203 protein-coding genes and 1 riboswitch (1 of these 204 running past the window's edge) are annotated in these 229,919 nt (G+C 66.0%); of the genes, 72 read left to right on the top strand and 131 right to left on the bottom strand.

Annotation, left to right across the window (positions count from 1 at the left end):
• Nucleotides 1-2,593 carry the 3' portion of a contractile injection system tape measure protein gene (locus ACM9HJ_RS01015; RefSeq protein ID WP_416569805.1) on the top strand. 302 nt of this gene lie to the left of the window's left edge, so only the last 2,593 of its 2,895 coding nucleotides appear in the window; the start codon falls outside the window, past its left edge; the stop codon is at nt 2,591-2,593.
• Here ACM9HJ_RS01015 and ACM9HJ_RS01010 read toward each other — a convergent pair whose 3' ends face one another.
• From ACM9HJ_RS01010 to ACM9HJ_RS00975, 8 genes are all read right to left on the bottom strand, one after another.
• Complete coding sequence (locus ACM9HJ_RS01010; RefSeq protein ID WP_416569804.1) at nt 2,594-4,405, bottom strand: DUF4157 domain-containing protein; 1,812 nt, start codon at nt 4,403-4,405, stop codon at nt 2,594-2,596.
• A 69-nt stretch (nt 4,406-4,474) separates the two neighbouring features.
• The gene (locus ACM9HJ_RS01005) at nt 4,475-5,836 is read right to left on the bottom strand and encodes an ATP-binding protein (protein ID WP_416569803.1); all 1,362 of its coding nucleotides are present in this window, start codon (nt 5,834-5,836) and stop codon (nt 4,475-4,477) included.
• A gap of 89 nt (nt 5,837-5,925) precedes the next feature.
• Nucleotides 5,926-7,182, bottom strand: a complete 1,257-nt coding sequence (locus ACM9HJ_RS01000; RefSeq protein WP_416569802.1) for an MFS transporter — start codon at nt 7,180-7,182, stop codon at nt 5,926-5,928.
• 168 nt (nt 7,183-7,350) lie between these two features.
• Nucleotides 7,351-8,676 (bottom strand): Rieske 2Fe-2S domain-containing protein, encoded by a 1,326-nt coding sequence (locus tag ACM9HJ_RS00995; protein ID WP_416569801.1) that lies wholly within the window; start codon nt 8,674-8,676, stop codon nt 7,351-7,353.
• A 92-nt stretch (nt 8,677-8,768) separates the two neighbouring features.
• The gene (locus tag ACM9HJ_RS00990) at nt 8,769-10,388 is read right to left on the bottom strand and encodes a GMC family oxidoreductase (protein WP_416569800.1); all 1,620 of its coding nucleotides are present in this window, start codon (nt 10,386-10,388) and stop codon (nt 8,769-8,771) included.
• Between the two features lie 4 nt (nt 10,389-10,392).
• Nucleotides 10,393-11,463, bottom strand: coding sequence for a Rieske 2Fe-2S domain-containing protein (locus ACM9HJ_RS00985; RefSeq protein ID WP_416569799.1), 1,071 nt, complete (start codon nt 11,461-11,463; stop codon nt 10,393-10,395).
• An 8-nt stretch (nt 11,464-11,471) separates the two neighbouring features.
• Nucleotides 11,472-12,950 (bottom strand): aldehyde dehydrogenase family protein, encoded by a 1,479-nt coding sequence (locus ACM9HJ_RS00980; protein ID WP_416569798.1) that lies wholly within the window; start codon nt 12,948-12,950, stop codon nt 11,472-11,474.
• Between the two features lie 54 nt (nt 12,951-13,004).
• On the bottom strand, nt 13,005-15,197 hold the full coding sequence (locus tag ACM9HJ_RS00975) for a TonB-dependent receptor (protein ID WP_416569797.1): 2,193 nt from the start codon (nt 15,195-15,197) through the stop codon (nt 13,005-13,007).
• A 393-nt stretch (nt 15,198-15,590) separates the two neighbouring features.
• Here ACM9HJ_RS00975 and ACM9HJ_RS00970 point away from each other — a divergent pair, with 393 nt between their 5' ends.
• Nucleotides 15,591-16,424: an IclR family transcriptional regulator gene (locus tag ACM9HJ_RS00970; protein WP_416569796.1), complete on the top strand. Its 834-nt coding sequence runs from the start codon at nt 15,591-15,593 to the stop codon at nt 16,422-16,424.
• 235 nt (nt 16,425-16,659) lie between these two features.
• Here the strand turns inward: ACM9HJ_RS00970 and ACM9HJ_RS00965 are convergent, their stop codons facing one another.
• Genes ACM9HJ_RS00965 through ACM9HJ_RS00955 form a run of 3 tightly spaced genes read right to left on the bottom strand, consistent with a single transcriptional unit; the run spans nt 16,660 to nt 20,872 of the window.
• Nucleotides 16,660-17,490: an enoyl-CoA hydratase/isomerase family protein gene (locus ACM9HJ_RS00965; protein WP_416569795.1), complete on the bottom strand. Its 831-nt coding sequence runs from the start codon at nt 17,488-17,490 to the stop codon at nt 16,660-16,662.
• A 29-nt stretch (nt 17,491-17,519) separates the two neighbouring features.
• Nucleotides 17,520-18,662 (bottom strand): acyl-CoA dehydrogenase family protein, encoded by a 1,143-nt coding sequence (locus ACM9HJ_RS00960; RefSeq protein WP_416569794.1) that lies wholly within the window; start codon nt 18,660-18,662, stop codon nt 17,520-17,522.
• Nucleotides 18,663-18,691: 29 nt separating this feature from the next.
• A complete protein-coding gene (locus ACM9HJ_RS00955) occupies nt 18,692-20,872 on the bottom strand; it encodes a CoA transferase (protein WP_416569793.1) in 2,181 nt (726 codons plus the stop codon).
• A 539-nt stretch (nt 20,873-21,411) separates the two neighbouring features.
• Here ACM9HJ_RS00955 and ACM9HJ_RS00950 point away from each other — a divergent pair.
• The 17 genes from ACM9HJ_RS00950 to ACM9HJ_RS00870 are packed head-to-tail and all read left to right on the top strand — an operon-like array spanning nt 21,412 to nt 38,245.
• Nucleotides 21,412-22,197, top strand: a complete 786-nt coding sequence (locus ACM9HJ_RS00950) for an SDR family NAD(P)-dependent oxidoreductase (protein ID WP_416569792.1) — start codon at nt 21,412-21,414, stop codon at nt 22,195-22,197.
• Between the two features lie 14 nt (nt 22,198-22,211).
• On the top strand, nt 22,212-24,341 hold the full coding sequence (locus ACM9HJ_RS00945; RefSeq protein WP_416569791.1) for an acetate--CoA ligase family protein: 2,130 nt from the start codon (nt 22,212-22,214) through the stop codon (nt 24,339-24,341).
• Nucleotides 24,338-25,114: a citryl-CoA lyase gene (locus ACM9HJ_RS00940; protein WP_416569790.1), complete on the top strand. Its 777-nt coding sequence runs from the start codon at nt 24,338-24,340 to the stop codon at nt 25,112-25,114. Before ACM9HJ_RS00945 ends, ACM9HJ_RS00940 begins: the two co-directional genes overlap by 4 nt.
• A gap of 34 nt (nt 25,115-25,148) precedes the next feature.
• Entirely contained in the window at nt 25,149-26,492 is a 1,344-nt protein-coding gene (locus ACM9HJ_RS00935) for a Rieske 2Fe-2S domain-containing protein (RefSeq protein WP_416569789.1), read from the top strand.
• A complete protein-coding gene (locus ACM9HJ_RS00930; protein WP_416569788.1) occupies nt 26,489-27,655 on the top strand; it encodes a Gfo/Idh/MocA family oxidoreductase in 1,167 nt (388 codons plus the stop codon). Before ACM9HJ_RS00935 ends, ACM9HJ_RS00930 begins: the two co-directional genes overlap by 4 nt.
• On the top strand, nt 27,652-28,614 hold the full coding sequence (locus ACM9HJ_RS00925; RefSeq protein ID WP_416569787.1) for a PDR/VanB family oxidoreductase: 963 nt from the start codon (nt 27,652-27,654) through the stop codon (nt 28,612-28,614). Before ACM9HJ_RS00930 ends, ACM9HJ_RS00925 begins: the two co-directional genes overlap by 4 nt.
• A 14-nt stretch (nt 28,615-28,628) precedes the next feature.
• Complete coding sequence (locus ACM9HJ_RS00920; RefSeq protein WP_416569786.1) at nt 28,629-29,654, top strand: hypothetical protein; 1,026 nt, start codon at nt 28,629-28,631, stop codon at nt 29,652-29,654.
• Between the two features lie 2 nt (nt 29,655-29,656).
• On the top strand, nt 29,657-30,736 hold the full coding sequence (locus ACM9HJ_RS00915; RefSeq protein ID WP_416569785.1) for an amidohydrolase family protein: 1,080 nt from the start codon (nt 29,657-29,659) through the stop codon (nt 30,734-30,736).
• Nucleotides 30,737-30,739: 3 nt separating this feature from the next.
• Nucleotides 30,740-31,372: an RraA family protein gene (locus ACM9HJ_RS00910; RefSeq protein WP_416569784.1), complete on the top strand. Its 633-nt coding sequence runs from the start codon at nt 30,740-30,742 to the stop codon at nt 31,370-31,372.
• Nucleotides 31,360-31,770 carry a RidA family protein gene (locus tag ACM9HJ_RS00905; RefSeq protein WP_416569783.1) on the top strand — a complete coding sequence of 137 codons (411 nt, stop codon included), beginning with the start codon at nt 31,360-31,362 and terminating at the stop codon, nt 31,768-31,770. Before ACM9HJ_RS00910 ends, ACM9HJ_RS00905 begins: the two co-directional genes overlap by 13 nt.
• On the top strand, nt 31,763-32,443 hold the full coding sequence (locus tag ACM9HJ_RS00900; RefSeq protein WP_416569782.1) for an RraA family protein: 681 nt from the start codon (nt 31,763-31,765) through the stop codon (nt 32,441-32,443). Before ACM9HJ_RS00905 ends, ACM9HJ_RS00900 begins: the two co-directional genes overlap by 8 nt.
• A complete protein-coding gene (locus tag ACM9HJ_RS00895; RefSeq protein ID WP_416569781.1) occupies nt 32,424-33,074 on the top strand; it encodes an RraA family protein in 651 nt (216 codons plus the stop codon). The genes ACM9HJ_RS00900 and ACM9HJ_RS00895 overlap by 20 nt, the downstream gene beginning before the upstream one ends.
• The gene (locus ACM9HJ_RS00890; protein ID WP_416569780.1) at nt 33,074-33,757 is read left to right on the top strand and encodes an isochorismatase family protein; all 684 of its coding nucleotides are present in this window, start codon (nt 33,074-33,076) and stop codon (nt 33,755-33,757) included. Before ACM9HJ_RS00895 ends, ACM9HJ_RS00890 begins: the two co-directional genes overlap by 1 nt.
• Nucleotides 33,754-35,139 carry an MFS transporter gene (locus ACM9HJ_RS00885; RefSeq protein WP_416569779.1) on the top strand — a complete coding sequence of 462 codons (1,386 nt, stop codon included), beginning with the start codon at nt 33,754-33,756 and terminating at the stop codon, nt 35,137-35,139. The genes ACM9HJ_RS00890 and ACM9HJ_RS00885 overlap by 4 nt, the downstream gene beginning before the upstream one ends.
• 30 nt (nt 35,140-35,169) lie before the next feature.
• Nucleotides 35,170-35,991, top strand: a complete 822-nt coding sequence (locus ACM9HJ_RS00880; protein WP_416569778.1) for an SDR family NAD(P)-dependent oxidoreductase — start codon at nt 35,170-35,172, stop codon at nt 35,989-35,991.
• A 1-nt stretch (nt 35,992) separates the two neighbouring features.
• The gene (locus ACM9HJ_RS00875; RefSeq protein WP_416569777.1) at nt 35,993-36,781 is read left to right on the top strand and encodes an SDR family NAD(P)-dependent oxidoreductase; all 789 of its coding nucleotides are present in this window, start codon (nt 35,993-35,995) and stop codon (nt 36,779-36,781) included.
• Between the two features lie 3 nt (nt 36,782-36,784).
• Nucleotides 36,785-38,245 carry an MmgE/PrpD family protein gene (locus ACM9HJ_RS00870; protein WP_416569776.1) on the top strand — a complete coding sequence of 487 codons (1,461 nt, stop codon included), beginning with the start codon at nt 36,785-36,787 and terminating at the stop codon, nt 38,243-38,245.
• On the opposite strand, the gene ACM9HJ_RS00865 is transcribed toward ACM9HJ_RS00870, so the two are convergent.
• On the bottom strand, nt 38,223-39,521 hold the full coding sequence (locus tag ACM9HJ_RS00865; RefSeq protein ID WP_416569775.1) for a spinster family MFS transporter: 1,299 nt from the start codon (nt 39,519-39,521) through the stop codon (nt 38,223-38,225). The genes ACM9HJ_RS00870 and ACM9HJ_RS00865 overlap by 23 nt on opposite strands.
• Nucleotides 39,522-39,649: 128 nt before the next feature.
• Nucleotides 39,650-40,684 (bottom strand): zinc-dependent alcohol dehydrogenase, encoded by a 1,035-nt coding sequence (locus tag ACM9HJ_RS00860; protein ID WP_416569774.1) that lies wholly within the window; start codon nt 40,682-40,684, stop codon nt 39,650-39,652.
• 199 nt (nt 40,685-40,883) lie between these two features.
• Here ACM9HJ_RS00860 and ACM9HJ_RS00855 point away from each other — a divergent pair, with 199 nt between their 5' ends.
• The 3 genes from ACM9HJ_RS00855 (at nt 40,884) to ACM9HJ_RS00845 (ending at nt 42,958) form a co-directional block, all read left to right on the top strand.
• Nucleotides 40,884-41,234, top strand: a complete 351-nt coding sequence (locus tag ACM9HJ_RS00855; RefSeq protein ID WP_416569773.1) for a VOC family protein — start codon at nt 40,884-40,886, stop codon at nt 41,232-41,234.
• A 90-nt stretch (nt 41,235-41,324) separates the two neighbouring features.
• On the top strand, nt 41,325-42,140 hold the full coding sequence (locus tag ACM9HJ_RS00850) for an IclR family transcriptional regulator (protein ID WP_416569772.1): 816 nt from the start codon (nt 41,325-41,327) through the stop codon (nt 42,138-42,140).
• Nucleotides 42,140-42,958 carry an IclR family transcriptional regulator gene (locus ACM9HJ_RS00845; protein ID WP_416569771.1) on the top strand — a complete coding sequence of 273 codons (819 nt, stop codon included), beginning with the start codon at nt 42,140-42,142 and terminating at the stop codon, nt 42,956-42,958. The genes ACM9HJ_RS00850 and ACM9HJ_RS00845 overlap by 1 nt, the downstream gene beginning before the upstream one ends.
• Nucleotides 42,959-43,069: 111 nt before the next feature.
• On the opposite strand, the gene ACM9HJ_RS00840 is transcribed toward ACM9HJ_RS00845, so the two are convergent.
• Nucleotides 43,070-43,993 (bottom strand): phytanoyl-CoA dioxygenase family protein, encoded by a 924-nt coding sequence (locus ACM9HJ_RS00840; protein ID WP_416569770.1) that lies wholly within the window; start codon nt 43,991-43,993, stop codon nt 43,070-43,072.
• A gap of 130 nt (nt 43,994-44,123) precedes the next feature.
• Here ACM9HJ_RS00840 and ACM9HJ_RS00835 point away from each other — a divergent pair, with 130 nt between their 5' ends.
• From ACM9HJ_RS00835 to ACM9HJ_RS00825, 3 genes are all read left to right on the top strand, one after another.
• Nucleotides 44,124-45,026, top strand: a complete 903-nt coding sequence (locus ACM9HJ_RS00835; RefSeq protein ID WP_416569769.1) for a LysR substrate-binding domain-containing protein — start codon at nt 44,124-44,126, stop codon at nt 45,024-45,026.
• Between the two features lie 238 nt (nt 45,027-45,264).
• Nucleotides 45,265-45,834: an NADPH-dependent FMN reductase gene (locus ACM9HJ_RS00830; RefSeq protein ID WP_416569768.1), complete on the top strand. Its 570-nt coding sequence runs from the start codon at nt 45,265-45,267 to the stop codon at nt 45,832-45,834.
• Between the two features lies 1 nt (nt 45,835).
• Complete coding sequence (locus ACM9HJ_RS00825; RefSeq protein ID WP_416569767.1) at nt 45,836-47,197, top strand: MFS transporter; 1,362 nt, start codon at nt 45,836-45,838, stop codon at nt 47,195-47,197.
• On the opposite strand, the gene ACM9HJ_RS00820 is transcribed toward ACM9HJ_RS00825, so the two are convergent.
• On the bottom strand, nt 47,098-48,123 hold the full coding sequence (locus ACM9HJ_RS00820) for a LysR substrate-binding domain-containing protein (RefSeq protein WP_416569766.1): 1,026 nt from the start codon (nt 48,121-48,123) through the stop codon (nt 47,098-47,100). The genes ACM9HJ_RS00825 and ACM9HJ_RS00820 overlap by 100 nt on opposite strands.
• Nucleotides 48,124-48,343: 220 nt before the next feature.
• On the opposite strand from ACM9HJ_RS00820, the gene ACM9HJ_RS00815 reads away from it, so the two are divergent.
• From ACM9HJ_RS00815 to ACM9HJ_RS00790, 6 genes are all read left to right on the top strand, one after another.
• A complete protein-coding gene (locus ACM9HJ_RS00815; protein WP_416569765.1) occupies nt 48,344-49,162 on the top strand; it encodes an FAS1-like dehydratase domain-containing protein in 819 nt (272 codons plus the stop codon).
• The gene (locus ACM9HJ_RS00810) at nt 49,159-49,974 is read left to right on the top strand and encodes an HpcH/HpaI aldolase/citrate lyase family protein (RefSeq protein ID WP_416569764.1); all 816 of its coding nucleotides are present in this window, start codon (nt 49,159-49,161) and stop codon (nt 49,972-49,974) included. Before ACM9HJ_RS00815 ends, ACM9HJ_RS00810 begins: the two co-directional genes overlap by 4 nt.
• Nucleotides 49,975-49,985: 11 nt before the next feature.
• Entirely contained in the window at nt 49,986-51,194 is a 1,209-nt protein-coding gene (locus ACM9HJ_RS00805; protein WP_416569763.1) for an acetyl-CoA C-acetyltransferase, read from the top strand.
• A 116-nt stretch (nt 51,195-51,310) separates the two neighbouring features.
• Nucleotides 51,311-52,006 (top strand): 3,4-dihydroxy-2-butanone-4-phosphate synthase, encoded by a 696-nt coding sequence (ribB, locus tag ACM9HJ_RS00800; RefSeq protein ID WP_416569762.1) that lies wholly within the window; start codon nt 51,311-51,313, stop codon nt 52,004-52,006.
• A 125-nt stretch (nt 52,007-52,131) separates the two neighbouring features.
• A complete protein-coding gene (locus ACM9HJ_RS00795; RefSeq protein ID WP_416569761.1) occupies nt 52,132-52,932 on the top strand; it encodes an alpha/beta fold hydrolase in 801 nt (266 codons plus the stop codon).
• Nucleotides 52,933-53,193: 261 nt separating this feature from the next.
• Nucleotides 53,194-54,369, top strand: coding sequence for an LLM class flavin-dependent oxidoreductase (locus tag ACM9HJ_RS00790; RefSeq protein ID WP_416569760.1), 1,176 nt, complete (start codon nt 53,194-53,196; stop codon nt 54,367-54,369).
• Nucleotides 54,370-54,449: 80 nt separating this feature from the next.
• Here ACM9HJ_RS00790 and ACM9HJ_RS00785 read toward each other — a convergent pair whose 3' ends face one another.
• From ACM9HJ_RS00785 to ACM9HJ_RS00775, 3 genes are all read right to left on the bottom strand, one after another.
• On the bottom strand, nt 54,450-54,917 hold the full coding sequence (locus ACM9HJ_RS00785; protein WP_416569759.1) for a hypothetical protein: 468 nt from the start codon (nt 54,915-54,917) through the stop codon (nt 54,450-54,452).
• Between the two features lie 29 nt (nt 54,918-54,946).
• Nucleotides 54,947-56,059: a hypothetical protein gene (locus ACM9HJ_RS00780; RefSeq protein WP_416569758.1), complete on the bottom strand. Its 1,113-nt coding sequence runs from the start codon at nt 56,057-56,059 to the stop codon at nt 54,947-54,949.
• Between the two features lie 88 nt (nt 56,060-56,147).
• On the bottom strand, nt 56,148-56,930 hold the full coding sequence (locus ACM9HJ_RS00775) for a DUF4198 domain-containing protein (RefSeq protein WP_416569757.1): 783 nt from the start codon (nt 56,928-56,930) through the stop codon (nt 56,148-56,150).
• A 332-nt stretch (nt 56,931-57,262) separates the two neighbouring features.
• Between ACM9HJ_RS00775 and ACM9HJ_RS00770 the strand changes: the two genes are divergently transcribed.
• Nucleotides 57,263-57,559, top strand: coding sequence for a type II toxin-antitoxin system RelE/ParE family toxin (locus tag ACM9HJ_RS00770; RefSeq protein WP_416569756.1), 297 nt, complete (start codon nt 57,263-57,265; stop codon nt 57,557-57,559).
• A 6-nt stretch (nt 57,560-57,565) separates the two neighbouring features.
• Here the strand turns inward: ACM9HJ_RS00770 and ACM9HJ_RS00765 are convergent, their stop codons facing one another.
• From ACM9HJ_RS00765 to ACM9HJ_RS00600, 34 genes are all read right to left on the bottom strand, one after another.
• On the bottom strand, nt 57,566-59,014 hold the full coding sequence (locus tag ACM9HJ_RS00765) for a sulfite reductase subunit alpha (RefSeq protein ID WP_416569755.1): 1,449 nt from the start codon (nt 59,012-59,014) through the stop codon (nt 57,566-57,568).
• Nucleotides 59,014-60,048 carry an FAD:protein FMN transferase gene (locus ACM9HJ_RS00760; RefSeq protein WP_416569754.1) on the bottom strand — a complete coding sequence of 345 codons (1,035 nt, stop codon included), beginning with the start codon at nt 60,046-60,048 and terminating at the stop codon, nt 59,014-59,016. The genes ACM9HJ_RS00765 and ACM9HJ_RS00760 overlap by 1 nt, the downstream gene beginning before the upstream one ends.
• Before the next feature lie 47 nt (nt 60,049-60,095).
• On the bottom strand, nt 60,096-60,911 hold the full coding sequence (locus ACM9HJ_RS00755) for a DUF4198 domain-containing protein (RefSeq protein ID WP_416569753.1): 816 nt from the start codon (nt 60,909-60,911) through the stop codon (nt 60,096-60,098).
• A gap of 133 nt (nt 60,912-61,044) precedes the next feature.
• A complete protein-coding gene (locus tag ACM9HJ_RS00750; RefSeq protein WP_416569752.1) occupies nt 61,045-61,554 on the bottom strand; it encodes a DUF2271 domain-containing protein in 510 nt (169 codons plus the stop codon).
• A 20-nt stretch (nt 61,555-61,574) separates the two neighbouring features.
• On the bottom strand, nt 61,575-62,189 hold the full coding sequence (locus ACM9HJ_RS00745) for a PepSY-associated TM helix domain-containing protein (RefSeq protein ID WP_416569751.1): 615 nt from the start codon (nt 62,187-62,189) through the stop codon (nt 61,575-61,577).
• Nucleotides 62,190-62,428: 239 nt separating this feature from the next.
• The gene (locus ACM9HJ_RS00740; protein ID WP_416569750.1) at nt 62,429-62,863 is read right to left on the bottom strand and encodes a hypothetical protein; all 435 of its coding nucleotides are present in this window, start codon (nt 62,861-62,863) and stop codon (nt 62,429-62,431) included.
• 142 nt (nt 62,864-63,005) lie between these two features.
• Entirely contained in the window at nt 63,006-65,360 is a 2,355-nt protein-coding gene (locus ACM9HJ_RS00735) for a hypothetical protein (RefSeq protein ID WP_416569749.1), read from the bottom strand.
• Entirely contained in the window at nt 65,360-66,208 is an 849-nt protein-coding gene (locus tag ACM9HJ_RS00730) for a hypothetical protein (protein WP_416569748.1), read from the bottom strand. Before ACM9HJ_RS00730 ends, ACM9HJ_RS00735 begins: the two co-directional genes overlap by 1 nt.
• A complete protein-coding gene (locus ACM9HJ_RS00725) occupies nt 66,205-67,701 on the bottom strand; it encodes a hypothetical protein (protein ID WP_416569747.1) in 1,497 nt (498 codons plus the stop codon). The genes ACM9HJ_RS00730 and ACM9HJ_RS00725 overlap by 4 nt, the downstream gene beginning before the upstream one ends.
• Nucleotides 67,698-73,808 (bottom strand): phage tail length tape measure family protein, encoded by a 6,111-nt coding sequence (locus ACM9HJ_RS00720; protein ID WP_416569746.1) that lies wholly within the window; start codon nt 73,806-73,808, stop codon nt 67,698-67,700. The genes ACM9HJ_RS00725 and ACM9HJ_RS00720 overlap by 4 nt, the downstream gene beginning before the upstream one ends.
• The gene (locus tag ACM9HJ_RS00715) at nt 73,805-74,074 is read right to left on the bottom strand and encodes a DUF1799 domain-containing protein (RefSeq protein WP_416569745.1); all 270 of its coding nucleotides are present in this window, start codon (nt 74,072-74,074) and stop codon (nt 73,805-73,807) included. The genes ACM9HJ_RS00720 and ACM9HJ_RS00715 overlap by 4 nt, the downstream gene beginning before the upstream one ends.
• A 71-nt stretch (nt 74,075-74,145) precedes the next feature.
• On the bottom strand, nt 74,146-74,529 hold the full coding sequence (locus ACM9HJ_RS00710; protein WP_416569744.1) for a phage tail assembly chaperone: 384 nt from the start codon (nt 74,527-74,529) through the stop codon (nt 74,146-74,148).
• Between the two features lie 31 nt (nt 74,530-74,560).
• Nucleotides 74,561-75,496, bottom strand: a complete 936-nt coding sequence (locus ACM9HJ_RS00705; protein ID WP_416569743.1) for a phage tail tube protein — start codon at nt 75,494-75,496, stop codon at nt 74,561-74,563.
• A 6-nt stretch (nt 75,497-75,502) separates the two neighbouring features.
• Entirely contained in the window at nt 75,503-75,772 is a 270-nt protein-coding gene (locus tag ACM9HJ_RS00700) for a hypothetical protein (protein ID WP_416569742.1), read from the bottom strand.
• A gap of 1 nt (nt 75,773) precedes the next feature.
• Nucleotides 75,774-76,193: a hypothetical protein gene (locus tag ACM9HJ_RS00695; protein WP_416569741.1), complete on the bottom strand. Its 420-nt coding sequence runs from the start codon at nt 76,191-76,193 to the stop codon at nt 75,774-75,776.
• Nucleotides 76,183-76,407 carry a hypothetical protein gene (locus ACM9HJ_RS00690; RefSeq protein WP_416569740.1) on the bottom strand — a complete coding sequence of 75 codons (225 nt, stop codon included), beginning with the start codon at nt 76,405-76,407 and terminating at the stop codon, nt 76,183-76,185. The genes ACM9HJ_RS00695 and ACM9HJ_RS00690 overlap by 11 nt, the downstream gene beginning before the upstream one ends.
• Nucleotides 76,404-77,054 carry a phage virion morphogenesis protein gene (locus ACM9HJ_RS00685; protein ID WP_416569739.1) on the bottom strand — a complete coding sequence of 217 codons (651 nt, stop codon included), beginning with the start codon at nt 77,052-77,054 and terminating at the stop codon, nt 76,404-76,406. Before ACM9HJ_RS00685 ends, ACM9HJ_RS00690 begins: the two co-directional genes overlap by 4 nt.
• On the bottom strand, nt 77,051-77,485 hold the full coding sequence (locus tag ACM9HJ_RS00680; RefSeq protein WP_416569738.1) for a gp436 family protein: 435 nt from the start codon (nt 77,483-77,485) through the stop codon (nt 77,051-77,053). The genes ACM9HJ_RS00685 and ACM9HJ_RS00680 overlap by 4 nt, the downstream gene beginning before the upstream one ends.
• A 2-nt stretch (nt 77,486-77,487) precedes the next feature.
• Nucleotides 77,488-77,991: a hypothetical protein gene (locus ACM9HJ_RS00675; protein ID WP_416569737.1), complete on the bottom strand. Its 504-nt coding sequence runs from the start codon at nt 77,989-77,991 to the stop codon at nt 77,488-77,490.
• Nucleotides 77,991-78,947, bottom strand: coding sequence for a phage capsid protein (locus ACM9HJ_RS00670; protein WP_416569736.1), 957 nt, complete (start codon nt 78,945-78,947; stop codon nt 77,991-77,993). The genes ACM9HJ_RS00675 and ACM9HJ_RS00670 overlap by 1 nt, the downstream gene beginning before the upstream one ends.
• Nucleotides 78,948-78,979: 32 nt before the next feature.
• Entirely contained in the window at nt 78,980-79,375 is a 396-nt protein-coding gene (locus ACM9HJ_RS00665) for a DUF2190 domain-containing protein (RefSeq protein ID WP_416569735.1), read from the bottom strand.
• On the bottom strand, nt 79,372-80,421 hold the full coding sequence (locus ACM9HJ_RS00660) for a hypothetical protein (RefSeq protein ID WP_416569734.1): 1,050 nt from the start codon (nt 80,419-80,421) through the stop codon (nt 79,372-79,374). The genes ACM9HJ_RS00665 and ACM9HJ_RS00660 overlap by 4 nt, the downstream gene beginning before the upstream one ends.
• A 291-nt stretch (nt 80,422-80,712) precedes the next feature.
• Complete coding sequence (locus ACM9HJ_RS00655) at nt 80,713-81,972, bottom strand: PBECR2 nuclease fold domain-containing protein (protein ID WP_416569733.1); 1,260 nt, start codon at nt 81,970-81,972, stop codon at nt 80,713-80,715.
• Nucleotides 81,959-83,419, bottom strand: a complete 1,461-nt coding sequence (locus ACM9HJ_RS00650) for a DUF935 domain-containing protein (RefSeq protein WP_416569732.1) — start codon at nt 83,417-83,419, stop codon at nt 81,959-81,961. Before ACM9HJ_RS00650 ends, ACM9HJ_RS00655 begins: the two co-directional genes overlap by 14 nt.
• A gap of 132 nt (nt 83,420-83,551) precedes the next feature.
• Entirely contained in the window at nt 83,552-85,357 is a 1,806-nt protein-coding gene (gene terL / locus ACM9HJ_RS00645) for a phage terminase large subunit (RefSeq protein WP_416569731.1), read from the bottom strand.
• On the bottom strand, nt 85,354-85,857 hold the full coding sequence (locus ACM9HJ_RS00640; RefSeq protein WP_416569730.1) for a DUF1804 family protein: 504 nt from the start codon (nt 85,855-85,857) through the stop codon (nt 85,354-85,356). The genes terL and ACM9HJ_RS00640 overlap by 4 nt, the downstream gene beginning before the upstream one ends.
• Nucleotides 85,858-85,859: 2 nt before the next feature.
• Nucleotides 85,860-86,225 (bottom strand): hypothetical protein, encoded by a 366-nt coding sequence (locus ACM9HJ_RS00635; RefSeq protein WP_416569729.1) that lies wholly within the window; start codon nt 86,223-86,225, stop codon nt 85,860-85,862.
• The gene (locus ACM9HJ_RS00630) at nt 86,225-86,632 is read right to left on the bottom strand and encodes a hypothetical protein (RefSeq protein WP_416569728.1); all 408 of its coding nucleotides are present in this window, start codon (nt 86,630-86,632) and stop codon (nt 86,225-86,227) included. The genes ACM9HJ_RS00635 and ACM9HJ_RS00630 overlap by 1 nt, the downstream gene beginning before the upstream one ends.
• Nucleotides 86,629-86,841, bottom strand: coding sequence for a TraR/DksA C4-type zinc finger protein (locus ACM9HJ_RS00625; RefSeq protein ID WP_416569727.1), 213 nt, complete (start codon nt 86,839-86,841; stop codon nt 86,629-86,631). Before ACM9HJ_RS00625 ends, ACM9HJ_RS00630 begins: the two co-directional genes overlap by 4 nt.
• The gene (locus tag ACM9HJ_RS00620) at nt 86,831-87,406 is read right to left on the bottom strand and encodes a hypothetical protein (RefSeq protein WP_416569726.1); all 576 of its coding nucleotides are present in this window, start codon (nt 87,404-87,406) and stop codon (nt 86,831-86,833) included. The genes ACM9HJ_RS00625 and ACM9HJ_RS00620 overlap by 11 nt, the downstream gene beginning before the upstream one ends.
• 1 nt (nt 87,407) lies before the next feature.
• Nucleotides 87,408-87,914: a hypothetical protein gene (locus ACM9HJ_RS00615; protein ID WP_416569725.1), complete on the bottom strand. Its 507-nt coding sequence runs from the start codon at nt 87,912-87,914 to the stop codon at nt 87,408-87,410.
• A gap of 87 nt (nt 87,915-88,001) precedes the next feature.
• Nucleotides 88,002-88,433, bottom strand: coding sequence for a hypothetical protein (locus ACM9HJ_RS00610; RefSeq protein ID WP_416569724.1), 432 nt, complete (start codon nt 88,431-88,433; stop codon nt 88,002-88,004).
• Nucleotides 88,426-88,737, bottom strand: a complete 312-nt coding sequence (locus tag ACM9HJ_RS00605; protein ID WP_416569723.1) for a hypothetical protein — start codon at nt 88,735-88,737, stop codon at nt 88,426-88,428. Before ACM9HJ_RS00605 ends, ACM9HJ_RS00610 begins: the two co-directional genes overlap by 8 nt.
• Entirely contained in the window at nt 88,734-89,198 is a 465-nt protein-coding gene (locus tag ACM9HJ_RS00600; RefSeq protein ID WP_416569722.1) for a regulatory protein GemA, read from the bottom strand. The genes ACM9HJ_RS00605 and ACM9HJ_RS00600 overlap by 4 nt, the downstream gene beginning before the upstream one ends.
• 542 nt (nt 89,199-89,740) lie before the next feature.
• Between ACM9HJ_RS00600 and ACM9HJ_RS00595 the strand changes: the two genes are divergently transcribed.
• Complete coding sequence (locus ACM9HJ_RS00595) at nt 89,741-90,361, top strand: hypothetical protein (RefSeq protein WP_416569721.1); 621 nt, start codon at nt 89,741-89,743, stop codon at nt 90,359-90,361.
• Between the two features lie 2 nt (nt 90,362-90,363).
• Here ACM9HJ_RS00595 and ACM9HJ_RS00590 read toward each other — a convergent pair whose 3' ends face one another.
• The 16 genes from ACM9HJ_RS00590 to ACM9HJ_RS00515 form a co-directional block, all read right to left on the bottom strand.
• Entirely contained in the window at nt 90,364-90,645 is a 282-nt protein-coding gene (locus ACM9HJ_RS00590) for a hypothetical protein (protein ID WP_416569720.1), read from the bottom strand.
• A 3-nt stretch (nt 90,646-90,648) separates the two neighbouring features.
• A complete protein-coding gene (locus tag ACM9HJ_RS00585) occupies nt 90,649-91,371 on the bottom strand; it encodes a DUF2786 domain-containing protein (RefSeq protein ID WP_416569719.1) in 723 nt (240 codons plus the stop codon).
• 2 nt (nt 91,372-91,373) lie between these two features.
• The gene (locus ACM9HJ_RS00580) at nt 91,374-92,306 is read right to left on the bottom strand and encodes a DUF5131 family protein (protein WP_416569718.1); all 933 of its coding nucleotides are present in this window, start codon (nt 92,304-92,306) and stop codon (nt 91,374-91,376) included.
• A gap of 2 nt (nt 92,307-92,308) precedes the next feature.
• Nucleotides 92,309-93,151, bottom strand: a complete 843-nt coding sequence (locus ACM9HJ_RS00575; RefSeq protein ID WP_416569717.1) for a DUF6551 family protein — start codon at nt 93,149-93,151, stop codon at nt 92,309-92,311.
• Nucleotides 93,145-93,441: a hypothetical protein gene (locus tag ACM9HJ_RS00570; RefSeq protein WP_416569716.1), complete on the bottom strand. Its 297-nt coding sequence runs from the start codon at nt 93,439-93,441 to the stop codon at nt 93,145-93,147. The genes ACM9HJ_RS00575 and ACM9HJ_RS00570 overlap by 7 nt, the downstream gene beginning before the upstream one ends.
• 1 nt (nt 93,442) lies before the next feature.
• Nucleotides 93,443-93,793 carry a hypothetical protein gene (locus tag ACM9HJ_RS00565; RefSeq protein WP_416569715.1) on the bottom strand — a complete coding sequence of 117 codons (351 nt, stop codon included), beginning with the start codon at nt 93,791-93,793 and terminating at the stop codon, nt 93,443-93,445.
• Complete coding sequence (locus ACM9HJ_RS00560) at nt 93,780-94,058, bottom strand: acyl carrier protein (protein WP_416569714.1); 279 nt, start codon at nt 94,056-94,058, stop codon at nt 93,780-93,782. Before ACM9HJ_RS00560 ends, ACM9HJ_RS00565 begins: the two co-directional genes overlap by 14 nt.
• Nucleotides 94,045-94,476 carry a helix-turn-helix domain-containing protein gene (locus ACM9HJ_RS00555; protein WP_416569713.1) on the bottom strand — a complete coding sequence of 144 codons (432 nt, stop codon included), beginning with the start codon at nt 94,474-94,476 and terminating at the stop codon, nt 94,045-94,047. Before ACM9HJ_RS00555 ends, ACM9HJ_RS00560 begins: the two co-directional genes overlap by 14 nt.
• A 15-nt stretch (nt 94,477-94,491) precedes the next feature.
• Nucleotides 94,492-95,361 carry a DUF3164 family protein gene (locus ACM9HJ_RS00550; RefSeq protein WP_416569712.1) on the bottom strand — a complete coding sequence of 290 codons (870 nt, stop codon included), beginning with the start codon at nt 95,359-95,361 and terminating at the stop codon, nt 94,492-94,494.
• A 105-nt stretch (nt 95,362-95,466) separates the two neighbouring features.
• Nucleotides 95,467-95,703, bottom strand: coding sequence for a hypothetical protein (locus ACM9HJ_RS00545; protein ID WP_416569711.1), 237 nt, complete (start codon nt 95,701-95,703; stop codon nt 95,467-95,469).
• Entirely contained in the window at nt 95,700-96,029 is a 330-nt protein-coding gene (locus ACM9HJ_RS00540) for a hypothetical protein (protein WP_416569710.1), read from the bottom strand. Before ACM9HJ_RS00540 ends, ACM9HJ_RS00545 begins: the two co-directional genes overlap by 4 nt.
• Entirely contained in the window at nt 96,019-96,564 is a 546-nt protein-coding gene (locus ACM9HJ_RS00535; protein WP_416569709.1) for a hypothetical protein, read from the bottom strand. The genes ACM9HJ_RS00540 and ACM9HJ_RS00535 overlap by 11 nt, the downstream gene beginning before the upstream one ends.
• Complete coding sequence (locus tag ACM9HJ_RS00530) at nt 96,564-97,295, bottom strand: AAA family ATPase (RefSeq protein WP_416569708.1); 732 nt, start codon at nt 97,293-97,295, stop codon at nt 96,564-96,566. The genes ACM9HJ_RS00535 and ACM9HJ_RS00530 overlap by 1 nt, the downstream gene beginning before the upstream one ends.
• A gap of 24 nt (nt 97,296-97,319) precedes the next feature.
• Nucleotides 97,320-99,554 carry a Mu transposase C-terminal domain-containing protein gene (locus tag ACM9HJ_RS00525; RefSeq protein ID WP_416569707.1) on the bottom strand — a complete coding sequence of 745 codons (2,235 nt, stop codon included), beginning with the start codon at nt 99,552-99,554 and terminating at the stop codon, nt 97,320-97,322.
• The gene (locus ACM9HJ_RS00520; protein ID WP_416569706.1) at nt 99,551-100,030 is read right to left on the bottom strand and encodes a hypothetical protein; all 480 of its coding nucleotides are present in this window, start codon (nt 100,028-100,030) and stop codon (nt 99,551-99,553) included. The genes ACM9HJ_RS00525 and ACM9HJ_RS00520 overlap by 4 nt, the downstream gene beginning before the upstream one ends.
• Nucleotides 100,031-100,032: 2 nt before the next feature.
• Nucleotides 100,033-100,365, bottom strand: a complete 333-nt coding sequence (locus ACM9HJ_RS00515) for a helix-turn-helix domain-containing protein (protein ID WP_416569705.1) — start codon at nt 100,363-100,365, stop codon at nt 100,033-100,035.
• Between the two features lie 219 nt (nt 100,366-100,584).
• Between ACM9HJ_RS00515 and ACM9HJ_RS00510 the strand changes: the two genes are divergently transcribed.
• Complete coding sequence (locus ACM9HJ_RS00510) at nt 100,585-101,172, top strand: helix-turn-helix domain-containing protein (protein WP_416569704.1); 588 nt, start codon at nt 100,585-100,587, stop codon at nt 101,170-101,172.
• Between the two features lie 928 nt (nt 101,173-102,100).
• On the opposite strand, the gene ACM9HJ_RS00505 is transcribed toward ACM9HJ_RS00510, so the two are convergent.
• From ACM9HJ_RS00505 to ACM9HJ_RS00490, 4 genes are all read right to left on the bottom strand, one after another.
• Nucleotides 102,101-102,418 carry a helix-turn-helix domain-containing protein gene (locus tag ACM9HJ_RS00505; RefSeq protein ID WP_416569703.1) on the bottom strand — a complete coding sequence of 106 codons (318 nt, stop codon included), beginning with the start codon at nt 102,416-102,418 and terminating at the stop codon, nt 102,101-102,103.
• Between the two features lie 2 nt (nt 102,419-102,420).
• Complete coding sequence (locus ACM9HJ_RS00500) at nt 102,421-102,798, bottom strand: type II toxin-antitoxin system RelE/ParE family toxin (RefSeq protein ID WP_416569702.1); 378 nt, start codon at nt 102,796-102,798, stop codon at nt 102,421-102,423.
• A 70-nt stretch (nt 102,799-102,868) separates the two neighbouring features.
• The gene (locus ACM9HJ_RS00495) at nt 102,869-104,020 is read right to left on the bottom strand and encodes a M20 family metallopeptidase (RefSeq protein ID WP_416569701.1); all 1,152 of its coding nucleotides are present in this window, start codon (nt 104,018-104,020) and stop codon (nt 102,869-102,871) included.
• Between the two features lie 200 nt (nt 104,021-104,220).
• Entirely contained in the window at nt 104,221-105,483 is a 1,263-nt protein-coding gene (locus ACM9HJ_RS00490) for a Zn-dependent hydrolase (protein WP_416569700.1), read from the bottom strand.
• Nucleotides 105,484-105,632: 149 nt separating this feature from the next.
• Between ACM9HJ_RS00490 and xdhA the strand changes: the two genes are divergently transcribed.
• The 5 genes from xdhA to ACM9HJ_RS00465 all read left to right on the top strand — a co-directional run bounded on the left by xdhA (nt 105,633) and on the right by ACM9HJ_RS00465 (nt 112,576).
• A complete protein-coding gene (xdhA, locus tag ACM9HJ_RS00485) occupies nt 105,633-107,114 on the top strand; it encodes a xanthine dehydrogenase small subunit (protein WP_416569699.1) in 1,482 nt (493 codons plus the stop codon).
• Nucleotides 107,111-109,438 carry a xanthine dehydrogenase molybdopterin binding subunit gene (xdhB, locus tag ACM9HJ_RS00480; RefSeq protein WP_416569698.1) on the top strand — a complete coding sequence of 776 codons (2,328 nt, stop codon included), beginning with the start codon at nt 107,111-107,113 and terminating at the stop codon, nt 109,436-109,438. The genes xdhA and xdhB overlap by 4 nt, the downstream gene beginning before the upstream one ends.
• Nucleotides 109,435-110,265 (top strand): xanthine dehydrogenase accessory protein XdhC, encoded by an 831-nt coding sequence (xdhC, locus tag ACM9HJ_RS00475; RefSeq protein WP_416569697.1) that lies wholly within the window; start codon nt 109,435-109,437, stop codon nt 110,263-110,265. The genes xdhB and xdhC overlap by 4 nt, the downstream gene beginning before the upstream one ends.
• 194 nt (nt 110,266-110,459) lie before the next feature.
• Entirely contained in the window at nt 110,460-110,846 is a 387-nt protein-coding gene (locus ACM9HJ_RS00470) for a hypothetical protein (protein ID WP_416569696.1), read from the top strand.
• Nucleotides 110,847-111,010: 164 nt separating this feature from the next.
• Entirely contained in the window at nt 111,011-112,576 is a 1,566-nt protein-coding gene (locus ACM9HJ_RS00465) for an alpha-N-arabinofuranosidase (RefSeq protein WP_416569695.1), read from the top strand.
• Between the two features lie 193 nt (nt 112,577-112,769).
• Here ACM9HJ_RS00465 and araD1 read toward each other — a convergent pair whose 3' ends face one another.
• Complete coding sequence (gene araD1, locus ACM9HJ_RS00460) at nt 112,770-113,765, bottom strand: AraD1 family protein (RefSeq protein WP_416569694.1); 996 nt, start codon at nt 113,763-113,765, stop codon at nt 112,770-112,772.
• Nucleotides 113,766-113,953: 188 nt separating this feature from the next.
• Here araD1 and ytfQ point away from each other — a divergent pair, with 188 nt between their 5' ends.
• The 5 genes from ytfQ to ACM9HJ_RS00435 are packed head-to-tail and all read left to right on the top strand — an operon-like array spanning nt 113,954 to nt 119,167.
• Nucleotides 113,954-114,952: a galactofuranose ABC transporter, galactofuranose-binding protein YtfQ gene (gene ytfQ, locus ACM9HJ_RS00455; RefSeq protein WP_416569693.1), complete on the top strand. Its 999-nt coding sequence runs from the start codon at nt 113,954-113,956 to the stop codon at nt 114,950-114,952.
• Nucleotides 114,952-116,481 (top strand): sugar ABC transporter ATP-binding protein, encoded by a 1,530-nt coding sequence (locus tag ACM9HJ_RS00450; protein WP_416569692.1) that lies wholly within the window; start codon nt 114,952-114,954, stop codon nt 116,479-116,481. Before ytfQ ends, ACM9HJ_RS00450 begins: the two co-directional genes overlap by 1 nt.
• The gene (locus tag ACM9HJ_RS00445) at nt 116,478-117,485 is read left to right on the top strand and encodes an ABC transporter permease (RefSeq protein WP_416569691.1); all 1,008 of its coding nucleotides are present in this window, start codon (nt 116,478-116,480) and stop codon (nt 117,483-117,485) included. The genes ACM9HJ_RS00450 and ACM9HJ_RS00445 overlap by 4 nt, the downstream gene beginning before the upstream one ends.
• Nucleotides 117,482-118,456, top strand: coding sequence for a galactofuranose ABC transporter, permease protein YjfF (gene yjfF, locus ACM9HJ_RS00440; protein WP_416569690.1), 975 nt, complete (start codon nt 117,482-117,484; stop codon nt 118,454-118,456). The genes ACM9HJ_RS00445 and yjfF overlap by 4 nt, the downstream gene beginning before the upstream one ends.
• Before the next feature lie 3 nt (nt 118,457-118,459).
• On the top strand, nt 118,460-119,167 hold the full coding sequence (locus ACM9HJ_RS00435) for a FadR/GntR family transcriptional regulator (protein WP_416569689.1): 708 nt from the start codon (nt 118,460-118,462) through the stop codon (nt 119,165-119,167).
• Nucleotides 119,168-119,260: 93 nt separating this feature from the next.
• On the opposite strand, the gene ACM9HJ_RS00430 is transcribed toward ACM9HJ_RS00435, so the two are convergent.
• Nucleotides 119,261-120,187, bottom strand: coding sequence for a Gfo/Idh/MocA family protein (locus tag ACM9HJ_RS00430; protein ID WP_416569688.1), 927 nt, complete (start codon nt 120,185-120,187; stop codon nt 119,261-119,263).
• 145 nt (nt 120,188-120,332) lie between these two features.
• Here ACM9HJ_RS00430 and ACM9HJ_RS00425 point away from each other — a divergent pair, with 145 nt between their 5' ends.
• Nucleotides 120,333-121,418, top strand: coding sequence for an aldose epimerase family protein (locus tag ACM9HJ_RS00425; RefSeq protein ID WP_416569687.1), 1,086 nt, complete (start codon nt 120,333-120,335; stop codon nt 121,416-121,418).
• On the opposite strand, the gene ACM9HJ_RS00420 is transcribed toward ACM9HJ_RS00425, so the two are convergent.
• Together ACM9HJ_RS00420 and ACM9HJ_RS00415 are read right to left on the bottom strand one after the other, a co-directional pair.
• Entirely contained in the window at nt 121,419-122,213 is a 795-nt protein-coding gene (locus tag ACM9HJ_RS00420) for a 2-keto-4-pentenoate hydratase (protein ID WP_416569686.1), read from the bottom strand.
• Between the two features lie 119 nt (nt 122,214-122,332).
• Nucleotides 122,333-123,436 carry a LacI family DNA-binding transcriptional regulator gene (locus ACM9HJ_RS00415; protein WP_416569685.1) on the bottom strand — a complete coding sequence of 368 codons (1,104 nt, stop codon included), beginning with the start codon at nt 123,434-123,436 and terminating at the stop codon, nt 122,333-122,335.
• A 248-nt stretch (nt 123,437-123,684) separates the two neighbouring features.
• On the opposite strand from ACM9HJ_RS00415, the gene ACM9HJ_RS00410 reads away from it, so the two are divergent.
• On the top strand, nt 123,685-125,052 hold the full coding sequence (locus ACM9HJ_RS00410; RefSeq protein WP_416569684.1) for a pectate lyase family protein: 1,368 nt from the start codon (nt 123,685-123,687) through the stop codon (nt 125,050-125,052).
• 70 nt (nt 125,053-125,122) lie between these two features.
• Here the strand turns inward: ACM9HJ_RS00410 and ACM9HJ_RS00405 are convergent, their stop codons facing one another.
• From ACM9HJ_RS00405 to ACM9HJ_RS00395, 3 genes are all read right to left on the bottom strand, one after another.
• Nucleotides 125,123-125,650, bottom strand: a complete 528-nt coding sequence (locus ACM9HJ_RS00405; RefSeq protein ID WP_416569683.1) for a PepSY domain-containing protein — start codon at nt 125,648-125,650, stop codon at nt 125,123-125,125.
• Nucleotides 125,651-125,746: 96 nt separating this feature from the next.
• A complete protein-coding gene (eda, locus tag ACM9HJ_RS00400) occupies nt 125,747-126,376 on the bottom strand; it encodes a bifunctional 4-hydroxy-2-oxoglutarate aldolase/2-dehydro-3-deoxy-phosphogluconate aldolase (RefSeq protein ID WP_416570532.1) in 630 nt (209 codons plus the stop codon).
• 201 nt (nt 126,377-126,577) lie between these two features.
• Nucleotides 126,578-129,469 carry a TonB-dependent receptor gene (locus ACM9HJ_RS00395; RefSeq protein WP_416569682.1) on the bottom strand — a complete coding sequence of 964 codons (2,892 nt, stop codon included), beginning with the start codon at nt 129,467-129,469 and terminating at the stop codon, nt 126,578-126,580.
• Nucleotides 129,470-129,730: 261 nt separating this feature from the next.
• On the opposite strand from ACM9HJ_RS00395, the gene ACM9HJ_RS00390 reads away from it, so the two are divergent.
• Entirely contained in the window at nt 129,731-130,750 is a 1,020-nt protein-coding gene (locus tag ACM9HJ_RS00390) for a PfkB family carbohydrate kinase (protein WP_416569681.1), read from the top strand.
• A gap of 426 nt (nt 130,751-131,176) precedes the next feature.
• Nucleotides 131,177-132,190: an agmatine deiminase family protein gene (locus ACM9HJ_RS00385; protein ID WP_416569680.1), complete on the top strand. Its 1,014-nt coding sequence runs from the start codon at nt 131,177-131,179 to the stop codon at nt 132,188-132,190.
• A gap of 275 nt (nt 132,191-132,465) precedes the next feature.
• Here ACM9HJ_RS00385 and ACM9HJ_RS00380 read toward each other — a convergent pair whose 3' ends face one another.
• The 3 genes from ACM9HJ_RS00380 to ACM9HJ_RS00370 are packed head-to-tail and all read right to left on the bottom strand — an operon-like array spanning nt 132,466 to nt 135,386.
• Nucleotides 132,466-133,341: a carbohydrate ABC transporter permease gene (locus tag ACM9HJ_RS00380; RefSeq protein ID WP_416569679.1), complete on the bottom strand. Its 876-nt coding sequence runs from the start codon at nt 133,339-133,341 to the stop codon at nt 132,466-132,468.
• On the bottom strand, nt 133,338-134,231 hold the full coding sequence (locus ACM9HJ_RS00375) for a carbohydrate ABC transporter permease (RefSeq protein ID WP_416569678.1): 894 nt from the start codon (nt 134,229-134,231) through the stop codon (nt 133,338-133,340). Before ACM9HJ_RS00375 ends, ACM9HJ_RS00380 begins: the two co-directional genes overlap by 4 nt.
• Nucleotides 134,232-134,243: 12 nt before the next feature.
• Nucleotides 134,244-135,386, bottom strand: a complete 1,143-nt coding sequence (locus tag ACM9HJ_RS00370; protein WP_416569677.1) for an ABC transporter ATP-binding protein — start codon at nt 135,384-135,386, stop codon at nt 134,244-134,246.
• Between the two features lie 153 nt (nt 135,387-135,539).
• Between ACM9HJ_RS00370 and ACM9HJ_RS00365 the strand changes: the two genes are divergently transcribed.
• Together ACM9HJ_RS00365 and ACM9HJ_RS00360 are read left to right on the top strand one after the other, a co-directional pair.
• Nucleotides 135,540-137,072 (top strand): UxaA family hydrolase, encoded by a 1,533-nt coding sequence (locus ACM9HJ_RS00365; protein WP_416569676.1) that lies wholly within the window; start codon nt 135,540-135,542, stop codon nt 137,070-137,072.
• Nucleotides 137,072-138,523, top strand: coding sequence for a mannitol dehydrogenase family protein (locus ACM9HJ_RS00360; RefSeq protein WP_416569675.1), 1,452 nt, complete (start codon nt 137,072-137,074; stop codon nt 138,521-138,523). Before ACM9HJ_RS00365 ends, ACM9HJ_RS00360 begins: the two co-directional genes overlap by 1 nt.
• Before the next feature lie 83 nt (nt 138,524-138,606).
• Here ACM9HJ_RS00360 and dksA read toward each other — a convergent pair whose 3' ends face one another.
• Nucleotides 138,607-139,035: an RNA polymerase-binding protein DksA gene (gene dksA, locus ACM9HJ_RS00355; protein WP_416569674.1), complete on the bottom strand. Its 429-nt coding sequence runs from the start codon at nt 139,033-139,035 to the stop codon at nt 138,607-138,609.
• Between the two features lie 173 nt (nt 139,036-139,208).
• A complete protein-coding gene (locus ACM9HJ_RS00350) occupies nt 139,209-139,628 on the bottom strand; it encodes a flagellar assembly protein FliX (RefSeq protein WP_416569673.1) in 420 nt (139 codons plus the stop codon).
• 282 nt (nt 139,629-139,910) lie between these two features.
• Between ACM9HJ_RS00350 and ACM9HJ_RS00345 the strand changes: the two genes are divergently transcribed.
• From ACM9HJ_RS00345 to ACM9HJ_RS00320, 6 genes are all read left to right on the top strand, one after another.
• Nucleotides 139,911-141,068 carry a flagellar basal body P-ring protein FlgI gene (locus tag ACM9HJ_RS00345; protein ID WP_416569672.1) on the top strand — a complete coding sequence of 386 codons (1,158 nt, stop codon included), beginning with the start codon at nt 139,911-139,913 and terminating at the stop codon, nt 141,066-141,068.
• On the top strand, nt 141,068-141,424 hold the full coding sequence (locus ACM9HJ_RS00340; RefSeq protein WP_416569671.1) for a rod-binding protein: 357 nt from the start codon (nt 141,068-141,070) through the stop codon (nt 141,422-141,424). The genes ACM9HJ_RS00345 and ACM9HJ_RS00340 overlap by 1 nt, the downstream gene beginning before the upstream one ends.
• Complete coding sequence (locus tag ACM9HJ_RS00335) at nt 141,421-141,864, top strand: hypothetical protein (RefSeq protein WP_416569670.1); 444 nt, start codon at nt 141,421-141,423, stop codon at nt 141,862-141,864. Before ACM9HJ_RS00340 ends, ACM9HJ_RS00335 begins: the two co-directional genes overlap by 4 nt.
• A gap of 229 nt (nt 141,865-142,093) precedes the next feature.
• Nucleotides 142,094-144,508: a flagellar hook-length control protein FliK gene (locus tag ACM9HJ_RS00330; RefSeq protein WP_416569669.1), complete on the top strand. Its 2,415-nt coding sequence runs from the start codon at nt 142,094-142,096 to the stop codon at nt 144,506-144,508.
• Between the two features lie 30 nt (nt 144,509-144,538).
• Nucleotides 144,539-145,207, top strand: coding sequence for a flagellar hook assembly protein FlgD (locus ACM9HJ_RS00325; RefSeq protein ID WP_416569668.1), 669 nt, complete (start codon nt 144,539-144,541; stop codon nt 145,205-145,207).
• A gap of 112 nt (nt 145,208-145,319) precedes the next feature.
• Nucleotides 145,320-145,634 carry a DUF1153 domain-containing protein gene (locus ACM9HJ_RS00320; protein ID WP_416569667.1) on the top strand — a complete coding sequence of 105 codons (315 nt, stop codon included), beginning with the start codon at nt 145,320-145,322 and terminating at the stop codon, nt 145,632-145,634.
• Nucleotides 145,635-145,742: 108 nt separating this feature from the next.
• Here the strand turns inward: ACM9HJ_RS00320 and ACM9HJ_RS00315 are convergent, their stop codons facing one another.
• The 8 genes from ACM9HJ_RS00315 to cueR all read right to left on the bottom strand — a co-directional run bounded on the left by ACM9HJ_RS00315 (nt 145,743) and on the right by cueR (nt 154,247).
• The gene (locus tag ACM9HJ_RS00315) at nt 145,743-146,948 is read right to left on the bottom strand and encodes a hypothetical protein (RefSeq protein WP_416569666.1); all 1,206 of its coding nucleotides are present in this window, start codon (nt 146,946-146,948) and stop codon (nt 145,743-145,745) included.
• 204 nt (nt 146,949-147,152) lie between these two features.
• A complete protein-coding gene (gene der, locus ACM9HJ_RS00310) occupies nt 147,153-148,574 on the bottom strand; it encodes a ribosome biogenesis GTPase Der (RefSeq protein ID WP_416569665.1) in 1,422 nt (473 codons plus the stop codon).
• A gap of 13 nt (nt 148,575-148,587) precedes the next feature.
• Entirely contained in the window at nt 148,588-149,979 is a 1,392-nt protein-coding gene (locus tag ACM9HJ_RS00305) for a PQQ-binding-like beta-propeller repeat protein (RefSeq protein WP_416569664.1), read from the bottom strand.
• A gap of 19 nt (nt 149,980-149,998) precedes the next feature.
• Nucleotides 149,999-150,664, bottom strand: a complete 666-nt coding sequence (locus ACM9HJ_RS00300) for a tetratricopeptide repeat protein (protein ID WP_416569663.1) — start codon at nt 150,662-150,664, stop codon at nt 149,999-150,001.
• A 338-nt stretch (nt 150,665-151,002) separates the two neighbouring features.
• The gene (locus tag ACM9HJ_RS00295; RefSeq protein ID WP_416569662.1) at nt 151,003-151,677 is read right to left on the bottom strand and encodes a LuxR C-terminal-related transcriptional regulator; all 675 of its coding nucleotides are present in this window, start codon (nt 151,675-151,677) and stop codon (nt 151,003-151,005) included.
• A 583-nt stretch (nt 151,678-152,260) separates the two neighbouring features.
• Nucleotides 152,261-152,962, bottom strand: a complete 702-nt coding sequence (locus ACM9HJ_RS00290) for a LuxR C-terminal-related transcriptional regulator (RefSeq protein ID WP_416569661.1) — start codon at nt 152,960-152,962, stop codon at nt 152,261-152,263.
• 250 nt (nt 152,963-153,212) lie between these two features.
• Nucleotides 153,213-153,662: a hypothetical protein gene (locus tag ACM9HJ_RS00285; protein ID WP_416569660.1), complete on the bottom strand. Its 450-nt coding sequence runs from the start codon at nt 153,660-153,662 to the stop codon at nt 153,213-153,215.
• A gap of 198 nt (nt 153,663-153,860) precedes the next feature.
• Nucleotides 153,861-154,247, bottom strand: a complete 387-nt coding sequence (cueR, locus tag ACM9HJ_RS00280) for a Cu(I)-responsive transcriptional regulator (RefSeq protein WP_416569659.1) — start codon at nt 154,245-154,247, stop codon at nt 153,861-153,863.
• 290 nt (nt 154,248-154,537) lie between these two features.
• Here cueR and ACM9HJ_RS00275 point away from each other — a divergent pair, with 290 nt between their 5' ends.
• Both ACM9HJ_RS00275 and ACM9HJ_RS00270 read left to right on the top strand, forming a co-directional pair.
• On the top strand, nt 154,538-156,904 hold the full coding sequence (locus tag ACM9HJ_RS00275; RefSeq protein ID WP_416569658.1) for a Tex family protein: 2,367 nt from the start codon (nt 154,538-154,540) through the stop codon (nt 156,902-156,904).
• Between the two features lie 122 nt (nt 156,905-157,026).
• Nucleotides 157,027-157,365 (top strand): hypothetical protein, encoded by a 339-nt coding sequence (locus ACM9HJ_RS00270; RefSeq protein WP_416569657.1) that lies wholly within the window; start codon nt 157,027-157,029, stop codon nt 157,363-157,365.
• A 51-nt stretch (nt 157,366-157,416) separates the two neighbouring features.
• Here ACM9HJ_RS00270 and ACM9HJ_RS00265 read toward each other — a convergent pair whose 3' ends face one another.
• Genes ACM9HJ_RS00265 through rhmD form a run of 3 tightly spaced genes read right to left on the bottom strand, consistent with a single transcriptional unit; the run spans nt 157,417 to nt 160,247 of the window.
• Complete coding sequence (locus ACM9HJ_RS00265; protein WP_416569656.1) at nt 157,417-158,166, bottom strand: SDR family NAD(P)-dependent oxidoreductase; 750 nt, start codon at nt 158,164-158,166, stop codon at nt 157,417-157,419.
• Complete coding sequence (locus ACM9HJ_RS00260) at nt 158,163-159,026, bottom strand: fumarylacetoacetate hydrolase family protein (protein ID WP_416569655.1); 864 nt, start codon at nt 159,024-159,026, stop codon at nt 158,163-158,165. Before ACM9HJ_RS00260 ends, ACM9HJ_RS00265 begins: the two co-directional genes overlap by 4 nt.
• 33 nt (nt 159,027-159,059) lie before the next feature.
• Nucleotides 159,060-160,247: an L-rhamnonate dehydratase gene (rhmD, locus tag ACM9HJ_RS00255; protein ID WP_416569654.1), complete on the bottom strand. Its 1,188-nt coding sequence runs from the start codon at nt 160,245-160,247 to the stop codon at nt 159,060-159,062.
• Nucleotides 160,248-160,443: 196 nt separating this feature from the next.
• Between rhmD and ACM9HJ_RS00250 the strand changes: the two genes are divergently transcribed.
• Complete coding sequence (locus ACM9HJ_RS00250; protein WP_416569653.1) at nt 160,444-161,208, top strand: SDR family NAD(P)-dependent oxidoreductase; 765 nt, start codon at nt 160,444-160,446, stop codon at nt 161,206-161,208.
• Between the two features lie 205 nt (nt 161,209-161,413).
• Here the strand turns inward: ACM9HJ_RS00250 and ACM9HJ_RS00245 are convergent, their stop codons facing one another.
• The 12 genes from ACM9HJ_RS00245 to rhaM form a co-directional block, all read right to left on the bottom strand.
• A complete protein-coding gene (locus ACM9HJ_RS00245) occupies nt 161,414-162,208 on the bottom strand; it encodes an IclR family transcriptional regulator (protein ID WP_416569652.1) in 795 nt (264 codons plus the stop codon).
• A gap of 285 nt (nt 162,209-162,493) precedes the next feature.
• Complete coding sequence (locus ACM9HJ_RS00240; protein WP_416569651.1) at nt 162,494-163,792, bottom strand: oligogalacturonate lyase family protein; 1,299 nt, start codon at nt 163,790-163,792, stop codon at nt 162,494-162,496.
• On the bottom strand, nt 163,789-165,294 hold the full coding sequence (locus ACM9HJ_RS00235; protein ID WP_416569650.1) for a glycoside hydrolase family 28 protein: 1,506 nt from the start codon (nt 165,292-165,294) through the stop codon (nt 163,789-163,791). Before ACM9HJ_RS00235 ends, ACM9HJ_RS00240 begins: the two co-directional genes overlap by 4 nt.
• A complete protein-coding gene (locus ACM9HJ_RS00230) occupies nt 165,291-166,280 on the bottom strand; it encodes a hypothetical protein (RefSeq protein WP_416569649.1) in 990 nt (329 codons plus the stop codon). Before ACM9HJ_RS00230 ends, ACM9HJ_RS00235 begins: the two co-directional genes overlap by 4 nt.
• Nucleotides 166,267-167,226 (bottom strand): alpha/beta hydrolase, encoded by a 960-nt coding sequence (locus ACM9HJ_RS00225; RefSeq protein WP_416569648.1) that lies wholly within the window; start codon nt 167,224-167,226, stop codon nt 166,267-166,269. The genes ACM9HJ_RS00230 and ACM9HJ_RS00225 overlap by 14 nt, the downstream gene beginning before the upstream one ends.
• Nucleotides 167,227-167,343: 117 nt before the next feature.
• Nucleotides 167,344-168,594 (bottom strand): rhamnogalacturonan acetylesterase, encoded by a 1,251-nt coding sequence (locus ACM9HJ_RS00220; RefSeq protein WP_416569647.1) that lies wholly within the window; start codon nt 168,592-168,594, stop codon nt 167,344-167,346.
• Nucleotides 168,591-169,814, bottom strand: a complete 1,224-nt coding sequence (locus tag ACM9HJ_RS00215; RefSeq protein WP_416569646.1) for a glycosyl hydrolase 53 family protein — start codon at nt 169,812-169,814, stop codon at nt 168,591-168,593. The genes ACM9HJ_RS00220 and ACM9HJ_RS00215 overlap by 4 nt, the downstream gene beginning before the upstream one ends.
• Nucleotides 169,811-170,719, bottom strand: a complete 909-nt coding sequence (locus ACM9HJ_RS00210) for an amidohydrolase family protein (protein WP_416569645.1) — start codon at nt 170,717-170,719, stop codon at nt 169,811-169,813. Before ACM9HJ_RS00210 ends, ACM9HJ_RS00215 begins: the two co-directional genes overlap by 4 nt.
• A gap of 124 nt (nt 170,720-170,843) precedes the next feature.
• Nucleotides 170,844-172,319, bottom strand: coding sequence for an MFS transporter (locus ACM9HJ_RS00205; RefSeq protein ID WP_416569644.1), 1,476 nt, complete (start codon nt 172,317-172,319; stop codon nt 170,844-170,846).
• A 72-nt stretch (nt 172,320-172,391) separates the two neighbouring features.
• Nucleotides 172,392-173,498 carry a glycoside hydrolase family 88/105 protein gene (locus ACM9HJ_RS00200; protein ID WP_416569643.1) on the bottom strand — a complete coding sequence of 369 codons (1,107 nt, stop codon included), beginning with the start codon at nt 173,496-173,498 and terminating at the stop codon, nt 172,392-172,394.
• Nucleotides 173,499-173,555: 57 nt separating this feature from the next.
• Entirely contained in the window at nt 173,556-177,383 is a 3,828-nt protein-coding gene (locus tag ACM9HJ_RS00195) for a beta-galactosidase (protein ID WP_416569642.1), read from the bottom strand.
• 17 nt (nt 177,384-177,400) lie between these two features.
• Nucleotides 177,401-177,715 carry an L-rhamnose mutarotase gene (rhaM, locus tag ACM9HJ_RS00190; protein WP_416569641.1) on the bottom strand — a complete coding sequence of 105 codons (315 nt, stop codon included), beginning with the start codon at nt 177,713-177,715 and terminating at the stop codon, nt 177,401-177,403.
• Nucleotides 177,716-178,434: 719 nt separating this feature from the next.
• Here rhaM and ACM9HJ_RS00185 point away from each other — a divergent pair.
• Complete coding sequence (locus ACM9HJ_RS00185; RefSeq protein WP_416569640.1) at nt 178,435-181,380, top strand: TonB-dependent receptor; 2,946 nt, start codon at nt 178,435-178,437, stop codon at nt 181,378-181,380.
• A gap of 54 nt (nt 181,381-181,434) precedes the next feature.
• Here ACM9HJ_RS00185 and ACM9HJ_RS00180 read toward each other — a convergent pair whose 3' ends face one another.
• From ACM9HJ_RS00180 to ACM9HJ_RS00170, 3 genes are all read right to left on the bottom strand, one after another.
• Nucleotides 181,435-182,130, bottom strand: a complete 696-nt coding sequence (locus ACM9HJ_RS00180) for an RES family NAD+ phosphorylase (protein WP_416569639.1) — start codon at nt 182,128-182,130, stop codon at nt 181,435-181,437.
• The gene (locus ACM9HJ_RS00175) at nt 182,127-182,516 is read right to left on the bottom strand and encodes an MbcA/ParS/Xre antitoxin family protein (protein ID WP_416569638.1); all 390 of its coding nucleotides are present in this window, start codon (nt 182,514-182,516) and stop codon (nt 182,127-182,129) included. Before ACM9HJ_RS00175 ends, ACM9HJ_RS00180 begins: the two co-directional genes overlap by 4 nt.
• 63 nt (nt 182,517-182,579) lie before the next feature.
• Nucleotides 182,580-184,478: a rhamnogalacturonan lyase gene (locus ACM9HJ_RS00170; RefSeq protein WP_416569637.1), complete on the bottom strand. Its 1,899-nt coding sequence runs from the start codon at nt 184,476-184,478 to the stop codon at nt 182,580-182,582.
• A 222-nt stretch (nt 184,479-184,700) separates the two neighbouring features.
• On the opposite strand from ACM9HJ_RS00170, the gene ACM9HJ_RS00165 reads away from it, so the two are divergent.
• Nucleotides 184,701-187,388 carry a hypothetical protein gene (locus ACM9HJ_RS00165; RefSeq protein ID WP_416569636.1) on the top strand — a complete coding sequence of 896 codons (2,688 nt, stop codon included), beginning with the start codon at nt 184,701-184,703 and terminating at the stop codon, nt 187,386-187,388.
• A 40-nt stretch (nt 187,389-187,428) separates the two neighbouring features.
• Here the strand turns inward: ACM9HJ_RS00165 and ACM9HJ_RS00160 are convergent, their stop codons facing one another.
• Entirely contained in the window at nt 187,429-188,022 is a 594-nt protein-coding gene (locus ACM9HJ_RS00160) for a DUF1579 domain-containing protein (protein WP_416569635.1), read from the bottom strand.
• 158 nt (nt 188,023-188,180) lie between these two features.
• On the opposite strand from ACM9HJ_RS00160, the gene ACM9HJ_RS00155 reads away from it, so the two are divergent.
• The 5 genes from ACM9HJ_RS00155 to ACM9HJ_RS00135 all read left to right on the top strand — a co-directional run bounded on the left by ACM9HJ_RS00155 (nt 188,181) and on the right by ACM9HJ_RS00135 (nt 192,453).
• Nucleotides 188,181-188,810 carry a flavin reductase family protein gene (locus ACM9HJ_RS00155; RefSeq protein WP_416569634.1) on the top strand — a complete coding sequence of 210 codons (630 nt, stop codon included), beginning with the start codon at nt 188,181-188,183 and terminating at the stop codon, nt 188,808-188,810.
• A gap of 483 nt (nt 188,811-189,293) precedes the next feature.
• Nucleotides 189,294-189,710, top strand: a complete 417-nt coding sequence (locus ACM9HJ_RS00150) for a response regulator (RefSeq protein WP_416569633.1) — start codon at nt 189,294-189,296, stop codon at nt 189,708-189,710.
• A gap of 30 nt (nt 189,711-189,740) precedes the next feature.
• The gene (locus tag ACM9HJ_RS00145; RefSeq protein ID WP_416569632.1) at nt 189,741-190,505 is read left to right on the top strand and encodes a substrate-binding periplasmic protein; all 765 of its coding nucleotides are present in this window, start codon (nt 189,741-189,743) and stop codon (nt 190,503-190,505) included.
• Nucleotides 190,502-191,170 (top strand): GGDEF domain-containing protein, encoded by a 669-nt coding sequence (locus ACM9HJ_RS00140; RefSeq protein ID WP_416569631.1) that lies wholly within the window; start codon nt 190,502-190,504, stop codon nt 191,168-191,170. Before ACM9HJ_RS00145 ends, ACM9HJ_RS00140 begins: the two co-directional genes overlap by 4 nt.
• Before the next feature lie 89 nt (nt 191,171-191,259).
• Nucleotides 191,260-192,453, top strand: coding sequence for a class I SAM-dependent methyltransferase (locus ACM9HJ_RS00135; RefSeq protein WP_416569630.1), 1,194 nt, complete (start codon nt 191,260-191,262; stop codon nt 192,451-192,453).
• A gap of 149 nt (nt 192,454-192,602) precedes the next feature.
• Here ACM9HJ_RS00135 and ACM9HJ_RS00130 read toward each other — a convergent pair whose 3' ends face one another.
• The 4 genes from ACM9HJ_RS00130 to ACM9HJ_RS00115 all read right to left on the bottom strand — a co-directional run bounded on the left by ACM9HJ_RS00130 (nt 192,603) and on the right by ACM9HJ_RS00115 (nt 201,131).
• Complete coding sequence (locus tag ACM9HJ_RS00130) at nt 192,603-194,726, bottom strand: sodium-translocating pyrophosphatase (protein ID WP_416569629.1); 2,124 nt, start codon at nt 194,724-194,726, stop codon at nt 192,603-192,605.
• A 379-nt stretch (nt 194,727-195,105) separates the two neighbouring features.
• Nucleotides 195,106-195,573 (bottom strand): hypothetical protein, encoded by a 468-nt coding sequence (locus tag ACM9HJ_RS00125; protein ID WP_416569628.1) that lies wholly within the window; start codon nt 195,571-195,573, stop codon nt 195,106-195,108.
• Between the two features lie 258 nt (nt 195,574-195,831).
• Nucleotides 195,832-197,646, bottom strand: coding sequence for an IlvD/Edd family dehydratase (locus tag ACM9HJ_RS00120; protein WP_416569627.1), 1,815 nt, complete (start codon nt 197,644-197,646; stop codon nt 195,832-195,834).
• Between the two features lie 287 nt (nt 197,647-197,933).
• On the bottom strand, nt 197,934-201,131 hold the full coding sequence (locus ACM9HJ_RS00115) for a two-component regulator propeller domain-containing protein (RefSeq protein WP_416569626.1): 3,198 nt from the start codon (nt 201,129-201,131) through the stop codon (nt 197,934-197,936).
• Between the two features lie 98 nt (nt 201,132-201,229).
• Here ACM9HJ_RS00115 and ACM9HJ_RS00110 point away from each other — a divergent pair, with 98 nt between their 5' ends.
• Nucleotides 201,230-202,087 (top strand): metallophosphoesterase family protein, encoded by an 858-nt coding sequence (locus ACM9HJ_RS00110; RefSeq protein ID WP_416569625.1) that lies wholly within the window; start codon nt 201,230-201,232, stop codon nt 202,085-202,087.
• Between the two features lies 1 nt (nt 202,088).
• On the opposite strand, the gene ACM9HJ_RS00105 is transcribed toward ACM9HJ_RS00110, so the two are convergent.
• Nucleotides 202,089-205,022: a calcium-binding protein gene (locus ACM9HJ_RS00105; protein WP_416569624.1), complete on the bottom strand. Its 2,934-nt coding sequence runs from the start codon at nt 205,020-205,022 to the stop codon at nt 202,089-202,091.
• 257 nt (nt 205,023-205,279) lie between these two features.
• On the opposite strand from ACM9HJ_RS00105, the gene ACM9HJ_RS00100 reads away from it, so the two are divergent.
• Together ACM9HJ_RS00100 and ACM9HJ_RS00095 are read left to right on the top strand one after the other, a co-directional pair.
• Nucleotides 205,280-206,746 (top strand): hypothetical protein, encoded by a 1,467-nt coding sequence (locus ACM9HJ_RS00100; RefSeq protein ID WP_416569623.1) that lies wholly within the window; start codon nt 205,280-205,282, stop codon nt 206,744-206,746.
• A gap of 10 nt (nt 206,747-206,756) precedes the next feature.
• Nucleotides 206,757-206,966, top strand: a complete 210-nt coding sequence (locus ACM9HJ_RS00095) for an LPXTG cell wall anchor domain-containing protein (RefSeq protein WP_416569622.1) — start codon at nt 206,757-206,759, stop codon at nt 206,964-206,966.
• 49 nt (nt 206,967-207,015) lie between these two features.
• Here the strand turns inward: ACM9HJ_RS00095 and ACM9HJ_RS00090 are convergent, their stop codons facing one another.
• The 4 genes from ACM9HJ_RS00090 to cobD all read right to left on the bottom strand — a co-directional run bounded on the left by ACM9HJ_RS00090 (nt 207,016) and on the right by cobD (nt 212,495).
• Entirely contained in the window at nt 207,016-208,392 is a 1,377-nt protein-coding gene (locus tag ACM9HJ_RS00090) for an L-serine ammonia-lyase (protein WP_416569621.1), read from the bottom strand.
• 166 nt (nt 208,393-208,558) lie between these two features.
• On the bottom strand, nt 208,559-209,764 hold the full coding sequence (locus ACM9HJ_RS00085) for a GDSL-type esterase/lipase family protein (RefSeq protein ID WP_416569620.1): 1,206 nt from the start codon (nt 209,762-209,764) through the stop codon (nt 208,559-208,561).
• 330 nt (nt 209,765-210,094) lie between these two features.
• Nucleotides 210,095-211,285, bottom strand: a complete 1,191-nt coding sequence (locus ACM9HJ_RS00080) for an aspartyl/asparaginyl beta-hydroxylase domain-containing protein (RefSeq protein WP_416569619.1) — start codon at nt 211,283-211,285, stop codon at nt 210,095-210,097.
• Between the two features lie 202 nt (nt 211,286-211,487).
• On the bottom strand, nt 211,488-212,495 hold the full coding sequence (gene cobD, locus ACM9HJ_RS00075) for a threonine-phosphate decarboxylase CobD (RefSeq protein WP_416569618.1): 1,008 nt from the start codon (nt 212,493-212,495) through the stop codon (nt 211,488-211,490).
• A gap of 19 nt (nt 212,496-212,514) precedes the next feature.
• On the opposite strand from cobD, the gene cbiB reads away from it, so the two are divergent.
• Nucleotides 212,515-213,456 carry an adenosylcobinamide-phosphate synthase CbiB gene (gene cbiB, locus ACM9HJ_RS00070; RefSeq protein WP_416569617.1) on the top strand — a complete coding sequence of 314 codons (942 nt, stop codon included), beginning with the start codon at nt 212,515-212,517 and terminating at the stop codon, nt 213,454-213,456.
• Nucleotides 213,457-213,623: 167 nt separating this feature from the next.
• Here the strand turns inward: cbiB and ACM9HJ_RS00065 are convergent, their stop codons facing one another.
• The 10 genes from ACM9HJ_RS00065 to ACM9HJ_RS00020 form a co-directional block, all read right to left on the bottom strand.
• Nucleotides 213,624-215,087 carry a cobyric acid synthase gene (locus ACM9HJ_RS00065; RefSeq protein ID WP_416569616.1) on the bottom strand — a complete coding sequence of 488 codons (1,464 nt, stop codon included), beginning with the start codon at nt 215,085-215,087 and terminating at the stop codon, nt 213,624-213,626.
• Entirely contained in the window at nt 215,087-215,704 is a 618-nt protein-coding gene (gene cobO, locus ACM9HJ_RS00060; RefSeq protein WP_416569615.1) for a cob(I)yrinic acid a,c-diamide adenosyltransferase, read from the bottom strand. Before cobO ends, ACM9HJ_RS00065 begins: the two co-directional genes overlap by 1 nt.
• Nucleotides 215,705-215,714: 10 nt before the next feature.
• Nucleotides 215,715-216,227: a bifunctional adenosylcobinamide kinase/adenosylcobinamide-phosphate guanylyltransferase gene (gene cobU / locus ACM9HJ_RS00055; RefSeq protein WP_416569614.1), complete on the bottom strand. Its 513-nt coding sequence runs from the start codon at nt 216,225-216,227 to the stop codon at nt 215,715-215,717.
• Nucleotides 216,224-217,015 (bottom strand): ABC transporter ATP-binding protein, encoded by a 792-nt coding sequence (locus tag ACM9HJ_RS00050; RefSeq protein ID WP_416569613.1) that lies wholly within the window; start codon nt 217,013-217,015, stop codon nt 216,224-216,226. Before ACM9HJ_RS00050 ends, cobU begins: the two co-directional genes overlap by 4 nt.
• Nucleotides 217,012-218,034 carry a FecCD family ABC transporter permease gene (locus tag ACM9HJ_RS00045; protein WP_416569612.1) on the bottom strand — a complete coding sequence of 341 codons (1,023 nt, stop codon included), beginning with the start codon at nt 218,032-218,034 and terminating at the stop codon, nt 217,012-217,014. Before ACM9HJ_RS00045 ends, ACM9HJ_RS00050 begins: the two co-directional genes overlap by 4 nt.
• A gap of 187 nt (nt 218,035-218,221) precedes the next feature.
• Nucleotides 218,222-219,049, bottom strand: coding sequence for an ABC transporter substrate-binding protein (locus ACM9HJ_RS00040; RefSeq protein WP_416569611.1), 828 nt, complete (start codon nt 219,047-219,049; stop codon nt 218,222-218,224).
• Nucleotides 219,049-220,899 (bottom strand): TonB-dependent receptor plug domain-containing protein, encoded by a 1,851-nt coding sequence (locus tag ACM9HJ_RS00035; protein WP_416569610.1) that lies wholly within the window; start codon nt 220,897-220,899, stop codon nt 219,049-219,051. The genes ACM9HJ_RS00040 and ACM9HJ_RS00035 overlap by 1 nt, the downstream gene beginning before the upstream one ends.
• 226 nt (nt 220,900-221,125) lie before the next feature.
• Nucleotides 221,126-221,310, bottom strand: a riboswitch (cobalamin riboswitch).
• Nucleotides 221,311-221,517: 207 nt separating this feature from the next.
• Nucleotides 221,518-223,038: an FAD-binding oxidoreductase gene (locus ACM9HJ_RS00030; protein WP_416569609.1), complete on the bottom strand. Its 1,521-nt coding sequence runs from the start codon at nt 223,036-223,038 to the stop codon at nt 221,518-221,520.
• A 120-nt stretch (nt 223,039-223,158) separates the two neighbouring features.
• A complete protein-coding gene (locus ACM9HJ_RS00025; protein ID WP_416569608.1) occupies nt 223,159-224,478 on the bottom strand; it encodes a sigma-54-dependent transcriptional regulator in 1,320 nt (439 codons plus the stop codon).
• 2 nt (nt 224,479-224,480) lie between these two features.
• Nucleotides 224,481-226,247: a sensor histidine kinase gene (locus ACM9HJ_RS00020; RefSeq protein WP_416569607.1), complete on the bottom strand. Its 1,767-nt coding sequence runs from the start codon at nt 226,245-226,247 to the stop codon at nt 224,481-224,483.
• A 197-nt stretch (nt 226,248-226,444) separates the two neighbouring features.
• Between ACM9HJ_RS00020 and ACM9HJ_RS00015 the strand changes: the two genes are divergently transcribed.
• Nucleotides 226,445-227,215 (top strand): hypothetical protein, encoded by a 771-nt coding sequence (locus ACM9HJ_RS00015; RefSeq protein ID WP_416569606.1) that lies wholly within the window; start codon nt 226,445-226,447, stop codon nt 227,213-227,215.
• A 52-nt stretch (nt 227,216-227,267) separates the two neighbouring features.
• Here ACM9HJ_RS00015 and ACM9HJ_RS00010 read toward each other — a convergent pair whose 3' ends face one another.
• Nucleotides 227,268-228,611, bottom strand: coding sequence for a dicarboxylate/amino acid:cation symporter (locus ACM9HJ_RS00010; protein WP_416569605.1), 1,344 nt, complete (start codon nt 228,609-228,611; stop codon nt 227,268-227,270).
• A 430-nt stretch (nt 228,612-229,041) separates the two neighbouring features.
• On the opposite strand from ACM9HJ_RS00010, the gene ACM9HJ_RS00005 reads away from it, so the two are divergent.
• The coding region (locus tag ACM9HJ_RS00005; protein WP_416569604.1) for a pentapeptide repeat-containing protein at nt 229,042-229,919 on the top strand (878 nt) is incomplete at its 3' end.

Below are 229,919 nucleotides of genomic sequence, written 5' to 3'. Positions count from 1 at the left end.
CCGCCGCCTGTCCCCCCAGGAGGCCCTTCTGGAACAGCTGGATCGATGGCTGGTGACGGGGATGCTGCCGTTGGGCGGGCCGCAGGACCGGCCGCCGCCAGCGCTTTTCGCCGCGCTCGCCGACACGGCGCCGCGGGCCGTCGTCGCCCTGCTCCTGCGGCGCGGCCGCCAACCCCGCGTGCTGGAACGGCTGGTGCTGCAGCTCGGGATCGCGGGCCTGGGCCGCGTCCTGGCCCTGCTGGCGCCCGGCGACGCGGCCATCATCAGGGCCTGGCTGCTCGACCTGGTCCTGCTCCACCGGGAGGAACCGCTCCTGTCCAGGCCGGAACAGGCGGTGGAGCGGCTGCTCTGGCTGCTGACCCTGGAATATCTGGTCGAGGAGGCGGGGTCCCAGTTCAACCGCCGCAGCTATCTGCGCAGCCTGCTGTCGCGTTTCGCCGAGGCCGAGCATCTGGATTATGGTGCATTGCTGCTGCTGCTGGGCCGGGCCGTCACCCGGCTGGCGCGGCAACGCCCCCTCGGCTCCTCCCTGCCGGCCGTGCTGCGCGACCTGCTGGGAGAGGAGGCGGGACCGGACGTCGCCGGGCTGGTCGGCGCCGACGGGCTGCCGCCCCTGCCGCCCGGACCGACGGCGGAGGAGACGGTGCTGCCCCTGCTGCTGCGGCGCGCGGCGCGCGATCCGGCGTTGCTGGCGCAATTCACCGCGCGCCTTCCCGCCGACCGTTTCAGCCGGCTGCTGCACCGGCTGGAACCCGCGCATGCCGGGCCCATCCTGACCTTCCTGGGCGACCTCGCGCACATCCAGCGTGAAGAGGCGGTGCTGGACATGTCGGAGGAAGGCTTTGTGCGGCTGTTGCGGCTGCTGACCCTGGCGGATCTGGCCCGCGACCATGGCTCCCGTTTCAACCGCCGCAGTTTCGTGCGCCGGCTGCTGCGGGGCCTTGCCGACAGCGAGAAGTTGGATTGGCGATTGCTGCTGGACCTGCTGCGCCGGGCCGTCGCCCGCATGGCCGGCCGCGGCGCACTGCCCCCCGCCCTGCCCGGCCTGATCGGCGAACTGCTGGCCGGAGAGGCCCCGGAAACCGCGCCGGCATCCGACGATGGACCGGGGACGGAGAAGGTCGGGCAGGCGGCCGAACCGCCGGCCGAGGCGCTCTGGCGCGACCTGCACCGCGCCGGCCGCCAGCGGACGCACCTTGCCGCCCTGGTCCATCGGCTGACCAGGACCGACTTCGCCTTCCTGGTGCGCCGGCTGGAACCGGAGGGGGGAGAAAGGGTGGTCGGCTATGTCGAGGCGCTGACCGGCCTGCAGGAGCGGGAGACACCACTTCCCCTGCCGGCGGACCGTTTCGGCCGTCTGGCGCGGACGCTGACTCTGGCCCATCTGTTGCGCGATCCCGGCGGCCATTTCAACCGCCGCAGCTGGCTGCGCACCCTGCTGGAGGGCCTGGCCGAGAGCGAGGGCGTGGAATACCGCACCGTGCTGCTGGCCCTCGCGGCGGCCGTGACCCGGACGGGCCGGCAACCCTTCCAGGCGGATACGCTGCCCGGCCTGATCGTGGAACTGGCGGCGGAGCAGGGACCGCCGCCGTCACCACCCGGCCGCGCCGTGGCCCCCGGCGGGGCGGGAACCGATGAGCGCGAGGGGGAACCATCGGGCACCGGGCGGTTCCGCCGGCTGGACGGAATACCGGCTTCCCGCTGGCAGGCGCAGCTGAACCGGCTGGCCGCACCCCTGGCGACCGATCTGGCCCTGCTGGTGGACCTGCTGACCCGGGCGCTGCCGGCGGTGGGGACGGCAGCGGGCGCATTCGCAGCGGGGCGGCTGCGGGCCGGGCTTCTGGACTGGCTTGCCCGCACGCCCCCGGCCGGCCGGCATCTGCGTGGTGCCGCGGCCTGGCTGCTGACCGCGCTGCCGGGTCTTCCCCCTGCGGCCGTGCCCGCCCTGCTGGCCCAGGCCCGTCATCTTGCCGCGGCGGCGGGCATTCCCGCCCTGGCCGCCGCCCTGCCCCCCGCATCCCCGCCCCGGCCCGCCCGCAATCCCCGCCGGACCCTGCCGGCCGCAGCGGAGCAAGATGTGCAAAGCCTGATCGTGGAGAATGCCGGCCTCGTGCTGGCCGGTCCCTTCCTGCCCATGCTGTTCGAACGGGCACAGGTGCTGGCGCCGCCCGCCGACGGCAAGCCGCGGCAGCTGCATCAAGACCATGTCTCGCGCGCCGTGCACCTGCTGCAATATCTGGTGGACGCCCGCTGGGACCGGCCGGAACCCGCCCTGGTGCTGAACAAGCTGCTCTGCGGCCTGCATCCGGCCGACCCGGTGGCCGCGGCGGTGAGCCCCGATCCGGCAGACATCGTGCTGGGTGAAGGGTTGTTGTCCGCCATGCTGGCGCAATGGACCATCCTGCAGGGCAGCGACATCGCCGCCCTGCGCGAGACGTTCCTGCAACGGCCCGGCAAGCTTGAATGGCGGCCGGAGGGCGTGGTGCTGACGGTGCAGCGCAAGACGCTGGACGTCCTGGTGGACCGCATCCCCTGGGGCTTCTCCATCCTCTACCACCCCTGGATGAAGGAACCCGTGCATGTGCGCTGGTGATCAGCTCGGCGGAACGAAATGGCCCCGGTCACCTAGAAAGAACATCGCCATGTAGATCATCCGGCCGCCGGAGCCATAATCCTGCTCTCCGTCCGGCTGGGACAGGTCCGCGTGATTGAAGAAAACGACATGCAATGTCACGGGGATTTCGAGACGTGTGTTCAGGTTGTCGATGAAGGCCTGGAGGTCGGTTACATCGATCCAGTCATTATAGGTCACGCCCGTGGCTTCCGCCGCCAGCCTCTGGTCTTCTTGCGAGATTCCCCATCGGGTGAGGCTGTCCCAGAAGCACTCGCCCCCATCGCTGATTCCACGCGTGTTCGGCCTGTAGGTCCTGCCATCGACCGTGACCGCATCCCCCGCCTCGACATCCCCCATACCCAGGCTGGCGGATACTTCTTTCTGCTCCGGTTTGCTTTCAAACTTCCGTTTCTTGCCGAACACCTCCGGCACGTCGAGATCGCTGCCAATATCGACAGACGGAGCGTGCGTGATCTTCGGCGGCACAACTTTCATGTAGCGGTCCAACAGCATTCGTGTATTCACAAATACCCCGAATCCTGGATCTTTCTTAAATGTATTTGGAGTTTTTGAATCGAAACTTTCTCTCAAAGGGACATCTGCCCTTTCTCCTTTACCATTCAAAGACCTGTTTGATGGATCTGTGTTCTTTGCGCCAAAAGCTGAAAATGGGTGCATCTCCATTAAACGCATCGTAAGCTCGAAATCTTCCCTGTTTCTCGATATGACATTTCCCTCTATTATATTATTTAATCTTCTATAGAGTATGTCATAATCTGTTTGAGCGCGCAGGACACGCCTGTTGTCCGCGTGCTCCTGTGGCTTCTTACTATCACCGCCGTAGCGTTCATACAGTGGATTGATTTGTTCCTGCGTTGGGATTTGCTCATCCCGCAATGCCCTCAAGGCATCTTGATCGAAACCCGGTGCCTGGAATGCATTGTTGACCCTGTTCGCCACGCCGGCGTGTGAAAAACTGTGGGGACCCTGCTTTGCATCTGAAATGATGTTTTCTGACTTCGACTTGTGGTGCCTATACGTAAATCCTGTCGGATATCTTCTATCGTGTGCGGGCTCTCTTATTGCTACCCGCAATTCATCATCACGCGCCTGGGCTTCCGCTTCAGTGGGAAACTCTTCCTTCTCAGGATCAAGCGTCGAGTAATATTCGATCCGGACTCCGCCACCGATCAAAGGCAACACACGCGACAGGACCACGCGCTGGACGATGCCCGCCGCGGCCGGATGTGCTATCGCCTGCACCACGCTTCCCGCAGCCGGTACCCGCAGGGCGGCGGCCCCCATTCTGTCCGCCTCATGCTCCAGGGCCGGGTCGTCATTGACCGGGGTGCCGCTTTTCATCTGTGTCGTGGCCCGCACACGGCCCTGCTTCTGCTGGACAACATGCCAGGCCTCGTGCGGCAAGTGCTGTTCCTGGCCCGGCGCCAGATGGATATCGGTCCCGCGGGCGAACGCATGGGCCTGGAGTTGCGCCGGCTCCGGTGAATTGCGGTGCACACGCACATCGTCCATCGCCAGGCCCGACAGGCTTTCGATCCCGGTCTTCAATGCCGGGGGAAGCCCCATGGCACCGGCGCCCCGCCGCTGCGCCACCGCCCCGTTCAGCCGTCCCTTCACCGCCTGCAACACTTCCTGCCGCTCACCGCGTTGCAGGTCGCGGGCCATCTGCGCCACGGGCGCGGCCGCCGGCCGGGTGGCGCCCTGCTGGTGGTCGCCACCCGCCGCCTGGGTCGGGGAAGCCGCCTGCCGCGCCTGCGTGAAATCGCTCATGCCATCCACCCTTAAGGATTGCATGCAGCATACAGCCAACTCGTGCATGTGTTGATGGTTTTTTCGCTTCTACGACAGGAAGCGGCCTTCCTTCTGCATCTCCTCCCGGATCCCCTGTGCAAGGTCGGCCGCCTGGATAACCGGCAGCGCACGGTCCAGGGCCGTCAGGCAGGCATGGCGAAGAATATTGGCGATCGCCCCGCCCGTCAGGTCGTGGCGGGCCGCAAGCCGCGCGAAATCGACATCGTCCGCCAGTCCCACCGCACCCGTGCGGAAGGTTTCCCGCCACAGGCGCAACCGGGCATCGGCGTCGGGCATGGGGAAATGCACCACCGACTGGAAGCGGCGGGAGAATGCCTCGTCCATGTGCGCCCGGTTGTTGGTGGCCAGGATGGTCAAACCGGGAAAATCCTCCAGCCGTTGCAGCAGGTAGGAGATTTGCTGGTTCGCCGACCGGTCATTGGCGGACTGGCTTTCCGTGCGCTTGCCGAACAGGGCTTCCGCCTCGTCGAAGAACAATATCCAGTCCCGGTGCTGGGCCTGATCGAACAAGGCGGCCAGGTTCTTCTCCGTCTCGCCGACCCATTTGGACACCACCCGCGACAAATCCACCCGATAGACGGGCAGGTCGTGGGCCTTGCCCAGCAGGCAGGCGGTCAGCGTCTTGCCGGTGCCGGGCGGTCCATGGAACAGGCAGCGGTATCCCGGCTTCAACCGGCGGGACAGGTCCGGATCCCGCATCAGCGTTCCCGCATGGCGGATCCAGGCGCGGACGGTTTCCACCTGCCGCCGCGTGCGATCGTCCAGCACCAGATCCTCCCAGCCCAGCGGGGTGGTGATCCGGGTGGCGGGGAAGCCCGGGCCCGCCGCCGGCTCCGCCTCGTTCCCGCCCAGCAGCCGTTCCTGCCAGGCGATCCCCGGCCGCAGGATCGCGGCCAGCGGCGGCTCCAGCGCCTCCCGCCGATCCAGGTCGATGAGCCCGTCCGCGACCAGACGGCCGTCGGCGGTGAACAGCCGCTGGTGGCGCAGGCGCGCATCCAGGTCGTGCCCGGCCAGCAGATAAAGGGCCGTTTGCGCGGTGGGCAGGAAGCCGGCATGCACCTGCCCGCTCAAACCGCCGAATTCGCTGAAAGGTCGTCCCGTCGCCTCGTTGCGGAGCAGGAAAGGGTCCAGTTGCTCAGGCGCCAGATAGGGTGCCAGCGCCAGGATCAGCACCAGCCGTTCCGCCGCATCCAGCCGCAGGCGGCGCAGCAGGGCCGCATAGGAACCGCCCCCGTCCAGGATGGAGGGCGGCACCGGGAAGCCATCCACCCTGTCCGGATTGAGCCGGAACATGATCACCGCGTCCAGCCATTGCATTTCCCTGGCGAGCAGGCCCGCCCCGGTCGCGTCATTCCCGTCATCACGCAGCATCTGATCGACACGCCCCATCCGGCCGGCACCGGAATGGATTCATACGGGATTCCGGGCTTTCTTGTACATACCGTCACCGGCGCCGGGCAGCGTCCATCCCGCAATGATCAGGACATGAAGTTCTTCGGATACCGGCCGATGCTGCCGAACAGGATGGACGCGGTCAGGCACAGCACGCCCGTGGCGACCAGGCTGTAGCCGTAATTGTGAAAACTATCATAGAGAAAGCCGGTCAGCAGCGGCCCGCTGGCGCTCCCCAGCGCCATGAAGCCGAACAGCCAGCCGAAGATCTCAGAGTAGGATTTCATGCCGAAATACCGGCTGGCGAGGTATCCCAGCACATCGGCCTCCGCCCCCGTGGCGATGCCGAAGCACAAAGCCAGGATCGGCGTGACCGGCAGGCCAAAGAAATAGAACAGCACCAGGCCGCATACCGGCAGCAGGAACAGCGACATGGCCACGAACGGCGCATGGAAGCTGTCCAGCAGGGCACCGGTGATGAAACGTCCGGCCAGCACGCCGCCGCCGACCAGGGCGAAGGCATAGGCCGCATCCTCCTTGCTCGCCCCCATGTCGGTCAGCAAGGGCATCAGGTGCAGATGCACGCCGACCAAAGCCATGCCGACGCAGAAGATGCCGATCGCCATGCTCCAGAACGCGCGGGTGCGCAGGGCGTCGCCGGCCTTCATGCCCTCCAGGCTTTTGCGCTCCGCCTGCGGGCGCGGCCGTTCGCGCACCACGAACAGCATCAGCGGCAGCGCCACCAGGGCCGTGGCCGCCAGGGCGAGATACCCCGCCCGCCAGCCATGTTCCTCCACGAATTGCGGCAGGATCAGCGGCTGAATGGCCGAGGCCAAGGCCGTGCCCGACATGGTGATGGCCAGGGCCAGGCCGCGCCCTTTCTGGAACCAGGTGTTCACCGCCCGCGAATAGGCGATGTAGCTGGTGCCCGCCCCCAGCAGGCCCAGGGCCAGATAGCCGATATAGAGCACCCAGACCGGCCCCTGCACCTGGGTCAGGCCGACGAAGATCGACGCCAGCATGATGACGGAGATCGGCCCCACCTTGCGCACGCCGTACCGGTCGTAGAACCGGCCCATCCACGGTCCCGCCAGGAACAGGCCCAGGGTGAAGAAGCTGCCGGCGATGGCCACCTGGCTGCGCCCCCAGCCGAATTCGGCTTCCAGGAAGCGCATCATGACGGCCAGGGAATTGATGGCGGTCAGCACGCCCACACCGGCCCCGATGACGCCGGCCAGCAGCACCAGCCAGCCCTGCCTGAACTCCGCCAGGATTTCCTGCATGCGACCGGGACCTTCCGCGCCCGCCTGCTCATCCCGCCGGTCATCGATGGCGCTCGTCATCCCGTGATCCTCCTGCTGCCACTTTTTGTTTGCGACCCGCTGGAGCAGGTCACGTTCCTTCGTTGTTTTCACCTCCCGCCTCTTCCGTAAAAGAGCAGGCTTCCGTCCACCGGACGGAAGCCCTTAGTCGGGAGTACCCCAGGCGGGGTTTCGAGCCTAAGGCGGGGGTTAACCTGCTGCCTCCAGCAAACCATCATCCTTCTCTTCCTCGAACAGGCTGGCCCAGGGACGGTTCGTCACCTCGCCGGCGATGGCGCGGGGGCGATGGCGGGGCTTCAGGCCCACCGGCTCCCCGCCATCGCGCACCCGCAGGGCGTTTTCCACCAGCAGGCGGCGATAGCGGGCCACCGCCAGATCGGCCTGGACCAGATGTTCGCGGTGCCGGGCGGCGGCAGGCGGCATGGAGGCGGATACGATGAAATCCTCCGGGATGAAGCGGTAAAGCCCCGTGAAGCTCTCCCCCGACCGCATCGCGTCGCGGCGCTGGCGCCAGCCATTGCGGCGGTTGGGGCGGTCGGGCAGATCATGGGTGGCGCGGCTCAGGCCCCAATAATCCATGGCCTCGTCATCCACCCCGTAATAGGTGCGCAGTTCCTGCAGCGCCTGGCCCACGCCGATGGCCCGCGTCGGGTCCCACCAGATCATGAAGAAATGCGTGCGTTCATTATCCACCGGGCAGGCGAACAGCAGGATATTGTCAGGCGGGGAGAAGACATAGGCCGGGAAGGCGAAGGCGGAGATGCGCGCCATGGCCCGCTGTTCTCCCTTGTCATCCACCAGATCCCGGATGGCGGCATAGCGCAGGCCGTAATCGGTATCCTGCACCTCCAGCCTGGGCGCCCGGTCCTCGGTGATCTGCGCCCCGAAGGAGGAACGGGTATGGCCGCCCAGCACGGGTGCCGGCCCCTCCCCCTTGCGCACCGCCTTGATGGCGTCGGAATGCAGCACCCCGGTATGGGAACTGTCCAGGACACCCTCCAGCAGGCGGGTATAATTGGCTGAACAGACGACGATCTCCACGAAGCTGTTCTCCGGCGGGACGTCGAACAGGCCCAGGTCGGGCATGGGCGGCTGCTGGTCCTTGGGGCCCAGATAGGCCCAGGCGATGCCGCCCTTTTCCACCACCGGATATGCCGGCTGCTTGATGCGGGCCTGCACCTTTTCTTCCCGGACATTGGGCATGTCGATGACGGACCCGTCCACGGCGAATTTCCAGCCGTGATAGATGCAGGTGACCCCGCCTCCCTCCACCCGCCCCAGGCACAGCGAGGCGCCGCGGTGGCAGCAATGTTCGTCCAGCAGGCCCAGCCTGCCCTCATTGTCGCGGAAGGCGACGAAATCCTTGCCCAGCAGGGTGACCCGCATCGGGTCGCTATCCGGCTCGGGCAGATCGCGCGACAGGAAGGCCGGCAGCCAGTACCGGCGCATCATGTCATGCATGGGGGAACCGGGCCGAACATCCGTCAGGACGGCGTTGAAGTCCTCACCAGCCATGAGTACGCTCCTTCATCTTCAATGTTCGCCGCCTGAATGATTGCCGAAATTCCGCGTATTGTCACGGCATACCGGAATATCAGCCCGAAAGATCAGGCGGCATCCGTGTGGTACTGTTCCCCGAAGCGGATCAGGTCGGCGGCTTTCTCGCCGATCATGATGGCGGGGACATTGGTATTGCCGCCCACGATGGTCGGCATGATGGCGGCATCGGCCACGCGCAGCCGTTCCACCCCGCGCACGCGCAGGGCCGGATCAACGACCGCCCCCGCATCCGTGCCCATGCGGCAGGTGCCTACTGGATGGTGCGCGGTGGCACAGGTGGCGCGCAGTGCCGCCTCCAGTTCCGCATCGGACGCGGTATCCGCCCCCGGCGACAGTTCCTTCAGCAGGATTTCCGCCAGCGGCGTCTGGGCATAGATGGCCCTTGTCTGGCGGATGCCGGCGATCATCCGACGGATGTCGGCGGCCTGCGTCATCAGGTTCAGCTGGATGCGCGGTGCCGCCAGCGGCTCGGAAGACCGCAATTCGACCATGCCCCGGCTGTCCTGATAGAGACCAATCACCCCCACGCTCAACCCGTGCGGCGGCTTGGTGCGTGACCAGGGTGTCCAGATCCCCGATCCCATGGCCAGCGTCGGCAGGCCCAGCTGGATATCCGGCCGGTCCAGCCCCCTTTCCGTCTTCAGATAGATATTGCCGGCGCAGGCATTGGTGGCGAACGGGCCGTCGCCGGCCAATGCCCAGCGCAGGACGGAAACCAGGGCCCGGTCCAGCCGCAGCTGGTCGCGGAAGGTGCCGCCGCTGGCCGCGAACTGCATGTAGAACATGGGATGTTCGACCAGATTGCGCCCCACCTCCGGCGCGTCATGGATGGTCTTCACGCCGGCCGCCGCCAGCGACCGCGCCGGCCCCACGCCCGACAGCATCAGCATCTGGGCCGAACCATAGGTACCGCCGGACAGGATCACCTCCCCCGTCGCCGCCACCTTCTCCCGCTGACCATCCTTGATGAATTCCACGCCGGTGGCCCGGCCCCGCTCAATGACCACACGGGCCAGATGGGCACCGGTCAGCAGGGTCAGGTTGGGCCGCGACAGCACGGGCGCCAGATAGGCCGAACCGGTATTGGCCCGCCGCCCCCGTGCCACCGTCAGTTCGATGGGCGTGAACCCTTCCACCGGGTCGCTATGGTAATCGTCGCTGCCGGGATATCCCGCCGCCTGCGTGGCCCGGCGGAACCGGTCCATCATCAGCGCCGCCTCCTTCGGGCGGCTGACGCCCAGCGGCCCGCCGGTGCCGTGAAACGCCCCTTCTCCCGCCCAGCTATCCTCCAGCCGGCGGAAATAGGGCAGGACGTCGCGATAGGACCAGCCGCGATTGCCCAGTGCGGCCCAGTCGTCATAGTCGGTGGGGTGGCCGCGCGCATACATCATGCCGTTGATCTGCGAACAGCCACCCACGGTCTTGCCACGCAGCAGCGCCAGCTGGCGGCCGTTCAAACCGGGCTCCGGCTCGCTCTTGAAGCCCCAGTCCAGGTCGGCGCGCTGCATGGTCTGCTTGATGGCGGCCGGCATGTCGCGCATCCAGCCGCGCGGCCGATGCCCCGCCTCCAGCAGCAGAACGCGGGCCGCCGGGTCCTGCGACAGCCGCGCCGCCAGGGCGCAGCCGGCCGACCCGGCCCCGACAACGATGTAATCATAGCCCTGCATGATGTCAGCCGTGACCGGCGGCAACATCCGCCTCGAACAGGCGGCCCAGGACGCGGCGGACATTGATCTGGCCGGCATCGGACCGGATATCGACGAAGATGTCCGGATCTTCCTGCATGCGCCTGGCCTGCGCCTCGATGATGACCTTGTCCTCCAGCACGGTGAAGTCCGCACCGGCCACCATCTTCTCCGCCAGCGCCTCGTTCCCCAGGCCGAAATTCCAGGCGACGGAGAAATGATAGCGCGACCGTCCCTCATCCACCGGGGTGATGGCGTGGAAGGTCATGAACTGCACGCCCTCGCGCTTACCCTCCAAGGCACCGGTGCCGGCCTTCTGCCCGCCCGACCAGATCCAGATACGGCTGGGGTCGAAATAGATGTCCTGCCAGCGGTCGATCAGACCGTCATGACCCAGCGCGTTGACATATTGCGGCGGGGCCGGGCAATTGGCGATCTCGCGGGACACGATCACCGCATGCGTATCGTCGCCGCCGACACTGGTGCGGGCATCGGAATGCAGATTCTCGCTGCCGCCCACCATCTTGTGGACATAGCCGACATGGGTCAGGTCCATCAGATTGTCCAGCAGCAGCAGGTAATTGGCCGCGAAATCATAGGTCCGCGTGCGGTAGTTCCATTTGTCGCTGCTATGGAACTCGTAAGAAGGCGCCTTGGCCGGATCGGCCAGGGCGGGATCGCCCATCCAGATCCAGATCAGCGCGTCGCGTTCCACCACCGGATAGGATTTGACCCGTGCGGTGGGCGGGATGCGGTCCTGGCCGGGGATCTCGACACACGCCCCCTTCCCGTCGAACAGCAGGCCGTGATAGGGGCAGCGGATGGCGTCGCCCTCCACCTTGCCGCCGGCCGACAGGGGCACGCCGCGATGCACGCAGCGATCCTGCAGAGCCACCGGTTCCCCCGCATCGGTGCGATAGAGCACCACATGCTTGCCGCAGATGGTGCGCGGCACGGGGCCTTCATGCGTAACCTCATGGCTGAAGGCGGCGGCGTACCAGATATTCAGCAGGTACGGACCACCGGCGGCCGTGTTGTGGATGTTCATCTGGGACATGGACATTCTCACGCGGGGGTTATGACGGTTTTCAGTTCGGTATAGGCATCGACGCCAGCCAGGCCGAATTCACGGCCCCAGCCCGATTGCCGGAACCCGCCGAAGGGCATGATCGGGTTCATCACCAGCTGGGTATTGATCCAGACCGTGCCGGCCCGCAGGCGCCGCGCCAGCCGGTGCCCACGCTGCGCCGATCCTGTATAGACAGCGGCGGCCAGGCCATAGTCGGTGTCGTTGGCGGCCGCCACCACCTCTTCCTCATCCTCGAACGGGATGACGTTCACCACGGGGCCGAAAATCTCCTCCCTCAGGATGCGCGCACCGGGCTTGGGCGCCGTCAGCACGGTGGGCGTGAAATAGAAGCCGGGCTGGTCCAGCCGGATACCGCCGGCAATGGCCTGCGCGCCCTCAGCCACACCGGCCGCCACCAGTTCTTCCACCCGGCGCAACTGCCGGTCGGAGATCAGCGGGCCGATCTGGGTTTCCGCCGCAAACCCGTCGCCGATCTTCAGCCCACGGGCATAGGCGGCAAGTGCCGCCACCAGCTCGTCATGGCGGCTGCGATGCACGAAGACGCGGGAACCCGCCACGCACATCTGGCCGCTGTTGGAGAACACACCATTGGCGATGGTGGCGGCATGGCGGGCGATATCGGCATCGTCGAACACCACGACCGGCGACTTGCCGCCCAGTTCCAGGGTCACGCGCTTCATATTGCCAAGGGCGGCCTGCACGATGCGCTTGCCCACGGCGGTGGAACCGGTGAAGCCCACCTTGTCCACATCGGCATGGCTGGCAAGTGCGGCCCCCACCACATCGCCGCGCCCGTTGACCAGATTGAACACGCCCGGCGGCACGCCGGCCTCACGCAGCACCTCGGCCAGCGCCATGGCACTCAGTGGTGTGTCCTCCGCCGGCTTCAGCACGACGGTGCATCCCGCCGACAGGGCCGTGGCACTCTTGTTGCCGGCCAGGGCGAAGGGCGTGTTCCAGGGGGTGATCAGGGCCGCCACCCCCGCCGGTTCCCGCCTTGTATAGGAATGGAAAATGCCGGTGGGCATCACCATGTCGGCAGCGTCGCCATGCAGCTTGGTACACCAGCCTGCACTGTAGCGGAACATCTCCGCCGTGCCGCACACCAGGCCCATTGCCTTGGCATGCGGCATGCCGACATCCAGCGTTTCCAGCCGGGCGATGGCATCGGCCCGCGCCTCGATCATGTCGCCGGCCCGCCACAGGATCCTGGTCCGCTCGCCCGGCGCCATGGTCCGCCAGGGGCCGGTCTCAAAGGCCCGGCGCGCGGCGGCGACGGCCCGATCGACCTCTTCCACCCCGCCGCCGGCAATGGCGCCGATCCGCACGCCCTGCGCCGGTTCCGTGATGTCGATGGATCGTGCATCCGTCGACCAGTCACCATCGATCAGATGGCCGCCGCACCGTTCCAGAACGGATGCGGCCTCATCCAATGCTTGTTGTCGAAGAGTCATTTGCTGACCTTCCCTGCTCAGGCGTACTGCCAGCCGGCAGCACGCCCAAGACCCTTAGAAGCTGTAATCCAGGGTGATGCCGTAGGTGCGCGGCGCACCGGGCGAACCCGCATCGGGGTTGCCGTTCCCCGACGAGACGTAGGTGTAATATTCCTTGTTGCCCAGGTTGGCGCCCCACAGCCGCACGCGGGTATTGCCGTCCGGGGACGTCCAGGCGATCGAGGCATTGATCAGGTTGTAAGACGGCTGCTTCAGCCGGTTGTCGGCATCCCAGAAGAAGCCGTCATTATGATAGAAGGCGCCGTTGAAGCTCAGCTCCGACCCGCCGGCCAGATCGTGGGTATATTCGAAGCCCAGGTTCATGGTCATGTCCGGGGCACGCGGCAGGCTGTTGCCCGTGGCGTCGATGGTGGTCTGCACGCCCAAGCCGTTGGCACCACGCACAAAGGACACGGCACCGGGGAATTCCGTGAACTCGCTCTTCTGGATCGACGCGCCGCCATTCAGGCGGAGATTTTCCAGCAGATAGGCGTCGATCTCCACCTCCAGCCCCTTGATCTCCGCCGAGGCGGCGTTCTGCTGGCTGATGCCCAGGCCGGTGAATTTCGACACCTGGATATCGTCATACTGGTAGAAATAGCCGGCACCGTTCAGGCGCAGCCGCCGGTCCAGCAGGTCGGACTTCAGACCCACCTCATAGGCCTGGATCTTCTCCGGGTTCACCGGCGCCTGGGTGGGCGAAGTGGCGTTGTACACGCCGCTCTTGAAACCGGTGGAGAAGCTGGCATAGGCCATGACATTGTCGGTCAGCTTGTGATCCAGCGAGGCGCGCCAGGTGGCCTTGCCCCAATGGGTCGACTGGTCGGCGGTGGCGATGGTGGCCAGTGCGGTATTGATCGTGCCGGTGATCGACTTGTTGTCGCGGGTATAGCGCACACCCGTCGTCAGCTTGGTCCGGTCGCCGAAGATCGGGAAGGTGGCCTGGGCGAAGGCCGAATAGGAATTGGTCTTCAGGCTGTCATCGATGCGCTGGTACAGCGCCGGGCCCAGGCCGATATTCCAGATCTGGATCGGATCGGCCCGCGCATCGGCCCAGAAATAATAGACACCGGCGATCCAGGAAACCGGGGCGCCAACGGGCGACAGCACCTGAAATTCGTTGCTGAACGTCTCCGTCGTCTCGTCATAGCCATCGGCGCGTGAACGCGGCGCCGGCGTATTCTCCAGATCCAGCACGCTGTTGCGCACCAGCTTGCGGAAGGCGGCGATGTTGACGATGCTGAACGCGTCGAAATCATGCCGGGCGTTCAGGGAGATGCCGCCGGTCTTCGTCTTGTCGGGTTCCGACGCGTCGCCGCTGACATCATAGATGTTGCCGTTGAACGCGTAGTTGTTGAAGGTCGCCGGCAGGGCGGGCAGGTCCCGCAGGATCTGGCGCCCGGACCCGACATCATCCTGGGTAAAGCTGTAATCGGCCGACAGCGTGACCCGCGTCACCTCCGACGGGTCCCACAGCCACTTGCTGCGGACATTGAAGTCGTTGCGGTAATGCACCTTCTTGCCGGTGACGACATTATTGCCCCAGCCGTCATTCTGCTTCTGTCCGTTCATGGCCAGATCGGCGGCGATGGTGTCGGTCACGGCACCGGTGACATAGAGATTGCCACGCAGCGTGTTGTAGTTGCCATAGCCGATGCCGGCCTTGCCGCTGAATTCCCGCGACGGGTCCTTGGTGACGATCTGGATCAGGCCGCCCGTGGTATTGCGGCCGAACAGCGTACCCTGCGGACCCTTCAGCACCTCGATCCGTTCGACATTGTTGAACGACGCCACGTCCGCCGACATGGAGGCGTAATAGATGCCGTCCACATAGATGGCGACATTCTGTTCCTGGCCGGGATTGGTGGAGTTGTTGCCGATACCGCGCAGGAACGGCGTCACCGGGCCGCTGGCCCGCTGGATGTTCAGGTTGGGGACCGAGACATTCAGGTCCTCGTTGGACCGCATGTTCCGGCTTTCCAGCATGTCGGCGGTGACAGCACTGACCGTGACCGGCACGCTCTGCAGGCTTTCGCTGCGGCGCTGGGCCGTCACCACGATCTCTTCAAGCTGGAAGCTGTCTGCCGGTTCGCTCGCCTGCTGCGCCATCGCCACGGAGGCCGGGCCGCACAGCATCAGGCCGCTTGCACCGGCCAGCAGGACCATCGACAGCCGCCACAGCCGCGTAGAGGTCCCAGGAGCACGCAACTTTACCATTTTCCTCCCCTTTCGGATCGCCGCTGTTGTGTCGATATTCATGATCTGCGGCATTTCGTTGGAAGCTACGATACTTCGTTCATTCAGTCAATCGCAACAGCAGCCGAATGATTGTGGAAATGTCCTATGACAGCGGACCAGCGGCAATGAAGGTTTTCCGCGGACACCAGCCCGTCGTTCCCTGCCCTTACCACCGGAGCGGGGGGTCGCCCGCTGCCCACATTCTCCGGTCACCTGCGGATGGCTTCACCTAATCGTGACATTTGACTAGCGTCGAAGATGCGGTTAGCTGGTAGTATAAGTTTCAACCTACTCTCCGGAGCGCGACAGGCCGTGCCTGGCGCCTTCCCCTCCCCATCCCTCCCAACCCTTGCGGCGTCTCAGATGAAGACAACCAGCTCCGAACCGAAAACCAAGGCGGCACCTGCCGCCAAACGCATCGTCGACGACCTGTCGCCGCCCACGGTGACCGTCCCGGCCGCCGCCCGCACCCTGGCGGTTTTCGAGACTTTCGCCCGCGAGAGGCGGGAATTGTCGAAGTCGGAACTGGCCCGGCTGCTCGACCTGCCGGAAAGCAGCTGCTCGGACCTGCTGAACTCCCTGCTGGCCATCGGCTATGTCGCGCGCACCGCCACCAGCCGGCGCTACTACCCGACCGGCCGGCTGATGAGTGCCGCATCGGCCATCGCCCAGAACGACCCGCTGGGGGCATTCTCGACGGAGGCCGCCACCCTGCTCGCCGAACGGTCGGGGGAGACCTCGGCGGTGGGCGTCATCGATGACGGCGCCGCCAAGGTGCTGGCCCTGAACGAGGGCACCCACCGCCTGCGCTATGTCGTGGCCGCCGGCCACCGTGCCAGCCTGCATGCCACCTCCCTGGGCAAGGCCCTGCTGGGCATGCTGGACGAGGCGGAGGTGGCCCGCCTGCTGCGCCTGCGCCCCCTGAAATCCTTCAGTCCCGCCACCAAGACCAATCCACGGGATATCGAAGATGAACTCGCCATGTCGCGGGAGCGTGGCTGGTACACCGCCAATGAAGAAGGTGGCGACGGTATCAGCAGCCTGGCCGTCTCCGCCGATTTCGGCTTCGGGCCGCTGGCCCTGTCGCTGATCGGCCCCACCGACCGCGTCGCCGCCAACCATGACCGCTATCTGGCGGCCTTGCAGGAGGTGAAGGCCTTCTGCCTGTCGGGTGGAGACAACCCGCGGGGACGGTAAACCCGACCGCTGTGCCAACCTGCCTTCCCCGTGAAAGTTCTGGGCCGTGAGGGTTCCATCAATATCTACCGTCACCCCGGCGAAGGCCGGGGCCCATGTCGTAGAGCAATGTGCTTGTCACTTGGGCCCCGGCCTTCGCCGGGGTGACGGTAGTGAGGGGGAAACCCTCACAGCCCAAACTTTCGCGGAAGAGGCAGGCTGGTGATTGACGGAATGCCTTTGCGCAAACCCCAGCCTACCGCGCCTTGTACACCGGCTTGCGCTTCTCCTTGAACGCCCGGCCCGCCTCGGCGAAATCCTCCGTCAGGTCCAGGCGCGACAGCTGCATGTGGTAGTCAAGGTCGGTGGCCTTGTTGACCCACTGCTTGCGCGTGGCACGCACGCCGTCGCGCGCCGCCAGCGGCGGCACCGCCAGCACCAGGGCGGCCAGTTCCTCCGCCACCTTCAGCTGCTCGCCATTGGGCGTCAGCCGGTTGATGAAACCCAGCCGGTACAGCTCCGACGCCGGGAAGCGCCGGCCGGTGATCAGCATTTCGCTGGCGATCTTGGTGGCCATGAAGGTGTTCATCTTCACCCAGGTGCGCGACCCGCTCATCCCGCGCACGGTCTCGGTGATGCCGAACTGCGCATCCTCCGATGCGACGATCATGTCGCATTCCGCCGCCAGATGCGCACCACCGGCCAGGGCATAGCCCTGGACCACGGCGATCACCGGCTTGTAATTGGCGGTGCGGCCCATCCAGCCCTCGCCACCCGTGCCGCGCAGATGCTGGGCGCCGCCGACATGGCCCTGCTTCATGGCATCCACGGCCCCGGCCTTGCGGTCGGTCTCATTGGCGTTCAGGTTGAAGGAACTGTGCTGCGACAAGTCGACCCCGGCGCAGAAATGCTTGCCAGCGGCATGGATGATCAGCACCCAGGCCTCATCATCCAGGTCGAATTCCAGCAGGGCGGCGCGGATTTCCGCCTCCATCTGGTTCGACAGGGTGTTCATCGCGTCGGGCCGGTTGAACATCAGATAGGCCAGCCGGTCCTTGCGTTCGTAGGTGATGGTCTCGTAGGTCATCTCGGGGGTTTCCTCGGACAGATTGGTTTTTAAAGGGATCGGGCGATCTGCAGGTTCAGGAGTTCCTCCGTCCCTGCGACGAAGCGGAATTGCCGGTTGGCGGTGTAGAGGCGGGAGATCGGCATCTCATCCATGAAGCCCGCCCCGCCATAAAGCTGGACGCACTGGTCCAGCACCGCCGCACTCATTTTGCACAGCCAGTTCTTGGAAATGGCGGCATCCACCGTGGAATAGGCACCGCTGCGCATCCGGCCCAGATGGTCGAAGAACAGCGACCGGCCGACGGCGATATCCGTCTTCATCTCCGCCAGCTTCATCTTGGTATGCTGCAGGTCGAACAGCGGCTTGCCCTGCACCTTGCGCTGGCGGGTGTAATCCAGCGTCATCTCGAACGCGATTTCCGCTTGGCCCAGGGCGCGGGCACCCGTCTGCAACCGGTCCACCGCCAGGGTCTTGGACAAGAGCGCCACGGCCCCGCCCTCCTCCCCGATGCGATTGGAAACCGGCACCCGCACCTCGTCCAGGAACAGCGACGCCACGCCGCCCGCCGGAAAGGCCATAGTCTTCAGCCGGTGACGGCTCAACCCCGGCGCATCGCCTTCGACCAGGATGATGGTCATGCCGCGCAGGCCCGCCGCCGGGTCGGTCTTGGCGACGATGTACAGCAGGTCAGCCTTCAGCCCGTTGGAGATATAGACCTTGGAACCGGAGATGACGTAATCGTCACCATCGCGCCGGGCGACGGTCTTGATGGCGGCCGCGTCGCTGCCGGCATCCGGTTCGGTCAGGGCCATGCACTGGATGGCGCCCGCCAGGATGCGCGGCGCCAGGGCGTGCTTCTGTGCCTCCGTCCCGCCCTCCATGACGATCATGCTGGCCAGGTCGGTGGCGATATTGCCGCCGATCGTGCCGTACCCGACCGACCGGCCCAGTTCATAGGACAGGATGACATTGAAGATCGGGCTGGCACCGGGGCCGCCATATTCCTCCGGAATGGCGACACCGACCAGACCGGCCGCCGCCGCCTTGGCCCAGAAGGCGCGATCCTCACCGCCCGCCGCTTCCAGCTCCAGCAGCTTGGCATCCATTTCCTTGTCATAGAAGGCGCGCACCGTGCGCGCGAACAGGGCCTCGTCCTCGGTATAGAACGGGTCGTTCAGCTCAAGAGCCATGTGCGAAGTTCCCCTGCTGACCGCCGCCCTCAGGCGACGGCGCCATCCTTGAAAAGGGTTTCGATCTCGTCCGGCGCGCATCCAAGCCCCGCCAGGATCTCACGCGTATGTTCCCCGCCCGCCGGGGCCGACCGGAACGTCTCCGGCGTCCAGCTGGACAGCGACACCAGTGGGCCGAAGGTGCTGGTCACTTCGCCATAGGTGGCGTCGGGGGCGCTGATCACCATATGGCGGGCGCGGGCCTGCGGGTCGGTGCGCAGCCTTTCCCAGGCATTGCCCGTACACGGCTCGCACCACACATCCGCCGCGCGCAACCGGTCCAGCAAGGCCGATGTGGCGAAGGTCTGCGCGCGCGCGGCAATGGCGTCCGCCACCTCCTGCCCCCAGTCGGCACGCGCCGGTGCGGCAACCTCCAACGCATCCGCCAGCCGCGCCGCCATGGCATCGGTGCGCGCGCAAAGCGCGATCCAGCCGTCGGCCGCGGCGTAAATCTGCTCCGCCGGGTGGAAGCCGGTGCGATCGGCGTTCAGGACGGGGGCACCGTGGCGGTGTCCATCCGCCTCCTCCACCAGTTCCGACATCATGAACAGCGCACCGTTCAGCAGGCTTGTTTCCACATCCACCCCGCGCCCGCTGCGCATCTTCTCATACAGCCCAGCCAGCAGGGCGATGGCGCCCAGCGTGCCTGTGGCAAAATCGATCAGGGCGGACCGGTACCACATGGGCTTGTTGCCCTGCCCGCCGGCCCGGTATTCATGCCCGCACAAAGCCTGCATCACCATGTCGAAGCCCGGTCGCCGGGCGCGCGGCCCCTTGGCGCCATAGGCGCGGGTCTGCAAGGTGACCAGCGACGGGTTGGTCTTGCGCAAGCATGCCGGGTCCAGGTTCAGCCGTTCCGCCACACCCAGCCGGAAATTGTGATGCACCGCATCGGCACGGGCGCAAAGCCGTTCGACCAACCCCGCCCCGGCGGGCGATTTCAGATCGATGCAGATGCTGCGCTTGCCCCGGTTGGAAACCCAGACATTGCGCAGCCCCGTCAGGTTGGCCAGCCCATCCGGCGGTTCCACCTTGATCACATCGGCCCCGTAATCGGCCAGATGCTTGGACGCGAAGGGGCCGGCGATGAAATTGCCCAGGTCCAGGATGGTCAGGCCCGACAGCGGCCCCTGCCGCCCACCGCCCACCGGCACCCCGGGCGCCCCCTCGCCGGCCGGGGCCAGGGTGAAGGGCAGCGCCACGCCGCGCCGGCCCTCGCTGTCGCGCGCCAGACCGTCGATGGCGGCGATCTGGGCATCGTCCCAGAACTCGCCCGGCCGCAGCACCGGTTCCGCCGGCAGCCCGGCCGCCCAGAACGCCTCCAGCAACTCCTGACGCTTCCACCGCTTGATCGCCGGTTCCAGCACCGCCTTGTCGGCGAAATAGCCTTTCAGACCGCGCGCCAGCGATGGCGTGCCGCGATCCTTGGGGTCGACCTCCTGGTCGATGCCAAGGATGCGATAGACCGTGGCCACGGCACCCGGCACGCCCATCACGAAATGGATATGGTCGCCCTCGGCGCACTCGAAGATCAGATGCTCCACCCCCTTGGGCGGCAGCTTGTCGAAGGTGGCGTCGGGCCGGCTGGCCTCCATCCAGATCTGCGACCAGAACAGCGCCGTCCCCTGCTCCAGCGAGGTGCGCACCAGACAGCCCTTTCCCGTACGTTCCCGGTCGATCAGCGCCGTCCACAAGCCGATATGCTGTAACAGCGCCGCCCCATAGCTGGGCAGCGCCATGGAGAAACGCACCGGCCGGTCGGGAAGCTGCTCACCGGCCAGCCCGGTGCGCGCCTGGACAAGGCTATCGGTGGCCGGGCTGCGGTCGGCGGGGTCCAGCCAGCCATCGATCACCGCCACCACCAGCCGTGGAAACCGCGCCCGCAGGGACGCCGCGTCGGGCCGGGGCGGCAGATCGGGATGATCCTCCCCCCCCACCAGACAGATATCGGCCGATGCCAGCAGCGCATCCAGCCCGGCCGCATCGACCCGCCGCAAACCATCCCGCCAGAATCGGTGCGCCGGATAGATCGCATCGAACGGATCATGGCCCACCGTAACCAGCCGCGACACATCGCACCCCATATCGGCCAACAGCTTCGCCGAAACGGCGCCGGCCATGCCCGTCGTCAGATCGACGACCTTCAGGCCCTCCAGGCTTTGCAGTTTCACTCCCTGCACCCCTTTTATAAACGACATATCGTTATTTAACACGGTATATCGTTATCATGGCGCATAATACAAGGGCCGAAGCACCGCACCGCCCGGCCTGACGGAAAATATCGGCCCACCGCGACAGGGCATTCATTCCGTCAGGCGCAGCCATCCATGGCTTTATCGGCCGACCCCGTGTTTTAAGCATGCCTGCTTCCCGGCGGTTCAACAAGCCGCCTTGCATACGATCGCAGGATTCTCGATTCGTTCAGCCCCATACCCTGCCGTTAACAAACACGACCTGTCGAAGTATACATCACAGGCACGTCCCATCGCCGGCCACAGGCCGCGAAACCGGAAGCGGCACGCCGTCGCCCGCGCCTGCCCGCCCCTCCCTCCTCCAGGATCAGGCTGTATTTTCACGGTTTCTCGCATATCATATCGAAATGCCGTGATTAATGATTGGCCGCACGAACGATAGCGGTTGACCACAATATCGATATTTCGTAGAGATAAACGAAATACCGTTGACAACGAGCTTCTGAGGGGAACGTCCCATGGCAGACAACAAGCAAACGGCCAAGCCCTGGCCGATCCAGGGTGGCCCGCCGCCGGCCGGCAGCGTGGCCTGGATCGTCGGGGTGGGTGCCAGTGCCGGCACCGGTGCCGCCATCGCCCGCCGTCTGGCGCGTGGCGGCTGTCGCGTCGCCGTCACCGGCCGCACGGCGGAAAAGGTTGAAACCGTCGTCCGCGAGATCAACGAGGCCGGGGGCGACGCCGTGGCCGTGATCGCCGATGTCGGCACCGAAGCCGGGGTGACGGCGGCCTATGAACAGGTAAAGACCCTGGGGACGCTGAGTGTCGCCATCTACAATGCCGGCGGCAGCCAATGGCGCCCCAACCCGCTGGAAATGGACGGCGACTTCTTCGAACAGGTCTGGCGCACCAACTGTTTCGGCAGCTTCGTGGTGGCGCGGGAGGCGGCGCGCGCCATGCTGGAAACCGGCGGCGGGGCCATCCTGTTCACCGGCTCCATTTCCGGTGTGATCGCCCGGCCCAAGCTGACGGCCTATGCCTCGGCCAAGTTCGGCCAGCGCGCCATCGCCCAGGCCTTCGCCCGCGAATATGGGCCGAAGAACATCCATGTCGCCAATATCATCCCGCATGGCCCCATCGATGGTGACCGGCTGAACAGCCGCTTCCCCCATGCCAAGGATGCCCGTCCCGAAGACGGCATGATCGATATCGAACAGATCGCCGAGGCGTTCTGGACCGTGCTGATCCAGCCGCGCAACGCCTGGACGCACGAGATGGACCTGCGCCCGTACTGCGAGCCGTTCTGAGAAGGGGCCGATCCATGAACGCCCCCCTCTCCGCCCCCGACCTGTCCCGCCTTGTCAACCCGCGCTCCATCGCCATCATCGGCGCTTCGGACCGGCCCGGCAGCCTGGGTGCCCGCACCGTCGGCAATCTGCTGGACCATTCCGACTTCCGGGGTGAGACCTATATGATCAATCCGGGGCGCGCCGAACTGCGCGGCCGCCCCTGCTATGCCAGCATCCGCGACCTGCCCGACGCCCCCGACGTCGCCCTGCTGGTGGTGCCGGCGGCCCATACGCTCGACGCATTGCGCGCCGCCGCCGAACGCGGCACCCGCTTCGCCCTGGTCTTCACCTCCGGCTTCGGCGAGATGGGGGAGGAAGGCCGCGCGGCGGAGGCGGAGATGAAGCGCATCGGCCGCGACAGCGGCATGCGCATCTACGGCCCCAACAGCCCCGGCCTGTGCAACCTGAATGCCCGCCTGGGCATGATGTTCTCCCCCTCGTTCAAGGTGGACCAGCGGCCGGGCCCCATTGGCCTCGCCACCCAGGGCGGCGGCATCGGCCGCTGTTTCCTGCAGGCACTGGAACGCGGTGTGGGCGTGGGGCTGTGGGCCTCGACCGGGAACGAGGTCGACCTGAATGTCAGCGACTTCATCCGCTACATGGCCGATGCCGACGACATCACCACCATCGCCACGGCCATGGAGGGGATCAAGGACGGCAACGCCTTCATCGACGCCGCCCTGTACGCGGCCGAACGCAACAAGCCGGTCATCGCGCTGAAGGTCGGGCGTTCCGACTATGGCGCGCGCGCCGTCGCCTCCCATACCGGGTCTATTTCCGGTGCGGCGGAGGTGAACAGTGCCGCCTTCCGTCAGGCCGGTGTGGTCGAGGTCGATGACCTGGACGAACTGGTCGATACCGCCGCCCTGTTCGCCCGCCGGCGGCCCACGGGGGCGGAGAAGGTCGCCGTCTACGGCTTCTCCGGCGGCGCCTGCGCACTGGCCGCCGACGCGGTGGGAGAGGCCGGGCTAGAACTGGCGAGTTTCGCGCCGCAGACGCTGGAACGGCTGAAGGCGGCCCTGCCGGATTACGCGGCCTATGCCAACCCGGTCGATGCCACGTCCGACATCCTGACCAATTCCGCCATCGCCTATGACAGTCTGAAGGCCGTCACCGACGATCCGCAAACGGGTGTCATCCTCTATCCCTTCCCCTGCGACTATGCCGAACTGACCCAGGCCATCGCCGAGGATTGCGTCCGCGTCCAGAATGAGACGGACACGCCCATCGTCGCCGTCTGGACCAGCGACCGGCTGGGCGGCGGTTGGACCGCCCTGGCCGAGGGCGGGCTGGTGCCGGGCCGTGGCGTCAAGAAAGCCGCCAAATGCATCCGCCGCTGGCTGGATCGCGGCCGCTGGGCGGCGGAGATGCAGGAGAAGGGCTGGCGTACGCTGGCCTCCAATCCCGGCTCTGATATCCGCCACAGCCTGACCGAAGGTGCCGCCAAGAAGCTGCTGGCCAAGGCCGGCATCAAGGTGCCCAAGGGCATGCTGGTCCGCTCCGCCACCGAGGCACACGCGGCCGCACAAAGCCTGGGCCTGCCCCTGGTCGCCAAGGTGGCCAGCGCCGACATCGCCCACAAGTCCGATATCGGCGGCGTCATCGTCGGCATCCAGTCGGCCGCCCAGGCCGCCGACGCCTTCGCCCGCATCATGGACAATGCCGCCACAAAGGCGCCCGGTGCGCGGGTGAATGGCGTCCTGCTGGAACAGATGGCCGGTGCCGGCGGGGTGGAAATGCTGATCGGCGTCAGCCGTGACGCCACCTTCGGCCATGTGCTGACCGTCGGCCTGGGCGGGGTGTTCGTGGAACTGTTCAAGGATGTCAGCCGCCGGCTGCTGCCCCTCACGCCCGCGTCGGCCAAGGCGATGCTGCTGGAACCGCGCTGCGCCGCGCTGCTGACCGGTTATCGCGGCAAGCCGCCCGCCGATCTGGCGGCCCTGACCGACCTGCTGCTGAAGCTGTCCTCCTTCGTCGCCGCCCATGCCGACAGCATCGAGGAACTGGAATTGAACCCCGTCTGGGTCGGACCCGAGGGGTCCGGCGTCCTGGCGCTCGACGCGCTGCTGGTCAGCAACACACCAATCGAGGCCGACCAATGATCAAGACCGAAATCGGCTATACCACCGTCGATGCCATCACGGTGCGCGGCCGCAACCTGGCCGATGAGTTGATCGGCAAGATCGATTTCATCGACATGATGATGCTGGTCATCCTGGGCCGCACCTGCCAGGGCAATGAGCGGGACATGATCAACACGGTGCTGGTCACCGTCACCGATCACGGCCTGACGCCCAGCGCCATCGCCGCCCGCCTGACCCTGACCGGCGCGCCGGAAGCCATCCAGGGTGCCGTCGCCGCCGGCCTGCTGGGGGCGGGCAGCGCCTTCCTGGGCGCCATGGAAAACGCCGCCATCATGCTGAAGGAAGGGGCCTCCAACCTGTCCCCAGATGCCAGCGATGCGGAGGTGATGGCGGTGGCCGAAGCCATGATCACCACCCGCCGCGCCGCCCGCCTGCCCTTGTCCGGCCTGGGCCACAATATCCACACCCATGGCGATCCCCGCATCCCGGCCCTGCGCGCCGTGTCGGAGCGCAACGGCTATTACGGGCTGAACTGGCGCCTGCTGCTGGCGCTGGACGAGGCCACGGGCCGGATGCTGAAGCGCCGGCTGGTGGCCAACACCGCCGGGGCCGTGGGCGCCATGATCAACGATATGGGCCTGCCCACCCACATGGCGCGCGGCCTGGCCCTGGTCGGCCGCTGCGCCGGCCTGATCGGCCACCTGATCGAGGAAGAGAGCGACCCCACGGGTCAGAAGCTCTGGAACCTGGTCCTGTCCCAGGACCCCCGCAACGTCCTGCCCGCACGCTAGGCGCGTCCGCCGCGACGGCACCCGGAGAATTGTCATGTTGAAGAAAGAGGCCAACGAAACCCTCTCCCGGGTCGGGCCCGGCACCGCGATGGGCAACCTGTTCCGCCGCTTCTGGCTTCCGGCCCTGCTGGTCAGCGAAGTGGAAAAGCCGGACTGCCCGCCCGTGCGGCTGAAGATCCTGGGGGAGGAGCTGGTGGCGTTCCGGGACACGGACGGTCGTGTCGGCATCGTCCGCGCCTATTGTTCCCACCGTCTGGCGCCGCTCTATTTCGGCCGTAACGAGAATTGCGGCATCCGCTGCCCCTACCATGGCTGGAAGTTCAATGTGGATGGCGAATGCGTGGAGACGCCCAACGTCCCCGCCGACGCGCCCGACATCCGCAAGAAGGTCGGCATCCGGGCCTACCCCACGCATGAGGCCGGGGGCGCCGTCTGGGTCTATATGGGGCCCAAGGAAAAGCAGCCCGCCTTCCCGGCGTTCGAGAACACCCTGGTCCCCGCCGGCCAGAACTATGTCGCCCGCTGGCTGCAGCGCACAAACTGGTCGCAGGGGCTGGAAGGCGAGATCGACAGCTCGCATATCAGCTGGCTGCATAAGGATTTCGACACCGACAATTCCAAGAAGGCGTCCACCGGTGCGGCCCTGGCCGATGCCGACGGCGCCCCGGTGATCGAACTGCGGGAAACCTTCTACGGCTTCACCTATGGCGCCCGCCGCCGCCTGGGCGATGATTTCTTCTGGCGCGTCACGCAATGGATGGCGCCGATGTTCAGCTTCATCCCGCATGCGCCGGGTGATTTCGCCTCGGCCGGCGGGCGGGCCTGGGTGCCGATCGATGACAACCACACCACGGTTTTCACCTTCGGCTACCGTGTCGACCGGCCGTTGAACGAGAAGGAACTGACCACCTACGCCTCGGGCGCCCTGTTCCCGCCGCGCATGAACCGCGGCACCTTCGCCCTGCCCGGCGGCTATATCATCGACACGTTCCTGCCCGTGGCCAGCAAGGAGAATGATTTCGAGCTGAGCCGCGAGATGCAGCAGAATGTGAATTACAGCGGCATCTGGGGCGTGCATGACCAGGACCGGGCCCTGGCGGAATCCTCCATGACCATCGGCGACGCCGATCCCGGCATCGTTGACCGCAGCCAGGAACATCTGGTCGGTTCCGACCGCGCCGTGGTGACCGCGCGGCGCCGCCTGCTGCGCATGGCCGAAGATCTGGCCGACGGCATCGATCCGCCGATGGTGACCAATCCCGACGCCTTCCGCGCCCGCGCCATTTCCAAGGTCTGCCCCATCGAAAGCTTCGACACGCTGCTGGCCACCTATGCGACGGAAGTCCGCCTCGACCCGCAGGAAGGCTTGATCCCATGAGAAGCGGGCTGCCAGCACCGCTGCGCCTGGGCATTGTCGGCCTGGGCATGGCGGGCGGGGTGATGGTGCAGGCGGCCCTGTCGCATCCGGGCTTCCGCATCGCCGCCGCCGCCGATCCCGACGCCACCCTGCGCGGCCGCTTCGCCGCCGATTTCGACGTGCCCGTGCATGGGGATATCGGCCCGCTGCTGGAAAGCGGCGACGTGGACGCCGTCTATATCGCCACCCCGCACCAGATGCACCGCGACCATGTCGTCAGGGCCGCATCCGCCGGCAAGCATGTGGTGGTGGAAAAGCCCATGGCCCTGTCGCTGGCCGATTGCGACGCGATGATCGCGGCCTGTGATGCCGCCGACGTCACCCTGATCGTCGGTCATTCCCACGGCTTCGATCCGTCATTGCTGACCGCCCGGCGGCTGATGGAGGCGGAGGTCGGGCCCGCCGCCCTGGTCACGGCGCTCAACTATACCGACTTCCTCTATCGTCCCCGCCGGCCGGAGGAATTGCGCACCGATCTGGGCGGCGGCGTGCTGTTCAACCAGCTGCCGCATCAAGTGGACATGGTCCGCACCCTGGTCCCCTCCCCCGTGACCAGCGTCCGCGCTGTAGCACGCGCCCTCGACCCGGCCCGCAATACCGAAGGGCTCTATTCCGTGCTGCTGGAATTCGCCGATGGCGCGGCGGCCACCCTGACCTATAGCGGCCATGACGGGTTCGACAGCGACGAATTCTATGACTGGGTCGGTGAGGGCGGGTTCGCCAAGCGCCCGGCACAGGGTGCCACCCGCCGTGCCCTGGCTACCACCGACGAGGCGGCGGCACGGCGCGACCGTTACGGCTATGGCTCCGGCCTCAGCGCCGGCATGCCCCCGCATCAGCCGCATTTCGGTCTGGTGCTGGCCACCTGCCTCGGCGGCGACCTGCGGCTAACGCCGGACGGGGTCACGCTGTACGGCCGCGACGGTGTCCGCGCCATCACCACCGACCGCCATGCCTGGCGCCCCGGCCGGGGTGACGTGCTGGAGGAACTGTATGCCGCCGTGCGGCACGGACAGGCCCCCATCCATGATGGCGAATTCGGGCGGGCCACCGTCCAGGTCTGCCTCGCCGTCCTGCAATCGGCGCGTGAGCGTCGCGACATCCAACTGGGGCTCTCAGCATGAGCAATGTTCCCACCCTCGACATCCGCGTCATGTCCATGAGCTATGAGGCCGACGGCGTGCTGTCGCTGGACCTGCGCCCGCTGAATGGCGACCCACTGCCATCCTTCGCCGCCGGCGCCCATATCGACCTGCATCTGCCCAACGGCTTGATCCGTTCCTATTCCCTGTCCAATGACCAGCGAGAGCGTCACCGCTATGTCATCGGCGTCGGGCTGGATGTGGCCAGCCGGGGCGGCTCCCGCTACGTGCATGCCGAAATGCGGCCGGGACAGGTGCTGTCCATCTCCCCGCCGCGCAACAATTTCCCGCTGGAAGAGGGTGCCGGCCGCTCCGTGCTGTTCGCCGGCGGCATCGGCGTCACGCCGATGCTGGCCATGGTGCGGCGGCTGGCGACACTGGGCCGCGACTGGACGCTGTATTACTGCGTCCGCCAGCGCCGCAATGCCGGCTTCCTGGCCGAACTGGCGCAGCTGGCCGCCGACAAACCCGACGCCCTGGTGCTGAATTTCGATGGGGAGCCGGGGGGCAAGCTGCTGGATATCGCGGCCGCCGTCCGCAATGCCGGCGACGCGCATTTCTATTGCTGCGGCCCAACCCCGATGATCAAGGCGTTCGAGGCGGCGACCACCCACCTGCCCGAGGGCCGCACCCATGTCGAATATTTCGCGGGCGTGGAGGCACCGGCCACCGGCGGTGGCTATGTCGTGGAACTGGCGCGTAGCGGCAAATCGATCCCGGTGCCAGAGGGCAAGACCATCCTGGATGTCTGCCTGGATGCCGGGGTGGACGTTCCCTATTCCTGCATGGAGGGCGTCTGCGGCTCGTGTGAGACCAAGGTCCTGTCGGGTGAACCCGACCATCGCGACCTGATCCTCAGTCCCAAGGAACGCGCGTCGAACAAGACCATGATGATCTGCTGTTCCGGCGCCAAAAGCGGGCGTCTGGTCCTGGACCTGTAAAGGGGAATGCAGAGATGAGCCGCATCGTCCTTGGCATCGGCACCTCCCACAGCCCACTTCTGGCCATCAAGCCGGAACTCTGGGCCGCGCGCGGCGATGATGATCGCCGCCGCCAGAAGATCTGGCTGGCCGATGGCCGTGTCATTCCGTATGCGCAACTGAGCGCCGAAGTGGCTGACCGTTACGAAGCCGACGCCACGCCGGAACGGTTCGCCACTCTGGCTACCCAGGCACAGGCGGAGCTGGACCGGCTGGCCGCCGCCATCAAACAGGCCGAACCCGACCTTGTCGTCATCATCGGTGACGATCAGGAGGAACTGTTCGGCCTGTCCCACACGCCGGCCATCTCGCTTTATACGGGCGACGAGATCGTCACCCACCCCAAGGGAGAGGTGGCGCCCAACCTGCCGGAATGGTACCGGGCGGCCAATGTCGGCTACATGATGGACACGGTCCATCGCCACCCGGCAGCGCCTGCCGACGCGCTAAAGGTGATCGAACATCTGATCACCCAGGGCGTGGATATCGGCCTGGCCTCCCAGGTGAAAAAACCGGAGGAACATGGCTTCGGCCATGCCTATGGCTTCGTCATCGACCGGCTGCTGGGCCGGGCACCGGTGCCGGTGCTGGCCTTGATGCTGAACACCTATTTCCCGCCCAACGTCCCCACCCCCGCCCGCTGCTGGGAGGTGGGGGAGAAGCTGGCGGCAGCACTGGCGGCGCTGCCCGGCAACCGGCGCATCTGCGTCATCGCGTCCGGCGGACTGTCGCATTTCGCCACCGATCCCGTGCTGGACCGGGCTGTGCTGGACGGGTTGGCGGCGGACGCGCCGGAACAGCTGACCGGCATCCCGCCGCACGCCCTGCGGTCGGGCAATTCGGAAATCCTCAACTGGATCATGGCGGGCGGTGCGCTCCGCGCCCTGGCGGCGGAACCCGCCACTTACCTGCCCGTCTTTCGCACGCCTGCCGGCACCGGCATCGGTCTGGCCTTCATGATCTGGCGGCCCCGCGCCGCCGCCCCGACACAGGAGCGATGATAATGATCATCGACGCGCACGCGCATCTGCTCACCCCCTCCTCCGTCTTCGCCATCCGCACGGTTTTGCAGGCGTCCAACGGCCAGTACCCCAAGGAATGGTACCGGAACCGCTGGATGAAGGAAGGCGAGGTCGAAAAGGCCGCCGCCGAATGCATCGCCATCATGGACAAGGTCGGCACCGACATCCAGCTGCTGTCGCCCCGGCCCTTCACCCTGTGGCATTCGCACAAGGTGGCCAAGGACGTGGCCATCTGGATCGGCCTGCAGAACGACCTGATCCATGAGACGGTGCAGCTTCACCCCACCCGCTTCCGCGGCGTCGCCGGCCTGCCGCAGGTGTCGGGCCAGCCGATCGAGATCGTGTTTCCGGAACTGGAACGCTGCGTCAACGAACTGGGCTTCGTCGGCGCTCTGGTCAATCCCGACCCGGATGAAGGCGGGGGCAAGTCGCCGCGCCTGTCCGATCCCTACTGGCATCCCCTGTGGGAGAAATGCATCGAATTGCAGATCCCGGTGCATATCCACAGCGCCGGCTGCTGCGGCCGCGAAACCTATGACGAGCATTTCGCGACCGAGGAAAGCCTGGCCGTCACGGCGCTCGTTCATTCCGACGTGTTCCAGCGCTATCCCGACCTGAAGGTGATGATCAGCCATGGCGGCGGGTCCATCCCCTATCAGATCGGCCGCTGGCGCTCGCACTGGTTCCTGGAACAATCGGCGCGCAAGCCGCATATCGCCCAGTATTTCCGCGACCTGTCGGCCGCCGGCTGGGCCGGTGCCCCCTTGCCGCCCCCGCCGCCGGACCTGACCACCTTCGACGACGCCCTGCGCCGGCTCTATTTCGACACCGACGTCCATGCCAAGGAATCCATCGAACTGCTGCTGAAGGTGGTGGGCACCGACAATTGCCTGTTCGGCACCGAACGGCCGGGCAGCGGCGGCGGCATCGATCTGGCCACCGGCCGCCCCATGGATGATTTCAAATACACGATCGACCGTATCGACAGTCTGACCGACGAAGATCGCGCCAAGCTCTATGAGCATAATGCGCGCAAGATCTTCCCGCGCCTGAAGGTCTGACCCATGGACAAGCTTTTGCGTGAACGCGCCGCCCGCCAATCCACCGCCACGGTGCACGAGGCGGCGGGCAAGATCGGCGCCCTGCCCGCCGCCTTGAAACCGCTCTGCCCAAACCTGAGGCTGTCCGGCCCGGCCTTCCCGGTGAAATCGCCGCCCGGCGACAATCTCTGGCTTCACCGCGCCATCTACCGCGCATCGCCCGGCGACGTGCTGGTCGTCGATGCCGGTGACGCGGAATATGGTTGCTGGGGGGAAGTCATGGCGCTGGCGGCGCAGGTGCGCGGCATTGCCGGACTGGTGATCGCCAGCGGTGTGCGCGACAGCCGGCGGATGGTGGAGATGGGGTTCCCCGTCTTCGCCAGCCAGATCGCCATCCGTGGCACGGGCAAGGACCCGGACGGTGCCGGCACCCTGAACCAGCCCATCACCCTGGGCGAAACCACCATCAACCCAGGCGACTGGGTGCTGGGCGATGCCGATGGCGTCGTGGTCATCCCGGCATCCCGCGCGGCGGACATCGTTGAGAAGGCCGAAGGCCGCGACGCCGCCGAACAGGCGATCTTCGCCCGGCTGCGCGCCGGCGACAGCACCATCGCCATCTACAATCTGCCGGGGGGCGAGACATGGGAACGCTGATCCGCCGCTCCATCACCCCGCCGGGCCTGGAACATGGCGACAACCCGATCCCGGCTGCCTGCCGCTACGGCCCGCTGCTGGCCACCAGCCGGGTGCGCGGGATCGATCCCGCCACCGGTGAACAGCCCGACGCGGTCGATGCCCAGGTCACCCACATGTTCGCCAACATGGACAGCATCCTGGCCGATGGCGGCGGTTGCTGGGGCAACATCGTGAAGATGACCTTCTGGATCGCGGAGCCCGCCGCCCGCCCCCTGATCAACGCCGCCTGGGTCGCGCGCTTTCCCAACCCGGAAAGCCGCCCTGCACGCCAGGTGATCAACAGCCCCCTCGGCCACGGCATGCTGGTGCAATGCGATGCCCTGGCCTTCATCGAACCGGAGGCCGGTCATGGCTGATCTTCTGCTTGAACGTCTGGCGAAACTGGATGCCTGCGCCGTATCCGACGCCATGGATGCCCATGGCGGCACCGGTGCCGTGCTGGGCCTGGGTGCGCTGTCGGCCACCCACCGCATCGTCGGCCGCGCCGTCACCGTGCGGCTTGGCCCCGATGTCGGGGTGAAGTCCAAGCGCCATCTCTGCACCGCCGCCGTCGAACATGCCGGCCCCGACAGCATCATCGTCATCGCCAACAAGGGCCGCACCGATGCCGCCAGCTGGGGCGGCGTGCTGTCGCTGGCAGCACGTGAACGCGGCGTGGCCGGCGTGGTTATCGACGGCGTCTGCCGCGACATCGATGAAAGCCGGGAGATGGGCCTGCCCGTCTATGCCCGCGGTGCCGTGCCCATCACCGCGCGCGGCCGCGTGGTGGAGGAGGACTGGAACGTCCTGATCGACGTCGCCGGCCGGGCCGTCGCACCCGGCGACTATGTCATCGCCGATGGCAGCGGCGTGGTCTTCATCCCCGCCAATGAGGCGGAAACCATTATCGCCGCCGCCGAACGCGTCGTCGCCAAGGAACGGCTGATGGCCGAGGCGGTGCGCGCCGGCAAGCCCGTGTCGGAAGTCATGGGCGCATCCTACGAAACCATGCTGACCGACGGGGTCCGTTATGAGTACCACCATCCTTGAGCGCGTGAAGGCGCTGAGCTGCACCGATCTGTCCGACGCCATGGACCGGCTGGGCATCCCTTGCCAGTGCGCCGGCATCATGCCCATCGACCGGTCCTTCCGCCTGGCGGGCCGGGCCTGGACCCTGCGTTACGGCCCCGTGGGCCAGGACCCCGGCACGGTCGGCGATTATATCGACGATCTGGACGCGGACACGGTCATCGTGTTGGACAATAACGGCCGCGTGGACGCCACCGTCTGGGGCGACCTGCTGACCTCCACCGCCACCAGCCGTAAGATTGCCGGCACGGTGATCGATGGTGTCTGCCGCGATATCGACCGCATCGTGGAGCTTTCCTACCCCATCTTCTCACGCGGGAACTGGATGCGCACCGGCAAGGACAGGGTGCGGGTGGAAGCCACCCAGGTGCCCGTTTCCATCGGCGGCATCCGCGTCGAACCCGGCGACTGGATCAAGGGTGACGGCGACGGCGTCGTGGTGATCCCGGCGGCACGGGTGGAGGAGGTGCTGGCAGCGGCGGAGGAAATCCACGCGGCTGAGGACGCCATCCGTGAAGCAGTAGAAGGCGGTAAAAGCCTGCGTCAGGCCCGCATCGACTGGGGTTACCACAAATTGCAGACGCGCCGCTGATGCATGCGATCACACCCCTGCCCGATTGGGCTCTGAAGCGCAGCCGCACGACCTTCAGGTTCGACAGCATCGATCCCGCCCGCGCGGCCCTGCTCGTCATCGATTTGCAGGAAAGCTTCCTGGCTTCCGGGCGGCGGGCGGCCCTTCTCTATGGGCTGCCCATCATCCCCAATGTCAACCGGCTGATCGAGGCGGCGCGGGATGCGGGCATGAAGGTGATCTTCCTGCGTCAGACCTTCACCTGGGACGGAGCCGCCACCGACCTTGCCCCCTGGCAGCAACAGGCGGCCCCGCCGGTCATCGCCGCACGGCGCACGATGACGGCGGGCCATCCGGGGCACGAGGTGTATGGGGGGCTGGACCACCGGCCCGGCGATCTGGTGATCGACAAGTACCGGCAAAGCGCCTTCATCCACGGCTCATCCGACCTGCAAACCCATCTGCGGGCCTTGGGGATCGACAGTCTGGTCATCACCGGCGCCCTGTCGAACGCCTGTTGTGAATCCACGTCGCGCGATGCCTACGCCCTGGGGTACCGCGTCTATTTCATCGCCGACGCCACGGCCGCCATGTCGGATGAGGAACAGAATGCCACCCTGCTGAACGTCGCCGTCACCAGCGGCGCCGTCATCGACACCGACACAATGCTCGCCATGCTGGACGCCCACCGGGGCCGGCCATGAATGCGCAATTCACCCTCAGCCCGCGACAGGCGCGGACGGTCCTGATCGGCCTGCTGCTGCCGCTGCTGCTGGGGCCTTTGTGCCAGAATATCGTGGCCCCGGCTTTGCCCAGCATGGCGGGAAGCTTCACCTCCCCCCAGGATGTGCATTGGGTGATCACCGCCTATCTGGCGGCCGGCACGGCGGCCACGCCCATCTTCGGGCGGCTGTGCGATACCTGGGGGCGCCGGCGCAGTCTGGTGCTGGCGCTCACCCTGTTCCTGGCGGGATCGGCCTGCTGCGCCCTGGTGCCCGGCACCACCGCGCTGATCACCGGGCGTGTTTTGCAGGGCATTGGCGGCGGCACGCTGAACGCCCTGATCATGACCATCCTGGCCGACATCATTCCACCGGCCGAACGCGGGCGGTATCAGGGCTGGACCACCGCCACCTTTCTGGCCGGTGCACTGGCCGGACCCTCCATCGGCGGTCTGATCGCCCAATATGCGCACTGGTCGGGCGTGTTCTGGGCCTGCCTGGGTTTCGGTGCCGTATCGCTGGTCACCGCCCTGCTGGTCATGCGCCGCCATCCCAGCGTCGAACGGCCCGGCCCCATCGACCTGCCCGGTGCGGCCCTGCTGATCCTGGCCAATACGGCGACCCTGCTGCTGTTCACCGATACCGGTGTGCCGCTGTGGCTGCTGCTGTGCCTTGCCATGGCCGCCTGGGTTCTGTGCGGGTTGCGCCTACATCTGGCGGCATATCCGCTGGTGCCCGCCCATATCCTGGCCTCACCCCTGGTGTTCAACGCCACCCTATCGGCGGCCCTGGCATCGGCCTGCGTCGTGGCGCTGATCGCGCTGATCCCCGCCTTCATGCAGACGCATCTTGGCCTGTCGACCAGCCAGGGCGGGCTGGCCCTGGCGCCGATGCTGGTGGGATCGGCCTTCGGGTCGCTGGCCACCGGCCAGGCCATGATGCGCCTGCCCCGCTATCGCCGGATCGGTGAATGGGGCCTGATGGCCGCCATCGCCGCCATGGCCCTGCTGACCATCGGCACGGCCATCGGGCCGGACCTGTGGGTCACCGAACTGGCCCTGACCGTGGCCGCCGCCGGGGTGGGCGGCATCCTGCCCATCACCACCTTCTCCATCCAGAACATGATGGAGGCGCATCTGCTGGGCAGCGTCACGGCCGCCAATAATTTCGCCCGACAATTGACGGCATCGCTGCTGATGCCCGGGGCGGTGGCCCTGCTGTTCCTGGGCACGGAACCCGCCGCCCACCCGGACACCGACGGCTATGCCCGCCTGTTCGCCGGCCTGGGGCTGGTGCTGTTCGTGGCCCTGGTCTGCCTGTGGCGGATGCCCGAACATCCGCTGAAAACGCGCGGCGGGGCCTGAATGACAATGAACGATAAAGGGAGGAACGATATGGGGTTCGACGGCAAAACCATCGCGCTGGTCCCCGCCCGCGTCGATGTGGCCCGCGCGCTGGCCCATGATCTGGCCAAGCGGGGTGCCCGTGTCGTGCTGGTGGACAGTGACCCCGATCTGCTGACGCAGCTGGCGGCCTCCATCGGCCCAGCGGCCCTGCCCCCCGTGCTGCTGCCCGCCGATCCCATCGACCCGGAGGCACTGGCGGCGGCAGCGGAAAATCTGGCCGAAGACCATCCCCGGCTGGACGGGCTGCTGGTCTGCCATCTGGAGGTCGATATCGCCACGTTCGAAGCATCGACGGTGCAGTCCTGGCGGCGCATCACCGATGTCAACCTGCTGGGCCCGGTCTTCACGGCCAAGGCGTTCCTGCCCCTGCTGAAGGCGGCGGATCTGGCCGCCATCGTGCATGTCAGCTCCTTCGACGGCATCTATGGCAACCCGCATGTCCCCTCCTTCTCCACCGTGAAGGGGGCGATGGCGCCGCTGACCCATGTGATGGCCGAAGAACTGGGCCGCCAGGGCATTCGCGTCAATCTGGTGGCGCGCGGCATGACCGCCCCGCCGGAGGAGGATGACAATCCCCGCTTCCACCCGCTGATCGCCGAAACGCCGCTGGGCCGGCCGGGCCGCCCGCAGGAGGTGGCCGCCGCCGTGCGTTTCCTGCTTTCCGACGATGCCTCCTACATCAACGGCTCCACCCTGATCGTTGATGGCGGCCGCACCGCCATCACCCAGGGCACGCGCCAGATGGACATGAGCGGCCATTCACCCATGCACTCCACCGTGGTCGCCGCCGCCAACAATGGGAACAAGTGACATGACCGACAGCAATATCCACTATCCCGACCTGCTGCGCCTGGATGGCAAGGGCTTTGTCGTGCTGGGTGCCGGTGCCGGCATCGGGCGGGAGGTCTCCCGCGCCCTGACCCAGAATGGTGCCCAGGTCCTGTGCGTCGATCTGAAGGGCGAGGTGGCGGCCGAAACCGCGTCCCTGGTCGGCGGCCTGTCCATGGCGGCCGACATCACGCAGCGCGCGCAACTGGAACAGGTATTCGCCAAGGCCAAGGACAGCTTCGGCACCCGGTTCAGCGGCGTGGTCGACGTGGTCGGCATCACCCTGCCCAACTTCCTGCCCGATTACAGCGACGATGATATCGACCGGCAGTTCGATCTGGTGCTGAAGCACGCGATCATGACCATCCAGATCGCCGGCCCGATGCTGGCGGCCAATGGCGGCGGGTCCATCACCCTGATCGGATCGCTGGCCGGCTTCGTCAGCACGCGCAAGGCCCTGCTCTACGGTCTGGCCAAGGGTGCGGTGCATCAGCTGGCGGCCTTCGCCGGGCATGAATTCGGACCCCACGGCGTGCGCGTCAACGCCGTGGCGCCGGGCCGCATCCAGAATTCCGGCACCATCTTCCCCGACCCCGACCGGTGGAAGGCGATCGAGGCGGCGATCCCCCTAGGCCGCGTCGGCACCCCCGCCGATATCGCCGGCCCCGTGCTGTTCCTGGCATCCGACCTTGCCCGCTACGTCACCGGCAACACCATCGCCGCCGATGGCGGCATCTCCAAGGTCACCGCCCTTCCCAGCTCGCTGGTGTGACCCATGACCAGCCGCGAGACACCCCAGCTGCCCAACCCGGCGACCAGCGCCCTGGCCGGTTTCACCGCCGCCACGCGCTATGAGCACCTGTCGCCCGCCACCATCCATGCCACCAAGCGCCTGATGCTGGACACGGTCGGCTGTGCCGTGGCCGGTGCCCATACCGAACCGGCGGAGATCGTCATCGACGTGCTGCGCGACCAGGGCGGCAAACCCGAAGCCAGCTTGCTGGGTCGCGCCGGCAAGCTGCCCGCCGCGCGTGCCGCCTGGTTCAACTGCTACACGGCCAATGTGCTCGATGCCTGCGACGACCTGCATTACAAGGCCCATATCGCATCCGCCGCCATTCCCGCCGCCTATGCCATGGCCGAACGGCAGAACGCACCGGGCCGCGACCTGATCGCCGCCACCGCCGTCGGCTATGACGTGGCCGCCCGCGTCGGCATGGCGCTGAAGGGCCTGATCATCGACAAGGGCGAACTGAAATTCGCCCCCACCACCGGCTATGGCTGGTGCGGGCTGGCCTGCGGCGCCGGGGCCGCCAACCTGCTGCGCCTGGATGCCGAGCGCGCCCGCAACGCCATCGCGGTCACCGCCGTCTCCCTGCCCGTCCCGTCCTCCACCCAGCACAGCGAATGTTCGGGCCGGACCATGGCCAAATACGCCATGTACGGGGTGATGGCCGAAGGCGGCATCACCGCCGCCCTGCTGGCGGAAAAGGGCTTCACCGGCCTGCCCGCCATCCTGGACGGGGACAAGGGCCTGTGGCGGGCCCTGGGCTCGCTGGGTTGCGATTTCGATGTGATGACGGAGCGGCTGGGGGAGCGTTTCTATATCGAGGAGACGAGCTTCAAGATCTATCCCGCCTGCCGCTTCACCAATTCGGTCAGCGACATGTTCTACGCTATGCTGGCCACCCATCGCTGGGCACCGGATGAGATCGAACGTATCGATGTCGGCCTGATCGGCCCGGCATTGGCCAAGCATATCGACGACCCGACCGTCACCACCTTCGTCGATGGCCAGTTCTCCATGCCCTACCTGCTGGCCGTCGCCGCCCATGGCGTGCCCCCCGGCCGGCACTGGCACACGGCGGAGACCCGCGCCCGCGCCGACATCCGGGCCTTTGCCGACAAGGTCTTCGTGCATGTCGAACCCACCGCGTCGCGCGCGGCCGCCGACGATATCGCCCGCTACGGCCATGCCCGTCGCCTGCCGGCCAGCCTGCGTGTGGTCGCCCGCGGTCAGGTACATGAAGCCTACAGCGAATGGTCGCGCGGCGACGTCTATACGCCGGAAACCGCCTTGTCCGATGCGGACCTGGAGGCCAAGTTCCGTGGCTTCCTGTACGGACTGCTGCCGGCGGCCCGGATTGAGCAGGCCATCGACCTGATCTGGAATTTGGAAAATATTCCCGATATCGGTACGATCAGCCAGGTACTCACCCCAAAGGATCGGCCGTGATCCGCTGTTCCCGCCGGGCGGTGAAACCGACCCGGACAAGCTGTACACTGCCGCCCAGTGCCGCCAGCGGCACCAGGAACAGCGCCAGCCGCAAACTGTCGGCGCCGACATGCGGGGCCAGCAGGTCGCTGCCATAGCCGACCAGCATCGGCGCCGGCACGCTGGCGAACAGCGCGATCAGCAGCAGCATGACCGCCGTGGCCATGGCCCGCATGTTGGGTGGGCTCTTGGATTGCAGCACAGCCAGGATCAGCGGGGAATTGGTGATCAACAAGGCATAGGCTAGGATCAGGAAACTCACGAAGCCGGTGAAGTCCGCCGCCATCAACGCCAGCACAAAGCACAGCGCGGACAGGGCCAGCACCCCGGCAATGGCCCAGAGCGGCACCCATAATCCCCGTCTGGCGAAATGGTCGGTGGCCAGACCGGACAGGATCATGCTGGCCCCGCCCAGCCCGGCGATGCCCAGGCCGATGGTCCGCCCCACCTCGGCACTGCCCAGGCCGAAGCTGCGCACGGCATAGGCCGGGACCCAGGACAGCACGGCGAAGACGCAGAAATTGCAGAACACCGCAGCGATCACCGCCTGGCGGAACAGGGGCATGCGCCAGAGATGCGCCATGGTCCGGAACATCGACAGCGATGGTGGCGGGGTGGCAGCCACCGGGTCGCGCTGGCCGCGCTGCGGTTCACGCAGGCTCAGCACCAGGATCGCGGCCAGCACCACGCCCGGCACGCCCGCGACCAGGAACGTGTGCCGCCAGCCCAGCCATTCATTCAACAGGCCGCCCAGCGCGAAGCTGACCAGGATGCCCAGCGTCGATCCGGAACTGAGGACGGCCATGGCCGTGGCCCGCCGCGTGGGCGGGAAATAATCGCTGATCAGCGAGATGGAGGCGGGTGTGGACCCGGCCTCGGCCACCGACACGCCCACCCGCGTCATGGCCAGTTCCAGCAGGTTGCCCGCCCGCCCGCCCAGCGCGGTCATCACGCTCCATACCGTCAGGCAGATTGTCAGGAAGCGCACCCGGTTCACCCGGTCGGCGATATAGGCCATGGGAATGCCCAGCACCGCATAGAAGAAGGCGATGGCCGGCCCCGCCAGCAGGCCCAGTTGCCCGTCGGTCAGGTCCAACTCGCGCTTCACATCCTCCGCCAGGATGCCCAGGATCTGGCGGTCGGCCATGTTCATCACATAGACCGCATAGAGCATCCCCAGCACATACCAGGAGTAGCGGGGAACCGGCGCGGACATGGACGAACCGTCGGATTGCATGGCGTATCCTGTAGCGGGAGGCTTGCTTCGTAGGTCAGGTCGAGCCGAAGGCGAGCCCTGACATTCACAGGCACCGTCGCTTGTCAGGGCTCGCCTTCGGCTCGACCTGACCTACGGCACCTTCCATATCAAGGCAGCAGCAGCACCTTGGACGGCGTGCGCCCATGGCACAGGCGGAAGGCTGCGTCGGCTTGCGCCAGGGGGAACCGGTGGGTGACCAGCGGCGCGAAACTGTCCGGCGCCTCGGCCAATGCCTTCAGCACCATTTGCCAGGCCGAGGGCGGCACGCGCGAGGCGCCGCGGATTTCCAGCCGGTATTTGACAAGCCGCATGATATCGACGCTGGCCGGCCGCTCCGGCATGCCGGCTACCACCAGCACGCCTTGCGGGCGCAGCAGGGCCAGGCCCTGGTCGATGACCTCCGGCACGCCCGCCGCCTCCACCACCAGGTCGAACCCCTCGCCCCTGGCTTGGGCCAGCGCCTCGGCCGCCCCCGGTTCGGCCATGTCGAAACAGTCGCCGATACCCATCGCGCGCAGCACGTCCAGGCGCGGCGCGTCCTTCAGCCCGATCACCGCCACCTGGGCCGCCCCCAGATGTCTGGCCAGCGCCGCCACCCCCTGGCCGATGGGGCCCGGCCCCAGCACCGCGATGCGCATGCCCACCGTGAACCCGCCCACTGCCAGGGCATGGGCGCCCACCGACAGCGGCTCCGCCAGCGCCCCCAGTTCCAGTGGCACGCCGTCGGGCAGGTCGTAGCAATAATCGTCGGGCGCCAGCAGCAGCGGCGCGAAGGCACCGTCGCGGATCAGGCCCACCGCCTGCCGATCCAGGCAGCCGATGAAATCCCCCTCCCGGCAGCGGGCACAGCGGCGGCAGGCCACGGCCGGATCGACCACGATGGCACACCCGATGCGGGCCGGATCGACACCCGCCCCCACCGCGACGATGCGCCCCGCCGTCTCGTGCCCCAGGGTCACGGGCAGCGCCTTGCCCATGAAGCCGGCATAGGATGCGGTCCAGCGATCCACCGACAGGTCGGTGCCGCAGATGCCCGTGGCTGCCACGCGTACCAGCACCTCCCCCGGCCCCGGTGACCCCGGCTCCGGCACCTCGACCAGCGACAATCCGCCGGCCGCCTCCAGCTTGCGCAATGACAGCATGTCGAACCCTCCCGATCCGCCGGGTCTGCGCCCGTTTACGGCTTCACTCTAGGGGAGATGGCGGGTCGGTCCAGGCGATTTCGTTGAATGGTTCCGCCGGAAAACTCATGCCGCCGGGCCGCATCCTCAGCCGCGTCCCCTCTTTTTGCGTGTTATGAATATCAGATCATATTCCGCAATACAGTCCAAGGGGCCGGCAATGACGATCCGCAGAATCCAGAACATCTATGTGGTGGCCGGCGACATGGACAGGATGGCCGGTTTCTACCAGCAGGCCTTGGGCGCCGGGCTGAAGTTCCGCGATGGCGGCAACTGGACCCAGCTGTCGATCGGCGGCGGGAATTTCGCCCTGGCATCGGCGGTCGAGGCCGGGGCCGGGGACAAGGGGGCGACCGTGACGTTCGAGGCCGACGACCCCGACGCGGTGGCGGCGGATGTGGAACGGCTGGGCGGGCGCATCCTGGGCCGGCGCGACATGGGCAGCCACGGGAGCATAGTCACCTGCGCCGATCCGGAGGGAAACGTCTTCCAGCTGTTCGCCAAGGGGTGACACAGGGTTCGGCTTGGCGCGGACCTGCCCAGTGCGCTAGGCTGCGGCGCCAACGGCACCGGCGACGGGCCCAACAATCCGGGGGCGTCCTTGACGCAGCAAACCGATCCTTCCGGCGATCGCGGCCAGAACAAGGCCACGGCGCGCACGCTTCAGGTCCTGTCCTGCTTCGCCGCCGACGCGCCCGGCTATGGCGTGACGGAGCTGTCGCAGCTGCTGGGCATGACCAAGAACATGATCTACCGGGCGCTGACCACGCTGGTGGACCAGGGCTATCTGGTGCGCGACGTCACCGGCCTGCGCTACCAGCTGGGCTATCGCGTGCTGGAATTGCAGAACCGCACGGCCCTGGAACCGGATTTCCGCAGCCTCTGCGCCCCGTACGTCCAGAAGATCCACGCCCTGACCGGGGAAACGGTCAGCCTGATGGTACGCGGCCTGGACTATGCCGTGTTCATCGACGGGATCGAGACCAAGCGGCCCGGTACCTGGCGCATGGAGATCGGCGGCCTCCGCCCCCTGCACGTCCCCGCATCGGGCCGCGTCATGCTGGCCCATTGCCCCGACCGGGAGGTGGCGGACTATATCGCCCGCCACAGCCCCCTGACCATCCCGCCCTCGGGCCGCCCCATGGCGGAAGCCGACCTGTGGGCCGACATAAATGCCATCCGTGAACGCGGCTACGCGCTGGTGCGCCGCGACGGGCCGCTGCCCATGCTGGCCATGGGCTTTCCCATCACCGATGCGGAGAACCGGCTGCATGGCGTGCTTTCGGTGGGCGGGCCGGTGGAGCGGATGGAGGGGGAGCTGCAGCGCCTGCTGCCCGAACTGCGCCGCCTGATCGATGAGCTGTGCAGCCGCACGCGGCTCTATGCCGCCGACGCGGCCCATATGGAGATCAATTGATGTCCCGCGCCGTCATCAATTCCTCGGCCAGCCATGTGTTCGAGGTGCTGCGCTTCGTGGCGGAAGCCGACGAGGCCTTGGGCGTGACGGAGATCAGCCGGCAGATGTCCCTGCCCGCCTCCACCGTCTATCGCGCCCTGGTGACGCTGGAGGAGGCCGGCTACCTCAGCCGCTACCAGAACACGCCGCGCTATGAAGTCGGCCAGATGCCGCAGCTGCTGAACCGGGCCCTGTTCAACCGCTTCCACCTGCACAAGGCCAGCCGGCCGGTGCTGCGCAGTCTGGCGCATGCCATCGGGGAGACGGTGTCGCTGTCGGTGCGGCTGGGCTGGTTCACCCTGCGCATCGCCGGCGCCTATGGCAGCAACGACATCTATCACCGCGACCGGCTGGGCGAGGTGGCGTTGCTGCATGAGGGTCTGGCCGGCCCGACCATCCTGTCCACCCTGGAAGGCGACGACCGCGTCGCCTATCGCCGCTTCGTCGCGGCACATCATCCGGGACGGCTGCCCGAGGGCGGCTGGGACGCGCTGACGGCGCGGTTGCAGGAGGCCATCGCCGACGGGTTCCTGACGGGGGAGGTGGCATTGGCGTCGGGCTTCCACGCCGCCTCCCTGCCCATCCGCACCAGTGACGGCACGGCCATCGCCGCCATCACCGCCAACGGCCCCGTGCTGCGGCCGGGCGCGCGGGAATTGCCGGAGAGCTTGCTGGAGGCGCATGAAAAACTGGAAGAGATGGTCCGCGACGAGCCGGAGAAATTCCGCTCCCCCTTCGACCACATCCATGCCGACGAGATGCGGTTGCAGTTGGCGTAGGTCAGGTCGAGCGAAGCGAGCCCTGACAAGCACGGTGCCAATGAATGTCAGGGCTCGCTTCGCTCGACCTGACCTACGGCCAATCCTGACTTGACGCGGCGTCCTCCGAACTCAGCCCAACACCGCATTCATCTCCACCCGCCGCTTCTCCGCCATATCATCCAGGTCGCCCAGATTCTGGTGCCCGGTGACGAAGTCGTTCTGCGGCACCTGGTTCTCGCCCAGCACCAGCCAGATCGGCCGCTGTGCCAGGGGGGCCGGCTTGTCGCGGCCGCTGCCGATGGCGGAACCGAAGCTCCGGTCATAGACATCCTCCGCCGCCATGTAATGGAAGGTCAGGCCGGCGCGGCGGCGGCCGGAGATGTTGGCGTTGGCGCCATGGACGACGAACAGGTCATGCACGGAGAAATGGCCCGACTTCATGGTGGAATGCACGATCCTGTGCTCGTTGATGCCGCTGGTATCGACCTCGAAATTCAGCAGGTCGCGCATTTCCTTGCGCTGTTCATGATGGATCGGCCCTTCCCGCCCGCTGCCCGCCACAAACGACAGGCTGCCATTTTCCGGGTCGACATCATCCACCGCGATCCATATCTGGGCGCTCTGCGGCAGCTTGCGACCCGGCCCGGCCTTGACGGCGGGGTTGTAGCAGTCCTGGTGCCAGGGGGTGCGCTTGCCCGTCCCGGCCGGCTTGGCGAAGATCTCCCCGCCCCACATGATCAGGTTGGGGCCGATCAGGCGGCTGGCCGCGGCGATCAGGGTCGGGTGGATGGCGATCTTGAACAGATCCTCACCACCCTTCACCCCCTCCTCCTGCCCTTCGCGCAGCGGGATGTGCGGCATGCGGGTGATGCCAGCCCAGTCGGTATTGTCGCGGAACACCTTCTCGATCGTCTCCCGCATCCAGGCGGCATCGTCGGCCGGCAGGCCCAGGCGGGGAAAGACGTAACCCTGTTCGCGGAAATGCGTGATGTCCTCATCGGCGATAAGCGCACGGGCGTCCACCTGGACGCTGGTTCCCAGCTCCTGCTGCATCTTGGGCTTTCCTTTTTCCCTAAATCGTCCGGCGCATCGCTGGCGGCCGGTTACGGGACAAACGGTAAGCCGTGCAATTATGCACCGTCCAATATAATGTTTCGGCTTATTGATACGTTTGGAGATATCAATGTTCCGGACGGAAATCAGCCTCGTCCAGCTTCAGGCTTTCGTGACCGTGGCCGAAGAACTGCATTTCGGCCGTGCCGCGGCCCGTCTGGGCGTGGCGCAGCCGCCGCTCAGCCAGCAGATCCAGCGGCTGGAGGCCGCCGTGGGCCACAAGCTGTTCGACCGCGACACGCGCAAGGTGCAGCTGACCGATGCCGGCACCGCCCTTTACGGCTTCGCACAGAAGATGCTGCTGGAGATGGTGGAGGGGCTGGAAAAGGTGCGGCGGGTGGGGCGGGGAGAGGCCGGTCTGCTGACCATCGGCTTCACCTCCACCACCGCCCTGCATGTCCTGCCCGCCATCGTCCAGGCCAACCGCCAGCGCTATCCGCAGGTGGAATTGCGGCTGGTGGAGATATTGCCGGAACCGCTGTGGGACCAGCTGCGCGGCGGCCGGATCGATATCGCGCTTTCACGCGAAATGATCCCGGAACCGGGGCTGGATGTCTTCACCCTGCTGCGGGAGACCTATGTCGTTGTGCTGCCGGCCGACCATCCCCTGGCGGGCACCGGCGGGCCGGTGGCGCTGGGGTCGCTGGCGGCGGAGAAGTTCATCCTGTTCCCCCGCAACCGTGTCTCCCGCTACCATGACCGGCTGATCGAGATTTGCCTAGCCGCCGGTTTCATGCCGCGTGGGGTGCAGGAGGCACCGGGATGGCAGACGGCGATCAGCCTGGTCGGCTCCGGCATGGGCATCACCATCCTGCCCGCCTGCACCGCCAGCCTGGCCCTGCCCGGCGTGGTCTTCCGCCCCATCGATGGCGGGGCGCGGTCGAACATCACCCTGTCGAAACGGTCGGGGGATGGGCGGCCGCTGGTGGAGAATTTTTTGGGCGTCGCGCGGGGGGCGGTGGAGGAGGAGTAGCATCACCTCGCATCATTATTTCGTCATCCCGGCGAAAGCCGGGACCCAGGGGCCACAAGACCAAACCTATACGCTGCCTTGACCAAAACTGCCGAAAGGTCGGGCGCTTGGCCCCTGGGTCCCGGCTTTCGCCGGGATGACGAAAAGAGGGGCATCCTTCCAAATACTCCAGCCCACCCGCCCCTCGCCCTGACATATTATGGAACATATCCCATAATTCAGAACACGAGGCGAGGATATGTCCCGTAAACCCTTCATCCTGTGCCTGGGCGGCACCACCCGCGCCAACTCGTCCTCGGAAATGGCGCTGCGCATGGCGCTAGCGGAAGCGGAGAAGCTGGGGGCGGAGACGGCGATCATGACGGGGCCGGAACTGGTCCTGCCGCTTTATGCGCCGGAGAATGCGGAGCGGGAACCGGCGGCCCTGCGGCTGGTGGAATTGCTGCGCCGGGCCGACGGGGTGATCCTGTCTTCGCCGGGATATCACGGCTCCATCTCCGGCCTGATGAAGAACGCGCTGGATTATGTGGAGGATATGGCCCGCGATCCCGTGCCCTATCTGGATGGGCGCGCCGTGGGGTCCATCGCGTGTGCCTATGGCTGGCAGGCGACGGGATCGACGCTGGCCACCCTGCGTTCCATCACCCACGCCTTGCGTGCCTGGCCCACGCCGCTGGGTGTGGCGGTCAATTCCATGGGCACGAAGTTCGCCGCCGACGGCAGCTGTTCCGACCCGGCCGTGGCCGCCAACCTGTCGATCCTGGCCCGACAGGTCGTGTGGTTCGCCCAGGCCCGGTTGTCTCTCTGAGATGAGCAGCGATGAACCCGCCGGCCTGCCGCAGCCGGCGCGCGGCCGGGCGGCTTCCCTGGTCGCCGTGGCCGTGGCCATGGCGGTGATGGACGGCATCATGATGACGATCGCCCTGCCCGCCATCGGCCACGACCTGGGCATCAGCGCGTCGCTGTCGGTCTGGGTGGTGGGGGCCTATCAGCTGGCCATCGCCATGGTGCTGCTGCCGCTGGGCCGGCTGGCGCTGCTGGTGGGACCGAAGCGCACCTATCTGGCCTGCATCGCCCTGTTCGGGACGGCGTCCATGGCGTGCGTGTTCTCCGTGGATGTCGTCACCCTGTCGCTGGCCCGGTTCATCCAGGGTTGCGGCGGGGCCGGGATGATGGGCATCACCAATGCCATGCTGCGCAACATCCACCCGCCCTCCGGCATGGCGCGCGGGGTCAGCGTCAATGCCATGGCCGTGGCCCTGGCGCTGGCGGCGGGACCGGCCATCGCCGCCCTGGTGCTGGGCGTCACCTCCTGGCACTGGCTGTTCCTGGCCAATCTGCCGCTGTCGGCGGGGTTGTGGCTGCTGGGCCGACAGGTGCTGCCGGCCGATCCGGTGCCGGACCTGGTGCATGCGGTCTTCGACAAGGGCGAGGCCTTGTTGTGCGCCGGGGCCATCGGCACCCTGATCCTGACGCTCAACAGTCTGGCCCATGACATGGATCTGGGCCTCGTGCTGCTGCTGGCGGCCGCTACGTCGGTGCTGTGGCTGTTCGTGCGCCAAAGGCGGCCGTCGCTGCTGCCGCTGGAATTGCTGCGCCGGCCGCTGTACGGGCTGACCGTGGCCACCACCTTCTGCGCCGCCGCCACGCAACTGATGTCATATATCGGCATCCCGTTCCTGCTGCTGGACCGGGGCTGCACGCAGACCCAGATCGGGCTTTACTTCATGGCTTGGCCGCTGGCCCTGGGGGCGGCGTCGCCCGTCGTCGTCATGCTGGCCAACCGCTTCCCGCCGGGCCGGCTCTGCGCCGTCGGGCTGGTGATGGTGTCGGGCGGCCTGGCCATCCTGGCCCTGACGCCGCAGCAGACCAGTGCGTTCGACATTCTGTGGCGCATCGCGCTGTGCGGCGGGTCCTACGCCCTGTTCCAGATCCCCAATACCCGCGCCCTGGTCACCTCCGTCCCGCTGGCGGTGGCGGCCACGGCCAGCGTCACGGGGGCCTTGGGGCGGGTGATGGGCCAGGCGACGGGGGCCGCACTGGTGGCGCTGGCCTTCCGCGCCTGGCCCGATCAGCGGGCGATCATCGCCCTGTTCCTGGCATCGGGGATCGCGCTGTTCGCCGCCTTCATCAGCGGGCTGCGCCCCCCGACCTCGGCCAGCGAGGGCTGAGCCCGCTCACCCACCCCGGCCGCGCTCAGCGCATCCAGCAGCCATTTCTTGAAGACGCGGATATGGTGCGCCTCCCGCCGGCTGTGCGGCACGGTCAGGTAATAGCCCAGGTCGCGCTTCAACACGCCCTCGAACGGTTCGAACAGGTGGCCATCGGCGATCTCCCGCTGGAAATAGGCCTTCTGCGCCATGACGATCCCGACCCCGGAAATGGCCGACTGATAGACGACGGACAGTTCGTCGAACACCAGATGGTCGCGGGGCGTCAGCCCCTCCGCCCCGTTCAGCGCCAGCCAGTTGGGCCAGTCGGCGCGGCGCAGCTCCTGATGCAGCAGCACATGGTTTTTCAGGATCTCGATCGGATAGGGCCGCTTGGCCGGGTCCAGCAGCTTGGCCGAACAGACGGGCCGCAGTTCGTCATGGAACAAGAGCGTACTGTCCACATTCTTCCAATGCCCGCGGCCATAGCGGATGCGCACATCCACCTGGTCGCGCCCGAATTCGGTGCTGTCGGTGGCGGAGATCAGCTTCACCTTGATCTCCGGATGCCGGACCTGGAAATCGGGCAGGTTGGGGATCAGGAAACCGATCAGGAAACTCGTATAGGCCCGCACGGTCAGCACCGGCGGCGGCTGCACGCCCAGGAATTCGTCCGTCGCCTCCGACAGGCGCACGAACCCGTCGGACAGGCGCATGGCAAACGCCTCGCTGCGCTCCGTCAGCGCCAGGCCATAGCCTGTGCGCTCGAACAAGGGTTCCCCCAGATAATCCTCCAGTGCCTTCACCGACCGACTGACCGCCCCCTGGGTCACGCACAGCTCGTCCGCGGCCTGGGTGAAGGACAGGTGGCGGGCCGCCACCTCGAATGCGCGCAGGGGGTTGAGGGGGGGAATACGGCGGGCCGGACGGCCTTTGCCAGCAAACATATCGCACCTCTTATCAAGGTTTCGCTCCCTGGCCGTGAGATTAGCTCATACACCTGTCCCACGCAAGCAATCTGGAATACATTCCATATTGCAGCACAAAAGGCGGATGCCGCATCGCGGCAGCTGCCCGGAATTCTCCGGCCGGCATGAGAATTTGTCGGCCTTTCATCTCCAGGAAAATCAATAGGTTGATGGTGAACCCCCTGCTGGTGGCGCGCCCATGACGATCGATATGGAAAGCCTGCGGCCCTGGATCGGCCGTGTGGAGGAAATGGCGGACATCGCCAGCCCGGCGCCGCTGGCCGGCATAGCGGCCCTGCTGGATCATGAGGAGCCGCCGGAGGGGGTGCTGCCGCCGCTTTGGCACTGGCTGTATTTCCTGCCGCGTGCCCGGCAATCGCTGATCGACCGCGACGGCCACCCGCAGCGCGGCGGCTTTCTGCCGCCCGTACCGCTGCCGCGCCGCATGTGGGCGGGGGGTGACGTGCGGTTCCTGGCGCCCATTGCGGTGGGTGCGACCCTGACCCGCCGGTCGACCATCGCCGACATCAAGCATGCCCAGGGCGGTTCCGGCGAACTGATCTTCGTCACCGTCCAGCATGAGATTTTCGCCGATGGCACCCTGGCGGTCAGCGAACGCCAGGACATCGTCTATCGCGGCCCCGGCGGCACCAATCCCGCCTCCGGACCCACCGCACCCGAAGGGGACGTGCGCGAAAGCCTGACCGCCGATCCCGTGCGGCTGTTCCGCTTCTCCGCCCTGACCTTCAACGGCCATCGCATCCATTACGACCGCAACTATGCGGTCAAGGAAGAGGGGTATGGCGGGCTGGTGGTGCATGGTCCCTATGTCGCCGTGCTGCTGCTGGACCTGTTCCGGCGCCACCATCCGGGGGTGGCGGTGACGCGCTTCGGGTTCCGGGGCCGCCGGCCGCTGCTGGATACCAACCCTTTCGACCTGTGCCTGTCGGGGGCCGAGTTGTGGACGCGGGATGCCGAGGGGCAGGTGACCATGAGTGCCTCGGTGGAGGTGGGATGATGCGATCCTTCCTGTTCGTGCCGGGCGACCGCCCCGACCGCATCGCCAAGGCGGGGACCAGGGGTGCGGATGCTATCATCCTGGATCTGGAGGATGCCGTCGCCGACACCGCCAAGCCGGCGGCACGGGCGGCATTGAAGGCGTCGGCGGAAACCATCCGCGCCACGGGTACCGCCGTCGCCCTGCGCATCAACGCCCCCTGGCGCCTGGCCCTGGCCGATATCGATGCGGCGCTGGAGGCCGGCATCGACCTGCTGGTCGTGCCCAAGGTGGCGGATGCGGCCCGTCTGGCCGTGCTGTCGGAAATGATCGGCGACGGCCCCGCCCGGCTGATCGCCCTGATCGAAAGCCCCGCCGCCTTGCCCCACCTGCCCGCCATCACCGCCATGGAGCGGGTGGCGGGGCTGGCTTTGGGCAGTGAGGATTTCAGCCTGGAACTGGGCGCCCCGCCCACGCCTCGCAGCCTGGACCTGCCCTGCCGCCTGATCGCGCTGGCGGCGGCCTCGCGGCGCTTGATGGCGTTGGGGCTGCCGCTGTCGCTGGCCGAATATCGCGACCTCGCCGCCTATGGTGCCGCCGCCGATGACGCCCGTGCCGTCGGCATGACCGGTGCCTTGTGCATCCATCCCGACCAGGTGGCGGTGATCAACCGCGCCTGGCGGCCCGACGCGGCGGCATTGAACAAAGCGCGAAGCGTGCTGACCGCCTGGGACGAAGCACAGGCGCGCGGCGATGTCGTGATCGCCCTGGACGGGCGGATGATCGATCTGCCGGTGGTCGAACGCGCCCGCCGGCTTTTGCAGAACAATTGAGGGAGGAACCGGTGCGCGACACCGTCATCTGCGCACCGCTGCGCACGCCCGTGGGGCGGTTCGGCGGCCAGTTCAAGGGGCTTTCGGCCCACGCCCTTGGCGCCGCCCTGCTGCGCGGCCTGCTGGAGCGCACCGGCCTGCCGCCCGACGTGGTGGAGGATGTGCTGTTCGCCCAATGCTATCCGTCGATGGATGCGCCCGCCCTGGGCCGTGTCGTCGGGCTGGATGCCGGGCTGCCGGTGGGGATCGGCGGGTTGCAGATCGACCGGCGCTGCGGGTCGGGGCTGCAGGCGGTGATCAATGCCGTGATGCAGGTAGAGACCGGGGCCTGTGATCTGGTCCTGGCCGGCGGAGCGGAAAGCATGAGCAACGCGCCTTTCTACAGCACCGGCCATCGCTGGGGCGTGAAGGGCGACGCCATCGCCTTTCATGACGCGCTGGCGCGCGGGCGGGTGACGGCGGGCGGCCTGAACTTCCCCGTGGCGGGCGGCATGCTGGAAACGGCGGAGAATCTGCGCCGTGATTACAGCATCCCAAGGCTGGAACAGGATGAATTCGCCTGCCGTAGCCATGAAAAGGCCGTGGCCGCGCAGCGTGACGGGCTGTTCGATGCGGAGATCGTGCCGGTCACCGTGCCGGGCAAGGGCCGCGATGGGCTGGTCAGCAAGGACGAGCATCCCCGCGCCGACACCACGGTCGACAGCCTGTCCGCCCTGAAACCCGTGCTGGGCCGCCAGGACAGGGAGGCCACGGTCACCGCCGGCAATGCCAGCGGCCAGAATGACGGGGCGTCGGTCTGCATCGTCACCACGCGGGCGAAGGCCGACGCGCTGGGCCTGAAACCCATGGCGCGGCTGGTCTCCTGGGGCGTGGCCGGGGTGGCACCCGACCGCATGGGCATCGGCCCGGTGCCGGCCACCACCCGCGCGCTCGACCGCGCCGGCCTGCGTCTGGCCGATATCGACCTGATCGAGTTGAACGAGGCGTTCGCGGCCCAGGTCCTGGCCTGCACCCGCGCCTGGAACTTCACGGCGGGCGATTTCGACCGGCTGAACGTGCACGGCTCCGGCATCTCGCTCGGCCATCCGGTGGGGGCCACGGGCGGGCGCATCCTGGCCACGATGCTGCACGCCATGCGGCGGCGCGGGGTGCGCTACGGGCTGGAGACCATGTGCATCGGCGGCGGCCAGGGGCTGGCGGCAATCTTCGAGCGGGCGTGACAAAATCGGAATGCATGCCGTCATTCAGAATTCTCAAGCACCCACCCCTTGACCCCCCTCTATATGTTCTATTAAATGGCATGCATTGCAGATATCATTCCAGAACGAGGTTGATCGTGACGGACAATGTTGTGGAAATCGGCTTCGACACGATCGATGACGCGCTGGCCGCCATCGCGGCCGGGCAGATGGTCGTGGTGCTGGACGACAAGCACCGGGAGAATGAGGGCGACCTGATCATGGCGGCGGAGCATGCGACACCCGCCGCGCTGGCCTTCATGGTCCGCCACACGACGGGCATCGTCTGCGTCGGTCTACACGGCGACCGGGTGGATGCGCTGGCGCTGCCGCCGATGGTGCCCAGCAACAGCGATCGTCACCAGACGGCCTTCACCGTCTCCGTCGATGCCCGAAAGGGCACCAGCACCGGTGTGTCGGCCGCCGACCGCGCGGCCACCATCGCCGCCTTGATCGACCCGGCCACCAGGCCCGACGACCTGATGCGGCCCGGCCATATGTTCCCGTTGCGCGCCCGGCCGGGCGGGGTGCTGGAACGGCCCGGCCATACGGAGGCATCGGTGGATCTGGCGCGGCTGGCCGGCTGCACCCCCGCCGGCGTGCTGTGCGAGATCGTGGCCGAGGATGGCAGCATGGCCCGCACCCCGGAACTGCTGCGCTTCGCCCGGCGCCATGGGTTGCGCATCGTCACCATCGCCGATCTGGCCCTGCATCTGCGCCAGCGCGGCTCCCACCCCATCGACCGGCAGGCGGACATCGTCCGGGCCGGATCGCGGTTCCGGCCGCATGCGTAGGTCAGGTCGAGGGGCGAAGCCCCGAGCCCTGACAATCAATTGGCACCGTCGTCTGTCAGGGCTCGCCTTCGGCTCGACCTGACCTACGGCGCAGGAGCCCAAACAGGAAGGAAACAGGAAACGCCATGTTCCGAACCGCTTTCCCGGAAAGGATCGACGTCGCGGGAGCGTCCATCGAGCTGATGAGCAAGGGCGACGGCCCGCCGCTGCTGTTCCTGCATGCCGGCCACGGGGTCGATGCCGATGATGCGCTGGTCGAGCGCCTGTCCCGCCGGCACCGGGTGATCGTGCCGTCCCATCCCGGCTTCGGCGCCAGCTCGCGCCCCGCCGGCGTCACCGGGATCGATGATATCTGTCATGTCTATCTGGACCTGATCGAGGCGCTGGACCTGAAGGATCTGGTCCTTGTCGGCGTGTCCTTCGGCGCCTGGATCGCGGCGGAACTGGCCACGATGGGCACCGGCCGCATCAAGCGGCTGGTGCTGATCGACGCGGTCGGCGTCAAGGTTTCCGGTCGGGAGACCCGCGACATCAAGGACATTTTCGGCACGACGGTGGAGGAAATCCCCGACCTGTTCTTCCACGATCCGGAGAAGGGCAAGGCGGCCTTCCATGGCTTCGATTTCAAGAACATGAGCGAGGAGGATGTCACCCGCTTCGTGCGCAACCGCGAGAGCCTGCTGCTCTTCGGCTGGTCGCCCACGTTGTACAATCCAAAGCTGCTGGGCCGGCTGCACCGGGTGAAGGTGCCCGTGCTGCTGCTGTGGGGGGAGGATGACAAGGTGGTGGGCGTCGATTACGGCCGCCGCTACGCCGCCGCCTTCCCCGGTGCGACGTTCGAGGTGATCGAGGGGGCCGGGCATTACGGCTACCTGGAACAGCCCGACGAATTCGCCGGCCGCATCGATACATTCCTGGCGGCTTGAGTTCGCTGCCCGGTTCGCCACCCAAGCCTGCCTTACGCGCGAAAGTCTGGGTTTCCCGGTTTCAGCAGTATCCGCCGTCACCCCGGCGAAGGCCGGGGCCCAAGTCGTAGAGCAAAGCGCTTGTCATTTGGGCCCCGGCCTTCGCCGGGGTGACGGTTGAGAGTGCGGCAACGACGGTGCCCAGCAGTTTCGGGAAAACGGGGCAAGCACAGAACAAGACCGCGCACAGTCCACGCCCTCCGCGACAGGGAGAGAACACCCATGGAATTCTGGCATTTCAGCGAACAATCGATGCATCCGGCCTGGGACAAAATCCCCGGCCCCACCAAGGTGCTGGTCGACAATGAACATTGCGACCCGCAGGTGGCGCACGCGCTGTACAACCGCTATCTGGACGAATGGATGGTGGCCGACCGGCTCGGCTACAACATCATGGTCAACGAGCATCACGCGTCGGCCAACTGCATGTCGGCCTCGTGCCTGCTGACGCTGGCCATCCTGGCGCGGCAGACGCAGAAGGCGCGGTTGCTGTGCCTGGGCGTGCCCATCACCAACCGCACCGATCCCTATCGCGTGGCCGAGGAACTGGCCATGATCGACGTGATTTCCGGCGGGCGGCTGGAGATCGGGCTGGTCAAGGCCTCGCCATTCGAGCTGGCCATGTCCAACCAGAGCCCGGCCCGCATCATGGACCGGTACTGGGAGGCGCATGATTTCGTCGTCAAGGCGCTGACCCACAAGGGCGGGCCCTTCTCCTGGGAGGGCGAGTTCTACAATTACCGCAACGTCAATGTCTGGCCGCGGCCGTTGCAGGGGCCGATGCCGCCGATGTGGATCACGGCGTCGGGTGCGTCCACCGGCCGGCGCATCGCGCAGCTGGGCTATGTCTGCGCCACCTTCTTCAACGGTGCGGGCACCAAGCCCCTGTTCGACGCCTACAAGGAGGAATACCGCAAGACCCATGGCAAACCGGCCGCCATCGACCGCTTCGCCTATCTGGCCATCATGGTCTGCGGCAGCACGGAGCAGGAGGTACAGGAGCGTGTGGCCAAGGTGAAGCCGTACCTAGAGGTGCAGCCGCGCACGCCCAAGGGCTGGATCAACCCGCCCGGCTATGAAAGCGTGGAGCTGAACGCCGGTGCCTTGCGCATGGGCAAGACCGGCCGCATCAATTTCGGCCTGCCGCCCAACCCGTCGCTGGAAGAGATGGCCGATGGCGGCATCCTGTTCGCCGGCACGCCCGACCAGCTCTATGACCAGATGTCGCGCTTCTCCGACAAGGTCGGCGGCATCGGCCATATGCTGATGCTGGGCCAGGCGGGGTATCTGTCGCATGAGGAAACGGTGGACAGCCTGACCCTGTTCGCCGAACAGGTCGCCCCGCGCCTGCGCGCCTACGCCAAGGAAAAGAACGCGGCGATGAACGACGCGGCGTGAGGGTCGAACCCCCCGAGGGTTGGATGGTGGCATATCCCCGCCTCCCGCTGCCAGGGGGCGGGGATTTCATCATCGGGGCCTCAATGGCCCGGCGCATTTTCCGCGGCCGGCCCCAGATCCTCCCAGGCTGTTATCCGTTCCACCAGCACCAGGCCGGGCCACATGCCGAAATGGCCATAGCCCTCCAGCGGCTGGCGGTTCATGTCCTTGGCGGAGCGGGCGATCATGGTGAGGCGATAGGCATGGCCCAGCTTCACCCGGAAGCCGGCAGGCCGGATCGACTGGTCATCCAGGCTGAGCCAGACCAGGGGTTTGCGCTCCCCGGCCTCGGCAAGGCTGGTCGCCCCCTCGTTGAAGCGGGAACTTTCGAACGCGTTGATCCAGATGCCGGTGAATTCTCGCGGTTCATCGAATTCCACGCATTTGCGGTCGCCGATATAGACCATGACGCGCACACCGCCATGCTCGGACGGGGTGAAGCAATGTTCGGGAGCGGCCATGGCCGGCAGGGCGACAAGCAAAGCCATCGCCAGGCCAATGGCACGCATGACCCTATTCCCTTCATAGTGCGTCGGTCTCATGTCGTGATCGGCTTTTCCCGTTGTTCCACCAGCCCCAGGCCCAGCGACAGGCAGGCGCGTAGCGCACGGCCGTCGCGCGGATGGATGGCGACGATGCGGTCGGCCCCGAAATCCGCCATCCAGGTGGGCAGCGGCGGGGGCGTGCCGTCGGCATCCATCGGCAGGCCGCCGACATCCAGCTTCAGGTAATCCAGGGCCGCCAGCGGCAGATAGCCCGGTTCCAGGTTGCGCAGGGTCAGATGGTCGATGGCGATGCGGCATTCCCACTGGCGCAGATTATCCACCGCATCGGCCAGCCCCTCCTCATCCATGCCGGCATCGGTGGCGGCGATCTCCACGATCAGGTTGCGCCGCTGCTCGTATGACAGGTCGCGCACGAAATCGAGGAACACCGGCCCCAGCACGGAGCGCCATTGCAGGTTCAGGCTGTGCGGCGTGGCCAGGCGCGAGGGCTCATGCTGGAAATGCCGGATGATGCGGCGGTCCAGGATGGGGGTGATCTGCTGCAACAGCCAGGGGTCGCGGCGCAGCGGCGTGCCCACGGCGCGTTCCAGATGGTCGATCGCCACCGTGACCTCGGAAAATTCCAGCATCCACAGCTGGCCCATCCGCCGCCAGACCGGCGATTCCCGGACCAGCGAGGAGACATCGGCCCCGCCCAGCACCTGTTCATAGACGGCCAGCTTGTGCACCGCCGCCAGTTGCTGCTGTTCGGCCGCGGTCAGGCCGGGTGCCGGTTCCGCCGCCTCGGCGGCGGGGGTGGTGCGCTTCAGCAGAGCCGACAGGCGGCCGGCATCATGGGGCAGATGGTGGATGGTGAAGCGCGGGGCGCCCATATGCTGTTCGGCGAAATCCGCCGCCACCGCCTTCAATTTGTTGATGAAGGGATGGGCGTTGGTGTCCTCGAACAGGAAGACCTGGCTGAAGCGGCCGACATCCACCACTTCGGGCTGGAACTGGGCGGCGAAATTATCGAGCAGATGCACGATCGACTGCCGGAACAGCGGGTTCTCGGCATAGGGCACCTCGCGCAGATCCACGACCACGGCCGTGCCCCGGCTGTTCCCCTCGCCCAGCAGCCGCAGCAATCCGGCCGTCCCCGTCAGCATCCCATCCGCTCCGGTACCCCTCGATGGGCCCGAGCTTAGCAGATGGGATGACGTGACGGGTATAGGGCGATGGTGCGCGGGGCGGTTGTTACGACCCCACCGCGAAAGTCAGGGTGGCGCTATGGCTTTTCACCGCCACGGGGCCATCGGCGGTTTCCACCCGATGGCGGGCCAGCAGCAGGAACGTGCCGCCCTTCGGCAGGGCGACGCTGGCCTTGCCATCCTTGTCGGTGGTCACCGTCACGGCCTTGGCATCCTCCTCGTCCGGCAATTCGGCGCCATGCAGGCTGATGGTGACGCCGGCCACCGGCTTGCCGTCCAGCAGCAGGCGCACGGGCAGGGCTGCACCCGGGTCCACACGGTTGGGATGGGTCAGCGGCACGATCTCCAGGCCGGTGCCGGCGGGGGCCAGGCCCTTGTCGCTGGCAGGCCCCTTGCTGACATAGACGTCGGAACGGGTGATGCTCTGCGCATCGGCGACGCGGGCACCGGCGGGGGCGGCACCGTTCTCACGCACCGGCTCCCACTTGCCGTTGACCAGTGCCATCTTGCGCTTGGCCCCCTCACGCACGCCGGTGGAGATGCGGTAGGTGCCGTTCTCCGGCAGGTCGACCTCGAACAGGGCCAGGTCGCGCAGATAGGTGATAGCGGGCAGCTTCACCTTGGCGCCCGACGGGGTGACGACATGGTAATCATCGGCCTTCATCACGATGTCGGGGGTGAAGAATTCCTCGGTGAAGGACGCCTCCACCGTGACATGGTCGCGCTGCGGCGTGTTGAACAGGTTGGGCAGCAGATAGCCGGTATGGGCGGCGGCCGTGCCGGTCAGGGCCAGCAGGGCAACCGTGGCGGCGGTCAGGTAAAGGCGCATTTCTTGTCTCCTAGTGATGATTGTCTTCTTATTAATAAGAATTGTTCTCAATCGCAATGCATAAGGAAGAATCGATGGCAAAGCTGGTGCAGGTCGCCACCCCATGATAAAAAAGTACCATGGATACTCCGCTCCACCCGCACCCGCAGACATCCACTCCTTGTCGGGAAACGGCTGACCCTGCCTTCCGCGAGGCCGTGCATCGGGGATTGGCGGAGTTGGGCAGCGGACAACGGGTCGCGCTGGAGGATGTGGAGGCCTGGGTGTCATCGTGGGATATGCCCGGCGAACAAGCGATGCCGCTGCCGTCCAAGCGCTGACCCTGTCCGAGAATGCCTCGCCGCGTCTTCTTCTCCCCTGCCGCCCTGCACGATATCGCTGAGATCAGGGCTTGGAATACGCTGCCAGGGGCGGGCATCGTAGCCAAACGGCGGGTCATGGCCATCCTTGCCGCCATCCGCTCGCTTGCCGACGCAGCTTTGAGAGGTCGGCTTCTGGATGACGGGTCGGATGCGGATTGCCGGTTGATGGTCATCGACCGACACAGTGTCGTCTATCGTGTGAAGAACGACGCCGATGGTGACGTCGATGTCATTCGCATCTGGAGTCCGGGTCGTGATCGGGGCTGAAAAACCTCAATACACATCCCGGCAATAGCGCCGATCCGCCGCGAGCGCTTCCAGCCCCTCGGTCCCCAGCAGCTCGGTCAGCACGGCATGCACACCGGCGGCCATGCCCTCCAGGCTGCCGCAGACATAGATCGCGGCCCCCTCCTCCACCCATTCCGCCACCTCGTCCCCGGCAGCGGCCAGCAGGTGCTGGACATAGAGCTGCACCTCGCCATCGCGGGAGAAGGCGCGGTCCAGGCGGGTCAGGATGCCGGATGCCTGCCAGGCCTCCAGCTCGTCATCGAACAGGCTGTCATGGGCGGCGGTACGCTCACCGAACAGCAGCCAGTTGCGGGTATGGCCGGCCGCCGCCCGCGCCTTAAGATGGGCGCGCAGACCGGCGATGCCGGTGCCATTGCCGATCAGGATCAACGGGCGGTCGTCCACCGGCGGGTGGAACCCGGCATTGCGGCGCAGGCGCAGGCGGATCGCCCCGCCCAAGGCCGCGTGTTCGGTCAGCCAGCCAGACCCCAGGCCCAACCGCCCGTCCGGTCCCGACATCTGACGCACCACAAGGTCGAGGGTGCGGTCGGCGGGCAGCGAGGCGATGGAATATTCGCGGTGCGGCAGCGGCTCCCTGCCTTCCGGCAGCGCCGTTTCCGCCAGCCAGTGCGACAAAGGCCGGGTCACATCGCCGCGCGTTTCCGGGCGATCCCCGCCCAGCGCGGCCAGCCCTTCGGCCACGGCAGCGGGCGGGTTGCAGGGGCCGATCTCGGCAATGTCGCCGGCCTGCCAGTCGGCCTCCCCCGGCGGGGTCAGGCGCAGATGGAAGACGGGGGCACCGGGGCTGCCGGGATTCAGGTGACGGCGGCTTGCCAGCACCCAATCCTGGTAATCGGGCGCCTGCCAGTCGGGCAGGTGGACGTGGCCGGCCATCTGGCCCAGATGGTGCTGCCAGTGGCGCAGCGCGCCGGCATCGCCATTGTCGACCTCCACCAGATCGAACAAAGGCTCCGCCCCCTGCCGGCGCAGCCAGCCATCCAGATCATGGCCGAAGGCGCAGAATTTCGCATATTCCCGGTCGCCCAGGGCCAGCAAGCCATAGCGCAGGCCCGACAGGCCGGCGGCCCCGCCCATCACCTTGCGCACGAAGCCGGCGGCATGGTCGGGTGCATCGCCCTCCCCCGTGGTGGAGACGATGAACAAGGCCTGGCCCACGCCCGACAGGCGGGCCGCGTCGATGCGGTCGATGGCTTCCGCCCACGCCTTCTGCCCGGCCGCCATCAGGCCTGTCACGGTGTGGCGGGCCAGGGTCTCGGCAAAGCCGGTCTGGGTGGCGTAGGCGACCAGGATGCCCTCTCCCGCCCCCACCGGCCGGTGCCGGGCGGCATGGCGACGGAAGATCAGGGTGCAGAACAGGGCATAGGTGGCCAGTATGGCCAATGCCCAGAGATAGCGTTGCGAAACCGCGTCCATCAGGCTTCCTCCGCCAGGGCGGCCAGCGCCGGCGTCAGCGTCTCGGTAATGCCCGCACCATCGCGGCAGACGAACAGTGCCATGATCCCGCGTGCGGCGGCCCAGTCCAATCCATGGTCGGGGCCCAGCACGGTGAGCGCAGTGGCCAGCACGTCGGCCATCATGCAATCGGCATGCAGCACGGTGACCGCTGCCAGATCGTCGGGCACGGGCCGGCCGGTGCGCGGGTCCAGCGAGTGCGACAGGCGTTGCCCGTCGGCACCTGCCATGAAACGCCGGCTGTCGCCGCTGGTGGCCACGGCCCAGCCATGCAGCGCGATGCGGGTGGGCAGGCCGCCCGGCTGGCCGTCGCGGCCCACGGCCTGTTCCAGGGTCACCCACCAGGGGGTGGCGTCATGCTTGATGCCCCAACCCCGCAACTCCCCGCCGATATCAACCAGATGGCTGACCACGCCACGTTCCGCCAGATAGCGGGAGACGAGATCGACGGCATAACCCTTGGCGATGGCGGAGAAATCCAGGCGCACGCCGCCCGGCTGCCAGAGGCGCCCGTCCCCCACCTTGATGTCCCGCCAGCGCGGACCCGACAGCAGGGCGGCGATGCGCGCCGCATCGGGCGGGGTATCGACGGGCCCCGGCGGGCCGAAGCCCCATTCATCGACCAGCCCGCCGATGGCCGGATCATAGGCGCCGCCACTATCCGCCGCCACTGACAGAGCGGTGGACAGCACCTTGATCAAATCCGCGTCGCCGTCTACCCAACCCCGATCGGCCGCATTGTAGCGGCAAAGGGCGGAGCTGGCGTCCCAATGGCTCATGGAGGCGATGACGCGATCCAGGATGGCGATGATCCCCCGGCGCAGGGCCAGCGGTTCCGGCCCCTTCGGCGCGATGATCGCCACGGACCAGTAGGTGCCCAAACTCGTGCCCGACAGCCGCACGACGGGTGCCGTGGCGGGCGGCAATGCCGCCTCCGGCGCGTCGGCCGGCAGGATCAGGCGGATGGGGTCGGGGTGGGGGGCGGTCTGCTGCATTGTCAACGCCGCCTGGGGGCGACGCCGCCGCCCCCAGGTCCTCGTCCTTACTGCGCCAGCACCTCGAACGTCGCGACATAGCTGGCGGAACGCTTGGCGGCCTGCGGGATGGAGGTCTTCTTGTCCTCCGTCTGGGCGGACATCCAGTACATGCCCGGCGTCGGCCAGGTGACGGTGAAGGCGCCGTCCTTGTCGGTCTTCAGCTTCATCTCGCCCAGGTCGTTGCGATAGCGGATGCCGCCGGGGATGATGGTGACATCGACATCGGCGGCCGGCTTGCCGTCCAGCACCAGCTTGAAGCTGGCCTTCTCACCCGCGAACAGGTCGTTCGGGTGGGTGACGGGAGACAGCTCCAGGCCCTTGCCCGTGGGCTTCAGCACCGTGTCGGACGGCTTGCCCGAGGTGACGAAGAATTCCAGGCGGCGGGCCCCTTCGGTGACCTGCAGCTTCTCGGCATTGGCCGGCACTTCCTTGGCGAAGGTCTCGGCCGTGCCGCGCCAGCGCTTGCGCTGGCCGTTCTCTTCCCAGCTGGCCATGACGCCGCCGCTGGCCAACGCCACCTTGTAGGTGCCGGGCTGGGTCAGGTGCACGTCGAAGGTCGAGCGGTACTTGCCCGTGGCCTGGTTCTCGGCCGCGCCGGCGCTGCCGTCGGGATTGGTGACGGCCAGACCGTCCAGGCGCAGCGGCACATGCTCGAAATAGAACAGGTCGTTGGACACGGCGGCATCCACCGTGACCCACGGGTCCTGGCCCGACAGCACGGTGGCCGAGGGCAGCATCCACTGCCGGTGGGCGGCGGCGGGGGTGGCGATCGCGGCTGCCAGGGTCAGCGCCAGGGTGGCGCGGGTGAGAAGCGACTTCATGGGGGCTCCTTTCAAGTTGTTGGCCGTAGGTCAGGTCGAGGGCGACAGCCGAGCCCTGACGAACGACAGTGCCTGCGTGTTGTCAGGGCTCGCCTGCGGCTCGACCTGACCTACGGTTCAATCCTGTGGGGCCTCAGCCCCTCACTTCCACGGCGACGCGGCCCAGTTCGCTCTCGCCCTTGGCTTCGGCCGTGGCGGCCTTGCCGTTCCAGTCGAAGGGCACACGGATCAGCTCGCGTCCACCCACCTCGCGCGCGGCTTCCACCACCAGTGCATAGGTACCGGGCTTCAGCCCATTCAGCGGGGCCTTGGCGCTGTCCCAGGTCAGGCGGTTCTCGCCCACCGGCAGGGTCGGGGCCGACACGCCATCGACGGGCATGGTCAGGTCGCGGCCCGACCGGCGCCACCATTGGCGCATGTCCTTCAGCCACTTGGTCCCCTCATTGTCGCGCATCTTCACGTCGTAACGGACGGTCAGGTTGGCGACGAACTGCTGGTCGGCGGTCTCGATCCAGGCGGCGACATAGGGGCGGTGATATTCCGCCACCTCCAGCTTGGGAATCTCCACCAATACGGTCAGTTCGCCGGCCATGGCCGGGGTGACGGCCAGGCCGGTCAGGGAAAGCGACAGAAGCGTGCGCATGGGTTTCGTCCTGAAAGGTTTCAGTGGATGAGAAGGATGAGAAGCAGCACCGGCGCCACCAGCCCCAGCCCGACCAGCGGCCAGGTGGTGGGCCGGTTGCCCGCATGCAGATGCAGCAGGAAAAGACCGGTGATGCAGAAGATCAGGCAGGCCACCGCGAAGATGTCCAGGAACCAGGACCAGACCATGCCGGTCCCCCGCCCCTTGTGCAGGTCGTTCAGGTAGGAGACCCAGCCGCGATCGGTAACCTCGTGCAGCACCGCGCCATCCTCGCGCGATATGGTGGCCCAGCCATCGCCACCGGGGCGCGGCAGGGCGATATACAGCTCGTCATCGGACCATTCCGGCACACCGCCCGACACATCGACGGACAGTTCCCGGCGGAACCAGTCGATCACCGGCACGGGTACAGCCCCTTCACCGACCTCCAGCGCCGGGCGCAGCGCCTCGGGCAGCACGGCCTCGACGGAGACGGTCCTGGGCTTGGCCTCGATGATGCGGGCATTGTTCAGGGTGATGCCGGTGATGGCGAACAGCAGCATGCCCACCAGGCACAGGGCCGAGCTGACCCAATGCCACTGGTGCAAATGCTTCAACCAGAAGGACCGCCGTCCCTGATCCACGCCCGACGCCATACCGCTTGCCCGAATGCCTTAATCCGGCCGGGAAGGTACCCTTGATTGAGAGTTATTCGCAATAGCGAAACATGCGGGCGCGCATGCGCAAATAAGGATGCAGGGTTTGCCGGGGTTGTAGCGCGCCGTTTGTTTTGGCACCACTTGGCACCTGTATTGGCACCACCCCCACCCCCTGGCAGCGGGGGGTGGGGGCACAATATCTTGATGCACTTTTCCAAGACCCAGGCAGAAGCCGATCAACTTGATACGGTCGCTCGCCAAACCCCAGGCTCCGACGCTCGCATGCCGTCGCCCCACGTGTAGTCCAGCAGGTCCCACCTGACCGGACCGTCCGGCGCCCGGTTGTCGATGATCAGCGGCGCGCCGTCGGCCGGCCCCAGCGCGCAGACCATGTGATCCACCAGCTTCGGGTTGCCCCGCTGCTGGGTATCCACCATCACCACCCGCACCTCTGCCGCCGGAATGCCCAATCGCACAGCCAGTTCAGCGGCCGTAAAGGCGCAATCATCGCAGTCGCCCCGATAGCGCGCCCCCGGCTGCGCCAGCAGGGCGGCCGCATGGGAACGCCAATCATCTGGCCGCCCTGCCGTGTCGGTGTCTGAAGCGTAGTCCAGGCGCCCGACTGCCATTGCATGGATGGTCCTGGCGATATCTGTCAGGGAGACGGGCATAGGGCGCTCTCCGGATGCATGATGCAGCGATAGACGTCCTGATAAGGCCGGTCAGTAACTGCGCCGTCGCGCTGCCTGGGCGGGCTGGCACAGGCCGTCAGCATCAACAGGGCTAGAGCCACCACCACATTGCGATAGGCACTCATTGCGCCTCCAGTCGGGCCGTGAGCGCCTCTACTTTGTCATGCAGTTCCCGGATGCCCTGCCACAGCACTGCGACCAGTTCTTCATATCGTAGGCCTTGGGCGCTGTTGGGGTCGGACGGATCGGCTATCGTCCACACGCCGTATGCGTCACTGTCCAGAGCCTGTCGGATGGCTTGTGCCGAGTGCCCCCAATGCAGACGGGTGCCGGCGACATCCTCCATCACCGCCTCAACCACCGGCACCGTTACCGGATTGCCGAAAATGTCGATATCCTCCCGAAACCCTACCTGCCGGATTTCAGCGACGACTGACTTGCTTACTTTCAGTCGATAAGCGATGGGCTCGACCGCGTTGATCAGGTCCAGGCCAGGCACGGCGGCCGGCACAACGTCCTTCAGACGGATGTCAGAGGTCACAGTCGGCGCGTTGACCAAGTATAAATCCTTGATCCGCAGGGCGGAGCCACCCAGGTCATAAGCGTTGTCTCCACCCGGCGCCCACGCGGCCGTGAGCGCGCCGCCGTCACCCCGAACCGACCATCGGGTCACACTTGCAAGCTGCAGGTCCAAATTGGCCGACGTGCCGCGTTGATCCAGTGCGAAAATGTTGGCCAACCCTGTGCCGGAGCGAATTGCAACCACTCCCGCCTGTCCCGTTGCGCTGCTCCCCGACGTCAAATTGATACCGCCACCGGCACCCCCATTGCCGTTGCCCGCTGTCCAGGTGACATTGCCGCCCTGTTGGATAGGGCCTGTAGCGGCGCTGGCCGTTCCCACGATGGACGCCCCAGCACTTAGGACACCCTCCAACATCTGAAGGAACACCGAGCCAGGGTTCCCGCTGGTCGTACCGCCATTGCCACCACGCAAGAACAGCGTCCGGCCGGATGACGTAGCTGTAGCCGCATCCGATGGCTGGATGGTGACGTGATTGGCGCCGTTTGACCCGAACCAAATCGCCCTCGCCCCACCCGTATTGCCCGGCAGGGCGATGGCCACGCCAGCCACGGGCGCAGCGGAGTAGAGGGCGGGACCTTCATACAGTCCGGCTCCGGACGAGCCAATGCCAACCGCCAGACCGCCGATGGCTCCGGCGATGCAGTTAACGGTCCCGGTGAAGGTGTCGCCCGCTTTGGACACGGCGTCGGTGATGCCCGATGCCGCCACCGTGGTCGGCCGACCCGTGATGCTCGCCCATGCCGGCGTGACGGTGACATTGCCGGCAGCGGTCAGCCTGCCCTGGGCGTCCACCGTGTAGGCCGCAACCTGCGTGGCACTGCCGTAGCTGCCGGCCGCCACGGCCGTGTCCGCCAGCGCCAATGTACGGTCGGCAGCCAGGGTACCGCCGCCCGTCAAGCCCGTACCGGTGCTGATCTGGCGGGCGGTGGACACGGCGTCGGTGATGCCCGACGTTGCCACCGTGGTCGGCCGCCCCGTGATGCTCGCCCATGCCGGGGTGACGGTGACATTGCCGGCAGCGGTCAGACGGCCCTGGGCGTCCACCGTGTAGGCCGCAACCTGCGTGGCACTGCCGTAGCTGCCGGCCGCCACCGCCGTGTCCATCAGCGCCAATGTACGGTCGGCATCCAGGGTGCCGCCGCCCGTCAAGCCCGTACTGGTGCTGATCTGGCGGGCGGTTGACACGGCGTCGGTGATGCCCGACGTTGCCACCGTGGTCGGCCGCCCCGTGATGCTCGCCCATGCCGGGGTAACGGTGACATTGCTGGCAGCGGTCAGGCGGCCTTGGGCGTCCACCGTATAGGCCGCAACCTGCGTGGCACTGCCGTAGCTGCCGGCCGCCACCGCCGTGTCGGCCAGCGCCAGCGTGCGTCCGGCCGACAGGTCGCCGCCGCCGGTCAGGCCCGTACCGGCGGAAATCGTGATGGTGGATGCCGCCGCCGCGATATCACCACGCACATCCGACGGCGCCCGCAGCTCATATGCGGTCCCATCGCCACGCACGCGCAGCATGTATGACGCCGTCAGCGGACCCGAAGGCATCTTTGCGGCAGCTGCTTGAGCTGCCGTCTTAGCCGTGTCGGCGCTGGTAGCGCTGGCCGCAGCCGCGTCCCGCGCCACCTCCGCCGATGTTCTGGCTGTGCCGGCAGCCGTGGCGCTGCCGGCCGCTGCTGTGGCAGAGGTCTGCGCCTGGTCGCGAGCCGTCTCGGCGGCCGTCTTGGCACTTGCGGCCCCCGCCGCACTGCCCGCCGCCGCACCGATGGCGGCACCGATATCCGCCATGAGGATGTGCCAGGTCGTGAAGACCTGCGAGCCCATCAGATAGTACGGGCTCCCCGGCACGTCGGACTGCCGGTAACCCCACGTCCGCCCGTTGATCGTCCATGTCGGCATCAGGCCAGCCACTCCCGCGCGTCCAGGTCCATTACGAATTCATCCTTCCGTGTGGTGGACCGCACCACGCGGGGCGTGTCTGGCAGGAAGGCCAGCATGGTCTGCGTCATGATCCCGAATGCATCACCGGGCTCCGGCAACAGCAGGAAAGGCAGCTTCCCCCGCCCCGTGTGCGCCAGCAGCTCGCGCAGGCGGGCGCGCACCTCGCCTTCGGTCAGGTGCGAAAGCGTGCAATTGAAGGTGCGCGGCATCGGGTCATCATCGGGCTGCGGCACGCCGAAATCGGCACCCTGGACGTCAGCCGCCCCGTGCAGGCCGGCGGCCGAACCACGATCATAGTTGGCCTGGACCTGCCAGCTCGGCCCCACATAGAGGATCGGCAGGGACACGGCCACACCATCCAGGCCGGCGGCGGTGATCGTGATCACGGCCTTGGTGATCCACAGCAGCTCATCCAGCACCAGGCCCCAGCGCCGATCCCACGGCCCCAGCATGTGGCCCCAGAACCGGTTGTCACCCCAGGGGATATAGCCGATGGGGGCTGGCACATAGGCCGGCATGGCGGTGCTGTCATGGATCAGCGTGGCGCCGTTATAGAGCTGCACGCGGATCGTGGTCCCGTCCTCAAGCAAATTGTGCCCAAGGATCATGACCAGGTCGATTGCCTGTTCGGCTGCCCAGGTGGCGGTGATGACATGCGGTCCAGCACCGGCCGTGCCGGTAACGGCTTCTTCGCCCAGGAACCACGTTTTCAAGTTGTTGATCCCGGTCCAGCTGCCGGTCAGCGTGGCCGCCGGCAGGCAGTTGGACCAGGCCAGGATGGCGTTGTGCGGCAACGGGCGGGTCATTCGAACATCCTCAAGCTGAACGAGCGGCCGTCTTCGGTGCCTGTGCCAGTGTGCAGGAATTTCAGGGCCTGACCCCGCCAGGTGGTGTTCCCAATCCGCCCTGCCGGCATGGAACCCGGCGCGATCCGGGCCGACACGGTGGCAATCCAACGGCTGCGCGGCACGCCATGCAGGGTCAGCAGCCGCGCCGCAATCTCGTTGGCGGTGGACCCGCTGATCACGGGCGCTTGCACACGCAGCTCGCGCGCATCCGGGAAGGCGGCCACCACGGCTGCATCTTCCGCCACCGCCTCGAACCGCCAGTCACGCATCAGGCTACGCCTGGTCGCGGGCGAGGTGACCGACGGGTCGATTTCGCTCTCGGCCAGCACGGTCCAGTTGGGCGAATATTCCACCACGACACGCCAGACCGGCACGTCGCCCCACTCATCCCCCGACGATGTCAGGTCCATGGCGGCGATATCGCGTTCAGCGATGGTGAAGGTGGCCGCGCCGGTCAGGTCGGGCACCAGGCCGCCCCGCAACGTGCCCGTCTGGTCCACCCGCCACCAGGCCGCCGCCCCGGCCGCCATCGCGTCCAGCACGTCGGACCCGGTGGCGCCGTCATCGGGCAGCCAGCCCATGATGCGCCCGCCGAACCCGCTTTCGAACGAGATGGGATCGCTGGACCCGAACAGGGCGGCCACCTGCGCCGCGCAGTTGGTGACATTCGGCGTGGACAGCACGAACCCGTCCACGGCGACCTTGCGCAGGGGCTGGCTCGCGAACCGGATCAACCCCCGCGAATTGTCGCTGACGAAGGTGCCGGCCGTCATCGGCAGGCTGACGATGGTGATGCCGGACCCGACATCACCGGCATAGGTCACGCTCGCCCCGCCCGTGGTTACACCCAACAGGCTGTCCACGGGGCCGTTGTGCCATTGCGCGATCAGAAGCGAGGGATTGACCCATTCGACGGGGCAGCCAAGCCCGAAGCCCAGCACCAGCGGCTTCACCCGGCCGGCCAGGTCGGCGTTGCCTTCCAAACCCACGGGGCCGGAATTGGTGCCGGCATAGGTGGCGCGGGGAATGACCCGGTCCCATGCCGCCCGGCCTTCCCGGAAGCGCACCGACACTTCATCGCCCACATAGTCGCGGCCCGCGATGGACAGGGACAGGATGGCGGTGAAGGCCGAATAGGGCACGAAGCGCCCCAGCGGCCCCTGAAGGATGCGGGCGGACCGCCAGGCGTAGCCCTGGTACGGGTCCAGCCACCGGCTGGCATTGTTGAGCAACGCCTCCCCGACGCTCCCGCCGCCGCCGCCATAGCTCTTGCCGCCCGCGAAGAGATCGGTCTCATAGTTCACTAGGCGCTTGGCATAGGGCTTGTACCAGGCCTGCGCCGGCGTGTCGGCCGGCCGGGTGGTGTAGCTCGACCGCTCGGTCAACCGCAACACCGTGTCGGTGCCGGTCGCGGGGTTGCGCAGGGTCAGTTCCAGCAGATATCGGGTCATGTGCCGGTCCCCGATCTGCGTGCATCGCGCGCATCCATCCGGCGCTGGATTTCCAGCAGCTGCTGCATGACCATCAACAACCGGGCATCCCGCACGGCCTGCGCCTTCTGGCCATCCTCTTCCGTCTCCACAAAGGCCTGAAGCTCCTGGGTCAGGACCCGCAGCAACCGTTCATCCGACCCGGCCGACGCCACCGCCCCCTGCGACGCGCCAACGCGCGGCAGTGCCGGCGCCGTGAAGGTCGCTCCCACCTGGCCACCATCCTTGAAGGCCGGCAGCGCCCCCTTCACCTCCGCCAGCTGGACCGCCCCACGCAGGTCGCCGCGATTGACCAGGTCCAACACGTCATGGCCAAACCGCGACGCGGTGCCGGCCTTGATCACATGCTCGCCATTGGACAGCCAGGCGGCGATATCGTCGCTCGTCCCGGTGCCCGGCCCGCGCACCTGGCCGCCACCTGCAAAGGCCGGCGCCGGGTTGCGCATGCGGTAGATCGCGGCGCTTGCGGCTTCCAGCCCGATGGAGACATCCGTGTAATCCTGCTGGCGCGCCAGCTCCTTCGCCGCCTCATCGCCGCCGACCATGGCTGTGATGGCATCGACCACGAACGACCGCATCACGCCCGTGAAATCATTGATGCCGAACTGGTTGATCTTGCGGATGCCACCGACCTCATAGCCGAGCCCGTATTTGTTCCCGGCTTCAACGATGATGTCGCCGATATCACCGCCCAGTAGGCCTTCCAGGATTTTGGCAACGCCGCCCAGCGAGTTGGCCAGCCCGCGCGCCCTGGCACGGCTGGTATCGTCGCCGCGATCCTCCTTCATCCACAGTTCTCTGCCGGACGTGGCATCAACGCCTACGCTGGTTGCCCGCTGGTTGGTGGCCGCTTCGACGTCCGGCAGGGCATTGGCTGCATTCATGGCGTTATTGGCAGCCGTGCGGGTCGCGCGGCTGGCGCTGTCCACCTGGGCGTTATAAGCGGCCTCCCGCGCCTGCCGTTCCTGCTCGTCTGCCTCGGCATCCGCCTGTTGCTGGGCCAAGCCGATCCAGGCGTTGATGGCGTTCACGATACTGGTGTTACCCGCCGTGATCGCGGCAATGGTCGATACACCGACCGACGTCCCGCCCGTGATGGCGTCGATGATGTCCTGGTTCAGCTCGGTGCCCTGCGCCAGCAAGGCGGCCAGCGCGTCCTGCCCGCTATTGCCGCTGATCACCTCACCCGTCTGAGTCTGGGTCAGGCTGTTGCCCAACCCTTGCAGGCTGTTCCCGGCCAACACGGCGTTGACCTGTTCCTGGGTCAGGTTGCCCAGGTTGACCACCTGGCCGGTCTGGCTGTTGACGGCCGTCGTGGTTCCCATGACGTTGGTGCCCAGCACGGCCAGCGCCGCCCGTGTCGGCCCGGCCTCGGTTGCGTCGATGAAACCGTCGGCGGTCACTGTCCGCAGCAGCGCGATAGCGTTGCGCATCTCCACCGCCTCGGCACTGTTGTTCCCCGCCAAGCCGGCTTCCAGGGTGTTGAGATACCCGGCGATGCTGGGCGCATCGACAATGTTCAACCCACTATCCAGCGAGCTGGTGATGTCGCGGGTCAAGCTGGCCGTAGCGCGCTGTTCGGCGGTCAGCTGCGTGGTCTGGCCGATGGTCAGATTGTTGGACTGTTGCAGCAACCCGTTGATGGTGCCGAGTGCCGCCAGCTGCTGCACCAACAGCGCCTGGTCGGGGCTGGTGCTAGCCAGGTTGTCGCGGATTTGCTCCATGATCCGGACCTGGCTTTCCAGCAGGCTGGCCTGGTACTCCGCCCCGCCGGCCAGGGCGGCCGCCGACAGTTCCGCCGCCGCCAGGTCGCGGTCCACCGCGTTGAAAATCTGCCGATAGGTATCTTCACCGGCATAGGCCTGCGCCGCTTCCAGATAGGCGCGCGATGCCGTTGCGAACTCGCGCTGCGCCCCGACATCGCCACCGGCCGCCGCATCGCGGGTGGACGCATAGCGCGACAGCGCGTCGGCCAGCTTCTGCTGTGGCGTTAGGGTCGAAAGGCTGGTGTCCTGCCGCAACTCTGACCGTAGCGACTTGAACTCGGACTGTGCGGAGCGGAAGGCAGCCGCCGAATTCTGCGCCAACGAGAGTGCCGACCTTGAAGCGTCCAGCTGCCTGTCAATCTGCGTGCTGATCGACCCCAGCAGCTCGCGCATCTGCGCCGTCAGTTTATCGGCCAGAGACACGACGGCACCGAGCGCATCCAGCTCGGCAACGGTCCGTTCCGACAGCCATTGCCGTTCCCGCAGATACGCCACTTGGCGTGCGGCCCCCACATCGGCCTCGCCCTCGATGGCGGCCCGTACATAGTCTTCCTGGCTGCGCCGCAGGGCCTGGAACTGCCCGGTCACATCCCCGGTCAGGGTCGCAAGCTCGGCATAGATGCCCGAATTCTGGTTGGCGATCAGGCGGGCACGCGCCGCGCTGTAGCTGTTCTCCAGCGCCTTGGTGTCCGTGCCCAGCCGCTTGGCCTCGGCCGAGAGGTCGGCAAACTGCTGATCCAGGCTGCGCAGTGCCGCGCCGGCCTGGGAAACGTTGCTATTGGCGGCCACGAAGCTGTTGATGCTGCCCGTCAGCGCGTCCAGGTCGGCGGCGGCCTTTTGCGCCTTGGCGTCGCGCTCGGCCCGGCCGCCGCCGATCATGCCGCCGACAATATTGCCGACGAAAGCCCAGACGGCTTTGCCGCCGGGCAGGAACGAACCGGCCGCCGACCCGATGGACCCGCCGATCTCCGCATTCTTCTGCTGCTCACCCGTGCGGCCGAAGATTTTGCCGACCAGGTCGCCAAGGGCCATGCCGGCCTTGGCGGACTTCAGCAGGCTTTCGCCGAATGCGTCGAAGGCCTCGCCCACGTTCTCCGTGGTGGCCAGCAGGTTGTCCAGTTCGCCACTGAAATTGGCGATGGCGTCGCCAACTTCAATCGCGTCGCCGGCTTCCAGGGCGTTCAGCATCCCGCCGAAACTGTCGGCCGCCCCCGCCGCCGCGTTGTTGCGTTCCGCGTCCAGCTTGGCCTTGGCGATGGCATCCGCGTTGGCCAGCCACTGCTTGCCAAACTCCGACGACAGGTCAATCCCGGCCCGAATGGCCTCGTTGATCGCCTGCTGGTGCTCTACCGCCAGGCGCCGTTCGCGCACCGACCGGCCCTGCATCTCCGTTTCGACGCGGGTCAGGGCGACGATGCCTTCCAGCTCACGCCGCTGTTCGGCCAGCGTGTCGTCCTGTGCGGCCTGGCGGGCGGCGGCGTCCTGGTCGATGATGGCGCCGGTCAGACGCTCGATCACCTGCCGCAGCTGGTCCTTCGCGTCACCTTCCGCCAGCGCCATGGCCACGCGCAGCGGTGCGGTGGCCAGGTCGATCTTATTGGCCAGCTCCGCCCGCGCCTTGACGTCCGCGGTGCCCCCGGCCGCCGCCGCCAGACGCTCCTGTGCTGCCGCCTCGGCCTCGGCCGCCGCCACTGCCCCGGCACCCTCGGCCGACGTACGCGCCACCGCATCGGCCAGCAGCTGACGTGCGCGGGCCTGGGCATCAATGGGGCTGGTGGCCGCCTCTGCCGCTGCCGCGTTGGCTGCTTCCACCCGCATGGCCGCCTCGGCCCCTTGCAGGCGGGCATTGGTCAAATCCACCTGGCCGCGCGTCGCCAGGCGGGTGGCGGCGGCGTTGTCATTGGCCGCGACGGTCAGCGCCAGCGTGGCCCGCTGCGCGGCAATCGCCCCTTCCGCCTCGGCCGCTTCCTTGCCACGGCCGGCGGCGTAGGCGGCGTTTTCGGCCTGCATGCGGGCCAACCGCACTTGCCGCACGACGGCATTACCAGCCAGGGCAGCGGTTTCCTGTGCCAGCGCTTCGCGCAGCCGATCCAGGTTCTTGACTTCGGCGTCTGTCATGCCGCCGGGGGCCACGGCCGGCGGGGTGCTGCCGCCTGGCACAGCACCAGGCACCGTCGCGGGCGCCCGCTTCGCCCTGATCTCGGCTGCCAGCGCGTCACGCTCCGCGATCATCGCGTCAAGGCGGGCCTGCCAGCGGGCGCGCTCAACTCCCCAGAAGTCACCCCAAGTGTTCGGGCCTTCGTCCCGCATTTCCTGGATGCGCTTGTCGAAGCCGGCCAGGCGCTCGTCATCGGTCGGCGCGAAGGCCTTCCGCAAGCCATTGATCAGCCCCGTACCCATGTCGGCGCCCATCTTCGCGAAGTCGGTCTTCGCCATCGCCTCGACAAAGCGATCCCAGGCCCGGCCCATCTGGCCGAACGCGTCCTCCATTTCGGACTGCATCGCCTTGGCGCTGCCGCCGAACTTGCCTTCCAGCGCGCCCATGGCCACGGCCAGCGCCCCGGCCCGGTCGCCCTGCCGTTCCAGCGCCTCGATGGACCGGGCCTGCGCCGGGGTGAGGAACCGCAAGCTTTCGTCCAGCTCGCGCACGCCCGCCGCGCCCCGGCCGAAGCCTTCGGCCAGCTTCTCCGCCCAGCTGGACAGGTCGCCACCCTTGACGGCCGCGATATCCCCCGCCACCCCGGCCAGGCCGGCCACCATGGCTTCGCCCTGGACGCGGCCCGACGCGATGATGGCGCTGATCCCGCCGGACACGGCCCCCCGGTCCAGTCCCTTGGCATCGGCGATGGCGAATGTCAGTTCACGCAGGCGGGTGGTGGACACGCCCAGCGACGGGTTCAGCGCCGCAATGCTGGCTCCCCAGGTCCGCGTCTCGCGGCCGATTTCGGCGATGCGGTTGCCCACGATCAAGGTCGGCACGGCAATCAGCGCCACCGCCGCCGCCGCCATCCAGGCCACGGGCGGGATACGCGCCAGGGTCTGCCGGACCCCGCCGAAAATCTGCGTCACCTGGCCGCCCTGCTGCGCCAGGACCATAAAGGGCGAGGCACCCGAAGCCAGAGAGGTAAACACGTCGTTCAGCTGGTAACCGAGCTGGACCGACTGCTGGTGCGTTAACTTGCCGGCCCCGGTAACGGCGTCGTACCCGCCCTTCAGCCTGGCCATGATGGCCGCGTGCCGCTCAGCGCTGATCGCCCCGGACGCCAGCGCCTTGTCCAGCATGGCGGTGCGGGCGGTCAGCGCCTGGGCGGCCCGGATCGCCGGGTCCAGTTCGGCTTCCAGCTCATCGGCAGCGGCGGCCAGGCGGGCCACACCCTCGTTCGCCGCCTGTTCGGCCGCCAGGCGCAGCTGCCCCAGAACGGCGGTATGCCGGGCGCCATCAATGGCACCAGCGGCCAGCGCCTGGTTCAGCAATTCTTCCCGCGCGGTCAGGACCTGGGCGGCCCGCGCGGCCGGGTCCAGCTGCGCTTCCAGCTGATCGACGGCGGCGGCCAGGCGGGCCGCCCCTTCATCGGCCGTCCGCTGCTGCGCCTGGCGCAGCTGTTCCATGATGGCGGCGTGCCGGGTGCCGTCGATCACGCCGTCGGTCAGCGCCTTGTTCAGCAGCTCCGTGCGGGCGGTCATCACCTGGACGGCGCGGGCCGCCGGGTCCAGAAATCCTTCCAGCTGCTCGATGGCGGCGGCTAGGCGGCCGGCACCATCATCGGCGGCCCGTTCCTGCACCTGGTGCAGTCGCCCCACGGCCGCTGCCTGTGCCGCCGCCCCATTGGCATTGGCCGCCATGGCAGCGCCCAGCGCGTCGGTACGCTGCGTGAGCGTGACAGATGCCCGGACAACGTTCGTCATCTGGTTGGAAAGGGCGGTGATCGCGGCGGTCAGGGCGGCGGTGCCGTTGTCGTTTACGGCCGGCGGCTTGATAGCCTCGGTGGTGGCGGCGGCCTCCCTGGCCGCGTTGGAGACCCCGGTCAGTGCGTCTTCAATCAGGCGGCCAGCCTTTCCAACCCCGCCCGCCGTCCCGGCCGCTCCGGTGGCCACGGCATCCACCGCCGCCCCGGTGGCACCGGCCGCCGCCGCCGCTTCCCGGCTGTCCTCAATCATGGCGCGGGCGCCGGACTTGTACTCTGCGGCGGCAGCCTTGGCCTCGCTCCCGATGGACCCGATAGCGGCTTTCACGGCGGCGGTGCCCTGCACCACCTCCGCGAAATCCATTCCGGCCTTGATCGACAGTTTCAGCGCAGTCACTTGGTCAGCTCTATGTACTCGGCTTCAAGGATGCTCAGCGCGGCCAGCAGGTCGGCAGTGATGCGGATGTCGTGGGCACCCGCCACGACGGGAAGCACTTCCAGCTTCAGCCCCACCCGGAAGACGCTGCCCCCGCCGAAGCCTGAAATGGCCACCCAATTCCACTGCGTGCCCATGGCCAGGAAGAGTTGGACGGCCCGCCAGTTCTCCGGCCAAACCAGACAGGGCGGTTCCTCCCGGAACGCGCCCTGCATGACGATGCCCAAGGCCGCCGCATCGGCCGCCAGGGCATCGACGTCGCCGCCGCCGCCTCGTGCGATATAGGCGGCGACGGCCTTTAGTTTTTTACCGTGCGCGCCTGGGCCCCTTCGCCACTGATCGACTTGCGGTAGCCGTTGATCAGGCCTGTCAGGAAAAACGGATTGTCCATGCATTCTTCCAGGTTCTCGGCCGTGAACTCTTCCTCCAGCCCCGACCAGCCCTGCATCACTTCGCGCAGGATGCCCTTGTCCAGGTCCATGGCGTCGCCGCTGCGCCCAGCATCGCGCGCACGGTCGGCCTCGGCCACCATGGCGCGGCTTTCGCTGGTGGGCAGAACCTTGAAGTTGGCAATGAAGGAATGATCGGTGAACCGTCCGGCGGTCGCCTGCGACGGCAGCTTGACGGTGATGGGCCACGGATAGGTGGTTTCCTTGCCCTTCTTGAACGACAAACCGGCCATGTTCTTGAACTCCTGATCTGGGGTTGGAGGGTTACTTGACGGTGATGGTCAGCGGGCCGGACGCGTGCCGGGTGAAGCGCAGGGGCATGTTGATGCCGCGCATTTGGTCCACCTCGACATAGCTGGGCTTCGGCCCCAGCTGCACGGCCGCGCCGGCGATCTGGACGATATTGCCGGCCGTGGTGCCATGGGTCAGGTCCAGGGCGACCTTCGTGCCGGCCTTGGCCAACGCGAAGAAATTCTTGGTCCCCACGCCGGGATCAAGGAAGGTGGCGCTGCCGGTCGGCACCGGGTCCGGCAGGTTGATGCTTTCCGCACCCACCAGGAACGAACCCACCGGGTCGTTCCCCATGTCCAGATTGAATTCGGACATCACGGCCGTGAAGCCATCCAGGGTGAAATTGGCGTTGGCATCGGACACGATCAGCTCGCCGATTTCTTCGAAACTCGCGGCCGGCAGGGTGCCGGACGCAGCGGTCACCGGTACCAGCAAACCCTTGAAGTTGATCGTGGCCAGCAGCCAGTTCTTGGTCGTGCCCTTGATGGACAGCTTGCCGCGCACGCCCAGGCACTTATGCAGCGCCCCTTTGAGATAGACATACAGCGTCACGCTTTCGTGGCCAGTCTGGATGGGCGTGTAGGTGCAATCCTCATCCTCGGTCGCCACCTCGGCAAAACCGCAGGCCCGGATGACCGGCCCCCAGCTGGGCACTGCACCAGCCGTGCCGGCGCCGCACAGGGCGACGTCGAAGCTGCCGCTAACATGCTCACCGGCCATGCGCGCTTCCGGGGCACCCAGGCCGGGATAATCCACGTCCAGGGTCACTTCATCGCCTTCCACCGGCGTGATCTGGCCGTTCAGCGTCTTGATCGCGTTGGCCATGGCGGTGGGTGCCGCGTCCGTGCCATAGGTCGTTTCGACCTTGGCGATCATCAGCTTTTCTTTCCAGGTATAAGGACCGGCCATCGCGGGTTACTCCTGCTTGCGGGGCGGGCGCTTGTTGGCCCCGCCCTTGTCGGTGGTGGCAGCCGTGGCCGCCTCATTCGTGGTTTCGCCCGGCGCGGCCGTCTCGGCCGCCTCCACCGGGACGGGCTCCGCCTCGGCGGCGGGCGGCGGCGGGACGCGCCCGTTCAACGGGGTGCCATCGGCCTCCCGTGCCCGCGACCCGTCCGGATGCGGCTCGGTGCCGCCGATCCGCTTCAGCTCTTCGCCGCGCTTGCGCTTGTACGAACCGCCTTCCATGTCAGCTCCTGTAGATCGTCGTGGTTTGAAAGATGTCCATCCAGCGCAGCGTCCCGGCCGTCACGGCCATCAGCTCGCCCCGGTCGAAACTCAGGCCTTCCTGGGCACCCTCGGGCGCCCAGCCCAGAAGGGCCGCGCGCTCCTGGCGTCGCACCTCGGTCAGCGCGCCGACCGCCCCGGTGCCCAGGTCATCGACTAGGCCGGACACGATCAGGACGATGCCGAAACGCAGCTGCACCAGCTGCTGCACCCCGCCCGTGATCCCGCTGTCGCCGGCCAGCTCGTCCAAGAGCACGACGTAGGCGGCGGGCAACAGGTGTTCCGGCGGATCGCCGCGCAGCTGCGATAGCGCCGCCAGCCCCTGCACATCCTTCAGGGCTGGGCATAGGTCCTTCTGGCGCTGGACGATCTCAGACAGCATCGCCATCTCCAGCGTCGACGCGCCAAATCCAGACGCTGTCATCTTCCAGGCCGCTATCGCCCTCGATCCGAACCCGTTCACCGTTGTCGAAGTCGAGCACCAGATGCGGTTTGCCGGTCCATCGCCCGAAGACGATGGTCGCGCCATGGATCGTCCGCCCGACCAGCGAGCGAACGGTTTCCACCTGTTCTTCGTCGTGATCGGGACCGCTCACGTCGTTACCTCCAGCTGCGGCACGGCCATCGTCAGATGGTCGGCGATGATGTCCAGGGCAGCGGCCTGGTCACCGACCGACAGCCCCAGATAGGGCCGGCCCGGGATCGTGACCGTGTGGTCGCCGATGGTCAGGGTCCGCGCGCTCACCCCGGCCTTGCCGGCATCCTTGCGGCGGCGGAACTGCAACGTGCCGGCCGCCAGCGTCCAGGCCTTTTGCTTGCCATCCTTGCCGGTCCGCGTGCCTTTCAGGGGCTCGGTCCGGACACTGACATGCGCCTCCTGCTGGCGGGCCGGGATCTGGATATCTCCGCCGAACTGGTGGATCGCGCCATAGGGCCGGTCGGTACCGACCTGGACCCCGTCCGCGTCCACCTGGTACCGGATGGTGCCGGACAGATAGCCCCGCATGACCAGGATGGCGTTGGAATGGCCGGCCTTGCGCTTGGCCTCCACCGTCCGCCGCGACAGCGGCGTCCAGGCCTTGCCATCCGGCCCCTTGCCGGCGCGGAAGCGGCCCATGGTGGACTGCGTCAGCTCTTCGCCGATGTTCTTGTACACCGGCACCAGGTTACCGCTGGCCGCCTGGAACCGCGCCAACGCCTCCATCACCTCGGCATCGTCAACCGTCAGAGTAACGCCACTCATGGCAGCCACCCCGCCATGGCGTGCGGCGTGAAGACGGGCTCCGGCGCCACGAACTGCGCCTCGCCCCCCTGCGCCGGCTGCCCGGCCGTGCCGGTACCGGCCAGCACGGCCCGGCCGTCGGCCAGGTCCTTCAGCTGCTGCCGCGCCAGCTTGGCGGCCGTCTCGGCCGGGCTCTGCGTCTCGGACCCGCCACCCTGATAGGCCAGGCGCACCAGGTTGCAGGCAATGGCCGTCAGCAGCGGATCAAACGGTTCGGCCAGCGGCAGGGCATAACGCCCGGCCAGGTACGAATTGATCTCGCTGTCGGCATCCGCCAGCAGCTGGGCGACGGTCTCCGCGTCCGGCACACCGTCGCGGTCGCGGTCGCAAAACCGCAACAGCTCCGGCAGGCCGAAACGCCGCTCCAGGTCGCTCAGGGTGGCGTAACCCATGGTCAGGCTCCGGCCTTCTTGGCCGCAACCTTACGGGGCGTCGTGGCAGAGGCGGGGGCGGCGGCCCCCGCATCCGGGGCGTCCTGCTTCCCGCCCGCCGGGTCATCCCCGTCGGCACCGGTCACAGGGCCGGTTTTCGCGCCGGGCGCATCCTGCCTCGACGCTTCCGCGCCCTCGCCCTGGGGCTTCCCGGCCGCCGCCGGTGCGGTATGAATACCCGCCGCCCCTCTGGAATTCCGGAACTCGATATAGGCTTCCAGCGTCGTGCACAGTTCCTGGACGCTGTCGAAGCCGAATACGTCCGCGACCAGGTCCAGCGCCAGGCCCAGGTCAGACGGGCCGGGGGCGACGACCCCGACAGGCACCGCTTCGTCCGGCATGATGTCGGAGATGGTGCCGGTAGCAGCGAGACGAGTGGCGGCAGCGGTTGAAAGTTCGACGGTGTCGCCGGGCTGGTACCGGCGGCCGTCGTGGCGAAGGGGGGTCAGGACGATGGCGCGGGGCATCAGATGGCATCCTGGATGAAGTAGCCAAGCTCGGACGCAATGATCTTCTCCCGGACGGTTTCGCCGACGCGGACACGCTGGCCACCGCGCAGGCCGATCTTGCTGTCAGCCATGGAACCGGCGATGCGGCTGCCATACTGGGCGGTGATGCCGAAGGTGATGCCGCGCTGGGCATTGGCCTGCTTGTTGATGTGCAGCAGGGCGCAGTGGCCGCCCCACACACGCGTGGGCGCGACCGTCTGTCCCTTGCGGGCATTGTTGACCCAGCCGCTGCCGACGATAACGCGTTCGATCTCCAGCAGCTCCGCGACCTGTTCCTTGGTCAGGATGCCCTTGGGGGCGGCCACATTGGGCTGAAGCGCGGCCAGCATGCTGGGATTGGTCCGCAGCTTCGTCCAGGCGGATTGGCCGATCACCAGCGTGTTGGGCCGGAAGATCATCACCTTTTCCAGCCCTTCAGTCAGGATGCCCAGCGCATCGCTGTCCGGATGGTCGAACTGGTCGGTGCCCGACAGCTGGATTTTGTTGTCGCTGCCATAGGTGCCGGCGTTGAAGACCATGCCGGCGGTGCGCACCTCCCGGTCCAGCAGGATCAGGTCGGTCAGGAACTCGGTGGCGTCCAGGATCGGGTCATGCGCGATGCCGCCATTCGACACGGCCGCCTTGGCCTGGTCGATATCGTCCTGCGGCACCGGATCGTCCAGGCCGTAATCCTCGGCACTGTCGGTCAGCTCGGTGGCCGTGAACTCGACCTCGCCCGGCTGGCCTCGGCGACCGACGAAGGTGTTGGGGACGGTCAGGCCCTGCGCCAGGTCGTACTTCTTGTACTTGAATTCCTTCACATTGACCGTAACGCGCGGCAGAACCTCATCCGCGATCAGGGTGACGGCGGGGTTCCTGAACTTGACCGATACCGCCACCTGGGCGGGACTGACGACAAACGGGGCGCCGGACATTGGCGGCTTCCTTCTGCGGGGTGAAGACGGGGTTAAGCGGCGCCGGGCGCCAGCAGCACCTGACCGATATCGCCGGCAGCGCCGGACAGCTCGGCCGTGCCGATGACGCGGACGTTGCTGGCGGCGGCCGTGGTGCCGCCGCTTTCGACATGGGTGTGGCGGGTCACGGCAACGGCCTTGCCGTTGGCGTCGGACGTCAGCAGGTCGCCGCGCGTGACGTTGCCGCCATACTCGACGTCTTCGATGCCGGTACGGGTGACGTCCACACGCTGGCCGATGGTGCTGCCGCCGGGCTGGCAGCAGATGCCGATCTGACCGTCGCCCGTGGCAGCAGCCTGGACGATGGTCTTGTCGTCGGCACCGAACTTCACGATGCGGTACTGGCCGACGGCGCCGCCGGCCTTGTAACTCTTGACGATGCCCTTCACGGCACAACCCCCTTGTTCAGCTGACTGACGGCCTGCGCAAAGGTCAGGGTGTCGCCGCGTTCAGCGGCTGCCGTGACCATGGCGTCGGCCGCCTTGGTGATGGATTTCTCGTCCGCGAAATCCACGGTCTCGCCCGTGGCGATCTCGCCCATGGGCACGCGGGGACCGACGACCGCCGCGAAGGCCCGGAACACATCGCCGGCCGGCTTATCAGCGCCATCGGCGAAGCTGACGGTGCCGGCCTCGTCCAGCGTGGACATGAAGGACAGCAGGTCTTCCCGCTCCTTCGGCAGTACCCGGCCTTCACCGATCAGCTTGTCCAGGAAGGTGCCGTGGTCGGCCAGGCGGGCTTCCCGGTCGCGCTCTGCAAACTCGGCCGTGCGGCGGTCCAGCTCGGCTTCACGGCGGGCAATCTCGGCCAGGCGGGCCACTTCCTCGGGCGAGGGCGTCGGATCGGCAAAGCTGGCGGGTGCCGGCGTCACGGCGGCTTCGGCGACGGTGTCCAGGTCCCAGCTGTTCAGCGCCTTGTCGGCCTCTTCCACACCGAACTTGCCGATCAGCCATTCGCGCAGCTGGCGAAACAGGCGGGCGGCGGCACGGTCGCCCCAATCGGAGAATTCCACCGTGCCTTCATCACCGTCGGCGAAACTGACCTGGCGCAGGCCCTTCACTGCCGGCGGCACCGCGCCAAGGAAGCCCACATGCTTCAGGTGCAGCTTGCCGGGCGTGGGGTTGCCCTTGCCACCGGGCAGGAAGAACGACGCGGAAACCTTCTTGTAGCGCTTGGCATCCACCGCGTCGGCAAACGCGGCATCCAGCTGGTGGGCATCGGCAACCAGGAGGTCACCCTCGACCCGCAGCCCCGCGACCCAGCCATACGCCGGATGGTCCATCTTCGGGTGGCCGATCACCAGCGGCGCTTCGTGCTTGGCCGGATCATAGACAGCGACAATGTCGGCCAGGTCGGCAACCGACACATCCAGCACCGTCCCGTTGGTGGCGGTGTGCGTACCGGCGCGGAAGATTTCGATGGGCTTGGTGGACATGTGATCGGAACCCTCTGTTCAGGGTTCGATCTTCACCTGGATGAGGGGGCCGAACTTACCCCCCGTGGCAGAGGGGCGGAGTACCCCCGTCGGGCTCCGGTAACGGGGGTGGTAACGCGGTCTGGGGGTGGCCCGGCATGGGTGGGTGCCGCCGCAGGTCCGCCCCATCCAGCGGCCCTCTTTTCACGGCGGCCCATCTGACCTATATTCCGGGTGCAGACACCCGGTCGGACCGGACGCCATTGGCCGGGTGTTGAGCAGGCGGGCCTGTCCGGATGCCCGACCCCCCAATCAAACCACGTCCCCCCGACGATACAGCATCAGGCCCCGGCGCAGGTTCTTCACATAGGACGCGTCGCCGACGAATGTCGTCAGCCCCTCCCACATGCCCTTCTGCGCGGTCAGCACCACGGGAATGGTCCGCGTCTTGCCGATGCGCAGCAGCTTCACATAGCGCCGCACCAGGCCCACGCGGCCGGTACCCGCGTTGCGCTGGAACTCGATCCAGATTTCGGCCGGGTCGGCGATGATCTCGGGAATGAGGCTCCAATAGGACAGCCTGGCCGTCCAGCGCTTGTCCGGGTCTTCCAGCACATGGTCCGCCAGCGCCTGGGTCAGCAGGACATCGGTGCCCAGCGGATCGGTCATGCGGCCTTCATCACCGCCCAGCAGCTCGCGCACGAAGTCGCGCAGGGCCGGCTCGTCTCCCACGGGCGGCATCGGCCGTAGGGGCGCAACGGGATCGTCCACGGGGATGGGCGGCAGCGGCTGGGCAGGCGGTGGGGCGAAGCCCGGCAGGCTTTCCCACCGCTGCGCCGGATCATCAATGATCACGCGCCGCTGTTCCGCCCGGCCCCAGGCCGCCTCGCCCACGTTGTAATCCCAGCCCGGATCAACCCCGGCCGGTACTTCCACCGCCACCTTGCCTTCGGCCGCGTTGACCGTCCGCGTGACCGTTGGCAGGTCGGGTGACGGGTCGGGGCCGTCCTTGCCCAGGGCCTTCATCTGCCGGTCGGACAGGGCGATGACGCTGCACTGGCAGCCCCAGCCGTTGGGCGGATAGATCTTGTCCCAGACCGGATCGTCATGGCGCCAGACCTTGCCGTCCCAGGCCAGGTGCTGTTCACGGGGGTGCTGCACCAGGTCGGAATGCTGGTACTGCCACCAGGGCCGGTAACGCAGAACATCCGGGTCGGTCATCTGCTTGTACCGGCCGGCCTGGTGGGCGGTGCGCAGGTTCGTCTCGTAAATGACCTTGGTCCGCCATCCCCGGCTGCCCTTGTAGCTCCAGCCATGGGCCGCCACGATCCGGTCGAAATCCTTCCGGAACGCTTCAAGGGTCAGCTCGCCATCAACCACCCGCTGGATGGTGGACCGGAAGTCGGACAGCAGCTCGTCCTTCACCGCCCCCGCGACCGTGAAGGCCCGCGCATGCATGGCGCCCTTCAGGTCGGTCCAACGCGCCGTGGGCACGTTGACCTTGGCCCTGAAGTAATCCTGCGCCTCCTGGAATGGCAGGCTGGTGGCACTGACCAAGCTAGAAACCGACATCGCCCGCCACCTCCGCCCGTCCGGTCAGCTCGGCCGTGATCAGCGCATCGCCCAGCAGCTGCGCCAGGTCGCTCACGTCCAGGTCGGGATACATGGCCAGCAGCACCCCCGGCAGGTCTTCCACCCGCTCCACCTTGTCCAGCGCCAGGCGCACCTTGCCCACCAGGTCGGCAACCTTCGCGTCGGCCAGGCCCGCCAGTTGCTCCGCCAGCTCGGCCACCGCGTCGGGCTCGCCTTCCGCGAAGTCGGCCGGCGGCTTGGCGCCGGGCGGCGGCAGGGCGGCCGGCTCCTGTGCGGGCGGCTTGGCACGCCGCACCCAGCCATCGCCATACGTGTCGCGGATATGCTTCTCCGTGGGTTCATACCCCAGCTTGCAGATGGCCTCGTCCCGCTCCGCCAGCGCCTTCAGGTCCGGCCCTTCCTGTGTGCGCCACAGCTTGGGCGGCTTGGCGCCGGGGTAGTTCCATTCGGTCAACCAGACGGCCGGCCCCCGGTTGAAGCTGCCGCACAGCATGTCGCTATCGGCATCCGTGACGGTGTCCTTGACGCCAGCATGAACCTGCGCCTGGCTCAGTGAGGCGCCATCATCCGTGGTCATGGTCTGCGACAGGATGATCTTGGCAATCGCCTTGTCCATCGCCTGGTGCAGCGTTGCATTGTCAACAGCCCCCGACCTGGTCGCCTCAAGCAGGCTCAGGGTGGAACCCTGCTGAACCACCACCGCCGTTGAGCTGGCCACCGCCTGTGCGGCCCGCAGCAGCGTGGCCTGGTCTTCCTTGCTGGTGCCGGCGGGATACTCACCCTTGACCGTGGGCGCGCCGAACTTCTCCAGCAGCCTCAGCCAGAACTGGATGCCATTGCGCTTGAAGAACACCGGCCAATAGAGCCAGTGCGCCAGACCCAGGCCATACGGATCGTCATCATTGTCGGCCCCGGCCGCGTAGGTCCAGAACTTGCGCTCCGGCACCAGGTCACCGTCATACGGGGCGGACGGCAGCCGCAGCCGCAACCGCTTCTGGTCATCGAACCGAAAGCGCCGCTGCTTGCGCACCAGAATGTCGTCCATCACGATTTCGGCGCCGTCCCGCTTCCACATGACTTCGCCCACCGCGAAGCCGTAGAACAGGCCATAGGCCATCTTGTCGGTGATGCGGTCCCACTCCAACGCCGCGATCTGCGCCCGCAGGCTGTCGGCCGCCTTCTTGTCGATGGCCCGCGTACCCCCTGGCAATACCTCCCATTCCTTGGCGATCACGGCCAGGCGCCGCTGCTGGAAGCAGCTTTTGACCTGGTCATCCTGCATCACCCATTCATAGGTGAGGTAATCCCCACCCTTGGCCAGCAGCACCCTGTCTTGCGGGTCCAGGGACTGCGCCGGGATGTAACCGCGCGTAACGTCACGCCCGCCGGCAATGCCGGCAATCTCGGCCAGGTCAGGAGTGATCATCTTCGCCATCCCAATCAACTTCGTCTTCATGATGGTGTGAGAACCCGCACGCGAAGCAGCAATCCATGTCGATCTCTTCGGGGGTCCAGATCGCCTGGCAGAAGGGGCAGCAATCGTCCAAGGTCACCTCCATCAATGCAGGAACCCGCCCAACTGGCGGTGCCAACTCTCAGCAGTTCCGTCCAAGCCGGGATCATCGGGCGTGCCGATATCGGGGCTGGCAAACCCTATCTGGTGGCTGATCAACAGGCGCGTTCCGCCCAGCAGCGGCGCACTGCCCGACTGCACCTGCTGCGCCAGCTGCCACAGCATTTCCAGGCAGTCCGGCCCGTCATCATGGTCCGCCATCGGCCAGTTTTGCAGCTGCTGCAACAGCACCGTCTGACTGGCATGGACACGGATGACACCGGCCGCGACATAGGGCTGTAGCCCCATGATGCGCAGGCTCTTGTCGGTATTCGGGGTGACCGCCTGGGCGGGTACCGGGGTGCCGCGTTCCACCGACCGCTTGATCAGCTCGCTATGCAGGAAGGCCTGGAACTGGATCGTCTCGACTGACCATAGGGTGCACCGATATTCCGTCTGGAAGCGGATGACTTCCTCAATGATCAGGTCCGGCAGGCGCCTCGCAATGGACGCTTCCACCACATCCAAGATCCCGGTTTCCCGGTTCACCCCACCCACCAGGATGGCGCTTGGATCGCGCGCCTTGTTCTGCTTGCCCAGGGACGGGTCCAGGGCGCCGATGAAGGTCCATTCCGGCAGGCGGTTGACCCAGAAGGTCAGCTTGCGAAACGGCGCCCCATCCTCGTCCATGGGGTCGTTCTGCTGTTCCGAATTGAACGCCGCCTCGCCGATCTGGATGCGCAGCGTCATCAGCATCTTCAGGGGGCGCACTTCCGGCCAGGACACTTCGGCGCCGGCTTCCATGGCGACCTGGTGCGCTTGGTAGAAGTCCTCGGCCTCTTCCAGCGCGCGGGCCTTGTCATCCTCGTCCGTGCCATCCGCCGACCGGATGATCTCTTCCCAGCGCTGCCACAGGTCCATCCGATCAGGCCAGCGCAGGATGGATTTCAGCCGCATGAACCGCCACAGGACGTTGCGGGCCTTGCGGACCAGGACGCTGTCATAATGCAGGACAGTGCCGACATAGATCACGTCCATGGACCCGTCGGCGGCACCCAGGTTCAGCACGGCCTTGTCCACCCACTTGTCCAGCTTGTCGCGCTGATCCGGGCTGCGGACGGCCTCGTCATTCTCGATATCGTCCAGGATGACCAGGTCCGGGCGGTGCGGCCCATGGCGCCGGCCGCGCAGCTTCTGGCCGGCGCCGACGCCTTCGATCTTCACCCCGTTGACAGTGATCATCTCGCCTTCGCGCCAGACCGGGCCGGCACCGCACATCTCGGGAAAGTCCAGCTTCAGGCGCGGGTTTGACTCCAGCTCGGCCTTGATGGCCTCCACCATGCCGCACGCCTGGGCGAACACATCCATGACGATGATGATATAGTTCTTGTCCCGGCGGGCCTTCCGGCCGGGACCTTTGTAGCCCTTCCGGGCGACGTTCCAGATGGGGAATAACTGGCTGCAGAAGGTGGATTTCGCCTCGCCACGGGGCGCGATCACGCCCTCTCTGGCACCTCCCTTGGGTGTGGATACGACCTCGGGCAGGCGTTTGAACAGGTGCTTGTGCAGCCGTGATGCGCTGGCTGACTTCACATAATGTGGAAAGTAGGTCCGGCAGAAATACTCGAAGCCGTCGTCGGCCAAGGCTCGCTTGCGCCTGGCCTCAATCGCAGCCTTGCTTTCATCCAGACCGGTGACTTCGGCCTCAATGCGCTTGCGCAGCTCGACCGCCAGCGCTGCCATTTCCTTGGCCAGGTCGGAACCGGTGAAGCCGGCCGGCCGCAGCTTGACGCGATAGTCACCCACCGTCACCGCCCCAGCTCCTTCGACAGGAAGGTGGAGAACGGCGCCAGCACGTTGGCGAAGGGTGCCAGCATGTCGGGATGTCGGTCACCGATGAACTTGGCCAGCAGTTCCAGCACCTCGCCTGCCACCGCTTGCTTGTTCAGCGCCGGGGTGGCCTTGGCCAGGGCCGCCATAGTCTTGGTCGCTGCGTCCGCCAGGCGGGACAGCGCCTCGGCCTTCTCCAGGGCGGGCGTCTTGTCGTCGTTCCGCAACCCTTCAATGACGGCCTGGTGCAGGGGCAGGTAATCGCTGATCAGCATGTTGGCGATGTTGGCGGCACCGGCCGATGAAATGCTGATCGCGGCCCGCGCCCGTTCCCAATCGTCGCCCCCCGCCTCGGCTGCGCCCTTCCAGCGGCGGGCAGTGGCCACACCGATTTCCAGCCGCTCCGCCGCCGCTTCCAGCGACAGGCGGTCATGCACATAGGCGCGGCGCAGTTTGTCCTTCAGTTCGGGCGGATGGGCCATGGTCAGATCGGCTTCAGCGACTTGGTGGCGGCCAGCAGCTCTTCCACCGACATGCTGGTGCGAGTGGTGGACGGGGGCTTGACGCCTTCCACCGTGCGGCGACCCTCGGCCGTATCCCGGCCGCGCTCGGTCAGCTTGGCCGCCATCGCCCCGGAAACCACAACGGCCTCCACAAGGGCCTTTTCATGCAGCCACAGCAGGGCCGTCCGCACCTGGTCGCGGTCGGCGGCGATATAGACCGCGTTGACCAGGTCGGTCAGCAGGCTTTCATGCCCGCGCCCGTCCTTGCACTCCCTGGCCAGCGCGACCAGCAGCGCGGTGCGCAGATGCTCCCACCATTCCTCGGCCAGCTGGTTCAGCTCAACCATCACTCACCCCCCGGAACCCGCCGGCCCGCCCGTGCGGCCTCGGCGATGATATCGTCATGTCGCGCAACGGCGTCCTGGACGCGCCCGAACTGGTCCAACGCACCCCGCAAATGTCCCGTGATCCCGGCCAACTCGACCGTTACCCGCGACAGCTCTTCCTTGGTCGGTAACGCCGCCACCCGCTCGCGCATGACTTCCTGCTGCACATGCAGGTCGCCCAGCTTCTTGGCCAACTCGCCCTGTGACGCGCCCAGGGCGGCAATCGCCTTGTCGCGGCTTTCCAGCTCGACCTTGATCAGGTCCTTGACGTCCCTTCGCCTGGCCAGCTGGAAGCTGAACAGCCATTGGAAAAGCGGCACCGCCACGAACACGAAAAGCGGCAGATAGGCCTTCACTTCTTCCATCATCGCCCCTCGCTCCGGCTTTCAACCTGGGCCTGGCAGAAGACGCACCGGACGGCGTCGGGGACGGCCCGGCGTCGGGCCTCTGGAATGGCTTCGCCACAGTCTTCGCACTCGGCTTGGCCGGACGGGTGCGAAGCTGGGCGGTGCGAAAAGGCGGCCCTGAGGTGCAGTGCCTCGGCCGCCTGCGCATCGTCGGCGATATCAGCCGGCATCCTTGCCGCCTTGGTCCACGCGCGCGGCCACTTCGGGAAGACGGGCCAGCAAGCGCATTTCCAGGCCGGCCGCGTCGATGCCGAAGCGCTTCAAGGCGCCGGGAACGGTCTGGCTGACATAGGTCGCGGCATCGGCAACCATCTGGTTGCGCACATGGACTTCCGCCAAGTCCGCCCCCTTGGCAACGGCCAGCCCAAGCCCATACTGCAGGGCGCGGGCGAATGCCTGATCCAGATAGCCACGGACACGGTCATCATCCTTAAGCCCCAGATGGGCGAAGAGGCGGCGAAACAGCCAACCGCCCAGGACGGACAGGATGACGAACACCAGCTCGACCCCATAGCCCCATAGCGGGCGCAGGTCGGCGGTGGCCGTGACGGTTTCGTCCGCCAGTGCCTGGCCGGTGAAGGTCAGAAACACGGCCAGGATCAGGCCCACAGCCAGCGCCGGATAGGCGGTCAGCCGGCAAAGCCAGAGGTTAGGCGGCTGCCAGTAACGGCCATGTTCCAGCACCAGATAGGTGAGGACGGCCAGCAGAACAAGCAGAATGGCGCCCGTCAGCATGTCAGAACTCCGATTTGAGAGTGGGGGCGATCAGACGCGCATAGCGCGCCTCGAACTCCGCCGGGACGCCCTTGCCCTGCGGAGTGTTGTAATGGGCCTTCCAGAAGGCGGCGTAGCCGGGGATGTCGCCGTGGCGCGGCAGCGGCTCGGGCCGGCGCAGATAGATGGCCCGGCAGGCGATGGCGCCATAGGCCAGGTTGCTGGCAAGCTGCTGATCACGGGAGCCGGTGTGCAAGAAGCGCCGGACGGCCTTCGCCAAGTCGACCCGGTGATCCAGATAGTTCACCCAAATATCCTGGGCGGTGCGGGGCTCGATCTGCCACAGACCCAGGGCGGGGCCGCCGCCGACCTGGTGCAGGGCGGAAAACTCGCTTTCGGCCGCCGCCGTGGCCATGACCAGGTCAATGGCGGCCTCGGATGCGAAGTGCGGCAGGCGCGCGACGTCAGCTACTTCCGCCAGGGCGGGAGCGACGATGCTGTGACGAAGATAGGCGATGGAGCGCAGCATAAGGCCATCCGGGTAACAGGATGGCCAATTCTGGACGCCCGCGCGCGTAGGGATTACCCCCCGTGGCACCCCCTCCCAGCGGGGGTATCAGGCCCCTGGGAACAGGGGGAGCGGGGCGGCTTTGGCCACTTCACGCTCGTTCTTGGGGGCGGTAACCACCTCGACACCCGTGCAGTAATGCTCCGCCGTTGACCTGGCGATGCGCAGGCGCAGGGCGATCTCGCGCATGGTCCGGCCCTGGCGTCGCAGCTTCCGGGCTTCCAGCAGGTTCAGATACGGCCAGGCCGTGGGCAGCTTCACCCGGTCCCGGCCATATTGGCGGTGCAGCAGGGCGATGGCCTTGGCGCCGATGGCCTCCATCAACCGCGATCCGGACCGGGGTCGCGCCGGGAACTCCACTTTCTCGCCCCCGAACTCCCGCGCCAGGCGCAGCGTCTTGGCGATGCCGATCACGCGGGAGATAGGATGGTACGGGGCCGGCAGGATCGGCAGGCTGTTGCGGTTCCGCTCATCAACCATGGTGCCCTCCGAACATGTCCATTTGCGCCGTATCCCGCGCCCGTTTGGCCAGCCTGCCGGCCAGATCGCGGCGGGCCTCGTCCAGATCGTCCGCCGCTTCTTGCGACAGCGGCACATAGGGCGCGAAGCCGCAGTCGCGGGTGCCCTCTATCAGGTCGGCCAGGGCCTGGCGCAGGGCCACCTCTCCGGCCGGCGGGTTGGCGGACAGCCAGGCCGCAAAGGCGGCAATCTCCGTCTCGGGGCCGCCCAGCAACAGGCGCCCATCCGGATCAAACAATTGGTGGCCGTCCGCCCGGTACGTCATGGCTCGACATCCACGTCAACGCGGCGGCACCAGCCCTTCAGCGCTTCGATCAGCTTGTGCTTGTCAGCTGCATGGACGAACCGAAGATCGGCCACCACCTGCCCCAGCTGCCGGCCGCACCAGGCTGCCAGGGCCTTTTCGCTGCTGTCCTGGATTTCGCCGGCTTGGTAGAGGTTGAGCCACAGGGCGCGCAGCTTGCGGGACTGCGGATCATCGGCCAGCGTCCGCCGGCCAGCTCCCTTCGTGGCACCACGCCGCAGCAGCTCTTCCAGGACCTGGACATGCTGCTTGCTGGTCATGGCGCGCAGGCTATCCACGCCGCCCGAGGTCACGCGCAGGAAGTCACGCCAGATCGCCTCATCCTCCAATTCCGGGATTTGGCGCCGCCGGGTCTGGATAGCCTTGATGGCGTCCTTGGCAGGGTCGGCCGGCTTCTTGGGAGTACGGTTTACATTGGGCATAGGACTCGACTCCTGTCGAATGTTCTGTTTCTGTTCTGGTCATGGACACCGATGACGAATGGCTCCCCCTGTACCTGCACACAGCCATGGGCTCCGCCCAGCGGCGCGGTTACACGCACCTTGACGTGTGGTGCCTGACGCCCGGTTGCGGTCATCGCAACCGGCTGCCCCTGGCGGATGCCATTGCGGCGCTGGGGCCGGAGTGGGCGCTTCAGCGGCTGGCAAAGCGGGTGCGGTGCGACCGTTGCAAGGCGTTGGGCGCACATGTTGAGCTGGAAGACCCGCCAGGGCCGGGCGGTCAAGGCTACAGGGCGTGGACTGAAAGGCGCCGCCGCTGGCTGCAGTACGAACTGTCTAAGCTGCCGCCACCGGATAAGCCCCAGCCGCCGGGGGACTAAATGCCCCCGTTGCTGCCCTACCATTCCCTGCACGGCGTCCACAGCAGGGGCTACACGCACCTGCGCTTCTGCTGCTGATGGGCGTTGAACAGCCGGTTGTGGGGTGGCAGCTTTACTCCCGGCATCATACGGGCGGAGTTGAACATGGAGATGGGGGACTGGTCTGGTTGGGCGCAGTTTGCGGGTGGCTTGGGGTCCATCGGTGCAGCGTGGTGGATTGCGCATTCTCAACAGCGTGCCGCCGAAAAGGCTGCTGCTGAAGATCGTCACCTGCGAGCGGTCGCAATTTCGCTCAGCGCCAGTCGGGAGTTGCTTCGCGTTCAGTTCCAGGCTGATAGGCTTCAGCGCACCATACGGGATCTTGAAGACCTTCAACTTGGTGTGGTCGCAAGCCTGCCTCATAACTGGCTCGAAATTGAAATCCCTCATACCTTGGCACACAGCCGCGACCAGCTTTATGTCCTTGGAAAGGACACTGTTTGGCCGCTGTTCCAGCTGCTCAGCACTCTTGCATCCTATAAAGCCTGGCTTCAGGAGCGCTCCCGGCGTGAACCGCGTGGAACCTTCTGTTCGTTGTACCCAGGGGATCAGTACGCCTTGAAAAGATATCGAGAGAACCTTCTCGACCAAGTAGGGCGTGCCACGCCCGGCATTACAAAAATCACCAAAGATGAGGCGCGCTTGAAGGCGCGTCAGGACGGCAAAGCCAGCCGTTTCATGCCGGGTATGATTGGTTGGAAGCTTTGGGGAAAGGCGTCGCGTTAACATCATCGCGCACCCGCCCGCCGCCGGCCGGCTCGTTCCAGGCACGCACGGTCATCGTTCAGCGCATCGCGAATATCGATCTCACTCCACCCATGCCCGGCCAGCGTGGCCGCCGCCGACAGCAACGCCGCTTCCGCCTGTTCGGCGTTCATGCCGGGCCGCTCCGGCGCCAGCACATAACGGGCGATGACCCGCCGGCACTCGTCCCGCTGCCGGGTTGACAGCGGGCCGGCCAGCATGGTCAGCACGCGCGCCAGGTCGATATCGGTGCGGGCGGCCGGCATGGGTCAGTCCTCCCCAGCCTGGTGGATCAGCGCGGGCAAGGGCGCGCCACCACCCCGCACCCCCAGATTGACATTCACGCTCCGACCGGCCTGGTCGCCCATGTCCCGAAACTTGTCCAGGCGCTGTGATTTCCCAGCCTTCTTGACCTGGTGGCGGGGCGTAGTCAGGGCATAGGATTGATCACGGTACGCCCAGGCTTCCGCCAGCTGCGCCTTGTGACCCGTCCGCCCAAGCTGTTGGTGCAGACCCAGCAGTGTCCGGCTAAGCCTTTCCGCCATGGCTTCCAAGAAGGCCCGCCGTGCGGCCGCGCGCGTGTGCGGCTTTCGCTTGGCCTTGTAGGCAGCGGACCCATGGAAATCGCGTAGTGCGCGTTCCATCGCGCCATGGCAGACCCGGTGCAGGTAGGCCGCCACCTCGGGGTAGGGCGCACGACCGACATAGACCATGCGCCGCCGCTCGCCCGTGCGGTCGCTGAATTGGGCGCAGCCAGAGACATATGCAACCATCCGGTAGACATCGTCCTGTGGACCCCGCCTTCCCTGGGTCGGCTCGCCGGCTTCTTCCCAATCGGGCTTGTCCACTTCATCCGTATCAATCCCCGCCTGTTGCATCAGGCGCAGGGCGAGATCGGCCGCCGCGGCAGCCTCGGCTTCGGTGCAGCCATTGGCAACCGTCCTGGCGCGCAATGCCCGGATTTTGGCGCGCAGCTTCTCCCTGTCGGCCATGGTCAGGCTCTCGGCTTACAGGCTTGCGTGAACCCGTCATGCTCCTGGCCATCAAGCATCCGGCCGGATGCCCCCTTACCGAACCGCCAGACGTCAGGCCCGTCGTCGCAGTGCATCTCCGCACCTGTCTTGGGCGTGATTTCGTTGAACCACCATTCATCGTCTGTCAGCCAAGCAGCCCGTTCCGTGCGCTTCTGCGGCCCTGGCGCGCATTCACCGGGCGCCCACTCGCCCCATTGCTTGAAGTCGAACGGAATGGAATGCTCGGCGCACCAGTCGCGGGCTTCGCGATGCCAGTCTGGATGTGACGGCCGCGCTTCCGGCCCGCTTTCGCCGCCACTGACCAGGCCGGAAATGAATTCCCAACCCTCCCACTCCACCAGCCCGATGGCCGGTTCATAGCTCACCCAAACCTTGTAGCCCTGCGCGGCCAGGGCGGCGGCCGCCTCCCGCCTTTCATCCGCCCGGCGCTGATCTTCCACAGACACGCCCCACCAGATCGGGGAGAAAAGCGGTTCGGCCTGGTCGCTCTGAAAGAAGGCCGTGAGCCGTTCCAGCAGCACGTCCGGGCGCTTCGTCAGCACCTGGTAGACATGGTGTGGCGCTTCCTCCATCGCGAGCAGCACCGCGTTGAAATCGCCCTGCCGCAACGCGGGGTGGGCGATGTCCGACATGGAATTGACGAAGATGCGCCGGGGCCGCTGCCAGCGCCTCGGCTGGTCCAGGGCCGTGGGGACCAGGCGGACCACGCCGTTGAACACGGGCTTGTCGTTCACGATCCGGGTCAGGCTCGCGTACTTCTCCACGCCCATCCGTTCCAGCCGGGCGGCTTCACGCATGGCATAGCAGAACTTACACCCCGGACTATGGACGCTGCACCCCACGATGGGGTTCCAGGTGGCGTCCGTCCAGTTGATGCCGGTCTTGTCACCCATGATCAGCCCTCCGCCCGCTCGGGGATGCGCCGATCAGTGGCCAGCCCCTTGTTGTAATCACGCGCGATCGCGGCCTGGAGTGCGGTGCCGGCATTGCCCCCGAACATCTTCCGATAGGTCCGGGCCGCGTCTTCGAACTCGACCCCACGCCTATCGGCCACCACCTTCACCAGGCGGGCTTCGTCGGCATCCGGTGCGGACACGAAGAGGGAAACCAGCCCCCGGATGATGCTGCCCCGCGCCGCTTCGCCATGCCGCTTGGCAGCGGCAACAGCGACGCGGAGCGCGGCCAGGACCGGCTTGTCTCCATGGCGGTGAGCCAGCTCAAGGACCATGCCGGGGCAGCGGAGATGCTTGGCCTGCCAGTCCTTGCTGGAAAGGTTGTTGCGGGGGACGATCACCCCTACCTGCTGGCAGATATCGTTGAGGTGCAGGGCATCCGGCTCCCCCGCCGCCACGCCGGCATGATGGAGCTGGAAGAACGTCGCCCGCACACGATCATTGTTGATGGCCAGGAAGCTCCTGGCCTGATCGTTGATGGCGGGTGCTTCCACGACGGCGCATGGCAATTCGGGAATGCCACCATGGGCCTGCGCCGCGATGAACCGGTGCTGGCCGTCGATAACCGCGTAACGCCCATCCTCACACTCGGCCACCATCAGCGGCGTGAAGCGGGACCAGGTGAACTTTTCAATGATGCGGCCGATATTGGCCCGGCCATCGGATGAGATTGACCGCTGATACTCTTCGTTTACCCAGAGCAAGTCCAACGCGATCCAGGTCAGGACGGGTCGGGCGCCCAGGTCGGGGCACGGCACCGCGCCGTAATCGGAAGCCTTCAGCATGAAGTGTCCCCCACAGGCAGGAAGGTCAGAACATCGGGCCGGCCGCGCTGCTTCATGGCCTCGGCCAGGTGCAGCAACTCCGACCAGCCGTCGAAATGCAGGCGCGGCCCCTGGCCATCATCCGACAGCCAGCAGGTGACGGACGTCCCGTCCCCGGCCTTGATCAGCACCCGATGGTCATTGATCGCCGGGTCCGGCAGCGGGTCATTCCAGAAGCCGGCATGGGTCCCGGCCGCGTAGACGGGGACGGCGGAATGGACGGCGGGGATCGGGAGCGTATTGGTAGCCATGTCATCCCCTCCCTTCCTCTTGCGCCGCCGCAGTACGGCGCAGCTTCACAGTCACGTCGGTAACGGTGACGGCCTTCCCGGCGGCGACGGCCGCGATCTGTTCCGACAGGTGGACGAAGTAGGTGTCGGTGACCTGCGCCAGGTCGTTCAGCAGCCACCCAGGGGCGCCCAGCTGACGCATGTAGATGAACAGGTCCAGAGTGGCCGAACCCAGCGCGGACAGTGCGACCTCGGGGCTGAAAGCACCTTCGCCGGTGCCCGTGAAGTGGCTGCCCATGACCGTCAGAAGCTTCTTCTTCAGGTCCGTGGCCTGCGCCAACGTTTGGGCTTTGTGCGCCTCATGCTGTGACATGGCCGCCTCCCTTCGCCGCCAGCTTGGCGGCAACCAGCTCGACCACGTCATCCACCGTACGGTCGGGGCCGTCCTCCCATTCGTCATCCGGGATATCGATCCGGAATTCCTCTTCGAGAGCCATGGCCAGTTCGACACTGTCCAAGCTGTCGAGACCCAGGTCAGCCTGGATGAGGTGACTGGGGGAGACGGGCCGATTACCGACCTTGTCACCCAGGTAGGATGCCAGCCACAGGCCGATGGCGACCTTGTCAGGCGTCTGCATCGCTACCTCCACCGAACTCGTTCGCAATGGTGGCCACCAGATTGAAAACCGCCTTGCGCTGGGCTTCCGGCAACTTGTCCATGCGGCGGACCGTTTCCAGCTGCCACCGCTTCATATCGGGCTCGGCGGCGGGCGTAGCGCCGCCCTCCATGTCATCCAGTCCGTCGAAGAAGAACGACACGGGCACATCCAGCGCCCGCGACAGGTCCCAGAGGCGGGACGCACTGACGCGGTTCGCTCCGCGCTCGTACTTCTGCACCTGCTGGAAGGTGATGCCGAGGCGTTCGGCCAGGACTTCCTGGCTCATGCCCAGCAGACCGCGACGCAGCCGCATGCGCTGGCCGACATAGTTGTCGACGGTGACGTTTTCCGGGCTGCGGCGGCTGCGGCCGCGCGGGCGCTTGGTGTTGTCGGTCATGGTGGTGTCTCCCGATCAGGCAGCGTCAGCGGTGGGAACGGGGGCGCCGAACTTGGCCGCCCAGATGGCGCGGTCTTCGTTGCTGACCCCCGTGCCGCCCAGCGCCACGATGGCCGCGTGCAACCGATCCAGGGCCGTCACCGGGGCGCCATCCAAGAGGTAGGTGGCGGCCACGCTGGCAAGCTCCCGCGCCTCTTCCACCGACCGGCGCAGGCTGCGGCGGTCGGTATCAGCCGGGGTCGGAATGGCTTTGGCGATATCTAGCGGCACCATCTGCCAATCACCGTTGGCGTCGGTGCGGCGGTAGAAGCGGACATAGCGCTTGGTGCCGATGATGCGCACGGCGCCGTCGATGGCGTTGGTGACCTTCTCCCAGTTCGGGTCCGCCACCTTCATCCGGCGCAGGGCCAGGATGGCGCCGACATCGACCTTGCCTTCCTGATCGACCTTGAAGGCCTGCGTCACCAGCGTGACCAGGAAAGTGTCCGCCCCTTCCTTGTTGGCGCGGGCCAGGATCATTTCGTCCAGAAGGCGCTTGGCGATCTGCAGCTCGGGTCCCAGCTGGATGCGGTCGGCGACCTGCACTTTGATCTGGCGGCAGCCGTCGAGCGACGTGAAGGTACGGTTGCCCTTGCTTTCCCCGTCCTGCGTGACGCCGTATTCCTGCGCCAGCAGCGCGTCGAAGGCGGCGATATCGGCATAGACATGCAGCTGGAAGCGGGACAGCTCGGCCGAGATATCCTCGGCGTAGGCCGTGCATTTCCGCACCATCTCATCCATCAGCAGGTCGATGGGCGAGATATTGGCAAGCGCCTGCAAATCGCCTTTGGCGTTTCGCAGGTACTGGGCGCCGCCGATGGTGACGGCGTCGGGATGGGGGCTCATGGATGCGTCCTTTCAATGCATGCCAAGACGAAGGGAACGGCTGCCGCACAAGCGATCAGCCAGGGGGAAAGGCGTCGCGGGACGCGGCGCCAGATCGGGCGGCGGCTACGCAAAGCGGGCCACCTCCCGAATGGTTGTTTCGGGCCGGGCGGGCTCACCGCTGAGAAGGGTGACCATCACCAGGCGCGAACCGACGCGCTCAAGCGCGGTCAGAACGTAGAGCCCATCCGGACGCGGCCCGCGCCAGGTGGTGAGACGCCCGGCATGGTGGGCACCATCGCTCCACCACTCCACGAACTGGTCGCAGCTCCAAGGCAGGTAGCGGGCGATGCCGTCGCTCATGGCGCCACCTTGCCCAGGCCGACGCGGCAGGCCATGCAGGCCCGCCAGTGCTGGAACTCATCCGTGCCCGCCGCCGGCTCCGCCCGGTCCTGGTGCTGCACACAGTCCCCGCCGCTGATCGCCTCGCCCAGGAAGGGGCATGGCACCTGCGCCAGCCGCGCCCGCACGGCCGCTTCGATCTTGGCGGTGTCCTTCTGGTACTTGCCTGACAGCACCAGGCTGACCGCCGTGCGGCTGTAGCCCAGATGGTCGGCAAGTGCCTTGATGGACCCCAGACGGTCCACGGCCATCCGCATATCCGCGATCCAGGTGGCCTCAGGCTGCATGGGCCACCTCCGCCAGGGGCAGCGGCAGGCCACCATTGTTCGGGTCGATCACATGGCCCTTGTTGGTGACCACGGGCGCCAGGGGACCGGGATCGCGCAGCAGCTGGTATAGCCGCTCGCCCGTCCTCGTCTTGAACCGTGAAATGCCCAGCAGGTCGGTGCCGCACAGCTTGGTCAGATAGGCCCGCACCTGGCGCCGGGTGGTATCCGTTGCAGGCTGGCCGATGACGTCCAGCAGCTCGGTGACGCTGGCCTTGCGCTGCATCCGCAGGGCACGCCAGACCATGCTGCGCAGGTCCGTTTTGGTCACCTTCGGTTCGGTGGGGGAGATGGCCACCAAGGCCGCCCCGGCATCGGTGATGGTGTAGATTTGGCGCGGGTTCCGGCCGATCAGCTTCGCCAGCCGCAACCATTGCAGCAGGGGAGACAGCTCGTCCTGCGACAGCTCCGATGCGGCCACAAGCTGCAACAGGGTCCAGCGCCGGTCCGGTTCGGCCGCCATGATCCGCAGCAGGGCGAGGGACGGGGCCGCCATCACGCGGCCCCCCGGCGGCGGGACCGGCCGGCGCACAGCGCCCGGCCGGCCATATCGGCCAGCTTCACCTGTTTCGTGCCGTTTGCTGCCGCCCAGCGTTCAACCTCGGCAATGGCGTTCTTGGCTTCGCGCAGGTACCCGCCCGACTGTTGCAGGATTTCGCCAACCAGCCCGTCATCAATGCTGACCTCGGCCAGCTTGTCGCACATCAGGCGGATATCGGCCTGGACGGCCAGGCCAAACTGCGCCATGGCCGCCACGCGGGACGAAAACTGATCGTGGCGCATGACATGGCCGATCCCGGCTTCGTCGCCGCCGATCACAACCTCGGTTTCGGTCAGGTCGGACAGGTCGCGCAGCGTCTCCAGCAGCTTGATCTTGCCCCGCACCTTCAACAGCTCGATCTCGTCCACGACGATGATGGTCTGCTGCGTCTTGACCAGCATGGCGATGCGCGTGAACAGGTCCTGCTTGCGGCAGGCATCGGCCGACAGGCCCAATTCCTTGGCCAGCTCTTCCAGCATCCAGCGCGACGTCCAGTCCGCCTTGAACCGCAGGTACGCGGCATTCTGGCGGATGGCCCACCATTGCAGGGTCCGCGTCTTGCCCAGGCCGCGTTCGCCCTTCACGGCGATCCAGCCGGCTTCACGGGCGCCGCGCTGCTGCGCTTTGGACACGGCGGCCAGGTAAGTCTTCACGCCGCTGGTCTGTACGAATTCCGTGGTACGCATGTTTCCTCCGTCAGGGCCGCGCGCTCAGGCGCAGGCCGCTTCGATTTCGGCGTCGGCGATATCGTCCAGCAGCAGCCGGAACGAACCGTTGGCGCGGGCCATGTTGGCCAGCCGGCTCTTGTCCATGGCGGTGGCCAGGTGGGGATGGGCGACAACCCAGCGGCCCCACTCTTCATCGTCGTTGAAGACGGGCCGCCCGGCCGACACGGGCGCGGGCAGGGCCACGGCCGGCGCTTCCAGCCGGTCGAACTCCGCCTCGGCCGCCGCCAGCTCGTCCACCGTCGGCCCGGCCGCCTGGGCGCTTTCGACGGCGTGATACCCGTCGCGTTCCACCAGCCGGTCGTTGATATGCTGTTCCAGCAGCCGGATTTGCCCCGCCGCCCGCTTCTCGCGGGCATGCTCCACCGCCGTTACCGGATGGTGGTCGATGACGTTGCCGTCACGCTCGGCAATGGCAACCAGGCGGCCTTCCTGGTCGCGCACCCACACGCGGGACCCGTCATGGATGTCGTATCCGACCCGCATCATCTGCCCACCGAACCCGACCAGGTCCTGTGCGAAGTAACGCCCCCACGGCAGGGTGACTTCGCCCCGGAACGTTCTGCGTTCCTCATACGGCCGGTACAGATCGTCGGTGATTTCGGGCGGCAGCATCATCGGCTGCCAGCCGGCCGAAATGGCCGCGTCCATGGCTTCATGCGGCGTCTGGTGGCGGACCTTGCCCGTGTGCGGGCACGTCGTCTTGGGCAGGGCCGAATGGGGCCGGTGGTTGTACCGGGCGATTTGCTCGCCCAGCCATTCGCGGAACTCGGCGAAGGTCATCAGGTACTTGGGCCGCTCCCCGGCCTTCAGCGCGCGTTCCACCCGCTTTTCAATGGCCTTGGCACCCTCACGGTCCATGTCCCGGCCGCGATAGGTCAGCAGTTCGCGGGCGGCCCGCTTCAGGCACGATCCCTGCAACCGTTCGATCCGCCCGCGTGCCTGCGCCCGGCCGCCGGTGCTGTTCTGCGGTGTGGCACCCACCCTGGCCAGCATACCGATGACCGGGCCGGCCACGATCTCGTTCACGAACCCCGAACCGTTATCGCTGTAGAAGATCGCGAACTGCCCCAGCGTCTCCACCGCGTTCCGGATCGCGTCCATGACCACATGGGTGGCTTCCGCGTGGCCGATGCTCCACCCGAACACGTACCGAGTCTTGGCATCTTCGACCGTAACCACCTCGGGGCAGAACGCCTTCATCGGGTGCGCCGGGTGCTGTATCCAGGCCTTGAACGTGTGGCCGTCGGCCGTGACGATATCCAGGGGCTGGAACTTGTCGGTGCTGCGCCGCTTGAAGCCCTTGACGGATAGCAGCGCCATCGCCCCCATGCGGCCCTTGTTCCGGGTCACGATGTCCAGCTTGGCCAGGAAGCGCCGGCATTGTTCCAGGGAGGGCATGGGGCAGCCGTCCGGCAGCTCGTCCCCCAACTGTTCATGCACCTGCGGGATGCTCTGCGGCCTCGGCTGCTGCCACAGGCGCAGGAACGTGGCCGCCCACGGCTTCACCTCGCTGGTCACGAACCGCTGCACCTGGTCAAGCGTGGGCTCAACCTCGCCCAGCCGGCGCAGCTCGGCGCACACGGCTTGGTGCACGGCCGGCACCGACGAATGGGTGGGCCACAGCACCTCAACCAGCCGGGTCCAGCCCGTATGCGAGGCTTCCTTGGGCGCCACGCTGCCCGCCTCCCGCTGGTCCTTGCGCCACCGCATGATGGTCCGCCGCGACAGCGTCCGCGTCTCGCCAGACTTGGCATTGGCGGCCTTCACCAGCCCCTGAAGCGCGGCCGGCAACTCGCCCCGCTCTGACAGCGTCACCAGCCCGTCAACCACTTTGTTCAGGCTGCCGCCCGCGCTGACCTGCCGGTCGATTTCCGCCAGGATGGCCAGCCGGGCCGTCATCACGTCCCGCTGCCAATCCTTCATCAACGCGGCCGGCGCCGTGGCGGTGCCGCGCACCTCGCTGACCGTCGCCGGCTGGGCTTCCTTCAGGCGATGCCGCACCAATGCGCGCTGGACGTCGTCGGGCAGGTCGGGGACGGAATAGAAATCCTTCTGCCCGCCCTTCACGGTCAGGGCCTGGGCGGGCCAAGCCTCTGTGGTCGCCCGGCGCTGAATGCTGCGAACATGCAGGCCAAGGACGATAGACAGTTCATGGGCATCGACCGTGACGGCCGCGTGCAGGTCCTGATCGGGGATCGTGGCGGGCAGGCGGCTCATCGCATCGCCTCCTGCATTCTGCGCCTCGCGGCCTTCTGCCGGGCGTCCAGTTCCTCGGCCTGTTCGGCCAGGATGGCGACCTCAATGCAGGGCAGATACCGGCGTTCAATGACCGCCAATCCCGACGGTTCCAGGAACAGTGACCAGACGCGCCAGTCCTGGACGGCATGACAGAACGCTTCCAACCGAAGCGGGTTGATGACGTGGGTTTCCTTGCTCTCCGCCGTGTCGGCGTTCAACCGAGACTCGGTGTATTCTTCCCCCAGATACTCGGACATCCGCTGCGCGATCAGCTCGCGCCCCAGCCCCTTCGTCTCGCGGGCATCCACGATGACGGCGGACATCGCCCGGCACAGCTGGGCATAGCGCGATGCGGCCTTGGTGACCGCCGGGTCGGCGAACTTGACCTCGGCATCGCTCGGTGCCTGCCATGCCAGAAGATCAGCTGTGCGGCTGCAACGAAGGGTCCGGCGCATGTCTATGCCGCCTTTCCAGCTTCGACATGGTCGCCGGTAACGCTTGTGGTATCTTTGATGCCACGCACAGCATGCAGCCGCATGCCACCGGCGTCGTAGCGCTCGAAAAATAGGGCATCGGGAGCGACCCCGATAGCGCTTGCAACAGCGACTTCGATCCGATGGTTGGCCTGATACATGGCTTGCGACACGGCCTTGCTGCTGACCCCCAGCATGCGGGCAATGTCGGAAAAGCTGCTGTTGTGCAGGCGAAGCTTGCCCTGGACCCAGATGCTCCGTTCACGCGGATCATGCGGGATTTCGGGGTTAGGTTCGGCGCGCTTTAGAGTTCTCATTGGAAGGTATCCAAGAATGCTAACTGGAATAGACATGCCCCAAAAATTGGGCGTCAACAACCCAAAAAATCGTGCCGCACTTCGAACGGCACGAAATATTGGGTCGCCCGACGGCGCCGCCAGTCAGTATTCTTTTATATCAATGGCTTATGGAAAGTGCGGCGTGCCGCACTTGACGCCTGCCCAAACGCCGGACTTCGAGCAGGAAAGTGCGGCACGATGAATGTGGCCGACCGCTTCCGCCAAGTGCGCGAATTTTGTGGTGTAAGCCAGGTGGAGATGGCCAAACGTCTTCAGGTCAGTAAGAACTCCTGGCAACGCTATGAGCAGGGCGAGCTTCCCGGTGGCGACATACTGAACCGCTTGGGTGAGCAAGGGTTTAACGTGCATTGGCTGGTCATGGGCCAAGGCGAAATGCTATTCGCCGACCGAAGTATTGATCAGTCACTGGATAAGGCCGACATAGCGGATATAGACCAGCGGATTGCGGACGCCGACCGACGGATTGCGGACGCCGACCGACGGGTTGCGCTTGCGGATCAACGGACAGAAGAACTTAAGCGGCGTCTAGAAGTCGAAAAGCAAAAGACCCAAGAATGGCTTGAGGGTGCGCGGAACCTATTGGCCGCGTGCATTATTGCAGTGGACCAAATGGCAGCGGAACAGCGCCTCACTTTGCCACCAAAGCAACGCGCGGGAGCTATAGCTTCGATGTTTATTGAGCTTGGGTCACGGACGGACGAAGAAATTCACGCCAGCATAGCGGCATCTCGCGCCGATATCGGAAAATCCGGCACCGGTGGGTGATTTCTATCGTATGCAGTGCGATTTACAATTCGTTTTCGTGCGTTTGGTTGTTTTGCAACCTATGCCTTTGTTATAGTGCGCGCTCCCTCGGTCCAAACGCGGGGACCCCTCCTGTGATGAGCAGGCGGGCTGAGGCGCGTAAGCGGCACCTCGCCACCACCGATAAACGATGGCTATCCCCAACGGCCGGTACCGGCAGGGGTAGAGTAACGAGGTCTGCCCGCAGCATGCAAGCGTATGCCACGTATCCTTTGGCATTGGCCGTGAGCGAAGTCCGGTCGATGGTCAATCTTGTGCGCCTGATACCCGCCAACGACACAATTGTGCCATTTACTACACCAGCTATTGTGGCTGCCGCGTCAATCTTTGGCGTTAGCAGCATACTGAACTGGTCGACATTTGAGGCACTATTACGTCGGTCACTTTCCAGGAGAGGTAAAGATGCAGAAAATTCGGATTGGAGACATACTGCGACGCATCCCCTGGCTCAGCTTGGTTCTGATGCCACTCGCGGTCGTGTTTTGGATAAAGGCGCCGGACCTGGACCACGACGATACCAGGTTCTTCGCCATGGGAATGGCCGTCCTATTTTTCCTAACTGGGCTGATCGCCGCTTATCTCCACGCGATTTGGTACCGACTCTGGCGCATCGACCAACGCGCGGAAGGATGAATGACAACGCGGCCACCGCTATGGGAGCGGTGGCCGCGTCATTTCCCCTTCATCTGGTGCCAAATCACGCGCAATATCGGCCCATTCGCCGATCATTTCCGCTCAATCGGTGCCAAATCAACCGCCACGCCAACAACCAAGCCGAAATCCGTCAAGTCGTTGGCCTGCCACGAATTTTTGCCCCGCCCGCACGGACAGATAAACCGACCACTGGTGCCAATACGATCGGTACCCCACAGGGTGGGGCGTAGTTGGCTTATGCCACGGCTGCCAAGCCGCGCCGCGCCACCAGCGACAAGAGTTTCAGCGATGCGCCTTGCGGGTGCCGTTCCCCGCGTTCCCACTGACTGACCAGACCCGTGGTGACGTTGAGATAGCGGGCGAAAACCGCTTGGCTGGCGCCCTCACGTTCCCGCAAGGCGCGGATTTCATCAGCGCTGAGCGGGATGACGGGTGTTAGGCAGGCTTCGTCGAACCGGCGCATGGTCTGCTTGTCCATCAGCCCGGCGCCATGGAGCCCCTCGGCGGTTTCATGGATGGAGGCCATGATGTCGCTGCGATATTGCTTAGGCATCCTTAATGATCTCCACAAAAAACACCAGCTCGCAATGCGGCTTCCAACTCCCGCTCGCTCAAAGCCAGGACATAATTGGCCAACAGCTTGAAAGCGGCCAGTTCGTCGCTGCGGATATTGCCCAGATCATTCTTGGCGAAACCGTGAACGAAGAAGGCGCGTGATCCGATCCTCAGCAGGATGATGGTACGGAATCCGCCGGATTTGCCGCTTCCCGCCCGCGCAATCCGCTGCTTCACGACGCCACCGCCAAGATCGGCATCGACCAAGCCGCACTCTGCCCGCTCTATCGCATCCCACAGTTCGGGGGCCGTGATGCCGGCCTTACGGGCAAAGCGGGAAAAGGGTTTGTTCCGGAATATCCGCACGCCGCCCGCCATCAGCCTGACAGGTCAATCTATAACACATAGCCCTATAGATTGCTAGGGTGGCCACGCCAGGCCCCGCCCCTCAACCTTTCAGCCCCAGGACCATCTCGATCACCCCCTCCAGAATCGCGGTGGCCGCCACCAGTTCATCCAGCGGCACATATTCATTGGCCTTGTGGCCCTGCCAGCCGGCGCCGGGGCCGAAATTGACGATCTCGATGCCGTCATCGGCGAAGTAGCGGCCGTCGCTGGCGCCCGTGTCCTTCAGGAACTTCGCCGGAGCGCCCGTCACCGCCGCGATGGCGGTGCAGAGCGCGGTGACCAGCGGCCCCTCATGCGGGGCGCGGAAACCGTTGGTGCCGGTCAGCAGGCGGCAGGACAGGTGCTCGGCCTCCGGATGCGCCGTCACCAGCGCCTCGATCTCGGCGAAGGCGTCCACCACCTTCTCCTCCGGCAGCAGGCGGCGGTCGATCTCCACGCGGGCCAGGTTGGGCACGACATTGGTGTTCTCCCCACCGCGGAAGATGCCGACATTCAGGGTCGATTGCTGCTCCCCCACCTTGCGGTCCCGCAGCCGGTCGGCCATCACCGCATCGATATGGGTGACCAGCCGCATCAGGCGCAGGATGGCATTGTCGCCGGCCTCGGGGTTGCCGGCATGGGCCGACTTGCCCCGCGCCGTCACCTCCACCCACATCACGCCGCGTTCCGCCGTGATCAGCTGGTTTTCCGTCTGGGTACCGACGACCAGCATGTCGGGCTTCACCACCCCGGTCTCACGCAGGTAATAGGCACCGTCCGGTCCCAGATTCTCCTCATCCCCGCAGAAGGTGAAGATGATGCGCCCGCGCGCCGGCCCGCCGCGCTTTGCCACCTGTTCGGCCAGCCACAGCTGGGCCGCCATCGATCCCTTGCAATTGCCCGCCCCCAAGCCATGGACGCGGCCGTCGATCAGGGTGGCGACCAGCGGTGGCGTCTCCCATGCCGACCGTTCCCCGATGCCCACCGTGTCGGCATGGGCGTTGAACATCAGGCTGGGGCCGGGGGTGGCCCCGTCCCACTCCGCCACCACATTGGCGATCTGCGGCCGGTCACGGTGCAGGATCTGCACGCGATAACCCACCTTCTCCAGCCGGTCGGCGGCATAGGCGCAGATGGCGGCGGTGTCGCCCGGCGGGAAGGTGCTGGGGATGGCGATCAGGTCGGACAGGATGGAAAGGACGGGGTGGGTCATGGGGGGCCTGCTTCTATTCCACTTCCCTTCCTTTCGTCATCCCGGCACAAGCCGGGACCCAGGGGCCACAGGATCAAACATCGAAGCCGCGTTGATCAAAGCTGCCGATAGGTCGGGCGTTTGGCCCCTGGGTGCCGGCTTGCGCCGGGATGACGAGGAAGAGGTTATCAATATGAGAGATAATCAGTGAACGTGCGGTTTCACCCCGCCAGCCGCGCCAGCGTTTCCGCCAGCACCGCCGCACCGGCATGGCAATGCTCGGGGCTGGCGTACTCCACCTCGTTATGGCTGATCCCGTCCCGGCACGGGATGAAGATCATGCCGGTGGGGCAGCGGGGTGCCATGAACTTGGCGTCGTGGTTGGCACCGGATGGCATGTCGCGGTTGGCATAGCCCAGGCCCACGGCAGCATCGCGCACGGCGGCGATCACCGCCGGGTCGAAATCCACGGGTGCGGTGGTCGAGGTCTCCTTGACCAGCACCTCGCAAGGGGCCGCCAGCGAATGGAGCAACGGCGCCACCTTGTCCCCGCGCCCCTTCACCAGACCCGCGTCGGGATGACGGAAATCGATGGTGAAGATCACCTTGCCGGGTACGGTGTTGGGCGATCCGGGCAGCACCTCGAACCGGCCAAAGGTGCAGCGGATCACGTCGTCGGGATCATGCATCAGGTCGTTCATGGCATTGACCATCTTCAAGGCCGTCTGGAACGCGTCCTTGCGGGCGCCATGGGGCGTGGTGCCGGCGTGGGCCTCCTGCCCCGTCACCTCCACCTGGAACCAGCGGCTGCCCTGGATGCCCTCCACCACGCCGATCACCTTGTCCTCGGCCTCCAGCCTCGGCCCCTGCTCGATATGCGCCTCGACGTAAGCCGCGGCAGGGGAGCCGAAACCGCGCACCGGCATGTCGGGCGCCAGCGACAGGGTTTCGGCCAGCGCGTCGCGGACGGCGATGCCCTTCGCGTCGGTGCAGGACAGCACCATCTCCAAATCCATCTTGCCGGCGAACAGGGCCGATCCCATGCAATAGGGCTGGAAGCGGGAGCCTTCCTCGTTGGTCCAGGCCACGACTTCCACCGCGTGCTTTGTCACGGCGCCGGCATCCTCCAGCGCCTCCAGCACCTCGAACCCGGCCAGCACGCCATAGACGCCGTCATAGCGCCCGCCCGTGGGCTGGCTGTCCAGGTGGCTGCCGGTCATGATCGGCGCCAGGGACGGGTCGGAGCCTTCGCGCCGGACATAGAGATTGCCGATCGGGTCGGTGGACACCGAAAAACCCCGCGCCGTGGCCCAGCTGGTCAGCAGGGCGCGGGCATAACCGTCCTCTCGGCTGAGCGCCTGACGGTTCACGCCCCCCTTCTCCGTCGCACCGATCTTCGCCATATCCGCCAGCCTTTGCGTCAGCCTTTCCTGGCTGACATAGGCTGCGATGGAACCGAAGGGCCGGTTGCTGGGATGGGTCATAAGCGGAATTTCCTGTTCGTGATCGTTTATTGCCAGGGCTCCTATCGGCCCCTGAATAAAATGTTGCACCGCATCATTGTTCTGTAAAGCGACTTGACAGGGGGCGTTTCCTGTTCTGCCATGCTTTCTTTTGGCGTGAATGGCAGCAGATGAGCGACAGCGTCCGTTTCGTGCACCGGGGACAGGTGGTGTGCCTGTCCGATGTTCCGCCCACCCGCACCGTGCTGGATTACCTGCGCGAAGACAGGGCGGCGCGCGGCACCAAGGAAGGCTGCAACGAGGGGGATTGCGGCGCCTGCACCGTGGTGCTGGGCACACGGGTCGGCGTGCTGGGCATGTCGGAGGCCGAAAGCATCCAGTATCGGGCCGTCAATGCCTGCATCCTGTTCGTCACCGCCCTGGACGGCAAGGAACTGGTGACGGTGGAGGATCTGGCTGGCCCCGACGGCACGCTGCATCCCGTGCAGCAGGCCATGGTTGATCATCACGGCAGCCAGTGCGGCTTCTGCACCCCCGGCTTCGTGATGTCGCTGTTCGCGCTCTATCATGGGGAGGCGGAACCCGACCGGCCGCGCATCGATGCGGCCCTGGCCGGCAATCTGTGCCGCTGCACCGGTTATCGCCCCATCGTCCAGGCGGCGCGCGAGATGGGGCGGGAACCCGATGCGTTTGCGGCCAGGATGATGGAAACGCTGGCTTTGCTGCGCAGCATCGAGCGTGGCACGACATTGTCCCACGCCGGCGGCAGGGCCTTCGCGCCGGCCACGGCGAATGAGTTGGCCGACCTGCTGCTGGCCAAACCTGATGCCACCATCGTGGCCGGCGGCACCGATGTCGGGCTTTGGGTGACCAAACAGTTCCGCGACCTGGGCACGATCATCCATATCGCCGGCATCCGCGATCTGGCGCGCATCAGCTGGACCAAGGGGTTCGTCACCATCGGTGCCGCCGTGACGGTGACCGATGCGGCGGCGGCCCTGGCGCCGCTCTATCCCGACCTGGGTGAACTGTTCCGCCGTTATGGCTCCGAACAGGTGCGCAATTCGGCGACGCTGGGCGGTAATATCGCCAACGGATCGCCCATTGGCGACAGCATGCCGGCCCTGATCGCCCTGGGCGCGCGGCTGGTGCTGCGGCGCGGCAACATCATCCGGGAAATGGCGCTGGAGGATTTCTTCCTGGCCTATCGCAAGACCGCCCTGCAGCAAGGTGAGTTCGTGGCCGCCATCCGCGTGCCGGAGCCGGCCGACGGCCGCATCTTCGCCTGCTACAAGATTTCCAAGCGTTTCGATCAGGATATCTCCGCCGTGATGGCCGGTTTCGGCCTGACCATTCGCGATGGGATCGTCACGGAGGCGCGGCTGGCCTATGGTGGCATGGCGGGCACGCCCAAGCGGGCCGCCGCGGCAGAGGCAGCATTGGTCGGCCGGCCCTTCGATGCCGCATCCGCCCAGGCGGCCGCCGATGCCCTGTCCCAGGATTTCCAGCCGCTGAGCGACATGCGGGCCAGTGCCGAATACCGGCTGACCGTGGCCGGCAACCTGATCCTGAAATGGCAGATGGAACGGGGCCTGCCGCCCAGCGCCACCCGTGTGCCCAGCTTCGCCCACGTGGTGGGAGGCCCGGTATGAGTCCCCGTCCGCCGCGCGCCGCCAAGCCCATCCCCTTCCCCGCCGTGCATCGCGACATCCGCCATGACAGCGCGCCGCTGCATGTCGCTGGCACCGCCCGTTATGTCGATGACATGCCGGACGCGGCCGGCCTGCTGCATGTGGCGCTGGGGCAGAGTGAAAAGGCCCATGCCCGTATCCTGTCGATCGACCTGTCGACGGTGCGGGCCTATCCCGGTGTCGTCGCCGTGCTGACCGCCGCCGATATTCCCGGCATGAACGATGTCGGCCCCGTCGTGCCAGACGATCCGATCTTCGCCGAAAATCTGGTCGAATATGTCGGCCAGTGCCTGTTCGCCGTGGCCGCCGAGACCCGTCACGCCGCACGCGCCGCCGCACGGCTGGCCAAGGTGGAATATGAGGAACTGCCGGCGATCATCAGTATCGCCGATGCCCGCGCCGCCGACAGCCATATATTGCCGCCCAAGCGGGTGGAACGCGGCGACCCCGACGGCGCCCTGGCATCCGCCCCGCACAGCCTGTCGGGCACCCTGGCCATGGGTGGTCAGGATCATTTCTACCTGGAAGGCCAGATTTCCATGGCCACACCGGGAGAGGATGGCGACATGCACATCCTCTGTTCCACCCAGCACCCGTCGGAGGTGCAGCATCTGGTGGCCCGTGCCCTGGGCCGCCCCGACCATAATGTCGTGGTGGAGGTGCGGCGCATGGGCGGCGGCTTCGGCGGCAAGGAGACACAGGCCAGCCTGTTCGCGGCCTGCGCCGCCCTGGTCGCCGACCGCACCGGCCGCCCGGCCAAGCTGCGCCTGGATCGCGATGACGACATGGTGATGACCGGCAAGCGCCATGATTTCGAGGTGGCGTACAAGGCCGGCTTCGATGATGCGGGCCGCATCCTGGCACTGGACATCACGCTGGAAAGCCGCTGCGGCATGTCGACCGACCTGTCGGGCGCCATCAATGACCGGGCGATCTTCCACGCCGATAATTGCTATTTCCTGCCCAACGTTCGCATCACCTCCTACCGCTACAAGACGCACACCGTCTCCAACACCGCCTTCCGCGGTTTCGGCGGGCCTCAGGGCATGCTGGCCATCGAAGGGGTGGTGGATGACATCGCCCAGCATCTGGGGCTGGACCCGCTTGCCGTCCGGCGGGTGAATTTCTATGGCGGGCCGGGCCGCGACGTGACGCCGTTCGGCATGAAGGTGGAGGATTTCATCGCCGACAGCCTGTTCGACCGGCTGGAGGCATCGTCGCATTATCAGGCGCGCCGCACCGCCATCGCCGCCTTCAACGCCGCCAGCCCGGTGCTGAAGCGCGGCATCGCCTGCACCCCGGTGAAGTTCGGCATCTCTTTCACCACCAGCTTCCTGAACCAGGCCGGCGCCCTGGTCCATGTCTATACGGACGGGTCGGTGCTGCTGAACCATGGCGGCACGGAGATGGGCCAGGGGCTTTATACCAAGGTTTCCCAGGTGGTGGCCGATGTCTTCGGCATCGGGTTGGACCGGGTGCGGATCAGCGCCACGCGCACCGACAAGGTGCCCAACACATCCGCCACCGCCGCCTCGGCCGGGGCCGATCTGAACGGCATGGCATCGTTCAACGCGGCGCGCACCATCCGCGACCGGCTGGCTGTGTTCCAGGCGGCGCGCTGGGGCGTGGCGCCGGGCGATCTGTCCTTCGCCAACGGCTTCGTCACCGCCGGGGACAAGGCCATTTCCTTCGAGGATTTGACGCGTCAGGCCTATCTGGCCCGCGTCTCGCTCTCGGCCACCGGCTTCTACGCCACGCCGAAGATCGACGTGGACAAGGAGACGCTGATCGGCCGGCCCTTCTATTATTTCGCCTATGGCGCCGCCGTCTCCGAAGTGGTCATCGACACGCTGACCGGGGAGACCAAGCTGCTGGGCGTGGATATCCTGCATGATTGCGGCACCTCGCTGAACCCGGTGCTGGACCGGGGTCAGGTGGAAGGCGCCTATATCCAGGGCATGGGCTGGCTGACCATGGAGGAGCTGGTGTTCGACGCCGCCGGCCGGCTGCGCACCCATGCCCCCAGCACCTACAAGATTCCCGGCTGCGGCGACGTGCCGGACCATTTCAAGGTTGACCTGATCAACCAACCCAACCGGGAGGAGACGATCCACCGGTCCAAGGCGGTGGGCGAACCGCCCTTCATGCTGGCCATTTCCGCCTATCACGCCATCAAGCATGCGGTGGCGGCATCGGGCGGCACGGGGGCGGTGAAGCTGGACGCGCCGGCCACGCCGGAACGGGTGTTGGTGGCGGTGCGCGCCCGGCGGGGCCTGATGCCATGAGCCAGGAATGGATCCAGGCCCTGACCGCATGCGAGCGCGACGGCCGTCCCGCCATCCTGGTGACGGTGACGGAGGTTGCGGGGTCCGCACCGCGCGCGGCCGGCACCAAGATGGTCGTGACCGGTGACGCGCTGCACGGCACGATCGGCGGCGGTGCGCTGGAATTCACCGCCATCGAGACCGCCCGCGCCCTGCTGGATGGCGAAGTAACGGAATTACGCACACAATCATATGCGCTGGGGCCATCGCTGGGCCAGTGCTGCGGCGGGCGCGTGTCGTTGATGTTCGAGCCGGTAAGGCCGCCCGCCCTGCGTGTCGCCCTGTTCGGGGCCGGCCATGTGGCGAAAGCGCTGGTCGGCATTCTGGGCGCCCTGCCCGCCCGTGTCATCTGGGTGGATAACCGGGCCGACCAGTTTCCGGCCACCCTGCCCGCCAATGTAAGGGCGCTGGTGGCGGAGGAGCCGGTGGCGGTGCTGGCGCCCGGACACAGCCATATCCTGATCATGACCCATGACCATGCGCTGGATTACCGGCTTGTCCGGAAAGCGCTTTCCCTGCCCGGCGCTGCCTTCGTGGGGGTCATCGGGTCGGAAACCAAGCGGGCCCGTTTCGCCTCCCGCCTGCGGGCCGACGGGCTGGACCCCGCCCGCCTGACCTGCCCCATCGGGCTGCCCGGCCTGTCCGGCAAGCATCCGGGAGAGATTGCGGTTTCGGTGGCGGCGCAGCTTCTGTCCGCACCCCCCGTCCCACCGGCACCCCCGCCCGAAAGCGTTACCGCTAACAAATGTACGGGCTGCGTCACGCCCTGCGGCCCTGACGGGCCATGAGAAATTGTGAATTCATAAAATTGTTTTCGTTATTGGGCGCATGGCTAAAGCACTATACGTAATGGAATTACCGACATAAGCTTTAAGCATAAACAGACCGGCGGCCCACCGGGACCGACGGCGAAGTTGGGGGAAGCGAACAAGCAAGGCAACCCAGACGGTAGAATATGCCGTCCAGCTTTGTGAGGATCGCGATGAAGAATGTCATTTCCGCCTTGATCCTTTCCACCCTGTCCCTGCTGGCCGCCGGCCCCGCTTTGGCCGATATGGCCGCCCTTTCCGCCACCTGCGGCGGCCTGCCCGCCACCCCGTCCGTGGTCAAGGGCGATACGGCCGATGAGACGGCGATGCGCGCCTATGGCACGGGCATGCGCCAATATACCGGCAGCCTGATGACCTATCTGAACTGCCTGGACGAACACCCGGCCTCGGCCGCCGACATGTCCTCGGCCCAGTATCGCCGCACCGTCATCGCCCATCGCCAACAGGTGGTGGACCAGCTGGAGCAATCGATCAGCCGCTTCAACACCGAACTGCGGGAGTTCCGTTCGCGTCAGGCCCAGGTCGCGGCGGTGCCCTGATCGGGGGAGGGCGTCTGGGGTGGTGAAAATCCCTTCACCGCCCCCTATGTGGCGTCAGGCAACTCTTTTATCATATTATCTTACTAATATGCTGAACTCCGCCCCGTTTGTGGTTAGGATGCGCGCCGTCGCATCACGACCAACATGCTGGGGAGGAAATAAGCATGAAGGGTTTGCACCGCAGCCTGGCCTTGTGCCTGGGCCTGATGGCAACCACGCCCGCCTGGGGCCAGGACGCCACCGTCGCCGTCAATGCCGCACAGCCTGGCCCGGTGCTGGCGCCGGAAATCCAGGGCCAGTTCGCCGAACATCTGGGCCGCCTGATCTATGAGGGCATCTGGGTCGGCGAGAAATCGTCCATCCCCAACACCAAGGGTTTCCGCAAGGATGTGGTGGAGGCGCTGAAAGCCATCCGCGTGCCGCTGATCCGCTGGCCCGGCGGCTGCTTCGCCGACGAATACAAATGGCGCGAAGGCATCGGCCCGCGCAACAAGCGCCCGGTGTCGGTCAACACCAACTGGGGCGGGGTTGAGGATCACAACGAATTCGGCACCCATGAATTCATGGATTTCTCCGAACTGGTCGGCGCCAAGACCTATGTGAACGGCAATATCGGCACCGGTTCGGCGCGCGAGATGGCGGAATGGGTCGAATACATGACCAGCCCGTCCAAATCGACCCTGGCGGAGGAGCGCCGCAAGAACGGCCGCGACAAGCCCTGGACCCTGGACTGGTTCGCCATCGGTAACGAGACCTGGGGCTGCGGCGGCGGCATGCGGCCGGAATATTACACCGACCTGCTGCGCCATACCCGCACCTTCATCAAGCCGGGCCCCGGCCAGCCGACCAAGATCATCGCCAGTGGTGCCAATTCCGACGACCTGAAATGGACGGAAACGGTAATGGCAGGGGCTGCCAAGCATGTGCATGCGCTGAGCCTGCATCATTACGCCCTACCCTCCTTCGGCCGTGCCACCAAGGGCACCTGGAAGGAGAAGGGCTCGGCCACGGAATTCACCGAGAGCGACTGGTTCTCGTTGATGGTCACCGCCTGGCAGATGGATGACCTGATCACCAAGCACAGCGCCATCATGGACCGGTACGATCCGCAGAAGAAGGTGGCGCTGATCGTCGATGAATGGGGCAACTGGTTCGACCCGACGCCGGGCACCAATCCCGGTTTCCTGGAACAGCAGAACACCATGCGCGATGCGGTGACCACCGCCATCAACCTGAACATCTTCCACAAGCATGGCGAACGCGTGCGGATGACCAACATCGCGCAGATGGTGAACGTCCTGCAGGCCCTGATCCTGACCGACGGGCCGAAGATGCTGCTGACCCCCACCTATCATGTCTTCGACATGTACAAGGATTTCCAGGGCGCCACGCAGTTTCCGGTCACGGTGACCGGCGCGCGCTATGAATGGGCCGAACGCAGCCTGCCCGCGGTCAGCGCATCCGCCGCCCGCGCCAAGGATGGCAGCATCCTGGTGGCCTTGACCAATATCGACCCGAACAAGCCGGTGACGACCGACATCCGCCTGGATGGCGTGACGCCCGCCGGCGTGACCGGCCGTGTGCTGACGGCATCGACGATGAACGCCCATAACAGCTTCGCCCAACCCGACGCGGTGAAGCCGGCTGCCTTCACCGGTGCGACGCTGAACGGCTCCACCTTGTCGGTGACCCTGCCCGCCAAATCGGTGGTGGTGCTGGTGGTGAAGTAAGGGATGTGGATGAAGAAAGGGCCGCCCCGTCGCCGGGGCGGCCCTTTTTGTTTGGTGGAAGTTTGGGCTGTGAGGGTTCTCGCAATATCTACCGTCACCCCGACGAAGGCCGGGGCCCAGATGACAAGCGCTTCGCTCTACGATTTGGGCCCCGGCCTTCGCCGGGGTGACGGTAGAGAGAGGGAATGATGGCTTACAGCCCCTTCACCACCACCGGCTTCGTCTCCGCCTGCGCCAACCGATTGCGCAGCGGCAAACCAAACGGCGCTGCCTCCACCTCGAACACGTCGCCCGGTTGGGTCTGGAAACCGTCGCTGAAGGACAGGGTGGCCGTGCCGAAATAATGCACATGCGCATCGCCCGGCCGGCGGAAACCGTCATACTTAAAGTGATGATATTCCAGGTTGGCCAGCGTGTGGCTCATGTTCGCCTCACCCGACAGGAAGGGCTTTTCCCACACGATCTTGCCGTCACGCAGGATGCGGGTGGCGCCACGGATATCGGCCGGCAGTTCGCCCAGCAGCAGTTCCGGCCCGATGGCGCAGACGCGCAGCTTGGAATGGGCCAGATAGAGATAGTTCTGCCGCTCCGTCACATGGTCGGAGAATTCGTTGCCCAGCGCATAGCCGACGCGGAACACGGTGCCGTTCGGCCCGACGATATAAAGCCCCGCGATCTCCGGCTCCTCCCCGCCATCCAGGGCGAAGAAGGGAGAGACCAGGTCGCCATTGGGCTTGGCCACGATGGAGCCATCGCCCTTGTAGAACCATTCCGGCTGCACGCCGACCTCACCCGGTGCCGGCTTGCCGCCATCCAGGCCCATGCGGAACATCCGCATCGAGTCGGTCTGCTTGGCCGGATCGGACAGGTCCTTGTGCATCTTGTCGCGGCCTTCGGCCGAGCCCAGATGCGTCAGGCCCGTGCCGGCCACCAGCAGATGGGCATCGTCGGGATGGTCCAGCGGGGCCAGGACGCGGCCGCCGGCCAGGGCTTCGGCCAGATCGACCTCCTCCCCGGCGGCTTGAGCGCGGGCCAGGGCCAGCAGGTCAACACCCTCGGCAATGGCCTTCTGCGCCAGTTCATAGGTGGTGGTGGCCCCCAGCAGGCGGCGCGCCGGCGCATCATCCTGGCGCAGGGCCACGGCCCGCTTGCCCTCTCTGTCGACATATTGGGTCAGACGCCACGCCATCGGGCTCACTCCTTGGGATTTCGTTGTATCGTTCTTCCGGGTCCGGAACGCGCCGTCCTGATCGGGCATTTGGCGCTGGACTAAATGATATTATAATACTAATCATCTTTTCAAAGGAGAATTGGCGGGGCGGCCTTGCGTGAAGGTCAGCCCAGGCCCACCAGGGACGGACCAGGAAAGAGGGCGTGATGAAGGGTTTCGCGAAGTACGGGGCCATGGCCCTGATGCTGGCCGCCATGACTGGCTGCGGCGACAAGGGCGGTGCCGACAAGGCGGCCGCCGACGGTGGTGCCAAGGCCGGCGCCCTGACCATCGGCTTTTCCCAGATCGGGTCGGAATCCGGCTGGCGTGCCGCGGAAACCAAGCTGGCGCGCAGCGGGGCGGAAAGCCGCGGCATCAACCTGAAGGTGTCTGACGCTCAGCAGCAGCAGGCCAACCAGATCAAGGCCATCCGGTCCTTCATCGCCCAGGGCGTGGATGCCATCCTGCTGGCCCCCGTCATCTCGTCCGGCTGGGATGAGGTACTGGGCGAGGCCAGGGCCGCCAAGATCCCCGTGGTCCTGCTGGACCGCCAGATCGACACCGCCGATGCCGACCTTTATCTGTCCGCCGTGACGTCGGACACGGTGGAGGAAGGGCGCGTGGCCGGGCGCTGGCTGGTGGAAAAGCTGGCGGGCCGCGACTGCCGTGTTGTGGAAATCCAGGGTACCATCGGCGCCTCGCTGGTCGCCAACCGCAAGAAGGGTTTCGAGGAAGGCATCGCCACCGCCGCCAATGTCCAGCTTGTCCGCACCCAGTCCGGGGAATTCACCCGCGCCAAGGGCAAGGAAGTGATGGAAGGTTTCATCAAGGCCGAAGCGCCGGGCAGCATCTGCGCCGTCTATGCCCATAATGACGACATGATGATCGGCGCCATCCAGGCCATGAAGGAAGCGGGCCTGAAGCCCGGCACCGACATCCTGGCCGTGTCCATCGATGCCGTGCCCGACATCTTCAAGGCCATGGCCGATGGCGAGGCCAATGCCACCGTCGAACTGACGCCCGACATGGCCGGCCCCGCCTATGACCTGCTGCTGGCCTATAAGAAGGATGGCACGGTCCCGCCTAAATGGGTGCAGACCCCGTCCACCCTGTACCTGCCCGACAATGCCGCCGCCGAGTATGATCGCCGCAAGGACCTGTATTGATGCAAGGCGCGCCGGTTTTGTTGGAAGCCAGGGGCCTGACGCGGGTTTATCCCGGCGTCCGGGCACTGGACGGCGTCGACCTGACGCTGCGCGCCGGTGAGATCCATGCGCTGCTGGGGGAGAACGGGGCCGGCAAATCCACCCTGATCAACCTGTTGACGGGCGCGCAGCCGGTGGATGGCGGCACCATCCGCCTGGACGGGCGCGACGTATCGCCGAAAAGCCCGGCCGACGCGGCGGCGTCGGGCATCGTCGCCGTCTATCAGGAGATCACCCTGCTGCCCAATCTGTCGGTGGCGGAGAATATCTATCTGGGGCGGGAGCCGACGCGGTTCGGCCTGGTCAACCGCACCCGCATGCGCCAGGACGCGTCGGTTTTGCTGGCGCGGTTCGGCCTGGCCATCGATCCGGCCCAGCCGCTGGGCAGCTTTTCCACCGCCATCCAGCAATTGATCGCCATCGCGCGGGCCGTGGACATGTCGGCCCGCGTCCTGATCCTGGATGAGCCGACGGCCAGCCTGGACAGTGCGGAGGTCGCCGTGCTGTTCCGCCTGATGCGCGAGCTGGCAGCGGGCGGCATGGCCATCGTCTTCGTCACCCATTTCCTGGATCAGGTTTACGCCATTTCCGACCGGATCACCGTGCTGCGCGGCGGACGGCTGGTGGGCGAACGCATGGCCGCCGACCTGCCCCGCCTGGACCTTGTGGCGATGATGCTGGGCAAGTTGCCCAGTGCCGACAGCCATTTGCAGCGCCATGCCGCCCGCGAACCGGGCGAAAGTTTTGTCGAGGTCAAGGGGCTGGGCCGCCGCCACCTCGTCTCGCCCTTCACTGCCGAGGTGCGGCAGGGCGAAGTGCTGGGGGTGGCGGGCCTGCTGGGCTCCGGCCGCACCGAAACCGCCTTGCTGCTGTTCGGGGCCGAGCGTGCGGATACCGGGGAGATCCTGGTGGATGGCAAGCCCGTCACCCTGAAGGGACCGCGCGATGCTATCCGACTGGGTTTCGGCTTCTGCCCGGAGGATCGCAAGCTGGACGGCATCATCCCCGACCTGTCGATCCGAGAGAATATCGTGCTGGCGCTGCAGGCCCGCCAGGGCTGGCTGAAACCCGTGCCGGTGGCCGAGACCCGCAAGCTGGCCGAGGATTACATCAAGCTGCTGAACATTCGCACACCCGATGCGGAGAAGCCCATCCAGCTTCTGTCCGGCGGCAATCAGCAGAAGGCGCTGCTGGCCCGCTGGCTGGCCACCAAACCACGCCTCCTGATCCTGGACGAGCCGACGCGCGGCATCGATGTCGGCGCGCATGCGGAGATCATTGTGCTGCTGGAGAAACTGCGTGACGAGGGCATGGCGCTCTATGTCATCTCGTCCGAGGTCGAGGAAGTGGCCGCCTATGCCGACCGCGTCATGGTGATGCGCGAACGCACCCAGGCCGGCCTGCTGACCGGGGACGACGTGACACCCGCCGCCATCATCGGCGCCATCGTCAAGCCGGTGGACGGTGAACCGTCGGGACGGGCGGCATGAACATGCCCGCCTGGTTCGTCGCATCCCGTTCCCGCCTGGCCCTGCTGGCGCTGGTGCTGCTGGCCAATATGCTGGTGGCGCCGGGGTTTCTGGAATTGCGGCTGGTCGATGGCCGCCTGTTCGGCGGCATCATCGACATCCTGAACCGGGGTGCGCCGGTCATGCTGCTGGCGGTCGGCATGGCACCGGTCATCGCCACACGCGGCATCGACCTGTCGGTCGGCGCCGTCATGGCCATCGCCGGTGCCGTGGCCGCCGCCACGGTGAATGCGGGCCATGCCTGGCCGGTGGCGGTGGTCGCCGCATTGGGCACGGGCCTAGCCTGTGGCCTTTGGAACGGCGTCCTGGTCACGTTTTTCCGCATGCAGCCGATCGTGGCCACCCTGATCCTGATGGTGGCCGGGCGCGGCATCGCGCAGATGATCACGCAAGGCCGCGTGCTGACCTTCACCGATGATGGCTTGGCGAGGATCAGCAGCGGCACGCTGCTGGGTCTGCCGCTGCCCATCGTCATCGCCCTGGTGGCCGCCATCGTCACCGGCCTGCTGGTCCGGGCGACAGCCCTGGGCCTGTTCATCGAAGCGGTGGGGACCAGCCCGCGCGCCAGCCGGTTGGCCGGCGTGCCGGCCCCTTCGGTGCTGATCTCCGTCTATGTCTGGTCGGGCCTGATGGCGGCCCTGGCCGGCCTGATCGCCACGGCCGATATCCGTGGGGCCGATGCCAACAATGCCGGCCTGTGGCTGGAACTGGACGCCATCCTGGCCGTGGTCATCGGCGGCACCAGCCTGTATGGCGGGCGGTTCAGCATCGGCCTGTCGCTGCTGGGGGCGGTGATCCTGCAGGGCATGCGCACCTGCATCCTGCGCTCCGGTCTGCCGCCGGAACTGAACCTGCTGCTGATGGCGCTGGTCGTGGCCCTGGTGCTGGTGGTGCAGTCGCCCGCCTGCCAGCCGGCCATTGCGCGCCTGACCGCCCGTTTCAAGCGCCGGAGTGCGGCATCATGAGCATCAATGCCCGTACCCTGCCCCTCCTGACGACCCTGTTCGTCTTCATCCTGCTCTATGCCGCCTGTGCCGTGCAGTTCCCCGCCATGCTGGGCACGCGCGTCATGGCCAATCTGCTGACCGACAACGCCTTCCTGGGCGTGCTGGCCGTGGGCATGACCTTCGTCATCCTGTCGGGCGGCATCGACCTGTCGGTGGGGGCGGTGATGGGCTTCACCACCGTGGCCCTGGCGGTGATGGTGGAAAATCTCGGCCTGCACCCGCTGGTCGCCTTCACCATCGTGCTGGGCGGCGGCGCCCTGTTCGGCTGCGGCGTCGGGGCGGCGATCCATTATCTGAAGGCCCCGCCCTTCATCGTCACCCTGACGGCGATGTTCCTGGCGCGCGGGGCGGCGTTGCTGCTGTCCACCGACAGCATTCCCGTGCGCCACGGCTTCTACCAGTCGCTGTCGGGCCTGGCCATCGACCTACCCGGTGGCGGGCGGCTGGGGCTGATCGCCATCATCATGCTGCTGGCCTTCCTGGCCGGCGGGGTGCTGCTGCATTTCACCCGGTTCGGGGTGAAGACCTATGCGCTGGGCGGCAATGCCCGCTTCGCCGGGCTGATGGGCATCGATCAGGCCCGCACCACCATCCTGGTCTATGGCTTCTCCAGCCTGATGGCGGCCCTGGCCGGCATCGTCTTCTCGCTCTACACCCGTTCCGGCTATGCGCTGACCGGTGTGGGGGTGGAATTGGACGCCATCGCGGCGGTGGTGATCGGCGGCACCTTGCTGTCCGGCGGGGTCGGCGGCATGGCCGGATCGCTGATCGGCGTGCTGATCCAGGGGCTGATCCTGACCTGGATCACCTTCGACGGCACGCTGTCATCCTGGTGGACGAAGATTGCCATCGGCCTGCTTTTATTCATATTCATCGGACTGCAACGCCTGATCCTGCAATTCTCCGCTCCCACCGGGCGCACGGGGTAGAACATGTCCATCGCCCGCTGGGTCATCGATCGTCCACTGTCCAACCATGAACAGATCGTCCGGACCCTGGGGCTGGAGATATTGACCGGTGTGCATGCGCCGGGCGCCAACCTGCCGGCGGAACCGATACTGCTGTCGCGCTTCGGCATCTCGCGCACGGCGCTGCGTGAGGTGCTGAAGACCCTGTCGGCCAAGGGACTGCTGATTTCCAAGACGCGGGTGGGCACCAAGGTGCAGGACCCGATCCATTGGAACTTCTTCGACGCCGATGTCCTGTCCTGGAAGGTCAGCCAGGGCCTGGACGAGACGCTGCGCCGCCATTTGCTGGAGGTACGCACGGCCCTTGAACCGCAGGCGGCCGCCCTGGCCGCCGTGCGCCGCACGGAAGAGGATGTGGCGACCTTGCGCCGCTGCATCGCCGCCATGGGCGACCCGGCCCATGACCAGCGCAGCTTCGCCCATGCCGACCTGGATTTCCACGTGGCCGTGGGCAGCGCCACCGGCAACCCGATGATGCGATCCTTCGCGGCGGTGATCGAGGTGGCGCTGCTCGCCTCCTTCTCCCTGACCTCCCCTACCGACCGGCCGGAGCTTCAGTCCCGTGTCGTGGCCGACCATGCCGCCATCGTCGATGCCATCGAGGCCGGCGACGGTGACCGGGCCGCCGCCGCCATGCGCAAGGTCATCCAGTCGGGCTTCGACCGGGTTTAGTTTATTTCTGTTCCCTCAGGCGCCGGGCGGGCGCATCCGCGCCGTTGGCTCACGCCGCATGGGCGGCGGGCCGGTAGTCGCCGGCCTCCGGCTTTACTCCACGAAATCCTCCACCCGCAACCACCGCCCCGTCAGATACGCATCGGCGACGATACGCAGGGGGGCCAGGTCGGCATCCACCTTCCGCTCCGCCACCAGCTTGGCGAACAGAGCGTAGAGGTTGGCATATTCCTGTTCCTTCTGCTCCAGCTGTGCCACGCCGTCGATGCTCATCACGGCACCGCCGCGCGACAGGGTCAGGGTGCCCTGGTCGGTTTCCACCACGATGTCCCAGGTCTGCGGCCCGGTCTGGCGCCAGTCGAACTCCGCCGTCACGGGCAGGCCCCGATGGTCATGCATCGAAAGAGTGGCGGCGATGGGTGCCTGGCGGTTGCCCGGCACTTCCAGCGTCGCGGCATGCACGATCAGGGCGTGCGGCAGGATATGGGTGACGATCGACAGGGCGTTGATGCCGGGGTCGAAGACGCCCAGCCCGCCCGGCTCCCAGATCCATTCCTGGCCGGGATGCCAGTGGCGCACATCCTCCTTCCAGGAAACATGCACACGGCGCAGCTTCTTGCCTTCCAGCCAGGCCTTCGCCGGCTCCACCGCCGGGGCGTAGCGAGAATGCCAGGTGGCCAGCAGCGCCACGCCCTTTTCCCGCGCCAGATCGATCAGGTCGTACACTTCCGACAGGGTCGCACCCGGCGGCTTTTCCAGCATCACATGCTTGCCGGCCTCCAGCGCCTGGCGGGCGAGCGCGTGGCGGACTTGCGGGGGGGTGCACAGGCTGATGGCATCCAGATCCCCCGCCCCTTCGAGCAACCCTTCCAGCGTGTAGAAATGCGCCACACCATCGACGCGGCCATGCCGGCTGGCCACGGCCACCAGTTCATAATCCGGGTTGGCGGCGATGACGGGCAGGTGCTGGTCACGGGCGATCTTGCCGACACCAACCAGACCGATCCGGATGCGGGACATGTTCGTTCCTTAATGCCTTGGGAAAGGGTGCGTCTGGATAGCGTATTTTATATGATAAATCCAGCAAAGAGCGGGCCGTCCGCTTGAATAGTCTTACTATTCAGCCTAAACATGGCCACCTGTTTTGCGCCTGAGGAAGCGATCCATGCCGACCATTGCCCCCGCTCCCACCGCCCCCGGTCGCGGCCTGTTCGGGACCATGCCGGACGGCACGTCGGTGGAATGGGTGGAACTGGTCAATGCCAAGGGGGCGGCGGCCCGGCTGATCGGGCTGGGCGCCAGCCTGCAATCGCTGTGGATGCCGGATCGCGACGGGGTACTGGCCGATATCGTGCTGGGCCATGATGATCTGGCGACATATCTGGCCAATCGTACCTTCCTGGGCGCCATTGTCGGCCGCTATGCCAACCGCATCGCCGGCGGGCGGTTCGACCTGGATGGCAAGACCTTCCTGACCGCGCGCAACGACGGGCCGAACTGCCTGCATGGCGGGATGAAGGGGCTGGACCTGATCCCCTGGACCCTGGTCAGCCACAGCGCCACCGAAGCCCTGTTCACCTGCCGCAGTGCGGATGGCGAGGAAGGGTTCCCCGGCACTCTGGACATCAATGCCCGCTACACGCTGGGGGATGACAACAGTCTGACCGTGACGCTGGAGGCGGCGACCGACGCGCCCACGGTGGTGAACCTGACCAACCACGCCTATTTCAATCTGGGCGGTGCGGTGGCGGGGGGTGACATCCTGGGCCATGAACTGACGATCGCCGCCGGCCGCTATACGCCCGTCGATGCCAATCTGATCCCGACGGGGGAGTTGCGCGCGGTGGCGGGCGGCGTGTTCGATTTCCGCACGCCGCATGTCATCGGCACCCGCATCCGCGATGGGGGTGAGGCGCAGCTGGTCCTGGCACGCGGCTATGACCATAATTTTGTGCTGAATGAAGGCGGTGGCGCGGAGCCGGCCTTTGCGGCGCGCCTGACCGATCCGGTCACGGGCCGGACACTGGACCTGCTGACCACCGAACCGGGAGTGCAGTTCTATACGGGCAATTTCCTGCCGGGCAACCTGCCGGGCAAGGGCGGGCGGCTGTATCGCCAGGGCGATGCGCTCTGCCTGGAACCGCAGAAATTCCCCGACAGCCCCAACCAGCCCGCCTTCCCCACCGCCCGGCTGGAGCCGGGGCAGCTCTACCGCCACGTCTCCATCTACCGGTTCGGGGTTACAGCCTGATCAACGCGCCTTCGCCTGCACCGTCACCACCTTGATCTCCCCACCGGGGGCGAAGGTGACGGTGGAGGATTGGCCCAGCGCGATGTCATGGATGCCGGTGACCGCCCCCGTGGTGATCAGGGTGCCGGCCGGCAGGGCGATGCCGCGCGCCCGGCAATGGGCCAGCAGGAAGGCCACGGCCTGCACGGGCGTGCCGGGGATGCTGGCGAAACTGCCGATGCCGACAACCTGTCCCTCGATCCGCGTTTCCACGGTCAGGCTTTCCGGGGCGGCATCCTGCCAGCCGGTCAGTTCCGGGCCGACAATCAGCCCGGCATTATTGCCGAAATCGCTGACCACCACGGTGGGGCCCAGCTTGTTGATGGTGGCCAGCGGGCTGCCCGCCAGTTCGATCCCGGCATGGATGGACCCGATCAGCGACTTGGCTTCCGCCTCGTCCGACGGACCAACCGCGGGCATGTCGGCGCCCAGCTTGACCACGAATTCCCCTTCCACGGCCGCGAAGCCACCGGGAATGACCGGCAGTTCCACCACCTGGCCGGTGCTGTAATCCCAGACATTGCCGTCGAACACCGGGCCGGCCAGCCGCATGGCGCCCAGCTTTTCCCGGAAAGCCGGCGGCACCATGCCGATCTTCCAGCCGCGCACAGGGGTTGGCCACAGCGACCGGGCCACGTCCTGGATGTCGTAGGAGGTGGTCAGATTGTTCGGGATGGTGCCGGGATAATCCGGCAACGACGTGGCGGCCAGGCGGGACGAAACGAAACGCTGGGCGATTTCCTGGGGTGCGGACACCGGAAGGCTCCTGGGCATTTGGAAAGGGGTTTGCGGGCGGCACCTTACGATGACACCGGTTTCCGTTCAATGTTGATGTTCCCTCGGGCGCCAGGCGCCGACCTGAAAAACTGACCCCGTCAGCCCGGCACCGGCCCGCTGCTCTCCCGCACCACCAGATGCGGTTGCACGATGGTTTCGCGCAGCTTGGCGTCCGGCTGGGCGATGCGCTGGATCAGCTTTTCCGCCGCCATGCGGCCCACGTCACGGGTGGGGGAGCGCACGGTGGACAGTGATGGGCAGGCACGCGGCGCCAGCGGGCTGTCATCGAAGCCGACCAGGGTCAATTGCTGCGGGATGGCGATGCCCATGCGATAGGCGACACGCAACACGCCGACCGCCATCTCGTCATTGCAGGCGAAGATGGCCGTGGGCGGGTTCTCCATGGTCAACAGCTTCTCGGCACATTCCTGCCCGGTCTCGAACGTGTAGGCGCCCTGCACGCACAGGTCGGGATCCAGTGCCAGCCCGTGCCGCGCCAGCCCATCGGCGAAGCCGCGGCGGCGTTCCTGGGCCGATTTATATTGCGGGGTGCCGGCGATGAAACCGATGCGGCGATGGCCCAGCTCGACCAGATGGTCGGCCACTTCCGCCGCACCCTTGTAATCCTCATACACGACCAGATGGGCGGCCACGTCCAGCGGCACGCAGGCCACGCGGATGAAGCGGCAGCCGATCTCCGTCAGCATGGCGGCCAGCGCCTCATCCTCCGACAGGGGTGGCAGCAGGATGACACCGTCCAGCTTCTGCCGCTCCACGAACTGCCGCATCTCCTTCATATAGGTCGGGCTGGTGCGCAGGCAGGGATGCACCACCAGTTCGAACCCGCTCTTGCGGCAGGCATCCAGAATGCCGGCCTGGACATTCACCACATACTGGCTGTTGGGATTGTCATAGATGATGCCCAGCAGGAACGAGCGCTGCGATGCCAAGCCGCGTGCCTGGGGGTCCGGTTCGTACCCGATATCATCGATCACCTTCATGATCTTCTGCCGCGTCTCGTCATTGACCAGCGGCGACTGGTTGATGACGCGCGACACCGTCTTCTTCGATACTTCCGCCAGGCGGGCCACGTCATTGATGGTGGGCCGGCGCTTCAGGTCCCAGACATACGTCTTGGGTGCCTCCGCCTTCTCCATCGCGGGGGCTTCGATCTCGGCTTCGGCGGTGCGGGCACGGGGCATGGAGGGCGCTGTCCCATCATCATGATGTTTATGGGCGTTCATTGTCCACCAGGGGGACAATCGATAGACTTACTGCACCGGGCGGCGCCGGGGCGCAACCCCAAAACGGCTCTGGTCCAAGGCCTCATGGCCAGTTTGGTCCCGCCATTTCATTTGCCGGAACCATCATTTAATGGTAACCGGTGTCAAAACAAGTGTAAAGACGGCACGTCACCAAGTGCCGCCCTGTTCGAAGGGGGGAATATCCGATGTCGATGCGCCATCATCTTCTGCCGGCCCTGACGGGCCTTCTCATCCTGGCGCCCGGTCCCGCCGGTGCCGTGGGCCGCGACGTGGCGCCGGCCGCGATCCCCGCCTTTCCGGGGGCGGAAGGGGCCGGCGCCCACGCCATGGGCGGCCGCGCCGGCCGCGTCTTCATCGTCTCCAGCCTGGAGGATGAAGGCCCCGGCACCCTGCGCGAGGCGGTGACGGCCAAGGGGCCGCGCACCGTGGTTTTCGCCGTGTCGGGCACGATCGGGCTGAAATCCAACCTGAATATCAAGAACGACTTCATCACCATCGCCGGCCAGACCGCCCCCGGCGGCGGCATCACGCTGCGTGATTATCCGCTGGTGGTGGCCGCCAATCATGTGGTCATCCGCCATGTCCGCGCCCGCCTGGGCAGTGCCTCGGGCCAGGAAGCGGACGCCGTCTCCATCTATGATGGCAAGCACATCATCCTGGACCATGTCTCGGCCAGCTGGTCCACCGATGAAAGCCTGTCCGTTTCGCAGAAATACAAGGACGGCCTGATCGGGTTGGACCAGGTCACCGTGCAATGGTCGGTGATCGCCGAAAGCCTGAACAAGTCGGTGCATGCCAAGGGCGACCACGGCTATGGATCGCTGGTGCGCGGGTCGTTCGGTGCCCGCTACAGCTTCCATCACAATCTCTGGGCCAGCCACACGGCCCGCATGCCGCGTCCCGGCAATTTCGAAGGCCAGAAGGACGACCCGACAGGGCCCTTCATCGACTTCCGCAACAATGTCTTCTTCAACTGGAAGGGCTCGGGCAAGCAGGGGGCGTCCGGCTACAACGCCGACGCCGATGCCGTCTCCGCCTATAATTTCGTGAACAATTACTATGTGTCCGGGCCGGATTCGAAGGGTGCCAAGGCCTTTGACGAGAAGAGCCCCGTGGCCAGGGCCTTCTTCGCCGGCAACTGGATGAACCATGCCGAACCGGCCGATCCCTGGTCGCTGGTGACGGGGGAACAGGCGGAAGGTTACCGCCAGACAGCCCCCATCCCCATGGCGCCGGTGAAGACGGAAGCGGCGGACGCGGCCTATCGCGCCGTGATGGCCAGGGCCGGGGCCGGCCCCGTGCGCGACGCGGTGGATGAGCGGGTGATCGCCGGCCTGGCCAAGGGTGAGGGCAAGATCATCGACAGCCAGGATGATGTGGGTGGCTGGCCCGTGCTGGCCTCCTCCCCCGCCCCGGTCGATGCCGACCGCGACGGCATGCCCGATGCCTGGGAGAAGGCCCATGGCCTGAACCCGGCCGATCCAGCCGACGGGGCCAGGGATGCCAATGGCGATGGCTATACGAACCTGGAAGAGTATCTGAACGGGTTGTGAGCTTGCCCAAATAAAAGCCCCCGACCCCGGAGGGAGGCCGGGATCGGGGGCGTTCGAGCCGATTTGAGCCTTAGCTCTTGTCGGCCAGCACCTGACCGCTGGCACCATCGACGCGGATGGTCTTGGTGGCGGTGCCGTTCAGGACCTGGATCTCATAGGTCAGGCGGTCATTGTCATGGCCGACATCGGCCTCGATGGCCTTGCCGCCGCCCTTGGCTTCGGCGATGCCGATCGCCTGGGCCAGGGTGGTGGAGGACGCGGTCAGTTCCGCCGGCTCCACACCCGCCCCCAGCTGCTGTGCCCAGGTGGCGAGGGTCTGCTTGTCGGCGGACGCGATCTTGCCGTTGGACGCGTCAACGTCCCAGCGGGTCACGGTCTCACCGGACACGATGTCGATCTGGTACAGGCCGACGCTGCCCTTGGTGTCGAAATCGACATCGACCGCCTTGCCCTTGCCCTGCTTTTCAGCCTGGGCGATGGCCTGGGTCAGGGAGATGTTGGCCTGACGGAAGGCCGCGATCTCATTGTCGGAATTGGCGGCCATGGCGGGGGTGGCGAGAACCAGGGCCAGGGCGGCGGTGCCAAGAAGCGTTTTCATGATGGGCTCCTCCAAGTTTGTTGGATGCCTTTGAAACACGCCCTGGCTGCCGCCGGTTCCAGGCTTACCCCCTCTGTGCCCGCCACCCCTACCCGTTCAGGCTGTAGCGAAAGCTGCCGCCGCACGCGCGTTTTCGCTGATGCCGGCCCAGTCGCCCGCTGCGATCAGCGCGTTGGTGGCAATCCAGGAACCGCCCACGCCCACGACATTCTTCAGCGCCAGGTAAGAAGCGACCTTGTCGCGCCCGATGCCACCCGTGGGGCAGAAACGCGCATGGGCCAGCGGGGCCCCCAGGGCCGCGATGGTCGCGGCACCGCCATATTGCTCGGCCGGGAACAGTTTCAGCACCTCGAACCCGTCATCCAGGCGCTCCAGCACCTCGCTGGGCGTGGCCACACCGGGGATCACCGGCACGCCGCAGGCCTTCAGCGGCGCCACCAGCGCGCGCGTGGTGGCCGGCGTGACGATGAAATCCGATCCGGCCGACATGGCCGCATCCAGATCGGAGGGCTTCAGGATGGTGCCGGCGCCCACGATCAGGCCGGGCACGGCGCGCTTCATGGCGGTGATGGCATCCAGCGCCGCCGGGGTGCGCAACGTCACCTCCACCACCGACAACCCGCCTTCCTTCAGGGCCTGGGCCAAGGGGGCCGCATCCTCGACCCGTTCGATGGTCAGGACGGGAATGACGGGCGAGCTTTTCAGCAGGATGATGAAGGAGGACATGTTCACGGGATCAGGCTCCATATCGACAGGAAAACGGCCCCTCCATGATCCGGAGGGGCCGTCGTGAGTTCGGAACAGGAGGTCAAGCACATACCGGAGGCAGGGGCACATTGCCACCGGTTTCCGCGCCGGCCGCCGCCTTGTTTTCGAGGGGTGGCCAGTGCTGGAAGCAGCCGCCCCGACCGGGGCGGCCACAAATCATCAGTACTTGTACTTGGCACCCAGGAAGAACTGGCGGCCGTAATGAACATACTCTTCCGAATTCTGGCGGCTGCTGGTGCCGACCCAGCGCTCGTCGAACTCGTCGGTCAGGTTGATCGCCTCGAACGTCACCGAGATCTGCTCGGAGAAGTTATAGCTGGCCGAGAAGTCCAGGTTGAAGGTCGAGGCCTTGCCGCGGATGTCGTTGGCATTGCCGGGAGCGATCTGCGTCAGGTATTCGTCACGGAAGGAACCGGAGACGCGGGCGCTGAAATCGTCGTTCTCGTAGTAGAGGGTGGCGTTGAACGACTTGGGCGACAGGCCGACCAGCGGCTCGGTCACCGTGCGGCCGGTCACGATGTAATCGATATCCGACGTCACATAGGTGAAGTTGACGATGCCGCCGAAATCATCGAACGGCGCCGGCAGGAAGGTGAACGGCTTCTGCAGGCTGATTTCGAAGCCCTTCAGCGGGCCACCGCTGGTATTGGCGGCGCGGGTGGTGGTGAAGATCGTATCGACCGTGTTGCCGTTACCCAGCAGCACGGTAGGCAGGCCCGTCTCGCTGAACGCGATCGTCTCGGAGATGTTCTGGATGTAGGTCTTGATGTCCTTGTAGAACAGGCCGACCGTCACCAGCGTTTCCTTCTCCGGATACCATTCGAAGGAGAGATCGAGCGTGTTCGCCTTGATCGGTTCCAGATAGGGATTGCCGATGGTGAGCGTACGGGCGGTGTTGTTGATCGAGCCACCGGGGGTGAGGTTCGGCAGGTCGGGACGCGACATCACCTTGGCGGCGCCGAAACGGACCAGGAAGTCGTCGACCGGCTCCAGCGACAGGTTCATGGCGGGCAGCGTGTTCTTGTAGTCACGCTTGATGGTCACCAGGTTGGTACCGACATAGCCGACGGAGGTCAGCTCCGTCTTCACCTGGCGGATACCGATATTGCCGCGGAAGGGCATGCCGCCCAGATCGGTGTTGAAATCGGCCTGGAAGAAGCCGCTCAGGCTCTCCTCACCGGCCGTCCGGTTCTGGCCCAGCTGGTTGGAAGCATCCAGGCGGAAGTCGCCATACTGGTTCTTGCAGTTGCAATAGATGCCCAGGATGTCGGCGACCTTGTCGATCGACGGGACGACCCAGGCCGTCGGCGTGCCGTTCGGGATGTCCAGATGGCGGCCGAAGCCCCTCACGATGTCGGAGATGCTGGCGATGGTGACGCCGGCCGGCAGGGGCACCGCCGCTTCCGTCAGGGTCGCGGTGGACCCGGCGGGGCGGAACGGATCGTCGGTGGCGTAGCGACGCTGTTCCTGCGTCTTGAAGTCATAATCCTTGTAAGCCAGACCCGCCTTCAGCTGCAGCCAGTCCTGCACGTCCCACTCGAACTCGCCGCGGAAGGTGCGGAAATCGTTCTCGGTCTTGTTGGGGCGCATGCGGATCAGCGACTGGTCGCCGACAATGCCACCGGTGCTGGACAGACGGGTCGACGGGCTGAAAACGTAATTGGCCGGGTTGGTGACGTCGAAGCCGTAATTGAAGGCGGGCAGGTTCTTGTCACCGGAATAATCGTAGCTGTAACCCTGGACGTTGAAGGCCTCCAGCGACAGCGTCGTCTGCTCCGGGTTGTTCTGCTTGGACGACGACCAGCCGGCAGTGCCCTTGAACCGGATCGTGTCGGTGAATTCCTGATCCAGATTGAAGGAATATTGCAGGAACTCGGTCTGCAGCCGGTCGCGGCGCTGTTCGGTGCGGATATCGACACCATTGAAGGTGCCGGCGATCAGGTTGCCCAGATCATCATACTTGGCCTGGGTGACGGTGGTGCCGCCCATGCCGCCCGCACCGGTGTTGCGGCTGAAGGAGATGGCTTCCAGATATTGTTCCTGGCGCGTGCCCTTCAGGTCGGCATAGAGGCCGTCCAGCGTGATGCGCGTCGTCTCGAACGGCTGGAACTGCAGGGCGGCGGTGGCGCCCAGTCGTTCCTGGTCGTAATCCAGGCGACCATAGCGCGGAATGCGCGGGTGCCAGGCCGATTGTTCGGGCAGGGCGCGGTTGCCCGGCGTGTTGGACGCCCCGCCGCCGCCGAACAGGAAGTTGGCCGTGGCGCTGCCATTGCCATTGGTGGGAATGGCGCCGATCGTATCGATGCCCCGTTCCCAACGGCCGGTGGAGGAACCTTCCTCCAGGCGGTTGGTCTCCGAATAGGCGACGGAGAACAAAGCACCGATCTTGCCGTCCGCGAACGTGTCGGAGACCAGCAGCGTGCCGCGCGGGTCCTTCGACTTGGACAGGTCGTTATAACCGATCTTGCCCGAGGCGGAGAAAACGAACTTGTTGTAATCGAAGGGGCGGGCGGTCTGCAGGTCGACCGTGGCGCCCAGCGAGCCCTCTTCCGTCTGGGCCGAGGTGGACTTGCGCACCGTCAGGCTGTTGAAGAGTTCGGAAGCGAAAATCTGGAAGTCGAAGCCGCGGCCACGGTTGGCACCGCCCGACCCGTCCTTGCCGCCCGTCGTGGCCAGGGCTTCCAGCCCGTTCAGCCGCACGCGGGTGAAGGTGGAGGACAGGCCGCGCACCGTGATGGAGCGGCCTTCGCCGCCATCGCGGTCGATGGAGACGCCGGGGATACGCTGCAGCGATTCGGCCAGGTTGGTGTCCGGGAACTTGCCGATATCCTCGGCATTGATGACATCGACGATGTCGTTCTCGTTGCGCTTCTTGTTGATGGCGCTGGCCAGCGAACCACGGAAACCGGTAACCACGATCTCCTCAAGAGCGGTGTCCTGAGCCTGGGCCTGGGCCTGTGCGGCGGCCGGGACAAGGCCCGCCAGCATGACCAGGGCGGACGCACCGGCAAGGCGGCGGCGGATGCAGGGCGTACCCGCGAACTTCTTCATTGCTTCCTTCCCCTTCGGTTTTATCGTTCTGGCCGCACTCTCCCGGCCCACTGCCGGGGGCAGGAGGATGAGGACGGGTCGAACGATTTAGGTCTTATGCCGATGCCGTGGGCCGGTTGGCGTTGACACCGGTGACAGCGACATTAATGTCCCGAACTGACACCGGTGGCAATACGTTTTTGCATTCGACTGTCCAAGTTCGTAACAAGATGTGGCACAAATCCCGCACTGGCGGGTTCGTGATGTGAAGGGAGTGGCGCGATGAGCGCTCGTATCGTGTGTTTCGGTGAATTGCTGATGCGGCTGACGGCACCGGGGCGGGAGCTTTTGCTGCAAAGCCCGCGGCTGGAGACCAGCTTCGGCGGGGCGGAAGCCAATGTCGCCGTGTCGCTGGCCCGATTCGGCTGGGATGCCTCCGTCGTCTCCACCCTGCCCGACCAGGGCATTGGCGAGGCCTGCCGTGGCGACCTGCGCCGGCATGGCATCGACACGCGCGGCATCCAGATGCGCCATGGCCGCATGGGCCTGTATTTCCTGACCGTGGGTGCCATGCAGCGCCCGTCGGAGATCATCTATGACCGCGCCGGCTCCGCCTTCGCCGTCACCGAAGCATCCGCCTATGACTGGCCCAGGCTGCTGGAGGGCGCGCAATGGCTGCATGTCGGCGGCATCACCCCGGCGGTCAGTGAAGAGGCCGAACATGCCGTCGTGGCGGCGGCCCAGGCCGCCAAGGCAGCGGGGGTAAAGGTCTCCTTCGACTGTAACTATCGCGCCAAGCTGTGGGCCGACCGGGGCGGCGATGCGCCGGGCGTGTTCGACAAGCTGGCGGCCTGCGCCGACCTGATGTTCGGCAATGAGCGGGATATCGCCCTGATCCTGGGCGCGGATTTCCATGCAATGCCCCTGTCGGAACGGTTCCTGGCGGCGGCGGAGCTGGCCTTCAAGGCCTGGCCGGGGTTGAACTGGCTGGCCTCGACCATTCGTACCCATCATGATGTGGACCATCAGGAACTGACGGGCCGCGTGGCCGCCCGCGACCACCGCGTCCATTATTCCCGCACCTACAAGCTGAACGGCATTGTCGACCGGATCGGCGGCGGCGACGCCTTCGCCGCCGGCCTGATCCATGGGCTGGACAAGGGCTGGGCGGCGGACGCCGCCATCAACTTCGCCGCCGCGGCAGCCGCGTTGAAGCATTCCGTGCCGGGCGATGCCAACCTGGTCAGCGTGGCCGACGTGATGAGCCTGGTGAACGAGGAAGGGCTGGATGTGAAGCGGTGAAATACTCCCTTCGGGGGGCGAAATGCCCCCCGAAGGAGCCATGCGCGGCGCGCAGTCTTGCCTCGGCGTTGCCCCCGGCTGGCGCAAAAGCCCTCGCGCAACTATATTACGTCCATCGAAAACAACGATGGAGAGACATCATGCGGTACTTTTTCCTGCTTCCCATGCTGCGGCTCGGCGCTTTTTCCCGATTTGCCGCTTCGGTTGAGCAGTCCCCGGCCAACCGCCGTTATTAAGGCGGAAAGGCCTGCTTCTTTAAGCAGTTCCCATTTTTCAGTCTGATACCGAAGTCACTGGCCGGCCCCCTTTTTTCAGGACCGGCATGGTTGTCAGGATACGGCCCCGGCGATTAATCTCGCCGGGGCTTTTTCATGTCCGGGCCATACCGCCAGAACCCAGGCCAGAACCCAGGAAGGATGACCATCCATGTCCACCCCCGCCGCCGAAGGTTTCTTCATGCCGGCCGAATGGGCACCGCATACAAGGTGCTGGATGGCCTGGCCCGTGCGGGCGGAGACCTTCCCCAACGGTCTGCCCGCCGCCCGCAACGCCTATGCCGAAGTGGCCAAGGCCATCGCGCAGTTCGAACCGGTGACCATGCTCTGCCCCGACGGGGAGATCGCGGATGTCTCCATCGCCTGTGGCCCCGGTGTCTCCGTCCTGCCCCTGCCCTGTTCCGACAGCTGGCTGCGTGACAACGCGCCCAGCTTCCTGGTCAATGGCAAGGGTGATGTGGCCGGCGTGCATTGGGGCTTCAACGCCTGGGGCCGGAATTATGAGGATTTCCAACCCGACACCCAGGTCGGCCGCCTGATCCTGGAAAACCAGGGACTGAAGCGCTTCGCCGCCCCGCTGGTCATGGAGGGCGGGTCCTTCCATGTCGATGGCGAGGGCACCTTGCTGACCACCGAGGAATGCCTGCTGAACCCCAACCGCAATCCGCATCTCTCACGCGCGCAGATCGAAGCGGAACTGGCAGCGCATCTGGGCGTGCGGCAGTTCATCTGGCTGGCCAAGGGCTATGAAGAGGACGAGACCGACGGCCATATCGACGAGATCGCGGCCTTCGTGAAGCCGGGCGTGGTGCTGACCATGGTGACGGACGATACGTCCGACCCGAATTACGAAGTGTTCCAGGACAATGTCGCCCGCCTACGCGCCGCCAAGGATGCGGCCGGGCGGGAGTTGGAAGTGGTGACCCTGCGCACGCCCGCCCGCCAGGAACAGAACGGCGTGCGCCTGACGCTCTCCTACACCAATTTCTACATGGCCAATGGCGGCATCGTCATGCCGCAGTTCGAGGACCCGATGGACGGGGAAGCGGTCAGCCTGTTCGGAAAACTGTTCCCCGACCGCACCATCATTCCCGTGCCGGCGCTCGACATCGTGCGTGGTGGCGGCGGCATCCACTGCATCACGCAGCAGCAGCCGGCGGGGTGAGGGGGGCTCATTGTGGCCCTCCCAACCGTCATTCCCGCGCGCGCGAGACCTCTGCGAAAGTCTGGGCTGGAGGGTTCCGACAATATCTACCGTCACCCCGGCGAAGGCCGGGGCCCAGGTCGTAGTGCAAGGTGCTTGTCACTTGGGCCCCGGCCTTCGCCGGGGGTGGCGGTAGTGAGAGTGGCAACGATGGTACCGAAGAGTTTCGCAGAGGTCTCACGCACGCGAGGATGACGGTAATTATTGCTGAAAATCAGCGACCTTAACCGCCCTCCCTACCCCTTCACCGACCCCGACGTGATCCCCTCGACGAAATATTTCTGCGCCAGGAAGAACACGATCAGCGAGGGCAGCAACGCGATGGTGGACATGGCCAGGACCTGGTTCCAGGCCGTGGCCTCCGTCACGTCGATGGCCATTTTCAGGGCCAACGCCACCGGATACTTGCCCACCGAGGACAGGTAGATCAGCGGATAGAGGAAGTCGTTCAGGCTCCACATGAACTGGAACAGGGCGACGGAGATGATGGCGGGCATGATCACCGGCACCACCACATGCCACAGCACCTGCACCGAATTGCAGCCATCGATGACCGCCGCCTCCTCCATGTCCGGCGGAATGCCGCGCAGGAACTGCACCACCATGAAGACGAAGAAACCGTCGGTGGCAAAGGCGCAGGGCACATAGAGCGGCAGATAGGTATCCAGCCAGCCGAATTCCCGGAACATCAGATATTGCGGGATCAACAGCACGCTCTTAGGCAGCAGGATGGTGGCCACCATCAGCGCGAACCATAGCTGCTTGCCCGGCATCTTGAACCGCGCGAAGCCGTAGGCGACCAGTACGGACGACACCACCGTCAGCACCACCTTGGGAATGATGAAGGCGAAGCTGTTCAGCAGATATGTCGCGAAACTATATTCCGTGCCGGTGCGCCAGCCCTTCACCACCCCGTCCAGGGTCGGCTCCTGCGGCCACAGCCCAATGGACCCGAAAATCTCGTGATTGGGCTTGAAGCTGGCTGCCCCCATCCAGAACAGCGGATAGAGCATGACCAGCCCCACCCCCAGCAGCACGCCATAGCGCACAAGGGCACTGGCCCTGGCCATCCAGGCGACGTCGTGGCGGGAGGTGGGCAGGCTGATACTCATTCCTCCCCCTCCCGCTCATTGCCGTAGAACACCCAGTATTTGGCGGACGCGAAGGCGATGATGGTGAACAGCGCGATGATGATGAACAGCACCCAGGAGAGGGCGGCGGCATAGCCCACGTTGAAGTACTTGAACGCCTCCTCATAGATCATCAGCGGCAGCAGATAGGTGGATTTCAACGGTCCGCCGCCGGTGATGATGTAGGGGCCGTTGAATTCCTGGAACGCCTGCACGATCTGCATGATGAAATTGAAAAAGATCACCGGCGTCAGCAGCGGCAGGGTGATGGTGAAGAAGATGCGGGCCTTGCCGGCCCCGTCGATGGTCGCCGCCTCATAGAGATCACCTGGGATGTTCTGCAATCCCGCCAGGAACACCACCATGGCCGACCCGAACTGCCACAGGCGCAGCAGCACGACGGTGAACAGCGCATAGGCCGGCTCCCCCAGCCAGTTCAGCGGCTCCCCGCCCGCCCAAACCAACACCTGGTTGATCAACCCGTCACCGGCGAACACATAGCGCCACAGCACGGCGATGGCCACCGACCCGCCCAGGATAGAGGGCACGTAATAGGCGGTGCGGAAGAACCCGATGCCGCGCAGCCGGAAATTCAGCACGAACGCGATGAACAGCGCGAAGGCCAGCTTCAGCGGTACGGTGATGAACACATAGAGGAAGGTGACGCCCAGTGAATTGTGGAAGGTCGCGTCGCCCGCCATCTGCGTGTAATTGCCCAAGCCCAGGAAGCGTGCATGTTCCACCGGGTCCTGCAGCTGATAGTCCGAAAAGGACAGCAGGAACGATGACAGGAAGGGGAACAGGGTGAAGGTCGCCAGCCCGATCAGGAAGGGCGCGATATAGAGATATCCCGAGAGGCGGTTCTCATGCATGCGCCCGCCCCCTCATGCCGCCACGGCCGCGACACGACCCGCGGGGCAGCCCACGGCGCGGCCATCGGCGTCGAACAGGTGGCACTGGCTGGGCCGCACGCCGACGCGCAAACCCATGCCGATGCGCAGCGGCACGTCGCCCGGCTGCTTCACCACCAGCACCCCGTCAAACAGCGACGGCATGCGCAGATGCGCCAGCGTCTCCCCGCCCAGCCGTTCGACCAGATCGATGATGGCGTCATATTCGACCGCCGTGTCGTCACGTGTTTCCGCCTCTTCCCCCACCCGGAAATGTTCCGGACGGATGCCGACCGTCACCTTGGCCCCGCGCTTCACATCGGCATTGTGGCGGGGCAGGCGCAGGCTGGTGCCGTTCAGGCGCACGGTGACGGCGTCACCATCCGCCGCCTCCACGATGCCGCCCATGAAATTCATCTGCGGCGACCCGATGAAGCCGGCCACGAACAGGTTGGCGGGGTTGCGGTACAGCTCGATCGGCGGGCCGATCTGTTCGATGCGACCGGCATTCAGCACCACGATCTTCGACGCCAGGGTCATCGCCTCCACCTGATCATGGGTCACATAGATCATGGTGGCGCCCAGCTTGGTATGCAGGCGCGCGATCTCCACCCGCATCTGGCCGCGCAAGGCCGCGTCCAGATTGGACAGGGGCTCATCGAACAGGAAAACCTCCGGCTCGCGCACGATGCAGCGGCCGATGGCCACCCGCTGCCGCTGCCCGCCCGAAAGCGCCCGGGGCTTGCGGTCCAGCAGATTGGTCAGTTTCAGGATCTCGGCGGCCTTGGCGACCTTGGCCTTGATCTCCGCCTTGGGCAGGCCGGCGATCTTCAGGCCGAAGCCCATATTTTCCGCCACGCTCATATGCGGGTACAGCGCATAGGACTGGAACACCATGGCGATGCCGCGCTTGGACGGGTGGGTCAGGGTGACGTCGCGGTCGCCGATCATGATCGACCCGCCGGTGGGCAATTCCAGGCCCGACACCAGCCGCAGCAGGGTGGACTTGCCGCAACCCGACGGGCCGACGAATACCGTCAACTCCCCCGGCGCGATTTCCAGGTCCACACCCTTGATCACATCGACGGCGCCGAAGCTTTTCGTCACGCCGCTGAGCTGCACCCGACCCTTGGCCAACCCCACCCCCTGCTTTTATGTGTGGTCTTGGATGCCACCTGATCTCTTGATTTTATCCGGTAACCGGTGTCAATTGCAATGAGCCAGACGTGTCGCGCGCCGGGGTTTCCTGACGTGCGCCCGCTGCCCCCGAATGCCAAGGATGACGCCAAGATGAGTTGCGCGCAACCTCCCGCACCGTCCCCGGACGAGTTGCCCCCGGCCCACATCGTCGATCCCGCCGATGATGTCGCCGTGGCCGTGAAGGCGCTGGACCAGGGTACGCGGATCGAGCTGGCGGGCCGGACCGTCACCCTGCTGTCCGACATTCCGCGCGGCCACAAGTTCGCCCTGCATGCCATCAAGGCGGGCGATGCCGTGCGCAAATATGGCTGGCCCATTGGTGTTGCCACCGCTGGCATTGATGCCGGCGCCCATGTCCACAGCCATAATCTGGCCACCGGCCTGTCAGGCACGCTGAGCTATGAATACGCGCCGTCGGGCACCGATGAAGCCTGGGCGGCGCAGCCGGCGGCCGAACGCACCTTCCTGGGTTACCGCCGCGCCAATGGCCGCGTGGGTACGCGCAACGAGATCTGGATCCTCTGCACCGTCGGCTGCGTCAGCCGCACGGCGGAACGCATCGCCACTCTGGCGTCGCAGCGTTTCGCCGGTAAGGTGGATGGGGTGCTGGCCCTGCCCCATCCGTTCGGCTGTTCGCAGCTGGGCGACGATCTGAACTATACCAAGTCGATCATCTCGGCCCTGGCGCAGCATCCCAATGCCGGCGGCGTGCTGCTGCTGGGCCTGGGGTGCGAGAGCAACCAGTTGGACAAGCTGCTGCGCGATGCGCCCGGCATCGACCGCTCCCGCCTGCGCGCCTTCACCGCCCAAGCCAGCAGTGACGAGATCGAGGACGGCATCAATGCCGTCGCCGAGCTGGTGGAGATCGCGGCCCAGGACAAGCGCGAGCCCCTGCCCGCCTCGGAACTGGTGATCGGCCTGAAATGCGGCGGGTCGGACGGGTTCAGCGGCCTGACCGCCAACCCGCTGGTGGGCCGCATGGCCGACCGGGTGACTGTGGCCGGCGGCAGTGCCGTGCTGACCGAGATCCCGGAGATCTTCGGGGCGGAGGAACTTCTGATGCGCCGTGCCGTTGACCAGACGGTGTTCGACGGCGTCGTCGATGTGGTCAACGGCTTCAAACAGTATTTCCTGGATCACAACCAGCCGGTCTATGAGAACCCGTCCCCCGGCAATATCGCGGGCGGCATCACGACGCTGGAGGAAAAGTCGCTGGGTGCCGTGCAGAAGGGCGGGCGCGCCCCCCTGTGCGACGTGATCGCCTATGGCCAGCTGCGCCGCAAGAAGGGCCTGACCCTGCTGGAGGCGCCGGGCAATGACGGCGTATCCTCCACGGCGCTGACGGCGGCGGGTGCCACGGTGATCCTGTTCACCACGGGCCGGGGCACGCCGCTGGGCTTTCCCGCCCCGACGCTGAAGATCGCGTCCAATTCTGTGCTCGCCCGGCAGAAGCCGAACTGGATCGATTTCGATGCGGGGCTCGCGCTGACCCATGCCGGTCTGGACGGGGCGGCGGATGCGCTGTGGTCCCTGATCCTGGACACCGCATCGGGCAAGGAAACACGCGCCGAAAAGAATGGTCAGCGCGAAATCGCCATCTGGAAGAATGGAGTGACCCTCTGATGCCGTCGCTTTCCACCGCCAATCTGGGCCTGCTCAGCGCCGATGTGGCCCGCCCCGCCTATGACCGCGATGCGGCCGGCATCGGCGTGGTGCATTTCGGCCCCGGCGCCTTCTTCCGCGCCCATCAAGCGTTCTTCTTCGACGAGGCGCTGGGCCAGGGCGGCAACTGGGCCATCTGTGCCGCCGCTTTGCGCAGCACCGATGTGCGCGATGCGCTGCGTCCTCAGGACAATCTCTATATCCTGGCGGAACTGGAGCGGGAGACGCGGTACCGGGTGATCGGCGCCATCAAGGAGACGCTGGCGGGACCGGCCGACCGCCCCGCCCTGCTGGCCCGTCTGGCCAACCCCGACACGGTCATCGTCACCATGACGGTGACGGAGAAGGGCTACTGCCTGAAGGGCGATGGCAGCCTGGATTTCGACCATGCCGACATCGCCCATGACGTGGCCGAACCGCTGAACCCGGTCAGCCTGATCGGCCATCTGGTCGAAGGTCTGCGCCGCCGCCATGCGGCCGGGACAGCCCCCTTCACGGTCATCTCCTGCGACAATCTGGTGGATAACGGCCACAAGCTGGGCCGCGCCGTGGCCGATCTGGCGGAAAAGCAGGATGGGGCCCTGGCCGCCTGGATTCGCGAAAAGGTCGCCTTCCCCCGCACCATGGTCGACAGCATCACGCCCGCCACCGACGACGCGCTGCGCACCCGCGTGACGCATGATACCGGGGTTCAGGACGCTTGGCCGATCCAGCGTGAACGGTTCACGCAATGGGTGATCGAGGACAAGTTCAGCAATATCCGTCCCGACTTCGCGTCCATCGGCGTGACCCTGACCAAGGATGTCAGCGCCTATGACCGCGCCAAGCTGCGCCTGCTGAACGGCCCGCACTCCACGCTGGCCTATCTGGGCAGTCTGGCGGGCTATGAGTCGGTGGCCGAGGCCATGGGCGATGCCGACCTTGCCGGCTTCGCCCGCCGCCTGATGCTGGACGATATAAGCCCGACCCTGAACCCGGATGCCGGCATCGATTATCCCGCCTATATCGACGCCATCCTGGCCCGTTTCGCCAATCCCGGCATCCGGCATCTCCTGTCGCAGATCGCCTGGGACGGGTCGGCCAAGCTGCCCTTCCGCCTGTTCGGCACCATCGCCGAACGGCTGGCGGCGGGTGCGCCGGTGGACAATCTGGCCCTGCCCGTGGCCGCCTGGATGCATTTCGTTCGCAGGAAGGCCGCCGACGGCACCAAGCTGACCGACCCGCTGGCCGAGAGCCTGCTGACCATCGGGCGTGCGGTCACGGGCGATGCGCATCGCGACGTGTCCTGCTTCTTCACCCTGGAACAGGTGTTCCCGCCGGCCCTGCGCGACAATCCCGCCTTCCGCACGGCGCTGGAGCGGGCCTATGCGCTGCTGGAAGGTGGGGTGAAGGCGGCGTTGAAGGGGATTTGACGGCGGCCCGATTGTGGCCAGCACATGGAAAAGGCCGGCGGATCACCCCGCCGGCCTTTCCTGTTCTTGGAACCGTCCCCGCCTCAATCGTCGCGGTGGGTGCGTTCCATGCGTTCGTGGCGTTCCTGGGCCTCCAGGCTGAGCGTCGCGATGGGGCGGGCTTCCAGGCGACGGACACCGATCGGCTCCCCCGTCTCCTCGCAATAGCCGTACTCGCCCTCATGGATGCGCTGCAGGGCGGCGTCGATCTTGGAGATCAACTTGCGTTCCCGGTCGCGGGTACGCAGTTCCAGCGCCCGGTCCGTCTCCAGCGTGGCGCGGTCGGAGATGTCGGGTTCCTGCGCCCCGCCATCCTCATGCAGGGTGTTCAGCGTCTCGCTGCTTTCGCGCAGCAGTTCCGCCCGCCATTGCAGCAGCTTGTGCCGGAAGAAGGCCCGCATCAGCGGGTTCATATATTCCTCGTCATCCGACGGGCGGTAATCGGGGGGAAGCAGAGGCAACGATGACGACATCTGTCTGGTCCGATCCTGGGCCTGGAAACGGCGCGGAGTATAGGGAGACAGAGCCCGCCCCGCAACAGCCGAGCAACATCGGCGCAAAACTTCTAATGTGCTGAATTGAAACAATTTCCTGGGGAGGTGAAGGCAACTCGCCTTCAGTCGTATGCAGTCCGTCGCAGGCCGTGTCAGCCCTGCGGCGTCAGCTTGGCGATCTCCACCTGCGCGCGCAGGTCGATCTCGTCCAGGATCTCCTGCAGGCGGGGATCGTCGATGCTGTCGCGGCGGTTCTGCAGAACCCGCGTCAGCTCATGCAGCTTTTCCAGCGGAATGGACCCGGTCAGCAGGCCCAGCCGCAGCTCATCCAACCGGTCTAGGATATCCTCACCACGTGCACGGGCGCGGCGCTTCTTGCCGGATGTGGGATCATCCACCTCCTGCAAGGCGAACAGCGGATTGATGCCGGCCGCCGTCTGCGGGCCCGAGGACCGGGAGACGCCCTCATCCTCGTCCCCGCCCTGGATATGGCGTGAGAATTCGCCGCCGCCGCTGCGCGTGGCTTTCTTCACCTGACCGGGACGGGCGGAGGAAGGACCCTCGATCTTCATGGCGCGGATGGCTGCTTTCGCTATTGGGGGCGGCTCCGACACCACATATATAGGCCGGCCGCACGGATTAAACTACAGGTATCACCCGTAAGAGCCGATCCGGTAGGGCATTTTTTGCCCCGAACGCCACACGGGGCCCGCCAAGACGCCCGGCAAGGCTTGACCACCACCCCTGGAAGGCGCGCAATGCCTGGACTGGCATGGTTCTGGCATCTGTCCCGCCGACAAAGGGGCAAACAAGGCCCCGAACCGAAGGCAAGCGACAGAATCGGAACGACCGCCATGGCGACGACCGTGACCTCCACCAAAGTAACCTCGGGCAAGACCCGTATCGGTCAGCTGCTGGCCGCCATCGTGACGGCGCTGACGCTGATGGCGCCCGACATGGCGCATGCACAGAGCCGAATCAAGGATATCGCCGATGTGGAGGGCGTGCGCGACAACATGCTGATCGGGTACGGCCTGGTGGTCGGCCTGAACGGCACGGGCGACACGATCAACAACTCGCCGTTCACCGAACAGAGCCTGATCGGCATGCTGGAGCGGTTGGGCGTCAATGTCCGCGGCGACACGATCCGGACCAAGAATGTCGCGGCCGTCATGGTCACGGCCACGCTTCCCCCCTTCACCTCGCAGGGTGCCCGCATCGATATCAGTGTCGCCGCCATGGCGGATGCAAAAAACTTGCAGGGTGGCACCCTGCTGGTGACCCCGCTGCTGGGTGCCGATGGCGAGGTCTATGCCGTGGCCCAGGGTGCGGTGGCCATTTCCGGCTTCTCCGCGCAAGGTGCGGGTGCCTCCATCACCCGCGGCGTGCCGACCAGCGGCCGTATCGCCGGTGGCGCCATCGTGGAGCGGGAGATCGATTTCTCCCTGTCCGATCTGCCCTATCTGCGTCTGTCGCTGCGCAACCCGGATTTCACCACGGCGGTCCGTGTCGCCAACGCCATCAACCAGTTCGTGGGTCCGCAGACCGCCAAGGCGTCCGACCCGACCAGCGTGATGATCAACGTGCCCGCCCAGCGCCGTGCCGACCTTGTCGCTTTCCTGGGCGAGGTGGAGCAGTTGAAGGTCCAGCCCGACCAGGTGGCGCGCGTCGTCATCGACGAGGCGTCGGGCGTCATCGTCATGGGCGAGAATGTGCGCATCTCAACGGTCGCCATCGCCCAGGGCAACCTGACCATCAAGATCACCGAGACGCCGCAGGTGTCGCAGCCCGCCCCGTTCAGCCAGGGTGGCCAGACCACGGTCGTGCCGCGCACCGACATCCAGGTCGATGATGGCGCGGACAAGAAACTGGCGGTGATGCCGGCCGGCGTCTCGCTTCAGGAACTGGTCGCCAACCTGAATGCCCTGGGTGTGGGACCGCGTGATATGATCTCGATCCTGCAATCCATCAAGGCGGCTGGCGCGCTCCAGGCCGAGATCGAGGTGATGTGATGTCCGACGGCATGAAGCTTTCCACTCCCGGCTTCGATCCCCAGGCCCTGTCCCAGGCCCAGCAGAGCAACGCCGCCAACCGGCCGGCCAAGCAGCCCAACATGAAGGATGTCGGCAAGGCGGCGCAGGAATTCGAAGCGGTGTTCCTTTCCCAGATGCTGGGCCAGATGTGGCAGGGCGTGGAAGCGGACGAGACCTTCGGCGGCGGCGAGGCGGAGAACACCTGGCGCGGCATGATGATCGAGGAATATGGCAAGCAGATCGCCAAATCCGGCGGTGTCGGCCTGGCCGACGAGGTCAAGGCGGCCATGATCCGCATGCAGGAACAAGAACAAGGAAAGAAAGGACCGAAATGACGGCAAACACCCGCGCGGATGCGCTGATCGACGCCATGCGGCGGCTGACCGACCTCTTCGAACTGGAGAACGATGCCATCCGCAGGCGCAACATCCCGGCCCTGACCGCCATCGCCGACAAGAAGCCGCTGCTGGTCCGCACCTATGAGGATTGCGTGCGCTCCGTGAAGGCGGACACCGAGACGCTCCAGTTGATGGACGATGACAGCAAGGCGAAGCTGAAACAGGCGTCGGACGATTTCATCAATGCCACCCTGGAACATGCCCGCCTGGTGCGCGCGGCCACCCAGGTGACGCAATCCACCATCAACACCCTGGTCGGGGCCATCAACAAGGCCCGCGCCGACGAGGGCATGTATACAAGGCGCGGCGGTACGGTCGTGCCGGCTGCCTATACCCGCAAGGGTGCCCCCTCGATGGCTTACAACAAGTCGTTCTGAGGACGCCTCACGCATAATAGGTTATTTTTCCTACATCCACGGCAACCTCCCGGTTCGCCGCAACGCTCTCCCCTTGCCTGGGGTCATTGCCCGGCAAGCCTTGCCCAGGGGCCGGCAGCTTCTGCCTCCCGGCAGGGCCGTCCGCGGTCCAGAACCCGGCAGAACCCGCCATTTCATGCTGGCACGATAGGTGCATGGTCCCAACCGACGAAGCGCAGGAACCAAAGCCATGGACGTCTCAACCCTTTTCGCGGCACCGACCACAGCAGCCTCCACGGCCGCCCTCTCCTTTGGTGCGATGGGCGGTGCCACCGTCCAGGGCGAGGGGGTTGACGGGCTGGACAGTTTCAACCAGTTGCTGGGCAATTTCCTGGCCCTGACGGGTGGCGCGATGCCGGAAGGCGCGGTGGCTGCCGACGGGCTGACGCCTGTTGCCGCCGACGGCACCGCCGGACCGGCCCTGCCGCAGGGAGCGGCGGGATTGCTCCAGGGCTTGAACCTGGCGGCCCCGGCCGGTGCCGGCAGCCAGAGCGGCAAGCTGCTGGAAGGCCGCTGGGCGCAGTCCGGATTGAACCTGCTGGCCGGTGGCGCGCTGGCCGGGCAAGAGATGAACCAGGAAGTCGTGGCGTTCCTGAACGATCTGACGACCGCCATCAGCGCCGAGGGCGCGCCGCTGGAAGGGGAAATCTCCCTGGAAGTGGCCGTGGAATCGGTTGAGGAGGGCGGGGACGAGGTCGCGACGCTGATGCTGGCGGAGGGTGAGGTTGCCACCCTGCCTGTCGCCGATGCCGCCCTGCCGGTGCTGACGGCACCCGCGATCATTCCACGCGACGCCGCACCCCCGGCACCCGGTGCGCTGGGTCTGACACTGACCGTGGCCGGTACCGGCCTGAAGGCCCTGCCCACCGTGCCGGCATCGGAAACGGTGGCCGCCCCGGTGGCGACCCCGGTCATTCCCCGCCTGACGGCCGCCCCGATACTCCCCACCGCGCCGAAGACGGCACCCGTGGCGACCGCGCCGACGACCGCCCCGGTCGCCCCGGCGCCGGCGCCCGTCATCGCGACCGCGGAGAAGGCTGAAACCGTTGAAGCGCCGCCGCCTGTCCCGGCCACCGGCCCGGCGGTCACCGCCACCGCGACGACCAGCGCTCCCCCGGCCGGCGCTGCCGCTCCGGCGGTCGTGGCGCCGGCGGCCGATGAACGTGTGGCCGCCATCGCCCTGCCCGCCGAACTGGCGGCCACGGCCCTGACCGATGAGACGCCGGTTCCGGCCGCCGCGGCGGCGCCGCCGGCCGAACCCGCCAAGCTTGCGAAGAATGCCACGCCGGCCACCACCCCGGCCCCGCAGGTGGCGGTACGTCCGGCCGTCGCCCCGGTCGCGCAGCCCATTCCGGCCGGACCGGTGGTGGACAGCGCCCCCGCCCAGACCCCCGTGATGACGGAAACCACGGCGGTGGCTGAGCCCGCGCCCGCCACCCCGGCCGCATCCGCCGCCGCACCCTCCACCCCCGGCCCTGTGACTGTCAGCGCGACCCGCGTGGAAGCCCCACCCGCCGCTACCCCGGCCGACAAGGTGCCGGCCGTGAAGGCCAAGCCGGTGGAAGCGGCGGAACTGCCCGCGGACTCTGCGGCCGAGGCCCCGGCTGACGCGCCGGACGTGACGGCGGCCGAGCCGGCCGCCCAGACGGCGCATCCGGCAACCGCCAATGTCACCGCCAGCCCGACCCGTCCGGCCGCAACCCCCGTGCGCCCGGTGGTGACGCCACCGGCCCATGCCCAGGCCGCCGCCAGCCAGCCAGCCCCCGAGGCGGAAGCCGAACCGGCCGAGGCCCCGGCGGAGGATGAGGAGGCGACCAACAACCGCATGCTGGCCCCCCGCCATGTGGGGTCGCAGGCGCAGGCGGAGATGCAGGACGGCATTACCGGGCAGGCACAATCTGCCGGGCAGAACCAGGCCGGTACCCGTGACGCGGCCCCCCCCGCCGTCAATGGCGAGCGGGAGGATAATCTGCTGGCCCGCGCCGTCACCGCCGCCGGCAAGACCAGCGAAGGCCATGGCGCCGGGGATGAGGGTGCCAGCGGCAATCCCGACACCGGCACCCCGGCCGAAACCGTGGATGGCCTGACCGGCACCGTTCATGCGGGCGAGCCGGGCAAGGCCCAGGGCACGGATTTCGCCCAGTCGCTGCGCCAGACATCGGCCCCGCACCGTCCGGGCGCCTATATGCCGCCCACGCAACAGATGGCCTTCCATGTCCAGCGCGCCGTCCAGGACGGCAATGACCGCCTGTCCATCCGTCTCAACCCGCAGGAACTGGGCCGTATCGACGTGCAGCTGGAGATCGGGACGGAAGGAAAGCTGCGCGCCAAGGTGATGGTGGAGAATCCGCAGACCCTGGAGATGCTGCAGAAGGACGCCAAGCATCTGGAGAAGGCCTTGCAGGAGGCCGGTCTGCAGACCGACCAGAACAGCCTGTCCTTCTCGCTTCAGGACAGCGGCGACCAGGCCCGTGAACGTCAGGACCAGCGTGAGCAGTCCGGACATGGCACAGGGATTGCTTCTGAAGAGGTTGAGCAGGAAGACCCGGCAATTATCGCCCAGGCCCAGATCATGGAGCTGGGGCGGGTGGATGTCAGGGTCTGACCCACGACCCTGATGGGGAAGGATTGAGCCATGTCCATTTCCGGCGTCTCCAATTCGACCGGTACCGGCGGCACCTCCACCAACGCGAAATCGGCGCTGGGGGATCTGTCGGACAATTACGAAACCTTCCTGACGCTGCTGACCTCGCAGCTTCAGAACCAGGACCCGTTGCAGCCGACCGACACGGCGGAATTCACCAAGCAGCTGGTGCAATATTCACAGGTCGAACAGTCGATCAAGACCAACGACAAGCTGGACAACGTCATCAGTGCCATCAATAACGGCCAGCCCAACCAGGCGATCAGTTATCTTGGCAAGACGGTGGAGATCCAGTCGAACGGCATCGCGCTCCAGGATGGCAAGGCCCACCTGACCGTGTCCACCGACACGCCGGCCTCCAGTGCGGTGTTCGAGATCACCGAGGCCAAGACCGGCAAAGTGCTCCGCACCATCGAGCTGTCCAAGTTCGCGGGCACGCAGGATGTGGATTGGGATGGTCTGGACAATAACGGCAATCCGGTCGAGGACGGTACCTACAAGGGTGTGGCTAAAATAACCGGCGCCGATGGCAAGGCCATCGATGGCCAGGTATTGAGCTTTGGCCGGGTCACGGGCGTTGATCTGACGTCCACGGAGCCGTACCTGATGCTGGGAAGCTTGCCGATCACCATGACCAATGTCCTGTCGATCAAGGATTGATCATCGGGATCGCCGCGCATCATTGCCGGGGATTTGGTCTCAGCTTCACCGTTTGTTAAGGGGGCGGGCGCTATCGATACCAGGGTGTACTGGATTGAAGGCGACCCCTATCATGAAACCGCTCAACCCCGCCGCCACGTCCCGCCTCCGCGCGGAATCGGAAGCCGATGCCCAGGGCATCGCCGATGGCAGCGGTCGTCTGACGCTGGACGATCTTCCCCCGCCCGATACGCGCCGCTGGGTGATGCGGCGCAAGGCGGAAGTTGTGGCTGGCGTGCGCGCCGGCCTGTTGTCCGTTGAGGATGCCTGCGCCCGCTATGGCCTGTCGGCCGAGGAATTCGCGTCCTGGCAGGAAATGATCGACCGCCACGGCGTCCAGGCCCTGCGCGTCACCCGCCTGCAGGATTACCGCCGCCGCGAGGAATAGTCTGCACGACGGGACTGTCCCAGGCCGGCGACCGCCGGCCTGGGACCGCGTGGTCGCGCAAGCCAAGCCCGCGGATGCGGGCGACCGGCGCCTGAGGGAACAAAAAAGCTAGCGCAGATTATCCGCCACGCTGTGCAGCCCCTGGGCGCGCAGGATTTCCTGGCGCTGGCGCAGGCGGCGGCGATCTACCGACTGGCGGGTGCGGTCCCCGCCCAGGATGGTGCCATCCTCTCCCGTCAGGGATAGAACCAGCTCGTCCAGCAGGGCGCCTTCCTTGTCCGGCGCCCGCTGATCCAGCGGCCGGTCGGTATTGATCTCGCGCAGCAGCCGGTCGGCCAGGGCCGCCTGGGTCTGCGGCAGATGCCCCTGCTGAATCATGCCGGCGATGATCTTCAAGGTGGGGTTGGCCACCTGGTCGGCGATGCCCTTGCGGCACAGGACCACGGAGCCCATCTGGCGCAAGGCGGTGCCCAGGTTGGGCTGCGGCGCGAACAGTTCCTGCACCACTTCGGCGAAGATCATGGTGTCGGACAGGATGGCATCCACCTGTCGCACCAAGCCATTCTCCACATTGTCCTGGGCCAACCGGGTCAGCGCATCGACCTTGGACAAGAGCGACCGGCATTCGAACAGCCAGATGCTGATCAAGGCGTTCAGGACATAGTCGTGATGCTCTAGTCCCACCTTCTGCGCGACGATGCTGGACAGGCCGCCCAGATCCTGCCCTTTGAAGTCGGGAAAGCTGGCACGTTCGGCCGCGAAGGCGCGGGCTTTCTGCTGGGCCTGGGTGACCAGCGTATCAAGCAGCTGCATCCGCTCCTTCACCGGCACGCCCAGGGCCGCCGCCTGGGCGGAACCGACGCGATGCAGCCCAGCATTTACCAAACCCTGCGCATCCTGCAATTTGCGGATATGGCTGAAACTGTGCAGCAGTTCGGTGGTGCAGATATTGGCGCGCTGCAGATAGTCGCGCATCACCTGCCCAATGGTCCGCCGCCCGTCGGCCGTGAACAGGTCATCCACGATTTTGCAGACAGCCAGTTCGCCGACGGGGGTGGAAATGACGATGGGCTTCTCCTTGGGCGGATTGGCCGTGGCCTCATAGACCACCATTTCCGAACTGGCGGAACTGGACAGCACGCGGTGGCGCACCACCTTCACGGCCAGGGTCTTGCCCAAGCGCAACAGCAGCTGCGCCTCGTTGACGGCGTCCTTCTCCTCATCGCACAGGGCATGCAGCTGCCAGCGGTCATCCTTTTTCAGGAAGACTTCAAAGGTCTTCTTCTTGTTCCAGAAGCTGGCCCCGAAAATCATGACGCCCCAAACCCTATCCGATTAGTCTTAGTCTAATGGATAGGTTCGGTTTGGCAACTATCCTGTTGGCGTGGAAGGAAAACCGTCACACGTGCCCGGAGCCATTCAACGTCGGAACCTGGGCACTATCCCAACACGGTCATTTCCACGATCGCTGGAGGCCGACGGATGTCGGCGCCCGGCGCCTGAGGGAACTACAAAACCTCAATCGTACGGATTCGTGCTGCCCTTGCGCAGCAGCAGGCGGATGGGCACGCCCGGCAGGTCCAGATGCTCGCGCATGCCGTTGACCAGATAGCGGGAATAATGGTCCGGCAGGTCCACGGGCTTGCTAACGAACAGGGCGAAGGTCGGCGGGCGGCTCTTCACCTGGGTCATGTAGCGGATCTTCAGGCGACGGCCATCGACCAGCGGCGGCGGATGGCTGGACGTCATGTCCGCCAGCCAGCGGTTCAGCGCCGAGGTCGGGATGCGGCGGTTCCAGACGCCGTAGGTGGTGACCACCGCGTCCAGCAGATCGACCAGCCGCTGGTTCTTGAGGGCCGAGATGGCGACGGTGGGAATGCCCTTCACCTGCGGCAGGGAGGTCTGCAACCGGTCGGCCATACGGCGCAAGGCGGCGTTCTTGTCCTGGACGGCATCCCACTTGTTCAGCGCGATGACCAGGGCGCGGCCTTCCTCCACCACCAGCCGGGCGATGGTCAGGTCCTGCTTGTCCAGGATACCGTCGGCATCCAGCACCAGCACCACGACATGCGCCATGCGGATGACGCGCAGCGTGTCCTGGTTGGCCATCTTCTCCAGCTTGGCCTCCACCCGCGCCCGCTTGCGCAGGCCCGCGGTATCGACCAGGCGGATGGGACGGCCCTTCCATTCCCATTCCACGGCGATGGCGTCACGCGTCATGCCGGCCTCCGGGCCGGTCAGGACGCGTTCTTCGCGCACCAGGGCGTTCAGCAGGGTGGACTTGCCCACGTTCGGCCGGCCGACGATGGCCAGTTGCAACGCCTTGGGCTCATCCTCATCGATGAATTCCTCGCCCTCGCCCAGATCCTTGCGAACGCTGGCCTCGGCGGCGGCTTCGTCGAAAGCCTCCTCCTCCTCCGGCTCGTCATCCTTGGGCATGAAGGGCTCAAGGGCGGTCACCAGATCGGCCATGCCCTCGCCATGCTCGGCCGACAAAGGCACCGGCTCGCCCAGACCCAGTTCGAACGCCTCGATCAGGCCGGGGCGGCTGGCCGCACCCTCGCACTTGTTGGCGATCAGGATGGTGGGCTTGCCGGCCTTGCGCAGCCAGTTGGCGAAATGCTTGTCCATGGCCGTGACGCCGGCACGCGCGTCGATCAGGAACAGGGCCACGTCGGCCCGTTCCACCGCCCGCTCCGTCTGGCGGCGCATGCGCGACTCCAGGCTGTCGTCGAACACGTCTTCCAGGCCGGCCGTATCGACCACGGTGAATTCCAGCCCGCCGACGCGCCCGTCGGCGGCGCGCCAGTCGCGCGTCACGCCGGGCTGGTCGTCAACCAGGGCGATCTTCTTGCCGACCAGCCGGTTGAACAGGGTGGACTTGCCGACATTGGGGCGCCCGATGATGGCGACCGTCAGCCGGTGCGTGGCCTTGATCACTTAAAACTCCGTATTACCGATAGGCGACCAGGTCGCCATCTTCCGTCAAAAGATAAAGCGTTTCGCCGGCCACGACAGGGGCCTGCAGGGTGGGGCCGGACAGTTCGGTGGTCTTCAGCACCTTGCCGTCGGCCACCGACAGTTCGACCAGTTCACCCTGGTTGTTGGTCAGGATCAGGCGGCCGCCGGCCACCAGGGGACCCGTCCACAGGACCGGATCCTCCTTGTCCTCCTCATCCTCCCACTGCTGAAGCTGGGAGATCCAGCGGACGCGGCCATCCTTCTTGGTCAGGGCCACGACCTGGCTGTCATTGGTGGTGACGAAAATCCAGTCGCCGATCACGGCCGGGGTGGTGATGCCACCGATATCCTGTTCCCAGACCCGCTGGCCGGACCGGATATCCACGGCCGCCATGCGGCCGGAATGGCTGATGGCATAGGCGATGCCGTCGGCGATGACCGGCAGGCCGCGAATATCTGCCAGACCCGTCAGGTTCTCGCCCCGGCGGACCGAGGCCAGGCTGTCCTGCCAGGACTGGCGGCCGTTTTCCACGCGCAGCGCGAACAGTTCGCCCGACGAATAGGGGACGATGGCCGTGTCACCCTCGACCGCCGTGGCGGAACCGCCCAGCAGGGCGGCGGGCTCCAGGAAGCCGGTGTGGTACCATTGCAGCGCACCGCTTTCCGCCGACAGGGTGATCATCTGATTATCGGTGGTGGAGACGAAGACGCGGCCATCCGAAACGGTGGGGGCGGAGCGAATCGGACCGGCGATGCGCCGGCGCCAGACGACCTCGCCATTGTCGTAATCCAGGGCCACGGCCTCGCCGAAGCCGTTGGTGGTGTAGATGCGGTTATCGACCACAGCCACACCGCCGCCGAACGCCTCGCCATCCTGCTTCTCGCGCAGGATGTTGCGGGTCCAGATGCGCTTGCCGGACTGGGCGTCATAGGCATGCAGGTCGTAATCGGTATCCAGCACGAACAGGCGGCCGTTGGAAATCACCGGACCGGCCAGCAGGCGCATGCTGCTGTCGGAACCGGAGACCGACGTGCTCCACACCTTGCGCAGGTTGCCGCCCAGCGCGACATGGCCCGGATTATGGGCGGGGTTGCCCCCGGCCTGGGCCCAGTTCGGGTTGGCCACCGCTTCGGGCAACGTCACTTCCGACGCCGTCACCTGCGGATCGACCTCCAACTGCTGCTGGAGCTGGAGAACCGAGATGCGGTTGCCGCCCAGCTTGGGGCCGTCATCCTCGCTGGAGAACCAATCGGTGATGCCGCAGCCCGACAGCAGCAGGCAGGCCAGCAGCGGTGCAGCGATGCGGGCGGCCGCGCGGTAACGGGTCAGGGCGGTGCCGGGGCGACGGGACGCGGCGGCGGCGGAACGGGTGGTGTCGACCATCTTATCCTTGATCCCGGACTTATTTCGTCGCCGCGTAGAGCGCGGCCAGTTCGGTGGCGCGGGCGCGCAGGCCCTGCGGGGCGGTGGCGTCCTCGGACAGTTCCTTGAACAGGGCGGCCGCACCGGCATTGTCGCCGGCACGCGCGGCCAGCAGACCCGACGCCTCTGTCGCCGATGCCTTCCAGGCGCCCGCCTTCAGCAGCGGGGCCAGACGGCCGCGTAGGGCCGCCGCATCGCCCGTGTCCAGCTGCAACTGCACCGACAGCAGGGTGGCCAGATCGCGCAGCATCGGGTCGGCCCCGGCGGTGCCCGCCACCTGATCGTACAGCTTCACGGCATCATCGCGCTGCCCGTCGCGGGCACGCAGGCCGGCCTCGTACAGGCGGGCCAGGTCGGCATGGCCGGCACCCAGCTTGGCGGATGCGGCGGCCAGCGCCTCGGCGGCACCCTTGGTGTCGGGCTGGGTATTCTCGTCGGCGGGGCGCAGCTTGGCCAGCGCCTCGGACAGGACCGCCGTGCGCTCTTCCATGCGGGTGGTGCGCCAATGCTTCCAGCCGACATTGCCGGCCGTGGCCGCCACCACCAGGATTGCGGCCGCGATGACCAGGCCGCCATACCGCTTCCAGAACTTCATGATCTGGTCGCGGCGCAGATCCTCGTCAACTTCACGAAAGATATCGGACATGCATCACCCTCGGCTGTTCGCCGAACCGAATGAATAAAGGGCGGCGATAGCAGACACCCCGTTCCGGGTCAAGGCGCACGCCCCGTTCCGGCCCAGGCGGCTGCCCCGCTGTTCCCCCCTTGCACGCCCGACAGGGGCGGAACAAGCGGTGATCACGGCGACACAATACGCTGCTTTCTGGCAATTGCGGGGCAAAAAGCAGGAGGCGGCATCAAGCCGCCCCCGATAAGCCGTCCGATACTGGATAAACGGGGATCGATCGGGCCGACGACTGCCGGGCCGCCCATGCGGCGCCAAGCCAAGCCACCGGATGGTGGCGCCCGGCGCTTGAGGGAACATCAAGCCGTCGTCGCCGCCACCTGGACCACGGGCAGGTCCAGCCAGTCGGCCGCGACCATGGCCTGGGTGCGGTTTCGCACCCCCAGCGCCTTGAAGATGGCGGTGATGTGAATCTTCACCGTGCCCACCGTCAGGTCCAGCGTGTCGGCGATTTCCTGGTTGTTGCGGCCGTTGCGGATCATCGACAGGATCTCGCGCTGGCGCGGGGTCAGCTGCTTGCCCGCATCCTCGCGGAAGAAGCCGGCGGGCACCGGACCCGCCACGGTCATCAGCGGTTCCCCGCCCGGCCGCATGGCCACCACGGGCGGCACGAAGACGCCGCCGTCACGCACCACCTCCAGCGCGCTGGGCAGCTCCTCCCCCACATCGCCTCGGCGGACATAGGCGCGGGCCCCTTCACCCAGGGCCGCACGCATGCGGTCGGGATCGTTGCCGCCCACGGCGATCAGCGGCACCGACGGGCAGCGCTGCACGAATTCCTTGATGGCGCCACGCACGGCCATGGTGGTGGACACCATGCCGACCAGCGGCTCCTGCGGGTAGCGTTCGGCCAGCCGCGCCAGATCGGCCAGCTCCGCAACTTCGTCAACCGCATCGCCCAGCCCGGCGCGGCGCACCAGCTGCCGGACACGGGTTACGAAAGCGGCTTCATGATCGATCAGTATCAGACGCATTTTCCACGGCCTCTACGCTTCTCCGCAACCTGTCATGGGTGTTTGGGTGCAGAATTTCCCCACTGTACATGAGTTCCCTGCTTCCTACAATTTTATGCAGCAGCCGCTGCAAAAAATTGCATGGAGACAGGAAATCTCCACCGACCCGCAAGCAGCGGCACGCCACAGGATATAATCCATACCACTACCAATATGATGTGGTCAGCCTGGACCGTAAGGACGGTGCCGATACTCGTTGATCAAGCACTTAAATCGAGCTTTCACCCGATCCGCCATGCCCCAACAACTTCCCTTCCGAATTTAGGAAGTTATTAACTTTTTCCCTTGCTACCCATGCGCGATACTCAACTTATACCAAATTTTCAAAAATGTAATACCGATGTAACGCGCTATCCCTTCGGATAGCGATGGAGCACCCCCGTGTTCACCGCATGAGGACGGGAGTTCAACAGGGAGTTTCGCCGTCAACATACTTCGATATGCAGTCGCGATTCGATTGCGCTTGTCATATGCACATAAGAAGAACGCCGCCCTTGGGGGCGTCCCAGGGCGGCGTCCAGGGGTCGGTCAGGGAGGACCGGTCTCAGGCGGAAGCGGCACCGGCGGTTTCCGGCGTGTCGCTGTTGGCGGCCTGGGTGCCTTCATGATGGCCCAGCCCGTTATTCATGGCCCAGATGGCGGCCTGGGTGCGGTTGACGGCGTTGATCTTGCGCAGCAGGCTTTTCAGATGGACCTTCACGGTGGCTTCCGTGATGCCCAGCGAGCCGGCGATGATCTTGTTGCTGTCGCCATCGATCAGGCAGCGCAGAATCTGCGTCTCACGCTGCGACAGACCCTTGCGCAGCGCCGTGATCTCCGTGGCGGGCTGGGGCTGCACCTGCCCGGTGACCAGCAGTTCGGCCAGATGGGTGGGGAACACCTTCTCCCCCATCATCACCAGGCGCAGGGACTGGGCCAGCGCGTCGGCCGACATGTCCTTCATCAGATAGCCTGACACTCCAGCCTCCAGCGCCTGGGTCAGGCGCCGTGCGTCCAGCCCGCCGGTCAGGATGACCACCGGCGCTTCCGGCCGCTGCTGGCGCAGCTGGCCGATACGGGCCAGGGCACCCATATCCTCACCGGGATCGACCAGGACCAGTTCGGCCCGCACCGAAGGATCGGCCATCGCCTCATCGACGCTGGCATATTCGGCCGTCACCTGGAACGGCACATCCAGCAGCAGGCGGCTCAGCCCTTCCCGGAACAGCTTGTTCGCGTCGATCAGAATCACGGTCTGCATGCTCATGGCGTTCGCTCCTACCCGGCCGGTGGATGGCGCCCCCAATCCTTGCGGATGGCGATGGAAGGCGAGAGGCACCGGCATCTTCAATCCATATAGACTTTATCCTTCTCCATTGGCGCCCAACACCCCTCTAAGGCCGTATTTTTCGAATACTTTCGGCCTATGCCAGTAAACAAGTCACGAAATGGCCAGAATTGGGCCGTGACATTGCCGCATAGGCTTTAAGCAATAACCATATTCATAGATGCCGGGATCAGGTCATATCCCGGTCGCTTATCCTATTCATGATCTGGATTAGATCGAATATGAATTTAATTCCGGCCAATGTCACCGGCATCTTCGGCACAGGGCTGGCCGGGACCAAGACAACGTAGTCATGCGGATGACGCAGGCCGCCCTGAATATCATCGCATGGCTGATGCTGCGTCGCAGCAAGGGGCGGGGGCGGCCATCCTGTGGATGAACGCCAATTCATATTCATTTGGAAGGGTTTATCCATGGAACGACGCGGCACCGCGGTCTGCCTGGACTTTTCATGAATGTCCATAAAGCTGTCCACCGGTGGCACTGGAAACGGCAACAGCCCCACAAGGGGGCTGTTTTGTGCTTGCCATGGCAAGCCGTCCGCGCCATATTGTGCATCGCAGCACGTTGTGCTGCTTGCCCTTATCGGGCGTTTCCTCCCTAAACTCAGGCCGCTCATTGAGCGGCCTTTTCTTTTGGCCGCTCGCAGCGTGAAAGCAACCCTTGTTGAAACAAGTGAAGCGTTCCTGCCCGGTGGAAGACTATTTCTTTCAAATCGTGACCCAGGTCAAGCCATTTTCTTCCGATCCCTTAAAAAATCCTTAAACGGTGGCAATCGGGCCGATATTGCCGGCCGATATGTAGGCTGGAAGCGGTTTCAGCCGGCCAACCCCTCCAGAATCGGGCAATGCGGGCGTTCATCGCCATGGCAGCGGTCGGCCAGATCGGTCAAAGTGGCACGCATGGCCTGCAGCTCCGCGATCTTGCGATCCAGCGTGTCGATATGGGACAGGGCCAGCTTCTTCACCTCGCACGATGACCGCCCCCGGTCGGCCCAAAGCCGCAGCAGCGCGTCCAGATCGTCCAGGGAGAAGCCCAGATCGCGGGCGTGGCGGATGAAGCGCAGGGTATGGATGTCGCCATCCTGATAGACGCGGTATCCGGCATCGGTCCGCACTGCCGGCTTGATCAGGCCGATGCTTTCATAATGCCGGATCATCTTGGCCGACACGCCCGTGGCCGCTGCCGCTTCACCGATATTCATGCCCGCCGCTCTCCTTTGGTCACATGCCAAAGATGGGCCAGCTGCGGGCAAAAAAAACCCCGTCGCCATGGGCGCCGGGGTTGTTCAGGTGGGAACTTCTGGGAGGGAAACAACAGAAGATGTTGCTGAAAGCAGTTATAGGGGTGGAACAGTTATTGATTAGTTAATCGCCTTCACCTTTTATGCGGTGCTGCACTGCGCTTATGGATAGTCCCCGCTGGCGACTTCCCCCACCCTGCCCGATGCGCTATCACCGCCAACCCTGATCATCGCACCCAAGGTCGCGTTCCATGCTGTCCATCGCCCAGAAGATCGCCGCTGAGCTTTCCGTCCGTCCCGCCCAGGTGGAGGCGGTGGTGGGCCTGCTGGATGAGGGTTCCACGGTTCCCTTCATCGCCCGTTACCGCAAGGAGGTGACGGGCGGCCTGGACGATACCCAGCTGCGCAACCTGGAAGAACGGCTGCGGTATCTGCGCGAGATGGAGGAACGGCGAACCACCATCGTCGCCAGCATCAACGAACAGGGCAAGATGACGCCCGAGCTGGCCAAGCAGATCGCCGATGCCGACACCAAGACCCGGCTGGAGGATCTCTACCTCCCCTACCGCCCCAAGCGCCGCACCAAGGCGATGATCGCGCGCGAGGCCGGGCTGGAGCCGCTGGCCGACCGGTTGCTCTCCACCCCGACCCTGTCGCCGGAAGGTGAAGCCGCCGGCTTCGTCAGCACCGACAAGGGTGTCGCCGACGTCAAGGCGGCGCTGGAGGGTGCGCGCTCCATCCTGGTGGAACGGATGGGCGAGGATGCGACGCTTGTCGGCCGCCTGCGCGATTTCAGCCAGACCCAGGGCCGCGTCGTGTCGGGCCTGGTGGAGGGCAAGGCCGAGGAAGGGGCCAAGTTCAGCGACTATTTCGATTTCAGCGAGCCGCTGACCAAGATGCCCTCCCACCGTGCCCTGGCCCTGTTCCGCGGCCGCGCCGCCGGCATCCTGGACCTGAAGCTGGCCGTGGGGGACGAGCCGCCGGCAGGATCGCCGCACCCGGCCGAGGGCCTGATCGCCGCCGCTTTCCATATCCAGGACCGGGGCCGCGCCGCCGATCGCTGGCTGGCCGAATGCTGCCGCTGGGCCTGGAAGACCAAGATCTCGCTGCATATCGAGCTGGACCTGATGAATGTCCTGCGCGAGAAGGCGGAGGATGAGGCCATCCATGTCTTCGGCCGCAACCTGAAGGATCTGCTGCTGGCCCCGCCCGCCGGGCAGCGCGCGACCCTGGGCCTGGATCCCGGCATCCGTACTGGCGTGAAGGTCGCCGTGGTCGATGCCACCGGCAAGCTGCTGGATACCGGCGTCGTCTATCCGCATGAGCCGCGCAAGGATTGGCAGGGATCGCTGGCCACGCTCGCCGCCCTGGTCAAGCGCCATGACGTGGACCTGATCGCCATCGGCAATGGCACCGCCAGCCGGGAGACCGACAAGCTGGCCGCCGACCTGATCGACCTGCTGCCCGACCATCGCATGACCAAGGTCATGGTGTCGGAGGCCGGCGCGTCGGTTTATTCGGCATCGGAAGTCGCGGCATTGGAATTCCCCAAGCTGGATGTGACCCTGCGTGGCGCCATCTCCATCGCACGGCGCCTGCAGGATCCGCTGGCCGAACTGGTGAAGATCGATCCCAAATCGATCGGCGTCGGCCAGTACCAGCATGATGTCAGCCCGGCCAAGCTGTCCCGCGCCCTGGATGCCGTGGTGGAGGATTGCGTGAATGGCGTCGGCGTCGACCTGAACACGGCATCGGTCCCGCTGCTGGCCCGCGTGTCGGGCCTGTCGGAGACGGTGGCCAAGAATGTCATCGCCTTCCGCGATGAAAAGGGCGCCTTCCGCTCGCGCCGGCAGCTGCTGGACGTGCCGCGGCTGGGGCCGAAGGCGTTCGAGCAGGCGGCCGGCTTCCTGCGCATCCGCGACGGGGAGAACCCGCTGGACGGCTCATCCGTGCACCCGGAAGCCTATCCGCTGGTCGAACGCATCCTGAAGAAGACCGGCCGGCCGCTTTCCAAGCTGATCGGCGATGTCGGTTTCCTCCAGTCCCTCGACCCCGCCGATTTCACCGATGACAAGTTCGGCATCCCTACCGTCACCGATATCCTGAAGGAGTTGGAGAAGCCCGGCCGCGACCCGCGCCCGGAATTCAAAACCGCCCAGTTCAAGGACGGGGTGGAGGAACTGAAGGACCTCCAGTTGGGCATGGTGCTGGAAGGGGTGGTCACCAACGTCACCGCCTTCGGCGCCTTCGTCGATGTCGGTGTGCATCAGGATGGGCTGGTCCATATCAGCCAGTTGTCGCACAGCTTCGTGAAGGACCCGCACGCGGTGGTGAAGGCCGGCGACATCGTCAAGGTCAAGGTCCTGGAAGTGGACCTGAAGCGCAAGCGCGTGGCCCTGACCATGAAGCTGGATGAACGCCCCGCCCCCGCCCGCCCGGCGGCACCGGCGGGTGATCGCCGCGACGACCGCCGTGGCCCGCCGCCGTCACGGGCGCCGCAGGGCCAGCAGCAGCGGCCGCCGCAGCAAAACAACCCGCCGCCCAAGAAGCCGGCCCCGGTGGAGGATAACGCCTTTGCGGCGGCATTTGCGGCGGCAAAGGCGAAGGGCAAGCGGTGAGGCAGTCCCCTCTCCCTCCCGTTGGCTAACGCCAACGGGAGGGAGAGGGAAAGTCAACCTCCCCAAAAAAGCCTCAATCCCCTCATCCTATTCCACCGGGGATAAGGGGAACGGGGGACATCTTGCGACTACTGTACCGCCTCGCGTCGCTTGCCGGCGCGCTGCTTTTGTCTGCCTGCACCAATAGCCCACCGCCACCGCCCGCACTCCCAATCCGGCCGATCAGTATCGGCAACGGTGCCGGCAGCCAGTTCGGCAATTACGAGAATTACGAGACCGGCCAGACCCATCCCGGCCCCAATGGCCCCTGCCCCATCTTCGCCTGGGACCGGCCGATCAGCGTGAACCGCGTGATCCGCTACCTCTCCGCGTCCTGCAAGGTGCCGGGCGGCATCCGCATCCTCGACCTGGGCCGCCAGATCGTACCCATGGACCAGAGCCCCTTGGGTACCGCGCAATAAAAAGGCCGGCCCAACCGGACCGGCCTTCTCCAACTCGAAACCGCTGAAAACTCAGTACGTCGTGCGGCCACCGGAAATGTCGAAGGTCGACGCGGTGGTGAAGCTGCATTCGGCGCTGGCCATCCAGCTGATCATGGCGGCCACCTCATGCACCTCGCCCAGACGCCCGGCGGGGATCTTGGACAGCATGTAGTCGACCTGGCTCTGCGGCAGCTGTTCCAGGATCGGGCTCTTGAAGGTGGCGGGCGTCAGCGCGTTGACGCGGATGCCGGTCTTGGCCAGTTCCTTGCCCAGCGACTTGGTCAGGCCGATCACGCCCGCCTTAGATGCCGAATAGGCCGATGCGTTCGGGTTGCCTTCCTTGCCGGCGACGGAGGAGACATTGACGATGCGGCCGTAATCGTTCTTCAGCATGTGCGGCACGACCGCACGGCAGCAATAGAACAGGCCGTTCAGGTTGATGTCGATGACCCGGCGCCAGCTGTCCAGCGGGAACTCATGCACGGGCACCGTAGCGCCCGTGATGCCGGCACTGGCTACCAGCACATCGATGCGGCCGAACTTTTCCGCAACCGTGGCGGCGGCGGCGGTCACCGCGTCGGCATCGGTCACATCCAGCGGGATAACATCCACGGCACCCGTGGTGGCCTTGGCCTCGGCCAGGGCCGCCTCGTTCTGGTCCCACAGGACGACCTTGGCACCTTCCTGCGTCAGGCGGGCGGCGACCTCACGGCCGACGCCGGAGGCACCGCCGGTGATGATTGCCACCTGCCCCTTGAAACGGTCTGCATAGACGGTCATGCAACACCTTCCTGGGTCCAGGCGACAACGTTCTGCTGCTGCACGCCCAGCTTTTCGATGCCCAGGCGGATGGTGTCGCCGGCCTTCAGGTACTTCGGCTCCGGCTTCTGGCCCAGGCCCACACCCGGCGGGGTGCCGGTGGTGATCAGGTCGCCCGGCTCCAGCGTGATGAACTGGCTGATATAGGCGACCAGCTGACGGCAGGTGAAGATCATGGTCTTGCTGTTGCCGTTCTGGAAGCGGTGGCCATTGACCTCCAGCCACATGTCCAGGTTCTGGGCATCGCCCACCTCGTCCGACGTCACGACCCAGGGGCCGACCGGACCGAAAGTGTCGCACCCCTTGCCCTTGTCCCAGGTGCCGCCGCGTTCGGTCTGGAATTCACGCTCCGACACGTCGTTGATCAGCACATAGCCGGCGACATGGTTCAGCGCGTCTTCCTCGCTGACATAGCGCGCACGGCTGCCGATGACGATGCCCAGTTCCACTTCCCAGTCGGTCTTGACCGACCCCTTGGGGATCATCACCGGATCGTTGGGGCCGGTCAGGCAGGAGACGGCCTTGGTGAACAGCACCGGTTCCGCCGGAATCGGCAGGTTGCTTTCGGCCGCATGGTCGGCGAAGTTCAGGCCGACGGCGATGAACTTGCGCACGCCGTTGACCGGCACGCCGTAACGGGGCGACCCCTCGACCGCCGGCAGGCTGGCGACATCGATGGCGGCGATCTGGGCCAGACCGGCCGGGGTCAGCACGTCCGGGGTGATGTCATTGATGTGGGCGGACAGGTCGCGGATGATGCCGTCAGCATCCAGCAGGCCCGGCTTTTCCTGGCCCTTGGGGCCGTAACGCAGCAGCTTCATGATTTGTGGCTTTCGTGATCGGAAATGATTGGATTACTTGCCGGCACCGACATAGGGACGGTGCAGCTTGACCTCGCGGTTCAGCTCCACGCCGAAACCGGGCTTGTCGGACAGTTTCAGCTTGCCATTGACCGGTACCGGCTCGCCCAGCAGCTGGGGATGGAACATCGGCACGACCTGATCGGCCTTGGGCGCCATCATCAGGAATTCGGCGAACGGGCTGTTATGCCGGGTGATGACGAAATGGTACGAGTACACCGACGACCCGTGCGGGATGACCATGATGCCGCGGCTGTCGGCCATGTTGGCGATCTTGACGATCTCCGTCATGCCACCGCACCAGCCCACGTCCGGCTGGATGATGTCGCAGCAATCCATCTCCATCAGCATGCGGAAGCCCCAGCGGGTGGCCTCATGCTCGCCCGTCGTCACCAGCATGCCGGTGGGGGCCTTCTTCTTCAGCTCGGCATAGCCCCAGTAATCGTCGGGCGACAGCGCCTCTTCGATCCATTTCAGGCCATATTCATGCGCCTTGTGGGCCAGCTTGGTGGCGTAGTTCAGGTCCAGCGACATCCAGCAATCGAACATCAGCCAGAAATCATCGCCCACCCGCTCGCGCATGGTGGCCAGTTCCTCGATATTCTTGCGCAGGCCCTCTTCACCCTCGGCCGGGCCGTGATGCAGGGGCATCTTGCCGCCGATGAAGCCCATCTGCTTGGCCAGATCGGGCCGGGCGCCGGTGGCGTAGAAGGTCAGCTCGTCACGGACGGCACCGCCCAGCATGTGATAGACCGGTTCCTGCCGCAGCTTGCCCAGCAGGTCCCACAAGGCCAGGTCGACACCGGAAAGGGCGTTCACCACCAGGCCCTTGCGGCCGTAATATTGGGAGCCGAAATACATCTGGTCCCAGATCTTCTCCACCTCGACCGGCGAGCGGCCGATCAGGAAGCGGGAGAAATGCTTTTCCACCAGATAGCAGGCGGGCTCGCCGCCCGTGGTCACCGCGAAGCCGATCGTGCCGTCCGCCGCCTCGATCTCCACCACCAGCGTGCCCAGCACGTTGATGCCGAAGCTCTGCCGGCTCTGGCGGTATTCGGGGTAACGGGACATCGGCGTGGCGATATGGTCATCGATCCAGTGGCCGTCGCCCTGGTCGTGATAATCGGCACCACCGCCGCGCACCACATAGGCGCGGACATCGCGGATAACGGGGAAAGCCATGGTGTTTTCACACTCCCTGAAGGGCATGGCGCAGAGGTGCAGCGGCACCCGCCATGTTCTCAATTGTGGGACACAGTTTTATAAAATGGGACAAGCACTGTCAACAGCAGCGGCCTTGTCCCGGGGTGGGATCGGGCTTGCCATCCATTTTGGTTTATGAGACACCATTCCGCAATATGAGATTTGGAGGAAAGCCATGCGTTTGCTAGAGGGCAAGACCGTTCTGATCACCGGTGCCTCGCGCGGGATCGGTGCCGCCGTCGCCGTTGAATGCGCCCGTCACGGCGCCAATGTCGCCATCAACTACGCCTTCTCCCCGGCCGCCGCCGATGAAGTGGTGGCGCAGATCGAGGCGTTGGGCCAGAAGGCCATCGCTGTGAAGGGCGACGTGGCCGACCATACGGCCGCCCCGGAATTCGTGAAGGCCGCCGTGGACGCGTTCGGTGGCGTCGATGTGTTCGTCTCCAACGCCGGCATCTGCCCGTTCCATGGCTTCCTGGACATGCCGGTCGATGTCGTGGACCGCACCATCAAGGTGAACCTGAACGGCGCCTATTACATGACCCAGGCGGCCGCCAACCGCATGAAGGACCAGGGCCGCGGCGGCGCGATCATCGCCATCTCGTCCATCTCGGCATTGGTCGGCGGCGGCATGCAGACCCACTACACGCCCACCAAGGCCGGCGTGCATTCGCTGATGCAGTCTTGCGCCATCGCGCTGGGCCCCTACGGTATCCGCTGCAATTCGCTGCTGCCCGGCACCATCCTGACCGACATCAACAAGGATGATCTGGCCGATACGGCCAAGCGCACCTACATGGAAGGCCGCATCCCGCTGGGCCGCCTGGGCCAGCCGGAGGATATGGGCGGGCCGGTGGTATTCCTGGCCTCGGATCTGGCGCGCTACGTGACCGGTGCGGCGCTGCTGGTCGATGGCGGCGCGTTTGTGAATTTGCAGTGAGTGGGGTGCGGGGTGGGAGAACCTCACCGCGAAAGCCCAGGCTGTGAGGGTTTTCGCAATATCTGCCGTCACCCCGGCGAAGGCCGGGGCCCAGATGACAAGCGCATTGCTCTATGACTTGGGCCCCGGCCTTCGCCGGGGTGACGGTAGTCAGGTTGGCAACGAAGGTGCCCACGGGTTTCGCGGAAATACGGGGTGGGAGTAATTACCGCCGCCCCGTCGCCCCGCTCCACCCCATGCCACGGCTGATGGCGCGGGCGGTGTCCTTGACCGTGGAGATCAGTTCCTGCATGCGGTCGTCGCTCATATACTGGGCGGCGCTGGACAGGCTGATGGCGGCGATGACCTTGCCGTTCGCCCCCCGGATCGGGGCCGCGACGCAGCGGATGCGGTCCTCGTTCTCTTCCAGATCGAAGGCGTAGCCGCCATTGGCGTATGTGCGCATGCGCTGGACCCAGACGGGCCAATCGCTTTCGGCGTAACGCTTGTCGTGGAAGGCACGCCAGCGCGCTTCCGCCTCATCGATGATCAGGGCCTTGCCCAGGCCGGTGGACGCGATGGGATGGCGTTCACCCACGCGCGACCCGATCTCGATACGGCGGCGGCCGGGGATCTTGTCCAGATAAAGCGCCTCATCCCCGTCCAGGATGCCCAGATGCACGGTATCGTCGGTGGCGGCGGCCAGATCCTCGATATGCGGGCGGGCGACGCGGGGAATGTCCATCTGCCGCTGCGCCAGATAACCCAGCTCCAGCAGCTTCGGCCCCAGCTGGTACCCTTCGCGCGGGGTCAGGACCAGGAAGTCGCGTTCCACCAAGGCGGCGGCCAGCCGGTGGGTGGTGCTGCGCGTCAGGTCCAGGCGTTGGGCCAGCTTGGCCAGGCTGATCGGCCCGTCGGCAACCGCCTCCAGCACGTCCAGCCCGCGCAGCAGCGTCTGGCTGCCGCTGGGGGTGGCCTTGGGCGTGGCCTCTTCTTCATGGTCGGCGGGGGCGCTGCTCATCTGCTCGTATCACTCTCTCATTTTGCGGAACAACATCCCATAAACCGGCCCAAACGGCAAGGTACGGGACATGTCAACGCTGTCGGAGCGGGTTGGAAATCTGTGGAAAACAAAGCGGTTAGGGGGATGTCGTTTCAAATCCCCCTTTCCATGGAACGCTGGTGTTCCGCCAATCTGCCGAAGGCTTGACCTTTGGCAGATTGGAGACCGGCGACTGCCGGTCCGCGCCCTCGTGGGCGCGTAAGCCAAGGCGGCGGATGCCGCCGCCCGGCGCTTGAGGAAACATCAATCCGCCTTGGCCAGTTCCACCGCGTAGACATGCACGTCGCCATGCATGTTCGACCGGAACACGATCCATTTCCCATCGGGCGTGAAGGTGATGTTGGGCTCCAGCCGGTAATCATGCGCGCCCATATTGACCAGCTTTTCCGACCGCAGCACGCCGGGGCGGATCAGTTCGTCGGCATCAGGCGCATGAATGCCGGCCACGTCGGGGATGCCCTCGGGCCGGAACAGATAGATCCATTTGCCGTCCTTGGCCCTGGCCACCATCTCCGCGTCCCCGCCATCGCCGGCGAACAGGGCGCCGTCGCGTGAGACGTTGAAATGCACCGACCATTCATCACGGGTCAGGTGGTACCAAGTGCGCTTGCCCGTGGCGATCTCATACCCGGCCAGCCAGAAATCCTCCCCGCGCGGGGTTTGCAGGTCGTACCAGATGGTCTTGCCATCGGCGCTGAAGAATTCATGGCCCGCGATCTCCATGTTCATGGTGCGGGTATGGACCTTGGTCAGGCCCGACCCGTCGGTGCGGATGGTCCAGATACGGTCCACCCGGTGCCACGGCCCCTCATGACAGAACATGATCAGGTTGGGATCGGTGGGGGAGAATTGCAGGTGGTTCAGCCAGTCGGTGGCCTTGTGCACGCTGCGCTGGACCCCGGTCTTCAGGTCGATGGTGAATATCTCCATCGGCACCCGCGCTTCCAGCCGGTTATAGAGCCGCACCTCCTTGGCGTCGGCATAGGTCATCGGCTTGCCGTCGGGACCCAGATGTTCGTAATGATTGTCGAAGCGGGTGTTCTTGGGATCGGGTGCGCCGGGCTGCAACTCGAACTTCCGTTCGGCCAGCACGCCCAGCAGCAGGGTCTCATCGGCATTGATGGACCCGATCTGGCCCTTCTTTACCGTGACCAGTTTCTGCACCTTGCCGGTGGCCGGGTCGGCGGCGAAGACATCCACCCCTTCCCCTTCGGCCTGCTGCGGCTTACGGGTGAAGAACACCCGGCCGGTCTTCGGCCCGGTGAACAGCAGGTTAAGGTCGGCACCCGAGACCAGCCGCGTCTGCTTGCGCGTGGCCAGTTCGATCGTGTCGATACCGTCGGGATGGGTGACGATCAGCTTCCTGCCGTCTTGCGTATAGCCGTTCTGGTGGAAATACAGGCTGCGCGTGCCGGGCTCGGTGGACAGGCGGATAACGCGGTGGCCCGTATCCTTGTCCACCCAATCGCGCGGTGCCTCATCCGCCGATACCGACAGCCCGGCCAGCAGCGCCAGTGCCAGCAGACCCAAACGCGCGATCATGGCCGAACCTCCCCCGTCAGGCCGCGCACATCCTGGCAGACCAGGGCCTTGGTGCCGGCTTTATTATGCAATGCGATGTCCTGGAAATGGACGAAGTCCGTATCCTCCAGCCAAAGGGCCGGGCGCCCGTCCGGCAATGCGGCCGTCAGCGTCGCGCCATCGACCCGCACATCCGCCGCATGGCGCACAAACAGGCCCCAGCAGGGTAGCGGGCCGAACATGCTGGGTTCCGGATAGGCGTCCGGCTTCTCCGGAACCGGCATGTCCGTGACAGGCATGCCGCCGCGATAGGTGATGTCGATATCAGACAGCACGATGTCGCGCACCGGGTTGCCCGCTTGGCCCGCGATGATGCTGGAAAAACGCGGGTCCACGTCGGTGGCCTTGATCCGGCTGATCCGCACACCGCGAACCCGGCTGGGTTGCGTGCCGTCGGGCGCCCGCATCCGGGCGCCGGCATAAATGAACAGGGCGGCGGTGGTGATCTCCCGCATGGTGATGTCGCTGATGCGTACATCCTCCAGCATCCCGCCATCCACCGTCTCCAGCGCCAGCCCGCGCGAGCGCTCGAACAGGCAGTTGCTGATCTCGATATCGCGGAAATCGCCGTTGCTTTCGGTGCCCAGCTTGATGCGCCCGGTCATCCCATCCTGATCGGGCGCCTTCGCCTGCGTCCGCTGCAATGTCCCGTCCAGCATCGTGCCGGGATCGAAGCCGCTGACATGGCAATCATGGACGCGGACATGCTCGGTATGCCGCACCTCGCCCAGCGCCAATGAGGCCTTCAGCACGATGGCGTCATCATTGGGTGTGTTGATGCGGCAATGGCCGACGGTGGCATGGCGCACGCAATCCAGATCGATGCCGTCGCGGTCGGTATCGATGCGCAGGCGCTGGATGTCCAGATGGTCCACGCCGGTGGCCAGCACGGCGAAATGCCCGCCCTTGGTGATGGTGAAGTCGCTGAGCGTCACGCGGGTGCAGTTCTTCAGACCGATGGCCTTGTTGCCCTGGCCCTGCATCGCGGCCTCTTCCGGGTCCTCCGCCGCCAGCTCTTCGGCACTCATCCCCGCCATGCTTTCGGGGAAGTACCCCTTACGCTTGGCCCATTTCGCCCCGGGACCCTTGCTGGTCAGCCCGTAGCCATCGATCAGGCCCGGCCCGGTGATGGCAATATCGGTCAAGCCATCGCCCCAGATCAGGCTGTTGCGCCAGTGGGAATGGCCGAAATCCTGATAGATGTCGTGCGGGTTGGCGTCGGGCAGGTCATAGGCACCGAGATCCCCCGGCACCGCCGCCCTTATCACCGCCCCCGCCGCCAGATGCAGCCGCACCTTCGACGCCAGCCGGATGGTGAAGCTCAGCCACACCCCCGCCGGCACCAGTACCGTCCCCCCACCCGCCTCGGCGGCGGCCAGGATGGCGCGGTTGATGGCGGGGCTTTCGATGGCCACCCCATCGCCCACGGCACCGAAGCTGCGGATATCGAACCCGTCGGTCACGGCGCCACCAGCTTCACATCGACGGGTTTCTCACGGTCGGCCGTCAGCCAACCATCCTTGAAGCCCAGTTCCGCCACCTGGATCACCGACCGCCGCTGCCAGGTGGGATCGTCCTTGGCCTCCGGCTCCCCGCCCTGCTGCACGAAATAGAACAGGTACGCCTGCCCGCCGCTGACCACCACATCGGGATGCCCGCCCTTGGCCCGGTCGGTCAGCGCCGTCCCCGGCTCCTTCAGCAAATTATAGGGCTGGTGTTCCCAATTGGTCAGGTCCTTGGAGCGATAGACGCCCAACCCATCCCAGGCATCCATCACGATCCAGTACCAGCCCTGCCATTCGATGATCTGCGGTCCCTCGCCCCGTGTCTTCACGGCGACGCCGCCATGGGTCCAGGTCTTCAGGTCCTTGCTGTCGGCATAATGGGTCGACGACCCGTCGCGCTCATCCTTGTACCAGAGGCGCCAGCCGCCGGTCGGCAGCGGATGCACGGCGGCGTCGATGACCCGGTCCGACCCCAGATCCACCTTGCCGGCGAAATCCCAGACCTTCAGGTCGCGGCTGGTCAGGCGCACGATCTCGCGCGATGCGTTCCAGTCCTTGAACACGCCCGGCACGACGGTCAGAAACATGTGCCACTGCCCGTCGATATATTCGACATTCGGCGCCCAATAGGTGATGTCGTCACCCTTGCCGTAACGGATGTCGGCGGTGCCGTCATAGGTCCAGGTGTTGCCACCATCCTTGGAAACGGCCCGGCCGATGCCGGTGCCATGCACCCATTCCACCCCGTTCGCACCCTTCATGCTGGCGCGGCGGTTGGTATAGAACATCACCCACTGTTTGCCGGCCGGGTCATAGACCAGTGAGGCATCGGCGGCCCCGTCGAACACCGGATCGCGGAACAGCGGCTTGGGCGCGTCGGCCAGCGTTGGCAGCGTGACGGAGGCCGCCAGCAGGGCGGCGGCGAACAGCTTACGCAAAGCCATGGGTGCGGCTCCATTCGATGAACAGGTTGGGCCAGGCGGCCACGGGGGCGGCCTTGGTGGCGCGCAGGCCGAAGCCATGGCCGCCGGCCTCGAACAGGTGCATGGCCACCTTGGCCTTCTGCGCCCGTAGTGCCGCATACATCAGCAGCGCATTCTCCACCGGCACGGCGCCATCGTCGGCGGCGTGGGTGATGAAGGTGGGGGGCACGTCGGCCGGCACGCCGGTTTCAGCGGAGAACTCCTCGATACGTGCCTCGGTCGGGTTTTCGCCCAGCATCTGCTTGGCCGACCCGCCATGGGCGATGCCCGGCTTCATGGTGATCACCGGATAACCCAATGCCGCGATGTCCGGCCGGGCCGACAGCCTGTCCGCCGCATCCACCGGCCTGTAGGTCTCCTTGCCATACCGGGTGGCCGCCATGGCCGCCAGATGCCCACCGGCGGAGAAACCCATCACGCCGATTCGGCTGGCATCGAAGCCATATTGCCCGGCCTGCGACCGCATCACCCGGATGGCGCGCTGCGCATCCTGCAACGGCGCGTCCGGCCCCGCCGCCCAGCCATCGGCCGGCAGCCGGTACAGCAGCACATAGACGGTGATCCCCGCACCTGCCAGCCATTGGGCGATGTCATAGCCTTCCTTGCCCACCACCACCCGCTGATACCCGCCGCCGGGGATGATCAGCATGGCGGCACCATTGGGCTTTTCCGGGCGGAACAGCGTCAGGTTGGGTTGGGTAACATTCAGGATGGCCACATCCTTGAAACGCGGATCGTCCGACCGCGCGATCTCCGACTGGGTAACGGTGACCTTCTCTCCGCCCGGCGGCTTGCCGGGCCAGAGCGGCAGCACCTGTCCCTGCACATCGCCGGCACGGGCACCGGGGACGGCACCCGCCACCAGGGCGGTCGCGGCAGCGGCGGTGAAAAGCTGGCGGCGGTCCATGGTTTCCATCCCTTTGAAGGCCGTAGGTCAGGTCGAGCCGGAGGCGAGCCCTGACAGCATTGCTAGAAATCCGTTTCCGTCAGGGCTCGGCTTCGCCTCGACCTGACCTACGCATTCTCAATTCCCGCGCGGCACCAGGTTCGACCGCATCGGGCTTTCCGGTAGCATCAGTGCGTCCGGCCCCGGTGGATGTTTGGGATCGAACGGCGCCAGATCGGCGCGGATATGGGATTTCAGGGCCAAATCCGTGCCCGCAACCCCCGCCACCACCGCCCGTGCCATCAGCCAGGCGCCGTAGTTATTGTGGTGGGTGGGGTCCTTGCCGTCATTGCTGAAGGCACGCGGGCTGATCTCCGGCCCCAACGCCTCATAAATGTCCTTGGACATCGCATTCAGGTCGACCAAAGCCACGCTCTCCTCGGCCGCCACCCGGCGCACGGCGTCGGGATAATCGCCATGGCTGTTGGTGATGCGGCCGGCCGCGTCGAAGGTGCGGCGATGCGGGGAGGTCACCAGCACCGGCACCGCGCCCCGCCGCTTCGCCTCGGCGATGAACACGCGCAGATAGGCCGGGTATGTCGTGGCCGGATCAACATAGGTCTGCGGCCAGGCGGACTTGCTGTCATTATGGCCGAACTGGATGAACAGATAATCGCCCGCCTTCATCCGGGACAAGACCTTGTCCAGCCGCAGCCCGGTGATGAAGCTCTTCATCGTCTCACCGGATTCGGCATGGTTGGCGACCGCGATGTCGGGCGTCAGGAAGGACGTGAACATCTGGCCCCAGCTGGCCCCCGGTTCCGACGGCTGGTCGGTCACGGTGCTGTCGCCGGCCAGATAGATCGTGGGCACATCGACGCTTTCCACCGACAGGGCGGCCAGACGCGGGGCCTTGTCACCAAACTCCAGGGTCAGCTTGTCATCCCAATGCAGCTTGCCCTGCTCGCGCTCATTGATGCGCACGGCAGTGCCGCCGGGCGCGTTCTGCGGCGGGGCCGGCAGCGACAGGTCGCGGACATTGACGATGAAGGACCGGGTTTCGAACTTGCCCTTGCGCGTCTCGATCCCCTGCAGCATCAACCGCCGGCTTTCCGCCTTCACGGATGTGCGCGACGGGGCCTTGACATCGCCCAGGCTCACCGTGACCCGATAATTGCCCTCCGGCACCTTCAGGGAGAACAGGAACGGCCTGTCCCCGCCCGGCAGGTATCCCGGTTCGAACCCGTATCCCTTGGCGGGATCATAGGCCTGGTCGGCGGTGACGACCGTCCCCTCCCCCTTACCGGCGAAGCGGAACTCCCAGCGTTCGGCATGGGCCGGCATGGCGATCCCCAGGCAAAGGGCGAGACAGGCGAGCAGCCGCTTCATCGTGCGGCCCCATAGCGCCGCGACAGGCCGCGATAGGTATACAGCAGCCTGTTCGCCTCATACCGCCCGCCCTTGCCATGGCGCTTCGGCCCCGGCGCGGGCGGTGGCGGGGCGGCAATGCCGGGCTGCACGGCACCCGGCGCCTCGGCAGAGTTGACGCCCTGGGACAGCAGGTCGGGCTTGGCCCCACCGCCGGCATTCCGACCATCCAGGTCAAACACAGCCTCCTGGTGGCGTGTCGGCTCCCAGATGAAACTGCCCCAGCCGCGCTTGCCCGGCGCATTGAACACCAGATCGTTCAGATACTCCTTGCGGCCGGAATATTCGACGGCGCAGAAGCCCAGCTTGGGATAGCGCTTCATAAACTCCGTGAAGGTCCGCTCCCAGTCGCCCTCCGCCAGCTGCTGATAGCAGGAGAAACCGATCAGGTCGAATGAGACCCCGCGCGCCAGCAGCGCGTCAGTCCATTCCCGCACGATCACCCAATGCCGGCCCAGATGGTTGTGCAGCATGATGCTGGCATCGGGCACAACCTCGCGCACCGCCTTGATCCCGGCCTTCAGCAGGGTGGCGAACTGATCGTAACCGCCGATACCTTCCGGTTTCAGATGCACGGCGTCGGTGGCCGGATTGCCGGTGGCCACCGGCAGCGCCACGCGCCCCTCCGGCCACAGCATGCCGAAAGTCACCTCATTGCCCACATGCACCATGTCGGGCGCCACGCCCTCCGCCTTCATGGCGTTCAGGCTGTCGCGCGTATGGGCCTCCACCGCCTTGACCAGATCGGGGAAGGACAGGTCCTTCCAGGCGGCGGGCTTGTCCTGATGCTGCGGATCGGCCCAGGTGTCGGAATAATGGAAGGTCAGGGCGATCTTCATCCCCGCCGCCTTGACGCGCTTGGCCAGCTTGATCGTCTGTTCCAGCCCGCACCAGGGGCTGTCCTTCCTGCCCGACGAATAACCATTCTCCGGGTTCACGAACAGCCGCAGGCGGACCCAGTTGAACCCAGCCCCGGCCAGGATGGTGAAGATGTCCTGGCGCTTGCCGTCCAGATAATATTCCGCCCCCGCCGCCTCATCCTCCGGGATCCAGGAGATGTCGGCACCCAGGATGAAATCCCCCGGCCGTTCCGGCCCCACTGCGGCCCCCGCCGGCAGTGCGAACCAAGCCCCGGCCGCCAGCGCGGAAAGCCCCAGTTCCCGCCGCGTCAGCCCCGTCACAGGTCCACCGCCAGGCGATAGGTACGGGCGGCATTGCCGGCGAACAGGGCACGGCGCTCGGCATCGGTGAAGCCGGCGGTGATGGCGTCATAGGCGGTGTAATGCACCCCGAACCCGCCATAGAGCTTGTCGACGGGGAAGTTGCTGGCGAACATGGCGCGGTCGGTGCCGAACGCGTCGATGGCGTGCAGCACGAAGGGCCGCAGGCTGTCGATGGTCCATTGCCGGTCGATCATGGCCAGGCCGGAGAGTTTGATGAACACGTTGGGCTGCGCTGCCAGCAGCGCCAGACCCTGGCGCCACAGGGCCAGACCGTCCGCATCCTGATCCGTGGGCATGCCGGCATGGTTCAGGATGACGGGAATGTCCGGGTGCCGGGCCGCCAGTTCCGCCGCCACCGCCATCTGCGACGGATAGATCTGGAGGTCGAAGGATAGGCCGTACTTGGCCAGCAGCGCATAGCCCTTCTGCCAATCCGCATCGCCGATCACATCGCGCGCGGAGTATGTCCGGGCCGGGTCGTCATGCCAGTTGATGATATGCCGGATGCCGCGCACCGCCCCGTGTTCGGCATGGGCGGCCAGCAGCGTCTCCACATCCGGATCGTTCAGTGCTGCGAACGCCACCAGCGCCATGGGCAGCCGCCCCTCATCCGCCACGCCCTGCAACCACTGCGTCTCCGCCAGTGAATGGGCGGTGCTGGCGCCAGCCTCCACATGCACCACGCCGCGCACGTCGTAGCCGCCCGTGTCGGCCAGATATTCCGACAGGCCATAGGGCACGGCGATGGGCTCGACATTACCGGCGGCGTTGGCCGGCAGCGGCCGGTCCATCAGCCAGGAATAATGCTGGCGGGTGAAATCCCACAGATGCATGTGGGGATCGACGATGGGCAGGCTGGACATGGACGTCTCCCGGTACGATCTGTTTTCGTAGGTCAGGTCGAGCCGCAGGCGAGCCCTGACATTTATTGGCACTGTCGCTTGTCAGGGCTCGCCTGCGGCTCGACCTGACCTACGGCGTTCTTTCTCACCGCCCCCAAAGCCGCTCGTACTTCCAGCCTGTCAGGTCTTCCAGTATGGACCGGCGCTCCGGCGTCGTCTCCAACTGGCCCTCCTTGAAGCGGGCGATCTCCTCCATCAGGATCACGTGGCGCGGGCCGTCCAGGCGGAAGCGGCGGGACACGGCGAACCCGGCCAGCAGCACGCCGATGGTGCCGAATCCCATGACCGCCAGGATGGTGGTGATGGCCTGTTCGCTCTGCGTGTCGGCCTTGGGCACGAAACCGCCGGCTTCCAGCACCAAGCCCACGCCCATGACGGCGGCCGCCTGCGTGGCCTTGCGGATGAAGGTCATGACCCCGGCGAAGATGCCCTCGCGCCGCTTGGCCGTCACCACCTCGTCCACGTCGGCCATGTAGTTGTAGGTGTTCCAAGGGATGTAGTTCAGGCCGCCACGGCCCAGGCCCGACAGGATGATCGGCACGAACAGCCACAGATGCAGATTGTCCGGCCGGAAGAAATGGATCGACAGGAAGCCGATCACCCCCAGGATATAGAAGCACACGGCCAGCCGGTATGACGGCGCCGGGTGGAAGCGCAGGCAGAGCTGGATGAACAGCGCGACGGAGAACAGCTGGGCGATATACATGCTGCCCAGCAGGCTGGACGCTTCCGCCACCGATCCCATCAGCACGAACACGATGAAATAGGTGAAGACGGCGTTGAACACATCCTGGCTGATATAGCCGCCCAGATACATGCCCAGATGCAGACGGAAGGCGCGGATCTTCAGGGTGGAGAACAGGTTGGCGTAGAGCGTCTTGAAGCTGTCGCCCAACGACATGGCCGGCTCACCGGCCTTCATCTGCTCCACCTCCCCCACCGACCGCTCGTACGTGAATGCCCAGGTGAAGGCCAGCACGATGGCGAAGGCGACGGCGAAGATCACGCCCATGATGAAGAAGGTTTCCGCACTGTCCTTGCCACCGACCCAGCCGACGATGGCGGCGGGCAGGAAGCCGGCGGCGATGGCCGACGATTGCGCGAACAGGATGCGGATGCCGGCCAGCTTGGCCTTGATCTTGTAATCCTTGGTCATTTCGGCGGCCAAGGTCTCGTACGGGATCAGGACGATGGCATACACCGTCTCGAACAGTACGTAGGTGGCCAGATAATACCAGAATCCCTGCCCGCTGACCCACATCAGCGCGAAGCTGGGCACCAGCGGGATGCAGATCATCAGGAAGAAGCGGCGCCGGCCGAAGCGGCGGCCAAGCCTTGTGCGATAGAAATTGTCGGACAGGTGGCCGACGATCGGGCTGACGATGGCGTCCAGCAGGCGGGCGATGGCGAAGATCGCCGCGGCCTGCGTCGCCGACAGGCCGCAGAAGGTGGTGTAGAAGAACAGGATCCAGCCGCTGATCACGGCCATCGATCCCGCCCCCAGGATGTCATTGGCGCCATAGGCCAGGTAGTTGATGGGCTTGACGCTACGCTGGGTCATGGACGTTTCCCTGGGGTTTGTTCTTATTGTGGAGGGCGCGGGGATCGGACCGCGATCCGATCCCCGGCACCATCAGATGAACCGACGCAGCATCTCCGTCAGGCAGACGATGGCCAGCGACTGGCCATAGGGCATGGAGGTGATCTTGACGTCGCGGTAGTACTGGAGGTCGCTGCCCAGGGCGGTGCCGAACGACACTTCCTGCAGCTCGCCGTCGGGCGCGATCTTGCCCAGCACCGACTTCACGGCCTTGATGGCCATCGGTTCGTACTCGGCACTGATATAGCGCTTGCGCACGGCCTTCATGATGCCATAGGCGAAACCGGCGGCGGCCGAGCTTTCCAGGTAGGAGGTCGGATCGTCGATCAGCGTGTGCCAGCGGCCATCCGCCGTCTGGTACTTGGCCAGCGCCTTGATCTGGTTTTCCAGCGTATCGATCAGGAAGGTGCGCAGCGGATCGCCCGGCTTCAGGTCCAGCAACTCGATGAATTCCGGAATGGCGATGGTCACCCAGCAATTGCCGCGTGCCCACAGGGCATTGGCGAAGTTGTGGCGGCCATCGAAGGTCCAGCCGTGGAACCACAGGCCGGTCTTGGTGTCGAACAGATACTTGATATGGATGAGGAACTGGCGCTTGGCCTCCTCCACATATTCCGGACGGCCCAGCAGCAGGCCGATCTTGGCCAGCGGCAGCACCGACATCATCAGCGTGTCATCCCACAGCTGCTGCGGGTTCTCTGAGTTGAACACGATATGCTGGAACCCGCCCTCTTCGGTCTTGGGCAGGCCATGCATGACCCATTCCGCCCAGGTGTCCAGATAGGGGATATAGGTCTGGTTGCCCGTCTTCTCATAGAGATAGGCCAGGGTCAGGAACGGGCTGACGGTGTTGATGTTCTTCGTCGGCGTGCCGGCGGCGAAACGGTCGCGGAACCAGTCCAGCATGATCTGGAAGGCGCGCTCGTTGTTCGTCTGCTCGTAATATTTCCACATGCCGTACAGGCCGATGCCGTGGGTCCATTCCCAGTCGTTCCAGCCTTTGGTGTCGATGACGCGGCCGTCGTCCAGCCGCAGCAGGAATTCACCGGTCTGGTCCTTGATATCGACCAGATTGCTGATCAGCAGGTCGATGGTCCGGGTGATGTCTGCGGCCTGAAGGCCGTGGGCGAGGTTGGGCATGGGATGGTCTCTCAAGTGCGTAAGTTGGATTTGGTGTGGGGATGCTTCCCCGTGTGGCTACTTCACCACGTCCTTATACCCCGGCGACGGCACCGTCCCCACCTTCAGGGGGGAGCGGGCGTTGCGCAGGCTGACCAGTTTCACGGCCTCCAGCGTGTCGCCCGGCTTGCCGTCCGACGTCACGGCCAGGGCCAGCGTATTCCTGCCATTGGCGTTCAGGATGCCGGTGGGCAGCACGAAGGTGCGCTGCGGCCCGACATCGGCGATGAACTGGCCCATGTTCCAGCCATTCACGAAGATCAGCACCCGGTACTGACCCGTGGAACGCGGCACCGACGCATCGCCGAACGACAGGCCCACGGCACTGTCCTGGCCCTTGGGCAGGTCGAGGCTGAATTCCGTGCGGTACCAGACGGTGCCCGGCTGGGCGCTGGTGGCCGGAACCTTGGCCGCCATCCAGCCCTTGTCGTCGAAGCCCGGCAGGTGCCAGCCCAGACGCTCACCATACTGGCCGCCATTGTTGAAGGCACCGCGCACCGGGTCGGCAATATCCTCGCCCCCCAGATTGCCCTGGATCTTCCAGGCGATGGGCAGGGCGAAGCTGTTGCCCGTCGGCGTGGACAGCGAGGCGGAGATCAGGCCGCGCGCTTCCTTGTGCAGATCATCGACATCCAGGTCCCAATGGTGGGAATTGTTGCGCACCATCACCGACAACACGCGCTCACCCGGCGCCTGCAGATCCTCGGGGATGGCGAATGTCGCCAGCCCCTGGCCCGGCGGGCGCGGCAGGCCGGTGGGCAGCACATGCTGGCCGATATAGCGCCCATCCAGCCAGACCTGCAGCATGCCGGCACCACCGGCCCCATAATGCAGTTCCAGCTTCGACACGCCGGCCTGTGCATTGTAGCGGCCGCGATACCAGACATCGCCATGATGGAAATTATAATCGTCCATGTTCAGCAGCGGCTGGCCACCCGGCGGCTTCACGAAGCTGGCGGTACGGCCCGGCTTGGCCACGGCCCAGCTGCTGTCATCGAATTCCCTGTCGGCCTCCGGCGATCCGGCCTGGAAGCGCCAGTCGGCCTTGGTCAGATCGGGCAGCGTCACCGCCACCGGCCCCGCCAGTTCCTTCTTCGCCACCAGACTGCCGCCGATACCCTTGTCGAGCGACACCGACGCACCGTTCCAGCGCACCGACGTGACACCGGCCGGGGCCCACACTTCCAGCGGACTGTCGGTTTCGGTATCGCCGGTCAGGTCCAGGGTCTTGCCCTTGATTTCCGCCGTACGCACCAGGGTCGGCCCGCGCTGCAACAGCACACCGTCCTTGGTCTCCTGCCGCCAGAACGTTTCCGCCGTCGGCAGGTCGGCCAGCAGCAGGGTCAGATCAGGCTTGCCGCCGCCGCTGATCCGCGCGCGGGCCAGTCCCTCATGCTGGTAGTTCAGGCGAAGGTCGCCCGTGGCCGCGTCGAACACGCTCTCCACCTTGCCATCCAACACGGTAACGGTCGGCGCGGAGGCATAGCGCAGCACCGTCTCCCCATCCTCCCCCTTGCGGCCATAGAACAGGGCGAGGTCGCCCGCACCGAAGCGCAGATGGGTGAACAGTTCCGACGTGGAATAGACCAGCCGCTGGCTTTCCAGATTGTACCCGGCCAGCCACAGCTTGGCGTCATGGCCGTTCAGGCGCAGGGTGCCTGCCTGCGGGATCGTGTATTCCCCATCCGGCAGCTTGGCCTTGAAATTAAAGACGTCGTCCGTCTGCGCATTGTTGGGCGCATGCGTGGCGACCAGCAGGCGGGTACCCGTCTCAGGGTTCACATTATGATAGAGGCGAACATTGGGGCTGCTGGGCGACAGGCCCGTGGCCCGGTCCATCTGGGTCAGATCCTTCACGGTCTGGAGGAAATGGCCCATCAGCTTGATGCCGCGCGCCTTTTCCCGCAGGCCCCGCGCCTCATCGATGGCGGAACCGTAATCATACGACGTATAGACCACCGGTGCCGGCATCCAGCCCCAGCTGGTGCCGCCATAGGTCATGTAGAAGCTCTGGATGGTCAGGCCGTTGGCGATGTTGGTGCCATAGAATACCCGCTGATAGGCCGACCCCAGACGCTGCCCGTTGCAGTTATAGGCACCGTTGCTGCCCCAATAGTCGAACCAGCCGCCGCCATATTCCGCCGCGAAGCCGGGTGTGTTGGGCGAGGCACTGGCCCCGCCCGATGCGCCGCCGGGACCATACAGGCCCCAGTCCGGCGCCAGATTGGGCTTGCCGACCGTGGCATCCACATCGCACGACCCGCCCGGATAGCCGTCGAAGGCGTACAGGTCGTTCGGCCCTTCCACCGTGCCCGGCACATTGCTGCCCTTGGGCACCCAATTGCCGTTGCGGCCCTTGTCATTGTGGAAGATCGGCACGGTGATGCCGTCGGCCCGCGCCTTGTCATAAAGGTGCTGCATGTAACGCTGCTGGGTGGGCTGCGTCACGTCCAGCTCGTTTTCGATCTGGTAGGCGATGACGCTGCCGCCGCCGTCGGTGATCTGGTGCTTGCTCAGGATACCGTTGATGGCCGTCAGCCATTCATCCGACGCCGCCAGATATTCCGGATGGTCGGTGCGGGCTTTGGCCTGCTGCTTGACCAGCCAGCTGGGGAAGCCACCGCGCGTCACCTCGGCATTCATATAAGGGCCGGGCCGGACGATGACGTAGAGCCCGGCTTCCTTGGCCATGGTCAACACGCGGTCCATGTCGCGCACACCGGTGAAATCATAGACGCCGGGCTTGGGGGAGTGGTAGCCCCAGCCGAAATAGATGGCCACCGTGTTGTAACCCGACGCCTTCATCTTCTGGAACACGTCGCGCCACAGGTCGGGGCTGGGCAGGCGGAACGGGTGCATTTCCCCGCCCCAGCTGAAAATGCGTTCCCCGCCGACCTTCAGCGAATAGCGGTCCCAGGTGACGGGCGTGGTCAGGGCCGGGGCTACGGCCTTCTTCTCCGCCCCGCCCTCGCGCAGGACGGTGAAGTGCCGCGCCTTGCCCGACAGGCCGCCCGGCAGTTCCGCCTTCGGCGCCCACTGGCCGGTGAAGCCGGGGCCGACGCTGTCGGAGTACCAGTAGCGCTTTTCGATATACTGGTCGAAATAGATGCGCCAGCCGCCATCGGGCCGCTTCACCACCGACGGACCTTCGACGAAATTGCCCCAGCCGGCCCAGTCGCCGGTGCGGGTGAACACCCACGGCCCATCCAGCTTCGGTGCCGTCGCCAGTTCGATGAACTTCGTGGACTCGTTCTTGATGAAGGCGTAATAGCGCCCGTTTTCCTGGATGATCTTGGCGTCGATATGGTTGGGGCCAAGACCGTGCAGCACCGATGGCGCGGTCCAGTTGGACAGGCTGTCATCGGTGGCGGTCAGGCGATAGGTCTTGAACTGCCCGTTCGGCCCATTGGTCGACACGGCCAGGATGACATGCACCGATCCATCATCATCGACGAACCATTCCGGCGCCCAGGAATTGGTCGTGCCGGGAATGGTGATCCTGTGGTTGCCCAGGAAGGTCCATTCCTTCAGGTCCTTGGACCGGGCAAAACCGATCAGGTCGTTGTTCCAGTCGGTCGTGTAGGTGACATAGTACCAGCCATCCTTGTGATGGATGATGCTGGGGTCGCGCAGCAGGCCCGAAGGGGGCTTGAACGCCTCGGCTTTGTCCAGCGTGAAATTCACCGCGTCGGCGGAGCGGTAGACCGACATCGACTTGGCATCGCCATTGATGAAGGCGGTCAGCAGATAGGACGGGGCATCGGCCGCCATCGCCAGCGGCGACAGGAAGGGCAGCGGGGCCAGCGAAAGGGCGAGCGCCAGGGCGCTCTTCTTGATGATATGCATGGGTCCTGCAGCCTGGATCAGGGGAAATAGAACATGCTGGGCAACGGCACCTGCACGGGGCTGTTGTCCGGGTTCACATCCATGATGTCGGCCATATAATCCCACCAGCGGCGCATCACTGGCAGCTTGGGCAATTCGTCGGCCTTGTTGTCCGGGGTCAGCCGCAGCACGGCGAACAGCGACAGGCTCTCTTCATCCAGGAAAATGGAGTAGTCATAGATGCCGGCGTCGCGCAACGCGTCCGCCAGATCCGGCCACAGCACGTCATGGCGGCGTTTATATTCCGCGACATGACCGGGCTTCAGTTTCATGCGGAACGCAATCGGCGTCATCGATCCACTCCCAGGCAAGCTTTTGGTTGTCGTGTGGCGAACGCTTGGGCCGTGACCGTCCCGAGCGATCGCACTCCAGGTTTGGCCCTTCTCTGGGGCCTGCATATGTCATACAATTAAGTCATACAATGTGGATATCCATCACACAATATGAGATTTCGGGCGGTGACCGATTTTGCCGGCCCGGCTGGCACTGCCCAACCATATAGATATCAGCGCGAATGATTAATCCCATATTATGGTTTATAATTCTGAAATATGAAAAATATGCTTGCATGATGGGATGAGACTCGTCATGGTCCCGCCCACGCCATTCCGGCCCCTTCCCTTCTCCCATCCCTGATGCGGGGGACCGAAGGTGCCGGCTCCAGGACCGGCAGGTGGCCCCCCCACCGCCGGTATCCGGGCTGCCCCGAACCTGTCGGGGCCCGGATACGCAGGTGATATTTCACCTTGCTTCCCTCCTATACCTTCCCGGTCGGGCGCTGCCCGGCCGGGGGATTTTTTCAAGGAGGGGAGATTTGCAACAGTTTGACAAATTTCTTAAACCACTTCCCACAATGCGCTTTCGCAAACCATATTTTGGTATTATATTATTTATGGGATGACGTTTCATATCCTGAGAACTGCGCCGGGACCAACGATCCCCGGCAGCATGTGCAACAAAAACACACCCTGGTCGCCAGCTTACGGCGTCCCGCCTGGGGAGGAGTTGAGAGATGATGTACGCAAAGGGCCGCAGCACGCGGTCTGGAAAACTGTTGGCTGGCGCCAGCATCGGTCTCGCCCTGACAGCGGTTACCATGACGGCCCAGGCGCAGGACGCCCCGGCCGCCAGCGGCGGCGGCGTGGAACTGGAAGAGATCATCGTCGTCGGCACCCGCGCCTCCCTGCAGTCGGCCATCGACCGCAAGAAGAAGGCCAACACCGTCGTCGACAGCCTGGTGGCCGAGGATGTGGCCTCCTTCCCCGACAAGAATGTGGGCGAAGCGCTGCAGCGCATCACCGGCGTGCAGCTTTCCCGCGCCTTCGGCGAGGGTGAGTCTGTCTCCATCCGCGGCGTCGAACCCGACCTGAATCGCGTTGAGATCAACGGCGTGTCCGTCCTGGGCGGTGCCGGCACCGGCAGCCGCGGCGCGGATTTGCGCGACATGGCGTCGGAACTGATCAAGTCCATCGACGTGTTCAAGGGCTTCACCGCCGACATGACCGAAGGTGGCGTGGGCGGTACCGTGTCGGTGCAGACGCGCCGGCCGCTGGAACTGCGCGAGATGCTGTTCTCCGTCTCCGCCGCCGGCCAGTATCTGGACCTGCAGAAGAAGGTGACCCCGCGCGGCAACCTGACCTATGGCGACAAGTGGCTGGACGACCGCCTGGGCGTGCTGGTCAACGTCACCTATGATGATGTCGACACGCGCGGCGACTTTCTGCGCAACACCGAATGGGTGGCGCTGGCCGATTACGACAACTCGCCCAATAAGACGCGCGACGTCGCGGGCTTTGAGAGTGTCGCTACCAAAGCCGCCTGCGCCAGCCAGAGCACGGCCGCCAACCGCACCAGCTGCGAATCGCAATGGTACGATCTGTCGCCGCGCATTCCGCGCTATGGCATGTGGTACCGCAACGACAAGCGCATGTCGGCCATGACCACGATCCAGTATCGCGTCACGGACGAGCTGGATGTCTATGCCGACGTCAACTGGAACAAGCGCGACCAGTTCCTGACCGACTATAATTATTCCATCGATCTGACGGCCGCCGCCCGTATCAACCCGGTCGGCGTGACGGTGGATGACAACCACAATGTCATCGGCCTGACGACGGCCGCGACGGCGCCGAGCAGCACCACCGGTGCTGGCAACATCTTCGGCTCGCAGATGCGCGGTTTCGACTATACGCTGGAGTCCAAGTACTATACGGGCGGCTTCAACTGGGCCGGCGACCGGCTGTCGGCTTCGGGGTTCTATTCGACCTCCGAATCCACGATGCACAGCGATACCAACTCCATCGCTATCAGCGCCACGGTGCCCAGCATCGGCGTGACCCTGTCGGATAGCGGCATCCCCAGCTTCACCTTCCCCACCGCCTTCGACCCGTCGAACCCGGAAACCTATCGCAATGGCGGTGCTGCGGTTCAGTACCGGCCGGAAGAGGTGGAGACAAGCGAGGACGCAGCCAAGCTGGACCTGGATTACAGCCTGGACCGCTGGGCCCTGACCACGCTGGAGGTCGGCGGCCAGTGGCGCAAGACCGGTTCGCTGCGCTATGCCGGCGGCGGCTATACCGCCCTGGACGGCACCGTCGTCCCGTCGGCCAACGTCACCTCCAACGTGGCGCTGGGTGCCACCAATAACGGCCTGATCTGGACCCCGCAGAAGCTGGTGGATTTCGTGCGTGCCACGGCCCACCTGACCCCGCAGAACTTCTACAAGGGCTACAAGGGCAATATCGGCAATGTGCCGCGCGGCTGGATGGCGTCCGACGTCTCCTTGATCGGCGACTGGTTCGATACGTCCGGCTTCAACCACGACCTGATCCGTGAAGCCAACGGCTACAGGCAGGTCCCGGCGCATGATATCAGCGAGGAAGTGTCCGCCGGCTATGCCAAGGCCAATTTCGAATTCGATATCGGTGACATCCCCGTCAGCGGCAATTTCGGCGTCCGCTATGTGGAAACCGACATCACCGCCACCGGTGCTTTGACCCGCCGCGAGAACCGCCAGACCGGCACGACCAGCACGGGCTCGCCCATCACCTCCATCGTGACGGTGGGCGTGACGGAAGTCGCCATCGCGGAGAAGTATTCCGACACGTTGCCGGCCTTCAATATCAGCTTCGGTGTCGTTCCGGACGAGGTGATCGTGCGTCTGGGCTGGGCCAAGGTAATGGCCCGCCCGAAGCCCACCGACCTGGTGCCGGCCGCCAACTGCCTCTATGACCTGACCGAAGCCGGCAAGGCCGACAATCTGCTGGATAGCTGCACCTCGGGCAATCCGGCCCTGGACCCGTACCGTGCCGACCAGTACGACTTCAATGTCGGCTGGTACGTCAATGCCGATACGCTGCTGAACGCCTCCTATTTCTATAAGGACGTGAAGAGCTTCATCCTGGCCCGCACGCTGGTCCGCAATGTCGATCTGTTCAACGACGGCTCGCTGTTCGACGTGACCATGCCGATCAATGGCGGCGGTGCCAAGCTGGACGGTCTGGAACTGTCGGCCCAGACGGCCTTCACCTTCCTGCCCTCACCGTTCGACGGGTTCGGCGCGTCGGTCAACTACACCTACTCACGCGCCAAGGATGTGGGCCTGTTCAACTCGCTGGACGGCAAGGAACTGCCCTTCCCCGGCCTGTCGAAGCACAGCTACAACCTGATCGGCTATTACGACAAGGACAACATCAATGTCCGCGTCGCCTATAACGGCCGGACCAAGTGGCTGCAGGCCGCCGCCGAACGCTCGGGCAACCCGGTGTTCCGCGATGGCACCGGCTACCTGGACGCCAAGGCCACCTACCGCCTGAACGACACCGGTATCTCCTTCTTCATCGAGGGCAAGAACCTGACGGGCGAGGCGGAGCGCACCAACTCCGGCGACGATATCCGCCTGGGCGAACTGGCCTATTCCGGCAAGCGCTACTATGCCGGTGCGTCCTACAAGTACTGATCGGACGTAAATTCAATGAAAGCGGGCCGGAGGATCATTCCCCCGGCCCGTTCTTCATTCCACTCCGTGCACCGAATAATCCGGTGTGCCGTCCCAGCTGATTTCCCAACTGGCACCGGGCCGCACATTCTGGACGGCGGTGGGCTCAAACGCCACCAGACAACGTTCCCCGGGCTGGCGGACGGATGGATATACCAGTCCCCGGAAGCCCTGCCGTTGCAGGGATCTGGCGAAGGCCTGACCCTCTGGATATCCGACCATCGGATCGGGTGTCAGGGCGGGATGGCCGGGCTCGTCCGTGATGTCGGGAAAATCGCCGATAAAATCGGCCAGCAGCTCGATATAGCGCGCCCTGTCCTGGTACAGCCCGATATAGCCCAGCTCCCGCGTGCGGTGGAACGCCACCTCCGCGACGGAGGTCAGGCTGTGCCAGCTGCAATACCAGGCCCCCCGCCCTTCATCATTGAAGCGGTTGCCGCCGGTGCGGGTATAGCTGAAGGCGGCGTTCACATGGCTCTGGCCATAGATGGTCAGGTCATGGTGCCGCCGCGCCCAGGCCAGTTCACGCCGGTCGACATGCAGGTTGCGCCCGCGTTCGGTCATCAACCGGGCGCTGGTCAGCCCCTCGATCTCCGCCAGCACTGCCATCTCCGCGTCGCTATCGACCAGCCCGCGCAGGCTGGGTGGTTTGTGATAGGTGGCGGGGATCAGGCGGACCAGGGCGCGGTCGCTGACCGAAACGACCCTCACATCCCACCCCTTAGGGCATCGAGATAGGTCCGCACGCGCAGGAACTGCGGCAACCCGTCCGCCACCATCGTGTCCACGGGCCGGGCGCCGGCGAACAGCGGCCCCTGGTTGGGCAGGGTCGGCCAGCGTTGGGCGATCTCTTCCCCGAAATACAGCGCCAGAGACTTGTAGATGCCGATGATGGCACTCAGCCGCAACATCTGATCGTGCGTCAGGTCGCCCGGATATCCCGGCTTGCGCGCCCGCTTCCAGGTGCTTTCCGACATGTCGGACAGGGCGGCGGCCTCCGCCAGGGTCAGGCCCCAATGCTGGACGATGCGGCCATAGGCTTTCAACGCCACGGCATTGCGGTCCTCGGCACGGTTCGGCTGCAGGGCTATGTCCATCATCCCCTCCTCTGACAAAGAGATGATGGGATCATATGGCCCGTATTTCAAGTCCAAACGGACTTACTTCCCCGGGAACTTCATCCCCGTACCCAGGAAATAGCTGGTGTGCGGCGGCTGGTTATAGGCGGTGTTCTGCCAGGCCACGCCCAGCCGGTAGACCGGGTCCTGCATCAGCGTCACCAGCCGGTATTCCGTGGGGAACGGCGTGGTGTAGATGCGCAGGGCCTTGTTGTCCCTGGTGCGCCAGATCACCTCTTCCCGCCAATCGCCGATGATATCGGCGGACAGGGCCGGCGTGGCCTTGGTGCCATTGTTGGACGAGACGTCGGCGGGTGACAGCAGCGGCACCGCCTCCCCCTTCTGCCAGTCCCATTTCAGCACCTGTTCCTTGTCCAGCAACTCACGCGACAAGTCGCCATCCCACCAGAGGCCGAAATTCATCTGCTTGGGATGGTTGGCGGCGATCACTGTGCCCTGCGCGCTGTAGAGATAGGGACCGTTGCTGGCCCAGGCCTCCGCCCCCGGTGACCGCGGATCGATATCCATGGCCACGCCGCGACCGGTATCCTTGTCGGTCGGCGTGGACCACAGCACCTTGCCGGTGGCCGCGTCCAGCATGGCGGCCCCGATGCCGCCATTGCGCGACGGCACCTCGTGCACGCCGAACTTTTCCAGGCCGGGGCGCAGCGGGTCCAGGTCCGACACATGCATGGTATCGCCATGCAGCAGCCCCGCCGACCACAGGCCCTTGCCATCATCATCCACGGCCATGGAGCCATAGATGATCTCGTCCTTGCCGTCACCATCGACATCGGCCACGGAGAGCTGGTGGTTGCCCTGCCCGCCATAGGCTTCGTTCCCCGGTGCCGCACTGTCGAACTGCCAGCGTGGGCTCAGTTTGCCGTCGCGCCAGTCCCAGGCGGCCAGCGTGGTGCGGGCATAATATCCGCGCGCCATGACGATGCTGGGCAGCTTGCCATCCAGATAGGCGACACCGGCCAGGAACCGGTCCGACCGGTTGGCATAGCCGTCGCCCCATACCGCCTGCATCTGCTCGGGCGTCGGGTGGTTGGTCTCCGGATGACGGGCCGGCCAATAGGGCGCGCTGGCCAGCGCCCTGCCGGTGACCCCTTCGAACACCGTCAGATATTCCGGCCCCTTCAGGATGCGGCCCTGCACGCGCGCCACCTTGCGCCCGTCCGGCGTGGTGGTGGCACCGGTGCGGTCGGCCTGGGGGATCTCCCCGTCATGGGCGCGCCAGTCGGCCTGGGCATCGCCCAGAACCGCACCCGTTCCGTCCACCGCGCCGTCGCTGGTGCGCACGGCCAGTTCCGCCTTGCCGTCGCCATCGAAATCGAAGACCAGGAACTGGGTATAATGGGCACCTGCCCGGATATTCTTCCCCAGATCGATGCGCCACAGACGCGTGCCATCCAGCCTGTAGGCATCCAGGATCACCGGCCCGGTATAGCCGCCAAAGGCATTGTCCTTGGAATTGCTGGGGTCCCATTTCAGGACGATCTCATACTGCCCGTCGCCATCCAGATCGCCGACGCTGGCATCGTTGGCGTTATAGCTATAGGCCTCCCCCGCCGGGGTGACGCCATCGGACGGGGGCTGCAACGGTACCGACAGGTATCCGTCGCGCCAGACGCCGGCTGTGGCCCCCGTCGCCTCCCCCGTCCGCCGCACCTCATAGCGCGCGGAACCGTCGGCGCCCTTGTCCAGGAAGCTGGTGGCCTGGGTCAGCGGTTTGGCATTCAACTTACGGCCGTCACGATAGAGATCGAACCCCGCACCAGCCGGGTCGCTTTCCAGCAGGCGCCAGCCGACCAGCACGCCGCCATCGCCGGGCACGGTCACGACACCACGGTCGAGCTTTTCCATCTGTCGTGCCTGCACGGGCAATGCTGCCACGCCACACAGCAAGGCGGCGGCCAGCCATTTCCGGGTCGTCATGTTTCCTCCCTGATCCGGTTTGGCCTTACCTTACCCATATTCATATGATAATAGAATTCCAATATTAAGGATTGCGTACCACATTGTGGAAATCATAAATCCGTAGGTCAGGTCGAGCCGCAGGCGAGCCCTGACAGACGACGGTGCCGGTGAATGTCAGGGCTCGGGCTTCGCCCTCGACCTGACCTACGGCAAAAGCAAACCAACGGGAAGGAAACAGCGATGGGCGTGCACGGCTTCAACCGGCGGCAATTCATGCAGGCCACGGCTTTGACGGCAATGGCCTCGGGCACGGTGGCGGCGGTGGGCGGTGAAGCCCAGGCCAAGCCCAAGGCCCCGAGTACCCCCATCGGCTGGATCGACGGCAAGCCCCCCGCCCGCCAGCTGGGCCAGACCTGGGGCGTGCCCTGGCCCAAGGGCCTGTACAAGCCGGCGCAGCGTTTCCGCCTGACCGACGCGGCGGGTACCGACGTTCCGGTGCAGAGCTGGCCCATCGCCACCTGGCCGGACGGATCGCTGAAATGGTCGGCGCACAGCGTTGGTGCCGACCGTGCCGACCTGTCGGGCCTGGAACTGACCGCCGGCAAGGCCAAGGACCCAGCCCAGCCGGTGACGGTCACCGAAACCGCCGATGCCATCACCGTCACCGCCGGGCCCCGCCAGTGGCGCATCCCGCGTTCGGGTGACAAGCTGATCACCCTGGCCAGCGTCAATGGCAAGCAAGCCTTCCGCGATCTGCGTCTGGTCTGCCTGTCCCAGGACCAGCCCGACCTGACGGAGGCCGAAACCGTCAGCCAGCGCCGCTCCATCGGCGTGGTGACATCTGTGACCGTGGAACAGAAGGGTCCCGTGCGCGCCCTGGTCCGCCTGGATGGCAGCCACAAGGACGGTGAGCGTTCCTGGCTGCCCTTCACCATCCGGCTCTATTTCCACGCCGGGGCGGAGTCGGTGCGCATCCTGCACAGCTTCATCTTCGACGGGGATGAGAACAAGGATTTCATCCGTGGCTTGGGCGTCACCGCCTCGGTCCCCCTGTCCGACGCCCCCCATGACCGCCATGTCCGCTTCACCGGTGAAGGCGAGGGTCTGTGGGCGGAGGCGGTGCGGCCCCTGACCGGCCTGCGCCGCGATCCCGGCAAGGATTACAAACAGGCCCAGATCGACGGCCGCGCCATCCCGGCACTGGATGGAATGGCGCCCACCGTTTCCAAGCGGTTGGACCTGATCCCCACCTGGGGCGATTTCACCTTGAGCCAGCCCAATGCCGACGGGTTCAAGATCGCCAAGCGCACCAAGCCGGGCCATGGCTGGATCGACGCCCAGGCCGGCCGCCGTGCCGGTGGCCTGGCCTATGTCGGCGGTGCCGCGGGTGGTGCCGCCCTGGCCATGCCGGATTTCTGGAAGCGCCATCCGGCCCGCCTGGACATCCGCAATGCCGCGACCGAAACGGCGGAGCTGACCGCCTGGCTCTGGTCGCCGGATGCGCCCGCCATGGATCTGCGCTTCTACCATGACGGTCTGGGCATCACGACCCATCCGCAGGAACGCGAAGCCCTGGAAATCACCTACGAGGATTACCAGGAAGGCTGGGGCCGGCCCTATGGCATCGCCCGCACCACCGAACTGCATCTCTGGTCCCTGCCAGCCACCCCGGCACGCGACTGGTTCACCGAAGTTGCCGGCGCCCTGACTGCCCCGCCGCGCCTGATGGTGCCGCCCGCCCGCCTGCGCGAGGTGGCGATCTTCGGCGACTGGGATCTGGTCAGCCGCGCCAGCCCGGCCCGCGCGAAGATCGAGGATCAGGCCGATTTCCTGCTGAACCTGTACCGTGATCAGGTGGAACAGCGCCGCTGGTACGGGTTCTGGCATTATGGCGATGTCATGCACTCCTATGACACCGACCGCCATGAATGGCGCTATGACATTGGCGGCTATGCCTGGGCCAATTCCGAACTCTCACCCGACCTCTGGCTCTGGTACAGCTTCCTGCGCACCGGCCGCGCCGATGTGTTCCGGCTGGCCGAGGCGATGACACGGCATACGGGTGAGGTCGATGTCTGCCATCTGGGCCCGTACAAGGGCTTCGGCACCCGCCATGGCGTGCAGCATTGGGCCGACAGTTCCAAACAGCCCCGCGTGTCCAACGCCGCCTATCGCCGCATCTATTACTACCTGACGGCGGATGAGCGGGTGGGCGACCTGATGCATGATTTGATCGACAGCGACCAGACCCTGGCCAATGTCGATATCAGCCGCAAGCTGGAGAACCCGGCACCCGCCGGCGTGATCGAATGCGGCTTCGGCACCTCTTGGTCCTCGCTGATCGCCGCATGGCTGACCGAGTGGGAGCGGACGGGCGACAAGAAATGGCGTGACCGTATCGTCAATGGCATGCGCACCATCGCCGCCATGAAGTACCGTTGGCTGGCCGGCGCCGCGCCCTATGACGTGAAGACCGGCAAATTCTCCGGTCCCGGCGACAAGATCGGCATTTCCCACCTGTCAGCGGTGTTCGGCGCGGTGGAGGTGCATTCCGAACTGCTGGCCTTGCTGGACGAGCCGGAATACCGGGCATCCTGGCTGGAATATTGCACCTATTACAACGCGTCCCCGGCGGAATTCAAAGCCAGGTACGGGTTGGACGTAAAGGGCCGTTCCTTGCGTCTGGCCCATTCCCGCCTGACCGCCTATGCCGCCTTCCACCTGAAGGACCCGGCCCTGGCCGACCGCGCCTGGAAGGAATTCCAGGACAAGGGCGAACAGATCGCCGGCACGGTGACCCGGATCAGCGGCAACGCCGTCCTGAACCCGGTGGACGAGGCGGCGAACATGTCCACCAACAGCGTCTCGCAATGGGGCCTGGCGGCGTACCAGAACCTGGCTTTAATCGGGGACAAGCTGCCGGGGTGATAAGATGGGGCGCGTCCATGTATGGACGCCCCCCCTTCCCTCACGCCGTCCGCTCGAACCGCATCACCCAGTTGGTCTCCCAGCTCTTGCCGCCATCGGGGGAGAATGCCTGTTCCCATCTGGCGGAAGTGCGCGTGATCTCCGACCAGATGAAGCGGACCTTGATGGGCTTGCCGTTGAACATCTCGTCGGCCAGGAAGGTGCCGACCCCGTCCTTGAACCCGCCCTGCATGGGCACGCCCACCTCGGCATAGCGCTCATCGAACCACCAGATGTTCCACAGGCCGGTCTTGGGATCGACCCGGCGGAAGGCGGCCCCGCGGTAGGAACCGGTGGGATCATGGAAGATGTTGTCATCGGCATTGCCCATGCCGTCCAGCAGTTCCCATGCGTGGCAGGTGCCCTCGAATTCATGCCATTCGGTCGACCCGGCCAGCCGTGCCTTCAGCTTGCGGTGCTGCACGCGCCATTTGCCGTTCAGGAAGGCGAATTCATGCTTGCGGGCCGCTGTTGGCGTCACCGGCAGTGCGGGCTCCGCTGCCGTCGCCGGGCCGGTACCGGGCAGCAGCACCGCACCGGCGGCGGCGATCAGCAACTGGCGGCGGGTTGCGGGCAGGATATCGGTCGCGTTCATCTCAAGGCTCCTTCGAAGCGTGGAGCCCTGCTTATAAAACCCGATACCTGACACCCATTGTCAGGTATTTTCAGCGACCCGCAAAAAGCTTCCTTGCCCTGTCCCATCGGCCCGGTCCTAACTGGCGCCCCGAGTTCCGGAACCCCAAGGATCATTCCATGCGCTTCGACATGCGCGACCTGCCGCCTGCGGCGCGGTACAAGATCATGACCTCGTCCATCACCCCGCGCCCCATCGCCTGGGTGACCAGCATATCGGCCGACGGCGTGCGCAATGCCGCCCCGTTCAGCTTCTTCAACATGGTGGGCGATGATCCGCCGCTGCTGGCGCTGGGCCTGATGCACCGGCCGGACGGGCGGTTGAAGGATACGACGGCCAATATCCTGGCTACCGGCGAATTCACCGTGAACCTGGTGTCGGAAGACGATGCGGCGCGCATGAACCGCTGTTCCGCCGATGCCCCGCCCGATGTGGACGAACTGGCCTATGCCGGGATCGAAACCATTCCCGCCAGCGTGATCCGCCCGCCCCTGATCGCCCGTGCCCCGGTCAGCTTCGAATGCCGCCGCCATATGGTGATCGACACCGGCCCGCGACAGACGCTGGTGCTGGGGGAAGTGCTGGCAGCCCATGTGGCCGACAATTTCGTGCTGGATGCGGCCAGCCACCATCTGGATACGCCCGCCATGAAGCTGATCGGCCGCACCCATGGCCGCGGCTGGTACGTGCGCAATGGCGAAACCTTGCAGATGGACCGGCCGGCCTATGATCCGGACTGGAAGCCGTGAGGGGCAATTCCCAGCCCCATCAATGACATCGCTATCATGGTCCGGTTTCCGCCATTTTCAGCGACGTTAACGGTAACAAGAAGCATGCCATCTTACGTTAACGTCAACCATGTCGGCCAATCATATCAGCGTTTATTTATATAAAATTCGATGAAAATTGACAGCGGCCGGCATCTCGGTTAATTCCTTTTAACAGATGACATCGATATCATGCACGACGCCCAATCACCGGCACGGGGGGCGGCGATGCTGGTTTCGTTCCCATCAAAAACAGGCCGGCGCGCAACCGGAAACCGCCCCCCAACGACGGGGCGCGGATGCCCCCTTGCGTGTCCGCAGCCAAAAGAACCGGACAGGAAGCCCATGCACGCCGCGCTTTTGAAAATCTGACCCGCTTTTCCTGCCCCTGAAAACAGGGGCGTTCCCCATGCGCTGAAATCAGCCGGGCCGGAACCGCGTTTCCGGTCGTGAGGAGTTTTGTCCATGCAGGACCGGATATTGGGTGGGCTGAAAGTGCTCATCATCGACGATGACAATTTCTATCGCGGCCTGCTGCGCCGGATCGTGCAGCAATTCGGCAACATGACGATCGAGGATATCGGCACGCCCGACATGGCCGTGCCCATCATCGAGCATTTCAAGCCCGACATCGTGCTTTGCGATATCGAGATGAAGCCCATCGACGGGATCGAGGTGCTGCGCCGCATCCGTGAGCATCCCGCCACCATGAACCTGCCGGTGGTGATGGTGACCAGCCACGCGCAGAGCGACCTGGTCCTGGCCGCCCGCCGCCACCGGGCGTCGGGATATCTGGTGAAGCCCGTATCCCTGGCCGACATCAAGTCGCGCATGATCGCCGCCTTGGCCGCCCACAATATCATCCGCCGCTCCGGCCACTGACCCGCAAATCATTTCCCTGAGGAAACCATTATGAACAAGATCCATGTCGCCGGCCTGCTGGCCACGATGCTGTCCGTCGCCCTGCCCGCCGCCCATGCCAAGGAACTGAGCTTCCGCGCCGATGCCTGGTGCCCGTATAATTGCGAGCCGGGCAAGGCGCCGGGCTATCTGGTGGAAATCGCCGGCCTGGCCCTGACGGAGGCCGGCCACAAGGTCGATTACAAACTGATGCCGTGGAGCGACGCCCTGGCCCAGGTGCAGGCCGGACGCTTCTCCGCCGCCGTGGGTGCCAGTGTTGCGGAGGCCCCCGCCCTGGTCTTCCCGCGCGAAAGCCTGGGCAGCACCCAGACCATCCTGGTGACGCTGAAGGGCCGCGGGGTCCATGCCACCGGCCTGAAAAGCCTGGACGGGCTGCGCATCGGCTTCGGCGCCGATTATTTCTACGAGGAAAGCGTCAACGCCTATCTCGATGCGCACAAGAAGGAACCGCGGATGGTGGCCGTGGGCGGCGACAATCTGACGGAGGATCTGATCCGCCTGCTGGTCGATGGCAAGGTCGATGCCATCATCGAGGATGTGAACGTCATCGACTATCAGGCGGAAACCAAGGGCTATCAGGGCATTTTCGACTATACGCCGATCGGCAAGCCCTCCTCGGTCTCCATCGGCTTCTCCCCCGCCGATCCCGATGCCCGTGTCTATGCCGCGCTGGTCGATGCCAAGATGCGGCAATTGCGGACCTCGGGTGAGCTGAAGAAGATCATGGCCCGCTATGGCCTGCGGGAGCCGCAGTGAGCGGCGGGCTGGACGGGCTGCTGCTCCTGGCCGCCCTTCTGGTCGGGGCCGGGATCACGGGGGTGGTCCTGCGGCTGCGCCGGTCGCACCTGGAACGCCAGCGGCATCTGCTGGACAATCTGGTGGCAGGGCGCACCTCGGAACTGCGCCATGCCCTGGCGGCACTGGAACGGCTGGCCGGCATGGATCCGCTGACGGAGGTGATGAACCGCCGCCGCTTCATGGAGATGGCGGCGGCGGAACTGGCCCGGGCGGACCGTACCGGCCGGCCCGTGGCGGTGGCCATGCTGGACCTGGACCATTTCAAGCAGATCAACGACCGGCATGGCCATCTGGCCGGGGACGAGGCGTTGAAGCTGGTGGCCCGGCAACTGGCCAAGCAATGCCGGGTCAGCGACCTGCTGGCCCGCTTCGGCGGGGAGGAATTCGTGCTGCTGCTGCCGGAAACCGGCCTGGCCGGTGCCATGACCATGCTGGAGCGTGTCCGGGTTGCCATTGCCGGGTCGGGGTTCCGCCATGATGGCCGCGCCATTTCCCTGACGGCCAGCATCGGCCTGGCGGTCAGGGAGGATCGGCCGGAAAGCCTGGACCGGCTGCTGGCCCGCGCCGACCATGCCTTGTACGAGGCCAAGCGCGGCGGGCGGAACCGGGTCGTCGCGTCCTGAAACCCTGTGCCGCGATTTGACGTCTTTCCCGGCACCCGATGCATGACTAAGTTTCGCGTGCATCCCAGCCTTTTTTGAGACGTTTCCCCATGGCCTCCCCCCTCGCCCCCGCCCTTGCCGATATCCGTGCCCTGCTGCTGGACGGGGACCGGCTGGTGCGTGCCGTGGCCGGCGGGCGGATGCGCAACATGACCCCGCCCTGGCGGCGGGTGGAATTGCGGCCCGTTTCCCTGAAATCCGGCCCGCACCTGCAGACCGTCGCCTATGACGAGCGTCAGGCCCATACCAGCAACGCCGCCTTCGGCCCCGATGCCGAAAAGGCGGTGGACGACCTGCTGGCCCTGGGTCTGGGCACCTGGCATGTGGAGACGCTGGATGCCACGGTGCAGCTGCGCGTCACCAAGAAGGGTGAGGCGATGATCAGCCGCACGGCGGCCGCCGCGCCGAAGGAACGCGCCCTGGACCATGACCGCGCCAAGCCGCGCCTGCTGGACCCGGCCGACCCCTTCTGGCGGGCCGTGGGCATCGCCGATGGCGAAGGCCGCATCAAGCCCACCCGCCAGGACAAGTACCGGCAGGTGGAGGAATTCATCCGGGCCCTGGACGGGGTGCTGAAGGGTGCCGAGTTTGCTGAGGGCCGGCCGCTGCGCGTCGTCGACCTGGGCTGCGGCAACGCCTATCTCACCTTCGCCGCCTATCGGTTCCTGACCCATGTACGCGGGCTGGAGGTCGATTTCGCCGGCGTGGACACCAAGCGCCAAGCACGCGAGCGCAACACCGAACTGGCCGCCACCCTGGGCTGGGACGGGCTGCATTTCATCGAAGGCACGATCGCCGAGGCACCGGTGGAAGGGGCTGATATCGTCCTGGCCCTGCATGCCTGCGACACCGCCACCGACGACGCCCTGGCGCGCGCGGTGGCCTGGGGGGCGAAATATGTGCTGGCGGCTCCCTGCTGCCACCATGACCTGCAAAAGCAGCTGCGTGCGGGAGAGGCGCCGGCCGCCTATGGGCTGTTGACCCGCCACGGCATCCTGCGCGAACGTTTCGCCGACATGCTGACCGACGCTCTGCGCGCCAGCCTGATGCGTCAGGCGGGATACCGGACGGAGATCATCGAATTCGTGCCCTCCGAACATACCCCGCGCAACACGCTGCTGCGGGCCGTGCGCACGGGTGCTGCGGCGGAGCGCAAGGCAGTGGAGGAATACCAGGCCCTGGTCAGGGAATGGGGCGTGACGCCGAAACTGTCGGTGCTGCTGGGAACAGAGGCGGGGTTCTGAGATTTCTTGCTTTCGCAAGACCTCTGCGAAACCCTTGGGCACCATCGCTTCCGTTCTCTCTACCGTCACCCCGGCGAAGGCCGGGGCCCAAATAGAAAAACCCCGGCCCGTCGCCGGACCGGGGTCTGCAAGGTCACCGTGAAAACACCTCAGCCGTGGGCCAGGATGGCCAGCAGCAGCAGCGCCACGATGTTGGTGATCTTGATCATCGGGTTCACGGCGGGACCGGCCGTGTCCTTGTAGGGGTCGCCCACCGTGTCGCCGGTCACGGCCGCCTTGTGCGCGTCAGACCCCTTGCCGCCATGGTGGCCCTCCTCGATGTATTTCTTGGCATTGTCCCAGGCACCGCCGCCCGACGTCATCGAGATGGCGACGAACAGGCCGGTGACGATGACGCCCAGCAGCATGGCACCGACGGCGCTGAACGCCGCCCCCTTGTCCGCGATGGCGGCCACCAGGAAATACAGCACCACCGGCGCCAGCACCGGCAGCAGCGAGGGGATGATCATCTCCTTGATCGCGGCCTTGGTCAGCATGTCGACGGCCCGGCCATAGTCGGGCTTGGACGTGCCCGCCATGATGCCCGGATCGTCACGGAACTGGCGACGCACCTCTTCCACCACCGAACCGGCGGCACGGCCCACCGCCGTCATGCCCATGGCGCCGAACAGATAGGGCAGCAGGCCGCCAAGGATCAGGCCGACAACCACATACGGATTGGCCAGGCTGAAATCCACCGACACCCCGGCGAAATAGGGGTATGTCGTCGGATCGGCCATGAAGAACTTCAGATCCTCGTTATAGGCGGCGAACAGCACCAGCGCCCCCAGGCCGGCCGACCCGATGGCATAACCCTTGGTGACGGCCTTGGTGGTGTTGCCCACGGCGTCCAGCGCATCGGTGGTGACGCGCACCTCCTTGGGCAGGTCGGCCATTTCGGCGATGCCGCCGCCATTGTCGGTGACCGGGCCATAGGCATCCAGCGCCACGACCATGCCGGCCACGGCCAGCATGCTGGTCACGGCGATGGCGATGCCGAACAATCCGGCGAACAGGTAGCAGACGATGATGGCGACGCAGATCACCAGGGCCGGCAGGGCCGTGGCTTCCATCGACACAGCCAGGCCCTGGATGACGTTGGTGCCATGGCCGGTCGTGCTTGACTGTGCCACCGACTTCACCGGACGGTAATTGGTGCCCGTGTAATATTCGGTGATCCAGACGATCAGGCCCGTCACCACCTGCCCCACGACGGCACAGTGGTAAAGGTCGGCGGCCGTGAAGGTCACGCCCGCGCCCGTGGTGAAGGCGGTGTCGAAGCCCTGCGGCAGCACCCAGTGCGTGACCGCCGCGATGGCGCCCAGCGACAGCACGCCGCAGGCGATGAAGCCCTTGTACAGGGCCCCCATGATGTTGTTGGACGATCCCAGCTTCACGAAGAAGGTGCCGATGATCGAGGTGATGATGCAGGACCCGCCGATGGCCAGCGGATAGACCAGGGCTGCGCCCAGCACGTCCTGGCCGGCGAAGAAGATGCTGGCCAGCACCATGGTGGCCACCACCGTCACCGCATAGGTTTCGAACAGGTCGGCCGCCATGCCGGCGCAGTCGCCGACATTGTCACCGACATTGTCGGCGATCACGGCCGGGTTGCGCGGATCATCCTCCGGAATGCCGGCTTCGACCTTGCCCACCAGATCGGCGCCGACATCGGCACCCTTGGTGAAGATGCCGCCACCCAGGCGCGCGAAGATGGAAATCAGCGAGGCGCCGAAGCCAAGCGCCACCAGCGCGTCGATCAGCGGCCGGCCGGTGATTTCCAGGCAGGTCAGCACCATGTAATAGCCGGCGACCCCCAGCAGGGCCAGACCCGCCACCAGCATGCCCGTGACGGCACCGGCGCGGAAGGCCAGCGACAGGCCCTGCGCCAGCCCCTGGCGCGAGGCTTCCGCCGTGCGCACATTGGCACGGACGGAGATGTTCATGCCGATATAGCCGGCGGCGGCCGACAGCACGGCGCCGATGACGAAGCCGATGGCAACGTGGATACCCAGCAGGAAGCCCACCAGCACCGCGATCACCACGCCGACGATGCCGATGGTGGTGTATTGGCGGTTCAGATAGGCACCGGCGCCGATCTGGATGGCCTGGGCGATTTCCTGCATGCGGGCATTGCCCGGACTGGCGGAGAGCACGGCACGCGCCGTCACCAGCCCGTAGAGGATGGCCAGCACCCCGCATGCCAGCACGAAGTACAACACTTGCGTGGTCATGTCGTTTCCTTACCCTGTTGAAGATGCCGCTTCTGTTTTGATGACCGGACGGCCGGCGGCATTAGGCGGGCGCAAGCATGCCATGCGTTTTTGGATGCGGCAATACGCCGCCATTGAATAAATGGGCATGGACGCGGGTTTTGGCGCGGTTTGCCGATGGTTAGGTGCATGCCAGTGAGGTGAAGCTGCATCGTTGCAGCCTCCTCCACCGTCACCCCGGCGGAAGCCGGGGCCCAGTGTCAAGGCGCGATCAGCGCCGATATGAGTCTTGCCGCGGCAGACGCCGCTCTGCGCCTGGGCCCCGGCTTTCGCCGGGGTGACGGTAGAGAGTGGGGAAAACCCCCACAGCCGGACTTTCGCCGGGAACCGCTGCTACCCCTCAATAAACCGGCCGCTGGCTGACCGACTGGATCAGCACGTCATGCACGACGTCGGGGCCTAGCACCTTTTCGGTGGTTTCCATCAGTTTGGTCTTCAGGGCCGGAATGTTCAGCACCTGGCCGTCGATCACCTGGCCCTTGTCGATGCCGCCATAGAGCGCCTGGACATAGGCATCGACCAGCCGCGGGCTCTGGATGCGCACCTGGTCGCGGACGACATCGTCATCCACTTCCAGGCTGACGGTGACCATGATGTTCTGTTCGACGGTCTTGGCACCCAGCACGGGCACGATCATCGGGCCGACCTGCACGAAGACGGGCGGGCCGGTGCGCTCCTTCTTCTTGGGCTTCTCCTCGGCATGTTCCTCACCCTCCTTGTGGGGCTTGGGGCCGAACATGACATAGCCGCCCACGCCGGCGCCGATCAGCACCAGCAAAGCCAGGATGAGCAGGATGATCTTCTTCATGGGAACAGGCGCCTTTCAACCGCTGAGGCGACTATAGCACCTCAGCTCCGCGGTCATCAGGGCCAATTGCCGGGCGGCGGGCAGGTATGACCGGATGAGCATGAACATTGTTCATATTCATCCGGTCTGTCAAGCGAGACACGCTACCCATACGGCGGCGACTGCCGCCGCGCGGCACGTGCCGCGTGAGCCAAGCCCACGGATGTGGGCGCCGGCGCCTGAGGTCCGGTGATCGCTTGCGATCACCGGAAACAAGCGTCAGTGATTATCCCTGGGCACGCCGTAGGTTTCGGCGATGCGCTGGAACTGCACGGCGGGTTCCAGCACGGCACCATCGCCCAGCTGTCCGACCATGCGGCGCTGGATTTCCTGCCAGGGCGTCTGGGAGGCCGGATAGGCATAGCCACCGGCCGCTTCCAGCGCCGCCCGCCGTTCGGCGATCTCCGCCGCCGGGATCAGGATATCGGCGGTGCCGTTCTTCAGGTCGATGCGCAGCCGGTCACCGGTGCGCAGGATGGCCAGATTGCCGCCGGCCGCCGCTTCCGGCGAGGCGTTCAGGATCGAGGGCGAGCCCGACGTGCCCGACTGCCGCCCGTCGCCGATGCAGGGCAGGACGCTGACGCCCTGCTTGATCAGATAGGCGGGCGGCCGCATGTTCACCACTTCCGCCGCACCGGGATAGCCGATCGGACCGGTGCCGCGCATCACCAGGATGTCATCCTTGCTGATATCCAGCGCCGGATCGTCGATGCGGTGATGGTAATCCTCCGGCCCGTCGAAGACGAAGGCCTTGCCCTCGAACGCTTCCGGATCGGCGGGGTTCGACAGGTAGCGGTCGCGGAATTCCTGGCTGATGACGCTGGTCTTGACGATGGCATTGTCGAACAGGCTGCCGCGCAGGACGATGAAGCCGGCATCCTTCTTCAGGGGATTGTCGAAGGTGCGGATCACCTCCGGCATCTCGATTTCCTTGCCCCGGCAATTCTCCCCGATGGTGCGGCCATTGGCGGTGATCGCACCTTCGCGGATCAGGCCCTGTTCCATCAGCTGGTTGACCACGGCCGGCACGCCGCCGGCATGGTGGTAATCCTCGCCCAGATATTCCCCGGCGGGCTGCAGGTTCACCAACAGCGGGATCTTGTGACCATGCTTCTGCCAGTCATCCAGCGACAGTTCCACGCCCACATGCCTGGCGATGGCGGCCAGATGGATGGGGGCGTTGGTGGAGCCGCCGATGGCGGAATTCACGACGATGGCGTTCAGGAAGGCGTCGCGCGTCATGATATCGGACGGCTTCAGATCCTCTTCCACCATGGCAACGATGCGCTTGCCCGTCTCGTACGACACCTGCTGGCGTTCGCGATAAGGCGCCGGGATGGCGGCGGAGCCGGGCAGCTGCATGCCCAGCGCTTCCGCCAGCGAATTCATCGTCGTGGCCGTGCCCATGGTGTTGCAGTAACCCGTGGACGGGGCGGACGACGCCACCAGGTCGATGAAGCCCTTATAGTCGATCTCGCCGGCTGCCATCATCTGGCGGGCCTTCCACACGATGGTGCCCGACCCTGTGCGCTCGCCCTTGTGCCAGCCGTTCAGCATGGGGCCGACGGAGAGCGCGATGGCGGGGATGTTCACCGTGGCGGCAGCCATCAGCATGGCCGGCGTGGTCTTGTCGCAGCCGATGGTCAGCACGACGCCATCCAGCGGATAGCCGTAGAGCAGTTCCACCAGACCCAGATAGGCCAGGTTGCGGTCCAGCCCGGCCGTCGGGCGCTTGCCCGTCTCCTGGATGGGATGGACGGGGAATTCGATGGCGATGCCGCCGGCGGTGCGGATGCCCTCACGGACACGCTCGGCCAGGACCATGTGGTGGCGGTTGCAGGGGGACAGGTCGGACCCGGTCTGGGCGATGCCGATGATCGGCTTGCCCGACTGCAATTCCTCGCGGCTCAACCCGAAATTCAGATACCGCTCCAGATACAGCGCCGTCATGTCGGCATTGGCGGGATTGTTGAACCATTCCTGCGACCGCAGGCGGCGGGGTGCGGCACCCTGCGCGACCTGATCCTTGGCCATCACTCGTCTCCCTGAGAAGCCGGACCCCGCCCACGTGGCGACCCCGGTTCTTCTGGGAATAGCATGGGATTCAGGCGAATACCATTATTATCATATTAATCAGTGAAACCGCTGCCATGCAGCGCATGAAGGTGCCTTGTCGCCCCCGAAGACAAGCGCTTTACGAAAGATCGCCAGGGGAGAATCGGAACAATGGGCACCCCAGGCCGGCGACCGCCGGCCCGCGACCCCATGGTCGCGCAAGCCAAGCCGCCAGATGGCGGCGCCCGGCACCTGAGGGCGCAAAATCAATTCACCACGCTTTGCGGCGGGGTGCAGCCCATGGTCCCGCCGCGTTCGCTGAACTGCACGCGGTCACGCCCACCCTGCTTGGCACGGTAGAGGGCCACATCGGTGCGGCCGACCAGTATGGCCAGGCTGTCATCGCCGGCGCTGTACTGGGCACCCCCGACGCTGGCGGTCACGGGGATGGGCATGCCGTCGAAATCGATGGGCCGGCCGCCGATGGACTGGCGGATGCGCTCGGCCACCACCTGGGCCTCCGCCTCCTCCGTCTCCGGCAGCAACACGGCCAGTTCCTCCCCGCCATAGCGGGCGACGACATCGGTGGTGCGCACGGCGTTCAGCACGCGCTGGGCCGCGGCGCGCAGGACGGCGTCGCCGGCATTGTGGCCGTGATTGTCATTGACCAGCTTGAAATGGTCCAGGTCCACCAGCAACAGGCTGAACGGCCGTCCATAGCGCTGGGCGCGGTCGATCTCGGCCAGCCCCATCTCCTCGAACCGGCGGCGGTTCAACAGGCCGGTCAGCCCGTCGGTGCTGGCCAGCCGCGCCAGCTCGGCATTGGCATTGACCAGATCCTGGGTGCGCTGGGCCACCAGTTGCTCCAGCCATCGCCGCTGCCGGCGCAGGGCGGCGGTGCGCGCCTGGATCACCAGCCCCAGGATGGCCAGCACGGCCAGCACCGCCCCCACCCGCGCCAGCCCCGTCTGGTACCAGGCGGGCAGGACATCGATGGTGACCATGCGGTCGGCCGCCACCCACACGCCCTCCTTGTTGGTGGCGCGCAGGCGCAGCGCATAGGTGCCGGGCGGCAGGTTGGTATATGTGGCCAGCCTTCCAAGCGCATCCACCTCCACCCAGCCCTTGTCGAACCCTTCCAGGCTGTAGCTGTAACGCAGGCTGGCCGGCCCCGCATAATCCAGGGCCGCGAAGCCCACGGTCAGGGTCCGGGCACCGGCCGGCATGGTGACGGCGGCCGGCGTCATCGGACGGGCCTTGGCCGCCCCGCCCTTCGCGGCCTCATTGGGCAGGGGGGCCAGGTTCAATGCCGCGGCGGGCACCGGTTCATTGTCGATGCGGATATCGGTCAGGACCAATGGCGGCTGGAACGCCCATTGGCGCAGCGCGTCCGGCCGCACCAGGGTCAGCCCTTCCCGCCCGCCGAACAGCAGCTCGCCACCGGCCAGCCGCGCCGCCGACCCGACCCAGGTGCCGCGCACCGCCAGCCCGTCATCCCAGCCGATGGCGCTGATGGCGCGGGTTTCAGGGTCGATGCGGGCCAGGCCGTCCTCCGTGCTGACCCAAATCTGCCCGGCCTCGTCCATGACCATGGCCTGCACGCTGTCGCCGGGCAGGCCGTGGCGCTGCGACAGGGTGGTGAAGCGGTAGCGCTCGTCCGCCAGATCGCTGGTCAGGACGCTGACCCCGCCGCCCAGCGTGCCCACCCATAGCCGTCCCTGCCGGTCATGGATCAGCCCGGTGATGTAATTATGGGCCAGCGACGACCAGTCCCAGGACCGGTTCTGCACGCGCCGGACACTGCCCCGGTCGGGATCGACCAGATGCAGGCCGCGATGGGTGCCGACCCAGATGCGCCCGTCATTGCTGGCGGCCAGCACCCGCACCCGGTCATCGGCCAGGGTCGTGGCATCGTCGGGATCGTGGCGGAACTGGGTGACGGCACCGTTGCGCGGGTTGAACCGCACCAGCCCCTCGGTGGCCAGCCATAATTCCCCGTCGCGCACCAGGATGGCGTGGATGGGCTGGCCCGCCACCGATCCCGGCAGATCGACGGGCCGCACCTGCCCCGTGGCGCGGCTGTAGCGCGACAGGCCCAGCTGCGTGCCGATCCAGACCGTATCCTCGCCATCCTCCGCCAGCGCCAGGACATTGGCGCGCGGCAGGCCCGTCGCCGCCGCCTGGCCGGGGACCAGCCGCTGCCTTGTGCGGGCGACGGGGTCGATGATGTCGATGCCCCTGGTTTCGAACCCCAGCCAGACCTTGCCGTCGCGCGCCGCCATGACGGAGCGCACCTGCGGCTCGCTGGGGCTTTCCGGCTGGGAGGGGGAGGAGAAGATGGAAAGCACGCCCTGGTTGGCGGGATTGTGGACGCTGATGCCGCCGCCCCAGGTCGCCACCCAGATCAGACCCGACCGGTCGCGCAGCAGGCTGCGCACCGCATCGCTGCTGACGCTGGCCAGCACGGCCGGGTCATGGTGGATGGACCGCACCGCCCCACTCTCCACATCCAGCTCCACCAGCCCGCCGGGATCGGTGGCCACCCAGATGCGGTCGCGCGGATCGCCATCGACGCGCAGATCCTGGATGGCCCGCACATGCGGCCGGTCGGCGATCCGTCCCTCGGCGCGGGCCATGTCGAAGGACCGGGCGATGCCCGTGGCCGGGTCATGGCAGACGACGATACCGCCGCGCGTGCCGATCCATATCCGTCCCCGCCCGTCGATGAACAGGGTGGAGATGGGGGTGTCGGGCGACAGCGACGGCAGCGACACCACCTCCAGCGCCGGCTCGAACCCGCTATGGCCCGGCCGGCGTACGGCCAGCCCCTGGTCGGTCGCCACCCACAGCATGCCGGTGGTGTCGAACAGCAGGTCCAGCACCACGTTGCCGGGCAGGCCATCATTGCGCGCATCCTGGGTCCGGAAATTCTCCGCCGCCCCGGTATCGGCATCCAGCCGCGCCAGACCGGAGCGCAGGGCCACCCAGATGTCGCCGCGCGCATCCTCCTCGAACCGGTAGGCGGTGGGATGGGCCAGACCGCCGGGCCCGGCCGGATAGCGGGCGAAGCTTTCCGTCTCCGGGATGAAGCGGGCCACGCCGCCATTGTTGGTGCCCACCCACAGCCGCCCGCGCCGGTCGACATGCAGGGCGTTGATATAACCGTCGGGAAGCGAGCTGGGGTCGCGGCTGTCCGGCTGGAACACCCGGAACCGGTAGCCGTCGAAACGGGTCAACCCCACGGGCGTGCCGACCCAGATGAAGCCGGCCCGGTCCTGGACGATGGCGGTGACGATATCGCTGGGCATGCCGGCCACACGGCCGATCCGCTCGAACAGAACCTCGGCCCGCGCGTTCCAATAGGCGGCAGCGGGGTCTTCCTCTCCCCTGGCGACAGTCGCCAGGGTGAAAAGGCCCAGCAGCGCGCAGAAAAACGCCAACGCATACCGGATGGGCCGACGCATGGCCGGCATCCAGTTGTATGTTGGCCCAACCGCGTTGCCCAAACCTTCCCTCCGCCGCAAACTAGTTGCGAGTTTAGCATTTCCAGGTGGAATTCACCATGCGGCTGCAGGTTGCGAACGAATACGGGGACTGCGCACCGCGGCTATGGGCGATCAGTGATTTGCACTTGTCATTGTCCGCTAACAGCGAAGCGCTGGAACGGTTGCATGACCATGGCGATGACTGGCTGATCCTGGCCGGCGACGTGGCCGAACGGCCCGACGACCTGGCCCGCGCCTTCGACAGCCTGTCCCGCCGCTTCAAGCACCTGATCTGGGTGCCGGGCAACCACGAGCTGTGGACGACCAATACCCCCGACGGCCCGCTGGGCGGGGAGGCCAAGTACCGGGCGCTGGTGGACATCGCCCGCGCCCGGGGCGTGGTGACGCCGGAGGATGAGTATCCCGTCTGGCCGGGGCCGGGCGGCCCCCTGCTGCTGGTGCCCATGTTCCTGGGATATGATTACAGCTTCCGGCCCGACGATGTGCCGCTGGACCGCGTGCTGGACTGGGCGTGGGAGAAGCGGTTGCGCAGCGCCGATGAACGACGCCTGTCACCCGCCCCCTACCCCACTCGCCAGGACTGGTGCGCGGCCCGCGTCGCCTGGACGCAAGCGCGGCTGGCGGCGGAACTGCCGACGGGGATGGGCAGCGTCCTGATCAACCATTATCCGCTGCGCGCCGATCTGGTGACGCTGCGCCGCATCCCGCGTTTCAGCCCCTGGTGCGGCACAGTGGCCACCACCGACTGGCACCTGCGCTTCCGCGCCGCCGCCTGCATCCATGGCCATCTGCATGTGCCGGGCACCCACTGGCGCGACGGTGTGCGGTTCGAAGAGGTGTCGCTGGGCTATCCCCGCCAATGGCAGCCGCACGGGCGCGGCCCCGACCGCGCCCTGCGGCTTGTGTTGGGATAAGCTACAGCCACAGCCCAGTGTCCGCCGCCTGGATGGCCCGGCCCTCGGCCCCGCCGGCGATCAGGTAGTGCAGCAGTGGGTTCATGCCGGCCGCCGCCACGTCGGGATTGGCCTCCAGATAGGCCGAGCTGTCAAACCAGGCTGACGGGTCGCGCCCCTCCCGCCCCCCATTGACGAGATAATGGCCGAAGGCGCTGGTGATGGCGCCGGACCGGAGCGCCGCCGCCACGTCGGGATTATGGGAGAGGTACCAGTCGGTGTCGAACAGGGCATTGGGATCGCGCCCCTGCGTTCGCCCCTGGAGCAGGAAATGCTCGAACCCGTCGGACACGCGGCCGGCGGCGATATCCGCCGCCACGTCGCTGTTCTGCGATAGATAATAGCCCTCATCGAACAGGGCCAGGTCGAAATCGGCCTTGGGGAATGCCAGGCGCCCCTCCGCCTTCCCGAACAGCGTGTAGTGCTGCAGGCCCGAGCGATAGGCACCCTGCGTCACTGCCGCTGCCACGTCGGGATTGGCGGAAAGGTAGTATTTCTCGCTGAAGAGGCCGCCATCATAGTCTCGGTCGGCCGCCGGGGCCCGCCATTCGGTCCGGCCGTTCTGGAGGAAATGCTGGTAGGCACTGCGCAGCGCACCGGACTGGACCAGGGCGGCCACGTCGGGATTTTGCGCTAGGTAATAGGCGCTGTCGAAGGTGGCATTGACCAGCCTTCCCTCCGCCCGGCCGAAGGCCTCGTAATGCGCGGTGCCGCTGGTGAAGACGCCTGCCCGCACGGCCGCCGCCACGTCGGGATTGGCGGCCAGGTACGCCGCCTCGCCGAAGCCTGTGGCCGAGCCCGTGCCGGCCCTGACCCCGTCGACCCCGTCCAGCAGGATAACGCGGTCGGAAAGGCGCAGGATCTCCACGCCCGACAGGCTGTCGGTGCCCTGGGTGCCCGCATTGGCCTTCACCGTGACCCGTCCATCCTGGCCCATGGTGATGGCAACCTCGGCGAAGCGGGCATCGAAGCGGACCACGTCCAGCGCGGCCCCGCCGATGATGCGGTCGTCGCCCTCCCCGCCGGCCAGCAGGTCGTCGCCGGCATCCCCGGCCAGCGTGTCATTGCCTGCCATCCCCGCCAGCAGGTCGGCCCCCGTCCCGCCCTCCAGGATATTGGGCCGCGCATCCCCCGTCAGCCGGTCATCGGCCAGGCCGCCAACGACGGAAACGATCTCGATTGAGTCGAGGTAGTCCGTCGCGCTGCCCGTTCCGATTGTATAGCGCTGAGTGCTGTCGCCGTTGGCATCCGCCGGGGCGACGATGAAGGTTATGGGGGTACTCGTGCTAAAGACCGGATTGCTGCTGACGAAGCGGTAGACGGCCGTGTCGATGCCCAAGCCACCGTATAGGTAGTCCCCGCCAATGCTGCCGTGGAGCGTGTCGGGTCCGCTGCCACCCTCCAGACGGTCCGAGCCGTACCAGCCGGTGAGGGAGTCCGCTCCCTCCCGCCCTCTAAGGCCCCATTCTCCGCTATAGGCGTCATGGATTTGCATGACGTCGGCGCCGTAGGTTCCCCATGCACCGTTCAGGGTCTCCCACTCATCAAAAACATGTCCGGGAAAGTCCGTGCCGGAAGGCTGCCCGTAGTTGAGGTTCTCCGACGTCAGGGCCGTGGCCGTCACGCCGCGCAGGCGGATGACGGTGGTGAAGTCCTTGGCCGTGCCCGACCCGTCCTTGTCGATCTGCACCAGCGTGTCGGCACCGCTTTGCAGGAAGCGCAGATATCCCTGCGCGACCGGATCGCCTTCCCAATAGCCGGGCGCCAGTTCCAGTATCACGCTCATATGCAGCAGGTCGCCACCGGGCCCGGCCGCGAAGTCCGTGATGTCGTAGATGCCGGCGACGAAATCGAAATAGGAGACGCCTTCCGTGACCAGGAACTGGTCGCGCCCGGCCCCTCCCGTCAGGGTCGCAGCTCCGGACAGGATGATCTTGTCATTGCCCGCGCCCCCGTCCACAAGCACGCCGCCCTCGATGAAATCATCCCCGCCGCCGCCGGCGATGGTCGACATGTCATCGCCGGCCGCGCTGATGCTGTCATTGCCGTCGCCGCCATCCAGGATACTGTCACCATCGTACGCCAGGATCGTATCGTTCCCGTCGCCGCCGCTCAGCGTGTTGTTGCCTCTGAAATCCTCCAGATAATCGTTGCCCGCCCCGCCGGTGATGCTGTCATTACCACCCTCTCCGAAAAGCCGGTCGGCATAGGCGCTGCCCGTGATCGTGTCGTTCAGGGATGAACCCGACACATTAATCCGTTCCACCCCGATCAGCGTGTCGGTATTGCCGAACGCATCCTTGATGGTGGAGGTGCCGCCCGACACGAAGCCCGAGATGTCCAGTGTCAGTCCGGTTGTGAAGGTGGCGCCGGTATGGACGAAATTGACAAGGTCGTTGCCGGCGCCACCGTCCAGCGTGTCGTTGCCAGCATCCCCGCGCAGCAGATCATCCCCAGCCTCGCCGTAGAGCTGGTCGTCACCGGCATTGCCGTAGAGGAAATCGTTGCCGTCGCCGCCCCGCAGCGTGTCGGCACCATCGGAGGAAAGGCTGGTGGCGTTGCTGCTGACGCCCCCGACCATATAGTCGTCGCCCCCATTGCCGATCAGGCTGTCCGCACCAGCACCGCCGACGATCGAATCGTAATAATCGCCACCGATCAGCGTGTCGTTGCCGGTATCGAAGAAGGAGCTTTCCCAGGAGAACTGAGCTCCCCCATAAAGGTAGCTGGCTCCCCCCGCACCGCCGACGATGCTGTCATCGCCATCACGGCCGACCAGCGTTTCGGCATTATGCAGGCCCCCGCGGATCGTGTCGTTCCCGCCCCGACCATCCACATAATCGTTGCTGCCGCCCAGAAGCGTGTCCGCACCATCCGAACCAGTCAGAGTCGTCATGCAGGGAGGCCTCGCGGTTTTCATGTAAATGGGATGCAATTATCCTATGATATATGAAAATTTATAACAATTCATACGTGCCGATCCTGGCACAGCACATGCGATCGCGCATGCATCATCCTGTATGCTCAATCGGAATATTGCCGCAGGGCGGCAGATAGGCGCGCCATATCCAGACGCCGTCACGGACGATGGTTTGCCCCCGGCCGGCTTTTGCGTCACAAAACAGGGCAAGCCATCTAGGGATGTCCGGCCCCATGTCCAACGCCTTCACCGTCACCATCGACAATCCCGGCAACCTGGTTTCCGGTTCCATCGCCCTGATCCGCAGCGGCACGGAATTCGCCATCAGCCAGCTGGCCCGCTATCTGGACTGGCAGGGCAGCCTGGACGTGCAGGTGCGCATCCGCAGTGCAGACGATCCCCAGCACCCCTATCCCAATGTCGACGGCATCCTGCCCGCCAATCCCGGCGTCACCTTCGATACGGCCGGCACCGGCAGCCTGGTGACCCTGGCGGAGGCGCGGACGGGTGTCGATCCCAACGGGGCCACCGCCGACACGGTGTTCACCATCTATCTGGGCCGCGACGGCACGATCCGCAATTACGGTTTCCCCGTCTGGCTGGACCCCAACCCGCGGGCCGACACCACCCCCGCCCTGCCCGCCGGACAGCATGATTTCGTCTCCATCGCCACGCACGAGATCCTGCACGGGCTGGGTTTCTATTACTGGCCGGCGGCGAAGGTCGAGTTCACCCGCCAGCTGACCAATGTCAACGGTGTCAATTATTTCACGGGCGACGCCGTGAAGGCGCTGCTGGGGCCGCAAGGCCTGCCGCTGGCCAACCAATCCGACCATTACGGCAACAGCAATATCGATTATCAGCCGGTGACGCGCGGCATCATGTACCAGTTCGGCAATTACGAGCTGAACCGCTGGGAAATCGGCCGGCTGGACCTGGCCGTGCTGAAGGATTTGGGCTGGACGGTGAAAAGCACGGCCGGCCTGCCCCTGGTCGATCTGGACGACCGCCAGCCCAACGTGACGGGCACGGCGGCAACCGACCGGGTCTATGGCGATTTCCGGGGCAATGTCCTGACCGGTCTGGCCGGCAACGACCTGTTCGACGGCGGCCTGGGCAATGACACGATGTCTGGCGGGACGGGCCTGGACGTGGCCCTGTTCACGGGCGGAACGGCCAGCATCGCCGCCGACGGCACCGCTATCGTGACCGGTCCCGATAGCATCGACCGCACGGACGGCGTGGAGGTGCTGATCCTGGGCAGTCGCACCATTTTCACCCATGCCGTCAGCCGCACGCTGCTGTCCAACCCGGTGGATGAGAAAATCTATCTGGCGGCCAACCCGGACGTGGCGGCGGCCGTAACGGCCGGCGCCTTCACCTCCGGCGCCGCGCACTGGGCGGCCTATGGCAAGGCGGAGGGGCGGTCGCCCAGCGCCTTCTTCGATGCCGATTACTATGCCGGCCACAATCCCGACCTGGCGGCGGCCTTCGGCAGCAATGACGCGGCCCTGCTGGACCATTGGCTGCGCCTGGGCATGAGCGAGGGGCGGGCAGCCTCCCCCTTCTTCAATCCGCAGGCCTATCTGACCCTGAACCCGGATGTGGCCGCAGCCGGCGTGAACCCGGTGCTGCATTACCTGGCCTATGGCATCGCGGAGAACCGCGCCATCGGCGCCGACCTGTCCTGGTTTGGTTGAGGGGGCGGCGATGCGGCCTTTCATCCTGGTGCTGATCGCGGCCGCGCTGGGCCTGGGCGCCCTGACCTATGCCACTTTCCGCACCACGGAAATGCTGGCGCCGCTGCCCACGGCCGGGCGCGGCGCCGTCTTCGCCGCCTTTGTCGGGGCGGGCCTGCTGTTCAGCCTGTTCGTCTGGCTGCAGCGCAAGAGCCGAAAGAAAGGCCGGGACGGGAAGTGATCGCCCGTAGGTCGGGGTTCGCTTGCCGCTCACCCCGACCTACGGCTGATCAGCATTCCGGCAGGTTCACCGCCAGCCCGCCCAGCGACGTCTCCTTGTACCGCTCGGACATGTCCGCCCCGGTGCGCCGCATCGTCTCGATCACCCGGTCCAGGGAGACATGGTGGGTACCATCCCCCATCAGGGCCAGACGGGCGGCGTCGATGGCCTTGATGGCGCCCATGGCGTTGCGTTCGATACAAGGGATCTGCACCAGCCCGCCGATCGGGTCGCAGGTCAGGCCCAGATTGTGCTCCATGCCGATCTCGGCCGCGTTCTCGATCTGGGCATTGCTGCCGCCCTGCGCCGCGACCAGCCCGCCCGCCGCCATGGAGCAGGCCACCCCGACCTCCCCCTGGCAGCCCACCTCGGCGGCGGAAATGCTGGCATTGCGCTTGTACAGCCCGCCGATGGCCGCCGCGGTCAGCAGGAAATTGTGCCTTCCCGCCGCCGTGCCCTGGCAGAACCGGTCGTAATAGCGCAGCACGGCCGGCACGATGCCTGCCGCCCCGTTGGTGGGGCTGGTCACCACCTTGCCGCCCGCCGCATTCTCCTCATTCACCGCCAGGGCCCAGAGATTGATCCAGTCCAGCGCCGACAGCGGGTCGGTCAGCATGCGCTCGCGCTTGGCCAGCAACTCCTCATGCAGCCGTGCCGCCCGCCGCCGGACATTCAGCCCGCCGGGCAATGTGCCGCCCTGGCGCATGCCGCGTTCGATGCAGGCATCCATGGCGGCCCAGATACGGTCCAGCCCGGCGCGCACATCCGTTTCCGGCATCAACGCCACCTCATTCTCCATGACCAGCTGCGCGATGCTCATGTCGCGCCCGTCGGCCAGCCGGATCAGCTCGTCCGCCGTGCGGTACTGGTGCGGCATGCCGGGCCCGGCCTCCGCCGGCTGGTTGGACCGCGCCTCATCCTCATCCACGACGAACCCGCCACCGACGGAGAAATAGGTGCGGCCGGCCAGTTCCGTTCCGGCCGCGTCATAGGCGTGGAACAGGATGCCGTTGGGATGGAAGGTCAGCCTCTCCCCGCCCCGCCACAGGATATCGCGCGAGGGTATGAATTCCACCGGCTGCCGGCCGGCGAAATGCAGTTTCGCCCCCGCCTCGATCCCGGCGACCAGCCGGTCGCTCTCATCCGGATCGACGGTCGCCGGCTGGAACCCGGCCAGCCCGACGATGGCGGCGCGGTCGGTGGCGTGACCCTTGCCGGTCAATGCCAGCGAGGCATAGAGCGTGACGGTGACGCGGGCCACCTGGGGCAGCAGGCCCGCCGCCCCCACCCGTTCACCGAAGCGGAAGGCGGCGGTCATCGGGCCCATCGTGTGCGACGAACTGGGCCCGACCCCGATCTTGAAGAGGTCGAATACGCTGACGGTCATTTCTGGCGTGCCATCCCGGGGGCGTGTTTATGGATTGCCTGCGGGGCCGTTTGCCGGCCCTGTTTTGTGGGCGAACCCATAGCACGCCGCACCCGCGCCCGCCATTCCGGCATGTGGGACGGTCGGTTCCCGCTTGGTTTCGGCCCGAGCTAGGGACCGCCGCGCCTCAGCGCCCGAACAGCGCCTTCTCCACCAGCATGGCCATGGCCTCGTACCCCGCCTCGCTGGGGTGCAGATTGTCGCCGATATCATAGGCGGGCAGCAGGCGGGTGGGATGGGCCGGGTCCTGCATGCTCTTGTCGAAATCCACCACCCCGTCGAACTTGGCATCGGGCGAGCGAATCCAGGTGTTCACCGCCTGTCGCAGCACCTCTCCACCCGGCCGGAAATATTTCGCCCCCTCATAGGGCATCAGGGTGCCGGCATGGATGCGCAGCCCCTTGGCCTGGGCCCGGTCGCGCAGCTGCGACAGGCCCTGGATCACCTGCTCCGCCGTCACCTCCTCGCCCGGCTTGATCGACCCGTTGCCGATATCGTTGATGCCGATCAGCAGCACGATGTCGGTGGCGCCGTTCTGGGCCAGGGCGTCGCGCTCGAACCGGGCGAGCATGTTGGCCCCTGCGTTGGGGCGCAGCAGCCGGTTGCCGGCGATGCCCTGGTTCAGGACGATGGTCGACGCCGCCTTGCCGCCGCGTGCCGCCAGATGCGCCGACAGCCGGCGCGGATAGGTGCCGCCCGGTGCCTGATGGGTGACATCGCCCTCCGTGATGCTGTCGCCGATAGCCACCAGCACGGGGGCCGGCGCCCCCAGCACCTCCACGGATGCCAGCGGGCTGGGCGACCGCTTCACCTCCGCCCCCGGCAGCGCACCGGGCTGTCCGGTCTGGTCACCCGCCGCCACCTCCACCTGCGGCCGATGGCCGGCGACGATGGCGGGGCCGGGATAATGGATGGACAGGGCCAACCCCTGCCCCTTGCGCACCGGCAGCGCCACAATGTCGCTCAGCAGCGGTGCACCCACGGCCAGGGCGGCATTGACGCTGCCGCCGAAGGTGACGGCGATGGCCGGCCCCGCCGGCTGTCCCTTATCATCCAGGGGTGTCACACGCACTGGCCCGAAACCCACGGGCTGCGTGCCCAGCTCATTGGTGAAGCGCAGGCGCAGCGCCTGCCCGCCAGCATCCAGCACCAGGGTCTGGCGCACCGTCTGCCTGTCATAGGTGGGCGTATCGCCCGGCGGCAGCGGCGCCAGCGCCCAGGCCGGCCGCCAGACCGACTCCGCCTTGCCCGTCCCCGCCCCGCCCGTGGCGCAACCCGACAGGCCCAGCAGCAGTGCCGCCGCCAGCAGGGTCTTCATTCCCGTCGCACGCATCCGCTTCCTCCCATTTATCGATATGATCGATCATATAATGGGAGATTGCAGGATGGTCAAAGTGGGGCTTTGGGGATTTCCTGTGTGGGGACCTTCGGTGCAACGTTCTCCACCGTCATCCTCGCGCACATTTGTGCTGTAAGGGTCCCAGCAATATCCATCGTCACCCCGGCGAAGGCCGGGGCCCAAGTCGTAGAGCGAAGCGCCCGTGATCTGGGCCCCGGCCTTCGCCGGGGTGACGGTAGCGAGGGTGGCAACGATGGTGCCCAGGAGTTACACGAGAGACCTCGCGTGCGCGGGAATGACGGTGAGTATGGTTGGAGCCCCCCCCTACAGCCCGCTCTCCGCCACGTCGCCCGTCGCAGCGTCCATGCTGGTCATGATGCGGGCATAGGCTTCGCGCTCCACCTCGGTCAGATACGGATGCCAGATGTCGAAGATCAGGACGACGCGCAGCTCGTCGCTGTTGTTCCAGGCCTCATGCTCGATCGTGTCGTCGAACACCCAGCCCTGGCCGACCTTCCATTCCCGCGTCTCGTTGCCGACACGGAAGCCGCAATCGGCCGGCACCACCAGCGGCAGATGCACCACCAGCCGCGTATTGGCCACACCATGGTGCGGCGGAATGCGGGTGCGCGGCTTCAGCAGGGAGAACATGGCCACCGGCGACCGCTTGGGCACGCGCGGCTGCGGCATGTCGGCCAGCACCGACATGGTGACGGGGCAGCGGTCGGCATTGGCCGGCACGGGCTCTCCCCGTTCCAGCAGGTGGAAGGCGCTCCAGCGGGGGGAATGGTTCAGCGGCTTCCACTGGTCCAGCGGCGCCCAGTCCGGATACTGGATATAGGGCACGGCCGATGACTGATCCGGATCGGCCAGCAGGCCGGCCAGTTCGCGCTGGATATCGCGCGTTGCCCCCTCCAGCCGCGACAGCCAGGGGAATTCCTCGCGATCGAAGAACTCGATCGACGGCAGGCCCGGCAGGTGGAAATGCGTGGGCTTCTGGGTATAGACCTTCCGCTTGCCCAGCAGATGGTCGACCATCTGGTCGATGCGCCGTGTTTCCGCCGATCCGCGCGGGCTGGACAGACCGGCGACGGCGCCGCGCAGGCTGCCTTCCAGGTCCCGCATATACTCGTCATGCACCTGCTGGGCGCGGGCAATGGCGCGGCGCGTCGGCTCGTCATAATGGCTGTGCGGGGAATATTGGGTCAGCGCCGCGCCATAGGCCTGGGCCGCCTGCCGCTTCTGCCCCTGCGCCTCCAGGATGCTCGCCCGCATCAGCAGCGCCAGGAAACTGCGCGGATCGGCGCGCAGGGCCCCGTCCAGGGCGACCATCGCCGCGCTCAGATCACCACCCACCCGGTTGGCCACCGCCAGATTGAGCCAGAGCGAGATATCGGAGGGAAAGCGCCGGACCGCACCTTCCAGCATCTCCCGTGCGTCGCGCATGCGGCCGGACGCCATCAGCCGCATGGCCGTCAGGCTGGCATCCTGTGCCGTCAATTCCGCTACCGCCATCGGCTCTTTTCCCTCAACGCACGGCTATGCCAACAGTCTAGGCATTTTGGACTAGACCGATTTCGATGATAGGGATGGTGCCAATTCTGTAAAGCGCCGTCACGAACCCGCGCTTAACAGGACGTTAACAGCTTATAATTTGTAACGAAACATGTCAAACCATCGCGGATTCTGCATAGATTATAGGCAGGACCATGCGTTTTCAGCGCATTAGCACAAAGGCCAGCCGGTCGAACGTGACAGAATCGGGGGGAAGCCCCAACCTGAACAGACCGGGACAGTTCGTAAACGCCCGTGCCAACAGCCCGGCCCGGCCCAGCATGGTAAACAGATCACGGGTCCGATCGCAGCGGACCAGGGTGAAAAGATCGGTCCCCCCAACCAGCTCGAACCCACCCTTTAGATATAGACTCAGCACCGTTGCCGTGGCCGTCGCCAGCCTGTTCCGCGCCATCGCCTGCCAGTCCGCATCCGCCAATGCCGCCGCCCCCACCGCCAGCGCCGGCCCCGCCACCGCCCAGGGACCCAGCCGCGCCGCCATGGCACGGATAATGTCCGCCGGCCCCAGCAGGAACCCCAGCCGCAATCCCCCTAACCCATAGAACTTGCCGAAGGACCGCAGCACGATCAGCCCCTCCCCCCCCGCATGGGATGCCAGCGACAGATCGGGGCGCAGGTCACAGAACGCCTCATCCACGACCATCCATCCGCCTCGCCTTGATATTTCCGCCAGCAGGGGTAGCAGCCGGGCCGGATCATATGTGCGCCCGTCGGGATTGTTGGGATTGACCAGCAGCAGCACATCGGGCAACGGCCCTTCAAGCGACGGCAGATCGGCGATCATCCGCACCCCATGCCCCGCCCGTGCCCAGGCCGGCGCATGCTCGCCATAGGTCGGGCCGATAATGGCCACATCCGCCCCCGCCGGCCGCAGGAAGGGCAGGCCACTGATCAGCACCTGCGACCCCGGCGCCGCCAGGATCGCATCCGGATCGGTGATGCCATAAGCACTCATGGCGGCCTGCTTCAACGCCTGTTCGTCCGCCGCCGACGGCAGCCGCCTCCACAGCGCCGGGTCCAGTTCCGGCAGCGGATAGGGCCAGGGATTGATGCCGGTGGACAGGTCCACCCAGGGCCGGGGCGCATCGGGGAACAGGGCCGCCATCCGGCCCAGATCGCCGCCATGGGGCTGCGCGCCGTGGACATCCATGCTATCACCTTGTTCCATCATGGAGATTTTTCCGCCCCTGCTGCTCTGTGCGCTGATCGTGGAAGCCGTTCTCGGCTATCCCGACCCGCTTTATCGCGCCATCCGTCACCCCGTGACCTGGATCGGCGCCATCATTTCCGCCCTGGATCGCCGCCTGAACCGGGGTTCCGTCCTGGTGAAACGGCTGGGCGGGATCGTCACGGTGCTGATCCTGGTGGGCGGGGCCATCGCCATTGGCGGGGTGGTACAGGCCCTGCTGCTGTCCCTGCCCTATGGCTGGGTGATTCTGGCGCTGCTCGCTTCCACCCTGCTGGCCCAGCGCAGCCTCTACCGCTTCGTCAAGGCCGTGGCTGTTGGTCTGCGCGACGGTGGCCTTGCCGGCGGGCGCTCGGCGGTGGCGCATATCGTGGGCCGTGATCCGGAAAGCCTGGACGAGGCCGGGGTGGCTCGTGCCGCCATCGAAAGCCTGGCGGAGAATTTCTCCGATGGGATCACGGCGCCGGCCTTCTGGCTGGCCGTGGGCGGCCTGCCCGGCTTGCTCGCCTACAAGACCATCAACACCGCCGACAGCATGATCGGCCACCGCACGCCCCGGCATGAGGCATTCGGCTGGGCCGCCGCCCGCCTGGACGATCTGGTCAACCTGCCCGCTTCCCGCCTGACCACCCTGCTGCTGGCCCTGGCCTCCGGGCCCCGCATGGGGGCGGCCCTGGCGGCGGTGAAACGTGACGCCGGCAAGCATCGCAGCCCCAATGCCGGCTGGCCGGAAGCGGCCATGGCTGGTGCCCTGGGCCTGCGGCTGGCCGGGCCGAGGCGTTATGCCGGTCATGTCGTGGATGACCACTGGATGGGCGATGGAAGGGCCGATGTCACGGCGGGCGATATCGAGGCGGCGTTGCGGCTTTACATCCGGGCGCTGGGGCTGATGTGGGTTCTGGCGTCGGTTTGGGCACTGCTGTAAGGCCCCAATACCACCTAACCCGTCATCCCGGCGAAAGCCGGGACCCAGGGGCCACAGGGTAAACCTCAACGCCGCGTCGGTGAATATGGCGGACCGGTCGGGCGCTTGGCCCCTGGGTCCCGGCTTTCGCCGGGATGACGGGAAGGGAAAGGCCCGCGACGCCATTCTCACCCCGCCAAGGCCAGCAGCCCGTCCACGTCCAGCGCCGCCTCCACCCCGGCTGCACATTCATCCAGGGTCGCGTCCACCGACAGTTCATAGGCCAGACCGGATGCCTGCCCGAACCCGGCCAGGAACCCCACCCGGAACGCATCCGCCCCGAACAGCCCGTGGATATAGCAGCCGGCGATGCGCCCATCGGCCGACACCGCCCCTTCCGGCCCCATCCCGTCCAGATGCAGCATCGGCCGATCCCGCCCCGGCCCGGTCGTCACGCCGACATGCATCTCATAGCCGGTGAAGGCGCCCTCTCCCGCCACGCCCCTGCCACTAACAGGCTTCAGCACTTTCGACCCGGTCAGCACCGTGTCCACATCCAGCCAGCCCAAACCGTCCACCGCCCCCGCCGGCCCTTCGATCCCGCCCGGATCGGCGATGGTGCGGCCCAGCATCTGGTATCCGCCGCAGATACCCAGCACCCGGCCGCCGCGCCGGATATGGGCGTGCAGATCCACATCCCAGCCCTGGGTGCGGAAAAAGGCCAGATCGGCGATCGTCGATTTGCTGCCCGGCAGGATGATCAGGTCCGCATCCAGCGGCAGCGGCCGTCCCGGCGGCACCATGGTGACCGACACCGATGGTTCCAGGCGCAGCGGATCGAAATCATCGAAATTGGCGATGCGCGACAGCATGGGCACCGCCACCCGCAGCCCCTTGCCGGGTCCGTCGCGCCAATGGTCGAGCACCACCGCATCCTCGGCTGGCAGCTTGGCGGCGGCCGGCAGGAACGGCACCACCCCGTACCCGCGCCAGCCTGTACGCCGTTCGATCTCCGTCAAGCCATCATCGAACAGCCTGATATCGCCCCGGAACTTGTTGATGATGAAGCCCTTGATGGCCGCCCGGTCGCGATCGTCCAGCACGGCATGCGTGCCCACCAGGCTGGCGATCACCCCGCCCCGGTCGATATCACCCGCCAGCACCACGGGCACCTCGGCCGCCAGGGCGAAGCCCATATTGGCGATGTCGCGGGCGCGCAGGTTGACCTCCGCCGGGCTGCCCGCCCCTTCCACCAGCACCAGGTCGGCGCCGTCACCAACCCGCGCGAAACTGTCCAGCACGGCCGACAGCAGCTCACCTTTGCGCGCCTGATATTCCGCCGCCTTGGCCGTGCCCAGCATGCGCCCCTGCACGATGACCTGCGCACCGACATCGCTCTGCGGTTTCAGCAGCACCGGGTTCATATGCACCGACAGCGGCACCCGTGCGGCGCGGGCCTGCAACGCCTGCGCCCGCCCGATCTCGCCCCCGTCCGCCGTGACGGCGGCATTGTTGGACATGTTCTGCGGCTTGAACGGCCGCACCGACAGGCCGCGATTGGCGAAGGCGCGGGCAAGCGCCGCCACCAGCAGCGACTTGCCGACGTCCGACCCGGTCCCCTGGATCATCAGGGCGCGCGGCCGGCCCGCCATCAGAACTCGATCCCCGCCTGCGACCGGATACCGGCACTGAACGGATGCTTGACCGCCTGGAACTCCGTCACCAGATCGGCCGCCTCCATCAGCATCGGGTTGGCATTGCGCCCGGTGACCAGCACATGCAGGTCGGGCCGGCGCGATACCAGGGTCGCCACCACCTCTTCCACCGGCAGGTAATTGTACCGCAGCGCGATGTTCATCTCGTCCAGCACCACCAGGCGATAGCGCGGGTCGGCCATCATCTGGCAGGCCTTGTCCCAGGCGCGGCGGGCGGCGCGGATATCGCGCTCCTTGTCCTGGGTCTCCCAGGTGAAGCCCTCGCCCATGGCGTGATGCTCGATCAGATCCTCGAACCGTTCCAGCGCCACCTGTTCGCCCGTCGCCCAGGCGCCCTTGATGAACTGGATGAAGCCGACGCGGAACCCGTGGCCGGCGGCGCGCACCATCAGGCCGATGGCCGCCGTGGACTTGCCCTTGCCAGGCCCGGTATGGACCATCAGCAGGCCCTTCTCGTTCTGGCGCTCCGCGATGCGGCGATCCATCAGGGCCTTGCGCTTCTGCATCTTGGCCTTGTGGCGCTCCGCCTCCTCCGGCGTGACGACGGGATCCATGGATCGCTCCTTATTTCAGATGCATGGGAAGGCCGGCGGCCATGAACAGCACCTTGTCCGCGACGCGCGCGATATCCTGGTGCAGCCGGCCGGCATGATCGCGGAACAGGCGCGATAGGCGGTTGTCGGGCACGATGCCCAGCCCGACCTCATTGCCGACCATCACGGCCGGCACCGCCAGTTGGCCCAGCATATCCAGCAGCCGGGCACTTTCCGCCGCCACGTCGCGCCCCTCCAGCATGATGTTGGTCAGCCACAGGGTCAGGCAGTCGACCAGCACGGGCCGCCCGGCGGCATCGGCGCGGGTCAGCGCCCCCACCAGATCCATCGGTTCCTCGATGGTCACCCAGCCCTCACCCCGGTCACCGCGATGATGGCGGATGCGCTCGCGCATCTCCTCATCGAAGGCCTGGGCCGTGGCGATATAGGTCCAGGGGCCGGGCAGACCGGTGATCAGGCTTTCCGCCATCCGGCTCTTGCCCGACCGCGCGCCCCCCAGCACCAGGGTCAGTTCGCCCTTCACGCCCGGCTCTCCACCGAAAGCCGTTTCCAAGGCAGCGCGAACGGCGCCCCCTCATGCCCGCCGCGCACCAGCTCGATCCCATAGACCCGGCCCAGCGCGCCAGAGTCCAGCAGCGCCTCCGGCCCGGTATCGCCCGCCACACGGCCCGCTTCATCCAGCAGGCACAGCCGCGTGCAGTGACGCAAAGCCAGCGTCAGGTCGTGCAGCACGACCACCACCGCCATGCCACCCGCCGCCAGTTCGGCCAGCAGTTCCATCACCTGCAGCTGGTGGTACGGGTCCAGACCCGCCGCCGGCTCATCGGCCAGCAGCACGGCGGGATCACCGGCCAGCGCGCGGGCCAGCATCACCCGCGCCCGCTCCCCGCCCGACAGGGTCGTGACGTTGCGGCTGGCGAACTGTGTGACGTCGCACTGTGCCATGGCGCGGTCGATGGCAGCGCGGTCGGCGGGCGACTCACCCCCCCACGGGCTGGCATGCGGCAGACGGCCCAGCGTCACCACCCGCTCCACCGTCAGCGGCCAATGGCAGGTGGCGCCTTGTTCCAGAAACCCGATGCGCCGCGCCCGCTCCGCCCGCGGCCAGTCGCCCAGCGCCTTGCCGTCCAGCGCCACCGCGCCCTGGGCTGGCAGCAGCCCGGCCATCACCGACAGCAGGGTGGATTTGCCGGCCCCGTTGGGCCCGATCAGGCCCACGCATTCCCCGGCGCCGATGGACAGATCGACCTTGTCCAGCACGGGCCGGCCACCGCGCGCGACACTGATGTTCCGGACCGTCAGCAGGCTCATCGCATCCGCTCCCTGGTTTTCAGCAGCAGGTGGAAGAAGAAGGGCGCGCCGATCAAACCGGTCACGACGCCCAGTTTCAATTCGTCATTGGTGGGCAGCAGACGCACCATGATATCCGCCGCGATCAGCAGGCAAGCCCCGGCCAGCGCCGATGGCCACAGCAGCTTCGACGGCTGGTTGCCCGTCACCCGGCGTAGCAGGTGCGGCACGACCAGCCCGACGAACCCGATACTGCCCGTCACCGCCACCGCCGCCCCCACGGCCAGCACCGTGCCGGAAATGACCCGCCAGCGCAGCCGGTTCAGATCCACGCCCAAGCTGGCCGCCGTGCGCTCCCCCAGCCCCAGCGCATCCAGCGCCCGCCCGCTGCCGCCCAGCACGATGATGCCGGCCAGGATGAAGGGTGCGGAGACCAGCAGATGGTCGTTGGTCCGGTCGGTCAGGCTACCCAGCAGCCAGAAGGCGATCTCCAGTGCCGCATGCGGATTGGGCGCCAGGTTGAGCGCCAGCGACGTCAGCGACCCTGCCAGCGTCTGCACCGCCAGGCCTGCCAGGATCAGCATCAGCACCGACGCATCCCGCCCCGCCAGCCCCTGGATCAACCCCATGGCCAGTGCGGCCCCCGCCATCCCCGCCAGCGGCAGGGCCAGCGGTGCCGTCGCCGACAGCCCGAAATAGATGGCCAGCACCGCCCCCAGCGAGGCGGACGACGACGCGCCGATCAGCGACGGTTCGGCCAGCGGGTTGCGCAGATAGCCCTGCAACGCCGCCCCCGCCATGCCCAGCCCGGCACCCACCAGCGCCCCCAGCAGAGCGCGCGGCAGCCGGATTTCCCGCGCGATCAGGGCGGCGGGGCTGGTCTGGTCGGAAAACAGGCCCGACAGCAGCTCACCCGCCGGTACGTCCGCCGGTCCGACCAGGAAGGAAGCGGAGAGCAGGAGGGGGAAGAGGATCAGGAGAAGGGGGAGGATGGGCAGCCGGGCGCTTGCTGCCGGCACCGGTTGTGTGAGGGTGGTCATGTGGCGTCTCCCGACATTCCAGCCTCATCCACCGTCACCCTGGCGAAAGCCGGGGCCCAGCGTAAGGCGCGATAGCGCCGATATGACTCATGTCGCGGCTGACGCCGCTCAGTACTGGGCCCCGGCTTTCGCCGGGGTGACGGTGGAGAAAGCGGGAACGAGGGCGCTTCCATACTGACGGCCATCCTCATTTCCCCTCCCCCAACGCTTCCCCCGCCACCCGCTTCAGCAAATCCACCCCCTCGATCGACGCCGGCGTGGCGCACAGCCAGTAGGAGATGGGGAACCCCGCCACCGCCATCCCGCCGCGCGCCCGCGTTAGGGCCGGGTGTTCCAGCACCGATTGCCCGATGCCGGGCCGGTCGGGGCGCAGACTGTCCACCACCAGCAGGTCCGGCGGCGACAGCAGCAGTGTTTCCACCGCCACCCGCCCATTCGGCCGGCCGGCCATCCGCCCGCCGATATTCTCCAGCCCCGCGGCCGCCATCATGTCATTGACGATGCCGCGCGTGCCCGGCACCTCTCCGCCCGGCCGGTATAACGCCGCCGTAGGCCGTGGACCCGGCCCGCCGCCGGCCGGCCGCGCCCGCAGATCATCGGCCAGCCGCTTGCCCTCGGCCTCCTTGCCCAGGGCCTTGGCCACCTGTTCGATCTGCGCCGGGATCTCGTCCAGCCGCTGCGCCGATTTCAGCTTCAGGATCGGCACACCCAGCCTTTCCAGCATGCCCACCGTCTGGGCGCGGGAATAGCCGCCGGCCACCACAAGATCGGGCTTCAGCATCAGCACCGCTTCCGCCGTCCCGTCATGGGTGGCGATGCCCTCGGCCTGCGCCGCATAGGGCGACAGATGCTCATCGCCCGCCAGCCGCGTCAGGCCCGCGATCTGGTCGCGGGCCCCCAGCGCCAGCAGGAACTGATCGGCGCAGAGCGATAAGGAGACTACGCGAGAAGCCGGCGCCGCCCCCACCGGGGAGGCCACAAGGGCCGCCAGCAGAAGGGCGACGCCGGTCCGCATCAGAACGTCACCGTCACACCGCCAAAGGCCGACCGGCCCGGCGCACGATAGGTGCGAACCTCCTGGTAATCCTCATCGAACAGGTTCTCCACCCGGCCGAACAGGCTGAGATTATCCAGCACGGCCCAGCGGGCGGTGAAGTCCACGACGGTGTATTCGTCCAGGATGGGCGAGGTGGCGGACGCCGTATCACGCTGCTTGCCGGCATAGCGCAGGGCAGCCCCCAGATCGATGCCCTGGGCGACGGTCCAGTCCACCGATGCGTTGATCGTGTCCTGCGGACGGCGCGGCAGGTCACGGCCCGTGCGGCGGTCCTTGGCCTCCAGATACGTGTAATTGGCCTGGATCAGCACGCTGTCGATGGGCTGCGCCTGGAAGGTCAGCTCCACACCCTTGGTCCGCGCCTTGGCCACGTTGATATAGCCGTTGGAGAACGCGATCATATTGTCATAGACATTGCGGAACAGGCTGGCGCCGAAGCTGACCTTGCCATCCAGCAGCGGCTGTTCGAAGCCGGCATCCACGCCCTTGCCCTCTTCCGCCTTCAGGCTGGTATTGCCATAGAACGGGTCGTAGAGCTGGTACAGCGTCGGCGCCTTGTTGGCGGTGCCATAGGAGGCGCGCAGGATGGTGCCCGTGGCCGGGACCTCGTACGCACCCGTGGCGCGCCAGGTGCCCTCGGTGCCGAACTGTTCATGATCATCGATGCGGCCGCCCAGGGTGACGGTCAGATCGTCGGTCAGGGCCGCCTGATACTGGGCGAAGGCCGACTTGGTGGTGACGCTGTCATCCAGGCCGGTGGTCGTGGCGGTACCCGCCGTGTTGGTGGTCTTGGCATCCTCCTCATCCACCGACAGGCCGATGGTGGCGATGTCCTTGGTCCGGACATGCAGGTTGCCCTGATAATCCAGCGCCTTGCGGCGGCTGTCGAAGGTGGAGAAGCGGTAGAAGCCCGTGGGCTCGTCGAAATCGCGGTCAGTGCTGGCATAGCTGGCGGCCAGGCTGTTCTCGAACTTGCCATCCAGCAGCGACAGGCTGGTGCTCCCTCGCACCTGCCACGTCTCCTTCTCCTGGTCCGACGGGCCGTCGCCGCCGAACGGATCGAATTCGGTGTCCAGCCAGGACCAGCCGGCATTCAGGTCGAAGCGCAGGATCTCGCTGGCCTGGAAACCGACGCGGCCGCTGACGGAGCGGGCATCGGTGCCGTCCTTCTCGTCACCCACGAAGGTGCGGGAGAAGCCATCGGTGGACAGGTTGGATGCCGACAGGGCGTAATCGGCCTGTTCGGTGCCGCCGGTCAGCGTGGCCTGCTGGCGGAACGTGCCATAGGAACCGCCTTCGATGGTGCCGCGAATCCTGGTCTCGCCTTCGCCGCGACGGGTGATAAAATTGATCACGCCGGCCATGGCGTCATTGCCGTAAAGCGCGCTCTGCGGGCCTTTCAGCACCTCGATCTTCTCGATATCGCCGGTCATCAGGCTGTTGAAGTCGAACTCGTTGTTCGCACCCGACGCGTCGTTCACTTCCACGCCGTCGATCAGCACCTTGACCATGCCGGCTTCCGATCCGCGCAGGCGGACGGTAGAGGTACTGCCCAACCCGCCATTGCGGGAGATGGACACGCCCGGCAGGCGCTTCAGCAGGTCGATGGCCTGCACCTGCTGCCGGCGCTCGATCTCGGCACTGTCGATGACATTGACGGTGCTGCCCACGCGCGCCTGTGCCGTCGGCACCTTGTTGGCGGTGACGATGATCTCTGCCACCTGGGTCGGCTCGGCCAGGGCGGCCGTGGCGGACAGGATGGCGGCGGCACCCAGCAGGGTGGCGCGGAAAAGGTTAATTCGGCTCACTTCTAAGACTCCGATCCGTTCTTTTTCTGACGAATCCGGAGGATGCGCATGCAGCCGGCATCGACAGCGCCCCCATTGCCGGGAACACCTGCCTTCACACCGTTATCTGGTCCTGGCGATGGCCTGAAGCAGGCCCTTTCTACAAAGCCGTTCCACCCGCGCACTCCCTCGGAAGCGCCGGCGCGAAACGGTAAACCGTCCCATCGGGGCACCCCGCCCAATGGCCGCGCGACGCATTGCCGATGGCAGGTCTCCTGGCTCGCGGGTCACAGCGTCAGCCCGGCCTTCCCAGTTTCCCAGTGGCCATGTCGGGCTTCGCTAACCGCTTACAGTTGCGGGGGCAGCCGCGGAATTTAACCGCATTCCCTTTTCACCCCTTTTGCAAGGGGAACCATCGATGAACGGGTCTTACCGCGCCTGCGAAGGGGGCGCAAGGGAACCCTTATCGACGCCCGGCATGCCACCCCCGTGGGGGCGGCATGGACCGTGGAAGAGGCTACCCTCTCCTGATCCCGATGAGCTGGGTCATTGGGATCAGGTCGGCGGCGATCGCCGCCGCGCCGCACGTGCGGCGTAGCCAAGCCGCCGGATGGCGGCGCCCGGCGACTGAGGGAGCCTTTAAATGGGTTTAATACCCTGCCCGTAATTGAAGAAGCTGTCCGGATCGACCTGCTTCTTCACTTCGCGCAGGCGGGTATAGTTGGCGCCGTAATAGGCGCCGGCCCAGTCATCCAGGGTCGGGTCGGGGAAGTTCTGATAGGCGCCGATCGCCGAACAGGTCTTGTTGGCCAGGGCGTAGAAATCCTTCTGCCAGGCCAGGTTCTCGTCGATCAGCCCCTGCGGATCGGACGTCTGCCACCAGTTCATTTCCACCGAGAACAGCCAGTCGTAGCCGCGATGGACGTAAGCCGTGGCGTCGGGTTTCACATCATTGATGACCCCGCCCGTCTGGAAGAACTTGAACGCCACGGGCATGGAGGTGCCGGGCATGGCCTTCGCCGCCTCGAACATCGCATCCACCGCCGCGCGGGTGATGCGGGCGGAATGCATGTAGCTGGATTTCTCCTGATAATAATAAGGGAAGGTCTCTTCCGACAGGAAATCCTGGGCCACCCAATAGGGGATGTCCTCGTGCACGGTGCGCTTGTCGGCACGTTCCCACAGGGGGCCGAATATCTGCTTCAGACTGGTGCCCTTGGTCTTGTGCAGCTGCGCCAGGATCGACACGTTGCTGCCCACACCCTGGCACCGCTGCTGGATGCTGGGCAGGGTGATGTTGATTTTGCTGCCGAAACTGTCGGGCGCCGCCGGCAGCCGCTGCAGCAGGTCATACACCACCCCGGCCTGGTCCTTGGTCCAGGTCAGTTGACAGACCGACACCGTATCGACGGGAAAGGTCTGCAGGGTGAAGTCGGTATTGATGCCGAAATTGCCCCCGGCTCCGCCCCGGCAGGCCCAATAGAGGCCGCTGTCCTGCTTGTCATCGGCCTCATGGCGTTCCCCGTCGGCGGTGACCAGCGACGTGGACCGCAGCAGGTCGGATGCCACCCCGTAGCGGCGCATGTTGAAACCGATGCCGCCACCCAGCAGGAACCCCGCCGCCCCCACCGCGTCGCAGCGGCCATGGGTGATGGTACGGCCCAACCGTTCCAGCTCCTTATAGACCAGGGAATTGATGGTGCCGCCCTTGACCCGGACGATGCCGTTCTTCTTGTCCAGAACCTCGACACCCGCCATCAGCGACATGTCGATCAGCAGGCCATTGGTGGCCGAATATCCGGCATAATTATGCCCGCCCGACCGCACGCGGAAGGGCAGCCCCTGCTGCTTGACCCAGCGGATGGCGGCCTGCACATCCTCCGTCTTCAGACAGCGGGCGATGCCCATGGGCAAGGTGCCGTAGCGCAGATTGTTGGGCCGGCAGACATCACCGAAGAACGGGTCCAGTGGCGTCAGCACCCCGCCGCTGACCTGGGCCGCCAGGTCCTTCCAGGCCGATGGCGGCGGACAGGCATCGCGCGGTGTGGCGGCCAGTGCCGTCGCTGCCCAGGGCAGCGACGGGACCAGCGGCGCCACCGCCGCGAACTTCCCCAACCCCACCAGGAAATTGCGGCGCGACGGCACAACATTCTGCAGCATGATGCCTCTCCCCCGAACATATTATCGTTCAGGTTTATATGGGCATATGCCAATCCCGTCAACGCGGGGTTGTGGTCATTTTCGCGCTAAAGTATTATTTTGAATCCGGAATGATGACAATTATCGAAAATCATCTATTTCGACCCCGAAACGCTTCAGCTTGTCGTAGAGCGTTTTCCGCGGCACCGCCAGCGTCTCCGCCGCCGCCGCGACATCGCCCTTGTGGTCGGCCAGGGCGGCGCTGATCAGCTGCCGCTCGAACGCCTCCACCTGGGCCGCCAATCCCACCTCACCCGGCACACCACCCAGCAGCGCCGGCAGGCCCAGGGCCATGCGGTCGGCGACATTGCGCAGCTCGCGAACATTGCCCGGCCAGCGATGGGCCAGCAGCGCCTGGCGGTCGGCCGCCGGCACCACCACCGGCGCCCGTCCCAGCCGGTCGCCGGCGGCCAGCAGGAAATGGTCCAGCAGCATGCCCACATCCTCGCGCCGGTCGCGCAGCGGCGGCAGGGTCAGGGGCACGACGTTCAGGCGGAAATACAGATCCTCGCGAAACCGTCCCTGCCGCGACAGCGCCCCCAGATCCTCCTTCGTCGCCGCCACGAAACGGATATCCAGAGCGATCGACCGGTTGGAACCCAGCCGCTCGACCTTGCGGTCCTGCAAAACCCGCAGCAGCTTCACCTGGGCTGCCAGCGGCATGCTCTCGATCTCGTCCAGGAACACGGTGCCGCCATCGGCGAATTCCAGCTTGCCGATGCGAGTCTTGGCCGCGCCGGTGAAGGCGCCAGCCTCATGCCCGAACAGCTCGCTTTCCACCATGCTGTCGGGGATCGCCCCGCAATTGATGGCGACGAACGGCTTGGAGGCGCGGGATGAGAACTGGTGCAGGGCCCTGGCCACCATCTCCTTGCCGCTGCCCGTCTCGCCCAGGATCAGGATGTCGGCACCGGTATCCGCCACCTGCCGGATCAGCTTCTTCACCGCCAGCATCGGGGCCGACCGTCCCAGCAGGGCGGCATCCAGCCCATCCTGACGCGCCAGTTCCTGGCGCAGCGCGCCCACCTCCGCCGACAGAAGCCGCTTTTCCAGCGCCCGTACCACCGTGGCGACCAGCCGGTCGGACGCGAACGGCTTCTCGATGAAATCATAGGCGCCGTCACGCATGGCGCCCACCGCCATGGCGATGTCGCCATGCCCGGTCATCAGGATCACCGGCAGCCCGGCATCGACCTGCAAAGCCGATTTCAGCAGCGCCAGCCCATCCATCCCCGGCAGGCGCACATCGGTGACCAGCAGGTCGGCCCCGCCTTGCTTCAGCGCATCCAGCGCCGGTTCGGCGGCGGCGAAGCAGGTGGCGGGCAGGTCGGCCAGTTCCAGCGCCTGTTCCACGCCCAGGCGGACGGCGTCATCATCCTCCACCAGCAGGATGCGCCCCATGCTCACTCCCCTTCCCCCGCCGGCAGGTCGATGACGAACACAGCGCCCCCCTCCGGCCCGTTGCCGGCGGTTAGACTACCATCATGGTCGCGGATGATGCCGGCCGAAATCACCAGCCCCAGGCCAAGGCCCAGACCCTGTGGCTTGGTGGTGAAGAATGGTTCGAACAGGTGTGGCATATGCTCATCCGCGATGCCCGGACCGGTATCGGCGACGCGCAGCGTCACCCGCTCGTCCAGCATCTCCCCCGTCACCCGCACAAGCCGCACCTCCCGCCCCGCCACGGCATCCAGGGCATTGCCGATCAGGTTGACCAGCACCTGTTCCAGCCGCAGCGCGTCGCAGCGGACGGTCAGGCCCGCCGGCAATGCGATCTCCATCTCCGCCCCCAGCCGCCGCACTTTTTCCGCCAGGATGGTCAGGGCATTGTCGATGGCGCGCGCCAACGGCACATCCTCCGGCCGGTTCTCCGACCGCCGGGCGAAAGTGCGCAGCTGCCCGGTGATCCTGGCCATGCGCTCGGTCAGCGCCGCGATATGCCCCAGATTCTCCGCCACCCGATCCAGCTTGCCGCGCCCCAGAAAGGCGGCGGCATTGTCGGAAAAGGTGCGCAAGGCCGCCAGCGGCTGGTTCAGCTCATGCGTGATGCCGGCCGACAGCTGGCCCAGGGCCGCCAGTTTGGCCGCCTGCACCAGATCATCCTGGGCCCGGCGCAGATCGTCATTGGCGGAAACCAGCTCCGCCGTGCGCGCCGCCACCTCCAGCTCCAGCGCTTCCGCCGACCGCCGCCAGGCCAGCCGCGTGCGCCGCCGCTGCCGCCAGTAAAGCCAGCCCAGCAGGCAGAGTGCCGCCACCCCCGCCCCGCCGACCCGCCCGATATCCCGGGCCATGGCAACGCCGTCCAGGCTGGACAGCAGGTAAAGCCGCCAGGGCGTGCCCTCCACCCTGCTGTCGCTGGCCAGATAGCGCGCCGGCGCGCCGGCCAGCATGACGGTGCCGTCGGCGCGCGGCCGCCAGCCCAGCTCATGCAGTTCCACGCTCTCATATTGCCTTGTATCGGCCAGCCGCACCTTCTCCGCATCCGACAGCGGCGCCAGCGTGCGGAAGGTCCAGTCGGGCACGGAGGACAGGATGACCACGCCATTGCCATCCACCACCAGGATGCGGTCCGACAGCCCGGCCCAGGATTTCTCCACCGGCGCCAGCGACACCTTGACCACCGTGATGCCCAGCGTCAGGCCGCCCTCCTCCAGCGCGCGGGCGAAATAATGGCCGGGCTCCCGGCTGGTGGTGCCGATGCCATAGAAGCGACCGGACCCGCCGGCCAGCGCCTCGCGGAAATAGGGGCGATAGGCGAAATTGCGCCCCACGAAACTGTCCGTCTGGCGCCAGTTGCTGGCCGCCAGGGTCGTACCCCCCGTATCCATCAGGTACAAAGCCGCCGCCCCCGTCCGCTCGGCGATCTGCTCCATATAGATATTGGCCGCGTGGATCGCATCGGCGTCATCCGGGCTTTGCAGCGCCGTGCGCAGCGTGCGCGACAGGCCCAGGATGGCGGGCGTCGTCTCATGCCGTGTCAGCTCGCTGCGCAAACCGGCGATCAGCAGCGCCCGGCGCGGCCCCGCCTGGTCCAGCAGCGATTGCCGCGCGATGCCCGCCGCCAGCTCCCCCCCGGCCCAGGCCAGCAGCAGGGCCAGCAGGGTAAACCCGGCGGCGATCAGGCCCTTTCTGGCCCTGGCACCGGTCTGAATTGGGGGTGCTTTGTTCATTGTGGACCCAGGATATGACGAGGTGGCAAGGGTGGCAAAGCGGGGAATGCGGCACTGACACCGGTATCTATTTTCGATCCATCATTCGTGACCGGTAACATGGATTTTGAAATATTCCTGTTATCCGGGCGTTAATAAATTGCGTGACAGGCTGGCCTTTCTTTCGTGATCCATGACAGCAGGAAAGGAGTTCACCCATGCGTGCATCCTCCATGATCCTTCCCGCCTTCGTCACGTCGCTGCTTCTCACCACCTGCCCACCTGCCCTGGCGCAGCAGGCGGCACCACCGGTTTCCGACAATGTCCGCCTTTCCCTGTCCGTGGAGGATTGGGTGAAGGCGCAGACGGCCCGCGTCATCCTGGTCATCGACAGTGCCGGCCAGGCGGGTGGCCTGAGCCGCGCCGACCTGCTGAAGGCGGCCGACGCGGTGGCGGACCGCACCGACTGGCGGGTCATCGCCATGGACAAGGTATCGGACAGTGCCGGCCTGGACCGCTGGCGGGCCATGGTCGAAACAAGGCTGCCGGAGGGGCGGCTGGCGCAGCTGGCCGAACGCGCCAAACAGGCCAGCAAACCCGGCCAGCAGATCCACGTGGCCGACGTCCGGTTCGAACCGACATTGCAGGAGATGGAGGCCGCCCGTTCCGCTCTGCGCGTCAAACTCTATGGCCGCATCAAGGAGGAGGTGGCCCTGTTGCAGCAGGCCTTTCCCGACCGGCACTACCGGGTGTCCGATCTGCGGTTCAGCGAGGAAAGCGGCGGCTACCGCGACCACCTGCCCCCACCTCCACCGTCGATGGCAATCCAGGTCGCAACCTCCGCGCGCCCGGAAACCACCAGGCCGGCGCCACCGGCAGCCCCGCCAGCACCGCCCCGCGATGGCGGCGGGCAGAGCGGCGGCGGTGGGCAGGAGGACAAGCTGATCCTCCAGGCCGTCGTCTCGCTGGGTGCCTTCGCCATCCCCTGAACGCGAAAGCCCCTCTCCCGGCGGGGAGAGGGGCCCTTATCACGGCACCAACTTACTCCGCCGGCGCCATCGCCACCCGCGGCCGCTCCGGCGCCTCCTCGATGCTGGTCGGGTTGGCCAGCTCGGCATGCAGCTTGTTCATGTCCAGCGCCCCTTCCCACTTGGCGACCACCAGGGTGGCGACGCCATTGCCGATCAGGTTGGTCAGCGCGCGGGCTTCCGACATGAACCGGTCCACGCCCAGGATCAGGGCGATGGAGGCGACGGGGATATGGCCCACCGTGGCCAGCGTCGCCGCCAGCACGATGAAGCCCGACCCGGTGACGCCGGCGGCACCCTTCGACGTCAGCAGCAGCACGGCCAGGATGCCCAGCTCCTGCCAGATGGTCAGGTCGGTATTGGTGGCCTGGGCCAGGAAGATGGCGGCCATGGTCAGATAGATGCAGGTGCCGTCCAGGTTGAAGGAATAACCCGTCGGCACGACCAGACCCACCACCGACTTCTCCACCCCCAGCTTGTTCAGCTTGGCCATCAGGCGCGGCAGCGCGCTTTCCGAGGACGAGGTGCCCAGAACGATCAGCAGTTCTTCGCGGATATAGCGGATGAAGCGGGTGATGGAGAAACCGCAGACCCGCGCCACCACGCCCAGCACGCCGAAGATGAAGATCAGGCAGGTGGCATAGAAGGCGGCCATCAGCTGGCCCAGCGACACCAGCGTCTCCACCCCGTACTTGCCGATGGTAAACGCCATGGCCCCGAAGGCGCCGATGGGGGCGGCCTTCATCAGGATGGCGACGATCTTGAAGAACACGCCCGACGTCTGGTCGATCAGGTTCAGGATCGGACGGCCCTTGTCGCCCAGGCTGTGCAGGCCGAAGGCGAACAGGATGGCGATGAACAGCACCTGCAGGATCTCGCCTTCGGCAAAGGCGCCGACCACGGTGGCGGGGATGATGTGCATCAGGAAGGCGACGGTGCCCTGCTCCTGGGCCTTGGCCGCATAGCTGGCGATCGACTTGGTGTCCAGCGTCGCCGGATCGACATTCATGCCGGCACCGGGCTGCCAGACATTGACGATGACCATGCCCAGGATCAGGGCGATGGTGGTCAGAACCTCGAAATAGATCAGCGCCTTGAACCCGACGCGGCCCACCTTCTTCATGTCCTCCATGCCGGCGATGCCATGCACGACGGTGAAGAAGATGATCGGCGCGATCAGCATCTTGATCAGCTTGATGAAGGCATCGCCCAGCGGCTTCATGCTCTCGCCGACATGGGGATAGAAATGGCCCAGCGCCACGCCGATGGCGATGGCCGCCAGCACCTGGACGTAAAGGCTTTGATAGAACTTCTTCGGTGCCACCGGACCGGTGGCGATGCTGGCACTCTGGGCCATGTCGCTTCTCCCAAGATCGATATCACGATTGGGTTGGGAGCCGCCCCCGGCCCCGTCCCGTCTTCGGGAAGCTATTAGGCATGCGCCGTGCCAAGGGCAGGGTTGACGGGGAATCACGGGTTTCAGGCGGGGCGGAGGGGTGGTTTGTCTGGAAATCCGGACAGAGGTAGTGGGGTTTGTGCGGGATTTCGGACGGGAGTGGCGGAGCGGCGGCGCCGTTTCCCGTTCTCCCTACCGCCTTCCCGGCGAAAGCCGGGACCCAGGGGCCAAGCGCCCGACCTGTCGGCGGCGGTTAGGCGAGTGTAATGGGATGATTCATCGGCGGTTCGGAGGTGATGCTCTGAGGGAGAAACGCAAATGCTGCCCGCATCTCTGTTTTTCACTCGAAAGCCGCGGTACCATCCTGCAACTGCACAACCGAAAGCAGGCGATGCCGATGCCTATCGCTGAAGCAGAGAGCGGATTGACGTTCGCAGAGGATAATCCCTGGTACCTTCTGGCGACACTACATGGCTCCTCGCTGCCGGCTCCTCGCCGCGAGGCAAAGAATCGGTATGCCTGGAATCGGTACTATTCGTCTCGCCTGACGTCTGATGAACGTGAAGTTTTGAAAGGGCGTGTGCCACAGGAAGAACTGACACCGCTTACGGACGACGAGCTGCTGGAATGGCAGCGCTTATTCCGTGAAAGAGCTGGTGATCGCGGCATTAATATGCCAGACCAAAATGATATTGTGGAGCTCAACAATGTTGATTTTATAAAATCATGCTCATTTTCTGGATTTATATTTTTTGAGTGCCATTTCTATCAATCGCATTTTAATAGCGCGGCTGACTTTATCGGGTCCTCTTTCATGAGGTTTACGAACTTCGCGGGTACGATCTTTACCGTTGGTGTGAATTTCAAGAAATCCATATTCGATGGTGTCGATTTCGAGAGCATCGCATCGTCCAGAGGAGGGGCGTTCTTTAACGACACCACATATGCCGGCCATGCAAACTTCAGCCATATAAAACTTCCGGAGACAGTCCAGTTTCACAGAGCTGTTTTTAATAAATCAGCCGATTTCAAAGGTGCTCATATAGGAGGCTTCTTTGATTTCCGTGAGGCTAAAATCTCGGGGTGGGCTGGCTTTCAGAGTGCGGAATTTGGCGCACAAGTTCTGTTCACTGATGCAGAATTTCACGCCCCCACCGACTTCGACGGCTGCCGGTTCGAGAAGTCTCCGCCCCAGCTCGACGGTGCCACGCTGCACCAGCGCACCAACTGGCGGCGAGTGATTTGGCCACAGCTGCAAGGGTTGGAGCT

Origin of the sequence: Niveispirillum sp. KHB5.9, from assembly GCF_048066115.1 — a bacterium.
GTDB lineage: Bacteria > Pseudomonadota > Alphaproteobacteria > Azospirillales > Azospirillaceae > Niveispirillum.
The sequence above is the reverse complement of the archived record's forward strand: the minus strand, read 5'-3'. Positions and strand labels throughout refer to the sequence as shown.

Coding starts and splice junctions, on each gene's coding strand:
- ACM9HJ_RS01010 (WP_416569804.1), bottom strand. CDS start 4,405: ATGAGCGATTTCACGCAGGCGCGGCAGGCGGCTTCCCCGACCCAGGCG.
- ACM9HJ_RS01005 (WP_416569803.1), bottom strand. CDS start 5,836: ATGGGGCGTGTCGATCAGATGCTGCGTGATGACGGGAATGACGCGACC.
- ACM9HJ_RS01000 (WP_416569802.1), bottom strand. CDS start 7,182: ATGACGAGCGCCATCGATGACCGGCGGGATGAGCAGGCGGGCGCGGAA.
- ACM9HJ_RS00995 (WP_416569801.1), bottom strand. CDS start 8,676: ATGGCTGGTGAGGACTTCAACGCCGTCCTGACGGATGTTCGGCCCGGT.
- ACM9HJ_RS00990 (WP_416569800.1), bottom strand. CDS start 10,388: ATGCAGGGCTATGATTACATCGTTGTCGGGGCCGGGTCGGCCGGCTGC.
- ACM9HJ_RS00985 (WP_416569799.1), bottom strand. CDS start 11,463: ATGTCCCAGATGAACATCCACAACACGGCCGCCGGTGGTCCGTACCTG.
- ACM9HJ_RS00980 (WP_416569798.1), bottom strand. CDS start 12,950: ATGACTCTTCGACAACAAGCATTGGATGAGGCCGCATCCGTTCTGGAA.
- ACM9HJ_RS00970 (WP_416569796.1), top strand. CDS start 15,591: ATGAAGACAACCAGCTCCGAACCGAAAACCAAGGCGGCACCTGCCGCC.
- ACM9HJ_RS00965 (WP_416569795.1), bottom strand. CDS start 17,490: ATGACCTACGAGACCATCACCTACGAACGCAAGGACCGGCTGGCCTAT.
- ACM9HJ_RS00960 (WP_416569794.1), bottom strand. CDS start 18,662: ATGGCTCTTGAGCTGAACGACCCGTTCTATACCGAGGACGAGGCCCTG.
- ACM9HJ_RS00950 (WP_416569792.1), top strand. CDS start 21,412: ATGGCAGACAACAAGCAAACGGCCAAGCCCTGGCCGATCCAGGGTGGC.
- ACM9HJ_RS00945 (WP_416569791.1), top strand. CDS start 22,212: ATGAACGCCCCCCTCTCCGCCCCCGACCTGTCCCGCCTTGTCAACCCG.
- ACM9HJ_RS00940 (WP_416569790.1), top strand. CDS start 24,338: ATGATCAAGACCGAAATCGGCTATACCACCGTCGATGCCATCACGGTG.
- ACM9HJ_RS00935 (WP_416569789.1), top strand. CDS start 25,149: ATGTTGAAGAAAGAGGCCAACGAAACCCTCTCCCGGGTCGGGCCCGGC.
- ACM9HJ_RS00930 (WP_416569788.1), top strand. CDS start 26,489: ATGAGAAGCGGGCTGCCAGCACCGCTGCGCCTGGGCATTGTCGGCCTG.
- ACM9HJ_RS00925 (WP_416569787.1), top strand. CDS start 27,652: ATGAGCAATGTTCCCACCCTCGACATCCGCGTCATGTCCATGAGCTAT.
- ACM9HJ_RS00920 (WP_416569786.1), top strand. CDS start 28,629: ATGAGCCGCATCGTCCTTGGCATCGGCACCTCCCACAGCCCACTTCTG.
- ACM9HJ_RS00915 (WP_416569785.1), top strand. CDS start 29,657: ATGATCATCGACGCGCACGCGCATCTGCTCACCCCCTCCTCCGTCTTC.
- ACM9HJ_RS00910 (WP_416569784.1), top strand. CDS start 30,740: ATGGACAAGCTTTTGCGTGAACGCGCCGCCCGCCAATCCACCGCCACG.
- ACM9HJ_RS00905 (WP_416569783.1), top strand. CDS start 31,360: ATGGGAACGCTGATCCGCCGCTCCATCACCCCGCCGGGCCTGGAACAT.
- ACM9HJ_RS00900 (WP_416569782.1), top strand. CDS start 31,763: ATGGCTGATCTTCTGCTTGAACGTCTGGCGAAACTGGATGCCTGCGCC.
- ACM9HJ_RS00895 (WP_416569781.1), top strand. CDS start 32,424: ATGAGTACCACCATCCTTGAGCGCGTGAAGGCGCTGAGCTGCACCGAT.
- ACM9HJ_RS00890 (WP_416569780.1), top strand. CDS start 33,074: ATGCATGCGATCACACCCCTGCCCGATTGGGCTCTGAAGCGCAGCCGC.
- ACM9HJ_RS00885 (WP_416569779.1), top strand. CDS start 33,754: ATGAATGCGCAATTCACCCTCAGCCCGCGACAGGCGCGGACGGTCCTG.
- ACM9HJ_RS00880 (WP_416569778.1), top strand. CDS start 35,170: ATGGGGTTCGACGGCAAAACCATCGCGCTGGTCCCCGCCCGCGTCGAT.
- ACM9HJ_RS00875 (WP_416569777.1), top strand. CDS start 35,993: ATGACCGACAGCAATATCCACTATCCCGACCTGCTGCGCCTGGATGGC.
- ACM9HJ_RS00870 (WP_416569776.1), top strand. CDS start 36,785: ATGACCAGCCGCGAGACACCCCAGCTGCCCAACCCGGCGACCAGCGCC.
- ACM9HJ_RS00865 (WP_416569775.1), bottom strand. CDS start 39,521: ATGCAATCCGACGGTTCGTCCATGTCCGCGCCGGTTCCCCGCTACTCC.
- ACM9HJ_RS00860 (WP_416569774.1), bottom strand. CDS start 40,684: ATGCTGTCATTGCGCAAGCTGGAGGCGGCCGGCGGATTGTCGCTGGTC.
- ACM9HJ_RS00855 (WP_416569773.1), top strand. CDS start 40,884: ATGACGATCCGCAGAATCCAGAACATCTATGTGGTGGCCGGCGACATG.
- ACM9HJ_RS00845 (WP_416569771.1), top strand. CDS start 42,140: ATGTCCCGCGCCGTCATCAATTCCTCGGCCAGCCATGTGTTCGAGGTG.
- ACM9HJ_RS00840 (WP_416569770.1), bottom strand. CDS start 43,993: ATGCAGCAGGAGCTGGGAACCAGCGTCCAGGTGGACGCCCGTGCGCTT.
- ACM9HJ_RS00835 (WP_416569769.1), top strand. CDS start 44,124: ATGTTCCGGACGGAAATCAGCCTCGTCCAGCTTCAGGCTTTCGTGACC.
- ACM9HJ_RS00830 (WP_416569768.1), top strand. CDS start 45,265: ATGTCCCGTAAACCCTTCATCCTGTGCCTGGGCGGCACCACCCGCGCC.
- ACM9HJ_RS00825 (WP_416569767.1), top strand. CDS start 45,836: ATGAGCAGCGATGAACCCGCCGGCCTGCCGCAGCCGGCGCGCGGCCGG.
- ACM9HJ_RS00820 (WP_416569766.1), bottom strand. CDS start 48,123: ATGTTTGCTGGCAAAGGCCGTCCGGCCCGCCGTATTCCCCCCCTCAAC.
- ACM9HJ_RS00815 (WP_416569765.1), top strand. CDS start 48,344: ATGACGATCGATATGGAAAGCCTGCGGCCCTGGATCGGCCGTGTGGAG.
- ACM9HJ_RS00810 (WP_416569764.1), top strand. CDS start 49,159: ATGATGCGATCCTTCCTGTTCGTGCCGGGCGACCGCCCCGACCGCATC.
- ACM9HJ_RS00795 (WP_416569761.1), top strand. CDS start 52,132: ATGTTCCGAACCGCTTTCCCGGAAAGGATCGACGTCGCGGGAGCGTCC.
- ACM9HJ_RS00790 (WP_416569760.1), top strand. CDS start 53,194: ATGGAATTCTGGCATTTCAGCGAACAATCGATGCATCCGGCCTGGGAC.
- ACM9HJ_RS00785 (WP_416569759.1), bottom strand. CDS start 54,917: ATGCGTGCCATTGGCCTGGCGATGGCTTTGCTTGTCGCCCTGCCGGCC.
- ACM9HJ_RS00780 (WP_416569758.1), bottom strand. CDS start 56,059: ATGCTGACGGGGACGGCCGGATTGCTGCGGCTGCTGGGCGAGGGGAAC.
- ACM9HJ_RS00775 (WP_416569757.1), bottom strand. CDS start 56,930: ATGCGCCTTTACCTGACCGCCGCCACGGTTGCCCTGCTGGCCCTGACC.
- ACM9HJ_RS00770 (WP_416569756.1), top strand. CDS start 57,263: ATGCCTCGCCGCGTCTTCTTCTCCCCTGCCGCCCTGCACGATATCGCT.
- ACM9HJ_RS00765 (WP_416569755.1), bottom strand. CDS start 59,014: ATGGACGCGGTTTCGCAACGCTATCTCTGGGCATTGGCCATACTGGCC.
- ACM9HJ_RS00760 (WP_416569754.1), bottom strand. CDS start 60,048: ATGCAGCAGACCGCCCCCCACCCCGACCCCATCCGCCTGATCCTGCCG.
- ACM9HJ_RS00755 (WP_416569753.1), bottom strand. CDS start 60,911: ATGAAGTCGCTTCTCACCCGCGCCACCCTGGCGCTGACCCTGGCAGCC.
- ACM9HJ_RS00750 (WP_416569752.1), bottom strand. CDS start 61,554: ATGCGCACGCTTCTGTCGCTTTCCCTGACCGGCCTGGCCGTCACCCCG.
- ACM9HJ_RS00745 (WP_416569751.1), bottom strand. CDS start 62,189: ATGGCGTCGGGCGTGGATCAGGGACGGCGGTCCTTCTGGTTGAAGCAT.
- ACM9HJ_RS00740 (WP_416569750.1), bottom strand. CDS start 62,863: ATGCCCGTCTCCCTGACAGATATCGCCAGGACCATCCATGCAATGGCA.
- ACM9HJ_RS00735 (WP_416569749.1), bottom strand. CDS start 65,360: ATGCCGACATGGACGATCAACGGGCGGACGTGGGGTTACCGGCAGTCC.
- ACM9HJ_RS00730 (WP_416569748.1), bottom strand. CDS start 66,208: ATGACCCGCCCGTTGCCGCACAACGCCATCCTGGCCTGGTCCAACTGC.
- ACM9HJ_RS00725 (WP_416569747.1), bottom strand. CDS start 67,701: ATGACCCGATATCTGCTGGAACTGACCCTGCGCAACCCCGCGACCGGC.
- ACM9HJ_RS00710 (WP_416569744.1), bottom strand. CDS start 74,529: ATGGCCGGTTTGTCGTTCAAGAAGGGCAAGGAAACCACCTATCCGTGG.
- ACM9HJ_RS00705 (WP_416569743.1), bottom strand. CDS start 75,496: ATGGCCGGTCCTTATACCTGGAAAGAAAAGCTGATGATCGCCAAGGTC.
- ACM9HJ_RS00700 (WP_416569742.1), bottom strand. CDS start 75,772: ATGGAAGGCGGTTCGTACAAGCGCAAGCGCGGCGAAGAGCTGAAGCGG.
- ACM9HJ_RS00695 (WP_416569741.1), bottom strand. CDS start 76,193: ATGCTGTCTGAGATCGTCCAGCGCCAGAAGGACCTATGCCCAGCCCTG.
- ACM9HJ_RS00685 (WP_416569739.1), bottom strand. CDS start 77,054: ATGAGTGGCGTTACTCTGACGGTTGACGATGCCGAGGTGATGGAGGCG.
- ACM9HJ_RS00680 (WP_416569738.1), bottom strand. CDS start 77,485: ATGGGTTACGCCACCCTGAGCGACCTGGAGCGGCGTTTCGGCCTGCCG.
- ACM9HJ_RS00675 (WP_416569737.1), bottom strand. CDS start 77,991: ATGCCCCGCGCCATCGTCCTGACCCCCCTTCGCCACGACGGCCGCCGG.
- ACM9HJ_RS00670 (WP_416569736.1), bottom strand. CDS start 78,947: ATGTCCGGCGCCCCGTTTGTCGTCAGTCCCGCCCAGGTGGCGGTATCG.
- ACM9HJ_RS00660 (WP_416569734.1), bottom strand. CDS start 80,421: ATGTCCACCAAGCCCATCGAAATCTTCCGCGCCGGTACGCACACCGCC.
- ACM9HJ_RS00655 (WP_416569733.1), bottom strand. CDS start 81,972: ATGTCGGTTTCTAGCTTGGTCAGTGCCACCAGCCTGCCATTCCAGGAG.
- ACM9HJ_RS00650 (WP_416569732.1), bottom strand. CDS start 83,419: ATGATCACTCCTGACCTGGCCGAGATTGCCGGCATTGCCGGCGGGCGT.
- ACM9HJ_RS00640 (WP_416569730.1), bottom strand. CDS start 85,857: ATGGCCCATCCGCCCGAACTGAAGGACAAACTGCGCCGCGCCTATGTG.
- ACM9HJ_RS00635 (WP_416569729.1), bottom strand. CDS start 86,225: ATGGTTGAGCTGAACCAGCTGGCCGAGGAATGGTGGGAGCATCTGCGC.
- ACM9HJ_RS00630 (WP_416569728.1), bottom strand. CDS start 86,632: ATGATGGAAGAAGTGAAGGCCTATCTGCCGCTTTTCGTGTTCGTGGCG.
- ACM9HJ_RS00625 (WP_416569727.1), bottom strand. CDS start 86,841: ATGCCGGCTGATATCGCCGACGATGCGCAGGCGGCCGAGGCACTGCAC.
- ACM9HJ_RS00620 (WP_416569726.1), bottom strand. CDS start 87,406: ATGCTGACGGGCGCCATTCTGCTTGTTCTGCTGGCCGTCCTCACCTAT.
- ACM9HJ_RS00615 (WP_416569725.1), bottom strand. CDS start 87,914: ATGCTGCGCTCCATCGCCTATCTTCGTCACAGCATCGTCGCTCCCGCC.
- ACM9HJ_RS00610 (WP_416569724.1), bottom strand. CDS start 88,433: ATGGTTGATGAGCGGAACCGCAACAGCCTGCCGATCCTGCCGGCCCCG.
- ACM9HJ_RS00605 (WP_416569723.1), bottom strand. CDS start 88,737: ATGACGTACCGGGCGGACGGCCACCAATTGTTTGATCCGGATGGGCGC.
- ACM9HJ_RS00600 (WP_416569722.1), bottom strand. CDS start 89,198: ATGCCCAATGTAAACCGTACTCCCAAGAAGCCGGCCGACCCTGCCAAG.
- ACM9HJ_RS00595 (WP_416569721.1), top strand. CDS start 89,741: ATGGAGATGGGGGACTGGTCTGGTTGGGCGCAGTTTGCGGGTGGCTTG.
- ACM9HJ_RS00590 (WP_416569720.1), bottom strand. CDS start 90,645: ATGCCGGCCGCCCGCACCGATATCGACCTGGCGCGCGTGCTGACCATG.
- ACM9HJ_RS00585 (WP_416569719.1), bottom strand. CDS start 91,371: ATGGCCGACAGGGAGAAGCTGCGCGCCAAAATCCGGGCATTGCGCGCC.
- ACM9HJ_RS00580 (WP_416569718.1), bottom strand. CDS start 92,306: ATGGGTGACAAGACCGGCATCAACTGGACGGACGCCACCTGGAACCCC.
- ACM9HJ_RS00575 (WP_416569717.1), bottom strand. CDS start 93,151: ATGCTGAAGGCTTCCGATTACGGCGCGGTGCCGTGCCCCGACCTGGGC.
- ACM9HJ_RS00570 (WP_416569716.1), bottom strand. CDS start 93,441: ATGGCTACCAATACGCTCCCGATCCCCGCCGTCCATTCCGCCGTCCCC.
- ACM9HJ_RS00565 (WP_416569715.1), bottom strand. CDS start 93,793: ATGTCACAGCATGAGGCGCACAAAGCCCAAACGTTGGCGCAGGCCACG.
- ACM9HJ_RS00560 (WP_416569714.1), bottom strand. CDS start 94,058: ATGCAGACGCCTGACAAGGTCGCCATCGGCCTGTGGCTGGCATCCTAC.
- ACM9HJ_RS00555 (WP_416569713.1), bottom strand. CDS start 94,476: ATGACCGACAACACCAAGCGCCCGCGCGGCCGCAGCCGCCGCAGCCCG.
- ACM9HJ_RS00550 (WP_416569712.1), bottom strand. CDS start 95,361: ATGAGCCCCCATCCCGACGCCGTCACCATCGGCGGCGCCCAGTACCTG.
- ACM9HJ_RS00545 (WP_416569711.1), bottom strand. CDS start 95,703: ATGAGCGACGGCATCGCCCGCTACCTGCCTTGGAGCTGCGACCAGTTC.
- ACM9HJ_RS00540 (WP_416569710.1), bottom strand. CDS start 96,029: ATGCAGCCTGAGGCCACCTGGATCGCGGATATGCGGATGGCCGTGGAC.
- ACM9HJ_RS00535 (WP_416569709.1), bottom strand. CDS start 96,564: ATGGCGGCCCCGTCCCTCGCCCTGCTGCGGATCATGGCGGCCGAACCG.
- ACM9HJ_RS00530 (WP_416569708.1), bottom strand. CDS start 97,295: ATGCGTACCACGGAATTCGTACAGACCAGCGGCGTGAAGACTTACCTG.
- ACM9HJ_RS00525 (WP_416569707.1), bottom strand. CDS start 99,554: ATGAGCCGCCTGCCCGCCACGATCCCCGATCAGGACCTGCACGCGGCC.
- ACM9HJ_RS00520 (WP_416569706.1), bottom strand. CDS start 100,030: ATGCGCCGGACCCTTCGTTGCAGCCGCACAGCTGATCTTCTGGCATGG.
- ACM9HJ_RS00515 (WP_416569705.1), bottom strand. CDS start 100,365: ATGAGAACTCTAAAGCGCGCCGAACCTAACCCCGAAATCCCGCATGAT.
- ACM9HJ_RS00510 (WP_416569704.1), top strand. CDS start 100,585: ATGAATGTGGCCGACCGCTTCCGCCAAGTGCGCGAATTTTGTGGTGTA.
- ACM9HJ_RS00505 (WP_416569703.1), bottom strand. CDS start 102,418: ATGCCTAAGCAATATCGCAGCGACATCATGGCCTCCATCCATGAAACC.
- ACM9HJ_RS00500 (WP_416569702.1), bottom strand. CDS start 102,798: ATGGCGGGCGGCGTGCGGATATTCCGGAACAAACCCTTTTCCCGCTTT.
- ACM9HJ_RS00495 (WP_416569701.1), bottom strand. CDS start 104,020: ATGACCCACCCCGTCCTTTCCATCCTGTCCGACCTGATCGCCATCCCC.
- ACM9HJ_RS00490 (WP_416569700.1), bottom strand. CDS start 105,483: ATGACCCATCCCAGCAACCGGCCCTTCGGTTCCATCGCAGCCTATGTC.
- xdhA (WP_416569699.1), top strand. CDS start 105,633: ATGAGCGACAGCGTCCGTTTCGTGCACCGGGGACAGGTGGTGTGCCTG.
- xdhB (WP_416569698.1), top strand. CDS start 107,111: ATGAGTCCCCGTCCGCCGCGCGCCGCCAAGCCCATCCCCTTCCCCGCC.
- xdhC (WP_416569697.1), top strand. CDS start 109,435: ATGAGCCAGGAATGGATCCAGGCCCTGACCGCATGCGAGCGCGACGGC.
- ACM9HJ_RS00470 (WP_416569696.1), top strand. CDS start 110,460: ATGAAGAATGTCATTTCCGCCTTGATCCTTTCCACCCTGTCCCTGCTG.
- ACM9HJ_RS00465 (WP_416569695.1), top strand. CDS start 111,011: ATGAAGGGTTTGCACCGCAGCCTGGCCTTGTGCCTGGGCCTGATGGCA.
- araD1 (WP_416569694.1), bottom strand. CDS start 113,765: ATGGCGTGGCGTCTGACCCAATATGTCGACAGAGAGGGCAAGCGGGCC.
- ytfQ (WP_416569693.1), top strand. CDS start 113,954: ATGAAGGGTTTCGCGAAGTACGGGGCCATGGCCCTGATGCTGGCCGCC.
- ACM9HJ_RS00450 (WP_416569692.1), top strand. CDS start 114,952: ATGCAAGGCGCGCCGGTTTTGTTGGAAGCCAGGGGCCTGACGCGGGTT.
- ACM9HJ_RS00445 (WP_416569691.1), top strand. CDS start 116,478: ATGAACATGCCCGCCTGGTTCGTCGCATCCCGTTCCCGCCTGGCCCTG.
- yjfF (WP_416569690.1), top strand. CDS start 117,482: ATGAGCATCAATGCCCGTACCCTGCCCCTCCTGACGACCCTGTTCGTC.
- ACM9HJ_RS00435 (WP_416569689.1), top strand. CDS start 118,460: ATGTCCATCGCCCGCTGGGTCATCGATCGTCCACTGTCCAACCATGAA.
- ACM9HJ_RS00430 (WP_416569688.1), bottom strand. CDS start 120,187: ATGTCCCGCATCCGGATCGGTCTGGTTGGTGTCGGCAAGATCGCCCGT.
- ACM9HJ_RS00425 (WP_416569687.1), top strand. CDS start 120,333: ATGCCGACCATTGCCCCCGCTCCCACCGCCCCCGGTCGCGGCCTGTTC.
- ACM9HJ_RS00415 (WP_416569685.1), bottom strand. CDS start 123,436: ATGCCCCGTGCCCGCACCGCCGAAGCCGAGATCGAAGCCCCCGCGATG.
- ACM9HJ_RS00410 (WP_416569684.1), top strand. CDS start 123,685: ATGTCGATGCGCCATCATCTTCTGCCGGCCCTGACGGGCCTTCTCATC.
- ACM9HJ_RS00405 (WP_416569683.1), bottom strand. CDS start 125,650: ATGAAAACGCTTCTTGGCACCGCCGCCCTGGCCCTGGTTCTCGCCACC.
- eda (WP_416570532.1), bottom strand. CDS start 126,376: ATGTCCTCCTTCATCATCCTGCTGAAAAGCTCGCCCGTCATTCCCGTC.
- ACM9HJ_RS00395 (WP_416569682.1), bottom strand. CDS start 129,469: ATGAAGAAGTTCGCGGGTACGCCCTGCATCCGCCGCCGCCTTGCCGGT.
- ACM9HJ_RS00390 (WP_416569681.1), top strand. CDS start 129,731: ATGAGCGCTCGTATCGTGTGTTTCGGTGAATTGCTGATGCGGCTGACG.
- ACM9HJ_RS00385 (WP_416569680.1), top strand. CDS start 131,177: ATGTCCACCCCCGCCGCCGAAGGTTTCTTCATGCCGGCCGAATGGGCA.
- ACM9HJ_RS00380 (WP_416569679.1), bottom strand. CDS start 133,341: ATGAGTATCAGCCTGCCCACCTCCCGCCACGACGTCGCCTGGATGGCC.
- ACM9HJ_RS00375 (WP_416569678.1), bottom strand. CDS start 134,231: ATGCATGAGAACCGCCTCTCGGGATATCTCTATATCGCGCCCTTCCTG.
- ACM9HJ_RS00365 (WP_416569676.1), top strand. CDS start 135,540: ATGAGTTGCGCGCAACCTCCCGCACCGTCCCCGGACGAGTTGCCCCCG.
- ACM9HJ_RS00360 (WP_416569675.1), top strand. CDS start 137,072: ATGCCGTCGCTTTCCACCGCCAATCTGGGCCTGCTCAGCGCCGATGTG.
- dksA (WP_416569674.1), bottom strand. CDS start 139,035: ATGTCGTCATCGTTGCCTCTGCTTCCCCCCGATTACCGCCCGTCGGAT.
- ACM9HJ_RS00350 (WP_416569673.1), bottom strand. CDS start 139,628: ATGAAGATCGAGGGTCCTTCCTCCGCCCGTCCCGGTCAGGTGAAGAAA.
- ACM9HJ_RS00345 (WP_416569672.1), top strand. CDS start 139,911: ATGGCGACGACCGTGACCTCCACCAAAGTAACCTCGGGCAAGACCCGT.
- ACM9HJ_RS00340 (WP_416569671.1), top strand. CDS start 141,068: ATGTCCGACGGCATGAAGCTTTCCACTCCCGGCTTCGATCCCCAGGCC.
- ACM9HJ_RS00335 (WP_416569670.1), top strand. CDS start 141,421: ATGACGGCAAACACCCGCGCGGATGCGCTGATCGACGCCATGCGGCGG.
- ACM9HJ_RS00330 (WP_416569669.1), top strand. CDS start 142,094: ATGGACGTCTCAACCCTTTTCGCGGCACCGACCACAGCAGCCTCCACG.
- ACM9HJ_RS00325 (WP_416569668.1), top strand. CDS start 144,539: ATGTCCATTTCCGGCGTCTCCAATTCGACCGGTACCGGCGGCACCTCC.
- ACM9HJ_RS00320 (WP_416569667.1), top strand. CDS start 145,320: ATGAAACCGCTCAACCCCGCCGCCACGTCCCGCCTCCGCGCGGAATCG.
- ACM9HJ_RS00315 (WP_416569666.1), bottom strand. CDS start 146,948: ATGATTTTCGGGGCCAGCTTCTGGAACAAGAAGAAGACCTTTGAAGTC.
- ACM9HJ_RS00305 (WP_416569664.1), bottom strand. CDS start 149,979: ATGGTCGACACCACCCGTTCCGCCGCCGCCGCGTCCCGTCGCCCCGGC.
- ACM9HJ_RS00300 (WP_416569663.1), bottom strand. CDS start 150,664: ATGTCCGATATCTTTCGTGAAGTTGACGAGGATCTGCGCCGCGACCAG.
- ACM9HJ_RS00295 (WP_416569662.1), bottom strand. CDS start 151,677: ATGCGTCTGATACTGATCGATCATGAAGCCGCTTTCGTAACCCGTGTC.
- ACM9HJ_RS00290 (WP_416569661.1), bottom strand. CDS start 152,962: ATGAGCATGCAGACCGTGATTCTGATCGACGCGAACAAGCTGTTCCGG.
- ACM9HJ_RS00285 (WP_416569660.1), bottom strand. CDS start 153,662: ATGAGCGGCCTGAGTTTAGGGAGGAAACGCCCGATAAGGGCAAGCAGC.
- cueR (WP_416569659.1), bottom strand. CDS start 154,247: ATGAATATCGGTGAAGCGGCAGCGGCCACGGGCGTGTCGGCCAAGATG.
- ACM9HJ_RS00275 (WP_416569658.1), top strand. CDS start 154,538: ATGCTGTCCATCGCCCAGAAGATCGCCGCTGAGCTTTCCGTCCGTCCC.
- ACM9HJ_RS00265 (WP_416569656.1), bottom strand. CDS start 158,166: ATGACCGTCTATGCAGACCGTTTCAAGGGGCAGGTGGCAATCATCACC.
- ACM9HJ_RS00260 (WP_416569655.1), bottom strand. CDS start 159,026: ATGAAGCTGCTGCGTTACGGCCCCAAGGGCCAGGAAAAGCCGGGCCTG.
- rhmD (WP_416569654.1), bottom strand. CDS start 160,247: ATGGCTTTCCCCGTTATCCGCGATGTCCGCGCCTATGTGGTGCGCGGC.
- ACM9HJ_RS00250 (WP_416569653.1), top strand. CDS start 160,444: ATGCGTTTGCTAGAGGGCAAGACCGTTCTGATCACCGGTGCCTCGCGC.
- ACM9HJ_RS00245 (WP_416569652.1), bottom strand. CDS start 162,208: ATGAGCAGCGCCCCCGCCGACCATGAAGAAGAGGCCACGCCCAAGGCC.
- ACM9HJ_RS00240 (WP_416569651.1), bottom strand. CDS start 163,792: ATGATCGCGCGTTTGGGTCTGCTGGCACTGGCGCTGCTGGCCGGGCTG.
- ACM9HJ_RS00230 (WP_416569649.1), bottom strand. CDS start 166,280: ATGGCTTTGCGTAAGCTGTTCGCCGCCGCCCTGCTGGCGGCCTCCGTC.
- ACM9HJ_RS00225 (WP_416569648.1), bottom strand. CDS start 167,226: ATGGACCGCCGCCAGCTTTTCACCGCCGCTGCCGCGACCGCCCTGGTG.
- ACM9HJ_RS00220 (WP_416569647.1), bottom strand. CDS start 168,594: ATGAAGCGGCTGCTCGCCTGTCTCGCCCTTTGCCTGGGGATCGCCATG.
- ACM9HJ_RS00210 (WP_416569645.1), bottom strand. CDS start 170,719: ATGTCCAGCCTGCCCATCGTCGATCCCCACATGCATCTGTGGGATTTC.
- ACM9HJ_RS00205 (WP_416569644.1), bottom strand. CDS start 172,319: ATGACCCAGCGTAGCGTCAAGCCCATCAACTACCTGGCCTATGGCGCC.
- ACM9HJ_RS00200 (WP_416569643.1), bottom strand. CDS start 173,498: ATGCCCAACCTCGCCCACGGCCTTCAGGCCGCAGACATCACCCGGACC.
- ACM9HJ_RS00195 (WP_416569642.1), bottom strand. CDS start 177,383: ATGCATATCATCAAGAAGAGCGCCCTGGCGCTCGCCCTTTCGCTGGCC.
- rhaM (WP_416569641.1), bottom strand. CDS start 177,715: ATGACGCCGATTGCGTTCCGCATGAAACTGAAGCCCGGTCATGTCGCG.
- ACM9HJ_RS00185 (WP_416569640.1), top strand. CDS start 178,435: ATGATGTACGCAAAGGGCCGCAGCACGCGGTCTGGAAAACTGTTGGCT.
- ACM9HJ_RS00175 (WP_416569638.1), bottom strand. CDS start 182,516: ATGGACATAGCCCTGCAGCCGAACCGTGCCGAGGACCGCAATGCCGTG.
- ACM9HJ_RS00170 (WP_416569637.1), bottom strand. CDS start 184,478: ATGACGACCCGGAAATGGCTGGCCGCCGCCTTGCTGTGTGGCGTGGCA.
- ACM9HJ_RS00165 (WP_416569636.1), top strand. CDS start 184,701: ATGGGCGTGCACGGCTTCAACCGGCGGCAATTCATGCAGGCCACGGCT.
- ACM9HJ_RS00160 (WP_416569635.1), bottom strand. CDS start 188,022: ATGAACGCGACCGATATCCTGCCCGCAACCCGCCGCCAGTTGCTGATC.
- ACM9HJ_RS00155 (WP_416569634.1), top strand. CDS start 188,181: ATGCGCTTCGACATGCGCGACCTGCCGCCTGCGGCGCGGTACAAGATC.
- ACM9HJ_RS00150 (WP_416569633.1), top strand. CDS start 189,294: ATGCAGGACCGGATATTGGGTGGGCTGAAAGTGCTCATCATCGACGAT.
- ACM9HJ_RS00145 (WP_416569632.1), top strand. CDS start 189,741: ATGAACAAGATCCATGTCGCCGGCCTGCTGGCCACGATGCTGTCCGTC.
- ACM9HJ_RS00135 (WP_416569630.1), top strand. CDS start 191,260: ATGGCCTCCCCCCTCGCCCCCGCCCTTGCCGATATCCGTGCCCTGCTG.
- ACM9HJ_RS00130 (WP_416569629.1), bottom strand. CDS start 194,726: ATGACCACGCAAGTGTTGTACTTCGTGCTGGCATGCGGGGTGCTGGCC.
- ACM9HJ_RS00125 (WP_416569628.1), bottom strand. CDS start 195,573: ATGAAGAAGATCATCCTGCTCATCCTGGCTTTGCTGGTGCTGATCGGC.
- ACM9HJ_RS00120 (WP_416569627.1), bottom strand. CDS start 197,646: ATGGCCAAGGATCAGGTCGCGCAGGGTGCCGCACCCCGCCGCCTGCGG.
- ACM9HJ_RS00115 (WP_416569626.1), bottom strand. CDS start 201,131: ATGCGTCGGCCCATCCGGTATGCGTTGGCGTTTTTCTGCGCGCTGCTG.
- ACM9HJ_RS00110 (WP_416569625.1), top strand. CDS start 201,230: ATGCGGCTGCAGGTTGCGAACGAATACGGGGACTGCGCACCGCGGCTA.
- ACM9HJ_RS00105 (WP_416569624.1), bottom strand. CDS start 205,022: ATGACGACTCTGACTGGTTCGGATGGTGCGGACACGCTTCTGGGCGGC.
- ACM9HJ_RS00100 (WP_416569623.1), top strand. CDS start 205,280: ATGTCCAACGCCTTCACCGTCACCATCGACAATCCCGGCAACCTGGTT.
- ACM9HJ_RS00095 (WP_416569622.1), top strand. CDS start 206,757: ATGCGGCCTTTCATCCTGGTGCTGATCGCGGCCGCGCTGGGCCTGGGC.
- ACM9HJ_RS00090 (WP_416569621.1), bottom strand. CDS start 208,392: ATGACCGTCAGCGTATTCGACCTCTTCAAGATCGGGGTCGGGCCCAGT.
- ACM9HJ_RS00085 (WP_416569620.1), bottom strand. CDS start 209,764: ATGCGTGCGACGGGAATGAAGACCCTGCTGGCGGCGGCACTGCTGCTG.
- ACM9HJ_RS00080 (WP_416569619.1), bottom strand. CDS start 211,285: ATGGCGGTAGCGGAATTGACGGCACAGGATGCCAGCCTGACGGCCATG.
- cobD (WP_416569618.1), bottom strand. CDS start 212,495: ATGGATGTCCACGGCGCGCAGCCCCATGGCGGCGATCTGGGCCGGATG.
- cbiB (WP_416569617.1), top strand. CDS start 212,515: ATGGAGATTTTTCCGCCCCTGCTGCTCTGTGCGCTGATCGTGGAAGCC.
- ACM9HJ_RS00065 (WP_416569616.1), bottom strand. CDS start 215,087: ATGGCGGGCCGGCCGCGCGCCCTGATGATCCAGGGGACCGGGTCGGAC.
- cobO (WP_416569615.1), bottom strand. CDS start 215,704: ATGGATCCCGTCGTCACGCCGGAGGAGGCGGAGCGCCACAAGGCCAAG.
- ACM9HJ_RS00050 (WP_416569613.1), bottom strand. CDS start 217,015: ATGAGCCTGCTGACGGTCCGGAACATCAGTGTCGCGCGCGGTGGCCGG.
- ACM9HJ_RS00045 (WP_416569612.1), bottom strand. CDS start 218,034: ATGACCACCCTCACACAACCGGTGCCGGCAGCAAGCGCCCGGCTGCCC.
- ACM9HJ_RS00040 (WP_416569611.1), bottom strand. CDS start 219,049: ATGCGGACCGGCGTCGCCCTTCTGCTGGCGGCCCTTGTGGCCTCCCCG.
- ACM9HJ_RS00030 (WP_416569609.1), bottom strand. CDS start 223,038: ATGCTGCAGAATGTTGTGCCGTCGCGCCGCAATTTCCTGGTGGGGTTG.
- ACM9HJ_RS00025 (WP_416569608.1), bottom strand. CDS start 224,478: ATGGGGCGCATCCTGCTGGTGGAGGATGATGACGCCGTCCGCCTGGGC.
- ACM9HJ_RS00020 (WP_416569607.1), bottom strand. CDS start 226,247: ATGAACAAAGCACCCCCAATTCAGACCGGTGCCAGGGCCAGAAAGGGC.
- ACM9HJ_RS00015 (WP_416569606.1), top strand. CDS start 226,445: ATGCGTGCATCCTCCATGATCCTTCCCGCCTTCGTCACGTCGCTGCTT.
- ACM9HJ_RS00010 (WP_416569605.1), bottom strand. CDS start 228,611: ATGGCCCAGAGTGCCAGCATCGCCACCGGTCCGGTGGCACCGAAGAAG.